Source organism: Streptomyces decoyicus (assembly GCF_019880305.1).
Classification (GTDB): domain Bacteria; phylum Actinomycetota; class Actinomycetes; order Streptomycetales; family Streptomycetaceae; genus Streptomyces; species Streptomyces decoyicus.
In genome coordinates this window covers 2,053,459-2,284,144 of the sequence record NZ_CP082301.1, presented here as the reverse complement: position 1 = coordinate 2,284,144, position 230,686 = coordinate 2,053,459, and the positions used below count along the sequence as shown (strand labels likewise).

Below are 230,686 nucleotides of genomic sequence, written 5' to 3'. Positions count from 1 at the left end.
GGGGCGCTGCGCCGTGGCTTGCCCGCCCGCCGCAGGCGCAACGGCGACAAACCACCACGGCGGGAAAGCCAAAAACGTGGGAAGGCTCTCAGATCTCAGAACGCGGGGCGTTCCGGATCCAGTTCGGCCACGCCCTCGGTGGGGGAGGACGCAAGCGCGAAGTGGCGGCGCGGGATACGGCCCGCGCGGTGTGCCAGGCGGCCTGCCGTGACCGCGTGCCGCATGGCCTCGGCCATCAGCTCCGGTTCCTGTGCACGGGTGACCGCGGACGCCAGCATCACCGCCGCGCAGCCCAGTTCCATGGCCAGCGAGACGTCCGAGGCGGTGCCTGCGCCCGCGTCGAGGATGACCGGGACTCCGGCCCGCTCGGTGATCAGCTGGAAGTTGTGCGGGTTGCGGATGCCCAGCCCGGAGCCGATCGGGGAGCCCAGCGGCATGATCGCGGCGCAGCCCACGTCCTCCAGCTTGCGGGCCAGCACCGGGTCGTCGTTCGTATAGGGCAGCACGGTGAAACCGTCGTCCACCAGGGTCTCGGCGGCATCGAGCAGCTCGATCGGGTCGGGCAGCAGGGTGCGCTCGTCGGCGACGACCTCGAGCTTGACCCAGTCCGTGCCGAGCGCTTCCCGGGCGAGCCGGGCGGTGAGCACCGCCTCGCCCGCGGTGAAGCAGCCCGCGGTGTTCGGCAGCACCTTGATCTTGTGCCGTTCCAGTACGGACAGCACTGAGCCCTGCACGGTCGGATCCAGCCGCCGCATGGCGACCGTGGTCAGCTCCGTACCGGAGGCGAGCAGCGCCCGCTCCAGGACGTCGAGGCTGGGCGCGCCACCGGTCCCCATGATCAGACGGGACGCGAAGGTGGTGCCGGCGAGGGTGAGGGTGTCGGAGCCCGCGGCGAAGGCGTGGTCGGATGCGGCGGGGGTCGTCCCCCGGAGGGTTGCGGTGTCGGCCATGTCTGCGGGTCAGCCTCCCTGGACCGCGGTGAGCACCTCGACGCGGTCGCCGTCGCCGAGCGGGGTGGTGGGCCACTGGGTGCGCGGCACCACGATTTCGTTGACCGCCGCGGCCACCCCGGCGGGCGCCTTGGACAGGGTCGCGACGAGCCGGTCGAGGGTGAGCCCGCCGGGGACCTCGCGGGCCTCGCCGTTGACGGACACCGAGACGGTAGGGGTAGGGGTGGCGGCGTTCATACGGCCTGCTCCTCTGGGGCACGGGTGCGCTCGGGCCCCGGGACGGTGGGGGTGAAGCGGGCGGGGGAGAAGGGGCGGGCCTCTTCGGGGAGGAGGCCGGTGGCCAGCACCTCGGCCATCGCGTCACCGGTGACCGGCGTCAGCAGCACGCCGTTGCGGAAGTGGCCGGTGGCCAGATGGAAGCCGGGCAGCGCGGTCGGCCCGAGCATGGGGGCGTTGTCGGGGGAGCCGGGGCGCAGCCCGGCGCAGGTCTCGACGAGCGGCAGCTCGGTGATGCCCGGGACCAGCTCGTGCGCGTCCCGCAGCAGCTCGTAGACCCCGCCCGCGGTCACGGTGGTGTCCCAGCCCAGCTCCTCGCTGGTGGCGCCGACGACCAGTTCGCCGTTCTCCCGCGGGACCAGGTAGAGGGGGCCGCCGCGTACGACGGCCCGTACGGTGCGCGAGAGGAAGGCCGGGCTGCCCGCGGGCATGTCCGGCATCCGGAGCCGCAGCACCTGGCCCTTGACCGGCCGTACCTTCGGCAGCACCTCGTCGGGCACGCCGGCGAGCCGGCCGCTGTGGCTGCCCGCGGCCAGGACGACCTGACCGGCCGGGACCCGTGTGCCGTCGGCGAGTTCGGCGCCGGAGGCGCGGCCGCCGTCGACCGTCAGCCGCACGGCCGCGCTCCGGTGGAAGACCACCCCCGAGCGCTCACAGGCGGCCAGCAGGGCGCTCGCCAGCCGGCGCGGATCGACCTGGTGGTCGCCGTCCACCCGCAGGCCGCCGCGCACCCCGGGGGCCAGCATCGGCTCCAGGCGGCGGCACTCACGACCCGTGAGCCACTGTGATTCCAGTCCGGAGCGGATCTGGAGGGTGAGCAGTTCGCGCAGGTGGGCGCGGTCGTCGGCGTCCAGCGCGACGGCCAGCGTGCCGCAGCGCCGGTAGCCGATCCGCTGCCCGGCGGCCTCCTCCAGCTCCTCGGTGAACCCGGGGTAGCGCCGCGCGGAGGCGAGGTTGAGGCCCAGCAGGGTCTGCTCGCCGTAGTGGAGCTCGGTGACCGCGGCCAGCATCCCGGCCGCGACCCGCGCCGCACCGCCTCCGGGCGCGGGGTCGGCCACCGCGGCACTCAGCCCGCGGACGGCCGCCCGCCAGGCGGTGACCAGGCCGATGATGCCGCCGCCGATGACGAGCACATCAGGGCTTTGCGGGGTGGGATCCGCTCGTGTGGCAGATACCTGCATGGGTGTCCAGCCCCTCCCTTCGCCGGCATGACCCGGATCAGGTTCGTACGGTCGGAGGCCGGCCAGCCTCCCTCTCAGCCCGGTGCGTCCGGGCTCCCGCGAGTGCGTGTATCGCTCACCCTAATACGGTGCCGCGACGCGCCGTAAGGCAGCGCCCGGCCGCCGGTGGGCGGCGCCCCGGGCCGAGCCGACCGTGACGCTGTGTCAGAGATCTCGTTGCGCGCTGCTGCGAGCGGCGTCACACACCGTCCTAGAGTGATCGGGTGAGCGAGCAGAGCAAGTCCTCCCAGGCCCCTGACCGCACGCCGCACGTGGTGATCGCCGGCGCGGGAATCGCGGGTGTGCAGACCGCGGTCGCCCTGCGCGAACAGGGCTGGCGCGGCGCGATCACGCTCCTCGGCGACGAGCCCCACCAGCCCTACGACCGTCCGCCGCTGTCCAAGGCGGTGCTGCTGGGCAAGGCCGAGGGCTCCACCTTCGACATCGACTTCGCCGGGCTCGGCATCGAACTCCACCTCAGCCGCCCGGTCACCGCCCTGGTGCCGGACGCCCACGTGATCGAGACGGCCGACGGCCCGGTCCCCTACGACTACGCGGTCATCGCGACCGGCGCCGACCCGATCGTGCTGCCCGGCAGCGAGGGCCTGCCCGGTATCCATCTGCTGCGCACCCTGGACGACGCCGAGCGACTGCGGCCGGTGCTCGCCGCCCAGCACGAGATCGTGGTGGTCGGCGCCGGCTGGATCGGTGCCGAGTTCGCGACCGCGGCGCGCGAGGCGGGCTGCGCGGTCACCGTCGTCGAGGCCGCCGACCGCCCGCTGGCCGGTGCGCTGCCCGCCGAGGTCGCCGCCCACATGACCGGCTGGTACGCGGACGCCGGAGCCGAGCTGCGCACCAACGCGCGGGTCGCGTCCGTCACGGCGGGCGTGGTCACCCTCGCGGACGGCACGACGCTGCCCGCCGACGCGGTGGTCATCGGGATCGGGGCCCGGCCCGCGACCGGCTGGCTGGCCGGCTCGGGCATCGAGGTCTCGCCGCAGGACGGCTCCGTACTGGCCGACGAGCAGCTGCGCACCTCCGTGGCCGATGTCTACGCGGTCGGCGACTGCGCCTCCTTCCCGTCGGCCCGCTACGACACCCGTCTGCTGATCCACCACTGGGACAACGCCCTCCAGGGCCCCCGTACGGTCGCCGAGAACATCGCCCGCGGCGAGGCGGAAGGGGTGGCCTACGACCCCGTGCCGTACTTCTGGTCGGAGCAGTTCGGGCGGTTCGTGCAGTACGCGGGCCATCACGGGGACGCCGACGAGCTGGTCTGGCGCGGCGATCCGACCGGGGCCGCCTGGTCGGTGATCTGGCTGCGGGACGGGCGGCTCGTCGCGCTGCTGGCCGTGGGGCGGCCGCGGGATCTGGCCCAGGGACGCAAGCTGATCGAGCGGGGTGTGGCGCTGGACCGGGCGCGGGCCGCGAACGCGTCGCTGCCGCTGAAGGCCGCTGCGCTGTAGCCGGGGGCGGGTCCGCGCCGGTAACCGGGGCGGTCCGTGCCCGTCGGTCGCCCGGGGGCCTGCCGTCACCCTCCGGTGTGCAGGAAGCCCCTGATGGCGATCCCGGCTACCGGCTGTCAGTGCGAGGTGGCAGGCTTGTCCTGTGACCGAGATTGACGCAAACATCGATGGACTCGTCCCCGCCTGGCTCACCCTCCCCGACATCGCCGAACAGCTCGGTGTCGAGGTGACGCGTGTGCGGCAGCTGGTCAAGGAGGGCCAGCTGATCGCGGTGCGCCGCGGCGAGAACAGGGCGCTGCATGTGCCCGCCGATTTCATCCAGGACGACAAGGTGGTCAAGGGCCTCGTCGGTACCCTCACCCTCCTCAAGGACGACGGCTTCACCGACGAGGAAATGCTGGAGTGGCTGTTCACCCCGGATGAGAGCCTGCCCGGCACGCCCGCCCAGGCGCTGCGCGAGAATCGCGGCACGGAGGTGAAGCGCCGGGCCCAGGCGCTCGCCGTCTGAGACCTCCGGCGCGGCCCGCTCCCAGCAGGCGGCCGCACCAGCATCCGTAACCGCATCCGCGGGGCGTACGGACCGGAAGGCCCGGCCCGTACGCCCCCGACCTGGGGGGAAGCCGCCCGATGACCACCGCACGCCCGGCCCTGTCCGACGCCCGGCTCTACCTCTGCACGGACGCCCGTCGGCGGCAGGGCGACCTCCCGCAGTTCCTGGACGCGGTGCTCGCCTCGGGTGTGGACATCGTCCAGCTGCGGGACAAGGGAATGGAGGCCGGCGAGGAGCTCCGGCATCTGGAGGTCTTCGCGGACGCCTGCCGGCGGCACGGCAAGCTGCTCGCGGTCAACGACCGGGCGGATGTCGCCCATGCGGCGGGCAGCGACGTGCTGCATCTCGGGCAGGGCGATCTGCCGGTCCCGGCCGCCCGCGCCCTCCTGGGCCCGGACGTCCTCATAGGCCGCTCCACCCATGCCGAGGCCGAGGTGGACGCCGCGCTCACCGAGCCCGGCGTGGACTACTTCTGCACGGGCCCGTGCTGGCCGACACCCACCAAGCCGGGCCGCCACGCCCCCGGCCTCGACCTGGTCCGCTACACCGCGGCCCGCGCCCCCGAGCGCCCCTGGTTCGCGATCGGCGGGATCGACGCCGGGAATCTGGACGAGGTGCTGGAGGCGGGCGCCCGTCGGGTCGTCGTGGTCCGCGCGATCACGGAAGCGGACGACCCGGGAGCGGCGGCCGCCGCCCTGGCGAAGCGCATCCGGACCTGGGACGCCTCGGACGTGTCCGCGCCGTCCCGTCCGGCCCGCGGGGACGGGTGACGAGGATCACTTCGCGCGGTTTCGGGCGGGCGGTCTCCTGACGTCCGGGCGACCGGAAAATGTCCACCCAGTGGACATCAACCCGACCAACCAGGCATTACGCCGGACCCGGTTGGTGTGTGCCCGGCCGGTGGTTAACCTGCCGGTATGGCCCTAGGTACAGCTTCCACCAGGACTGATCGCGCCCGTACGGTGCGCGACCTGCTTGCTTCCGGTAAGCAGTCGTATTCGTTCGAGTTCGCCGCCCCCAAGACGGAGAAGGGCGAGCGGACCCTGTGGAACGCCATTCGCCGCATCGAGGCCGTCTCGCCGACGTTCGTCTCCGTGACGTACGGCGCCGGCGGCACCTCCCGTGACGGCACGGTGCGCGCCACCGAGCGCATCGCCACCGACACCACCCTGACCCCGGTGGCGCACCTGACCGCGGTCAATCACTCCACGGCTGACCTGCGCAACATCATCGGCCAGTACGCCGACGCCGGGATCCGCAACATGCTCGCGCTGCGCGGCGATCCGCCCGGCGACCCGATGGGCGAGTGGGTCAAGCACCCCGACGGCGTCGGCTACGCGGCCGACCTGGTCCGGCTGATCAAGGAGTCCGGCGACTTCTGCGTCGGCGTCGCGGCCTTCCCCGAGATGCATCCGCGCTCGAGGGACTGGGACACGGACGTGGCGCACTTCGTCGACAAGTGCCGAGCCGGCGCGGACTTCGCCATCACCCAGATGTTCTTCTACCCCGAGGACTACTTCCGGCTGCGGGACCGCGTTTCGTCGGCGGGTTGCTCGACGCCGATCATTCCGGAGATCATGCCGGTCACGAACGTGCGCCAGATCGAGCGGTTCGCTCAGCTCAGCAACGCGGCCTTCCCGCCCGAGCTGGCCGAGCGCATCCTCGCCGTCAAGGACGACCCGGCGGCGGTACGCTCCATTGGTATCGAGTACGCAACGGAACTGTGCGCACGCTTGATGGCCGAGGATGTTCCCGGGTTGCACTTCATTACCCTGAACCACTCCACGGCGACCCTGGAAATCTACGAGAATCTGGGGCTGCACCAGCAGTCCTGATCACGGTTGCCGGCGAGCGGCGGAAGAGGGGCGTATATGGGCTGGACGGTCCTCTACATCGCGTTCGGCCTGGTCGCTCTGTGGCTGTTGGGTGAGGTCCTGCTCCAGAACAAGGCGCGGCTGCGCTGGCGGCTGCTGGCCTTCACCGGTTTCCTCGGCGTGGTCATCGGCGTCATCATCCCGTCAATAGTCGTGATCGGGCTGGGACTTGTCGCCTTCGCCATCGGGCAGACGAATGTGACGCTCTCCTTCCGCCGCGGCTTCACCACCGGCTGGGCGCTGGGCGGCAAGCCCGGGGCGTCCGGCGACAGCGGCCGGCGCCGCCGGGCCCGCCAGGCCGGTCCGGCCCCCGCCGAACCGACGCTGGAGGTCTCCGGTCTGGAGGCGGTGGCGCCCGCCGCCCGCCCCGGCCGGTTCGACGACGGGGGCCCGGACACCTTCGAGAGCACCGGCGGCTTCCGCAGCGTGGACACCTCTGCGGGACAGGGCTCCTACGGCGGTCCCGGCTCCGCTGCGGGGCAGGACGCCTTCGCCGCCCAGGACACCTTTGTGGCGGGGCGGGACGCTTTTGCCGCGCAGGACACCTTTGTCGCGGGGCAGGAAGCCTTTGCCGCGCAGGAGACCGTCGTCGGGCAGGGCTTCTACGACTACAACGGCGGCGACGGCTACCGCGCCCAGGATCCGTACCAGGACCAGCAGCAGGACCAAAGTGCCTACGCCACACAGGCGTTCGCCGTCCCGGACGAATTCGGGCGCCCCGACAACGCCGCCGTCTACGCTCCGCAGCCGATGCCGGAGGAGACCGGCCAGTACGGCGTCTACAGCCCCGACGCCCGCGCCCAGCAGCCCGGCTACGGCGGCTACGACGCCTACAACGGCGCGGTCGGCAACGGCAACGGTGACGGCAACGGCTATGCGTACGGCGGCGGTTACGACCAGACCGGAGCCGTCCAGGACGCCTACGCCGACCCCTACGCGGACCCCTATGCCGACCCCTATGCCGACCCCTACGCGGCGTACGGCGACGGCCAGGGCCAGCAGGCGCCCTACGCCGATCCGTACGTCGGCGGCCAGCAGTACTCCGCGTCCTACGACCCCTACCAGCAGGCCGACCCCTACGCCCAGCAGCCCTACGCCGCGCAGCAGTACGACGCCCAGGGACAGCCGCTCGGCCAGGGCTACGGCGAGACACCGCCCGGCGGCGTCTGGGTCCCCCAGCAGCGCGACGGCGAACTGCCGCCCGAGCAGCCCTACCCGCCCTACCAGCAGCCCGGGTACGACGGGCAGCAGTACCGCTACTGAGCCGGCGGCCGGGGAAGGGGCCGGGGCCACGGCCGCGCATCCCGCGTCGGCCCTCTCCCGCCGCTGTGCCTCCCGCAGCGCCCCTCACGCCCTCGCCCGGCGGCGCCCGCTACGCGCTCATGTGGAGCCGTGCCAGTCGTCGCCGTTCACGATCAGGCCGGCGACGATCGCGCCGGACATCCCGGCGTGCGCCGGCCCGCCGCCCGGGTGCGACCAGCCACCGACCGCGTAGAGCCCCGGTATCCGGGTGCGGTTGCCGGGTCGCAGAAAGCGGCCTTCCCGGCCCGCCAGCGCCGGTCCCGGCACCCCTGCGTCATCGGCGGGCGGCAGCACCTCCCGCCACAGCACCCGCTCCCGCAGCCCGGGAACCGCGGCCTCGGCGATCTCGGTCATCCGCTCCGCACCGGCCGCCACGGCCTCGCCGTCGTGCCAGTCGACCGGGCCGTGCGGCGCCACCGTCGCCGTCAGGGTCACGGCCTCATGGGCGTCGTCCGGCCGGGAAGCAGGGTCGTCCGGGCGCAGCACCGTCACCGTGGGCCGGTCACAGGGGGTCCGCAGCCCGGGGCCGTCCCCGAACACGCCCGCCAGCTCCGCCGTGCGGTCCGCGGCATGGACGACCGTCCGGTGCACGGCGTCCTCGGGGCGCGCACCGCGCAGCGCGAGGCAGACCGTGAGCCGCGCGGTGGCGCGGTCATCCGGTCCCGGGCGGACATCGTCCGCACCCCACGGCTCCCGTCCCCGGCAGAGCTCCACAAGCTGCACCGGATCGACGCCCGCCACCACGAACTCCGCCTCGGACACCCGGCCGTCGGCCAGCTCGACGCCCGACGCCCGGCCGTCCTTCTCCACGATCCCGGTCACCGCCGCACCGAAGCTGAACTCCACCTTGCGCGCCAGACAGCGTTCGTACAGCGCATCGGCCAGCGCCCGCATACCGCCGCGCGGATACCAACTCCCGAAGGTCTGCTCCATGTACGGCAGCACGACGGCGCTCGCCGGGGCGCTGCGCGGGTCGAAGCCGTACGCCAGCGCATGGCTCTCCAGCAGCGCGATCAGCCGGGGGTCCGTCAGCTCACGGCGGGCCACCTCGGCGAGGGTGGCGGTCGTGGGGCCCTTGCCCCGGCCGAACAGCCCGCGCCTGCGCACCGCCGGATACGGATCGCGCCCCAGCACCCGCCAGTCCTGCCACAGCGGCTCCTCCAGGAGCGGCCGGCGGGTGGCGTCCCAGGCCTCGCGGGCGCGGCCCACCAGCGCGCTCCAGCGCTCCCCGGAACCCGCGCCCAGCGCCTCGTCCAGGGCCGTCAGCACCCCGGCCCGCGAGGCGTTCGGCAGCGATACGGCCGTGCCGTCGGGGAAGACATGCCGGCTCGCGGGGTCGACCTGGGACAGCTCGATGCAGCTCTCCAGCGGCTCCCGGCCGGTCTTGAGGAACAGATCGCGGTAGACGGCCGGCAGATGCAGCAGGCCGGGGCCCGTATCGAAGGCGAAGCCGCCCCGCTCCCACCGCCGCACCGCGCCGCCATGCGTCGCGCCGCGCTCGAACACCGCCACCCGGTGGCCCGCGACGGCCAGCCGGGCAGCGGCCGCCATCGCGCCCATCCCGGCGCCGATCACCGCAATCCGTGCCATGCCTGCGACTTTATCCGGCCCCACCGACAACGCCCGCACGGCCGGGTTCCCGGCCCGGCAGCACCGGCGCCGCCACCCCCAGAAGCACCCCGTCAGGCCACCGGTGGCAGCACATCCCCTGCCGTGGCCGTCCGCTTCTCCGCGCGCCGCTGCCGACGGCGCCGGAGGTACCGGCGGATCCGCGACCACAGGAAGACCACCACCGCGATCCCCGCGGCCAGCAGTGCCGCCGCGATGACCGCAGCCGCCACCGGGTGGAACACGGCGAAGGCGATGAGCGCGGCGACGCCCAGATCCTCGGCGAGGCTCAGCACGATGTTGCTGGCCGGCTCCGGGGAGGTGTTGACCGCGATCCGCGTACCGGCCTTGACCAGGTGGCTCAGCAGCGCCGTGGAGCCGCCGACCGCGCCCGCCGCCAACTCGGGCAGCGAACCGTTGTGGCCGGCCAGCAGCGCCGCCACGACGGCGCCGGCGACCGGCCGGATCACCGTGTGCACGGTGTCCCAGACCGAGTCCACGTACGGGACCTTGTCGGCGACGGCCTCGCACAGGAAGAGCACCCCGGCCACGATCAGCACATCGGGGCGCTGCAACGCCGCGGGCACCTCATCCGTGACACCGGTCGCGCCGAGCAGGCCGAAGAGCAGGACGACGGCGTAGGCGTTGATCCCGCTCGCCCAGCCACTGGTGAACACCAAGGGAAGTACGGACACGGCGGAAAGCGTAGGCCCTGGCTGGGGGCCGGTGCTCAGGTTTGAGTATCCGTACTCAGTCACCGAGATGAGTAGGTACGCGGATGGGCCGACGCCCGCCCGGAAGGAAGAGTAGGGGCCACGGAAGGGAAGCGGCGCCGCACCGCCGACACGGGGCGGCGGAGCGGCGCGGCTCCCGGACGTGACGGGGGAACACGGGGGACGCACGGGGGATACGGGGGAGTACGGGGGAAGCGCTGTCCTGGTCGGATCGATGGGGGAACGATCCGTGCCAGGGCAGCGCACCCTTTTGTGCGTGCCCGCGGGGGAAAACGGTGCGCGTCGCACCTGACCAATACGGCGCGCACCGGCCTCCCTCCGGGGAGCGTCCTCCCGGAGCTACGACGGCCGGCCGCTGACCCGCCCCTGGAGCAGCCGCGACAGCGCCGCGTGGACATCGTCGATCGACCGGTCCGGCTGGTAGGACTGCCAGTCCAGGGCGGCCACCAGGACCATTCCGAACAGCGCCGAGGCGGTCAGCGGGATGTCGATCTCCTCGCTCAGCTCGCCCTCCGCCACCGCCTCGCGCAGCACGTCCTCCACCACCGTGATGGCCCGCTCGCGCACCACCATCAGCGTCGACTGCCAGGCACGGTTGGTGCGCCACAGCTCGGCGACGTAGAGCTGGGTGAGCGCCGGGTAACGGGAGATGAAGTCCAGCCCGGCCCGGATCATCGCGTCCAGCGCGTCGATCCTGCGGCCGCCCCGTCCGATGACCTCCTCGGCGGCCGCCTGCAAGGAGGTCGCCAGCATCTCGATGCCGTGCCGCAGCAGCTCTTCGAAGAGAACGTTCTTGCTCGCGAAGTTGTAGTAGACGGTGCCCTTCGCGACGCCTGCCCGCTCGGCGATCTCGTCCACCGTGGTGGAGGAGAAGCCCTGTTCGGCGATGAGCGTGACCGCGGCCTCGAAGAGCTTGCGCCGGGTGGCGTCGCGGCGTGTGTTGGAGCTGTCCATGGGGGCGATTGTGCCGGTCCCCGGCGATCGATGCGCGGCGCGGTGGGGGTTGCCCCGGACGGAGTCCGGGGGAGTCTCCGGCAGGGCGGTGGTGGGCTGGGGGCACCTCCCAGCGGTAGCTGGGGGAGGGTGCGCGCTCACAGGCTCAGCTCCGGATGAAGGTCCTTCATCCGCACCACCTGGCGGCCGCGCGCCGTCAGGGACGTCAGCGCGAGCGCCACCGCCGTGAACGCCAGCAGCACCACACTGCCCTGCCATACGGGCGCGAGTTCCCCGCCCGTGATGAGCCGGCGCAGCCCCTCCACGATGTAACTCATCGGCAGGTAGGGGTGGATGGCGGCGAAGAACCCCGGGCTGGTCTGCACCGGGTAGGTGCCGCCGGCCGAGGTCAGCTGGAGCATCAGCAGCGCCAGCACCAGGATCCGGCCGGCCGGGCCGAACTGCGCGTTCAGCCATTGCACGATCGCCGAGAAACACGCCGTGACCAGGACGAGGAAGCCGACCGTGCCGGCCGCCCGGACCATCTCCAGGCCGATCGCGAAGTGCAATACGGACATCAGGGCCGCGGTCTGCAGCACCCCCACACCGAACACCGGCAGCCACCCGGAGACCGCCACCCGCCAGGAGGACGCACCCATCGCCAGTGCCCGCCGGTTGAGCGGCTGGATCAGCATGTACGCCACCATCGCGCCGACCCACAGGGACAGCGGGATGAAGTACGGGGCGAAGCCGGTGCCGTAGTTCGGCGCCTTGTGGGCGGCGGACGAGGCCAGCTGCACCGGGTCGGACATGACCTGGGTGCGCGCGTCGCGGGCCTTCTTGCCGTAGTCGGGGATCTGCTTCGCCCCGTCGTGCAGTCCGCCGGCCAGCTTCTGCGAGCCGTCGGAGAGCTTGAACATGCCGCCGTCCAGCGTCTGCGCGCCGTCCTTGAGCCTGCCCACACCGGAGTCGAGGTCGCCCATACCGGCTGCCGCGCGGCCCGTACCGTCGTGCAGCGCATGCGTGCCGTCGTTGAGCTTGTCCGCACCGGCCGCCAGCCGGGCATTGCCCGCGGCCAGCTTGCGCGCCCCCGCGGACACCTTGTGCGCGCCGTCGTTGAGACCGTTGATCTTCTTGACGGCGGCGTCCATGTCGGCGCCCAGGGTCGGCCCGCGCTCGGCCAGCTCGCCCGCCAGCGAGTGCAGCGTGTCCAGGTCCCGTCCCAGTTGGTCGAGGTTCTTCTGGTCGTGGACGTAGCCGCTGACCTCCTCGGCCTTGTCCGCGGCGGTGGCCGCCTGCTCCTTGAGCTGCTTCAGCTCCGCGCAGGAGGCGTCGAGTTCCACCGCGCTCCCACAGCGCAGCCGGTAGTAGGCGGCCAGATGGTCGGACATCCCCCGGGAGAGTTCGGCCCCCGTGGACGCCGCGGCGGGGAGCTTGTCGAGGTGGTCACTGACCGCCTGCGAACCGTCGGCGACGAGCTGTGCCGCCTCGCCGATCTCCTTGCCGTGCGCCCGGATGAAGGGCCCCACCTTGCCGACGACTCCGTTGACCGTGTCCGCCAGCTGCTGGGTTCCCTGCGCCACCTGCCCGGAACCGTCGGCCAGTTGGCGCGAGCCATGTGCCGCCGTACCGGCTCCCCTGGCGAGGTCGGAGCTGCCTTGGGAGAGCCGCCCCGCGCCCGCGTCGAGATCGCCCAGGCCCGTCACCAGCTTGCCGCTGCCGTCCTTGGCGGTGCCCAGACCGTCGGCCAGTTTGCCCGCGCCGTCCTTCGCCTGCCCGATACCGTCGTTGAGCTGGTCGGCGCCGTCCGCGGCCTGCTCGGTCCTGCCGTGCAGCGTCGAGAACGAGACGAAGATCTTGTCCAGGAAGGTCCGCGACGACTTCGTGGAGGCCGCGGAGCGCACCTCGGAGAACACCGTCCGGGAGATCTGCCCGACGATGTAGTTGTTCGCGTCGTTCGTCCGCACCTTGAGGGCGCCGGTCTCCGGGTGGTCCCCGGAGCTGGAGGCGATCCGCCGGCTGAAGTCCTTCGGGATGGACAGCGAGAGGTAGTACGAGCCGTCCTCGACGCCCTTGGCGGCCTTCTCGGCGTCCACGGGCTGCCAGTCGAAGGTGTGGCTGTCGCGCAGCCCGGAGACGATGCTGCCGCCGGCCGCGAGGTGCTTCCCGCCGACGGTCGCGCCGGTGTCCTCGTTGACCAGCGCGACCGGGATCTTGTCCAGCCGCCCGTACGGGTCCCAGAAGGACCACAGGTACAGCGCGCCGTACAGCAGCGGCAGCAGCAGAAGTGCGGCCAGCGCGGCGCGCGGCAGCTTCCCCCGCCCGAACCGCTTCAGCTCAAGAGCGGCCAGCTTCGGCGAGCGCATCGGCCGCCCCCTCCTCGTCGTCGGTCCCGTCCTGCTCGTCGTGCTCGCTGTCCGCGGGGTCTTCGCCGGCCTTGCTGTTTGCGGGGTCGTCGCTGGCGTTGCCGGCCGCGGGGCCCCCGCCGGCCGCGCTGTCCGCGCCGGCCGTGGGACTCTCGCTGTCCCCGTCGTCCCTGCTGTTCCCGCTGTTCCCGTCGGTCGTGCCGGCCGCGGTGTCCGTGGTGCCCGTGGTGGCGGGGGAGTCGCCGGGCGCGCTCTTAGGGGCGTCCGCCTCCCGACGGCCACCGGTACGCACCAGCACCACGCCCTCGCCGTCCTGCGGCGGCTCGCTGCACACCGCGAGCACGGTGGTGCCGGCCGCCGCCAGGGCGCGCAGCATCGCCCAGGCCCCGGCGCGCTCGTCGTCGGACAGCTTCAGATCGGTGTCGTCGACGGCCAGCAGCCGGGGGCCGCCGATCAGCGCGAGCGCCACGGAAAGCCGCAGCGCCTCCAGCCGTTCCAGGTCGCGGACGGACGTGCGGATCCCCTTGGGCAGCGACTCCAGGTCGAGGCCGCCCGCCGTGAGCGCGGCATCCACCAGGGCGCGGGCCTCGGCCCGGCGCTCGCGCCGCGGCCGCAGCAGCGCACGCAGCGAACCGCCGAACCGGCCCTGTAGCAGGGCACGTTCACGCAGATGCTCGCCCACGGTGAGGGCGGGATCGAGCTCGGCGACCCCCGGCACATGGGCGAGCGCGGTGACGGAACGGACCGCGGCCCTCTTCTTCGGCAGTGGCAGTCCGCCGACCTCGGCGGTGCCCGCGGCGGACTTCATCCGGCCGGTGAGCGCGAGCAGCAGACACGTACGGCCCGAGCCCGAAGGGCCCTGTACGGCGATCAGCGAGCCGGGCCCGGCGCTGAGGTCGATGTTCCGGAATGCCCACCCGCGGGGGCCCTTGACCCCGAATCCCGCGGCCGTGACCGCCGCCCCGTGCGGGGTGCTGTCCACGATCCCTCCTTGAACTGACTGGTCAGTGCAAAAAGTATGCGGTATCCCACCCCCCATTCCGCAAGGGGGTGTTGGGAGCCCATCCGGCGAATCCGCCTGAGGGTGCGTCCCCTTTTCGACGAAAGTGCAGGTCAGTGCCGATTGTCAGTGGTGTACGTCACGATGGGGTCATACGGTCCCGAATCGGCATTCGGTCCCGAACCAGCATGCGACGACAGGAGGTTCGTCATGGCAGCTCGTCCCGGTGGGGGCAGCTCCGCTGCGTACGGTCCCCCGAGCGATGTCCACCCCGTCCTGCGACGGGCGGCCGCACCACCCGCCGCCCTCGCCCTGCTCGCCCAGGCCCAGCAGGGCCTCGACGAAGCACAGACCCTGGAAACCCCCAACGAACAGTTCGCCACGGCACATCTGGCCGCGCTGCGCACCGCCGCCGCCGTCCTCGCCGTGCGCGGCCGTCCGGAGGCCACCGTGCGCCGTAGGCAGCGTATCCGCAGCGCCTGGGAGGTCCTCCCCGAGGTCGCGCCCGAACTCGCCGAGTGGAGCGCCCTGTTCGCCGCCGGCGCCGCCCGCCGGGCCAAGGCCGAAGCCGGCATAGCCGGCGCGGCCTGCCGCAGGGACGCCGACGACCTTCTGCGCGACGCCGCCATGTTCCTGCGCCTGGTGGAGCGGATGCTGCTCCTCCAGCCGTCGTTGCCGCCACAGCGGGCGGGATAAGGAGCAGCGGGAGAGCGGGAGAACGAGGCGCCGGGGGGTGGTTCGGGGAACGGGGAGCGGGGGTGGGGGTGGGGCGGGGGGCCCCGGGGGGAGGGGAGGGGGAGGGGAAGAAGAAGCGGCGTCCTATACCTGGCCACCTCGGCCGTCCCCACCTGCCACCCTCACCCGCCCCTGCTCCCTCCGGGACCGGGCCCGGGGCAGCCCAGCGTCCCCGCCCTGCCCCGGGGCCCCGTCCCCGCACGGCGCCCGCCCTCCCCGCCCCTGTCTCGGGCTCCGCCCTGCCCGCGGACTTCCGCCCCGTAGCGCCCCACCCCGCTACCGCACCGCATCCCGTGCCGCCGCCGCGTAGCGCTCCACCCCGCTACCGCACTGGATCCCGTCCCGGCTGCCGCGCCGCCGCCCTGTAGCGCCTCACCCCGCTACCGCACCGCATCCCGTGCCGCCGCCGCGTAGCGCTCCACCCCGCTACCGCACTGGATCCCGTCCCGGCTGCCGCGCCGCCGCCCTGTAGCGCCTCACCCCGCCACCGCACCGCATCCCGTCCCGCCGCCCCGTAGCGCCCCACCCCGCCACCGCTCGGCGTCCCGTCCCGGCTGCCGTCCCGCCGCCCCGTAGCGCCTCGCCCCCCGTCGCCCCCGCCCCCGTCGCCCCCGTCTGCCGCCCGCCTGCCCGCGCCGCCGGCCCCCGGGGCGGCTCCGCAGGCGGCGGACGGCGCGGGACGGAATAGGGTGGTGGACGCCTAGACGTTCATGCCCCCGCCGAGGAGCCACCCGCCGTGTCTGACCCGCTGCGCCCGCGCGCATCCCTTCGTACCGCCGTGGTCTGGGACGTCCTCAAGGACGCCCTGGAGCGCCGGGTCAAGGCCGCCGGCCGCGACACCCTGGACGTCCTCGACACCGGCGGCGGCACCGGCAACTTCGCCGTGCCGGTCGCCCGCCTCGGCCATCGCGTCACGGTCGTCGACCCCAGCCCCAACGCCCTCTTCGCCTTGGAGCGTCGCGCCGCGGAGGCGGGCGTCGCCGACCGGGTACGCGCGGTCCAGGGCGACGCCCACGGCCTGTTCGACGTCGTCGAGCGCGGCGGCTACGACACCGTGCTCTGCCACGGCGTCCTGGAGTACGTCGACGACCCGGCCGAGGGCGTCCGCAACGCCGTCGAGGCGCTGCGCCCGGCCGGCACCCTCAGCCTGCTCGCGGCCGGTCTGGGCGGCGCCGTCCTCGCCCGCGCCCTCGCGGGCCACTTCACCGAGGCCCACCACGCCCTCACGGACCCGGCCGGGCGCTGGGGCGAGGGCGACCCGATGCCGCGCCGGTTCACCGCCGACCAGCTCGCGGAGCTGGTGTCCGCCACCGGACTGCAGGTCGGCGCGGTGCACGGCGTACGGGTCTTCGCCGACCTCGTCCCCGGTGTGCTGGTCGACACCGAGCCGGGCGCCATGGAAGCCCTGCTGAAGCTCGAGGCGGCCGCCGCGGAACAGCCCGCCTTCCACTCCGTGGCCACTCAGCTGCATGTCCTCGCCGAGCGCGACTGACCCACGCGGCACACCCGGCTACCGCGTGCAGTCGGCCACAGACCACCCGATCAGCCCCTTCGCCCCGTATGATCGGGGTACGACGTTCCGGCATGGCGGACAGGCGGGTGGGGAATGCAGGCAACATCACCACCGGTCGCCGTGGCGGCCCGGACAGTGAATTGGCGTCGAGGGGCGGGTTTCACGGGGACGATTCCCTGCCTATCCTGAAAGGGTCGCACCCCGGTCGCCCCCCGCGACCGACGAGTAGGAGGACTCCGTGCCGCTCTCGGAGCACGAGCAGCGCATGCTCGAGCAAATGGAGCGAGCGCTGTACGCCGAAGATCCCAAGTTCGCGACAGCGCTTGAGGGAAGCGGGCTGCGTACGTACACCCGGCGACGGGTCTACCAAGCGGTCGCGGGCTTCCTGGTGGGTATCGCCCTGCTCATGGCCGGCATGGTCGCGCAGCAGATCTGGATCAGCGTGGTGGGTTTTCTCGTCATGCTCGGCTGCGCGGTGCTGGCGGTCACCGGCTGGCGCAAGGCTCCCAAGCCCGGTGAGCAGCAGTCCGGTGCGGGTTCCGGAGGTGGCGTAGGTGCTCCGGCACGCCGCCAGGCAAGGCAGCGCCGCTCGATGATGAACCGCATCGAGGACCGCTGGCAGCGCCGCAGGGACGAGCAGCAGGGGCACTGAGCCGACGCAGCGACGGGGCGCGCGGGACTGCTTCCGGCGGATCCGCCGAGCCCCGGCCCCCGTCGGCCCGGCGCGTCAGTGCAGCAGTTACTCCAGCCGTTTCGGATTCCCAGCCGTTCTCCAGCTGTCTTGGAGCTGCATTTCCGGCACTTCTTCGGGCTGTGCGCTGACCGCTCCACCCCGTACTTCCTCTCGACCCCGTACTTTCCGCTCCGCCCCGTGCTTTCTCTCCACTCCGTACTGTCCTCTCCACTCTGCTGCCAACTCTGCGCGGCTCGCCGACCGGTGGGCCGTCGGTTCTCCGACGGCACGGTGATCCGGCGCTCCGGCGCGCGCCGGCTTTCGCCGTGGGCACCGGAATCTCCGTGCTGTGGCCGCCCGACAGGACCGGGCGGCCACAGCATGCTCTGCTGCCTGATGCCCGGTGGTCAGGCCCGCTGCCGGCCCGGCCGGAGGGCGGCCGCTGCGCGCCGTACGGACGCCACCGGGCGGCTGTTGCGGCACCGGAGCAGCAGGGCCCTCCAGCGGGCGGACCAGGCCCAGAGGAGGCGGGCCGCGGAGCGCGGGGCGAGCCGGGCGCGCAACCGCAGACGACGGGTCGCGCCGGTCTGGAGCCCGGCGTGCACCTGTTGCACATCCCGGGTGAGCCCGGACACCGGCTGGGGTTGCGGTGCGTACAGAACCTGCTCGACCGCCGCCGCAACTCGGTGGGCGGCCGCGGCGGGCTCCGGTTGCAGTTCTCCGATGTCACTGATCCGAGCGGCCGCCTTGCGCGGGGTCAGCGACTCGTCCGGCACGATGCCGAAGTCCCAGGCGGTGTCCAGCAGCTCTCTCCAGGCGGCGAGGACGCCCGCCGCGAAGTCCCCGTCCGGGCCGCCGCCCGCCAGCCGTCTGGAGCGCGTACGCACACGCCACAGCAAGGGGGCCGTGGGCAGCAGCAGGACGAGCAGGGCGGCCAGTGCCAGTCCGGCGATCGCCCAGGGGGACGAGCCGCTCTCCGGCGGGTGGGTGCCGGACTCCGCGGGCAGCGCGACGCATCCCGTGCCGGAGCCCGACCGCTGCTCGTCGGGGCCGCACGAGGGGGCCGTGGAGGGGCCCTCCGAGGGGGCCTCGGACCGGGACGGTGCGGGGTCGGGGCTGCCGGGGTCGGCCGTGCCCGGGGTGTCGGGGTATGCGTAGTCAGGGATACTGCCCCGGCTCGGGGTCGGCTCGAAGCGGGTCCAGCCGATGCCCTGGAAGTACAGCTCGGGCCAGGCGTGCGCGTCCTTGAGACCGACCGAGGTCGTGCCGTCGGGCTGCTTGGTGCCGGGAGTGAAACCGACCGCGACCCGGGCCGGGATGCCCAGCGTCCGGGCCATCGCCGCCATGGAGAAGGAGAAGTGGACGCAGAAGCCCTCCTTCTGCCGCAGGAACCGGGCAATGGCCTCGGAACCGCTGCCCGCCCGGACGTCGGTGTTGTAGGAGAAGCCGCCGTTGACCGCGAACCAGTCCTGGAGTCTGACGGCCTTGGCGTAGGCGGTCGGTGCGCCGCGGGTGACCCGGCGCGCGGTGCTCCGTACGACCGGCGGCAGCGAGCCCGGGACCTTGGTGTACTCGCGGAGCAGGCGGGCGGACGGGGCCGGGGCGGCGGCCAGCTGCTGGGAGGTGGGCCGCACTTGCAGGCTCTCGACCTGGTACTGCAGGCCGTGGGTGTTCTGCCCGCGGTCCCCGACGAGCGTGCGGCCCTGGGGCTCGAAGCGCCAGCGCCCGGAGATGTCCACCTTGGACGCCGGGTAGGGCAGCGGCAGCCAGTTCTGGGCGTACCACTCGGCCGTCGAGATGGAGGTGTTGATCCGGTTGAGGCTGACCGCGGGGCTGAGGCCGGCCGGTCGCGGAAGCTCCTCGGGGACGTCCGTGACCGTACGCTCGGACGGCTTCCAGGTCGTGCCGTCGAACTGGTCGAGGGCGACGATCCGCAGATACAGATCGCGGGTGTCGGAGGCGGTCGTGCGGTAGTTGAGGACTTCCTTGTCCTCGGGCTGGTTGAGGCTGTCCTGCAAGGACACCAGCGGGTTCACCGCGGAGATCGTGCCGCCACCGCCACCGGGGCCCGTGCCGCTGCCGGAGCCCCCCAGCAACCCGGCGTCGAAGGAGGGCAGCACGGCGGGCACCACCACGGCGATCCCGAGCGCCACCGCCCCGATCCTGCGGCCCGCACGGACCGGGGCGGACGCCTGCCCGTCTGCGCCGGAGGCGAACCCCCGCCCGCGGTCCGGCCGGTCCGCTCCGGCACCCGGCCCGCCGAACACCCGGCCCCACTGGGAGAGCCGGTCGCGGCCCTCGGCCAGCAGGAGCAGCAGATAGCCGGCCGCCGCAACCAGGAACAGCAGCCAGCCCGCGCCACCCTTCGACAGTCCCGCGGCCACCGAATAGAGCGCGAGCAGCGGCAGCCCGGCGGGCGCGGCGCTGCGGTACGTGACCGCGAGCGCGTCCACGACCAGGCCGATCAGCAGCACGCCGGCGATCAGCAGCAGCCGGATGCCGGGGGTGACGGGGGCGGGGATGGCGTACCGGCCGACGTCCTGCATGCCGTGGCGCAGCAGCCGGCCGAATTCCGCGAGGGCGTCCGGGCCCGGCAGCAGTCCGAGGATCGCCTCCTGCCGGGCGAACAGCAGGGTCATCAGCAGCACGGCGGACAGGGCCTGTGCGGCGATGGTCAGCGGTCCGGCGAGGGGCACCCGGCGGGCGGCCGCGCCCACGCCGGTCATGAGGCCCAGCAGGATCGCCGCCTCGAACATCCAGCTGATCGGATCCACCAGCGGCAGCAGTGCGCCCGCGGCGCACAGGGTGGCCACCGCCGCGCACAGCGCCAGCCGCGCCCGCCCGCTCATGCTCGTGCCTCGCTTCGCTCGGGACCCGGGCACCGCCCGCACCGTCCGCCGACCCGGCCGCGGGGCCGTGGCGCACCCGCCCGCCCGTCCCTCGCCGGCCGGCCGTCCGTAACCCGTCCGATGTTCACGCCCCCGTTCATGACCAGCCCCTGGCCGCCGTCTCCGGCGCGCCCGTCTCCGCCGACCGCTGCGGCTCGGCTGCGGCACGGTCCGCGGCTGCACGCCACAGATCGGCAAGCGCCTCGCCGGGCGTCACCGGGAGCGCGGTCCAGCCCGCCCTGCGCAGCAGCCGCAGCCGTTCGGCCACCGGGACCTGGCCGCCGGAGAATCTGATGCCGCCGGGGCCTCGCATCCAGGCGTCGCCGTCCAGGACGAAGGCGACGGCGGCGCTGCTGCGCTGCCGCATCCGCCCGGCGACCGCCGCCACTTCCTCGTCCAGATCGCCGAAGAAGGCGATCAGCAGTCCTTCGTTGCCGCCGCGCACGAGGTCGTACGCCGCCGACAGCCCCTCCTCCTCGGAGTGGTCCACCACGGCGAGGGTGTCCAGCAGCAGGCCCACGGCTTCGGCGGATTCGGCGCCGCCCGCGAAGCTGCCGGCGCTGTCGGGGCCCGGTACCGAGGTGCCGGTGTCGGTCAGCAGCCGTACCGAGAAGCCGCGCTCCAGCAGATGCACCGCGGTCGAGGCGGCGCCGGCCACCGCCCACTCGAAGGCCGAGTCGGGGCCCGCTCCCGGGTAGGCGATCCCGCGGGTGTCGAGCAGGACCGTGCAGCGCGCCTTCTGCGGCTGCTCCTCCCTGCGGACCATCAGTTCGCCGTAGCGCGCGGTGGACCGCCAGTGGACCCGGCGCAGATCGTCGCCGTGCCGGTACTCGCGCGGAATGAGATCGTCCTCGCCGGCCAGCGCCAGCGAGCGCTGCCGTCCGTCGCCGTACCCGGCGGCCTCGCCGGCCAGCCGCACCGGCGGCAGCGGTTCGACCCGCGGCACCACCGTCAGCGTGTCGACGGAGCTGAACGAACGGGTCAGTTCGCACATCCCGAACGGGTCGGAGAGCCGCAGTTGCAGCGGCCCCAGCGGATAGCGTCCGCGCAGGTCGGAGCGGACGCGGTAGGAGACCTCGCGGCGGCCGCCGGCCTCCACCCGGTCCAGGACGAAGCGCGGCCGGGGCCCGAGGACGTACGGCACCCGGTCCTGGAGCATCAGCACGCCCGTCGGCAGCCGGGAGATGTTCTCCATCCGCAGCCGGACCCGGGCCTCGGAGGCCGCGGGCACCCGGGCGGGGGAGAGCGTACGGCTGCCCGCGACGCGGTAGCGGGTGCGCTCCAGGACCAGGACACACACCAGCGGGAGGGCGGCGAGCAGCAGGCCGACCCGCAGCAGATCCGCCTGCCCCAGGAGGTAGGAGCACACCACGGCGGCCAGCCCGGCCGCCAGGAACGATCGGCCCCGTGTCGTCAGCCCCCCGAGGGCCGCCCGCAGTCCGCCCCGCTCCGGCGTCCCCTCGTCTCCCCCCTCGGACATCACAACCCCCGTACGCCGGGCGGCTGCTGGCCGGGATGCCGCCATGCCTGTGCGGACGGGTCGGGGACCGGGACGCGCCGGAGGATCTCCTGCACGATCTGTTCGGCCGTACGGCGGTTCAACTGGGCCTGGGCGGTGGGCAGCAGCCGGTGCGCGAGCACCGGCACCGCCAGCGACTGGACATCGTCCGGGAGGGCATACTCCCGTCCCAGGAGCGCGGCCGACGCCTTGGCGGCGCGCAGCAGATGCAGGGTCGCCCGCGGTGAGGCACCGAGCCGCAGTTCGGGATGGCTGCGGGTGGCCGCCACCAGGTCCACGGTGTACCTGCGCACCGTTTCGGCGACATGGACCGTACGCACCGCGTCGATCAGCTTCAGGATCTCGTGGGCGTGCGCGACCGGCTGGAGGTCGTCGAGCGGGGAGGCGCCGCCGTGCACATCCAGCATCTGAAGCTCGGCCGCCGGGCTGGGGTAGCCGATCGACACCCGGGCCATGAAACGGTCCCGCTGTGCCTCGGGGAGGGGGTACGTGCCCTCCATCTCGACCGGGTTCTGGGTGGCGACCACCATGAACGGGCTGGGCAGCTCGTAGGTCTGCCCGTCCATCGTGACCTGGCGCTCCTCCATGGACTCCAGGAGCGCCGACTGGGTCTTGGGGGAGGCGCGGTTGATCTCGTCGCCGATCACGATCTGGGAGAAGATCGCGCCGGGCTTGAACTCGAAGTCCCGCTGCTGCTGGTCGAAGATGCTGACGCCCGTGATGTCGGAGGGCAGCAGGTCGGGCGTGAACTGGATGCGCCGCACCGAGCAGTCGACCGAGCGGGCGAGCGCCTTGGCGAGCATGGTCTTGCCGACGCCGGGCACATCCTCGATCAGCAGATGTCCCTCCGCCAGCAGCACGGTCAGCGCGAGCCGTACGACCTCCGGCTTGCCCTCGATCACGCTCTCCACCGACCGGTGAACACGCTCCGCGGTGGTGGTCAGATCGCTGAGGCTCGCTCGTTCGTCATACGTCGTCACTCGGCCCTCCTCGGCCCCGTACTACGGGCCGATGCCCCTCTGCGGACCCGGCCCACCCCGAAAGTGTGCGCCGCACCCGATCACCGCCAGGACGACGTCACCCCCGCATTCTTGCCGCCCGTGCGGCTTCGCGTCATGACCTGTGGATAACTCACAAGGATAAGTCCCGGCCTTCCCGGCGAAACCGACTTTCCGGGCCGGTCCGCACGTCCGCCCGGACCGGCCCGGTTGCCTCAGGTCCGCGGGTCGATCTCCCGCAGCAGCCCCGTGGTGACGTCGAAGACGAAGCCGCGGACATCGTCGGTGTGCGGGAGGAAGGGCGAGGTGCGCACCCGCTGCATGGACTGCCGTACGTCCTCGTCGAGGTCCTTGAACGCCTCGACCGCCCAGGTGGGACGCTGCCCGACCTCGGCGGCCAGTTCGTGGCGGAAGTCCTCGGTCAGGCTGAGCAGACCGCAGCCGGTGTGGTGGATGAGGACGACGGAGCGGGTGCCGAGCGCGCGCTGGCTGATGGTCAGGGACCGGATGATGTCGTCGGTGACCACACCACCGGCGTTGCGGATGGTGTGGCAGTCGCCGAGTTCGAGGCCGAGCGCGTCGTGCAGGTCGAGCCGGGCGTCCATACAGGCCACGACGGCGACCTTGAGGACGGGACGGGCGTCCATCCCGGGGTCGGTGAAGGCATCGGCGTAGCGCCGGTTCGCCTCGACGAGACGGTCGGTGACGGTGCCACCGGCACGGTCGGCGGCGCCGTCGGCGGACGGGGGCAGCGGCTGCGATGCAGGTATAGGCATGGATTCACGGTAATCGGCATCGGCCGTTTCGGCTGCGGGAGAGGTCGGGCATAGGGGTCAACGTCACTCGTTGTGAGGTAATCCACAGGGCCGTCCGTGTCGCCGCCGTCCGGGTGAGAAGCCCGTGGGAAAGGCGGCGCGAAAGCCGTCGCAGGACGCGCGGAACCGGTTGATTGACCGGGGCACCCGGTGGACTAAAGTGGCGCGAAGTGGGAGGCGTGACGCTCTCCTTGGATACCGGATTCCTCGCGTGCGCGCGTCGTACGTACGGCTCGGCCTCCTCCCGCTCCCATGGTCTTCCGACGTCACTTCCCCGTCGCCGGAGGGCCACTTCCCCTTCAGAGCGGGCGGGGACCAAGCGGTACGTGCGGCATCCCCCAGCCAGCGGCCGGGGACCCACCTGCCGCCCAGCCCATCGGAAGGCACATGAGCGAGCGTAGCGAGCGATTCAGGAAGCGGTGCGCGCGTGGCGCCGGCAGGCGGGCCGAGCGCAGCGGGGCCGTCGCATGACCAACAACACTCGCCACGTACCCGTCATGCTCCAGCGGTGTCTGGACATGCTCGCCCCCGCTCTCGCCGAGCCGGGCGCGGTCGTCGTCGACTGCACGCTCGGCCTCGGAGGGCACAGCGAGGCACTCCTCTCCACCTTCCCGGCGGCCCGGCTCATCGCCCTCGACCGTGACCCGTCCGCCCTGAAGCTCGCGGGCGAACGGCTCGCCCCGTACGGCGACCGCGCCACCCTGGTGCACGCCGTCTACGACGAGCTCCCCGAGGTCCTCGACCGGCTCGGGACCCCGCGCGTCCAGGGCGTCCTGTTCGACCTCGGCGTCTCCTCCATGCAGCTGGACGAGGCCGACCGCGGCTTCGCGTACGCGCAGGACGCCCCGCTGGACATGAGGATGGACCAGACGACCGGCATCAGCGCCGCGGACGTCCTCAATACCTACGCGCCCGGTGAGCTGGTCCGGATCCTGCGCTCCTACGGTGAGGAGAAGCAGGCCAAGCGGATCGTCGAGGCCGTCGTACGCGAGCGCGCCAAGGAACCGTTCACCAACAGCGCACGGCTGGTCGAGCTGATCCGTGACGCGCTGCCGCAGGCCGCCAAGCGCACCGGCGGCAACCCCGCCAAGCGCACGTTCCAGGCCCTGCGCATTGAGGTCAACGGTGAGCTGGCGAGCGTCGAGCGCGCCGTTCCGGCCGCCGTGAAGGCCCTCGCGGTGGGCGGCCGGATCGCCGTGCTCTCCTACCAGTCGCTGGAGGACCGCCTGGTCAAGCAGGTCTTCGCGGCAGGAGCGGCCAATACGGCGCCGGCCGGGCTGCCGGTCGTCCCCGAGCGCTACCAGCCCCGGCTCAAGCTGCTGACCCGCGGCGCCGAACTCCCCACGGAGGAGGAGGTCGCCGAGAACCGCCGCGCCGCCCCCGCCCGGCTGCGCGGCGCGGAGCGCATCCGCGAGAACGTCGAGGACACCGCGTGAGAGGCCAGGGGAGGCCGCGCGGCAGGCAGAAACGCCTTGCCGCGCTGCTCCCCTCCGGCGCCGGCGGCACCGCGGCGCGCACCCCCTTCGTGCTCCTCATCGTCGTCCTGCTCGGTTCCGGCCTGATCACCCTGCTGCTGCTCAACTCCGCCCTCAACCAAGGCTCGTTCGAACTCAGCAAGCTGGAGAAGAAGACCGACGAGCTGACGGACGAGCAGCAGGCGCTGCAACAGGACGTGGACGCGTACTCCGCCCCGGGCGCGCTGGAGCGGCGGGCCCGCCGGCTGGGGATGGTGCCCGGCGGCAGCCCGGCGTTCCTGCTCCCGGACGGCACGGTCCGCGGCCGGACCAGCGCGGCCACGTCGGAGGGGGCGCCGCTGAGCACCTCCGCCGAGCCGTCGCTCCTGGGCGCGACCGGCCGCACCGCCCCGTCCGCCCCGCCCCGCCCGCAGGCGCCGCCGGTCGAGCCGCCGGCCGTCCGGCAGCCGGTGCCGGCCGCTGCCGGCGCGCCGGGCCCGGACAGCGCGGCGCCGGCACCCGGCGCCCTCGCCCCACCGCCGTCGGCCGCCCCGGTCTCCCTGGTCGCGTCCGGCAGCGACGCTTCCCCTGCTCCCGCACCCGCGCCCGGCGCCGCGGCCGCCCTCTCCCCGACGACCTCCGGCAGGTGATCGCGGCATGACCGAGCCCAGGGACCCTCGCCGGGTGCCGCGCCCTGCCCAGCGCGGCGGCCAGGCCGGCAGCCGCGCCGGCCGCCCGCCCGCCAAGCGCCCCGCGCCCCGGCCGGGCCCCAAGCCCCAGGCCCGCCGCCCCGCCGCCCGCCCCCGCTCCGGGGGACCGCAGGCGCTCCGCCTCGGCAGCCCGCGCCCCCGGCTGCGGCTGGTCTCCCTGGGGCTGACGCTGATCATGCTCGTCTTCGTCGTACGGCTCTTCCAGGTGCAGGCCGTGGACGCCGGGGCCTTCGCCGCCAAGGCCAACGAGAACCGCTATGTACCGGTCAAGCTGGCCGCCGAGCGCGGCGCGATCACCGACCGCAACGGCGTGGACCTCGCCACCACCGTCGACGCGTACGACATCACCGCCGACCCGAGCCTGCTGGCGCCCGCCAAGACCAGGATCGACGACGCTCCGCGGCGGGCCGCCGCGCTGCTCGCCCCGGTCCTCGGCGAGGACAAGGCCACCCTCACCGAGAAGCTCGACCAGCCCAAGGCGCGCTACGTCCTGCTCGCCCGGCAGCGGACCCCGCAGGTCTGGAAGCGGATCAAGGACCTGCGCAAGACCCTCGACGACCGGGCGGCCGCCGCCCCCAAGAGCGCGCCCCGCCCCAACGTCCTGGTCGGCATCTTCGCCGACAAGCACAGCAAGCGCCTCTACCCGAACCAGGACCTCGCCTCCGGCGTCCTCGGCTTCGTCAACGGCGCGGGGAAGGGCGGCGGCGGCCTGGAGGCGCTCTTGAACAAGCAGCTGGCGGGCAAGGACGGCAAGCTCGTCTACGCCCAGTCCGGCGGCCGCCGGGTACCCACCGCCGACACCCAGGAACACCCCGCCGTCCCCGGCAGCAAGGTCGAGCTGACCCTCGACCGCGACATCCAGTGGGCCGCTCAGCAGGCCATCACCAAGCAGGTCGCCAAGTCCGGGGCCGACCGCGGCTACGTCGTCGTCCAGGACACCCGCACCGGGGAGATCCTGGCGCTCGCCAACGCGCCCGGGTTCGACCCCAATGAGGTCTCGAAGGCCGATCCGGAGGCGCTGGGCAACGCCGCGCTGTCCGACGCCTTCGAGCCGGGGTCCACCAGCAAGCTGATGTCGCTGGCCGCCGTCCTGGAGGAAGGCGTAGCCACGTCGTCCACCCACGTCACCGTCCCCAACCGGCTGCACCGCGGCGACCGGCTGTTCGCGGACGACGTCGACCACGAGACCTGGCACCTCACGCTCAACGGCGTGCTCGCCAAGTCCAGCAACATCGGCACGATCCTCGCCGCCGGCCAGCTCGGCAAGACCCAGCCCGAGGCCAACCAGGTCCTCTACTCGTATCTGCGCAAATTCGGCATCGGGAATCCCACGGGGCTCGGCTTCCCGGGGGAGACCGACGGCATCCTGGCCAAGCCGCAGGACTGGAACACCTCGCAGCAGTTCACCATCCCGTTCGGCCAGGGGCTCTCCCTCAACGCCGTACAGGCCGCCTCCGTCTACTCCACGATCGCCAACGGCGGCGAGCGCATCGCCCCCTCGCTGGTCCGTGGCAGCACCGGGCCCGACGGCCACTACCGACCGGCGCCCAAGCCCGACAGGAACCGCGTGGTCAGCAGCAGGACCGCGACCACGCTCGCCACCATGCTCGAATCGGTGGTCGACGACGAGGAAGGCACCGGAGCCAAGGCGAAGATCGACGGATACCGCGTCGGCGGCAAGACCGGCACGTCCAACCGGGTGGACCCCAAAACCGGCCGGTACCACGGCTACACCGCGTCCTTCGCCGGCTTCGCGCCCGCCGACAAGCCCCGCATCACGGTCTACTGCGCCGTGCAGAACCCCACTACGGGCAGCTACTTCGGCGGGCAGGTCTGTGGCCCGATCTACCAGCAGGTCATGGCCTTCGCGCTGAAAACCCTCCAGGTCCCGCCGACCGGCGCCAAACCCCCGCGGCTGCCGGTCACCTTCACGCCAGGCCAATGAAATCGAGGCAATTCCGCCGTGACGACCATCACTCCCGACGGCACCCCCGACGGCACCCCCACTCCGGGAAACTGCTCCCCCCCGCGGCCCTCGCTTCGCCCCGGGCCGGTTGTGCCCGGTACGCTCACCGCCGTGTCACACGCTGATCAGTCCCCGAAAGCCCAGCACGCCGAGAAGGGCGGGCCCGGCACATATCCGGGAGCCCCGCGCCCTGAAACGGTCCGCCCCACCCCCCTGGCGGACCTGGCCGAGCAGCTGGGAAGTCCGGCCCCGGACGCCGCCCATGCCGATGCCATGGTCACCGGCATCACCCATGACTCCCGTGCGGTCCGTCCCGGTGATGTCTATGCCGCGCTGCCCGGCGCCCGTCTGCACGGCGCCGACTTCGTCGCCCAGGCCGCCGACCTCGGCGCCTCGGCGATCCTGACCGACCCGTCGGGCGCCGAGCGCGCCGTGGCGACCGGCCTGCCGGTCCTGGTCGTGGAGAACCCGCGCGCCCGGATGGGCGCCCTGGCCGTCTCGATCTACGGAGCGCCGGGCGAGGACCTCCTCCAGATCGGCATCACCGGCACCTCCGGCAAGACCACCACCGCCTACCTCATCGAGGGCGGGCTGCGGGCGGCTGCCGCGAAGCGCCCCGACGGGGGACTGACCGGTCTGATCGGCACCGTCGAGACCCGCATCGGCGACGAGCGCATCAAGTCCGAGCGCACCACCCCCGAGGCCACCGACCTCCAGGCGCTGTTCGCCGTGATGCGCGAGCGCGGCGTCCGCGCCCTCGCCATGGAGGTCTCCAGCCACGCACTGGTCCTCGGCCGGGTCGACGGCTGCGTCTTCGACGTCGCGATCTTCAACAACCTCAGCCCGGAGCACATGGAGTTCCACTCCGGCATGGAGGACTACTTCCAGGCCAAGGCCCAGCTGTTCACCAAGGCCCGCAGCCGGGCCGGCGTCGTCAACCTCGACGACGAGTACGGCAAGCGGCTGGCCGAGGGCGAGTCCGAGGTCCCGGTCACCACCTTCTCCGCGGAGGGCCACCCGGACGCCGACTGGCGGGCGTCCGACGTCGAGGTCGGCAGGCTCGGCTCGACCTTCACCGTGCACGGCCCGGACGGCCGGACCCTGCGCGCCGCCTCGCCGATCGCCGGCCCGTTCAACGTCGCCAACTCGCTCGCCGCGATCGTCTCGCTGGTCGTCGCCGGCATCGACCCGCAGACCGCGGCCGACGGTGTCGCAGCGGTGCCCGGCGTCCCCGGCCGCCTGGAGCGCATCGACGCCGGCCAGCCCTACCTGGCGGTCGTCGACTACGCCCACAAGACCGACGCCGTCGAATCGGTTCTGCGCGCGCTGCGCAAGGTCACCGACGGCAAGCTGCACGCCGTCCTCGGCTGCGGCGGCGACCGCGACCCGCACAAGCGCCTCCCCATGGGTGCCGCGGTGGCCCGGCTCGCCGACACGGCCATCCTGACCTCCGACAACCCCCGCAACGAGGACCCGCTCTCGATCCTCGCCACCATGCTCGCGGGTGCCGCGGAAGTCCCCATCCATGAACGCGGCACGGTGCTGGTCGAAGAAGAGCGGGCCGTCGCCATCGCCGCCGCCGTCGCCCGCGCCGAGCCGGGCGACACCGTGATCGTCGCGGGCAAGGGCCACGAGCAGGGCCAGGACATCGCCGGAGTGGTACGCCCCTTCGACGACCGCCAGGTGCTGCGCGATGCCATCGAGGACTCGCTGAAGTCACAGCAGTCGCAGCAGTCACCGCAGCCGAACCACCAGGGATGACACACCGCCATGCGCGCACAACCCTTGCACCGTCACCGCCCGCCCCTCACCGGGGGTGACCTGTGATCTCCCTGTCCCTCGCCGAGATCGCGAGCATCGTCGGCGGCCGGCAGCACGACATACCGGACGACGGCCGCCGGGTGACCGGACCGGTCGTGGCGGACTCCCGCGCGGTGCGCCCCGGCGCCCTGTTCGTGGCCTTCGCCGGTGAACGTGCCGACGGCCACGACTTCGCGTCCGGCGCCGTCGAGGCAGGCGCGGTCGCCGTACTGGCCGCCCGCCCCATCGGCGTCCCCGCGATCGTCGTCGACGACGTGATCGCCGCGCTCGGCGCGCTCGCCCGCGCCGTCGTCGGACGTCTGGGCACCACCGTCGTCGGTCTCACCGGCTCGGCCGGCAAGACCAGCACCAAGGACCTGATCGCCCAGCTGTTGCAGCGCAAAGGCCCGACGGTCTGGCCGGAGGGCAACCTCAACAACGAGATCGGGCTGCCGCTGACCGCGCTGCGCGCCGACGAAACCACCCGCCATCTCGTCCTGGAGATGGGTGCCCGCGGCGTCGGCCACATCCGCTACCTCGCCGGGCTGACCCCGCCGAGCATCGGTGTGGTGCTGAACGTCGGCAGCGCGCACATCGGAGAGTTCGGCGGCCGCGAGCAGATCGCCCTGGCAAAGGGCGAACTCATCGAGGAGTTGCCCCCGGCCGAGGACGGCGGGGTGGCGGTGCTCAACGCCGACGACCCGTACGTGCGCGCCATGGTTCCCCGCACAAAGGCCCGCACACTGCTGTTCGGTGAGGCCGAGGACGCCGCCGTACGTGCCGAGAATGTCCGGCTCACGGAGCTGGGACAGCCTGCCTTCACGCTTCACACACCCTCCGGGTGCAGTGATGTGACCATGCGGCTGTACGGTGAGCACCACGTGTCGAACGCGCTCGCCGCGGCCGCCGTCGCCCATGAGTTGGGCATGCCCGCAGACGAGATCGCCACCGCGCTCTCCGAAGCCGGCACGCTCTCCCGCTGGCGTATGGAGGTCACCGAGCGCGCGGACGGCGTGAGGGTCGTCAACGACGCCTACAACGCGAACCCCGAGTCCATGCGAGCGGCGCTGCGAGCGCTGGTCGCCATGGGCGCAGCCGCCAAGGCGGAGGGCGGTCGTACGTGGGCGGTGCTCGGTGAGATGGCCGAGCTCGGCGAGGAGTCGCTCGCCGAACACGACGCGGTCGGGCGGCTGGTCGTCCGGCTCAACGTCAGCAAGCTCGTGGCAGTCGGCGGCAGGGAAGCGGCCTGGCTCGACATGGGCGCCAAGAACGAGGGTTCGTGGGGTGAGGAGTCGGTGCACGTGTCCGACGCGCGGGCGGCGGTCGACCTGTTGCGCAGCGAGCTGCAACCGGGAGACGTCGTGCTGGTGAAGGCGTCCAGGTCGGTGGGGCTGGAGCGGGTTGCCGCAGCATTGCTGGACGACGCGGGCCTCCAGGGCGGAGCCGCGTCCCGATGAACTCGATGAAGCAGATCCTCTTCTCCGGAATGATCGGGCTCTTCCTGACCTTGATCGGCACTCCGGTGCTGATCAAGCTGCTGGCCAAAAAGGGATACGGGCAGTTCATCCGTGATGACGGCCCGCGTGATCACCACAGCAAGCGCGGTACGCCCACCATGGGTGGTATCGCCTTCATCCTGGCCACGATCATCGCCTATGTGCTGACCAAGGTCATCACGAGCAGCGACCCCACCTTCTCCGGTGTGCTGGTGCTGTTCCTGATGGCGGGCATGGGCCTGGTCGGCTTCCTCGACGACTACATCAAGATCGTCAAGCAGCGTTCGCTGGGCCTGCGGGCCAAGGCCAAGATGGCCGGCCAGCTGATCGTCGGTATCGCCTTCGCGGTGCTGTCGCTCCAGTTCGCCGACCTGCGAGGACAGACCCCGGCCTCCGACCGGCTCTCCTTCACCCAGGACTTCGGCTGGCAGATCGGCCCGGTGATCTTTGTGATCTGGGCGCTGTTCATGATCCTGGCGATGTCCAACGGCGTGAACCTCACCGACGGCCTCGACGGCCTGGCCACCGGCGCCTCGGTGATGGTCTTCGGCGCGTACACGTTCATCGGCATCTGGCAGCACCAGGAGTCGTGCGCCAACCAGATCACCGCGGGACCGGGCTGTTACGAGGTCCGCGATCCACTCGACCTCGCCGTCGTCGCCTCGGCACTGATGGGCGCCTGCTTCGGCTTCCTGTGGTGGAACACCTCGCCCGCCAAGATCTTCATGGGGGACACCGGTTCGCTGGCCCTGGGCGGCGCGCTGGCCGGTCTGGCCATCTGCTCCCGTACGGAGCTGCTGCTGGCCATCCTCGGCGGTCTCTTCGTCCTGATCACCATGTCCGTGGTCATCCAGGTCGGCTCGTTCCGGCTCACCGGTAAGCGGGTCTTCCGGATGGCGCCACTCCAGCACCACTTCGAACTCAAGGGGTGGTCGGAAGTCCTTGTGGTGGTCAGATTCTGGATCATCCAGGGCATGTGCGTGATCGTCGGACTCGGCATCTTCTACGGCGGCTGGCAGGCGGCCAAGTGACCACCCCGAGCCCGGCGGACTTCGCCGGTCAGCACATCACCGTCGCCGGCCTGGGCGTGAGCGGCATCAGTGCCGCTCGCGCGCTGGCCGGCCTCGGCGCCCACGTCACCGTCGTGGACGGCGGCGACAGCGAGAAGCAGCAGGCCGCCGCGCGTGAGCTGGAAGCGGAAGGGATCACCGTCCGCCTCGGCGACGGCGCGACCCTTCCCGCGGGCACGGACCTCGTCGTCACCTCGCCCGGCTGGAAGCCGGACAGCCCGCTGTTCGCGGCGGCCGCCGCGGCCGGGGTGGACGTGGTCGGCGATGTCGAGATCGCCTGGCGGCTGCGGGAAGCCCCCTCGGGACAACCGGCAGCCGCCTGGCTCGGGGTCACCGGCACCAACGGCAAGACCACCACGGTGCGGATGCTGGCCTCGATCCTGGCCGCCGAAGGGCTGCACACCACGGCCGTCGGCAACATCGGCACCCCGATCATCGATGTCGTCCTCGGCCAGGGCAAGGACGGCGAGCGCCCCTACGACGTGCTCGCCGTCGAGCTCTCCAGCTACCAGCTGCACTGGGCGCCCTCGCTGCGCGCCCACTCCGCCGCGGTCCTCAACCTCGCCCCCGACCACCTCGACTGGCACGGCTCCATGCAGGCGTACGCCGCCGACAAGGGCCGGATCTACGAGGGCAACACCGTCGCCTGCGTCTACAACGTGGCCGACAAGGCGACCGAGGACCTGGTGCGGGCGGCCGACGTCGAAGAGGGCTGCCGCGCCATCGGCTTCACCCTCGGGACGCCCGGCCCCTCCCAACTCGGCGTCGTCGAGGGCATCCTCGTCGACCGTGCCTTCGTGGAGAACCGCCAGCAGCAGGCCCAGGAGCTCGCCGAGGTCTCCGACATCGCGCCCGGCTCCGGGACCCCCGCCCCGCACAACATCGCCAACGCCCTCGCGGCGGCGGCGCTGGCCCGTGCCTTCGGGGTCCGTCCCGCCGCCGTACGCGACGGACTGCGTGCCTTCCACCCGGAGGCCCACCGCATCCAGCACATCGCGGACCTCGGGGGCGTCACCTACATCGACGACTCCAAGGCCACCAACACCCACGCCGCCGAGGCGTCGTTGGCGGCGTACGAGCACATCGTGTGGATCGCCGGCGGACTCGCCAAGGGCGCGACCTTCGACGAGCTGGTGCAGAAGTCGGCGGCCCGGCTGCGCGGTGTGGTGCTGATCGGTGCCGATCGGGCGCTGATTCGCGAAGCCCTGGCGCGACACGCCCCCGATGTCCCGGTGGTCGACCTCGACCGGACCGACACTGGGGCGATGCCTGAGGCGGTCCGGGAAGCGACCCGCCTGGCCGAGCCCGGCGACACCGTCCTGCTGGCTCCGGCCTGTGCCTCGATGGACATGTTCGTCAATTACAACAAGCGGGGCGAGGCCTTCGCCGACGCGGTCGGTGAGCTGACCGCACGGGATCACTAGACCGTTTCTCCCCGCTGTCGTCGTCAGCCGGCGGCGAGCGTACCTGTGGAGGGGACGAGGATGACGGCCCGATCGGCGAAGGCGGCCCCGGCGCGTCCGCGTCGGCCGTCCACGGGGCGAGGGTCGGGCGGGGGCCGCACACCGGTCGGCCCCCGGGGGCTCCACACCCGGCTGAAACGGGCCTGGGACCGCCCGCTGACCGCGTACTACCTGATCCTCGGCGGCAGCCTGCTGATCACCGTCCTGGGGCTGGTGATGGTCTACTCGGCGTCCCAGATCAAGGCGCTCCAGTCCGGTCTGGCCCCGACGTACTTCTTCCGCAAGCAACTGCTCGCCGCCGTCCTCGGCGGCGGGCTGCTGCTGGCCGCCTCCCGGATGACGGTGCGGCTGCACCGCGGGCTGGCCTATCCGCTGCTCGCCGCCTCGGTGTTCCTGATGTGCCTGGTGCAGATTCCGGGCATAGGGGTCGCGGTCAACGGCAACCAGAACTGGATCAACCTCGGCGGCCCCTTCCAGATGCAGCCGAGCGAGGTCGCCAAGCTCGCGCTGGTGCTGTGGGGCGCCGATCTGCTGGCCCGCAAACAGGACAAACGGCTGCTGGTGCAGTGGAAGCACCTGCTGGTGCCGCTGATCCCGGTGGCGTTCCTGCTGCTCGGGCTGATCATGCTCGGCGGCGACATGGGCACCGCGATCATTCTCACGGCGATCCTCTTCGGGCTGCTGTGGCTGGCGGGTGCGCCGACCCGGCTGTTCGTCGGGGTGCTGGGCAGCGCCGCGCTGATCGGGGCGCTGCTGATCAAGACCAGCGCGAACCGGATGTCCCGGCTGGCCTGCATCGGTGCGACCGATCCGGGCCCCGGCGACCAGTGCTGGCAGGCCGTGCACGGCATCTATGCTCTGGCGTCCGGCGGATTCTTCGGTTCCGGCCTCGGTGCGAGTATGGAAAAATGGGGAGAACTCCCTGAACCGCACACCGACTTCATCTTCGCCATCACCGGGGAGGAACTGGGTCTGGCGGGGACGCTGTCGGTGCTCGCCCTCTTCGCGGCTCTAGGCTATGCGGGTATCCGCGTGGCCGGACGCACGGAGGACCCCTTCGTACGGTACGCCGCGGGAGGTGTGACCACCTGGATCACGGCCCAGGCCGTGATCAACATCGGTGCGGTGCTCGGCCTGTTGCCGATCGCCGGTGTCCCGCTCCCGCTGTTCTCCTACGGAGGCTCCGCCCTGCTGCCGACGATGTTCGCCATCGGGCTGCTGATCGCCTTCGCGCGTGACGAGCCCGCTGCACGGGCGGCGTTGGCGGCGTTGGCCACGCGGAAGCCGGTTTTCGGAAGAAAACCGGCTGGGGTGAGATGGAAGACGATGAGACGGCGCGTCAAGAAGCGGCCGTCCGGAGAGCGGTGAATTTCGGTGCATGTCGTACTCGCCGGTGGGGGGACCGCCGGCCACATCGAGCCCGCGCTCGCCCTCGCGGACGCACTGCGGAGGCAGGACCCCACCGTGGGGATCACGGCACTCGGTACGGAGAAGGGCCTGGAGACCCGCCTCGTCCCGGAACGCGGCTATGAGCTGGGCCTCATCCCGGCCGTCCCGCTGCCGCGCAAGCCCACACCCGAACTGATCACCGTCCCCGGGCGGCTGCGCGGCACGATCAAGGCCGCCGAGCAGATCCTGGAGCGCACGAAGGCGGACTGCGTCGTCGGCTTCGGCGGCTATGTGGCGCTGCCCGGCTACCTGGCCGCCAAGCGCCTCGGGGTGCCGATCATCGTCCACGAGGCCAATGCCCGGCCCGGCCTGGCCAACAAGATCGGCTCGCGGTACGCCAAGTTCGTCGCCGTCAGCACCCCCGACAGCAAGCTGCGCGGTGCCCGCTATGTCGGCATCCCGCTGCGCCGCACCATCGCCACCCTGGACCGTGCCGCGGTCCGCCCCGAGGCGCGGGCCGCCTTCGGTCTCGACCCCAACCTCCCGACCCTGCTGGTGTCCGGTGGTTCCCAGGGCGCCCGCCGGCTGAACGAGGTCATTCAGGCCGCCGTGCCGGTCCTCCAGCGCGCCGGCATCCAGGTGCTGCACGCGGTCGGTCCGAAGAACGAACTGCCGCATGTGGACAACATGCCCGGGATGCCCCCCTATGTCCCGGTACCGTACGTGGACCGGATGGATCTCGCGTACGCCGCGGCCGACATGATGCTCTGCCGCGCGGGCGCAATGACCGTCGCCGAGTTGTCCGCTGTCGGGCTCCCGGCCGCGTTCGTCCCGCTGCCCATCGGCAACGGCGAGCAGCGGCTCAACGCCCAGCCGCTGGTCAACGCGGGCGGGGGCCTGCTGGTCGATGACGCCCAGCTGACCCCGGACTGGGTGCAGAACAGCGTGCTCCCGGTCCTGGCCGATCCGCACCGGCTGTACGAGATGTCCCGCGCGGCCTCCGAGTTCGGCCGCAGGGACGCCGACGAGCTGCTGGTCGGCATGGTGTACGAGGCGATCGCACAGCGCAACAAGTAGCGCACGAGAGAAGGCAGGGAGCGTGGCCGGACCGACAACCGCCCGCCGCGGCGAGAAGAAGTCACTGTCCGGCCCGCCCTCCGCCGCGCCGCCCGGCGGCCCGCGGCTCCGGTGGGTGCGCCTTCCCCTTCGCGCGCCGGGCCGCCGCAGTCTGATCATCATCACGGTCGTCGCGGTGCTGCTCGGCGCGTTCGGCGCCTGGGCCCTCTACGCCTCGAACTGGCTCCGGCTGGAACGCGTCAAGGCCACCGGCACCAAGGTTCTGACGCCGCATGAGGTCACCGCCGCGGCGCACGCCCCGATGAACGAGCCGCTGGTATCGGTGGATACGGACGCCCTGGCGCGCCGGCTGCGCGCGCGGCTGCCGCGCATCAAGACCGTGGACGTCGAGCGGTCCTGGCCGCACACGATCGGTCTGAAGGTGATCGAAAGGGAGCCGGAACTGGTGATGCGAACGGGCGGAAAGTTCACCGAAGTGGACACCGAAGGCGTCCGGTTCGCCACCGTCGCCACGGCCCCCAAGGGCGTTCCGCTTCTGGAAATGGCCGTATCCGACTCCCCGAGTCTGCATCGTTTCGGAATCGACCGGTTGCGACGTGCGGCGGTCGAGGTGACCCAGGATCTGCCGGCGGCCGTGCGCAAGGACGTACGCAAGGTCCGTGTACGGTCCTACGACGCCATCACCCTCGAACTGGCCGGCGGCCGCTCGGTCGCCTGGGGCAGTCGCGAAGGGGGCGCCGAAAAGGCGAAGGTGCTGACCGCGCTGCTGAAAGCGGCACATGCCGGGCGTCACTTCGACGTGTCGGTGCCCAGCGCCCCTGCGGTGTCCGGGAGTTGACGTGCCGAGTCGCAGGCCAGCACCCTGGATGGCTACGACTATGGGTGATCACATAGGGTGAAAAGAAAAACGGGAGGTTCGGCGTGTTCGTTGAACGGGCGCGCCTTGTCGACTTAGTGTCTCGTTCCAAAGGGACTATGGAACCAAGGAACACAGGCACAGGTAACCCTAAACTTCAACGTTAGGGTTCGGGTCGGCGATACGAACCGTCCCATCGGCATCAGTCGGCGTCCACACGCACGTGCGGCGACGACACGTAACTCGAGGCGAGAGGCCTTCGACGTGGCAGCACCGCAGAACTACCTCGCAGTCATCAAGGTCGTCGGCATCGGCGGCGGTGGCGTGAACGCCATCAACCGGATGATCGAGGTCGGGCTCAAGGGCGTCGAGTTCATCGCGATCAACACCGATGCGCAGGCGCTGCTGATGAGCGACGCCGACGTCAAGCTCGACGTCGGCCGCGAAATGACACGCGGACTCGGCGCCGGCGCCAACCCGGATGTGGGTCGGAAGGCGGCCGAGGACCACCGCGAGGAGATCGAGGAGGTCCTCAAGGGGGCCGACATGGTCTTCGTGACCGCGGGTGAGGGCGGCGGCACCGGCACCGGCGGCGCGCCCGTCGTCGCCAACATCGCCCGCTCGCTGGGCGCCCTGACGATCGGTGTGGTCACCCGGCCGTTCACCTTCGAGGGCCGCCGTCGCGCCAACCAGGCCGAGGACGGCATCGCCCAGCTGCGCGAAGAGGTCGACACCCTCATCGTGATTCCCAACGACCGGCTGCTGTCCATCTCGGACCGTCAGGTGAGCGTGCTCGACGCGTTCAAGTCCGCGGACCAGGTGCTGCTGTCGGGTGTGCAGGGCATCACCGATCTGATCACCACCCCGGGCCTGATCAACCTCGACTTCGCCGACGTCAAGTCCGTGATGTCGGAGGCCGGTTCCGCGCTCATGGGCATCGGCTCCGCACGGGGCGACGACCGCGCGGTGGCCGCCGCGGAGATGGCGATCTCCTCGCCGCTCCTGGAGGCCTCCATCGACGGCGCCCGAGGGGTGCTGCTCTCCATCTCCGGTGGTTCCGACCTCGGTCTCTTCGAGATCAACGAGGCCGCCCAGCTGGTCAGCGAGGCCGCACACCCGGAAGCCAACATCATCTTCGGCGCGGTCATCGACGACGCGCTGGGCGACGAGGTCCGGGTGACGGTGATCGCCGCGGGCTTCGACGGCGGTCAGCCGCCGGCCCGCCGTGATGCGCAGTCCGCACTGTCGTCGCAGAAGCGCGAGGAGCCCGCCCCGGCCCCGAGCCGTCCGGCCACTCCGCCGGAGCCGCGTTCGTCGTCCTTCGGCGGACTGGGTTCGGTGCCCGTACGGGACGAGGAGCCGGCCCCGGCCGAATCCTCCGCTCTGGGCGAGGTTTCCTCGCCCCCGGCGAGCGCCCCGCAGGTTCCTCCGGCCCGTCCGTACTCGGACTCCGCGGCCGAGGAACTGGACGTCCCCGACTTCCTGAAGTGACCGAAGCACCGAAGTGATAGGGCAACAGCACCACGAGAGCGGCGCGCATTTCGCCTTCACCGACAGGTGGGGCGGGGTGAGCGCCGCTCCGTATGATCAGCTCAATCTGGGCGGTGCGGTCGGCGACGACCCGCAGGCCGTCCGCGCCAACCGTGCCCGTGCCGCCGCGGAACTCGGCCTCGACCCGGCCGCGGTGGTCTGGATGAACCAGGTGCACGGCCGGGACGTCGCGGTGGTCGACGGGCCCTGGTACGGCGACGACATTCCCGGTGTGGACGCGGTGGTCACGGACCGCCGGGGCCTGGCGCTGGCCGTTCTGACCGCCGACTGCACCCCGGTCCTGCTGGCCGATCCGGTCGCCGGGGTGGCGGGGGCGGCGCACGCAGGCCGGCCCGGTCTGGTCGCCGGGGTCGCCCCGGCGGTCGTCGAGGCGATGGTGAAGCGGGGCGCGGTGCCGGCGCGGATCGTCGCGTACACCGGACCGGCGATCTGCGGGCGGTGTTACGAGGTGCCCGAGGCGATGCGTTCCGATGTCGCCGCGGTGGTGCCCGAGGCCCGTGCGACGACCAGCTGGGGCACTCCTGCGGTGGACGTCACCGCGGGGGTACGGGCCCAACTCGCCGCGGCGGGCGTGCCGGTGCGTGAGGATCCCCACATCTGCACCCTCGAATCCGCCGACCACTTCTCTTACCGGCGCGACCGTACGACGGGACGGCTCGCGAGCTATGTATGGCTCGGGGACACCCCCGGCCCGCGGCTGGGGGAGGCCGAGTGACGGACGACCGCAAGACGCAACTGGCACAGAACCTGGCACAGGTGGAGGAACGTATCTCCGCCGCATGCGCCAGGGCCGGCCGGCCGCGTGACGAGGTGACCCTGATCGTGGTCACCAAGACCTACCCCGCGAGCGATGTCCGGCTGCTCGCGGAGCTGGGGGTGCGGCAGGTCGCGGAGAACCGCGATCAGGAGGCGGCACCCAAGGCCGCTGAATGTGCTGATTTGCCCCTTACTTGGCACTTCGTTGGTCAGCTCCAGACGAACAAGGTGCGGTCTGTGGCCGGTTATGCCGGAATTATTCAGTCCGTCGACCGGGCCCGACTCGTCACCGCGCTCTCCAAGGAGGCGGCGCGTGCCGAGCGTGAACTGGGCTGTCTGATCCAGGTGGCGCTCGATGCGGAGTCGGGGGAGCGGGGTGAGCGCGGCGGGGTGGCGCCCGACGGTGTCGAGGCGCTCGCCGAGGTGATCGCCGGGGCCCAAGGTCTGCGGCTCGACGGTGTGATGACCGTTGCGCCGCTGGCCGGGCCGTACGCCGGGCGTGAACTCGCCGCTTTCGAACGGCTCATGGAAATCTCATCCGACCTGCGCGTCGCTCATCCTGCTGCCAACATGGTGTCAGCAGGCATGAGCGCGGACCTCGAAGACGCCGTGGCGGCCGGGGCGACACATGTGCGCGTCGGCACTGCGGTACTCGGAGTCAGACCACGGCTCCGGTAACGTCGCCAAGCAAGTCGGACCACAGCACAAAATATGGTCATTCCCGCAAAAAGCGGGCAGGCCGAGTGGATCCAAGGCCCCTGGTGACGGAGCCGATCCACCACAGAGCGGAGGACGCAGAGAATGGCCGGCGCGATGCGCAAGATGGCGGTCTACCTCGGCCTCGTGGAGGACGATGGGTACGACGGCCGGGGGTTCGACCCCGATGACGAGTTCGAACCCGAGCTTGACCCGGAACCCGATCGGGGACGGCGGCAACAGCACCAAGTGCAGGCCGAAACGCACCCGGAACGGGAGGAACCCGTCCGTGCCGTGACGCCTCCGGCGCAACGTGAACCGGCCCCGCTCGCCGCGGAAAGCGGACGACCCGCGCGAATCGCCCCCGTGGCATCCATCACACCCGAACGCCCAAATCTGGAGAAGAACGCACCGGTGATCATGCCCAAGGTTGTGTCCGAGCGGGAGCCCTACCGCATCACCACACTCCACCCCCGGACCTACAACGAAGCCCGTACCATCGGGGAACACTTCCGTGAGGGCACTCCGGTGATCATGAATCTGACGGAGATGGATGACACCGATGCGAAGCGACTTGTCGACTTTGCGGCCGGTTTGGTGTTTGGTCTTCACGGCAGTATCGAGCGGGTGACGCAGAAGGTGTTCCTGTTGTCTCCTGCTAACGTCGATGTCACGGCGGAGGACAAGGCCCGTATCGCAGAGGGTGGGTTCTTCAACCAGAGCTGAGACGCAACACCGGGCACACCGAGGCCGTAAGGCCAACACAGGAGCAAGGCAAGGGGAGAGGGACGCGCGAGATGAGTGTTTTTGGTCAGGTGATCTACATCGCGCTGTACTGCTTCCTGATCGTGTTGATCTTCCGGCTGGTGATGGACTATGTCTTCCAGTTCGCCCGTTCATGGCAACCCGGCAAGGCGATGGTGGTCGTTCTTGAGGCCGCCTACACTGTCACTGATCCGCCACTCAAGCTTCTGCGGCGGGTCATCCCGCCGCTGCGTCTCGGGGGCGTGGCGCTCGACCTGTCCTTCTTCGTATTGATGATCATCGTGTACATCCTGATCACCGTCGTGAGGTCGGTGTTGTTGGTGTGAACGATACGGTCTTGCCGATTGCCGACGACTACGTTGAGGTGAAGTAGAGATGCCGTTGACCCCCGAGGACGTGCGGAACAAGCAGTTCACGACCGTCCGCCTCCGAGAAGGCTATGACGAGGACGAGGTCGATGCCTTCCTCGATGAGGTCGAAGCCGAACTGACCCGGCTCCTGCGGGAGAACGAGGACCTTCGCGCCAAGCTGGCCGCTGCCACCCGCGCCGCCGCGCAGAACCAGCAGCAGCAGGGTCTGCGCAAGGGACCGGACCAGCAGCAGGAGCAGCAGCAGCGGCCCGGGTCTCCGGTGCCCGCCGCCATATCCGGTCCGCAGCCGGTGCCGCCGCAGCAGCAGGGGATGGGTGGCCCGCCCCAACTGCCCGGTGGTGCACCGCAGCTGCCTCCTGGTCCCGGTGGCCACGGCCCCGGTCCGCAGGGCCCGCACGGCCCCGGTCCGATGGGCCCCGGCGGTCCGATGGGTGGCCCGATGGGCGGCCCCGGCGGACCGCAGCAGCTGCCCCAGGGCGGCCAGCAGGGTGGTCCCGGTGGTGACAGCGCCGCGCGCGTGCTGTCGCTGGCACAGCAGACCGCCGACCAGGCGATCGCGGAGGCCCGTTCCGAGGCCAACAAGATCGTCGGCGAGGCGCGCAGCCGTGCCGAGGGCCTGGAGCGGGACGCCCGCGCCAAGGCCGATGCGCTGGAGCGGGACGCGCAGGAGAAGCACCGCGTGGCAATGGGCTCGCTGGAGTCGGCCCGCGCGACGCTGGAGCGCAAGGTCGAGGACCTGCGCGGCTTCGAGCGCGAGTACCGCACGCGGCTGAAGTCCTACCTGGAGAGCCAGCTGCGCCAGCTGGAGAACCAGGCCGACGACTCGCTGGCCCCGCCGCGGACCCCGGCGACCGCTTCGCTGCCGCCGTCCCCGTCGATGGCGTCGGCCGGTGCCGGCACCATGGGCGGCAACCACACCATGGGTGGCGGCCAGCAGATGGGCGGCAACCACTCCATGGCCGGTCAGTCCAACGGTGGTCCGTCCTACGGCGGCCAGCAGCAGATGTCGCCGGCGATGACCCAGCCGATGGCTCCGGTGCGGCCGCAGAGCCCGCAGCCGATGCAGCAGACGCCGTCGCCGATGCGCGGCTTCCTCATCGACGAGGACGACAACTGACGTCCGCGTAGCGCGCACAGTCGGCAATCAGGGCCGGGCCCCGAGGGAACATTCCTTCGGGGCCCGGCCCTTTTGTGTGTACTTGTGCGCCCCGTCCGGGTACCTCCGCGGAAACGACGGAGCCCCCCGGCGCGGGCTGCGCCGGGGGGCTCCGTACGCCGTGGTGACCGCGGGGGCGGTTACGCCTTGCGCAGCTGGAACGTCAGGGCCAGGCTCTCGTCGGTGAACGCCGTGCCGTAGGACCCGTCCGCCTCGCCGGGGGTGAATTCCTCGGCGAGCACCTCGTCGGAGATCAGGCCGGCGTGGTCGGTCAGCGCCGTGCGCACCTCCTCGTCGGTGGACTGCCAGCGCAGCGCGATCCGGTCGGCGACGTCCAGGCCGCTGTTCTTACGGGCCTCCTGGATCAGCCGGATCGCGTCGCGGGCCAGGCCCGCCCGGCGCAGCTCCGGGGTGATCTCCAGGTCGAGGGCGACCGTGGCACCGGAGTCGGAGGCCACCGACCAGCCCTCGCGCGGGGTCTCGGTGATGATGACCTCGTCGGGGGCGAGCGAGACGGTCTCCCCGTCGACCTCGACGCTCGCCGTGCCCTCGCGCAGGGCGAGGGAGAGGGCCGCGGCGTCCGCGGCGGCGACGGCCTTGGCGACCGCCTGGACGCCCTTGCCGAACCGCTTGCCCAGCGCTCGGAAGTTCGCCTTGGCGGTGGTGTCGACCAGGGAGCCGCCCACCTCCGAGAGCGAGGCCAGCGAGCTGACGTTGAGCTCCTCGGCGATCTGGGCCCGCAGGTCCTCGGACAGGCCCGCGAAGCCATGGGCCGCGACCAGTGCGCGGGACAGCGGCTGGCGGGTCTTCACCCCCGACTCGGCGCGGGTGGCGCGGCCCAGCTCGACCAGCCGGCGCACCAGCTGCATCTGGCCGGACAGCGCCGGGTCGATGAGCGCGCGGTCGGCGACCGGCCAGCTGGTGAGGTGCACCGACGCCGGCGCCTCCGGGGTGACCGGGACGACCAGGTCCTGCCAGACCCGCTCGGTGATGAACGGGGTGAGGGGCGCCATGAGGCGGGTGACGGTCTCGATGACCTCGTGGAGCGTGCGGAGCGCGGCCGCGTCGCCCTGCCAGAAGCGGCGGCGGGAGCGGCGGACGTACCAGTTGGAGAGGTCGTCGACGAAGGAGGAGAGGAGCTTGCCGGCGCGCTGGGTGTCGAAGGACTCCAGCGACTCGGTGACCTGCTCGACCAGGGTGTTCAGCTCGCCGAGCAGCCAGCGGTCCAGCAGCGGGCGGCCGGCCGGGGCCGGGTCGGCCGCGGAGGGCGCCCAGCCGGACGTACGGGCGTACAGCGCCTGGAAGGCGACGGTGTTCCAGTACGTCAGCAGCGTCTTGCGGACGACTTCCTGGATGGTGCTGTGGCCCACCCGGCGGGCGGCCCACGGCGAGCCGCCGGCGGCCATGAACCAGCGGACCGCGTCGGCGCCGTGCTGGTCCATCAACGGGATCGGCTGGAGGATGTTGCCCAGGTGTTTGGACATCTTCCGGCCGTCCTCGGCGAGGATGTGACCGAGGCAGACCACGTTTTCGTACGAGGACTTGTCGAAGACGAGCGTGCCGACGGCCATCAGCGTGTAGAACCAGCCACGGGTCTGGTCGATGGCCTCGGAGATGAACTGCGCCGGATAGCGCTTCTCGAACAGCTCCTTGTTGCGGTAGGGGTAGCCCCACTGAGCGAACGGCATCGAGCCCGAGTCGTACCAGGCGTCGATGACCTCCGGGACGCGGGTCGCGGTGCCCTGGCACGTCGGGCAGGCGAAGGTGATCTCGTCGATGAACGGGCGGTGCGGGTCCAGGCCGGACTGGTCGGTGCCGGTCAGCTCGGTCAGCTCGGTGAGCGAGCCGACGCAGGTGAGGTGGTTCTCCTCGCAGCGCCAGATGGGCAGCGGGGTGCCCCAGTAGCGGTTGCGGGACAGCGCCCAGTCGATGTTGTTGTTGAGCCAGTCGCCGAAGCGGCCGTGCTTGACCGACTCGGGGAACCAGTTGGTGCTCTCGTTCTCCCGCAGCAGGGCGTCCTTGACGGCGGTGGTGCGGATGTACCACGAGGGCTGTGCGTAGTAGAGCAGCGCGGTGTGGCAGCGCCAGCAGTGCGGGTAGCTGTGCTCGTACGCGAGGTGGCGGAAGAGCAGACCGCGGGCGTCGAGGTCGGCGACCAGCGCCTCGTCGGCCTTCTTGAAGAACTGACCGCCGACCAGGGCGAGTTCTTCCTCGAAGGTGCCGTCCGCGCGGACCGGGTTGATCACCGGCAGGTCGTACGCCTTGCAGGTCCTGAGGTCGTCCTCACCGAAGGCCGGGGCCTGGTGGACGAGGCCGGTGCCGTCGTCGGTGGTGACGTACTCGGCGTTGACGACGATGTTGGCGCCCTCCAGCTCCACGAGGGAGAACGGGCGCTGATAGGCCCAGCGCTCCATCTCGCGGCCGGTGAAGGACTCGCCGGTGGCGCTCCAGCCCTCGCCGAGGGCCTTCTCCAGCAGCGGCTCGGCGACGACCAGCTGCTCGCTGCCGTCGGTGGCGACGACATAGGTGACGTCGGGGTGCGCGGCGACGGCGGTGTTGGAGACCAGGGTCCAGGGGGTGGTCGTCCAGATCAGCAGCGAGGCCCGGCCGGCCAGCGGGCCGGACGTCAGCGGGAGGCGGACGAAGACCGAGGGGTCGACGACGTTCTCGTAGCCCTGGGCCAGCTCGTGGTCCGACAGGCCGGTGCCGCAGCGCGGGCACCAGGGGGCGACGCGGTGGTCCTGGACCAGCAGGCCCTTGTTGAAGATCTCCTTCAGCGACCACCACACCGACTCGATGTAGTCGGGGTCCATCGTGCGGTACGGGGCGTCCAGATCGGTCCAGTAGCCCATACGGGTCGTGAGCTCGGCGAAGGCGTCGGTGTGGCGGGTCACCGACTCGCGGCACTTGGCGTTGAACTCGGCGATGCCGTACGCCTCGATGTCCTTCTTGCCGTTGAAGCCCAGCTCCTTCTCCACGGCCAGCTCGACCGGGAGGCCGTGGCAGTCCCAGCCGGCCTTGCGGTCGACGTGGTAGCCCTGCATCGTGCGGAACCGGGGGAAGACGTCCTTGAAGACGCGCGCCTCGATGTGGTGCGCGCCGGGCATGCCGTTGGCGGTCGGGGGGCCCTCGTAGAAGACCCACTCGGGCCGCCCCTCGGACTGCTGGAGGGTGCGGGCGAAGATCTTCTGTTCCTGCCAGAACTCGAGCACGGCATGCTCGAGGGCGGGGAGGTCTACCTGGGCGGGTACCTGGCGGTACTGGGGCTGCGGACTCATCGGGGGCTTCCTCCGGCGGACACCTGCTGCGTTCTCCGTCCGGAGGGACGAGAGCTGGGCTCCCGCGGTACCACCCTCCTTGGCGGTGCCACTGCACCGCCCCCTCATTGGGGTCGCGCTGCCGGTTCTACTCGCCTTGGGCGGCCCGAGGCCCGTGGGCGGAGCCCACTGTCCAAAGCTTTCTTCCGGCGGCTCCGGGGTGATCTTCGCGTCGTGCACGCCCCCGGGCTTCCACCGTCCCCGGGTCGCTGCTGGCTGCGTACGGCGCTACTCGTCCCGTCAATGCCTCTCGCTCGGCCCAGTGTACGGGGCCGAGCCGACACCGGCCGACCGGATTTACGGCAGCCGGGGGGCGGGCCGCGCCACCGGCGCCGTACGGGGGTGCCCCGCTCTCCCGCCGCGCCGTGTTCCGGCCCTCGCCGTGCCACGTCCCGGCCCCTCGCCGCGCCGCGTCGGGGCGCGCGCCGTGACCCGAATGGCGAGCGGGCGGGTGCCGTGCCGACCGGCGGATTACCGGCCGGGGAGCGGGGCACAACCGAGACAGACCGGGCGTCCCGGGCCGGGTGGTGGGGCCGGGAGGGCGGTGCGTCCCGTTGCCGCGTGGCGTGTGGCGATTTATCGTTCCCGTCACGATTCGCGAACAAAGTCACATAGGTGAAGGGGTCGCGGCCATGGTGGCGAAAAAGACCGCCGCGGAGAAGAGCACGACGCCTGCCGACGAGGCCGTCGCGAAGAAGCCTGCATCGAAGAAGGCGGCTCCGAAGAAGGCCGCGGCCAAGAAGACGGCGGCCGGCACGACCACGCCGGTGAAGACCACGGCGAAAAAGGCGGCTCCGAAGAAGGCGGCCGCGAAGAAGACCGCGAAGAAGACCGGGAAGAAGACCGCGAAGAAGACCGCGAAGAAGACCGCGAAGAAGGCTCCGGCCACGACGGCCGCGGTGCCCGCGAAGAAGACGGGAGCCAAGACGGTGGCGGCGAAAAAGACTGCGGCCGCAACGGCCAAGGCACACGGCGACGACTCCGCGTTGCCCATGGCCCGGGTGGCCGCGGCGCCGGGAGAGCTCGCCGTACGGCCGGGCGAGGACCCCTGGACGCCCGGGGAGGTCGCCGCGGCGCGGACCGAACTGATGGAGGAGACGGCCCGGCTGCGGCTGGAGATCGTCTCGGCCGAGGACGCCATCGCCGGGCTGATGCGCGACTCCGGCGACGGAGCGGGCGACGACGAGGCCGACACCGGCACCAAGAACATCACCCGCGAACACGAGCTGTCGCTCGCCTCCAACGCCCGCGAGATGCTCCACCAGACCGAGCGCGCCCTCGGCCGGCTGGACGCGGGCACCTACGGGCTGTGCGAGAACTGCGGCAACCCCATCGGCAAGGCGCGGATGCAGGCCTTCCCGCGCGCGACGCTGTGCGTGGAGTGCAAGCAGAAACAGGAGCGCCGCTGAGGCGGCCGGTACCAGGGCCTGTCTTCAAAGTCCCGCCTGCCTCGCGACGCCTGGCACGCACTCCCCCGCGCCTGAACGGCGCGGGGGGACCCCCATCCGCGTTGTCGGGATCATCCCGGTACACCCAGTACCGGGACGACCCTCAGCCTTGCGATCGCACGCACCAGACGCCGCGAGGCCCGCCCTGCGGGCGAACGACGGGACTTTGAAGACAGGCCCTGTCGCGGGCCGCACCCGTACCGCCCGCGTCCGTACGCGTGTGCCGTACTCTCGTGGTTCAGCCGGGCACGGCCCGGCCGTGTACACAACGGGCTGAGGGACTCACACGTGGCAGAGGCGGAACGCATCACCGGTACGCCGGAACCCGAGCCGGGTACCGGAGCGGATCCCACGACGGGCTCCGAGGGGGGAGGTCCGGTGGAGCCGGAACCGGGCGGCCGCGGCAAGCGGCGGATCGGCGCGCTGCTGCTGGTCGCGCTCGTCGTCTACCTGCTCGACCTGGGCAGCAAGCTGCTGGTGGTCGCGAAGCTGGAGCACCACGAGCCCATCGAGGTCATCGGGACGCTGCTCCAGTTCACCGTCATCCGTAACCGCGGGGCCGCGTTCAGCATGGGCGAGGCGCTGACGATCTTCCTCACCATCATCGCGGCGGTCGTGATCCTGGTGATCGTCCGGATCGCCCGCAAGCTCTACAGCCTGCCCTGGGCGATCGCGCTGGGGCTGCTGCTCGGCGGCGCCTTCGGCAACCTCACCGACCGGCTGTTCCGCTCGCCGGGGGTCTTCGAGGGCGCGGTGGTCGACTTCATCGCCCCGGCGCACTTCGCGGTCTTCAACCTCGCGGACTCCGGGATCGTCTGCGGCGGCATCCTCATCGTGATCCTTTCCTTCCGCGGACTGGACCCCGACGGGACCGTCCACAAGGACTGACCGGGGCCCGGAAGGGCCTGGGCCGTCCGGGTCCCGGCCGCCGGGCAGGGCACCGCGGTGGGACTGCCATACTCGTGGGGTGAGCACCATTCCCGAGATCCGCACCCTGCCCGTACCGGACGGCCTGGAGGGCGAGCGCGTCGACGCTGCGCTGGCCCGGATGTTCGGCTTCTCCCGTACGAAGGCGGCCGAACTCGCCGCCGCCGGCAAGGTCCGGGTCGACGGTTCCGAGGTGATGAAGTCCGAGCGGGTGAGCGGCGGCGCCTGGCTGGAAGTCGAGATGCCCCAGGCCGCGCCGCCCGTGGAGATCATCGCGGAGCCCGTCGAGGGCATGGAGATCGTGCATGACGACGACGACATCGTCGTGATCGTCAAGCCGGTCGGCGTCGCCGCGCACCCCAGCCCCGGCTGGACGGGAACGACCGTCATCGGTGGCCTGGCCGCGGCCGGTTACCGCATCTCCACCTCCGGTGCCGCCGAGCGCCAGGGCATCGTGCACCGCCTCGACGTCGGCACCTCGGGCCTGATGGTGGTCGCCAAGTCCGAGCGCGCCTACACCCTGCTCAAGCAGCAGTTCCGCGAGCGCACGGTCGACAAGCGCTACCACGCCCTGGTCCAGGGCCACCCGGACCCGATGAGCGGCACTATCGACGCCCCCATCGGCCGGCACCCGCAGCACGACTACAAGTGGGCGGTGACGGCCGAGGGCAAGGCGTCCGTCACGCACTACGACCTCATCGAGGCGTTCCGCGCGGCCAGCCTGCTCGACATCAAGCTGGAGACCGGCCGCACCCACCAGATCCGGGTGCACATGGCCGCGCACCGCCACCCCTGCGTCGGCGACCTGACCTACGGCGCCGACCCCACCCTCGGCAAGCGCCTCGGCCTCACCCGGCAGTGGCTGCACGCCATGCGGCTGGGCTTCGAGCACCCCTCCGACGGCCGCTGGGTCGAGTTCGAGAGCGCCTACCCGGACGATCTCCAGAAGGCCCTGGACACCGTCCGGGACGAGAGCAACTGACGCGACGGGCATCCTGCGGGAGCCGACACGGCGGGCAACCGCGGGTGCCGTGGCACGCTGGGGTCGGCAAGTGATCGATTCCGACCCCGGAGCGTAGCCACCGTGGACCAGCTGGCTCTGATGTTCGTCCTCCTGCTCGGAGCCGTGGTCATGGTTCCGGTCGGCGACCGGCTGGGACTCCCTTCACCGGTGCTGATGACCCTGGTCGGTGGCGTCCTGGCGCTGCTGCCGTTCGTGCCCAACGTCGAGGTACCGCCCGAGTTCATCCTGCCGGTGGTGCTGCCGCCGCTGCTCTACGCGGCCGTGCAGCGCACCTCCTGGCGGCAGTTCACCGCCAACCTCCGGCCGATCTTCCTGCTCGCGGTGGCACTGGTCTTCGCCACCACCGCCGCGGTCGCCGCCGTCGCCCAGGCGGTGGTGCCCGGTATGCCGGTGGCCGCCGCGGTGGTGCTCGGTGCGCTGGTCGCCCCGCCCGACCCGGTGGCCGCGACCGCCGTCGCCGGCAAGCTCGGGCTGCCCCGCCGGATGGTCTCGATCCTGGAGGGCGAGGGGCTGTTCAACGATGTCACCGCCATCGTGCTCTACCACGTCGCGCTCACCGCGGCGGTCACCGGAACCTTCTCGGTGCCCGCCGCGGTCGGCTCGCTGGTGCTCTCCGCGGTCGTCGCCATAGCGGTCGGCCTGGGGCTCGGCTGGCTCACCAACAAGCTGATGGGGCTGCTCGGCGACCCGACGCTCCAGATCGGTCTGACGCTGCTGGTGCCGTTCGTCGCGTACGTCCTGGCCGAGGAGTTCCGGGGCTCCGGGGTGCTCGCGGTGCTGACCTGCGCGCTTTTCCTGGCCGAGTACGCGGTCGACCCGGACGATGTGATGGGCCGGCTGGCCGGCTACACCTTCTGGGAGGTCGTCGACACCCTCGTCACCGGGGTCGCCTTCGGGCTGATCGGCCTGGAGCTGCACAACATCTTCGGGGCGGCCTCCCACCGTTGGGGCCAGTTGCTCGGGGCCGGCGCCGCCGTCGTCGGGGTGGTCGTCGGCGTCCGGCTGCTGTGGCTGCTGCCCGCCGCCTGGCTGGCCAAGCGGATGCACAAGCGCCGCGACTACGACGAGGAGATCCCGATGAGCTGGCGGGAGACGCTCATCATGTGGTGGTCGGGGATGCGCGGGGTGGCCTCGGTGGCGCTGGCGCTGGCCATCCCGTACAGCATCGACGGCGGCGGTGAGTTCCCGGTCCGCGACGAGATCCTCTTCATCGCCTTCGCGGTGGTGCTGAGCACCCTCCTCATCCAGGGCCTCACCCTGCCCTGGCTGGTGCGCAGGCTGCGGGTACGGGCCGACACCGATGTCGTCGACGCGCTGGAGCGGGAGCTGGCGATCCGGGTGATCAAGGCGTCCAAGCGGCGGCTGAAGGAGATCCTGGAGGTCGAGGAGCTGCCTGACGAGGTCACCGACCAGCTGGCGCGCCGTGCGCACGACATCGGGGCCCGTATCGCGCCGGACATCGTCGACGACGAGCGGCGCGAGCTCTTCGAGAAGCGCATCACCCGGTTGAAGAAGGTGCAGCGCATCCAGGGGGAGATGCTCTCGGCCGCCCGGCACGAGGTACTGGCGGCGCGCAGTGAACCGGGCGCCGACCCGGAGATCGTCGACCGGGTGCTGCGGCATCTGGACATGCGCAGCCTGCGGGGCGCGCCGTGAGGACGTTGCGGGAGAGCGGGGCCGGTGGGGGTGGTGGAGCCGGTGGGGCCGGTGGGGCTCAGCCCCGCGCGGCCTCCGGGCCCGGCTCCCGGCCCCGGTCGGGCAGGGGGGTGCCCGTGGGCGCCGGCGAGGTGCTGATCCGCGGCAGCGCGTAGGCGTGCTCGGCCTGCAGCCACTCCAGCATCCGCTCACGGACCTCGCAGCGCACCGTCCAGAGGGTGTCCGCGTCCCGGGCGGTGGCCAGCGCACGCACCACGATCGTGGACGGTGTGGTGTCGGTGACCACCAGGCTCCAGGACCTGCCGTCCCACTCGGGGCACTCCTGGAGGATTTCCAGCAGCCGCTGGCGCATCTTCTCGACCGGCGCGCCGTGGTCGAGGTGGAAGAACACCGTGCCGGTCATCTGGGCACCGCCGCGCGACCAGTTCTCGAACGGCTTGCCGGTGAAGTACGACACCGGCATGGTGATCCGGCGCTCGTCCCAGGTCCGTACGGTCAGGAAGGTCAGCGTGATCTCCTCGACAGTGCCCCACTCGCCGTCCACGACGACGGTGTCCCCGATCCGCACCATGTCGCCGAACGCGATCTGGAGCCCCGCGAAGAGGTTGCCGAGCGTGGACTGGGCGGCGATACCGGCGACGATGCCCAGCAGTCCGGCCGACGCCAGCATGGACGTGCCGACCGCCCGCATCTCCGGGAACGTCAGCAGCATCGAGGCGGCCGCGACGACGATCACCACGGCCGTCACCACCCGCTGGATCAGCGTCACCTGGGTCCGTACCCGCCGCACCCGCGCCGCGTCCCGGCCGCTCGCCGCATAGCGCGAGTACGACGACTCGACGATCGCCGCCGCGGCCCGGATGACCAGCCAGGCGGCGGCCGCGATCAGGACCAGGGTCAGCGCCTGGCCGATGCCCGCCGCGTGTTTGTCGGCGGACTTGAGCCCCGCCTGCCCGAACGAGCCGCGCAAGAGGGCCGCGCAGAGCGCCACTTGCAGCGGTATCCGGCAGCGGCGCAGCAGCCCCCACAGGGGTGTCTCCGGATGGGCGGCATCGATCCGGCGCAGTGCCCGGTCGGTGAGCCAGACCAGGATGAGCGTGAGCAGGACCGCGCCGCCGATGACGACGACCGGACGCAGGACGTCCTCCAATGACACGAGACTCCTCCTCCATGGGGTGCGAGGGGCTGTGGTGTGCTGGTACCCGGTCCCCGTGACCGTAACTGGCACGATGGGGGGGAGATCGATCCAACCCCAGGGAAGTGATGTCAGTGCCGGCCTCCACCGAGTCCTCGACCAGCGGACTTTCGACGATTGTCCTGATTCATTCGGTGTGCGGGCTGCGTCCCGCGGTGCACGCGGCGGCGGACCGGCTGCGCGCCGCGGGGCATGAGGTGATCGTCCCCGATCTGTTCGACGGCCGGACCGCCGACTCGGTCCCGGACGGCATTCTCATCAAGGACGAGATCGGCAAGGAGGAGCTGCTCAAGCGCGCCATCACGGCCGTGGCGCCCTACTCCGACCGCGGACTGGTCTACGCCGGCTTCTCCTTCGGCGGCTCGGTCGCCCAGAACCTCGCGCTGGGCGACGAGCGGACCCGCGGGCTGCTTCTGCTGCACGGCACCTCGGACATCGCGGACGGTACCGTCGCCGACGACCTGCCGGTGCAGCTGCATGTCGCCGACCCGGACCCGTACGAGCCGCACGACTGGCTGAACGCCTGGTATCTCCAGATGCGCCGGGCCGGCGCGGACGTAGAGGTCTTCCGCTACGCCGGCGCCGGCCACCTCTTCACCGATCCCGATCTCCCCGACTACGACGTGGAGGCGGCGGAGAGCGCCTGGAAGGTGGCCCTGGGCTTCCTCGCCGAGCTGTGAAAGCAGGCCGGGCCCCGGCCGGCATGCCCTAGATGAGCGGCTGGTCCGCCCGCTCCACCTGCTGGCTGCCGGTCCGGGTCAGGTACGAGCGCAGCAGGGTGCTGGTGGCCTGCGGGTCGGTTTTGTCGGAGATGGCGAAATAGTCCATCTGCGTCCGCTCGGCGGTGACGTCCAGCACCCCGTAGCCGTGCGAGTCCATGTCCAGCCACTTCACGTGCCGGTTGGCGGCCTTGATGGCGGCGACCCCGGCCATCGAGACCGTGTGCGGGGCGACGTGCAGGAAGTCGTCCACGTTGTCGGAGGTGACGGAGGTGACCACGAACTCCGTCGCCACCGCGCGGTCGGCGGGGTAGGTCGCGGCCTGGAGCGGCACCTCGTTGGCCCAGGCCATGTGGATGTCGCCGGTCAGGAACACGGTGTTGTCGATACCGCGGTCGCTGAGGTGGCCGAGCAGCTCGCGCCGGTCGTCGGTGTAGCCGTCCCACTGGTCGGTGTTGATCGCCAGGCCCTCCTTGGGTATCCCGAGGATCTCGGCGAGCGGTCCGAGCAGCTTCGCGGGGACGGCGCCGAAGGCGACCTGCGAGATCATCACCGAGGTGCCGACCAGCCGCCAGGCGGTGTCCGAGCGTTCGAGTCCGGACTTGAGCCAGTCCAGCTGGGCCCGCCCGGTGATCGTGCGGCCCGGGTCGTCGACGTCCCCGCTGCCCGGCTTGGCCTGTGCGTCGCGGAACGACCGCAGATCCAGCAGATGCAGGTCGGCGAGGGTGCCGAAGCGCAGCCTGCGGTAGGTGGTGCCGGCGATCGAGGGGCGCACCGGCATCCACTCGAAGTAGGCCTGCTTCGCGGCGGCCATCCGCGCGGACCAGGGGCCCTCGGTGTCCGCGGTGTGGTTCACCGCGCCGCCCTTCCAGGCGTTGTCGGCGAACTCGTGGTCGTCCCAGATGGCGATGACCGGGTGCATGGCGTGCATGGCCATCGCGTCCGGGTCGGTCTTGTGGGCGCCGTGCCGCATGCGGTAGTCGGCGAGCGTCAGCAGCTCGTGGGCGGGGGTGTGCGGGCGGACGACGTACTTGAACTCCGGGTATTCGCCGGACTTGTACTCGTAGAGGTAGTCGCCGACATGCAGCACCGCGTCCAGCTCGGTGCGGGCGGCCAGATGACGGTAGGGAGAGAAGTAGCCGGACTCCCAGTTGGCGCAGGAGACCACGCCGAAACGGACATTGCCGGCCGCGATGTCGTGGGCGGGGGCGGTGCGGGTCCGGCCGACGGGGGAGTGCTGCCCGTCCACGGTGAAGCGGTAGTAGTAGTGGGTGGCCGGGTGCAGGCCGCGGACGTCCGCCTTGACGGTGTGGTCGGCGGCGGCGGAGGTGGTCAGGGTCCCCCGTGCGACGACGGACGTGAAGCCCTTGTCGCTCGCCACCTGCCAGCTCACCTTGGTGGCCGGCCCCTGGCCGGAGCCCGGGGTCGCCGCCTCGGTCGGCGTGACCCGGGTCCACAGCAGGACGCCGTCGGGGAGCGGGTCACCGGAGGCGATCCCGTGCTGGAAGAACGAGCCCTGGGCCGCGGCCTCTTGGGCGTGCGCGGTGGCGGCGCCGGCGAACGGCAGAAGAGCGGCGGTGGCGGCTACGGCCGTGACGGCAGTGCGGCGCGAGATCTGGTCATGATCGGTCACGGCCGATCACCTTACTGGCCGGTAATCGAACCCGGGAGGGCGAATCCCGAAAACCCGAGAATTCGCCCGCCCGTTGTCCGAAAGGCACTCAGTTCGCGCCCGTGGGGTCCTTTTCGCCCTCGCGGATGCCCTTCCCGCCGCCTTCGCCCTTGCTGCCGTCCTTGCCCTGGTCCGCGGAGCCCTTCGCCGGGCCGAACTCCTTGTCGATCATCTTCTTGAAGTTGGCCTGCGCGAGCTGGTTGTACTGCGCCTGCGTCATCTGCTGCTGCGGCACCTGGGGCATCACCAGCGCCTTGTCGCCGTGCATGAAGCTGGGCGTGCGCTTGATGCCCTTACGGCCGAAGAGCGCGGTCATGTCCATCGCCCAGCGGTCGTAGGTGCCCTTCTTGACCGCCGTGGCGAACGCCTTGTCGTTCTTCAGCTCCGGCACGTCGGCGGCGACCTTGAGGAGTTCGGAGTCCTTGCCGTAGACGTCCTCGCGCTCGTCGGGGTGGTGCTTGGCCGAGTACAGCGCCGCCTTGTACTTCAAGAAGGCTTCCGGACTGACGTTCAGCGCCGCGCCGAGCGCGCTCAGCGCGTTCTTCGAGCCCTCGCCGCCGCCCACGCCGTCGATGAAGGTGTACATCGTGAAGCGGACCCGGTAGCGGCCGTCCTCGATGTCCTTGAGCAGGGCCTCGCCGCTGCTCTGCTCGAAGGCCGCACACGCCGGGCAGCGGACGTCCTCGAAGACCTCCAGGGTCTGCTTGGCGTTCTTGTCGCCTATGAGGATCTCGGTGCCGTTCTTGCCCTGGGTGTGCGCGGGCGTGACGAGCTTGGCTTCCTTGGCGGCCTCCCAGCCCTTGGGCTCGTTGGCCTTCATCACGGCGTAGCCGATGCCGCCGGCCAGGGCCAGGACGCCGATCACCGCGCCCGCCGCGGTCAGTTGGCGGCGCAGCTTCTCCTTCTTCTTCTGGCGTTCCCGCTCTGCCCGGATGCGTTCGCGGGCCGCGGTCTTGTTGGCCTGGTTGTTGCGGTTGCTCATGGGTGGTGCCGTCCCCTCGAGGGTGTTGCTGGCTTCTGCGGGCTGGTCAGGCGGCGGCCGGACGGGGCGGGCCGCGGCGCAGTACGCAGTGCAGGAGGAGGGGGAGCGGGCGGGCCGGCGCCGTCGGGTGCAGCGGGCGGATCCGCCGGCGGGGCGGGGTGAGTGCGGCGGCGGCCACCGCGACCGCGGTGAGCAGGGGGCGGAACGCGCCGGCCGCGGCGGCGCGCAGCAGGGCGTCCAGGGCGGCATCGCCGCGGTGCAGCCAGCCGGCGGCGAGCAGGCCGACCACGACATGGGCGGCGAGCAGCAGCCAGGGGGCCGCCGCCGGAACGGCCGGCGGCAGCGGCGAGCCCGGGTGCGCGGCCATCCGGGCCAGCGGGGTGCCCAACTCGCCGCCCCGGCACAGCAGATCGACGCCGACCGAGCGCAGCGGGCCGGTGACCGGGCCGCCGGCCGCCCCGTAACAGGTGTGCTGTCCGACGGTGAAAACGGTGTCGGCGGCCAGCTCCAGCGGTACCAGGAGCGCGGCGACCGAGCCGTAGCCACGCTCCCGCCCGGTCAGTGCGTAGGCCGCGGCGAAGACACCGGCGAAGACCGCGACGACCGGCGCGGGCGGCAACGGGGCGTGGGAGAGCAGCACATGGGAGGCCGCGGACAGGGTGGTGCACAGCACGGTGAACAACACCGCCCGCACCGCCCGGAGCTGGACCCCCGGCGCGGCCGCCGGCCGGGTCCGGGGGCGTACTCCCGTCGCCTGCATGCCGGGAGTCTGCCATGTGCACGGCACCACCGGGTCAAGATTTGGCATCGGCCGACGTGCACGGAGCACGCCGGCCGAGAAACACCGGAGGCGGACCGGCCGGGGAGCCGGCCGCTACGTCACTTCTTCAGCGCCTTGTCCACCTGGGAGTTGAAGGCGGCCACGCTGGACGGTGCCGCCTTGCCCTGCGGGGTGTCCGTGCCCAGCACCGTGCCGTTGAGCTTGATCGTCGGGGTGCTCTTGACGTCCTTGACGGAGTCGAAGGCCTTGGACACCTCCAGCCCCCACCGGTCGTACGTGCCGTCCTTGACGGCCTTCTGGAAGGCGGCGTTGCCCTTGAGCGCCGGGATGGTGTCGGCGACCTTGATGAGGTAGCTGTCGTCGGCGAACTTGTCAGGACCGGTCTCGTCCGGGTGGAACTCCTTCGAGTACAGCGCGTACTTGTACTTCAGGAAGGCGTCCGGGCTGACGTTGAGGGAGGCGCCCAGCGCGCTCAGCGCGTTCTTGGAGCCGGTGCCCTGGAGGTTGTTGTCGAGGAACGTGCCCAGGTGGTACGAGGCCTTGTACTTGCCGTCCTTGATGTCCTTCTCGACGGTGGCGCCGGCGGTCTGCTCGAAGGCGGCGCAGCCGGGGCAGCGCGGGTCCTCGAACAGCTCCAGGGTGTTCTTGGCGTCCGGCTTGCCCACGACGATGGTGGTGCCCTTGCTGCCGGAGGTGTTGGCGGGCTTGACGAGCTTGGCCTTCGCGGCCTTCGCCCACGCCTGGCTGCCGCCCGCGCTCTCGGCGGCGTTGCTCTTGCCGCCGCCCGCATTGGCGACCGCGAACCCGATGCCGCCGGCCACCGCCAGCACGCCGACGACCGCGCCGCCGACGATCAGCTGCCGGCGCAGCCGCTCCTTCTTCGCCTGCCGCTCACGCTCGGCGCGCAGCCGCTCACGGGCTGCCTGCTTGTTGGCCTGGCTGTTGCGATTGCTCATGACTGTGGTGCTCCGTGTGATCCGTGGACGGGGGATGCCTGGGTGCGGTGCTGTCCGAGGGGCGCGCACAGGGCGCGGCCGGTCTCAGGCAGCGAGCGCGCAGGGCGGTCCACGGCGGACGACGCTGTGCACGAGCAGCGGGACGGCGCGGGCGGGCCCGACGGATCGGGCGTAGGCGGGCGCGGGCCGGCGGGGGGCGGCCGGGGCGCCGGTCACCGTGACAGCGACCAGCAACGGACGGAAGGCGCAGCCGGCCACCGCGCCGAGCAGCTGCGCCAGCGCCGCCTCGCCGCGGCGCAGCCAGGCCGCCGCCAGCAGGCCCACACCGACGTGCGCCCCCAGCAGTAGCCAGGCGGCGCCCGGGTCGACGTCCGCGAGCAGCGCCGCCGCGCCACCGTGCTCGTCGCCGGTCATCCTGGCCAGCGGTGTCCCCAGGGGAGCCCCACCGCAGAGCACGCCGAAGCCGACGGAGCGCAGCGGACCCGCCACCGGGCCGCCCGCCTCGCCGTAACAGACGTGCTGACCGGCGGTGAACACCGTGTCGGCGGCCAGCTCAAGCGGGATCAGCAGGGCGGCGATCCGCCCGAAGCCGCGCTCGCGCCCCGCCAGCGCGTACGCGATGACGAAGACGGCGGTGGTGATGGCCGCCACCGTGGTCAGCGGCAAGGGGGCCCGGGAGAGCAGTACGTGCGACGTGGCGGAGAGCGCCACGACGAGCGCCGTGAAGAGCGCCGCGCGCACGGCTCTGAGCTGGGTCCCGGATATGTCCATCGAGGAGGAGTGTGCCATGGGTTCCTGTAGGCGGCCCCTAAAGGGTCCCTTTGAGTTCCCTGTCAAGGCCCCTGCCCAGGCCCGCAAGGGGCGGCGGACGCCCCGACGAGCTGGACGTGCGGTCGCCACCCGTAGACGGCGGTGGTTGATCGTGGCCCGGACAGCGGCGGGGAGCCGGTTGCGGGCCTGCTACAGCAGAGCGGAAGCCGTGCAAAAGCGTATCTGGCGGGAGATCTTCCAGTCCGCCTTGAAGTTGCCGGCCTGGCTATGAACTCGTAACGGGATCATGAATTGGTCTTCTTCACGCGACGCCGGCAGATGAGGCTGCGGCCCACGAGAGGAAGGCGTCGTGGAGTTTGAGGCGTCGCCCCCAGCTCACGGCGAGACGTTTCAACTGCCGCAGACCAGGGCGAGGTCTGCGTGACGTCGCCGATGTTCGCTGCGGTGGTGATGAGATGGAGCTGGGTCACCGTTGCCATCGCAGATCAGGTGGTGTTTGCTGCCCGACTTCCCTCGGCCGACCGGCGACGGACCGGTCGCGGCTCCCTCCTTTTTCGCACAGTTGAGGGAGCCGCCCATGCAGCGCGCGTTCGGTCCAGTTCGCCGGCCACGTTCAGCTTCGCGAGCACGATGCCCGTGCAGCCGGCCTTAGCCTGCTGCCTGCTGCCTGCTGCCGGCGGTCCAGGTGGCACCAGAAGGACCACCCGGAGCCGCACTCCAACGCGGAAGTCACCAACATCTGCGATCGGGCGGCGACGCACTCCCCGAACCTCGGCTGATCGGTATCCACTCCGCCTCGACGAGCCGAAGTCCAATTCGGGAGCCGTGGAAACCGAAACCCACCTGGCGCTTCAGTGAAGCAGTCGCAGTTCCTCCGGAACAAGGCAAAAGGGCGACCAGATATCCGGCGAACCGTTACGCGAGACCGAAATTAGCAGATCTTGACCGACCCGGACTCCTTGGTCAAGTCCTGTGAGTAAATCCACCCCGTGGAGTCGTCCGATGTGCGCCCGTACACCCAGAGGTTTCCGTGCTTGTTGTAGACGCCGCACCATGCATAAAAGGTTGTGCCGCGTGCCACAGACCTGATCTGCCTGCACGACGCGGACGGACCATTGAGCATGTCCCCTACCACGACCTTATGTACGGCGTCAGAGTTGTTGTGTCCGACGCTCCCGCATCCGTAGCCGGCGGCGCTGGCCGGCGTTGCCCCGCCTATCGTGAAGCCCCCCAGTGCTGCTGTGGTGGCGGCAATCGACACAAGTGCCTTCTTGAGTTTCATCTTTCCTCCCCTATTCCTTCGCTTATCGGAACGGGGGGATGCTACCCCATTCTGCGGGTGCTGGCGAAGGATTTAATGGAATATCCGGTTCCATTTGGAGTGATGGTTGTGCCCCTGAGATACATTCAAAGGACCGCCGTGTTCGGTGACGGTGCAGCTGTGTTTTTTCGGTATTGCGGCTATCGCCGATCCGTGATATCGATTCGCCAATAGAGCCCTGTCGCTGTTTGAGCCGACGGTTTTCCGCAATGTTCGCCGTGCGGCTGTCCAGTCGCCTGATGGCACACGGGCTGCCGCTGCTGAGAGTTCGCTTCGGAGCGGCGTCCTGGGGGTGCCGAGGTCTTGCCGTGATGACCCGGCGGTGCCGGTGAGATCGGCGAGGCGTCGCAAGGAGCGCCGAGCCATGCGCCGGCGGGTGACGAAGGTGAGGGCAGGTGAGGTGCAGCGCGGTGAGCGGGGCCGCGCTGCACTGTCCTGAGCCACTGGTGTGCCGTCCCACGTGGCAGTCCGTGCAGGTCAGCAGGTAACCGGCGGCTACCGAACGTGTCCGGGCGACGCTGCCTGGCGGCGCATAGTGACGGAGCGGCTCACCGTAGCCCTGAAATCCGCCCGTTCCGGAACAGGTCCACGAAGATCTGGTGGTCGGCGCGGGCGCGGGCGCCGTAGGAGTGCGCGAAGTCCACCAGCAGCGACGCGAAGCCGTCCTCGTCGGCCGCGATGGCCGCGTCGATGGCCCGCTCCGTCGAGAACGGCACCAGCGAGTGGCCGCTCTCGTCGTCGGCGGCGGCATGCATGGTCGCGGTGGCCCGGCCCAGGTCGGCCACCACCGCGGCGATCTCCTCCGGGTCGTCGATGTCCGACCAGTCCAGGTCGACCGCGTACGGCGAGATCTCGGCGACCAGCTGGCCCGCGCCGTCGAGTTCGGTCCAGCCCAGCCACGGGTCGGCGTGGTCCTGCAGGGCGCGCTGGGAGATCACCGTGCGGTGGCCCTCGTGCTGGAAGTAGCCGCGGATCCCGGGGTCGGTGATGTGCCGGGAGACGGCCGGGGTCTGCGCCTGCTTCATGTAGATCACGACATCGTTCTCCAGGGCGTCGCTGTTGCCCTCCAGAAGGATGTTGTACGACGGCAGGCCGGCCGAGCCGATGCCGATGCCGCGGCGGCCGACCACGTCCTTGACGCGGTAGGAGTCCGGGCGGTCCAGGCTCGACTCCGGCAGTGTCTCCAGATAGCCGTCGAAGGCGGCGAGGACCTTGTAGCGGGTCGCCGCGTCCAGCTCGACGCTGCCGCCGCCCGCCGCGAAGCGGCGCTCGAAGTCGCGGATCTCCGTCATCGAGTCCAGCAGCCCGAACCGGGTCAGCGAGCGGGCCATACGCAGCGCGCCCAGCAGCGGGCCCTCGGCGGTGTCGAGCGTGAAGGGCGGCAGCTCGTCCCGGTCGGAGCTCTTCGAGCCGGAGGCCAGCGCGTGGATGCGCTCCCGGTAGGCGGCGGCGTAGGTGCGCACCAGGTCGGTGATCTGTTTGTCGCTGAGCGCCTTGGCGTAGCCGATCAGCGCGACCGAGGCGGCGAACCGCTTGAGGTCCCAGGTGAACGGGCCGACGTACGCCTCGTCGAAGTCGTTGACGTTGAAGATCAGCCGGCCCGTGGAGTCCATGTACGTGCCGAAGTTCTCGGCGTGCAGATCGCCGTGGATCCACACCCGCCCGGTCCGCTCGTCCAGATACGGGCCGCTGTCCTTGCCGCCGTCCTCCTGCTCGGCCTCCAGGTCCCGGTAGAACAGACAGGCCGTGCCCCGGTAGAAGGCGAAGGCGGAGGCGGCCATCTTCCGGAACTTCACACGGAAGGCCGCGGGGTCGGCGGCGAGCAGCTCCCCGAAGGCGGTGTCGAAAACGGCGAGGATCTCCTCGCCGCGCTGCTCGGCGTCCTGCGCCGGGGCGTGCTGGGACGGCATCGCTGGGTGCCTCCTGAGGTGCGGAAGGGGGTACGGAGAGCCGTGGCGGAGCCCGTCGCGGTTCTGCCACTGACAACGCGCGAGGCTACTCGTCGGTGCCCGGCGATTGTCAGTCAGGAGTCGTAGACTTCGAGACCGTCTCACCCATCCGTCGCCGGCCGTCCATCCGTCGGCCGGTCACCGTCCCTCGCCGAGGCGCTTTGCGCCGCTTTGTTCTCTTGGAGGTCCTCCGCCGTGGCAGCCTCGTCCAGGCCCCCCTTCACGCACCTGCATGTCCACACCCAGTACTCACTGCTGGACGGTGCGGCGCGGCTGTCGGACATGTTCAAGGCGTGCAACGAGATGGACATGACGCATATCGCCATGTCCGACCACGGCAACCTCCACGGCGCGTACGACTTCTTCCACTCGGCGAAGAAGGCCGGGGTGACGCCGATCATCGGCATCGAGGCGTATGTGGCGCCGGAGTCGCGGCGCAACAAGCGCAAGGTCCAGTGGGGCCAGCCGCACCAGAAGCGCGATGACGTCTCCGGTTCCGGTGGTTATACGCACAAAACGATCTGGGCGGCGAACAAGACCGGTCTGCACAACCTCTTCCGGCTGTCCTCGGACGCCTATGCCGAGGGCTGGCTGACGAAGTGGCCGCGGATGGACAAGGAGACCATCTCCCAGTGGTCCGAGGGTCTGATCGCCTCGACCGGCTGCCCCTCCGGTGAGCTCCAGACCCGGCTGCGCCTCGGCCAGTTCGACGAGGCGCTGAAGTCCGCGTCCGAGTACCAGGACATCTTCGGCAAGGACCGGTATTTCCTGGAGCTGATGGACCACGGCATCGAGATCGAGCGCCGGGTCCGCGACGGCCTGCTGGAGATCGGCAAGAAGCTCGGCATCCCGCCGCTGGTCACCAACGACTCGCACTACACCTACGCCCACGAGTCCACGGCGCACGACGCGCTGCTGTGCATCCAGACCGGCAAGAACCTCTCCGACCCGGACCGCTTCCGCTTCGACGGCACCGGCTACTACCTCAAGTCCACGGACGAGATGTACGCCATCGACTCCTCGGACGCCTGGCAGGAGGGCTGCGCCAACACCTTCCTGGTGGCCGAGCAGATCAACACCGACGGGATGTTCGAGAAGCGCGACCTGATGCCGAAGTTCGACATCCCGGAGGGCTTCACGGAGGTCACCTGGTTCCAGGAGGAGGTCCGGGTCGGCATGCAGCGCCGCTACCCGGGCGGTGTCCCCGAGGACCGGCAGAAGCAGGCCGAGTACGAGATGGACATCATCATCCAGATGGGGTTCCCCGGCTACTTCCTCGTGGTCGCCGACTTCATCATGTGGGCCAAGAACAACGGCATCGCGGTCGGCCCCGGCCGTGGTTCCGCGGCCGGTTCGATCGTGGCGTACGCCATGGGCATCACCGACCTCGACCCGATCACGCACGGGCTGATCTTCGAGCGGTTCCTCAACCCCGAGCGCGTCTCCATGCCCGATGTCGACATCGACTTCGACGAGCGCAGGCGCGTCGAAGTGATCCGGTATGTCACGGAGAAGTACGGCGCCGACAAGGTCGCCATGATCGGCACGTACGGCAAGATCAAGGCGAAGAACGCCATCAAGGACTCCGCGCGTGTCCTGGGCTACCCGTACGCGATGGGTGACCGCCTCACCAAGGCCATGCCCGCCGACGTCCTCGGCAAGGGCATCGACCTCTCCGGCATCACCGACCCCAAGCACCCGCGCTACAGCGAGGCCGGCGAGATCCGGGGGATGTACGAGAACGAACCGGACGTGAAGAAGGTCATCGACACCGCCAAGGGCGTCGAGGGCCTGGTCCGGCAGATGGGTGTGCACGCGGCCGGCGTGATCATGTCCAGCGAGCCCATCGTCGACCACGCCCCGGTCTGGGTCAGGCACACCGACAACGTCACCATCACGCAGTGGGACTACCCCCAGTGCGAGTCGCTCGGCCTGCTGAAGATGGACTTCCTGGGCCTGCGCAACCTCACCATCATGGACGACGCCGTCAAGATGGTGAAGAAGAACAAGGGCGTCGAGCTGGAGATGCTCTCCGTGCCGCTGGACGACCCCAAGACGTACGAGATGCTCTGCCGCGGTGACACGCTCGGCGTCTTCCAGTTCGACGGCGGCCCGATGCGTTCGCTGCTGCGGCTGATGAAGCCCGACAACTTCGAGGACATTTCCGCCGTCTCGGCCCTGTACCGACCGGGCCCGATGGGCATGGACTCGCACACCAACTACGCGCTGCGCAAGAACGGCCTCCAGGAGATCACCCCGATCCACCCGGAGCTGGAGGAGCCCCTCAAGGAGGTCCTCGGCCTCACCTACGGCCTGATCGTCTACCAGGAGCAGGTGCAGAAGGCCGCCCAGATCATCGCCGGGTACTCCCTCGGCGAGGCCGACATCCTCCGCCGCGTGATGGGCAAGAAGAAGCCCGAGGAGCTGGCGAAGAACTTCGTCCTCTTCCAGGAGGGCGCGCGGAAGAACGGCTTCTCCGACCAGGCCATCCAGGCGCTGTGGGACGTCCTGGTCCCGTTCGCCGGCTACGCCTTCAACAAGGCGCACTCCTCCGCGTACGGCCTGGTCACCTACTGGACCGCCTACCTCAAGGCCAATTACCCGGCCGAGTACATGTCCGCGCTGCTGACCTCGGTGCGCGACGACAAGGACAAGTCGGCGGTCTACCTGAACGAGTGCCGGCGCATGGGCATCAAGGTGCTGCCGCCGAACGTCAACGAGTCCGAGGCCAACTTCGCCGCCCAGGGCGACGATGTGATCCTCTTCGGCCTCACCGCGGTCCGCAACGTCGGCCAGAACGTCGTCGATTCGATCATCCGGTGCCGCAAGGCGAAGGGGAAGTACCTCTCCTTCCCCGACTACCTCGACAAGGTCGACGCGGTCGTCTGCAACAAGCGCACCACCGAATCACTGATCAAGGCCGGCGCCTTCGACGAGATGGGCCACACCCGCAAGGGCCTGACGGCCCACTACGAACCGATGATCGACAACGTCGTCCAGGTCAAGCGCAAGGAGGCCGAGGGGCAGTTCGACCTCTTCGGCGGCATGGGCGACACCAGCGCCGACGAGGGCCCCGGCTTCGGGCTGGACGTGGAGTTCTCGGACATCGAGTGGGACAAGACCTACCTCCTCGCCCAGGAGCGCGAGATGCTCGGTCTCTACGTCTCCGACCACCCGCTCTTCGGCCTGGAGCATGTGCTGTCCGACAAGGCGGACGCCGCCATCGCCCAGCTGACCGGCGGCGACTACTCGGACGGGTCGATCGTCACCATCGGCGGCATCATCTCCGGTCTCCAGCGCAAGATGACCAAGCAGGGCAACGCCTGGGCCATCGCCACGGTCGAGGACCTGGCCGGCTCCATCGACTGCATGTTCTTCCCGGCGACCTACCAGCTGGTGTCCACCCAACTCGTCGAGGACACCGTGGTGTTCGTCAAGGGCCGGCTCGACAAGCGGGAGGACATCCCGCGGCTGGTCGCCATGGAGATGATGGTCCCCGACCTCTCGGAGGCCGGCACCAACGCCCCCGTGACGATCACCATTCCGACCGTCAAGGTCACCCCGCCGATGGTCGAGAAGCTCGGTGAGGTGCTCAGCAGCCACCGCGGCTCCACGGAGGTGCGGATCAAGCTCCAAGGGGCGCGCAAGACGACCGTGCTCCGGCTGGACCGGCACCGGGTCACGCCCGACCCGTCGCTGTTCGGCGATCTGAAGGTGCTGCTCGGCCCGTCCTGCCTGGCGGGCTGATCCGCCGGCCCCGGCCGTTCCAACCCCGAGGGGCGCGCCCGTAGCGGACGCGCCCCTCAACCTCTGTACGGCGTGGATCAGTTGTGACCGAAGCGCCGCTGGTGCTTACGTGCAACATCGGCCGGGCTGCCCTGCGCCTGCGACCGCGACTGGGACTGTGCCTCCAGGCTCGCCTTCTGGGCCTCCTGCTGGCCGCGCTCGGCCGCGGATGCCGTCTTCTGCTGCTGACTTCGGTCCTGCTTCTTGTCCTTGGCCATGATCGTGCCTCCTGAGGGGGAATGGGGATCGGGGCCGGAACCAGACTTACATGACGGACAGACGCCTGCATTTCGGGCAATTACCCTGCGTTATATGGTTGATCACACGCTGTACTCAAGATCCCCGCCGAATCCGCCACGCCGATGATCGAGTTCGGGCAGATAACGCCCGTAGGGTCGGGCAGACTCGAAGGACAACCGAAGAAAACTCGTGCCACGGGCCGAGCCGGGGGGCGACCGGACATCAGCACCTCAGGGAAGAGGGTGGATCGTGGATCGCTGTGTCGTCCTGGTGGACGCCGGGTATTTGCTCGGCGCCGCGGCGAGCCTGCTCGCCGGAGAGCCCGCCCGTTCCCGGATCACGGTGGATCACGCCGCCCTCATCCAGGGCCTGCGCCAGCGCGCCGAGGCGGACACCGAACGCCCGCTGCTGCGGATCTACTGGTTCGACGGCGCACCCGACCGCGTCCCGCAACCCGAACACCGGCGGCTGCGTGTGATGCCCCGCGTCACCGTCCGGCTCGGCGCCCTGACCCGCAGCGACGGGCGCTGGGCACAGAAGGGCGTGGACGCCGCGATGCACGCCGAGCTGACCGAGCTCGCACGGAACCGCGCCTGCTCCGACATCGTCCTGGTCACCGGCGACGGCGACCTGCTGCCCGGCCTGATGTCGGCGAAGGAGCACGGCGTCGCCGTCCACCTGTGGGCCGTCCAGGCCGCGGACGGCGACTACAACCAGTCCGAGGACCTGGTCGCCGAGGCCGACGAGCGACGGGTGCTGGACCGGACCTGGATCACCCGCGCGGTACGCGCCAAGGAACTCGGCGGTCCCTGCGCCCCGCCGCCCGTACCCCGCCCCGAGATCGCCGCGATCCTCTCCGCCCCGCTGCCGGAGTCCGCCGTCGCGGCCGCGGCCGCCGCGGCGGCCGCCGCATCCGGCCCGGAAGCCGCCGAGCACACCCATGACCACAACGGCGCCAACGGCGTCTCCCGGCCGCCGGCCGGCACCGAGGGCGCACCGGCCGCCGGCGACGAGCCCGGCGCCGCCGGTTCCAAGGTCGTGCCCACCCCCAAGGACCTGGCCGGTCTCGGCCGGGCGCACGTCGCGGGCCAGGGGCCTGGCGGCGCCGGCAGCGGCGCCCCGCAGGCGCCCGCGACCGGTGCCACCCTGCGCTGGTCGTCCGACAAGGGCTGGGTCGAGCGCGGCGGCCCGGTCGGCGAACCCTCCGAGACCGCGGCGCTGCCCACCCTCGCCCAGCTCACCAGCGCCGAGCAGCGCTGGGCGGACCGCGAGGAGGACATCACCGCCGTCAGCGGCGACCCCTTCGAGGTCGGCCAGGTCTTCGCCCGCCGCTGGACCGACCGGCTCTCCGACACCGCGCACCTCCAGCAGCTGTCGACGGAGTACCCCCGCATCCCGCACCGCATCGACGGTGAACTGCTGCGCTACGCGGCCCGGTTCGGGCTGCTCGCCCACAAGGACGACCAGATCGACGAGCACGACCGCTACGCGATCCGGGCCGGTTTCTGGCGCGAGGTCGATCTGCGGACGGCCGCCGAGCACGCTCCGGCCGGGGACTGACCGGCCCGGCCGCCCCGCGCCCCGTCCCGCCCGCCGGTGCCCCGCGGCCCGGAGGCGGGCCGGGGACGCGTACCCTCATAGCTCGTGAGGACGGGCGCAAAACAGGTGGAGCGCGGCGTGCCGGTGTGTGCCGTACAGGACCTGGTCAAGACGTACCCCGCGCTGCGCGGGCGCCGCGGGGCGGCACGGGCGGCCGCCGTACGCGCCAACGACGGCATCACCCTGGATGTGCACCGCGGAGAGATCTTCGGGCTGCTCGGGCCCAACGGCGCCGGCAAGTCCACGCTGGTCCGCCAGCTGACCGGACTGCTGCGCCCGGACTCCGGCAGCGTCCGCGTGCTCGGCCACGACCTGGTGCGCCACCCGGAGCGGGCCGCCCGGCTGCTCGGCTACCTGGGCCAGGAGTCCACCGCCCTGGACGAGATGACGGTCGCGCTGGCCGTGGAGACCACCGGACGGCTGCGCGGCCTCGGTGCCCGCGAGGCGCGCGCCGAGCGGGACGCGGTGATCGGCGAGCTGGGGCTCGGGGACATCACGGGGCGGCCGCTGAAGAAGCTGTCCGGCGGGCAGCGGCGGCTGGCCTGTCTGGCCACCGCGCTGATCGGCGAGCGGCCGCTGCTGGTGCTGGACGAGCCGACCACCGGTATGGACCCGGTCGCGCGCCGTGCCGTGTGGGCCGCGGTGGACCGGCGCCGGGCCGAGCGCGGCGCCACGGTGGTGCTGGTGACGCATAACGTGCTGGAGGCCGAGAGCGTGCTCGACCGGGTCGCGGTCATCGACCGGGGCCGGGTCATCGCCTGCGACACGCCCGGCGGGCTGAAGGAAATGGTGAGCGAGGAGGTCCGGCTGGAGCTGGTGTGGCGCGACCGCCCGCCGCTGGAGGTGCCGGAGGTCGCCGCCCTCGAAGCCGACGCGCACACCTCCGGCCGCCGCTGGACCCTCCGGCTCCCCGCCGACCGGGCCCGCTCCGCGGTCGCCGCGGTCACCGCGGGCCCCGCCTTCGCGGCCCTGGACGACTTCACGCTGGCCACGCCCAGCCTGGAGGATGTGTACCTGGCCCTGGGCGGCCGGTCGGAGGGACTGGTCAAGGCGTGAACGGGCGCCGGTACGGCGGACGTATGAAGGACCACGGGGGCAGCGAGGAAGGCTTGGTGACAGCGTGAGTGTGGTTCCCGCGCAGGCGGTGGCCGGGGTGGCCCCGGACGCCGGGGCAGGGCCCGAGGAGGCCGCCCCGCTGGCGCCGCGCGCCCGTCTGGTGCCCGCCCTGGGCGCCGTCTACCGCGCCCAGCTCTCCCGGGCCCGGGTCGCCCGGATCCCGTTGCTGTTCGTCGCCACCTTCCAGTCCGTCGGGATCATGGTCCTGCTGCGCGGGGTGGTCGACGGCGGCGAGGCGGCCCGTTCCGTGGTGTCCGGCTCCAGCGTGCTGGTCGTCGCCTTCGTGGCGCTCAATCTCCTCGCCCAGTACTTCGGACAGCTGAGGGCCGGCGGCGGGCTCGACCACTACGCGACGCTGCCGGTGCCGCCGGCCGCCGTGGTGCTCGGCGCGGCCGCCGCGTACGCCTCGTTCACCGTGCCCGGGACGGTGGTCACCGCGGTCACCGGCTGTGTGCTCTTCCAGCTGCCGATGGCCCATCTGTGGGTGCTGGCCGCCGTGCTCCCGCTCGCCGGGGCGGCGCTGGCCGGCCTCGGCGCGGCCCTTGGCCTGCTCGCCCCGCGTCCCGAACTCGCCACGCTCTGCGGCCAGTTGGGCATGTCGGCGGCGCTGCTGCTGGGAGTGCTGCCGGCCGAACGGATGCCGTCGGTGATCGGCTGGGCCCGCGATCTGCTGCCCTCGACCTACGGGGTGGAGGCACTGGCGCGCAGCTTCGACCCCCATCCCGACTGGGTCGCGGTCGGCGCCGACCTGGGCGTCTGCGCGGCCGTCGGAGTGCTCTCGCTGGCGGTCGCCACCTGGGCCTACCGCCGGGCGGCGACCCGATGACGGATTCCACCACACCGAACGGCCGTCCTGCTTCGGGTCACACCAGCCCCACCTGGCACGATGACGGGGTGATCGCACCGCTGACGCCACCCGACAACCAACCGCCCGAAGAGCCGCAGCACCCCGAGGCCGCGCCCGTCGCCGACCTCGGCGGCCTCGGCGGCCCCGAGCTGGCCCGCGAGCTGCGCGAGGGCGCGCTGATCGCGCTCGTGGTCGCGGTGAGCGGCGTGCTGCTCGGCGTGCTGTGGAACTGGCTCGCGCCGCATACCCCGCTGATCTCGGACACCCGCAACGTCTACCTCAAGAACACCGAGGGCGAGGAGGCGATCGGCGCGGACGGCACCTTCGTCCTGCTGTCCCTCGGATTCGGTGTGCTCACCGCCGCCGCAGTCTTCCTCTTCCGCCGCCGGGGCGGGATTCCGCTGGTCGTGGCGCTGGTCGTGGGCGGGCTGCTCGGTGCGGTGCTGGGCTGGGTGACGGGTATGTGGCTGGGCCCCACGCCGGACGTGGCCGCGCACGCCAAGCAGGTCGGCCCCGGTGTGACCTTCAACGGCCCGCTGCGGCTCCAGGCCAAGGGCGCGCTGCTGGCCTGGCCGATCGCCGCGATGCTCACCCAGCTGGCGCTGACCGGGCTGTTCGGGCCGCGTGACCCGGAGCCGGAGCCACCGCACTGGCCCGGCGACCCCCACGCCCAGCAGCCGCCCGCCACGGACTGACCGGCGTGTATCTCCGGGGCGGCCGGTCCACCGGCCGTCCCGCGGTGCGTTCAGCCGCGGGCGATCGGCGCGAGGTGCGCGCCCGTGAGGGCCACCAGGTCCTCCGGCGACAGCTCGACCTCCAGCCCCCGCCGCCCCGCCGAGACACAGACCGTCGGCCGGCCCTCGGCCGAGGCGTCCACGACCGTGCGCAGCCGCTTGCGCTGCCCCAGCGGCGAGATCCCGCCCCGGACGTAGCCCGTGCTGCGCTCGGCCGCGGCCGGGTCGGCCATCGTGGCCCGCTTGCCGCCCACCGCGGCCGCCAGCGCCTTGAGGTCCAAGGACCCCGACACCGGGACGACGGCGACCGTCAGGGTGCCGTCGACGTCCGCCAGCAGTGTCTTGAACACCTGGTCCGGCGCGACACCGAGGGCCTCGGCGGCCTCCTCGCCGTACGACGGTGCGGCCGGGTCGTGCTCGTAGGAGTGTGTGGTGAAGGGGACGCCGGCCGCGGTGAGGGCGACCGTCGCCGGGGTGCCGCCGGACTTCTTGGACTTCTTCGCCACCGTCTTCGTGCCTCGCGTCAGTGGGGCCGGTCGTGGGGGCCGGGCGGTTCAGTTGGGGCTGGTCGGCTGCCGGGTCAGATCCACGGCCGGCAGCGACGGGAGCTTACCGAGCAGCGCCGATTCCTGGCGAAGCAGTTTCAGCTCCTGCCCGAGCCGGGACGCGGTGTCCGGCGCCTCCAGCAGCCGCTGCTTGGCGGGGACGTCCAGCACGGCCGCCGCGGCGACGAGGTACGAGAGCACCGAAGGGTCGGCCGGCAGGTCCTGCCCGCTCGACAGGGTCCGCTCGTTCGCCCAGGCCAGCCGCTTCTGGTACGTACGGAAGGCCCGGACGACGCCCGAGGCGAGCGCGCCCGCGCCCTCTCCCTCGCCGTCCTCCAGCTCCTCGAGCTCGCCGGTCAGATACGGGCCCGAGGCGTCCACGGACAGCAGCCGGAAGCGGGTGGTGCCGGTGGCGAGGACCTCGTAGCCGGTGTCGTCGTCGGAGGACTTCTCCCGGATGGTCGCCGCGTCGGCGATGCAGCCCACGGCGTGGAACGCCCGCATCGGATCGTCACCGAAGCCCGCCGCGGGACCTTCCGCGGCCGGCAGGGTGGCGTCCGGCATGCCCTGTGCGGTGGCGGCGACCTCCCGGCCGTCCCGGATCGCGATCACCGCGAAGCGCCGGTCGTCCTCGGGCACCGCGCTCAGATCGCGCATCATCGCCCGGTACCGCGCTTCGAAGACGTTCAGCGGGAGCACGAGTCCCGGGAACAACACCGAGTTCAGCGGGAAGAGCGGTAGGCGCACGGAGGTCACAGCCCGTAAGCCTAGAGCCTGTGGCGGCCGGGGCCACCACCCGTACCCCCGCTATTGCCGTCGCAGCAGCCGGGACGCGCCGGCCGCGACCGTCGTGGCGAGCACCCAGCCCGCCAGGATCAGGATGGCGGCCGCCCACTGCGCACCGCCGCCCGGCTTCCAGGCGGCGCCCTGATTGAGGTCGATCACCGGCAGCAGCAGGTCCAGGGAGTAGAGATACGCATTCCAGGGCGGCGCCTCGCCCGGCTTCAGCGGCGGCGGCGGGGACACCGAGAAGTAGATCGTCCCGATCGCCCACAGGATGCCCATCCACACCGCGGCCCGCCCCGGGCGGTAGCCGTAGGCCACCGTCCAGTCCTGAAGGAATCCCCAGGCCTTGGCCGCCAGCGGCAGTGTCTCGCGCCGCCGCCGCTGCTTGGCCAGCAGCACCTCGCGGGCATCGGAGTCCTCACCGGTGGTGCGCAGCGAGGTGGCGAGCATCTCGTACGGCTCGGGCGCGTACTCGGGGGTCGCCGCGGCCACCCACTGAAGCCGCAGCGAGAGCGGGAAGTGGCCGCGCGGGATCAGCGTCTCGTAGGCGAAGCCGGCCATCCACAGCCCGCCGAGCCCCGGCCAGCTCGCCGACTTGTCGACGAGATTGACGACCCGGGCGCCGGAGAGGATCACCCGGCCGCGCTGCGGCCGCTCGCCGAGGAACCGCAGCTCGGGCGTCTGGATACGGCGCAGCGACAGCTCCTGGTCGGACTCCATGATGAACCGGGCGTGCTCGAAGTCGACCGCGTCGCCGAACCGCCCGTCGTCGAGCCGCATCCCGCCCTCGCACTCGAAGCGCTGCATACGCGTGCCGCGCGAGGGGGTGTGCGCGACGCCGTACGGGGGAGTGGCGCTGCTGGAGAACGGGGAGTTGGCCAGGCCCGCGGCGGTCAGATAGAGGGTGCGCTCGACGGTGAGCTGCGGGGCGTTCAGCGCCCGGCGGCCGAACGGATTGCTCAGCCGGCTGCCGCGCAGGCTCAGCGACACGCCGATGGTGGCGCCGCGCAGCGACAGCTCGCCGTAGGACTCCATCATCTCGGCCTGGAGATCCTGGGCGACGGTCATCCCGTCCGCCATGATCGACCGGCCTTGGCGGTCCTTGTGCACCACGGTCTGATTGAGCATCAGGTCCGTGCCGATGTGCGCGTCGGTGAGCCGGATGCCGGAGTGCACCACACAGCGCGGCAGATGGAGATCGCCCTCGGTGTGCAGCCGGGCCGCCTCCACCCGGGGTATCGCACAGTTCACCAGCCGCAGCGTGGTGAACCGGCTCTCCGGCAGCACCACCTCGGCCTCGAAGCGGCAGTCCCGCAGTTCGACGAATGGCTTGATCGTGCCGCCCGCAACGTCGAGAGTGTCCGTGATGTACGCACCGGTGATCTTGAGCGCGGAGACCCGGCCGGGCTGCGGGGGCGGCCCGTCGAGCAGCAGCAGCGCCACGACCCGGGCCCGCACCCGGCGCTCCGGGCCCCACAGATGCTGCCCGTGCGGATCGTCGCGGGCCGGATCGCCGATGTGCAGATCGCAGGTGCTGCCGTTGCGGAAGGCCTGCCACATGCTCCATTCCGCCGATGTCAGCTGAAGGTCGGCGGGCGCGTCGCCGTCCCCGGGCTCGGTCACTGTGGATCCCCCTTGCTCTCCCGTGGTGTGTCGCAACCTGTTCGGACGCATTTCATGCACGGGTCGTGATGCGTCCCACAGGTGTCCCCGTACGCCGTCACGTGGCCCTTGCCCGCCCCGTGACTGCTTGAACACGCGTGGTCAGGGCCAACTCCGGTCAACTTCCGGCGGCCTGGTGACGGCGTGTCCGGAGCGTGTGCCGCTGTGTATCACTGAGTGATACGGCCGCTCGGGCCCAGGAGCGGGTCTGAGACACTGGGAGGGTGATCTCCCGAATCGATCTGCGCGGTGACGCCCTCCCCGAGGGCGGCGCCCTGCGCGACCTGCTGCCCCGTGCCGAGTTCGACGTGGAAGCCGCCCTGGAGAAGGTGCGGCCGATCTGCGAGGACGTACGCCATCGCGGCACCGCGGCGCTGATCGATTACGCGCGGCGGTTCGACGGCGTCGAGATCGAGCGCGTACGGGTGCCCGCCGAGGCCTTGCAGAGCGCGCTCGCGGAGCTGGACCCAGCCGTCCGGGCCGCCCTGGAGGAGTCCATCCGGCGCGCCCGGATCGTCCACCGCGAACAGCGCCGCACCGACGTCACGACCAAGGTCGTCCCCGGCGGCACGGTCACCGAACGCTGGGTGCCCGTCGAGCGGGTGGGCCTCTATGTCCCCGGCGGCCTGGCGGTCTACCCGTCCTCCGTCGTCATGAACGTCGTCCCGGCGCAGGAAGCCGGTGTCACGGGCATCGCCGTCACCTCCCCGCCGCAGAAGGAGTTCGGCGGCCGGCCGCACCCGACGATCCTCGCCGCCTGCGCCCTGCTCGGCGTCGACGAGGTCTACGCCGCCGGCGGTGCCCAGGCCATCGCGATGTTCGCCTACGGCACCGAGGAGTGCCTGCCGGTCAACCTCGTCACGGGCCCCGGCAACATCTACGTCGCCTCCGCCAAGCGCCTGCTCAAGGGCCGTATCGGCATCGACGCCGAGGCCGGACCGACCGAGATCGCGGTGCTGGCGGACGCCACCGCCGACCCCGAGCACGTCGCCGCCGACCTGATCAGCCAGGCCGAGCACGACACCCTCGCCGCCGCCGTCCTGGTCACCGACTCCACCGAGCTCGCCGACGCCGTCGAGGACGCGCTCAAGCGGCAGGTGGCGGCCACCAAGCACATCGAGCGGATCACCGAGGCGCTGGCCGGACAGCAGTCCGCCGTCGTTCTCGTCGACGGCATCGACGAGGGCCTCAAGGTCGTGGACGCCTACGGCGCCGAACACCTCGAGATCCAGACCGCCGACGCCTCCGCCGTCGCCGCCCGGGTCCGCAACGCCGGCGCGGTCTTCGTCGGCGCCTACGCCCCGGTGTCCCTCGGCGACTACTGCGCCGGCTCCAACCACGTCCTGCCCACCGGCGGCTGCGCCTGCCACTCCTCGGGCCTTTCCGTGCAGTCCTTCCTGCGCGGCATCCATGTCGTGGACTACTCCCGCGATGCACTGGCGGAGGTCGCCCACCATGTGGTGACCCTCGCCGAGGCCGAGGACCTCCCGGCCCACGGCGCCGCGCTGAAGGCCAGGTTCGAATGGAAGGTCCCGCAGAGCAAGTGAGCAGGCACGTGACCCGTATTGACGATCTCCCCATCCGGGACGAGCTGCGCGGCAAGTCCCCCTACGGCGCACCGCAGCTGGACGTCCCGGTGCGCCTGAACACCAACGAGAACCCCTACCCGCTGCCCGAGCCGCTGGTCCGGCGGATCGCCGAGCGGGTGACCGAGGCCGCCCGGCAGCTCAACCGCTACCCCGACCGGGACGCGGTCGAGCTGCGCACCGAGCTGGCCCGCTACCTCACCCGCACCGCAGGACACGAGGTCGCCGCCACCCAGGTCTGGGCCGCCAACGGCTCCAACGAGGTCATCCAGCAGCTGCTCCAGACCTTCGGCGGACCCGGCCGCAGCGCCATCGGCTTCGAGCCCTCGTACTCGATGCACGGGCTGATCTCCCGCGGCACGGGCACCGGCTGGATCTCCGGCCCGCGCAACGACGACTTCACCATCGACGTCGAGGCGGCGAAGCGGACCATCGCCGAGCAGCGGCCCGACGTGGTCTTCATCTGCTCGCCGAACAACCCCACCGGCACCGCCGTCGGCGAAGCGACGGTGCTCGCGCTGTACGAAGCGGCGCAGGCGGCCCGTGCCGACGGTGCCGGCGCCCTGGTCGTGGTCGACGAGGCCTACGGCGAGTTCAGCCACCACCCCTCGCTGCTGCCGCTGATCGAGGGCCGGCCGAATCTGGTCGTCTCCCGCACCATGTCCAAGGCCTTCGGTGCCGCCGGCCTGCGGCTGGGCTACCTCGCCGCCGACCCCGCCGTGGTCGACGCGGTGCAGCTGGTCCGGCTCCCGTATCACCTCTCGTCCGTCACCCAGGCCACCGCGCTCGCCGCGCTGGAGCACACCGACACGCTTTTGAAGTACGTCGAGCAGCTCAAGACCGAGCGGGACCGCCTGGTCACCGAGCTGCGGGCGACCGGCTGCCAGGTCGTCGCCTCCGACGCCAACTTCGTGCAGTTCGGCCTCTTCGACGATGCGCACGCCACCTGGCAGGCGATCCTCGACCACGGCGTGCTGGTCCGTGACAACGGCGTACCGGGCTGGCTGCGGGTCACCGCCGGCACCCCGGCCGAGAACGACGCGTTCCTCGACGCGGTTCGCGCAGTACTGAAGGAGAGCAAGCGATGACCCGCGTAGGACGCGTGGAGCGCACGACCAAGGAAACGTCCGTGCTCGTCGAGATCGACCTCGACGGCAGGGGCGAGGTGGAGGTCTCGACCGGTGTCGGCTTCTACGACCACATGCTCGACCAGCTCGGCCGGCACGGTCTGTTCGACCTGAAGGTCAAGACCGACGGCGACCTGCACATCGACACCCACCACACCATCGAGGACACCGCGCTCGCGCTGGGCGCCGCCTTCAAGCAGGCCCTCGGCGACAAGTCCGGGATCTACCGCTTCGGCAACTGCACCGTCCCGCTGGACGAGTCGCTCGCCCAGGTGACCGTCGACCTCTCCGGCCGCCCCTACCTGGTGCACACCGAGCCGGAGAACATGGCGCCGATGATCGGCTCCTACGACACCACGATGACCCGGCACATCTTCGAGTCGTTCGTCGCCCAGGCCCAGATAGCGCTGCACATCCACGTCCCGTACGGCCGCAACGCCCACCACATCGTGGAGTGCCAGTTCAAGGCGCTGGCCCGCGCCCTGCGCTACGCCAGCGAGCGCGACCCCCGCGCGGCCGGGATCATCCCTTCCACCAAGGGAGCCCTGTAGCCCTGTGAGCGACGCACGCGCGGCCGCCGGGCCGCAGACGACCACGATGCCCGCACCTCAGCGCCGCGCGGGCGGAGATGGGGGTGCCCCCGGACGGAGTCTGGGGGAGAACCGGAGGATGCAGTGAACGGCCTTTCCACCGTCTTCATCCTGCTCGGGCTCTTCCTTCTCGGCGGTGTCTACTCGTTCTGGAAGCAGCAGCTGCCCAAGGGCCTGATCGTGTTGCTGTCCCTCGGTTCGGCGCTGTGTCTGGTCGCCGGCGTACTGCGGCTGGAGGTATGGAATTGACCGCCCCGGCATCCCGCAAGAAGGTCGTCGTCTTCGACTACGGCTTCGGGAACGTCCGCTCCGCCGAGCGTGCCCTGGCGCACGTCGGCGCCGATGTGGAGATCACCCGTGACTTCGACCGGGCGATGAACGCCGACGGGCTGCTGGTCCCCGGCGTCGGCGCGTTCGCCGCCTGCATGGCCGGGCTCAAGGAGGCCCGCGGCGAGTGGCTCATCGGCCGCCGGCTGTCCGGCGGACGCCCCGTCATGGGCATCTGCGTCGGTATGCAGGTCCTCTTCGGCCGCGGCATCGAGCACGGCGTCGAGACCGAGGGCCTCGACGAGTGGCCCGGCACGGTCGGCCCGCTCAAGGCCGAGGTCGTCCCGCACATGGGCTGGAACACCGTCGACGCCCCCGAGGGCTCGCGGCTCTTCGCCGGACAGCCCGCCGACGCCCGCTACTACTTCGTGCACTCCTACGCGGTGCACGACTGGGAGCTGGAGGTCGGCAACCCGCACATCGCCGCGCCGAAGGTCACCTGGGCCACGCACGGCGAGCGGTTCGTGGCCGCGGTCGAGAACGGCCCGCTGTGGGCCACCCAGTTCCACCCCGAGAAGTCCGGCGACGCCGGTGCCCAGCTCCTGACCAATTGGATCGAGACCCTGTAATGCCGAACGCATCGAAGCTCGAACTCCTCCCCGCCGTCGATGTCCGCGACGGCCAGGCCGTCCGCCTCGTGCACGGCGAGTCCGGCTCCGAGACCTCCTACGGCGACCCGCTGGAGGCGGCCCTCGCCTGGCAGCGGGCCGGCGCCGAATGGCTGCACCTCGTCGACCTCGACGCGGCGTTCGGCACCGGTGACAACCGGGCGCAGATCGCCGAGGTCGCCCGGTCCATGGACATCAAGGTCGAGCTGTCCGGCGGTATCCGCGACGACGACACGCTCGCCGCGGCCCTGGCCACCGGCTGCCGCCGGGTCAACCTCGGCACCGCCGCGCTGGAGACCCCCGAGTGGGTCGCCAAGGTCATCGCCGAGCACGGCGACAAGATCGCGGTCGGCCTGGACGTGCGCGGTACGACGCTGCGCGGCCGCGGCTGGACCCGCGACGGCGGCGACCTCTACGAGACGCTGGCCCGCCTCGACGCCGAGGGCTGCGCCCGCTACGTCGTCACCGACATCAACAAGGACGGCACCCTCCAGGGCCCCAACGTCGAGCTGCTCAAGAACGTCTGCGCGGCCACCGACCGGCCCGTCATCGCCTCCGGCGGTGTCTCCTCGCTCGACGACCTGCGGGTGCTGGCCACGCTGGTTCCGGAAGGTGTCGAGGGCGCGATCGTCGGCAAGGCGCTCTATGCGAAGGCGTTCACCCTCGAAGAGGCGCTGGCAGCAGTGTCGTAACGGCGAACGGAAGGCCGCATGATGACCATCGAGCGCGTACGGACCGACAGTCCCTGGGAAGAGAAGATCGGCTTCGCACGCGCCGTGGCGGCCGGCGACCGCGTCCTGGTCGCCGGCACGATGCCACTGGTCGACGGCGTCCTTCAGGGTGAGGGCGACCCCTACGTACAGACCAAGGCCGCCTTCACCAACGCGCTGGCGGCGCTGCGGCCCTTCGGCCTCGGCGCCGAAGCGGTCCTGCGCACCCGTATGTACCTCACCCACCTGCGCGATGTGGATGCGGCCGGCCGCGCCCACCGGGAGCTGTTCGAGGCCGCGCCGCCCGCCTCGACCCTCGTCGTGGTATCCGGCTTCGTCGACTCCCGCGTCCTGGTGGAAGTGGAAATCGAAGCATTCCGAGACGTGAGCCTCCCGGGGCGCGACCCCGGCACCCCCGAAGGAGCCTGAACCGACATGACCCTGGCGGTCCGAGTCATCCCTTGCCTGGACGTCGACAACGGCCGGGTCGTCAAGGGCGTCAACTTCAAGAACCTGCGGGACGCCGGCGACCCCGTCGAGATGGCGAAGATCTACGGTGAGGAGGGCGCCGACGAGCTGACCTTCCTCGACATCAGCGCCTCCTCCGGCAACCGCGAGACCACCTACGACGTGGTCCGCCGCACCGCCGAACAGGTCTTCATCCCCCTCACGGTCGGCGGTGGCGTCCGCACCCCCGAGGACGTCGACAAGCTGCTGCGGGCCGGCGCGGACAAGGTCGGCGTCAACACCGCCGCCATCGCCCGCCCCGACGTGATCCGCGAGATCGCCGAACGCTTCGGCAGCCAGGTCCTGGTCCTCTCGGTCGACGCCCGCCGCACCGACGCCGGGACCCCGTCCGGATACGAGGTCACCACCCACGGCGGCCGCCGTGGCACGGGCATCGACGCCGTGGAATGGGCCCACCGCGCCGCCGAACTGGGCGCCGGGGAGATCCTCCTCAACTCCATGGACGCCGACGGCACCAAGGACGGCTACGACGTCGAGATGATCGAGGCCGTCCGCAAGCACGTCACCGTCCCGGTGATCGCCTCCGGCGGGGCCGGCAAGCTGGACCACTTCGCCCCGGCCGTCGACGCCGGCGCCGACGCGGTCCTGGCCGCCTCCGTCTTCCACTTCGGCGATCTGCGCATCGGCCAGGTCAAGGAAACCCTCCGGGGGGCGGGGCACCCGGTGCGCTGACGCCCTCGCGCCCTCGGGGGGTGTCTCCCCGGTCTCCGCAGGCTGATCCACGGAGACCGGGCCGGCAGCCCTTAGGCTCGCCCCATGAGCCGTGTCAACGATGTGGGTGGCCAGTCCGGGTTCGGCGCTCTGGAGATCGAGGCGGACGAGCCGCCGTTCCATGCCGACTGGGAGGCGCGGGTGTTCGCGCTGAACTCCGCGTTGGTGCGGAACGGGGTCTACCGGCTCGACGAGTTCCGGGACGCCGTCGAGCGGATGGCCCCGCAGGAGTATCTGGCGGCGTCGTACTACGAACGGTGGCTGCACGCGATCGAGACGCTGCTGGCCGAACGGGGGCTGCTCGGTGAGGGCTGAGTTCCGGGCGGGGGAGCGGGTACGGGTACGCACCGTCGATCCGGTGGGGCATACGCGGGTGCCGCGGTATGTGCGCGGACAGGTGGGGCGGATCGTCGAGTGCCAGGGGCGCTGGGCGCTCGCGGACGAGAGCGCGGCGGGGGTCGCCGAGCCGCGGGTGGAGCCCGTCTACACCGTGGCCTTCGCGGCGGGCGATCTGTGGGGCGAGGGCGGTCACGAGGTGACGGTCGACCTCTGGGAGTCGTACATCGAGCGGGTGCGGAAGGACGGGGCATGAGCGGCGAGCACACGAGTGTGCCGGTGGCGGCGCGGGTCAGGCGGCTGGAGGAGCGGCTGATCGAGGCCGGAGTGGTCGGCGAGGAGCAGCTGGACCAGGCGCTCGCCACGATGCTGAAGGGGGCCTCGCCGGTCAACGGGGCGCGGATCGTGGCGCGGGCCTGGACCGACGAGGGGTTCCGGCGGCGGCTGCTGGCCGATGCGAATGCGGCGCTGCCCGAGGTGGGGCTCTCGATGGCGGGCGGTATCCAGGAGCAGCGGCTCAAGGTCGTCGAGAACACCGCCACGACGCACCACGTCCTCGTGTGCACGCTGTGCTCCTGCTATCCGATCGGGCTGCTGGGGCCGTCGCCGTCCTGGTACAAGAGCGAGGCCTACCGCTCGCGGGTGGTGCGCGAACCGCGGGCCGTGCTGGCCGAGTTCGGGCTGGAGCTGCCGGACGGCACCGCGATCACGGTGTGGGACTCCAGTGCGGAGAGCCGCTATATGGTCCTGCCCCGGCGGCCCGAGGGCACCGCGGGGAGGAGCGAGGCGGAGCTGGCCGCGCTCGTCACCCGGGAAGGGCTCATCGGAACCGCCGCGGTCTGACCCGGCGTTCCTGCCGTCTCGGCGATGTTTCCGCCTCGGCGTCCCTCCCGTCTCAGCGCCCCTTCCGTGCCGCCCGGACGAACTCACGGTTCATCGTGGAGATGCTGAACAGCGGAATCCCCTTGGGGCAGGCCGTCGCGCACTCCCCCGTGTTCGTGCACCCGCCGAACCCCTCCGCGTCCATCTGTCCCATCATGTCCAGGACGCGGCTCTCCCGCTCCGGGGCGCCCTGGGGAAGGGAGTTGAGGTGGACGACCTTGGCTGCGGTGAAGAGCATCGCCGAGCCGTTGGGGCAGGCCGCCACGCAGGCGCCGCAACCGATGCACTCGGCGTGTTCGAAGGCGGCGTCGGCGGCCGGCTTGGGCACGGCGGTGGCGTGCGCCTCGGGGGCGGCGCCGGTGGGGGCGCTGATGTAGCCGCCGGACTGGATGATGCGGTCGAAGGCGGAGCGGTCGACGACGAGGTCCTTGACGACGGGGAAGGCGGCGGCGCGCCAGGGCTCGATGTCGAGGGTGTCGCCGTCCCGGAAGGACCGCATGTGCAGCTGGCAGGTGGTGGTGCGCTCGGGGCCGTGCGCCTCGCCGTTGATGACGAGCGAACAGGCGCCGCAGATGCCCTCGCGGCAGTCGTGGTCGAAGGCGACCGGATCGTCGCCGCCCAGGAGGAGTTCCTCGTTGAGGGTGTCGAGCATCTCCAGGAACGACATGTCCTGCGAGATGCCGTCCACCTCGTACGTGGACAGGGCGCCGGGGGCGTCGGCGTTCTTCTGGCGCCAGATGCGCAGGGTGAGCTTCATGCGTAGCTCCGCTGGGTGGGGTGGACGTACTCGAAGACCAGGTCTTCCTTGTGCAGGGTGGGGGCCGCGCCGGTGCCGGTGAACTCCCAGGCGGCCGCGTAGGAGAACGCGTCGTCCCGGCGGGCCGCCTCGCCGTCCGGGGTCTGCGACTCCACGCGGAAGTGGCCGCCGCAGGACTCGGCGCGGTGCAGTGCGTCGAGGCACATCAGCTCGGCGAGCTCCAGGTAGTCGACGACGCGGTTGGCCTTCTCCAGGGACTGGTTGAACTCCGCACCGGTGCCGGGCACCTTGATGCGGCGCCAGAACTCGTCGCGGATCTGCGGAATCCGGTCGAGGGCCTTGCGCAGCCCCGCCTCGGTGCGGGCCATCCCGCAGTACTCCCACATGAGTGCGCCGATCTCGCGGTGGAAGGAGTCGGGGGTGCGATCTCCGTCGACGGCCAGCAGCAGGTTCAGCCGGTCCTCGGTCTCGGCCAGCGCTTCCTCTACGACGGGGTGCTCGGCCGTGAGCGTGTCGTGATGCGGATGGCGGGCCAGGTAGTCGTTGATGGTCGACGGGAGGACGAAGTAGCCGTCGGCGAGGCCCTGCATCAGGGCGGAGGCGCCGAGGCGGTTGGCGCCGTGGTCGGAGAAGTTGGCCTCACCGATGGCGAACAGGCCCGGGACGGTGGTCCGGAGGTCGTAGTCGACCCACAGGCCGCCCATCGTGTAGTGCACGGCGGGGTAGATCCGCATCGGCGCCTCGTACGGGTTCTCCGCGGTGATCCGCGCGTACATGTCGAAGAGGTTGCCGTACTTCTCCTCGACCGCGGCCCTGCCCATCCGGGCGACGGCGTCGGCGAAGTCGAGGTACACGCCCTGGCCGCCGGGGCCGACGCCGCGGCCCTCGTCGCAGACGTTCTTGGCGGCGCGGGAGGCGATGTCGCGGGGGACCAGATTGCCGAAGGACGGGTAGAGGCGCTCCAGGTAGTAGTCGCGCTCGTCCTCGGGTATCTGGGCGGGCGGGCGGGTATCGCCCTTGGCCTTCGGGACCCAGATCCGGCCGTCGTTGCGCAGCGACTCGCTCATCAGCGTCAGCTTCGACTGGTGGTCGCCGGTGCGCGGGATGCAGGTGGGGTGGATCTGGGTGAAGCAGGGGTTGGCGAAGTACGCGCCGCGCCGGTGGGCCCGCCAGACGGCGGTGGCGTTGGAGTTCATGGCGTTCGTCGACAGATAGAAGACGTTGCCGTAGCCGCCGGACGCCAGCACCACCGCGTCCGCGAGGTGGCTCTCGATCCGGCCGGTGACCAGATCGCGGGCGACGATGCCGCGGGCCCGGCCGTCGACGACGATCAGATCGAGCATCTCGGTACGGGCGTGCAGCCGTACGCTGCCGGCCGCGATCTGCCGGGAGAGCGCCTGGTAGGCACCGAGCAGCAGCTGCTGCCCCGTCTGGCCGCGGGCGTAGAACGTACGGGAGACCTGGACGCCGCCGAAGGAGCGGGTGTCGAGCAGGCCGCCGTACTCGCGGGCGAACGGCACGCCCTGGGCCACGCACTGGTCGATGATCTCGACGGAGATCTGCGCCAGCCGGTGCACATTGGACTCCCGGGCGCGGAAGTCGCCGCCCTTGACGGTGTCGTAGAAGAGCCGGTGGATGGAGTCGCCGTCGTTGCGGTAGTTCTTGGCGGCGTTGATCCCGCCCTGGGCGGCGATGGAGTGGGCGCGGCGTGGGGAGTCCTGGTAGCAGAACTGCTCTACGTGGTAGCCCTGTTCGGCGAGGGTGGCACCGGCCGCGCCGCCCGCGAGCCCGGTCCCCACGACGATGACGGTGTGCTTGCGGCGGTTGGCCGGGTTGACGAGCCCGGCCTCGAAACGGCGGCGGTCCCAGCGCTCGGCGATCGGCCCGTCGGGGGCCGCCGCGTCGGCGATCGGCGCACCGGCCGTGTAGTCGGCGTAGCTGCCGTACGGCGTCCTGTCGGTCGAAGTCATGTCAGTTCACTACTCCGGTCAGCACGGAGACGGGGACGGCGATGAAGCCCAGGGTCAGGGCGGCGGCGAGGGTGTTCGCCAGGGTCTTGAGGGTCCGGTCGCGGCCGGGCCGGCCCGCTCCCAGCGTCTGCGCGGCGCTCCAGAAGCCGTGCCGGATGTGCAGGCCGAGGGCGAGCATCGCCACGAGGTAGACGGTGTTGCCGTACCAGGTGGAGAAGGTCGCCACCACGTTCGCGTAGGGGTGGCCGGCCTCGGCGCGCGGATTCACCGTCAGCGTCGTCAGGTCCAGGATGTGCCACACGATGAACAGGCCGAGGATGACACCGCCCCAGCGCATCGTCCGGGTCGCGTAGCCGGCGCGGGGCCTCGGCCGGGGGCGGTGGCCGGGCGACGGGCGGGCATAGCGGGTGGGCCGGGCGGCGATGTCCCGCCGGCTGAGCTGGTAGGCGGCCACCGCATGCACCACCACCGCGGCGAGGAGCACCACCCGTGCGATCCACAGGAACCACTCGTGGTGCAGGAACGGCTCGCCGATGGTGCGCAGCCAGGCGGCGTAGGCGTCGAAGTCCGCCGCCCCGAAGAAGATCTTGAGATTGCCCAGCATATGGACGACCAGATACAGCAGCATCACGATGCCGCTGACGGCCATCGCCGTCTTCTTTCCGACGGTCGAGCGCCACAGGAGGCCCGCGAAGGACGGCCGTCGGTCCGTCCGTGTGTCCAGTGCCATGGGTCCCGACGGTAAGGACCGTGCCTCCCATCAGTCCAAGACATGGTCCGGCTCATCTCCATAGGCAGGGCCTATCACCACCGCTTAGCATTCCTGTTATGCAGTTGCAGCAGCTCCGCTACTTCACCGCCGTGGCCGACACCCGGCACTTCACCCGCGCCGCCGAGCGCGAACATGTCGCCCAGCCCTCCCTCTCCCAGCAGATCCGGTCGCTGGAACGCGAGTTGGGCGCGGAGCTGTTCCACCGCGCCCGAGGCCACATCACCCTCACCGACGCCGGGGAGACCCTGCTGCCGCTCGCCCGGCGCATCCTCGCCGATGCCGAGACCGCCCGCCGCGAGGTCCAGGAGGTCGCCCGGCTGCGCCGCGGCCGGCTGCGTCTCGGCGCCCCGCCCAGCCTCTGCGCCAGCCTCGTCCCCGACGTCCTGCGGGCCTTCCACACCACGTATCCGGGCGTGGAGCTGATCGTCACCGAGGACGGCTCGCAGGACCTCGTCCGGGCGCTGGCCGACGGGGCGCTGGACCTGGCGCTGATCATCACCCCGCTCCCGGTCCAGGCCCCCGCCCTGGTCACCTCCGACCTGCTGCGCGAGGAACTCGTCGTGGTCTCCGCCCCCGACCGCCCCGCCCCCGTCGGCCGGCGCACCCGCATCCGGGTCGAGGACCTCCGAGGCCGGCCGCTGGCCATGTTCCGCCGCGGCTACGACCTGCGGGAATTCACCACCGCGGCATGCCGCGCGGCCGGCTTCGAGCCCACCTTCACCGTCGAGGGCGGCGAGATGGACGCGGTCCTCGGCTTCGTCCGGGCCGGGCTGGGCATCGCCGTGGTCCCCAGCATGGTCGCCGAACGCTCCGGCCTGCGCGTCACCCGTTTCTCGACACCCGGGATGCACCGTGTGGTGTCCGTCGCCCACCGGGGCGACGTCTCCCCGCCGCGCGCCGCCCGGGAGCTGGAGCGCATCCTGATGGACCACCTGGAGCCGGGCGGGCCCTGAGCGGATACGGCCCGGCAGACGGAGGAGAGCGGCCGATCAGGGGCGCGGCCCCGTGGCAGGGGGCCACGGCCGGTCGTAGGCTGGCCGCATGTCGACCCATGCGAAGCGTGAACGGCTCCTACTCGCCGACCTGTTGGAGAGCGCCGGCCCCGAGGCGCCGACGCTGTGTGAGGACTGGACCGCACGGGAGCTGGCCGCGCATGTGGTGGTGCGCGAGCGGCGCGCCGACGCGGCCGGCGGGATCCTCGTCAAGCCGCTGGCCGCACGGCTGGAGCGGGTGCAGAAGGAGTTCGCCGGCCGGCCGTACGAGGAGCTGATCCGGCTGATCCGGACCGGCCCGCCGCGGATGTCGCCGTTCGCGCTGAAGCAGGTCGACGAGGCGTCCAACACCGTCGAGTTCTACGTCCACGCCGAGGACGTACGGCGCGCCCAGCCGGACTGGGCCCCGCGCGCGCTGGACCCCGTGTTCGCGGACGCCCTGTGGTCCAGGATCGAGAAGATGGCCCGGGTGCTGGGCCGTAAGGCGCCGGTGGGCCTGGTGCTGCGGCGGCCGGACGGGCGGACGGCGGTGGCCCACCGCGGCACCCCGGTGGTCACGGTCGTCGGCGAGCCGGGCGAGCTGACGATGTTCGCCTTCGGCCGGCAGGAGGCCGCCGATGTGGAGCTGGACGGCGACAAGGACGCGATCGAGAGGCTGATGGCGGCGAAGCTGGGGGTGTGAGCCCGCTCCGCCCTTCGCCTTACAAGTGGAACACCACCACCACGACCACCACGGCCACCACCACCGCCGCCACGAACACCGCCGCCAGCACCCGCGCCGCGACCCGCGCGGCGCGGTCCGGGTCCGGCGGCGGTGGCACGGGCGGCTGCTGATGATGCATGGGTGCAGGATGCCGCACGGCACAATGGAGACCATGAGCAGCCGCGCCGCCACTCCGGACACCACCCCCGCCCTGGACCCCGCCATCGCCGCCCGCCTCAAGCGCGGCGCCGACGGCCTGGTCCCGGCCATCGCCCAGCAGTACGACACCGGCGAGGTGCTGATGCTCGGCTGGATGGACGACGAGGCCCTGCACCGCACCCTCACCACCGGCCGCTGCACGTACTGGTCCCGCAGCCGCCAGGAGTACTGGGTCAAGGGCGACACCTCCGGCCACGTCCAGCACGTCAAGTCGGTGGCCCTGGACTGTGACGCCGACACCCTCCTGGTCCGGGTCGACCAGGTCGGCGCCGCCTGCCACACCGGCGACCGCACCTGCTTCGATGCGGATGTGCTGGCCACCGAGGCTCCCCAGGACCAGTAGGCTCCGCTGCCATGACCACGGGAACCACCGGCACCGCCACTCCGGACCTCGACACCTTCCGCACCCTCGCCAAGGACCGGCGGGTCATCCCCGTCACCCGGCGCCTGCTCGCGGACGGCGACACACCGGTCGGGCTCTACCGCAAACTCGCAGCCGAACGCCCCGGCACCTTCCTCCTGGAGTCCGCCGAGAACGGCCGGACGTGGTCGCGCTACTCCTTCATCGGCGTCCGCAGCGCCGCCACCCTCACCACCCGCGACGGGCAGGCGCACTGGCTCGGCACCCCGCCCGTCGGCATGCCCACCGGCGGCGACCCGCTCGCCGCGCTGCGCGCCACCGTCGAGGCGCTGCACACTCCCCGGGACCTGATCGAGGGCGAGGGGCTGCCGCCGTTCACCGGCGGCATGGTCGGCTACCTGGGCTACGACATCGTGCGCCGCCTGGAGAAGGTCGGCGAGCAGACCGAGGACGACCTCCGGCTGCCCGAGCTCACCATGCTGCTCACCTCCGACCTCGCCGTCCTCGACCACTGGAACGGCACGGTCCTGCTGATCGCCAACGCGATCAACCACAACGACCTCGACACCGGCATCGACGAGGCCTACGCGGACGCGGTGGCCCGCCTGGACACCATGGCCGACGACCTCGCCCGGCCCGCGGCCGCCAGTGCCGCCGCGCTGCCGCCCTCCGAGGTCCCGCCGTACACCGTCAAATGGGGCGGCAGCGCCTACCAGGACGCCGTCGTCGACATCAAGGAGCGCATCCGGGCCGGCGAGGCGTTCCAGGTCGTGCCCTCCCAGCGCTTCGAGACCCCGTGCACGGCGAGCGCGCTGGACGTCTACCGGGTGCTGCGGGCCACCAACCCGAGCCCGTACATGTACCTCTTCCGCTTCGAGGGGGGCAACGGGCCGGAAGGCGGCGCCTTCGACGTCGTCGGCTCCAGCCCGGAGGCGCTCGTGAAGGTCGAGGGCGGCCGGGCCATGGTCCACCCCATCGCCGGCACCCGCCCGCGCGGCGCCTCCGTCCAGGAGGACCAGGCCCTGGCCGACGAGCTGATGGCCGACCCCAAGGAGCGCGCCGAACATCTGATGCTGGTCGACCTGGGCCGCAACGACCTGGGCCGGGTCTGCGAACCGGGCAGCGTCGAGGTCGTCGACTTCATGTCCGTCGAGCGCTACAGCCACGTGATGCACATCGTCTCGACGGTCACCGGCCAGGTGGCCGAGGGCCGTACCGCCTTCGACGTGCTCACCGCCTGCTTCCCCGCGGGCACGCTCTCCGGCGCCCCCAAGCCGCGCGCCCTCCAGATCATCGAGGAGCTGGAGCCGACCCGGCGCGGTCTGTACGGCGGCTGTGTGGGCTACCTCGACTTCGCCGGCGACTCCGACACCGCCATCGCGATCCGCACGGCCCTGCTCCGGAACGGCACCGCCTACGTCCAGGCGGGCGCCGGGGTGGTCGCCGACTCCGACCCGGTGGCCGAGGACACCGAGTGCCGCAACAAGGCGGCCGCGGTGCTGCGCGCCGTCAACACCGCGAACCACCTGGGCAGGTAGCCCCTCCCCACCCCGCGCGCCGGTCCCCGGCGGCCGGTGCGCGATAGTGGTACGCGTGACTGCCGTACCCCAGACCCCTGCCGAGACCGAGCCCTCGGTCGAGTCCGTGCCCCCGCCGGCCGGGCCCGCGCCCGGCGCGAAACGCAGTCTCGCCCTGGCGCTGCTGGCCGGCGCGGCCGGTGCCGCCCTGGCACTGCTGGCCTCCGGCCGCACCTGGGCCGAGGGCACCGCGGTGCTGGCCCAGGGCGAGCTGCCGCGCAGCGTGACCGGCGCGGATGTGACCGGTGTGCCCGGTGCCCTGGCCGTCGTCGGCCTGGCCGCGCTGGTCGCCGTCTTCGCGGTGCGCCGGGCCGGCCGGCTCGCGGTCGCCGGTCTGCTCACGCTCAGCGGGGCGGGCATCGTCGCCGCCGCGGTGCGGGGCAACTCCGACACCTCGGCGCTGCGCGAGAAGGCGGCCACCGCGGTCGGCCTGACCGGAGCCGATGTGCATCACGTCACGCACACCGGCTGGCCGTGGGTGGCCGCGGCCGGCGGTCTGCTGCTGCTGATCGCCGGTCTGCTGGCGCTGGTCCACGGGCGCCACTGGCCTGCAATGTCGGGCCGGTACGAGCGCACGCCCGGCGGCGCCCGCGGCCCGCGGCGTGCTCCGCCCGCACCGGACCTGGACCGCCCGGAGGAGATCTGGAAGTCCCTGGACCGCGGTGAGGACCCCACCCGGTAACGGTGCTCCGCCCGGCATCGGTGACAATGGCCGACGAGGATCATCGCGCCCGGACCCGGCGCGGACAGAGCATCGAGGAGCATTCATGTCGAGCAGTGGCCACGGACACACCCCCGCCGCCTGGACCGGCGTCATCATCTCGTTCATCGGCTTCTGCGTCGCCGGAGCCTTCATCGTGCTGGCGAATGTGCCCGGCTTCTGGGCCGGGATGGCGCTGATCGGCCTCGGTGCCGTCGTGGGCGGTCTGATGCGCGTGGCCGGTCTGGGCTCGGAGCCCAAGCGCGCGGCCAAGCCGCGTCCCCAGGCGCAGGCACAGCCGCAGGAGGGCTGAGCTCCCGCTCCCCGTGGCGCCGTGCTCCGGCGCCACCCTCGTGGCACCCCTCGAAGGCGCTGCTTCCCGGCCCGTACGCACCCGTGGTGCCGTACCCGCCGTCCGTGCCCGTTCCGTACGGCGGCCGAGAAGCTGCGCCTTTGCGCGTGCGGCCGCACAATCGGCACGTGAGCGAACCCGTGGCGCGGCCCCGGCCCGAAGCCCCACTCCACGGCGGCCTGCCGCGCCGCCTCGCGGCACCCCTGGGCGTCCTGGCCGCCGCCATCGCCGCCTTCGGCCGGCTCGGTGCCGTCGACCCGAACGAGCCCGGCCACTACCCGGTGTGCCCGCTGCTGCACCTCACGGGCCTCTTCTGCCCGGCCTGCGGCGGGCTGCGCAGCGCCCATGCCGTCGCCCACGGCGATCTCGCCGCGGCGCTGGGCGCCAATGCCCTCGCCGTGGCCGGATACGCCGCCTGTGCGGTCTTCTGGGCGGTCTGGGTGAGCCGTGCGGTACGCGGCCGCCGGACGGCGGGCCCGCGGCCGCGAGCCGTCCACTGGTGGGCGCTGGGCGGCCTGCTGCTCGTCTTCACCGTCGTACGCAATCTCCCCTTCGGCAGCGGTCTGGCACCGTGAGGCGCCGGCTGTCCGGTTCGGCTGCGCGGCCCCGCACGCGACCCGAAGATGTCCAGGTCGTGGGACCGCGGTCCACCGGATGTGAGACCTGCCTCCTATGGCGGATACCATCGGAGTGCCGGATGGGACAGCTTGTCCCACAGGCCACTGTCCACCTCCACCGCTCAAGAAGGAGGCCGCTCGCGTGAGTGTGCTCGACGAGATCATCGACGGCGTCCGTGCCGACCTCGCAGAGCGGCAGGCGCGCGTCGGCCTCGACGAGCTCAAGGAGCGGGCCCAGAAGGCGCGTCCCGCCAAGGACGGCGTCGCGGCGCTGAAGGGCGAGAGCGTCACGGTGATCTGCGAGGTCAAGCGCTCCAGCCCCTCCAAGGGCGCGCTCGCCGCGATCGCCGACCCGGCCGGTCTGGCCGCCGATTACGAGGCGGGCGGCGCGGCGGTCATCTCCGTCCTGACCGAGCAGCGCAAGTTCGGCGGTTCGCTGGCCGACCTGGAGGCCGTCCGCGCCAAGGTCGACATCCCGGTCCTGCGCAAGGACTTCATCGTCACCGCCTACCAGCTGTGGGAGGCCCGTGCCTACGGCGCCGACCTCGCGCTGCTGATCGTCTCCGCGCTGGAGCAGGAGGCCCTGGTCTCGCTGATCGAGCGGGCCGAGTCGATCGGGCTGACGCCGCTGGTCGAGGTGCACGACGAGGAAGAGGTCGCCCGCGCGGTGGACGCCGGCGCCAAGATCATCGGCGTCAACGCCCGCAACCTGAAGACCCTCGAGGTCGACCGCGGCAACTTCGCCCGGATCGCCCCCGAGATCCCCGACCACATCGTCAAGATCGCCGAGTCCGGTGTCCGCGGGCCGCACGACCTGATCGCGTACGCCAACGACGGCGCGGACGCGGTGCTGGTCGGCGAGTCGCTGGTGACCGGCAAGGACCCCAGGACCGCGGTCGCCGACCTGGTCGCCGCGGGCTCCCACCCCGCGATCCGGCACGGCCGGTCCTGAGCGGCCGGGGACGGCACACACCGACATGACCGCCACCGCCGCAGGCATCCGCTGCCAGGCCCGGGTTCCGCACCCGGGCCCGGTCGGCGTGCGCGCCGCGACGGGGTCCGCCCGTGTCCCCCGCCCGGCGCTCGGCCGGGGATTCCCGCCCGTCGCCCGGCGCCGCGCGGAGCCGACGAAGCGCTGCGCGCTGCCGCCATGGCACCGCGGCTGCCGGGCGCCCGCACGGCGGGTCCACGGGCGCAGGGTCAGGTATCACATCGGGTCCGAGCCGGGACAGATCAACGGCATGCGATGGCGACCGGGGTCCGCGCGCTGACGCGTCGGCCCCGTACCGGCGCCGGGTTGCCAGGGGGCACGGCGGTCGTCTGACCGCCTGCTCGCCCCCCCACCCCCGAACCCACCCCCGCCCCCTCCCCCGAAGGGGGAGAGGGGGAGGGGGCGGGGGAGCGCTGCGGCAGCGTCCCGTGACGTCGGCCCACCCCTCCGCGGAACCCCCGCTCGCGGCCCCGCGGCGGCAGCGGCTCGTCGCGGTGGCAGTGATCCCTCCGTGCGCGCGCATACCGTGATGCTCGTATCCCGAATCTCGACATATCGCTGACATAACCGGACTTCCGGGGCGGCTGCCCCGGCAGAGGAGTGCGTCTGATGTCCTCCGATTTCTTCCTTCCCGACCCCGAGGGACGGGTGCCCAGCGCCGAGGGCTACTTCGGTGCCTACGGCGGCAAGTTCATCCCCGAGGCGCTGGTCGCCGCGGTCGACGAGGTCGCCGCCGAGTACGAGAAGGCCAAGGCGGACGCCGCGTTCGCGGCCGAGCTCAACGACCTGATGGTCAACTACACCGGGCGCCCCAGCGCGCTCACCGAGGTGCCGCGGTTCGCCGAACACGCCGGCGGGGCCCGGGTGTTCCTCAAGCGCGAGGACCTCAACCACACCGGCTCGCACAAGATCAACAACGTGCTGGGCCAGGCACTGCTCACCAAGCGGATGGGCAAGACGCGGGTCATCGCCGAGACCGGCGCCGGCCAGCACGGCGTCGCCACCGCCACCGCCTGCGCCCTCTTCGGCCTCGACTGCACCATCTACATGGGCGAGATCGACACCCAGCGCCAGGCCCTCAACGTCGCCCGGATGCGGATGCTCGGCGCCGAGGTCATCGCCGTGAAGTCCGGCAGCCGCACCCTCAAGGACGCCATCAACGAGGCGTTCCGCGACTGGGTCGCCAACGTCGACCGCACCCACTACCTGTTCGGGACCGTCGCGGGACCGCACCCGTTCCCCGCGATGGTCCGCGACTTCCACCGCGTCATCGGCGTGGAGGCGCGCCGCCAGATCCTGGAGCGTGCGGGCCGCCTGCCCGATGCCGCCGTCGCCTGTGTCGGCGGCGGCTCCAACGCCATCGGGCTCTTCCACGCCTTCATCCCGGACGCGGGCGTACGGCTCGTCGGCTGCGAGCCCGCGGGCCACGGCATCGCGACCGGAGAGCACGCCGCCACCCTGAGCGCCGGTGAGCCGGGCATCCTGCACGGGTCCAGGAGTTACGTCCTCCAGGACGAGGAGGGCCAGATCACCGAGCCCTACTCCATCTCGGCCGGTCTCGACTACCCGGGCATCGGGCCCGAGCACGCCTTCCTCAAGGACAGCGGCCGCGGTGAGTACCGCGCCGTCACCGACGACGCCGCGATGCAGGCGCTGCGCCTGCTCTCGCAGAGCGAGGGCATCATCCCCGCCATCGAGAGCGCCCACGCCCTGGCCGGCGCCCTGGACCTCGGCAAGGAGCTCGGCACGGACGGGCTGATCGTGGTCAACCTGTCCGGGCGCGGCGACAAGGACATGGACACCGCCGCCCGTTACTTCGACCTGTACGACACGGACGCCGCCGTCGAGGCGGACACCGACACCGCGGACGCGGAGATCGAGGGGGACGTCAAGTGAGCGGGAACATCAAGCTGTTGAGTGACACCCTCGCCGCCGCGAGGGCCGAGGGCCGGTCCGCTCTCATCGCCTATCTGCCGGCCGGGTTCCCGACCGTCGACGGTGGTATCGAGGCGGCCAAGGCCGTCTTCGAGGGCGGCGCGGACGTCGTGGAGATCGGGCTCCCGCACAGCGACCCCGTCCTCGACGGACCCGTCATCCAGACCGCCGACGACATCGCCCTGCGCGGGGGCGTGAAGATCGCGGACGTCATGCGGACCGTCCGCGAGGCGCACGAGGCCACCGGCAAGCCCGTCCTCGTCATGACGTACTGGAACCCCATCGACCGCTACGGCATCGAGCGCTTCACCGCCGAGCTCGCCGAGGCGGGCGGCGCGGGCTGCATCCTGCCCGACCTTCCCGTCCAGGAGTCCGCGACCTGGCGGGAGCACGCCGACAAGCACGGCCTCGCCACCGTCTTCGTCGTCGCCCCCAGCAGCAAGGACGCACGGCTCGGCGAGATCACGGCGGCGGGCTCCGGCTTCGTGTACGCCGCCTCGCTGATGGGCGTCACGGGCACCCGCGAGTCGGTGGGCGAGCAGGCGCAGGACCTCGTGCGGCGCACCAAGGCGACCACCGGCCTGCCGGTCTGCGTCGGCCTCGGCGTCTCCAACGCCGAACAGGCCGCCGAGGTGGCCCAGTTCGCGGACGGTGTGATCGTCGGCTCGGCGTTCGTCAAGCGGATGCTGACCGCGGACGGCGACCTGGCGGCCGGCCTCGCCGGGATCCGCGCCCTGGCGGGCGAGCTGGCCGAGGGCGTACGCAAGCGGGCGTAGGGAGCGTCTCCCCCTGGAGGCACTGCGCGCGGCCGGACCTGGCAGGTACCCAGGTCCGGTCGCTGTCCCTCGATAGGGCGAACATCGGTGCGGAGGAGTGCGGCGGCACCCCTCCGCTTCGTTGTCCAGGGGCGTGAGCCAGAAGAATCATGAGGGTAAGAGAACCGCCCGCGAGCGGCTACAGGAACAGCGGGAAAAGGAGAGGGTGCGGGCCCGGCGGGGCCGACAGGCCGTCGTCGCCGGATCGGTGGTGGTGGTGCTGGCGATCGCCGGCGGCATCGCCGTCTGGGTGACCTCGGCCAACAGCGGCGGTACCAGCTCCGACAACGAGACGGCCCGCCCCAAGCAGGCCAGCGGCGGCAGCCGGCCAGCCATCCCCGTCGGCGCACCCCACGCCCCTTCCACACTCACGGTGTGGGAGGACTTCCGCTGTCCCGCCTGCCAGCAGTTCGAGACCGGCTTCCGCCCGGCCATCCACGAGCTGGAGGACTCCGGCCGGCTCAAGAGCGAGTACCACCTCGTGACGATCATCGACGGGAACGCCGGCGGCAAGGGTTCCCTCAATGCCGCCAACGCCGCCATGTGCGCCCAGGACGCGGGGAAGTTCCGCGCGTACCACGACGTCCTCTACTCCCACCAGCCGCCCGAGGAGCAGGACAAGTTCGCCGACAAGAAATACCTCCTCCAACTGGCCGGCAAGGTCAAGGGGCTGGTGACGCCCGCCTTCACCACCTGCGTCAACGACGGCAGGTACGACGCCTTCGTGCAGAAGTCCACCGACGCCTTCGCCAAGACCGGATACCGCGGCACCCCGACCGTCCTGCTCAACGGCAAGGACCTCTCGAAGGAGAAGGGCGGCCGGTTCACCCCCGCGGACCTGAAGAAGATGGTGCAGGACGCCAACAAGGGCAAGCAGCCGGGGAAGAGCTCCTCACCGCACCCGGGCGCCGCACCGCACATGAGCACCTCGCCCCAGGGCAAGCAGGCCGGACGGAGCGCCTCGCCCCGGGCACAGCACCCCGCAACGAGCGTCACGCCGGGCCACTAGGCCCTGTCGTAGGCCTCCGGCGCGAGGAGCGCCGCGGCCCTGCCGGACACGCAGCGTCATGGCGTGCTCGCTGGGTCGTTACGCAGCCGTTGCCGGGTGGGTTGTCGTCGACCCCGCCCGGCGCGGTAGCGTCGTCCCTGCCATGGACCTCGCATTCATTCCCAGCCCGTCGGTCGGCGTCGTACATCTCGGCCCGATTCCGCTGCGCGGCTACGCGTTCTGCATCATCATCGGCGTCTTCGTCGGCGTCTGGCTCGGCAACAAGCGCTGGGTGCAGCGCGGGGGCCGCTCCGGCACCGTTGCCGACATCGCCGTGTGGGCCGTGCCCTTCGGGCTGGTCGGCGGCCGCCTCTACCACGTCATCACGACGTACGAGCCCTACTTCGGCCCGAACGGCCACCCCCTCGACGCCTTCAAGGTGTGGGAGGGCGGCCTCGGCATCTGGGGCGCGGTCGCGCTGGGCGCCGTGGGCGCCTGGATCGGCTGCCGCCGGCGCGGTATCCCGCTCCCCGCGTACGCCGACGCGCTCGCGCCCGGGTTGGCGCTCGGGCAGGCGATCGGCCGCTGGGGCAACTGGTTCAACCAGGAGCTGTACGGCAAGCCGACCGATGTCCCGTGGGCGCTGAAGATCAGCTCCGACCCGGCCATCGGTCGGATCGGCGGCACCTACCACCCGACCTTCCTCTACGAGTGCCTGTGGTGCATTGGTGTCGCCGCGCTGGTGATGTGGGCCGACAAGCGCTTCCGGCTCGGTCACGGGCGGGCCTTCGCGCTGTATGTCGCCGCCTACTGCGCGGGCCGCGCGTGGATCGAGTACATGCGGGTCGACGAGGCGCACCACATCCTGGGCCTGCGGCTGAACGTCTGGACCGCGCTGATCGTCCTCGTCCTCGCCGTCGCCTACTTCGTGGTCTCCGCCAAGAGGGCGCCGGGACGGGAAGCGGTCGTCGAGCCGGGGGCGCAGCTCGCCGAGGGGGCGGACGGCGCAGCGGCCGGGGACGACGACGATGCCAGGGCCTCGGTCGAGAAGCCGTCGTCGAAGGCGGCTCCCGGGGACGACCGGGAGACGGACCCGAAGGCGGGCGCCGACAGGGCCGACGGGGCCTCCGCGTCCACGACGGACGAGCCCGGCGACGAGAAGGCCGAGGACGCGGCGGACGCCCCCGCCGCGGATGCCGCCAAGCCCGCCGGGAGCGGCAGCACCAAGAAGTCCTGAGGCGGCCACCGGCTGCCGACCGCGCCGGGCGGACCCGATACGTCGGATCCGCCCGGCGCGGTGCTGTTGTGGCCCGGCGCCGCACGGTCAGCGTCGGCGCTCGGCCAGCTCCAGCACCCGCCGGGCCCCCGCGACCACCGCCGCGTCCACGAACCGGCCGTCCGGCAGCGCCAGCGCCCCGCCGCCCTCCGCCGCGGCCGCCCGGACCGTCTCCCGTGCCGCCGCGATCTCCTCCGCCGTGGGGAGGAACGCCGTTTCGATGACCGGAAGCTGGCGCGGGTGGAGCGCTGCCCGGCCCAGGAACCCCAGGGCGCTGCCCTGGGCACAGGACCGGGCCAGGCCGTCCAGGTCGTGGACGTCCGGATAGACCGACTGGGGCGGCGGGGCCAGCCCGGCCGCGCGGGCGGCGACCACGGTGCGGCCGCGGGGCCAGGCCAGCCCCGTGTCGTCCCGCACCCCCAGCTCCCCGCACAGATCGGCCTCGCCGAGCGCGATCCCGCGGAGCGCCGGATGCGCGGTGGCGATGGCGAAGGCGTGCTCGATGCCCAGCGCGGATTCGAGCAGGGCGAACAGGGCCGGGGTGGCGGGGAGGGCGCTCGGGGTGGGGGCGGCCGCGGGGGCGAGGGTGGCGGTGGTGCTTCCCGGGGCCGTACGGGCGGGGGTGAAGTGACCCGCGAGGGCGCGTCCGGCCGGTCGTACGGCCCCCTCCGCGGCGTAGGGGGGAGGCCCGGGAACGGGCTCCGCGGCGGTCGTCGCCCAGCCGGCGGCGCGGTGCACATCCGCCGGGCCCTGCACCTTGGGCAGCCGCAGACCGGCCAGGCCCGGCAGCGTGGCCAGTGTGCGGATCTCGGTCTCGGCGAGCGGGCCGTCCAGCGCATTGACGCGGACATGGACCGGGCAGGGGCCCGGGGCCGGGGCGCTCAGCAGCTCGGCGGTGGCACGCAGTGCGTACTCCTTGCGGTCCGGGGCGACCGCGTCCTCCAGGTCGACCACGACCACATCGGCCCCGCAGGCGAGCGCCTTGGCCACCACCTCCGGGCGGTCTCCGGGCGCATACAGCCAGGTCAGCGGCGTGGGGACGGTCGTCTGCCGAGGCGGCGGGGAGGCCGGCCTCACAGCGCACCCGCCGCACGCAACCCGTCGATCTCGGGGCCGGTCAGCCCGAGGGCGGCCAGCACCTCGTCGGTGTCCGCGCCGTGCGGGCGGCCCGCCCACCGGATGGCGCCCGGCGTTTCGGAGAGCCGGAAGAGGACGTTCTGCATCCGGAGGGGGCCGAGCTCGTCGTCCGGGACCTCGGTGATCGAGCCCAGTGCCTGGTACTGCGGATCCGCCATCACCTCGCGGATGTCGTAGATGGGCGCCACCGCCGCCTCGGCCTTCTCGAAGGCGGCCATCACCTCGGCCCGGTCGTGCCGGGCGATCCAGTCGGCGACCGCCGTATCGAGCTCATCGGCGTGCCGGGCCCGTCCCGCGCCGGTCGCGAACCAGGGCTCGTCGATCACCTCGGGCCGCCCGACCAGCCGCATCACCCGCTCGGCGACCGACTCGGCCGAGGCGGAGACCGCCACCCACGAGCCGTCGGCGGTGCGGTAGGTGTTGCGCGGCGCGACGTTGGCGGAGCGGTTGCCGGTCCGCGGCTGGACATGGCCGAGCTGGTCGTACCAGAGCGGCTGCGGGCCGAGGACGGTCAGCATCGGTTCGATCAGCGCCAGGTCGATGACCTGGCCGCGGCCGGTGGCCGCCCGCCCGTGCAGCGCGGCCATCACGGCGTACGACGTGGCCATCGCGGCGATCGCGTCGGCGAGTCCGAACGGCGGCAGGGTCGGCGGCCCGTCCGGCTCACCGGTGATCGCGGCGAAGCCGCTCATGGCCTCGGCGAGCGTGCCGAACCCGGGGCGGCGGGCGTAGGGGCCGAACTGGCCGAAGCCGGTGACCCGGGCCAGCACCAGACGCGGGTTGGCGGCGGACAGCTCGTCCCAGCCCAGCCCCCATCGCTCCAGGGTCCCGGGCCGGAAGTTCTCGATGACGACATCCGCCCCGGCGGCCAGCCGCAGCAGGACGTCCCGGCCCTCCGGGTGGGACAGGTCGAGTGTGAGGGTCTTCTTGTTGCGGCCCAGCAGCTTCCACCACAGTCCGATGCCGTTCTTGGCGGGCCCGTGGCCGCGCGACGGGTCGGGCCGGTGCGGATGCTCGACCTTGATCACCTCGGCGCCGTAGTCCCCCAGCAGGGTGGCGGCTAGCGGACCGGCGAACAGCGTGGCGAGATCGAGCACCCGCAGCCCGGCGAGCGGACCGGAGGAGGCGGGCTCCGGGGCGGTGCGCTCGCCGGCGGCGGGCCCGGTCGTCGCGGACAGGGACGGGTCGGTCATGGTGCGGGTGCCTCCGGTCGGTGGGGCGGGGGACAGGGCGCGGACAGTGCGGCGGTACGGGCCGCGAGGGCGTCGAAGCCGATGCCGTCCAGCCCGCCGACGCTCGTGGCGAGCCGGTTGCGCAGCGGTGCCGTCCAGCGGGCGGGCAGCGCCTCGGGCGATCCGGCGAGCAGTCCGGCCAGCGAACCGGCCGTGGCGCCGTTGGAGTCGGTGTCCCAGCCTCCGGACACCGCACGGCAGATGGAGCCGGTGAAGTCGCCGTCGGCGTGGGTGAGCGCGGCGGCCAGCAGCGCGGCGTTCGGTACGGCGTGCACCCAGTGGTGGTGCCCGTAGGCGGTGTGCAGCCGGTCGACGACGGTCGCGAAGCCGGCCGGCGTACCGGTGGGTTCGTCGTGTGCCGCGGCGATTCCGCAGCGGACGGCCCGCGCGAGGCGGGAGCGCGCGGGGACCACGGCCAGCCCGGCCCGCAGCGCGCCGTGCACGTCGGCGCCGGGGGCGGCCGCCACCGCGAGCGCGGCGGCGGTGAACATCGCGCCGTACACACCGTTCGCGGTATGGCTGAGCGTGGCGTCCCGCCAGGCCTCGGCCGCGGCGGCCGCCGGGTCGCCGGGGTGCGTCCAGCCGAAGATGTCGGCGCGGATCTGCGCGCCGATCCACTCCCGGAACGGGTTGCGGTGCCGCGCGGTGTGCGGCGGCTCGATGCCGTCCAGGAGATTGCGGTACGCGAGGCGCTCGGCGGTGAAGATACGGCCGGCCGGCAGTTCGTCCAGCCACAGCCGCGCCACATCGGCGGTGGTGAAGCCGTGTCCGTGCCGTTCGAGGAGCAGCAGACCGAGCAGCGGGTAGTTGAGGTCGTCGTCCTCCGGCATGCCGTCGATGTTCTCGGCGAGCGAGGTGGCGCGGCTGCGGCGGTTCCACGGGTGGCGCGCGGCCACCGCCGGATCGAGACCCCGCTCGGTGAAGTACGCGGCCAGCGGCCAGTTACCGGTCGAGCGGGCGAGTGCCCGTACCCCGCTGAGCGGCAGCTTCTCGACGGGCTTGCCGAGCAGGCAGCCGGCCGCCCGCCCGAGCCAGGCGGCCTCCAGCCGGGCGGCCGGCACACCGTCGCGCGACTGCTGCTGCGGCTGCGGCCGCGGCCCGCCGCCCGTGGCCGGCGCTTCCCACCCCGCCCGGATCGCCGCCAGGGCGGTGGGCTCGTCCGCCTCCGACGGGCAGGGCAGCAGCGCGAGTTCATCGAGCAGCGTCCCGGCGAGTGTCCGCAGCGCCGGATCCGCCGGGCCGGGGGAGGCGCCCGCCCGGCCGGGTGCCGTCCGGCCGCCCGCCGCGCGCCACCGCCGCGCGATCCCGGCGGCGTCCCGGCCGTCCTCCGCCGCCTGCCGCAGCTCGTGACCGATCAGGTCCTCGGGCTGCACCCAGGTCACCCGGAGCGGCGGCGCGCAGGCGGTCCTGGCGACGGCCCCCGTGGTCGTCACCGCTCGCCCGCCTCCGTCATCGCCGGGATGGCCGAGATCGCGGTGAAGGCCTGTTCGTGGGTGCGGGCGCGGGCCCGGTCGCGGGTGAAGATCTCGCGGGCGACGGTGGCCAGCGCGGCCCCGGGCGCATGGAGATCGAGGCGGCTGGCGCGGGCGACCTCCGAGCTCCACTCGGCCGGCACCGCGGACGCGCCGCGCAGGGCGCCGACCAGCGCGCCGCTCATCGTGGCGATCGAGTCGCAGTCGCGGCCGTAGTTGACCGAGCCGAGGACCGTGGCCCGGTAGTTGCCGCCACCGATCAGCAACATGCCCAGCGCGATGGGGAGTTCCTCGACGGCGTGCAGCCGGGAGGGGCGCCGGGCGCCGAGCGACGGGTTGCGGTAGTCGGGGCCCACGGTGTCGAAGGGAGCGATGGCCGCGCGCAGCGGCACCAGCGCCGACTCGGGGTCGGTGAGCGACGACGCGGCCTCGCAGACCGCCTCGATCGCGGCGCGGGTGCCGTCCTTGGCCAGCCGCAGCGCCTGTACGACGACGGAGGACACCGTGGCGTCGGGCGTGAACGCGGCGGCCACGGCTGCGGCGAACACCCCCGCCGCCTCCCGCCCGTACGAGGACTGATGCGTGCCGGAGATGTCCAGCGCCTCGGCGTACGCCCGGTCCGGGTTGCCGGCGTTGACGATGCCGACCGGTGCCATGTACATCGCCGCACCACAGTTGACGATGTTTCCGACGCCCGCCTCGCGCGGGTCCGCATGCCCGTAGTGCAGCCGCGCCACGATCCACTTCTCGGCGAGGAAGATCCGCTGCAACGGCAGCGCCTCGGTCTCCAGCTCCGGGATCCAGCGCGGGGTGCCGATCAGGTCCGGTACGAGGTGGTCGGCGATGTCATAGGCGTCGAGGTGGTCGCGCACCGTCTCGTAGACCCGCACCAGCGCATGCGTCATCAAGGTGTCGTCGGTGACGTGGCCGTCGCCCTTGTGGTACGGCGCGATCGGGCGGGCGGTGCGCCAGTCGTCGTGGAACGGTCCGACGATGCCCCCGACCCGGCCGCCGTGCCGCTTGACGATCTCCTCCGGCGACCAGCCCTCGACCGGCCCGCCGAGCGCGTCGCCGACGGCGGCGCCGACCAGGCAGCCGGCCGCCCGGTCCTCCAGGGACGGCGGGACGGGAAGGACGGGGGGCACCGGACCCGTCGGCGACGGCTTCGCGACCGGGGTGACGGTGACGGCCGGCAGGACCTGGGTGGCCGGGGCGGCGGAGGCGTGCGCCGGGTCCGGTGCCGCGGCCGGTGTCTGCTCGCTTGCGTAGGTCATGTGCGGGGGAGTCCTTCCACGGTGGGGGAGGGGCAGGGGGCCAGAAGGGCGCCGGAGACGGCTTCGGGGACGGCCGGAGTGACGGCCGCTCCCGCGGCTTCTGGGGCGGTCAGCTCCGTGAGGGCGAGCAGCCCGGCCAGCTCGACGAGGTCCGTGCCGGCCAGCCGAGGCAGCGCGCAGCCGGACAGCACCCGGCAGGCGTCGCGCCAGGTGCGGGGCAGGGCGCGGGCGCCGCCGAGCGCTCCGGTCAGCGCCCCGGCCAGGGCCGGCGCGGAGTCGGCGACCCGGGAGAGGCAGGCGGCGGCCGGTACCGCCTCGGCGACCTGCCCGTCCGTGGCCAGCGCGAGCGCCAGTGCCACCGGAACGGTCTCGGCCGCGGCGATGCCATAGCTGTAGACGTGGTCGACGATCTCGTGCTCCAGCACGGGCACCAGGGCGAAGGCGGTACCGGGGCGGCCGTGGCCGTCCGTGGCGAAGGCCTGCGCGAGACGGACCGCATGCAGGGCGTTGCGGCGGATCTCGGTCCCCTCGGGGAGCTGGGCCAGCGCCGCGTCCACACAGCCGACGGCCGCCGTGCCGCCGAGCGCGGCCGCGACCGCGGCGGCCATCGCACGGGCACCGTGCACCCCGTCGCCGTCCTGGGTGTAGCGCGCGTCGTACTCGGCCAGGTCGGCCGCCGCGGACGGCTCGCCCGGGTGCACCACGGCCAGTACGGCGGCGCGTACGCAGGCCGCGTCGTCGAAGAAGTGCGGGTTGTCGTGGCCGGTGGCCGGCGGCCGCAGCCCGGCGGCGAGATTGCCCAGCCCGGCCCGCACGGAGATCCGGGCGCGCAGTGGCAGCACCGCGGACTCCACCTCGGGCGCCCGTTCGGCGGCCGCGGCGACCTCGCAGGCCAGCGCGTTCCAGGCCAGATCGATCGCGGCGCGCATCCGGCGGTCCCGGCCCAGGTCGCTGAGCAGCGCACCGGCCGCCGTGAGCACCGATCCGGCGGTGAAGGCCGCCCATTCGGCGTCGTCGGAGGGACCCAGCCGCAGCGGCTCGGGCGGCTGGTTGAGGGCGATCGGCACGGGCAGCGTCGTGGTCGCGTTCTGCTCCGCGAAGGTGTCCAGCTCACGGGTCAGCCGCCGGGTCCACTCCGGCATCCGTGCCGCCCGGTGCCGGGCCGCGGGCCACCCGGCGGCGTCGCCCGCGGCCAGCCCGAGCAGCAGCCCCTCGATACGGCTCCGGGCGCCCGTGGTGTCCCGGGGGCCGTCCACGGCGGGGGCGGCGGCCTCCCGCACGGTGCGCCCGTCGTTCATCCGGCCCCCACCCCGGCCTCGACACCGGTGCCGATCCCGATGCCCGTTCCCGGCCCTGGCCCCGCCCCGGCGCAGGCCCCCTGGGGCGTCAGCAGATCCGCGATGTCCAGGACGTGGTAGCCCGCCATCGACGGCAGACAGCTGCCCCGCGCCGGGCCGATGGCGCCCGCCCAGGCCTCGGGGATCGCGGCGGCGCCGCAGAGCGCACCGGCCAGCGCACCGGCGACGGCCGCCGTGGTGTCGGCGTCGCGCCCCATGTTGACCGCGGTCAGCACCGAGGCGGAGAAGTCACCGCGGGCCGCCGCGAACGCGCCGAAGGCCAGGCCGACGGCCTCCGGCGCCAGATCCGTCCAGGGGTAGCCGCCGACCACCACGGCGGAGCGCACCGCCCGCTCGGTGCCGAGCTGGGTGATGCCCGGGTCGTAGCGGGAGCGCTGGGCGGCGCCGACCGCCCGGCGCAGGGAGCGGGCGGTCCAGGAGTCCTCCGGTACGACGGACAGCGCGGCGGCGATCACCGCGTCGGTGTCGGGCGCCCACCCTGGAGCGATGGGGGCGCCCCCGGCCGAACGGAGTGGAGACTGCGGGAGAAGCGGGGACTGGGGGACTGCCGAAGGTCCGTGGGGGAGGGCGACCATGGCGGCGGCGACCCCGGCGGCCACCGCCCGGCCCCCGTAGATCCCCTCGCCGTCGTGACTGACCGTGCCGTCGATGGCCACCAGCCGGGCCGCCTCGGCGGGCCGCCCGGCGGCGAACACCCCGAACGGCGCGGCGCGCATCGCCAGCCCGTCGCTCCAGGCGTGCCGGTGCTGGGCGGAGATGGGGGCGGCCAGGCCCCGGCGCAGGTTCTCCAGGGTGCCGCGCTCGCTGAAGCCCGCGCCGCGGAACGGCCCCTCGTCGCGGTCGGCGATCCACTGGTGCCAGGCGGCCTCGACGTGGGCGACGGTCAGCGCCGAGCCGTGCGCGGCGAGCAGCAGCCCCGAGAAGATGGCGTACTCGGTGTCGTCGGTGCCGGCCGGGTCGTCCTCGACGTACCCCTCGATGCGGCCCCAGCGGCGGCGGATCTGCGAGGGCTTCATGTTCTCCGCCGGGGCGCCGAGCGCGTCACCGACGGCGAGCCCGAGCATCGCGCCGCGGGCCCGGTCGCGCACCGAGCCGCCCGCGGTGGGCACGGCCGGGTCCGCGGGCGGGAGGTGCGCTGCGCTCATGGTGCGTGCCGTTCTGTCGTACGGGCCGGACCGCCGCCCGGGACCGCGGGGCGCCGGCCGGTTGCGGGCCGCTGGGCTGTATCCGTGCCACGCGACGGCCCGGCTCTCCTGTCCCGGGCGGCAGGGTCACCCGGTCGACTCCCTGGGACGGCACCCGGACGGACCGTCCGAGGGGCCCCGAAAGGGGGTGTGACCCGGATCTCATCACCACTCGCGCGGAAAAGCCGCAGGTCAGCGCGGTAAGTTCGGCCTTCCTTGCTAGCGGCGGAGGGTAATGGGCGCATAGCTTCGAGGTGTTGGAGGGGGAAGTGCCGCCATCGGCCCACACCTCGATGCAGGGAGTAGGTACCGATATGTCCGTCATGGAGATCATGGATGCGGCGGCGCCGACGCATGTGGCCCACCGCGACAACCACACCCACCGCGATGTGAACGGCGGCTGGCTGCGCCCCGCCGTCTTCGGCGCGATGGACGGGCTGGTCTCGAACCTCGCCCTGATGACGGGTGTCGCCGGCGGTGCGCTGTCGCAGCAGACGATCATCATCACCGGCCTCGCGGGCCTGGCCGCCGGCGCGTTCTCGATGGCCGCGGGGGAGTACACCTCGGTCGCCTCGCAGCGTGAGCTGGTGCAGGCCGAGCTGGATGTCGAGCGGTCCGAGCTGCGCCAGCACCCGGCCGACGAGCTGGACGAGCTGGCCGCCCTCTATGTGTCGCGCGGGGTCGAGCCGGTGCTCGCCCGGCGGGTCGCGGAGCAGCTGTCCCGGGACCCCGAGCAGGCCCTGGAGATCCATGCCCGCGAGGAGTTGGGCATCGACCCGTCCGACCTTCCTTCGCCCACCGTGGCCGCGCTCTCCTCCTTCGGATCCTTTGCGCTGGGCGCGCTGCTGCCTGTCCTTCCTTATCTGCTGGGGGCGTCCGCCATCTGGCCCGCGGTGCTGCTCGCGCTGGTCGGACTGTTTGCCTGCGGGGCGGTCGTGGCGCGGGTGACGGGACGTTCCTGGTGGTTCAGCGGACTGCGCCAGCTGGCCCTCGGCGGTGCCGCGGCGGGTGTGACGTACGTCCTGGGAGCACTGTTCGGAACCGTCGTAGGGTGACGTGTCATACGGGTGACTGCATAATTACCGCGTTACTCGGCGGTTTCGGTTCGTTGACGACCGGGCATAAGGCCCAGGCGTCGCGGGCAATGTCGCTCGGCGAACGCCGCCTTGTGGGACGGCCCAGATTCCGTCCGCGTACTGACTCACCGCATGCGCGGTGTCCGCATGTTGGAAGCCCCTTTTCGCTTTTCGAGAAGGGAGCGATCCTGTAACCTGCACGAAATTTCGCGGAGGGCCAACGTCGTCCCTCGGCAATGCCTATGCCACGACGACGTTGGGAGAGCCGATGCGTTCTGCGTCCACGCACTCCGCGACCACCAGCAGCGCCAGCGCCGCCGCCTGGTCGCCCATGGACGGCCGCCCCGCCCAGCAGGGGATGTACGACCCCCGCAATGAGCACGACGCCTGTGGCGTCGGCTTTGTGGCCACCCTCACCGGCGAGGCCAGCCACGCACTGGTCGAGCAGGCGCTGACCGTCCTGACGAATCTGGAGCACCGCGGTGCCACCGGCTCCGAGCCCGACTCGGGTGACGGCGCCGGCATCCTGCTCCAGGTGCCGGACGCGTTCCTTCGCGAGAACGTCACCTTCGAGCTCCCCGACGCCGGCGCCTACGCCGTCGGCATCGCCTTCCTGCCGTCCGATGCCCAGGAAGCGGCCGACGCCGTCTCACGCATCGAGACGATCGCAGGCGAAGAAGGCCTGGACGTCATCGGCTGGCGGGTGGTCCCGGTCGCCCCGCAGCTGCTGGGCAACGGTGCCCGCGCCACCATGCCCGCCTTCTCCCAGATCTTTGTGGGCGACGGGCAGAGCACCGGTCTGGCGCTGGACCGCAAGGCCTTCGCGCTGCGCAAGCGCGCCGAGCGCGAGGCCGGGGTCTACTTCCCCTCGCTGTCCGCCCGGACGATTGTCTACAAGGGCATGCTGACCACCGGCCAGCTGGAGCCCTTCTTCCCTGACTTGTCCGACCGCCGCTTCGCCACCGCCATCGCGCTGGTCCACTCGCGGTTCTCCACCAACACCTTCCCCAGCTGGCCGCTCGCCCACCCGTACCGCTTCGTCGCGCACAACGGCGAGATCAACACGGTCAAGGGCAACCGCAACTGGATGCGGGCCCGTGAGTCGCAGCTGGCCTCGAAGCTCTTCGGTGCGGACAACGCCGAGCAGCTGGACCGGCTGTTCCCGGTCTGCACGCCGGACGCCTCCGACTCCGCCTCCTTCGACGAGGTCCTGGAGCTGCTCCACCTCGGCGGCCGCTCGCTGCCGCACTCCGTGCTGATGATGGTCCCCGAGGCGTGGGAGAACTCCCCCTCCATGGACCCGGCCCGACGCGCCTTCTACCAGTACCACTCCACGATGATGGAGCCCTGGGACGGCCCGGCCTGTGTCACCTTCACCGACGGCACCCAGGTCGGCGCGGTCCTCGACCGCAACGGTCTGCGCCCCGGCCGCTACTGGGTCACCGACGACGGCCTGGTCGTGCTCTCCTCCGAGGTCGGCGTCCTGGACATCGACCCCGCCAAGGTCGTCCGCAAGGGCCGCCTCCAGCCCGGCCGGATGTTCCTCGTGGACACCGCCGAGCACCGCATCATCGAGGACGACGAGATCAAGGCGCAGCTCGCCGCCGAGCAGCCCTACCAGGAATGGCTGGACTCCGGTCTGATCGAGCTCGCGGACCTGCCCGAGCGTGAGCACATCGTGCACACCCACGCCTCGGTCACCCGCCGCCAACAGACCTTCGGCTACACCGAGGAAGAGCTGCGCGTCATCCTCGCGCCGATGGCCAAGGCCGGCGCCGAGCCCATCGGCTCGATGGGCACCGACTCGCCGATCGCCGCGCTCTCCGAGCGTCCCCGGCTGCTCTTCGACTACTTCACCCAGCTCTTCGCGCAGGTCACCAACCCGCCGCTGGACGCCATCCGCGAGGAGCTCGTCACCTCGCTGATCTCCTCCCTCGGCCCCCAGGGCAACCTCCTGGAGCCGAGCGCGTCCTCCTGCCGCAGCGTGACCCTGCCGTTCCCGGTCATCGACAACGACGAGCTGGCCAAGCTCGTGCACATCAACGCCGACGGCGACATGCCCGGCATGAAGGCCGTCACCCTCTCCGGCCTCTACCGGGTCTCCGGCGGCGGCGAGTCGCTGGCCGCCCGGATCGAGGAGATCTGCGCCGAGGCCGACGCCGCCATCGACGACGGCGCCCGGCTGATCGTGCTCTCCGACCGCCACTCCGACGCCGAGCACGCGCCGATCCCGTCGCTGCTGCTCACCGCCGCGGTCCACCACCACCTCATCGGCACCAAGGAGCGCACCCAGGTGGGTCTGCTCGTCGAGGCCGGCGATGTGCGCGAGGTGCACCACGTCGCGCTGCTCATCGGCTTCGGTGCCGCGGCGGTCAACCCGTACCTGGCCATGGAGTCGGTCGAGGACCTGGTCCGCGCCGGCACCTTCCTGCCCGGTGTCGAGGCCGAGACCGCCATCAAGAACCTCATCAAGGCGCTCGGCAAGGGCGTCCTGAAGGTCATGTCCAAGATGGGCATCTCGACCGTCGCCTCCTACCGGGGCGCGCAGGTCTTCGAGGCCGTCGGCCTGGACGAGGCGTTCGTCGAGAAGTACTTCCACGGCACCGCCACCAAGATCGGCGGCGCGGGCCTGGACGTCATCGCCAAGGAGGTCGCGGCGCGGCACGCCAAGGCCTACCCGGTCTCCGGCATCGCCGCCACGCACCGTGCGCTGGACATCGGCGGCGAGTACCAGTGGCGCCGCGAGGGCGAGCCGCACCTCTTCGACCCGGACACCGTCTTCCGGCTCCAGCACTCCACCCGCTCGCGCCGCTACGACATCTTCAAGCAGTACACCGAGCGGGTGAACGAGCAGTCCGAGCGGCTGATGACGCTGCGCGGCCTGTTCTCCTTCGCCTCCGAGCGCTCCTCGATCCCGATCGAGGAGGTCGAGCCGGCGTCCGAGATCGTCAAGCGCTTCTCCACCGGCGCCATGTCGTACGGCTCCATCTCGCAGGAGGCGCACGAGACCCTCGCCATCGCCATGAACCAGCTGGGCGGCAAGTCCAACACCGGTGAGGGCGGCGAGGACCCCGACCGTCTCTACGACCCGGCGCGCCGCTCGTCCATCAAGCAGGTCGCCTCCGGCCGCTTCGGTGTGACGTCCGAGTACCTGGTCAACTCCGACGACATCCAGATCAAGATGGCCCAGGGCGCCAAGCCCGGCGAGGGCGGCCAGCTGCCCGGCCACAAGGTCTACCCGTGGGTCGCCAAGACCCGGCACTCCACCCCGGGCGTCGGACTGATCTCCCCGCCGCCGCACCACGACATCTACTCCATCGAGGACCTGGCTCAGCTGATCCACGACCTCAAGAACGCCAACCCGCAGGCCCGCATCCACGTGAAGCTGGTCTCCGAGGTCGGCGTCGGCACGGTCGCCGCGGGTGTCTCCAAGGCGCACGCGGACGTGGTCCTTATCTCCGGCCACGACGGCGGTACGGGTGCCTCCCCGCTCACCTCGCTCAAGCACGCGGGCGGCCCCTGGGAGCTCGGCCTGGCCGAGACCCAGCAGACGCTGCTGCTCAACGGCCTGCGCGACCGGATCGTGGTGCAGACCGACGGTCAGCTCAAGACCGGCCGCGATGTCGTCATCGCCGCCCTGCTGGGCGCCGAGGAGTACGGCTTCGCGACCGCACCGCTGGTCGTCTCCGGCTGCATCATGATGCGGGTGTGCCACCTGGACACCTGCCCGGTCGGCATCGCCACCCAGAACCCGGCGCTGCGCGAGCGGTTCAGCGGCAAGGCCGAGTACATCGTCAACTTCTTCCAGTTCATCGCCGAAGAGGTCCGGGAGATCCTCGCCGAGCTGGGTTTCCGCAGCCTCGACGAGGCCATCGGCCACGCCGAGCTGCTGAACACCTCCCGCGCGGTGAAGCACTGGAAGGCGCAGGGCCTGGACCTGGCCCCGCTGCTGCACGTCCCCGAGCTGGCCGACGGCGCCGTCCGCCACCAGGTCATCGAGCAGGACCACGGCCTGGAGAAGGCGCTCGACAACGAGCTGATCAAGCTCGCCGCCGACGCGCTGGCCGCGGACACCGCCGAGGCCGCCCAGCCGGTCCGGGCACAGATCGCGATCCGGAACATCAACCGGACCGTCGGCACGATGCTCGGCCACGAGGTCACCAAGAAGTTCGGTGGCGCCGGGCTGCCCGACGACACCATCGACATCACCTTCACCGGCTCGGCCGGCCAGTCCTTCGGCGCGTTCCTGCCGCGCGGCGTCACACTGCGCCTGGAGGGCGACGCCAACGACTACGTCGGCAAGGGCCTGTCGGGCGGCCGGGTCATCGTCCGCCCGGACCGCGGCGCGGACCACCTCGCCGAGTACTCCACCATCGCCGGCAACACCCTCGCCTACGGCGCCACCGGCGGCGAGCTGTTCCTGCGCGGCCGGGTCGGCGAACGCTTCTGCGTCCGCAATTCCGGTGCCACGGTGGTTTCCGAGGGCGTCGGCGACCACGGATGCGAGTACATGACCGGCGGCAACGCGGTCGTGCTGGGCGAGACGGGCCGCAACTTCGCGGCCGGTATGTCCGGCGGCTTCGCCTACGTCATCGACCTCGACAAGGCCAACGTCAACAAGGAGCTCGTCGACGCGGTGAACGCGCTGGACGACGCCGACAAGCAGTGGCTGCACGACGTCGTGCGCCGCCACCAGGAGGAGACCGGCTCCACCGTCGCCGCCAAGCTCCTCGCCGACTGGGATGCCGCAGCCGCGCGCTTCAGCAAGGTCATCCCGCCCACGTACCAGGCAGTGCTCGTCGCCAAGGACGCCGCTGAGCAGGCCGGACTCTCCGAGTCCGAGACCCACGAGAAGATGATGGAGGCGGCGACCAATGGCTGACCCCAAGGGCTTCCTGAACCACGAGCGCGAGATCGCCAAGACCCGCCCCGTCGAGGAGCGCGTCAAGGACTGGAACGAGGTCTACCAGCCCGGCTCCCTGCTGCCGATCATCAGCAAGCAGGCGTCGCGCTGCATGGACTGCGGTATCCCGTTCTGCCACAACGGCTGCCCGCTCGGAAACCTCATCCCCGAGTGGAACGACTACGCGTACCGCGAGGACTGGACCGAGGCCAGCGAGCGGCTGCACGCGACCAACAACTTCCCGGAGTTCACCGGTCGCCTCTGCCCCGCGCCCTGTGAGGCCGCCTGTGTGCTGGGCATCAACCAGCCGCCGGTGACCATCAAGAACGTCGAGGTCTCCATCATCGACAAGGCGTGGGACAACGGGGACGTCACCCCGCAGCCGCCCGAGCGCCTCTCCGGCAAGACCGTCGCCGTCATCGGCTCGGGCCCGGCGGGACTCGCCGCCGCCCAGCAGCTGACCCGGGCCGGCCACACCGTCGCCGTCTACGAGCGCGCGGACCGTATCGGCGGCCTCCTCCGCTACGGCATCCCCGAGTTCAAGATGGAGAAGCGCCACATCAACCGCCGCATCGAGCAGATGCGCGCGGAGGGCACCAAGTTCCGTACGGAGGTGGAGATCGGCCGGGACCTCGACGCCAAGAAGCTGCGCAAGCGCTACGACGCCGTGGTCATCGCCGCCGGCGCCACCACCTCCCGCGATCTGCCGGTGCCCGGCCGCGAGCTGAACGGCATCCACTTCGCGATGGAGTACCTCCCGCTCGCCAACAAGGTGCAGGAGGGGGACCTGACGGTCGCCCCGATCAGCGCCGAGGGCAAGCACGTGGTCGTCATCGGCGGCGGCGACACCGGCGCGGACTGCGTCGGCACCGCCCACCGCCAGGGCGCGGCCTCCGTCACCCAGCTGGAGATCATGGGCAAGCCGGGCGACGAGCGGAACCCCAACCAGCCCTGGCCGACCTTCCCGATGCTCTACAAGGTCACCTCCGCGCACGAGGAGGGCGGTGAGCGGCTCTACTCCGTCTCCACCACCCACTTCGAGGGCGACGAGGACGGCAATGTCCAGTACCTGCACCTGACCGAGGTGGAGTTCAAGGACGGCCGCCCGGAGCCGAAGCCCGGCACCGAGCGGAAGATCCCGGCCCAGCTGGTCACCCTCGCCATGGGCTTCACCGGCACCGACCGGGAGAACGGCCTGGTCGAGCAGTTCGGCCTGGAGCTCGACGAGCGCGGCAACGTCGCCCGCGACGCGGACTTCGCCACCAACGTCCCCGGCGTGTATGTCGCCGGTGACGCCGGCCGCGGCCAGTCGCTGATCGTGTGGGCCATCGCCGAGGGCCGTTCCGCGGCCAAGGGCGTGGACCGCTTCCTGACCGGAGCCAGCGCCCTGCCGGCTCCCATCAAGCCGACGGATCGCGCACTGACCGTGTGACCGTCCCCTGATGTCCCGTACAACGTCGTACGGAACAGCCGCGGCGCCTGTCCCCCTCCCCCGACCGGGAGGGCAGGCGCCGCGGATTTTTGCCGTGCAGCGCTCCACCGGAGCGTCCTCGGCGTCCTACGAGCCGCCGCTTCCCGCGGGGTAGCGCCGCCCCAACTGCCGTGCCATCTCCCGGGCGGGCGCCGGTACGGCCTGCGGCGGGGGAGTGCCCGACGGCCGGAAATCGTGCACCGGCGGAAGCCAGGCCCCCAGGTCGATCCGCCGGTCGCTCAGCGGCAGCACCCACCGCGGATCGGCATGCACCCGCAGCACCTGTGCCTCGATCTGCGTCCACGCCCCGTCCGTGACCGTCCGCTCCCCGAGCCGGCGCGCCTCCAACTGCACCGGACAGTGCACCAGTCGGGGCGGCCGCACCAGTTCGGACGGCTCCGTCCACGGCGCCTCCGTGGAGCCGGGCATGGCACTCGTCCCCTCCTCGGCCCCCGTCCCGTCCGGCGGCAGATTGAAGACCACGTCCGGGCGTACCGCGAGATTCTGCGCGGTGCGGCCGCGGGCCGGCAGCCAGAGGCTGACGACCGGTCCGAGCTCCCACCGGATGCGCAGCTCGACCAGCACGAAGGTGCCGTCGTCGTTCTCCGTGGACAGCAGCGCCGGGGTGACCGAACTGCTCTTCTCCAGCGCGCCTTTCATGGACCCGAGGATAGAAGCCGGTTGATTCGGTGCTCACCGAAATGTTATCAGAGGTTACTCTGTGTACATGAAACGATGGGACGCCGATCAGGAAAGCGTCGCGGAGACCCCCGATCTTGCCGCCCTCGCGGCGCTGCTCGCGGACCGTACCCGTGCCGCCATCTGCATGGCCCTGCTCGACGGCGGCAGCTGGACCGCCGGCGAACTGGCCGAATTCGCCGCGGTGGCGCCGTCCACCACCACCGAGCACCTCAACCTGCTGGTCTCCGGGGGCCTGCTCGCCGAGGAGCGCCGGGGGCGGCGGCGCTACGTACGCCTGGCCGGACCGGAGACCGCGGAAACCCTGGAGAACCTCGCCGGCCTGGCCCCCTACCGCCGGGTCCCGGTCCGCTCCCTGGCCGAGGCCCATCACCGCAGAGCCCTGCACCACGCCCGCACGTGCTACGACCACATCGCCGGTGCGCTCGGCGTGGCCATCGCCGAGGCGATGACCGAACGCGGCTTGCTGGGACGGGATTACGGCCTGGTGCTGACCGGCGCCGGCGCCACCTGGCTGACCGCCCTCGGCATCCCCGACACCGACCCCTCGGCCGCCCACCGGGCCCATGTCCGCACCTGCCTGGACTGGACGGTGCGCCGCCGGCATCTCTCCGGCGCGGTCGGCGCCGCCCTCTACCGCCACGCCCTGGAACACGGCTGGATCGTCAAGGCCGTTGCGACCCGCATCCTCACCGTCACCGCGGCGGGCCGCACGGCCTTCCGCGCCCAGCTCGGCCTGCCCGACGACGCGCTCTTCCCCTCCCTCGCCCTCTCCGCTCCCCGCTCCTGACCGGTCCGGGCGCTCAGTGCTCGCCGACCTGGCCGATCCGGTCGTCGCCGAGCTTGCGCTGGGTGTCCTGGAGCAGGATCCGCAGCAGGCCGGCGAGCTGCTCCTGCTGCCCGGGGGTCAGGCCGTCGATCAACTCGGCCTCACGGCGCAGCACTTGGTCGACGGTGGACTCGATCAGCTCATGGCCGGCCGGGGTCAGTTCGACCAGGACCGTCCGCGGGCGGCCCTCGCCGGGCCGCCGGGCGACCAGCCCCTCGCGCTCGGCGCGGGCCACCCGCTGGGAGACCGCGCCCGCGGTGATCAGGGAGCGCTGGCCGAGCTCACGGGTGGTCAGGGTGTAGGGCTCGCCGCTGCGGCGCAGCACGCTGAGCAGGTCGAGGGTGGCCGGGTCCATCCCGGCACGGGCCAGCACCCGGCGCCGGTCGTCGCCGAGCAGCTTCGCCAGCTGCCAGATCGGCGTCACGATGCCGATCGAGGAGACCGGTGTGCCGGGGCGCTCACGCTCCCAGGCGGCGGCGATCTCCTCGACGGGGTACGGGGAGGCGCGGACCGTCGGCCGGCCGCGGTCGTCCTTCGCCTCGAATTCTCTTGCCACGGGGCCTCCCGGCGATGTTATGTTCAGCTCTAAATTTAGACCTGAACGTGATGGACGGAGTTCAGCATATGTCACGCACCATCCTGATCACCGGCGGTGGAACCGGCATCGGACGCGCCGTTGCCCACCACTTCGCGGACGCCGGTGACGACGTCCTCGTCACCGGCCGGCGCCCCGGGCCGCTGGAGGAGACCGCGGCCGGCCGCCGCACCGTCCGCCCGCTGGTGTGCGACCACACCGACCCCCGGGCGCTCACCGCGCTGCTCACCGAACTCCCCGAACGGATCGACGTCCTGGTCAACAACGCCGGCGGCAACACCGACCTGGACGCGGACGGAGCCGACGACCTGGCGGCCTACGCCCGGAACTTCCGCGCCAACCTCGACGCCAACCTGCTCAGCGCCGCGCTGACCACCAAGGCGCTGGACGGCCGGCTCGCGCCCGGCGGCGCGGTCGTCCACATCGGATCGATCGCCGCCGACCAGGGGGCCGGCGCCTACGGAGCGGCCAAGGCCGGGCTCGCCTCCTGGAACGTCGAGCTGTCCCGGACCCTCGGCCCCCGCGACATCACGGCCAACGTCGTCTCGCCCGGCTATGTCGCCGACACCGATTTCTTCCGCGACCAGCTCACCGACGAGCGTCGCGACCGCCTGGTGGCCGCCTCGGCGGTGGGCCGCCCGGGGTCCCCGGACGACATCGCGGGGACCGTTGCCTTCCTGGCGTCACCGGCGGCCCGGCACCTCACCGGCCAGGTACTGAACGTCAACGGCGGTACCCGCACCACCCGTTGACACCCGCCGGGCCGCCGCACCCCCGGATCGCGGCGGGCGGGTCAGGAGCCGCCGTCCTCCGCGAGCCGGGCCGGGAATCCGCCGGTCGCCACCGGCCCCCAGCGCAGCGGCGTCACCCGGATCAGCGACTTGCCCTGCTTGCGCATCGCCTCCCGGTACTCGTCCCAGTCCGGGTGCTCCCCGGCGATGTTGCGGTAGTACTCGACGAGCGGCTCGATCGAATCCGGGGCGTCGACGACCTCGGCCTCGCCGTCGATCTGCACCCACGGGCCGTTCCATTCGTCGGACAGCACGATGACGCTGACCGACGAGACCCGGCGGGCGTTACGGACCTTGGCGCGCTCCGGATACGTCGACATGACCAGCCGCCCGGAGTCGTCCACCCCGCAGGTCAGCGGCGAGCCCTGCGGGGTGCCGTCGCTGCGGCGGGTGAGCAGGATCGCACGGTGACGGGGGCGGACGAACTCCAGCAGCTCGGGCAGCTCGACACGGGTGTTGCGGGCGATGGAAGGGCTCATACGGCGAGCCTAGGCGGTGTCTCCCCGATCTTTGCGGAGCAGCCCGCGATGCCAGGCGTCGCAGGCCCACGGAGACCAGACGCCGGCCCGCGCCTCAGCCCTTGAGGAGCTGCTTGCCGGTCGCCGCGTCCACGACCTTGCGGCCGTCCAGCGCGCTCTTGAGGTGCACCGTCACCTTGTCGGTGGCCAGCTGCTGGGTGCACATCCCCTTGGAGCTCTTCCTCTTGCCCCAGCCGGTGATCACCACCAGGTCCTTCGACTCATGGCTGCGCGCACCGAAGCGCACATCGCAGGCGCTGTGCCCGACGGTGACCGTGATCTCCCGTGCGTCCCTCTTCTCGGGTCGCTGGGCGGCGACCAGCGGCAGCAGCGCCTGTTGGCGGCCGTGGACCGGGGAGACCTTCGGCCAGTCCCGCACAATCTGATCCGCGCGCCGCTCGAACGCATCCTGCTTCTTCGGCGGTGCCGCGGGGGTCACCTTCTGCTGGTCCTGGCCACAGCCGGACAGTGCGACGGCGCCGGCCGACGTCAGCGCGAGCAGGGCGGTGAGGGTACGGGTGCGGGAGAGGTGGGATCCTCGCATGACATGCCTCCTTGTGTCACCGATGGGACGTGCCAGGCGCAAGACAGGTTCCGGCCGCTTTCCGTCGAAGTCCGCGGGGCGGGGGAGAGGTCCCTTCGACCGGTCCGCCCACGGCATAACCCGGTCCGCCCAGGGCGTAACGGCGGCGGAACCGGGCCGCCCGCCCGTTAGCGTCCGGACCATGGACGCACTCACCGAAGTCACCCCCACCGTCTGGCAACTCCCCTTCACCGTCGGGCATGTGTATCTCGTCGCCCTGCCCGACGACGGTTACGCGGCGGTCGACACCGGCATCCCCGGCTCGGCCCCCGCCATCCTCGACGCGCTCGCCCGGCTCGGCGCCCGTCCCGGGCAGCTGCGGCAGATCGTGCTCACCCACTACCACCTGGACCACATGGGCTCCGCCGCCGACCTGGCCGCCGCCACCGGGGCCCGGGTCCTGGCCGGCGCCCTGGACGTCCCGTACATCCGCGGCACCGCCCCCGAACCCACGCCGGCGTTCACCCCCATGGAACGGTCGCTGCACGAAGGGGTCATGGCGGACCTGGCGGCCGCCGAAGTCCCGCCGCTGCGCCACACCGAGGTCGATGTCGCCCTGCACGACGGGGACACCCTCGACGGCTGGGGGGAACCGGTACGGGTGCTGCACGTCCCGGGCCACACACCGGGCGGGATCGCCCTGCACCTGCCCGCGAGCCGGCTGCTCTTCCCCGGCGACATCATCGGCACCGACCCCGACGGCCGCCGCGCCGTCCTCGGCCCGGGCAACGTCGCACGTGAGGAGGCCGTCGCGTCCTTCCGCCGGCTCGCCGCCCTCGATGACGTCGACACGGTGTGCGTCCCGCACGGCGTACCCCTGCGCACCGGCGCACGGGCCGTACTGGCCGCGGCCACGCCGGAGAAGGACTGGCTCTGAGGGGCGGGGCCGAGCGGGGCGCACAGGAACCGGACCGGCCTGGGCGTACAGGGGCCCGGCGGTGCCGTGCCCCGCGCAGGACGAGGCGCCCGTCGGACCGGAAGAGGGGCGCCCGCCCGATAGGACGAGGAGCGCCCGCCCGATAGACGAGACCCGCCCGCCGGGCAGGCAACAGGAGGACGCCCTGCGCGAGGGGCGGCCCGTGAGGGCCGCGGTCAGCCCTCAGCCCGAATCGCGGGCCTCGACACGGAAGGTGCCCAGCCGGTGGGTCACGGGCGCGGTGGCGGGGTCCCGGATCAGGGCGGCGACCAGGCGGGCGATCTGCTCCGGGGGTGTGATCTCGGCGCGGACGCTGGTCAGCCGGGGGCGCAGCAGCCGGGCCAGCAGCAGATCGTCGGCGCCGATCACCGCGAGCCGGTCCGGGCCGTCGGCGCCGATGGTGTGCCCGGCGTCCTGGAGGGCGCGCATCAGCAGCATGGCGTACTCGTCGTTGTAGGCGAACACCGCGTCCAGGCCCAGTTGCGGCCAGGCCGCGGCCAGCGCCGCCGCGGACTCCTCGGTGCGCGCGAGGCCGAGCGGGCGCACCTCGGCGCCGGGGTGACCGGCGGCCGCGGCCCGTACGCCCGCCAGGCGGGGTTCCGCCCAGTCCGCCAGACCCGGCTCGGCCGGCCGCACCACACCGATCCGGCGGCGGGCGCGGGCCAGGAGGTGCTCACCGGCCCGGAGTCCGGCCTCGCGCTGGTCGAGGAGGAGGCAGTGGGCACCGGGCGGCGCCGACGGGCCGTGGGTGAGGACCGCGGCGGTGCCCGACCGGTGCAGCAGCTCGACGGCGGGCGCGTCCAACGGCGGGCCGTGCAGGGTCAGTACGGCGGCGGGCCGCAGTTCGGCCCAGGCGCGGGCGGCCGCCATGGGGGAGCCGGCGGGCGCGCCGTGCAGTACGCCGGTGTAGCCGAGGCGGTGCAGCGCGGTCTGGAAACCGGCGAGGAAGTGGGTGAAGAGGGGGCCGAAGACCGGGGCCGTGTCGGCGGGAGCGGCCAGCAGCACGATGCTGCCGCGGCCCGAGCGCAGGGTGCGGGCGGCGGCGTGCGGCACATACCCCAGCTCCTCGGCGGCCGCCCGCACCCTGGCCTGGGTACGGGCGCCGACCCGTCCGGCGGCCTGCCCGTTCAGGACGTAGGAGACCGTGGCGCGCGAGACCCCGGCGCGGCGGGCAACGGCCGCACTCGTAGGGGGAGTTGGGGTGGCCCGTGAGCCGGTTCGGTCGGTCATGCTGCTGGGCATCCTCGCACAGGGGATTGGTACGGCGGGTCGGGGCGGGGCGCACCCGCCGCGACTGCTGACACGTGTAATCTCGCGCGGGTGCGGGCCCGGCCCGGGGAACACGGACCGGGGACCAGCGGCAGGCGGAGAGCGCGGGCACCGGAGAGCGCGGGCACCGAAGAGAGGCACGGGCATGCAGCTGCACACCCATGAATGGGGCACCGGCGAACGGACCGCGGTGCTGGTCCACGGGCTGATGTCCGATCACCGCACCTGGCACCGCGTGGGTCCGGCGCTCGCCGGCCGGGGTTACCGGGTCATCGCCGTCGACCTGCGCGGCCACGGCCGCAGCCCGCGCGGCGTCTACGGCACCGAGCTGTACGCCGAGGACCTCGTGGAGACCCTGCCCGCCGCCCCCGAGGTCGTCATCGGGCATTCCCTGGGCGGCCTGGCGCTGTCCCTGGCGGTGGAGCGGCTCCAGCCGCGGCGGGCGGTCTACAGCGATCCGGCGTGGGCGTTCCCGCAGTTCCAGGAGCCCGTCGACCCGGCCCTGTTCGTCGCGTTCAAGCGGGCCGACCGGGCGATGCTCCAGACCTTCAATCAACGCTGGAGCGACGTCGATCTCGATATCGAGCTGGCCACGATCGCGGACTGGGACACCGCCACCGCCCTCGCGCTGTCCGCCGTGCACCGCCAGGACCATGTGCCCGAGAAGCCGGTCGTCCCGTCGCTGGTGCAGTTCGCGGGGGAGGGGTTCCTCTTCTCCGAGCAGGCCGCGGCCGAGCTGACCGGCCGCGGCTTCGAGGTCCGTACGGTGCACGGCGTCGGACACACCATCCACCGCGACGACTTCGACGGCTTCATGGCGAGCCTGGAGGGCTGGGTCTAGGGCCGGCCCCGCCCGTCCCCTGGAGATCATCCAGGGGCCGGCCGCCGCCCCGTCACGTATCGCAGTCCAGCAGCGTCTTGCACAGCCCGCAGCGTGCCTGCAGCCGGCCGCGGACCGGGACACGGATCCGCTGGTGGCAGGCGGGGCAGGAGAAAGACACCCGCAAGGGCGGCGGGCCCTCGAAGGCATAGTCGGCGGTGGCGGACGGCCGGCCGGCGCGCCGCGGATCCTGCGCCGCCCGGCGGTCCTTGGCGTAGCGCAGCCGGGCGGCCCAGCCGGCGGCGGCGAGCGGTGGCCGGCGCGCGTCCTGGCGGGCCCGCGCCGCGCCCGCCGTGTACGCGTCGTACGCCTGCGGGCTGGTGAACCACGGCGCCGGGTCCTCGCCGAAGAACTCGGCCCGCTTGGCGAGGACATAGCCGAACTCCTCCGGCGTCAGATAGCCCAGCTTCTGCGAGAACGGGCCGTGCTCGCGGTAGGCGTCCAGCAGCAGCCAGCCCGCGCCGAGGTACGCCGCGGCGGTGTCGGTGAGGATCTCGTTGTCGCGGGTGCCGGGGAACGACAGGTCCAGACGGTGCAAGTAGACATGCATCACCTCATGGGCCAGCGCGGCGCCGATGTCCGTGCGGTGCTTCTTGAAGCGGTCGTTGAGCTCGATGAAGTACTCGGGTCCCGCGGTGAGTTCGACATACGCGGCGTGTTCCATCTCGCGGAAGGTGATCACCACCCGGGCGTCCGGCAGATGCAGTTGCCGCACCATCGCGCGGGCGACCCGCTGTGCCCCCAGATGCAGATCCTCGGTCTCGTCGAAGGCCACATCGACGGGCAGCACGCTGGTGGCGAAGGTGCTCACCGTGTCGTACGACAGGCGTTCGAACAGCGCATGGACGGCCGCACGCACCGTGTCGAGATGGGGGTATCCGTGCTCGATCTCACTGCCGCCCGTGGTCACCCGGCCACTGTACGGGGGGCCGGGAAGGTCCGGTATGGGCCGTACGGGGCCTGTGGGGCAGGGGAGTTGGCTGGATGCGCACCCTTGTCACCCCGATCGGGCACTCCACATAATCACAGGGCGCTCTACGGACTCATCCCCCACTGGGTCCGGACGCCTTGCGGCGTGCTGCCCTCCTTCCACGCACCTTCTGCGGCGGCCACGTCCGGCTCCGGTGTTGGCATGGGCTCGTCAGCGACGGCAACCCCCCACGAAAGGAAGCCCGTTGCGCAGCTACCGGAAGCACCTCACGAGAACCACTGCCGCCGGCGCCATCGCCCTGGCCGCCTTCAGCCTCCAGCCCGGTTCGGCCACGGCCGCCCCCTCTCCGGGCCCGTCCGGCTCCGTCCACACCAAGGTCGTCGGCGGCACCAAGGCCGACCAGGGTGAATTCCCCTTCATGGTCCGGCTGTCGATGGGCTGTGGTGGCGCGCTCTACGCCAAGGACATCGTGCTCACCGCGGCGCACTGCGTCGACGGCAGCGGCGACAACACCTCCATCACGGCCACCGCGGGCGTGGTCGACCTGGAGGACTCCGCCGCCGTCAAGGTCAACTCCACCAAGGTCCTTCAGGCCCCCGGCTACAACGGCAAGGGCAAGGACTGGGCGCTGATCAAGCTCGCCAAGCCGATAGACCAGCCCACGCTGAAGATCGCCGAGGACGACAAGCTCAACAACGGCGACTTCACCATCGCCGGCTGGGGCGCCGACAAGGAAGGCGGCAGCCAGCAGCGCTACCTCCTCAAGGCGACCGTCCCGTTCATCGACGACGCCACCTGCCAGAAGGCCTACGGCGACCAGTTGACGCCCGGCGACGAGATCTGCGCCGGCAAGCTGGACACCGGCGGCATCGACACCTGCCAGGGTGACTCCGGCGGCCCGATGTTCCGCAAGGACGACGCCGGGCAGTGGCTCCAGGTCGGCATCGTCTCCTGGGGCGAGGGCTGCGCGCGGCCCGGCAAGCCCGGTGTCTACAGCGAGGTGAGCGCCTTCGCCGCGAACATCAAGAAGGCCGCGGGCGAACTGGGCTGACGCAGCACGCACGCGAGGACGAAGGGCCCGGGGAGCCGCTCCCCGGGCCCTTCGCCGGGCCGGAGGTCCCGGACCTTGGTCCCGTCGCCGTACGGCCGTTGGTCCCACCGCCCCGGGACCAAGCTCGTGCTTCCGGCCGGGCCTTGTGCCGTCATGGATGACCGGACGGCCTATGGGCGGCGCCGCGACGGCTCCCTAGCGTGAACGGCATGACCACCGAGCCCCGTACCCGCCCCCCGGCACGCGACCGCGACCGCCGTGCGACGGTCCTCGCCGCCCTGCTCCTCGCCGCCTCCGCCGCGACCCTCGCCTATGTGCTGCTCGGCGGTCACCACGATGCCGTCGAGCTGCCGGCCGACGCCCCCTCGAACGCGGCCCGGGGCTGATCCGTACGCACCCCGGCGCCGGTCCGGCACGCCGCCCCCCGGCCCCGGTTGCGGTCCGCGCGCACCGCCGTTCGGATGGACGGAGCGGGCCCGCGACTCCGAGGGCGCCGAGGAGGAACGACATGCCGATCAGTGTGGTGATCGCAGACGACCAGGAAGTGGTCAGGATGGGCTTCCGGATGGTCCTGGAGAGCCAGGACGACATCCAGGTCCTCGCCGATGTCACCGACGGCGAGGCCGCCCTCGCGGCCGTCGAACGGCTGCGCCCCGATGTGCTGCTGCTGGACATCCGGATGCCCAGGACCGACGGGCTGGAGGTCACCCGCAGGCTGACCGAGCGCGCCGCCGCCCGCCCCGAGCACCGGCACACCCCCCGGATCGTCATCGTGACCACCTTCGACCTGGACGAATACGTGCACACCGCGCTGCGCGGCGGCGCCTCGGGCTTCCTGCTCAAGGACGCCAGCCCCGCGCTGCTGGTGGAAGCCGTACGGGCCGCCGCCGCCGGCGAGGCACTGCTCTCGCCCGCGATCACCGCCCGGCTGCTGCGCGACATGGTGCCCGCCGCCGGCCGGGGACGGACCGCCCGCATCCCCTCCGAGCCGCTCACCGGCCGCGAACGGGACGTCGTCCGCGCGCTGGCCGGCGGCCGGACCAACGCCGAGATCGCCGGCGCCCTCTACCTGTCGCTGTCCACGGTCAAATCCCATCTGGCGAACGTGCAGACCAAGCTGGACGCCCGCAACCGGGTCGAGATCGCCTTCTGGGCCTGGCAGAGCGGTCTGTCCTCCGGCAGCTCGTGAGCACCCGGCGAAGGCACCCGAAGGCGGCGCGACCCGGGCGGCGGCCGGAGCACGCCCGCCCGGCCGCGCGCAGGAGCCCGCCCGGGGGATGGGCCAGGACCCATCCGCGGGAAGCCGTCGTCGCCAGAGCCGTTCTGGCGGTCGTGCTGCTGCTCCTCGTCGGATTCGAAACCATGGAACTGGCCGGCCGGCCCACCCTCCCGCAGGCGGTCGTGGTGGCCGCCGGCGTCGTGGTCTGTCTGTGCGCGGTGCCCTCCGTCCGGATCCCGCTGACCGTACGGGCCAAGACCGCGGCCGCGGTCTCCCTCACCGGGTCGGCGGTGCTGGTCGCCGGGCAGCACGCGCCGCAGGTGTGGGGCCTGGGCGAGGGCATCGCCCTGCTCGTGCTGCTCACCGCCGTGATCCGCCGCGCGCCCGGCCGCACCGCCGCCGTCCTCGGCCCGGCGCTGGGACTGGCCTGCGCTCTCGCCCCGATGCGGGACGTCCGGCCGGGCCTGTTCACGGTCGTCTCCGCCGTGCTCACCGTGGTCGTCGCCGCGTACTCGACGATCCTGCGCCGGCAGGACGCCCGGCGACTGCGCGATCTCGCGGCGGTACGGGCCGCCGAGCGCCTGGAGCTGGCGCGGGAGCTGCACGACCTGGTCGCCCACCATGTCACCGGGATCGTCGTCCAGGCCCGCGCCGCCCGTTTCACCGCCCTCGAAGGCCGGCAGGCCGGCGCCACCCTCGAACGGATCGAGGTCTCCGGCAGCGAGGCGCTGGGCGCGATGCGGCGGCTGGTGCGGGTGCTGCGCGAGGACGGGGCGCCGCCCCACCCGGTCGCCGGGCTCGCCGACGTCCGCGCCCTGACCGAGGCGTTCGCCCGCACCGGCCCGCCGGTCGTCCTCTCCCTCGACAGGGACCTGGCGCAGGCGCTGCCCGCCGAGGTGGCCGCGGCCGTCTACCGCATCGTGCGCGAGGCGCTGACCAACGTCCGCAAGCACGCCGCGGACGCCACGGCGATACGGATCGGACTGCGGCCCGTGCCCTGCGGGGCGGAGCTGCGTATCGCCAACGACGGCGGCAGCCCGGCCCGCCTGTGCGAACAGGCCCGCGGCGGCGGCTTCGGCCTGGCCGGGCTCACCGAACGGGCCGAGGCGATGGGCGGACGGCTCGCCGCGGGCCCCGCGGCGGAGGGCGGCTGGGAGCTCACCGCCGTACTGCCCCTCGACGGCAGGGCGACGGCCTGACGCCACCCGGCCGCACCGCCCGCCGCCACCCGCCCACCGGCCCCACATCTGTCCAACACCTGCCCCTCCTTTGTCCATAGGCGCACGCCCCGCACGCGCAGCACGCTGTCCGCCGACAGGCAGTGCAGGCACGAAGGAGGACAGCGCGCGTGAACGAACAGACAGGCGCCCCGCGCGGGCCCAGCCGCAGAACGGTCGTCGCCGCCACCGCGCTCGCCGGGGCCGCCTGTGCCCTCCCGCTCGGCGCGCACCCCGCCACGGCCGCACCGCGCGCCGGCGAGGCGGTGCTCCGGTCCGGCGCGCTGGAGGTCCGCGTCGACACCGCCTTCCCGCGCATCGTCTCCTACACCGACCGCTGCACCGGCGCCGTCCTGTACGGCCAGGACACCCCGGTCACCCAGGTCCTCATCGACGGCACCGCCCGCACCCCCCACGTCACCCACCGGGCCCGCGCCGACCGTGCCACCTACACCCTCGGCTTCGACGGCGGCACCAGGATCACCGTCGAGATCGCCGTCCACGGCCGGCAGACCACCTGGCGGGTCACCGCCCTCACCGACACCCCGGCACTGCGCGTCGGCACCCTGGAGATCCCCGGCCTCGCCCTGCTGAGCGTCCGCAGCGACCAGCCCGGCGCCGCCCTGCTGGCCGCCCGGATCGAACTGGACAAGGACAAGAGCGGCGACACCCTGGTGCAGGTCACCGACGACACCCCCGTCGAGGCCTCGCCCACCGGCTGCGCCTACGCCGTCGTCGCCACCGACGAGCTGGCCGGCGCCGTCGAGACCAACACCTGCTACGACAAGCCCGCCGGAGCCACCACCTGGGAGAACGGCCGGCTCTGGCGGCAGACCGCCCGGGGCGACGGCTTCGTCACGGCGCGGCTGTCCTGCGGCCAGTGGACCCACCGGGCCGCCGGAGCGCCAGTGGACGCCACCGACCCGCTGCCGTACGCGACCGTCCTCGTCACCGGCGACCGCAACGGCGACGGGAAGACCGACTGGCAGGACGCCGCCATCGCGCTGCGCGACATCATGGTCATGCCGCTGGGCGCCGACGAACAGCATCTGCGGGTCGTCCCGCACATCCCGTTCAACTTCGCCAGCCAGGCCACCAACCCGTTCCTCGCCACCCTCGACCACATCAAGCGGATCGCCCTGGCCACCGACGGGCTGCGGCAGTTCACCCTCCTCAAGGGCTACCAGTCCGAAGGCCACGACTCCGCACACCCCGACTACGGCGGCAACTACAACACCCGGGCCGGCGGCCTGACCGGCCTCAACGCCCTGCTCCGCGCCGGCAGGAAGTGGCACAGCGACTTCGCGGTGCACGTCAACGCCACCGAGTCCTACCCCGTCGCCCACGCCTTCTCCGAAAAGCTCGTCGACAAGGACGACAAGCAGTGGGACTGGCTCGACCAGTCCTACCGCATCGACGCCCGCCGCGATCTGCTCTCCGGCGACATCGCCCGGCGCTTCGCGCAGCTGCGCAAGGAGACCGACCCCGCGCTGAACACCCTCTACCTCGACGTCTTCCGCGAGTCCGGCTGGAACTCCGACCGCCTCCAGCGCCACCTGCGCGACCAGGGCTGGCAGATCACCACCGAATGGGGCCACGGCCTGGAGCGCTCCGCCCTGTGGTCGCACTGGGCGAACGAGACCGACTACGGCCCCGACACCTCCCGCGGCATCAACTCCCGGCTCATCCGCTTCCTGCGCAACCACCACAAGGACGTCTTCGCCGACAAATGGCCCACTCTGCTCGGCAACGCCCGGATGGGCAACTTCGAGGGCTGGGTCGGCAAGACCGACTGGAACGCGTTCCACACGATCATCTGGACCGACGCCCTGCCCGCCAAATACCTCCAGGCGTACCCGATCAGGACCTGGGGCGCGCACGAGATCACCTTCGAGGGGCCCACCAGGACGGTCGTCAGCGACGCAGGCTCCGCTTCCGGCGACCCGTCCCGGAGCGGCGGTGGAACGCGGCCGAGCGGCACCCGCAGGATCACCACCGACGGCCGGCTGGTCTACGACGGCGGTACCTACCTGCTCCCCTGGGAGCCCCGCCGGGCCACCGACCCCGACAAGCTCTACCACTACAACCCCCGTGGCGGTACCACCGGTTGGGCCCTGCCCCGCGGCTGGTCGGGCAGTCGATCCGTCTACGCCTACCGGCTCACCGACCAGGGCCGCACCCAGGAGACCCGCGTCCCCGTCAGCGGCGGCAGCATCACCCTCAGCGCCGAGCCCGGCGTGGCCTACGTCCTCTACCGCACCAAGGCCCCGGCCCAGGGCGACCCCGACTGGGGCGAGGGCACCCCGCTGACCGACCCCGGCTTCCACTCCGGGAACCTGGCCGGCCGGCAGGTCACCGGCCCGGCCTCCGTCCGGCTCAGCAAGCGGGGCGACTACGAACTGGTCATCGGCGCGGGCGGCGCCGCCACCGTCGCCCAGAAACTCGCCCGCCTCGCCCCCGGCCACTACGCCGCCTCGGTACAGGTCGAGGTCGGCGCCACGGCGGGCGAACGGCGCCGGGCCGCCCTGGAGATCCGTACCGCCGACGGCGTCACCGCCGCCAACTGGACCGACACCTCCACCGCCGTCAACTACGTCGCCGCCGACCGGAAGTCCGGCACCCGCTTCCAGCGCCTCTTCACCCACTTCACCGTCCCGGAAGGCGGCGGCCCGGTCACCCTCGCCCTCACCGCGGCGGCCGGCCGGGCCCGGATCGGCTTCGACAACCTCCGCGTCGTACCCGCCGAGCCCATCACCAAGAAGGGCACCCTGGCCTACGAGGACTTCGAGCACGTGCCGCAGGGCTGGGGCGTCTTCGTCAAGGGCGACGCGGGCGGCAGCACGGACCCCCGCACCCATATCGCCCAGCGGCACGCCCCCTTCACCCAGCGCGGCTGGAACGGCAAGGCGGTCGACGACGTCCTCGACGGCGGCCAGTCGCTCAAATCACGCGGCGAGAACAGCGGTCTGGTCTACCGCACGGTCCCGCACACCGTCCGCTTCACCGCGGGCCGCCGCTACCGGGTCACCTTCCGCTACGCCAACGAGAAGGCCGGCCAGTACGCCTGGGTCACCGCCGTCGACGCACCCGCGCCCCGCGAACTGACCCGCACCCCGCTGCCCGTCGCCGGCCGGCCCGCCACCCACACCTACGAGTTCACCGCCCCCGCCGCCGGCGAGGCCTGGGTGGGACTGCGCAAGGTGGGCGACGACGGCACGGCGGAGTTCGTCCTGGACACCTTCGAGGTCCGCGAGGTGTGACCCGCCGTGGGGCGGGCGCCCGCCCCCACGGACCTCTCAGCGCCCCGCCGCGCAGGGATACAGACCGGGCGCCCCCGCCTCTTCCCCCACGGTGGCCGGGGCGCCCTCCCACTCCCACCACAGCAGCTCGTTGGCGCCCTCGCGCAGCACCGGACCCGGCACGTACAGGGTGCGCTGCGGCCCCAGCTCCCAGTAGCGCCCCAGACAGAAGCCGTTGACCCAGACGACACCGTGGCTCCAGCCCGGCAGCGCAAGATCGGCATCACCGGGCCGTCCGGCCACCGTCAGCGTCCCCCGGTACAGCCCCGCGGCCCCGCCCGCCCCCTCCACCGCCCGGAACGGAACCTTCGCCAGCGCCCCGGGCTCCTCCACCGCGTCCAGCCGCAGCCCCCGCGACCGTACGCCGTGCAGATACTGCCGCTCGTGCAGCAGCCCGCCCACGATCCCCTTGGACTCGCCGAGCCGCGGACCGTAGTTCACCCGCCCCAGCGACGCCACCCACAACTCCACCGACGCGGGCCCGGCCACCTCCCCGAGCACCGCGTCCTCGGCGTCCACCACGGGCCCGCGCACCCCGTCGACCCACACCACCGCCCGGTCCCGCAGCCCGGTCACCCGCAGCGGACAGCCCTCCCGCGGCCCCGGCACCGCCACCCGGTAGCGCACCACGCCCCGGTCCACGCCCAGCTCCTCGAACGTCGCCGGAGTGCCCCCCTCGACCTCCGCACCCCCCAGCGCCTCCATCACGTCCTCCGCAGGCGCCCACTCCTCGACCACCGCACGCACCGGTGACGGCAGCACCCGCAGTGGCTCCGGCACCCGGGGCAGCGGCCCGTCCGCCCACTCGGCGAGCACCTCCCGGAACCGCCAGAACTTCTCCGTGGGACGCCCGCGTTCATCGACCGGCGCCCCGTAGTCGTACGAGGTGACCGTCGACCGCAGCGCCCCGTCATGCAGCTCGCCGGCCCGGTTCGCCCCCGCCCACCCGCCGAAATTCGTCCCGCCGTGCGCCATGTAGATATTGACCGACGCACCGCACTCCAGAATCTCGCGCAGCGCCGCCGCGGCATCCTCCGGAGCGCGCGGCACCTGAGCCTGCCCCCAGTGCGCGAACCACCCGCACCAGAACTCCATGCACATCAGCGGCCCGTGCGCCTGATGACGCCGCAGCGCCGCCAGCGCCGGTCCGGCCCCGGAACCGAAGTTGACGGTGGCCAGCGTCCCAGGCACCGCGCCACCGCTCAGCATGTGTCCCTCGGGCCCGTCCGAGGTGAACAGCGGCACCCGCACCCCCAGCTCACGCAGCCGCTCCACGAGGTGCGCCAGATAGACCCCGTCGCTCCCGTACGAGCCGTACTCGTTCTCCGCCTGCACCATGATCACCGGCCCGCCGCCCGGACCCCCGGGCCCGGACGACGCTGTGCACTGGCGCGCCACGACCTGCGGCAGCAGCCGCGCGAACCAGGCGTCCACGGCCCGCAGATACGCCGCATCCCGGGTCCGCACCCGCCGCCCCAGCGGCCCGGTCAGCCACTGCGGCAACCCGCCGTTCTCCCACTCCGCGCAGATGTACGGCCCCGGCCGGACGATGGCCCACAGCCCCGCCGCCTGCACCGCGTCGAGGAACCGCCCCAGCGCCTCCGGGTCCTTGAACTCACCGGGCCGCGGCTCGTGCAGATTCCACGGCACATAGGTCTCCACGCAGTTCAGGCCCATCGCCCGCAGCATCGCCAGCCGGTGGTCCCACTGCGCCTCGTGCACCCGGAAGTAGTGCAACGCCCCGGACAGCAGCCGCACCGGCCGCCCGTCCAGCACGAAGTCCCGCTCGCCCACCTCGAACTGCGTCACGTCAGCCGCCCTTGCGTCGTCTCCCGTGCGCCACCGGCCGGGCGCTCACGGTCACCGGTCACCCTCGCCCTCTGGCGGTGTGACGGTCCATGGACAAAGATCGAGTGTGTTTGGACGGTTCGGCGGTTCGACGGCTCAACGGTCCGCCGGTCCGACGGAGCGGTACGCAGAGGTACGGAGCGACGGGAGGCCCGGGCGTGTACCACACCTGGATGCGCTACTTCACCCCGAGCCCGGTCCACCACCGGCTCGGCCTGGTGTGCCTGGGCGTCGGACTCCAGCACGGCACCCTGCCCACGGTCGGCCCGCGCACCCTCGACCACCATGTCGCCATCGTCATCAGCGCCGGCCGCGGCTGGTTCGCCGCCCCCGACGGCCGGCGGCACCCGGTGAGGGCCCCCGCCCTGCTGTGGATCATGCCGGGAGTGCCGCACCACTACGGGGCCGACCCGGAGACCGGCTGGGACGAGAGCTTCGTCGACTTCACCGGCCCCGCCACCACGACCTACACCGAACTCGGCTACATCGAGCCCGACCGTCCGCTCGTCCCGCTCGCGGACACCGGCCCGGCGCGGGTGGCCGTGGGGCGTATCGCCCGCGCGGCGCGCCGCGGCAACCCCCTCCTGGAGGTGGAGACCTCCGCCGCGGTCCACGAACTCCTCGTCGTACTGCGCCGGGCACGGGCCGATACCGACGCCGACGGCGACCCCGTCCTCCAGGCGCTGGCCCGCGACGCGTTCCTGCCGCTCTCGGTCGCCGAGCACGCCGCCCGGCACGGTATGACACCCGCGGAACTCCGCACCGCCGTACGGCGCGGCGCCGGCTGCAGCCCCAAGGACTACCTGCTGGGGATACGCCTGGGCCGGGCCAAGGAACTCCTCGTGGGAACCGAACTCCCGGTGGCGGCGGTGGCCCGCCGGGTCGGCTACGACGACCCGGCGTACTTCAGCCGCCTGTTCACCCGCCGGGTCGGCACCGCTCCCGTGCGCTTCCGCGACCGCCAGGTCCGCAGCGTGCCCGGCGGCTGGTCCACGCAGATCCCGGATCCGAACGACCCGCCGCTGGTCAGCGGGGGGAACGGCTGACGCGCCCGCCGGCGTACCTCAGGCGGCCGCTGTCGTCCGCGGTGCCGCCGGCCGCTGTCCCACCGCCCCCGCCGCACCCCCACCTCCCACAGGACACCCGCCCCACCAAGAAGCCCCCACGGCCTCGGAGCCCCGGCTGTCCCAACCCCCGTGCACCACCCGCCGGCGGTACGGCAGCATGAACGCATGCCCGCACTACAGCGCGACGAGGCGCAGACCCGAGCCCGACTCCTCGACGTCCACCGTTACGACATCGCACTCGACCTCACCCAGGGCGAGGACCGGTTCGGCTCCCGTACGGTCATCCACTTCACCGCGCGCACGGACGGCGACACCTTCGTCGAGCTCCGGCCCGCCGAGCTGCACTCCGTCACCCTCGACGGCCACCCGCTCGACCCCGCGGCCCTGGACGACAACCGCCTCCCGCTCACCGGCCTGGCCCCCGGCGCCCACGAACTGCGCCTGGACGCCACCATGCGCTACTCCCGCACCGGCGAGGGCATGCACCGCTTCACCGACCCCGCCGACGGTGAGAGCTACGTCTACACCCAGTTGTTCCTGGACGACGTCCAGCGCGTCTTCGCCGCCTTCGACCAGCCCGACCTCAAGGCCGTCTTCGCCCTCACCGTCACCGCCCCCACCGACTGGTCCGTCCTCGGCAACGGCCTCGCCACCCAGCGCGACCCCGGCCACTGGACCCTCGCCCCCACCCCCCTCATCAGCAGCTACCTCGTCGCCGTCGCCGCCGGTCCCTGGCACTCCGTACGCACCGAACACGCCGGACTGCCCTTCGGGATCCACTGCCGCCGCTCCCTCGCCCCGCACCTCGACGCCGACGCCGACGAGATCCTCGACCTCACCCGCCGCTGCTTCGACCGCTACCACCAGATCTTCGAAGAGCCCTACCCCTTCGACTCCTACGACCAGGCCTTCGTCCCCGAGTTCAACGCCGGCGCCATGGAGAACCCCGGCCTGGTCACCTTCCGCGACGCATACGTCTTCCGCTCCGCCGTCACCGACACCGAACGCCAGACCCGCGGCGTGACCATCGCCCACGAAATGGCCCACATGTGGTTCGGCGACCTCGTCACCCTCCAGTGGTGGGACGACATCTGGCTCAACGAGTCCTTCGCCGAATACATGGGCTACCAGGTCCTGGCCGAAGCCACGCGCTTCACCGACACCTGGACCGACTTCGCCGTCGCCCGCAAGGGCTGGGGCTACGACGCCGACCAGCGCCCCTCCACCCACCCCGTCGCCCCCGCCCCCGAGGACGTCCCCGACACCGCCTCCGCACTCCTCAACTTCGACGGCATCTCCTACGCCAAGGGCGCCTCCGCACTGCGCCAACTCGTCGCCTGGATGGGGGAGAAGGACTTCCTCGCCGGCATCAACGACCACTTCGCCCGGCACCGCTTCTCCAACGCCACCCTCGCCGACTTCATCGACTCGCTCGCCCGCGCCACCGACCGCGACGTCCACGCCTGGGCCGAACGCTGGCTGCGCACCACCGGAGTCGACACCCTCACCCCCGTCGTGCGGGAAGCCGCGGACGGCAACTGGAGCGTGTCCGTCGAGCAGACCGGAAGCCCGGACGGCACCCGCCCGCACCGGCTCACCATCGGCCGCTACGACCACGACCGCACCACCACCGGCCGCCTCGTCCCGCGCGAGCCGCTGACCTGGGACGTCCCCGACGACGGCGCCCGCTCCGCCACGGGCGGCCGCCCCGCCCTGCTCCTCCTCAACGACCAGGACCTCACCTACGCCAAGGTCCGCCTCGACCCCGTCTCCTGGGACACCGCCCTCGGCGCACTGTCCGGGCTCCCCGACCCGCTGACCCGCGCCGTCGTGTGGAACGCCGCCCGCGACATGGTCCGCGACGGCGAACTCGCCCCCACCGCCTACCTCGACGCCGCCCGCGCCCACCTCCCGTACGAAACCGACCTCGCCCTCGTCCAAGGCGTCCTCGCCTTCGCCCGCACCCAGATCGCCGACCGCTACCTCCCTCGCACCCAACGCCACACCGCCCTCGCCACCCTCACCGCCCTCAGCCGCGACATACTCCGCCGCACCGAAGGCCCCGAACACGGCTCCGAAGCCGGACTGCGGCTCACCGCCGTCCGCGCCTTCATCGACAGCGCCACCACCCCCGAAGGCATCCAGGACTGGCTCGACGACGGCAGCGTCCCCGGCGGCCCCCGCCTCGACCCCGAACTGCGCTGGCGCATCCTCGGCCGGCTCGCCACCCTCGGCGCCGCACCCCTCGACGAACTCCGCGCCGCCATCGACGCCGAACTCGCCCGCGACCCCAGTGCCACCGGCCGCGAGGGCGCCGCCCGCTGCCACGCCGCGCTCCCCGACCCGGCCGCCAAACAAGCCGCCTGGGACGCCCTGTTCACCACCGGCGGCCCGGCCGCGCTCTCCAACTACCTCTTCACCGCCACCGCCGGCGGCTTCTGGGCACCCGAACAGCTCGACCTGCTCCGCCCCTACGTCGCCCGCTACTTCACCGACGTCCCCGCCCTCGCCGCCGCCCGCGGCCCCGCCCTCGCCGAAGCAGCCGGCCGCCACGCCTTCCCCGCCCCCTTCGTCGAGGACCACACCCTCCACCTCGGCGAGGCCTGCCTCACCGACGGCAACCCGACCCCCGCCCTGCGCCGCAAACTCATCGACCAGCTCGATGACCTGCGCAGGGCGGTGAAGGTACGCGCCGCGGCGGAGAACGCCTGAGGGGTGTCCGCGACGTCCCGCCCGGTGCGCGGGCGGGACGCAGCGGATCCGCCCCGGCCCACGCAGCGGGTGCCGCCGGACCGGCAGGGCGACGGCACCCGAACACCTGCGGTACACCCGTACCACTTACGGGTGGTATGACCACGACCAGTGGATACGCAGCGTGCAGGGAAAGTAACTTAGGGCTGCCTAAGGGCTCGTTTGCCTGAGCCCGACGCCCCCAACTCCCCTGACAGAAGAGCACATTGATGACTGTGCCCCCTGCCGGCACCGCCCTCGCAGGCGGCACCAACGGCCCCCGCGCGCTCCGCCCCCTCCTCGACACCGTCCTCGACGCCCTCACCACCGGCGCCGAGGACCGCGCCGGCCCCCTCCCGCCCGGCGGCCCCGACACCGTCACCCGTGCCGTACGCGACGCCTGCCACCCCGTCTTCCCCGACCACGGCACCGGCCCGCACGCCGCCCTGCGCACCCTCGTCCACACCCTCGCCGCCGGCGCCGCCGACCCCGCCGACCCCCACTGCGCCGCCCATCTGCACTGCCCGCCGCTCGCCCTCGCCACCGCGGCGGACCTCGCCGCCTGCGCCCTCAACCCCTCCATGGACTCCTGGGACCAGGCCCCCGCCGCCTCCGTACTGGAGGCCCTCACCAGCCGCGCACTCGCCGCCCTGGTCTACCCCCAGGCCACCGACCCCGACGCGCTGATCACCACCGGCGGCACCGAATCCAACCAGCTCGCCCTGCTCCTCGCCCGCGAAGCCGCCGCCCCCGCCGGCACCGCGACCGACCCGCACCGGCCCGCCCGCCCCCTCCAGATCGTCTGCGGCGCCAACGCCCACCACAGCATCCCCCGCTCCGCCTGGCTCCTCGGCCTCCCCCAACCCCTCACCCTCCCCACCCCCGACGGCATCCTCACTCCCGACACCGTCCACACCTGCCTCGCCAACCTCGCCGGACGCGCCGGGCCCGTCCTCCTCACCGCCACCGCAGGCACCACCGACTCCGGCGCCATCGACCCCCTCGCCGACCTCGCCGACGTCGCCGCCCAGCACGGCGCCCGCTTCCACATCGACGCCGCCTACGGCGGGGCCCTCCTCTTCAGCGACACCCACCGCAGCGCACTCCACGGCCTCGCCCGCGCCCACACCGTCGGCCTCGACCTGCACAAACTCGGCTGGCAACCCGTCGCCGCCGGCCTCCTCGCAGTCCCCGGCCCCGCCACCCTGGCCCCCCTCGCCCACCAGGCCGACTACCTCAACGCCGACGACGACACCGAAGCCGGCCTCCCCGACCTGCTCAGCCGCTCACTGCGTACCACCCGCCGCCCCGACATCCTCAAAATCGCCGTCACCCTCAAGGCCCTCGGCCGCCACGGCCTCGGCGAACTCGTCGACCACACCCTCGCCGCCGCCCAGACCCTCGCCGACCTCATCGAGGCCCACCCCCGCTACGAGCTCCACTCCCGCCCCGCGCTCAGCACCGTCCTCTTCCGCCCCACCGGCGCCGACGACACCACCCTCGCCACCATCCGCCGCACCCTCCTCACCGACGGACAGGCCGTCCTCGGCCGCGCCACCACCCCCACCGGCCTCTGGCTCAAAGCCACGCTCCTCAACCCCCACACCCAACCCGGAGACCTGACCACCCTCCTCAAACTCGTGGAAGGCCACACCCCCAGATGAGCAGCACTCCCGAAGCGCCCCTCACCACCGACACCACGAGCCCCGACGCACCCCTCGACCTCGCCGGCATCGGCATCGGCCCCTTCAACCTCTCCCTCGCCGCCCTCGCCCACCCCGTCACCCCCCTGCGCACCGCCTTCTACGACCAGCGCCCCGCCTTCCAGTGGCACCCCGGCCTCCTCATCGACGGCGCCACCCTCCAGGTCCCCTTCCTCGCCGACCTCGTCACCCTCGCCGACCCCGCCAGCCCCTGGACCTTCCTCAACTACCTCAAGACGCGCGAACGCCTCTTCCCCTTCTACTTCGCCGAGCGCTTCCACATCCACCGCGCCGAATACGACTCCTACTGCCGCTGGGTCAGCGAAAACCTCCCCAGCCTCCACTTCGGCCACCAGATCGACGCCGTCCGCTGGAACCCCGAACACGAAGTCTTCGAAGTCGACTACACCCAGCTCGACCCCGAAGGCGAAGCCGAAGCCCTCGGCCGCACCTACGCCCGCAACCTCGTCCTCGGCATCGGCACCACTCCCCACATCCCCGTCCCGCTCCGCCCCCTCGCCGAAGCCCCCGCCGTCCCCGTCATCCACTCCGCCGACTACCTCGACCACCGCGAAAGCCTGCTCGGCGCCGACCACCTCACCGTCATCGGAGCCGGCCAGTCAGGCGCCGAAATCTTCCTCGACCAGCTCCGCGCCCGCCCCGCAGGACGCGAAGGCCTCCACTGGCTCGCCCGCACCCCCGCCTTCGCGCCCATGGAATACAGCAAACTCGGCCTCGAACACTTCACCCCCGACTACACCCGCTACTTCCACGCCCTCCCCGAACGCGTCCGCGACGACCTCCTCCCCGCCCAATGGCAGCTCCACAAAGGCATCGACCACGACACCCTCGGCGCCATCCACGACGAGCTCTACCGCCGCACCCTCGACGGCGGCTGGCCCGACGCCACCCTCACCCCAGGAGTCTTCGTCCGCACCGCAGGCCGCGTCGGCACCACGAAGGTCGAACTCCACCTCGACCACACCCAGCAAGGCACCCGCTCCCGCCTCACCACCGACGCCGTCATCCTCGCCACCGGCTACCGCGAACGCCGCATCGACACCCTGCTCGCCGCCATCGACCCCTACCTGCGCCGCGACTCCGGCGCACGCCCCCGCATCGACGCACAGCACCGCCTCGTCCTCGACCCCGCCGTCACCGGCTCGGTCTACGTCCAGAACGCCGAAACCCACACCCACGGCGTAGGCACCCCCGACCTCGGCCTCGCCGCCTGGCGCAGCGCCACCATCCTCAACTCCCTCACCGACAACACCCCCTACCCCCTCCCCACCCGCACCGCCTTCACCACCTTCGGCCTCCCCCACCCGTCGACGGGACGCACCGGCATGGTCCCCCGCCAGGGCTCCACCCTCGTCCCCCGCCGCTGACCCGCACCGCGCGCCCCGCAGCCACGACCACTTCGCGCGGAGGCGCCGCACCCCGGGGCCCGGGGGAGCCGCGGACCCACGAGGGACCAAGGCCACCCCCGGCGGCACCCCCCGCCGCCCCTCATGACCGGCCGGACTCAGAACACCGGCACCCCGTCCCGCGTCAACTTCCAGTCCACCGAAGCAAACTGCGCAGGATCGATCTGCCCGCTCTCCTGCACCCACCCGATGATCAGATTGCGGATCTCGTCCGACGTCGACCACACCTGCTCCGCAGCCGCCACATGCGGGAAATTACCGCCACCACTCGCCCGGTAATTGTTCACCGCCAGCACGAACCGCGCCGCATCATCCAGCGGCTTCCCGTCGAACATCAGCTTCCCGATCCGCCGCCCCGCCGGCTTCGCGATATCGATCTCGTACGAGACACCGCTCACCACGTCATAGTTGTAATCCGGCGTACCCTCCGCGTTCGTGACCTTCGACGGATCCACCGGACCGCCACCCGCCGCCGTCTGCACGTAATACCGCGCCGAGAACTCCAAATACGCCCGCACCTGCACACCCGTCAACACCCGTGCCTCCAGCGTGTTGTCAAACGGATACAGCGCCGCCATCGACCGGATCGTCACATCCCCCTCCGGCACCTTCGCGGTACGCGAGAAGCACGACGCCTGCGACAACACCGGAAGCGACGCATACGCCGACCCCGCAAGCGCCTTGCGCACCACCTCCGCCTGCACGAACGCAATGAAGTCCAAAATCGGCGTGTCCTTCACCGGAGCCTCGGCCGCCGTCATCTCCGCCTTCGACCGGCCGATCACCCGGTTCACATACGCCACGACCTTCCGGTGCTCCGCCCGCAGCAGACGCGTGATCCGCGCATCCTCCGCCACCGCATTCGAATTCAAGACCCGCGAACCGACCGACCCCACCTCCCAACGGCCCCGACGCCACTCCACCACCACATCGAAAAGCGTCAGCCGCTGTCCCCACTTCAACGGCTCCGACAACACCACCTCCCGGCCCGACTTCTTGTTCACCACCCGCCGCTCGGGAACCTCCACATGCGCATGCCCCACCAAAATCGCATCGATCCCCGGCACCTGCTCCGCAACCAACGCCGCCGCATTCTCCACATACGGCAACTGATCCCCGTACGACGACGTACCGCTCATCCCGGAATGCGCCGCCACGAACACCACATCCGCGCCCATCGACCGCAGCTTCGGCACCCACTTCGCCGCCTGCTCCACCAGCCCCGGAAACGCCAGCTTCCCCTGCACATGAGCCTTGTCCCAGATCGCGATACCGGGATTCGTCAAACCCAGTACCGCCACCGTCACCTCCCGCCCGCGCGGTGACCGCAAACGCTTCAGCACATACGGCCGAAACGCCGGCCGCAGCGACTTCGCATCCACCGCATTCGCCCCCAGCAGCGGAAAATCACAGCTCTCCTCGAACTTCCGCAGCACCGGAATGCCGTAATTGAACTCGTGATTCCCAAGCGCCGCGGCGTCATAGCCGATCGCATTCATCGCCCGCGCCATCGGATGCACCGGCCCGTTCGGACCCGTAATCGGATCCACCTTGGCGTAGTAATACGCCAACTGCGTCCCCTGAATCGTGTCACCCGCATCGATCAGCAGCGTGTTGCGCCGGCCCTTCTCCCGGCGCACCCCGTCCACCAGCGTCGAAATCTTCGCCAGGCCCACGTCGTTGTGCGCCGCATCGTCGAACTCCGCGTCCGTGGCGTAGTCCCAGTTGAAGACACTGCCGTGCAGATCCGTCGTGCCCATGACCGTGAAGGCGTACCGCTCGCGCCGGTGACCGTGCCGCCCCGGGCCCCGCGCCGCCACGGCCTGGGCCGCAGGCACTCCCGCAGCACCCGAAAGCGCCACCCCGGCCCCCGTCACCACGGAACGCCCCAAGAACTTCCTACGGTCGAGCGACATGCCAACTCCCTTGGATGAACGCCAACAAACGCGGATGAGCGCCGCCACACAGAAGGACAACGCGCGTAGATTCTGGCGCAGCCAACCCCCACGCGACACCCCTCACCAGTTCCCCCCCCGGATGCCCCACCCGCACCCGCCCCGATATGCGACCCTGCACCACCCGCACCCGCACCCGCACCCGCACCCGCACACCGCCGACCCACCGCACCGCACCCCGACCCCCAAACCCGGGAGCCCCCATGAGCAACCCCACCGACGACACCCCCACCCCCGCCGTCCCCACCACCGGCACCACCCCGACCGCCCTCCCGTACGGCACCCCCGACACCCCCCGCCTCGCCGTACGCGGCGAAGCCCGCCTCGAAGTCGACCCCGAAATCGCCCGCATCGCCGTCACCATCAGCGCCCGCGGCACCGACCGCACCGCCGCCCTCACCGACCTCACCCGCCGCAACGAACAAGCCCTCACCCTCATCAAGAGCTACGGCGACGCCCTCGAAAAACTCGAAACCGGCACCTTCAGCCTCACCCCCCAGCTCACCGAAAAAGGCCGCCACGAACGCATCCGCGCCTACCACGGACGCGTCACCCACACCGCCACCCTCAACGACTTCACCACCCTCGGCGAACTCACCACCCGCCTCGCCGACCTCGACCTCACCCGCGTCGACGGCCCCTGGTGGGCCCTGCGCCCCGACTCACCCGCCCACCGCGACGCCCGCACCCAAGCCGTCCGCGAAGCCGTCCAGCGCGCCCGCGAATACGCCGAAGCCCTCGGCGCCCGCCTCGACGCCCTCCTGGAAATCGCCGACCTCGGCGCCGAGAACACCGCCCCCATGGCAGCCCCCGCCATGGCCTCCCACCGCGGATACGGCGGCGCCCCCGTCCAGGAATCCGCCCCCGCCCTCGATCTCGAACCCCAACGCCAAGCCGTCTACGCCAATGTCAACGCACGCTTTACGATGACCCGTCCCGCACTCTGAGACCACCGCGCGCAAGGATGAAATTCCGCTCATCAGAGCGCCTCCGTGCGCATTCCATTACTTGTCAACAGCCTTTCATCAAGCGCTCGTTGAGCAGTCACTTTCTTACACTTCCCTACCGCCCGGTAAGTCATAGAGTCGAAACATGCGCCGAGCAAAGATTGTCTGCACACTGGGACCCGCCACCGACTCGTACGAGCAGATCAAAGCCCTCGTCGACGCCGGAATGGACCTTGCCCGCTTCAACCTCAGCCACGGCACCTACGCCGACCACGAGGCACGATTCGACCGGGTCCGCAAAGCATCCGAAGAAACCCGCCGCAGCGTCGGCATCCTCGCCGACCTTCAAGGCCCGAAGATCCGACTCGGCCGATTCCGCGAAGGCCCTGTACTTCTCGAACGCGACGACGAGTTCACCATCACCGTGGAACCCGCCGTAGAAGGCGACCGCCAGATCTGCGGCACCACCTACAACGGCCTCGCCGCCGACGTCACCACCGGCGAACGCATCCTCGTCGACGACGGAAAAGTCACCCTCGAAGTCACCGGCGTCGACGGACCCCGCGTCCGCACCAAGGTCATCGAAGGCGGCATGGTCTCCGACCGCAAAGGCCTCAACCTCCCCGGTGTCGCCGTCTCCGTCCCCGCCCTCTCCGAAAAGGACCAGGACGACCTCCGCTGGGCCCTGCGCTACGGCGCCGACCTCATCGCCCTCTCCTTCGTCCGCAGCGGCCGCGACATCGAAGACGTCCACCGCATCATGCGTGAAGAAGACCGCTTCCTCCCCGTCATCGCCAAGGTCGAAAAGCCCCAGGCCGTCGACAACATCGACGACATCGTCGCCGCCTTCGACGGCATCATGGTCGCCCGCGGCGACCTCGGCGTCGAAATGCCCCTCGAAACGGTCCCGATCGTCCAGAAGCGCGCCATCAAGCTGGCCAAGCGCAACGCCAAACCGGTCATCGTCGCCACCCAGATGCTCGACTCGATGATCGACAACTCCCGCCCCACCCGCGCCGAAGCCTCCGACGTCGCCAACGCCGTCATCGACGGCACCGACGCCGTCATGCTCTCCGGTGAGACCAGCGTCGGCAAATACCCGACCGAGACCGTCAAGACGATGAGCCGCATCGTCGAGGCCGCCGAGGAAGACCTCCTCGCCAAGGGCCTCCCGCCGCTCACCGAGGCCAACAAGCCCCGCACCCAGGGCGGCGCCGTCGCCCGCGCCGCCGCCGACATGGGCGACTTCCTCGGCGCCAAGTTCCTCGTCGCCTTCACCCAGTCCGGCGACACCGTCCGCCGCCTCTCCCGCTACCGCTCGCCCATCCCGCTCCTGGCCTTCACCCCCGACCCGGCCACCCGCTCCCAGCTCAACGTCAGCTGGGGCGTGGAAACCTTCCTCGGCCCGACCGTCAACTCCACCGACGAGATGGTCGCCCAGGTCGACGAGCAGCTCCTCAAGATCGGCCGCTGCCAGAAGGGCGACGTCGTCATCATCACCGCCGGCTCCCCGCCCGGCGTCCCCGGCTCCACCAACCTCGTCCGCGTCCACCACATCGGCGAGGACGACTCCCCGAAGTAGCCCCACCCGCACCGCGATTCCGCTGGGCCGAGGTACCTGACTGCCGTCCCTGTCAGTACTTCGGCCCGATGTGTCGGTCCATGAGGGCGACGGAGCTTTTGCGGGCCACGGAGATGTTGAACGGGTCGCTGCCGCGGGCAAGGACGGTCCACTCGACGCCGACCTTCGTGAGGGTGTCCGAGAAGAGCCGCCGGATGTCATCGGACTTGTTGGTGAAGAAGTACCGCGGATACTCGTACCGCTTGCGCTCACCGCCCACCATCCTGGTCGTCCAGTTGGTGATGCGGCAGCCGTCGGAGTGGATGAGTCCGCGGATGAACTCCCAGGGATAGTCGTCCACGATCCGCTGCTGCCAGGGTTCCAGCACAATCGGCCGGTCGTGCTTCTTTCCGGGACCGTGCTGGGGAAACAGGCACCATAAGTGCTTCGAGTAGACCTTCACGTTGTGGCAGCCGGTCCGTCGGACCCGGCACACGGAGTTGTCGGGGAAGACCGCTCGCATCGCGGCTTCGCAGGCGTCCATGAGACCCGGCCAGACGTCGCCGCACGCGATCATGAGGCTCGGCACCCGATGTGTGGAGTACTGGATGATGTGGCCGTCGCCGAGGTAGAGGGCCAGGAGGTAGGAGTACGCCAGCTCGTCGAGTTCGCGTCCGTCGCACCGCGGGCATTTCGGGTTGTGGGCACCTGGGCACTCTCCGCGTCGCGCGCGGTCCATGTGCAGCCAATAGCCGACGGTGCCGAGGGGGAGGCCCAACGCGCGGGCCACGTCCGCGTTCCTTGCTCCCGCGCGGAGCTGGGCGATTGCGTTGCGGCGCACATCTGTGCCGTGGAAGTTCATGACATCACTGTGCGTGACGCTTCATGAGTGTGGGGCGAAAATTCGTGCGAACCACGCGAAGGTGGAGTTCCGCTTGTTCAAGGGTGCCCGGTGTGGGATTCGAACCCACATGCCCAAGGGCACGGCTGTTTGAGAGCCGCGTGTCTGACCAGTTCCACCAACCGGGCCGGTTGCGAGAGACACCCTACCGTGTGCATCACTATGGCCGCCTCTAGGTAGGCTGCAATGGCACCACCTGCCTGGAATGAGGAGTCCCGTGAGCGCCGCCGAGCCCGAGCAGCCCGTCGCCGATGACGATCAGTCGCACGTCCCGCCGCTGACCACGCGCGTCGTGATCGCCGAGGACGAGGCCCTCATCCGTCTCGACCTCAAAGAGATGCTGGAGGAAGAGGGCTACACCGTCGTCGGCGAGGCCGGGGACGGGCAGACCGCCGTGGAGCTGGCCCGGGAGCACCGTCCCGATCTGGTGATCCTGGATGTGAAGATGCCGGTGCTGGACGGCATCTCGGCGGCCGAGAAGATCGCCGAGGAGAGCATCGCGCCGGTGCTGATGCTGACCGCGTTCTCGCAGCGTGAGCTGGTGGAGCGGGCCCGGGACGCGGGTGCGATGGCGTATCTGGTGAAGCCGTTCTCGAAGACCGATGTGGTTCCGGCGATCGAGATGGCGGTGAGCCGGTTCACCGAGCTGAGGACGCTGGAGCAGGAGGTCGCGGACCTCACGCAGCGGCTGGAGACCCGGAAGCTGGTGGACCGGGCGAAGAGCATTCTCCAGACGCAGTACGGGCTGACGGAGCCGGCTGCGTTCCGGTGGATCCAGAAGACGTCGATGGACCGCCGGCTGTCGATGCAGCAGGTTGCCGAGGCGGTCATCGAGGACGCCGAGGAGAAGAAGCAGCAGAAGGACCAGTAGCCGGCAGCAGCCTGGCTCGTCCTGAGCGTGCGAGCGGCCCCGTACCGATCTTCATCGGTGCGGGGCCGCTCGCGTCGGTGCGGGTGCGGGTCAGTCCTCACCGAGGTAGGCCTTGCGGACGGATTCGTCGTGGAGGAGGGAGGGGCCGCTGCCGGAGAGGACGATGCGGCCGATTTCCATGACGTGTCCTTGGTCGGCGAGGGAGAGCGCGGCCTGGGCGTTCTGTTCGACGAGGAGGATGGTGGTGCCTTGGGAGCGGAGTTCGCGGATGGTTTCCATGATCTTCTGCATCATGATCGGGGAGAGGCCCATGGAGGGCTCGTCGAGCATGAGGAGTTTGGGGCGGGACATCAGGGCACGGCCCATGGCGAGCATTTGCTGTTCGCCGCCGGAGAGGGTGCCGGAGGCTTGTTTGCTGCGTTCGCCGAGGATCGGGAAGAGTTCGTAGACGCGTTGGATGTCTTTCTCGATGCCGTCGGCGTCTTTGCGGAGGAAGGCGCCGAGCTTGAGGTTTTCGGCGAGGGTGAGGCGGGGGAAGAGACGGCGGCCTTCGGGGGAGTGGGCGAGGCCGCGCTCGACGATCTTGTGGGCGGGGACGCCGTTGAGGGGTTCGCCGTCGAAGGTGATCTTGCCGGCGAGGGGTTTGAGGAGGCCGGAGAGGGTGCGCAGGGTGGTGGTTTTGCCCGCGCCGTTGGTGCCGATGAGGGTGACGGCCTGGCCGGCTTCGACGGAGAACGAGATGCCTTTGACGGCTTCGATCTTGCCGTAGGCGACGCGTAGGTCCTCGACTTCGAGCAGTGCGGTCATGGGGTGTCTCCGGTCTGTCCCTGGGCCGGCTCGTCCGGCGGGGCGGCCCCGTCTGCCGCGTCGGGTTCTCCTGCCGCGTCGGGGGTGGTGGCTGCTTTCGGGGTGGGGGCCGTGTCCGTCGGGGTCGCCGTGTCTGTGGGGGGCGCCGTGTCCGTGGGGTCGTCCGGGGCCGGCATGCCGTCGACCGGTGTGCCGAGGTAGGCGGCGATGACGCGTTCGTCGGCCTGGACGATTTCCGCGGTGCCTTCGACGAGCTTTTGTCCTTGGACGAGGACGGCGACGCGGTCGCAGAGGTTGAAGATGAAGCGCATGTCGTGCTCGATGACGAGGACGGCGGTGCCTTGTGCGCGGATGGCGAGGACGAGGTCCTGGGTGGCGCGGGTTTCCTGGGGGTTCATGCCGGCGGTGGGTTCGTCCAGCAGCAGCAGACCGGGTTCGCTGGCGAGGGCGCGGGCGATTTCGAGCTTGCGCTGTTCGCCGTAGGGGAGGTTGCGGGCGAGGTGGTCGCGTTTGTGGGCGAGGCCGGTGAATTCGAGGAGTTCCATGGCGCGTTGTTCGCTGCCGAGTTCGGCCTTCTTGAAGCCGGGGCCTCGGAGCAGTGCGGACCAGAGACCTTCCTTGGTGCGCGTGTGCCGTCCGACGAGGACGTTTTCGAGGACGGTCATGTTGGCGAAGAGGCGGATGTTCTGGAAGGTGCGGGCGACGCCGGCTTGGGTGACGAGGTGGGGTTTGCGGGAGAGCCGGGTGCCTCGGTAGCTGACGGTGCCTTCGGTGGGCACGTACAGGCCGGTGAGGCAGTTGAAGAAGGTGGTTTTGCCGGCGCCGTTGGGGCCGATGAGGCCGACGATTTCGCCGGTGCCGACGGTGAGGCTGACGCCGCGGACGGCGGTGAGTCCGCCGAAGCGCATGGTGACGCCGTCGGCTCGCAGGACGGTGTCGGTGTCGGTGGCGGGTGCGAGGCTGGGTGATGTGGTCATGGTCGTCACGCCTTTGCCTGGGTGGCGCCGAGGGTGGCGTCTGCGTCGGGGAGGCGCTGGTCGGGCACGTCGAGTTGGCCGGTTTCGTGGAATTCGAGCTGCTTCCTGCGGTCGGGGATGAGGCCTTCGGGGCGGAAGCGCATGAGGAGGACGAGGGCGATGCCGAAGAGGAGGAGTTGGTAGTCCTGGAGGAAGTCGAGTTTGGCGGGGATGAGGAAGAGGAGGGCGGCGCCGACGAGGGGGCCGCTGAGGGTTCCCATGCCGCCGAGGATGACGGCGGCGAGGAGGAAGGCGGAGTTGGGGGGCTGGGGCCCGGCGAACTGGAATTGTTCGGGGGTGGCCGTGGTGACGACGTGGGCGTGGACGGTGCCCGCGAGTCCGGCGAGGGATGCGCCGAGGGCGAAGGCCAGGAGGCGGAGGCGGAAGCTGTTGATGCCCATGGCGATCGCGGCGGTTTCGTCCTCGCGGATGGCGATCCAGGCGCGGCCGATGCGGGAGGCGGCGGCGCGCCGGAAGACGAGGACGACGAAGGCCGTCACGAGGATCATCAGCAGGTAGTAGTTGCCGTAGGTGGCGACGGGGATGCCGAGGATGTCGTGGGGTTCGCCGAAGTTGAAGCCGAAGATTTCGAGGTTGGGGATGTTGGGGATGCCCATGGCGCCGTTGGTGACGTCGGGGCCGGTGGTGCCGTTGAGGTTGAGCATGGCGATGCGGAAGATCTCACCGAAGCCGAGGGTGACGATGGCGAGGTAGTCGCCGCGCAGGCGGAGGGTGGGGGCGCCGATGAGGACGCCGAAGACGAGGGAGGCGGCGGCGCCGGTGAGGAGGGCCGCCCAGAAGGGGAAGTGGAAGCCGAGGGCGGATTCGGGGGAGCCGGAGACGAGCGCGGCGGCGTAGGCGCCGACGCCGAGGAAGGCGACGTATCCGAGGTCGAGGAGGCCGGCGAGGCCGACGACGACGTTGAGGCCCAGGGCGACGGTCGCGAAGATCAGGATGTTGGCCCCGATGATCGTGTACTGGTCGGTGTCCTGGGTGAAGGGGAAGCAGGCGGCGGCGATGAAGGCCGCGCCGAGGGCCACGCCGCGGTGGGTGTGGGTGAGTGCGGTCAGGCGCGCGATGAGTCCGGCCCGGTTGAGGGCGGGGAGGGCGAGCACCATGAAGATCAGGTAGCCGACGAAGGGGGCGCCGTCGTCGGTGTCGATGCCGTAGGTGAAGGCGAGGAGCCCGGCGGCGAAGGCGGCGGCGATGATCAGGATCTCGGCCCAGGAGGGGAGTCCGCGGGTGCGGCGCCGTAGGGGGCTGGCGGCGAGGGTGGCGGTGAAGCGCTGCCAGGGGCTCGCGGGTGGCTGGTCCGCGGTCTGGTCGGGGGGCAGCGCGAGGGCGCCGGCGAGGGTGAGCAGGGAGGTGACGGCCGCGACGGCGCCGCCCGGTTCGAGGTTGATCAGGCCGTTGAGGTGGACGGCGATGGCGATGAGCGTGAACCAGGTGGCGGCGAAGGTGGCGAGGGCCGCGAGCAGGGTGGGGGCGTTGCGCCCTGCGGGGATGAGCCATTGCAGGCCGCGGACGCCGAGGGACGCGGTGGCGAAGAGCAGGGTGAGGAGGCCGCCGACGAGGGTGACGATCTGGAGCCCGGCGGGGGAGAAGTAGTAGGTCAGGTCGCCGGGGAAGTCGCTGCTCCAGGTCCAGGCGAGGCCGGTGGTGGCAGCGGTGGCGAGGGCACCTGCGGCGGTGATGAGGCGCGCGGTGCGCTCGGGGAGTGGGATCAGGCCGCGGGCCGGGGTGGTGGTGGTCTTCGTGGTCATCGGTATCACGCCCGATCCGCGACGCGTTCGCCCAGGAGGCCTTGTGGTCTCAACAGGAGTACGAGGATGAGGAGGACGAAGGCCCAGACGTCCTTCCAGGCTCCGCCGCCGAATTGCTCCATGCCGGGTATTTCCTCGATGTAGGCGGTGGCGAGGGCTTCGGCGATGCCGAGGACGACGCCGCCGAGCATGGCGCCGTAGATGTTGCCGATGCCGCCGAGCACGGCCGCGGTGAAGGCCTTGAGGCCCATGATGAAGCCCATGCGGAACTGGACCTCGCCGGTGCGCAGTCCGTAGGCGACGGCGGCGACGCCGGCGAAGGCGGCGCCGATGGCGAAGGCGAGGACGATGATGCGGTCGGTGTTGATGCCCATGAGCTTGGCGGTGTCGGGGTCCTGCGCGGTGGCCTGCATGGCGCGGCCGCTGCGGGTTTTGGCGACGAAGAAGCCGAGGGCGATCATGCAGGCGGGGGCGGCGAGGAGGACGAAGAGGTCGCCGCGTTGGACGGTGGCGCCCAGGATGTCGAAGGCGGGGCCCTTGAACTGGGGGAAGACGCGGGCCTGTTTGCCGTCGGGGTACCACTTCCAGATGGCTTGCTGGAGGGCGATGGACAGGCCGATGGCGGTGATGAGGGGGGCGAGGCGGGGGGCGCCGCGCAGCGGTCGGTAGGCGAATCGTTCGGCTGCGATGCCGACGAGGACGGATACGGCGATGCCGCCCAGGAGCATGACCGGCAGGGCGAGGGCGAGTGAGGTGCCGGCGGGCAGAGCGAGGAAGACGCTGAGCGCTCCGAAGCCGCCGACCATGAATATCTCGCCGTGGGCGAAGTTGATGAGCTGGACAATTCCGTAGACCATCGTGTAGCCGATCGCGATGAGTCCGTACATCGCGCCGAGGATGAGTCCGTTGGCCAGCTGTTGCGGCAGTTCGCTCACCGCAGGGCCTCCGTTGCGTGGGAGTGAGGTTCCCGGGCCGGGGGGAGTGAGGGATCCGGGCCGGGTGGGAGTGAGGTCCCCGGGCCGGGGGGAGTGAGGGATCCGGGCCGGGTGGGGCTGGGGAGAGTCCGGGGTGCCCCGGTGTGCCACGGGCCGCGCCAGGGTCGTTCGTATGTCCTGGCGCGGCCCGGGGTGAAGTGGTGTGGTGCGGTCGGTCAGCTCTTGTCGAACTTCTTGAATTCGGCGCTGAAGCGGGAGGCCCAGGCGCCCTTTTCGACCTGGTATGCGGTGATCATCGTGTTGGTGGTGTCGCCGTATTTGTCGAAGGCGATGGGGCCGGTGACGCCGTCGAAGGTGACCTTGTTCATGGCGTCGACGACCTTCTTGCGGGCGTCGTCGGGGAGCTTGCCGTCGTTGGCCTCGACGACCTTCTTGACGGCCTGGATGATGGCCCAGGTCGAGTCGTAGGTGGACCCGCCGTAGGCCTCGTAGGACTCCTTGAAGCCGGCTGCCTTGTAGTCGGCGATGAACTTCTTGGCGGAGGGGAGTTCCTCGACGGGCTTGCCGACGGAGGAGGCGTAGTCGCCCTGTGCCTTCTTGTTGAGCTTGATGTAGTCGCCGCTGTACATGCCGTCGCCGCCCATGAGGGGGACGGTGACGCCACCGTCCTTGAGCTGCTGGCTGAGCGGGCCGGAGGCGGGGTATTCGCCGCCGTAGAAGACCAGGTCGGGCTTGGCGGACTTGACCTTGGAGACGACGGCCTTGAAGTCACGGTCGTCGGGGCTGACGTGCTCGGTGCCGGCGATCTTGCCGCCGAGCTTGCTGAACTGGTCCTTGAAGGAGGACGCGAGGCCGACGCCGTAGGTCTTCTGGTCGTCGATGACGTAGGCCTTCTTGACCTTCATCTTCTCCCACGCGTACTGGCCGTCGAAGGCGCCTTGCACTTCGTCGGTGGTGGCGGTGCGGAAGTAGGTGGGGAAGGGGCGTACGCGCTTGTTCTGCTTCCAGTCCTTGCCCTGGGTCAGGTCGGGAGTGGTGTTCGCCGGGGAGATCAGCGTGAGGTTGTTCTGTTTGGAGACCTGCTGCATGGACTGGGCGACGCCGGAGTTGAGGGGTCCGACGATGCCGAGGACGTCCTTGTCGCCGGCGAGCTTGGTGGCGTTCTGCTGGCCGACGTTGGGCAGGGCCTTGTCGTCGAGGGCTTCGAGTTTGAAGGTGACGCCCTTGACCTCGCCGGCTTTGTTGGCGTTGTCGATGGCGAGCTGGGCGGAGTTGCGGATGCCCAGGCCCAGGGCGGAGAGCTCGCCGGTGGTGGGGGCGTCGAGGCCGATGACGACGGTGGACTTTCCTTCGCCGCTCTTGTTGTCGTCGCCGCGCGAGCCGCACGCGGAGAGCGTGAGGGCGCCGGTGGTGACTGCGGTGGTGAGGATGAGCAAGGAACGGTGACGCACGATCAGTCCTTTCCCTGGCGCGGCCACGACTGTCGCATGGCCGTTTCGCTCGCCGGGCTGTACGGGCCGCACAGGGTCCGTGCTTGCAGCGCGCCCGGCGGCGCGGTGACTGGCGGTGACTCTAGAGCGGTGTTCGTCGGACCGGCAGAGGCGCTGACCAGGATGTGACGCTCTTGTTATGACCTTCGATGAGCGTTATGCCGTTATGGTCCTTACACCGGAGGGCGAACACGGTGCGGAGGGCGAACTCGCACTTCCACGGGGGGATGAGGCGTGTGGTGACCGTGCGGGCGTCCGGATAGCGGATGCGGTGGGCGCGGCGGCGCCGGGTTCCTTGGGGGGTATGGGCAGTGCGGCCGGTGGCGCAGGGCGTCCGTGTTACGCAGCGTTACGGGAATGCGTACGGCCCCGCTCCCGTGCGCCGGGTGCGGGGCCGTTTTCGGCGGGCGGCAAAGGCGCCGGCCGGGGTGGGTCAGCTGCGGTAGGCGTCGGCGTCCGTCTCGCGCAGCATGCAGGTCAGGCGGGCGGTGCAGACCCGCTTGCCGTCCTCGTCGGTGATGACGATTTCGTAGGTGGCGGTGGAACGGCCGCGGTGTACGGGGGTGGCGACGCCGGTGACCAGTCCGGAGCGGGCGCCGCGGTGGTGGGTGCAGTTGAGGTCGACGCCGACGGCGATTTTGGTGGGGCCGCCGTGCAGCATGGAGCCGACGGAGCCGAGGGTTTCGGCGAGGACGGCGGAGGCGCCGCCGTGCAGGAGTCCGTAGGGCTGGGTGTTGCCCTCGACGGGCATGGTGCCGACGACGCGCTCGGGGGCCGCCTCGGTGACCTGCACGCTCATCCGCTCGCCGAGGTGCCCGGCGGAGAAGAGCGCGGGCAGGTCGAGCCCCAGGCCGGCCCACTGGTCGAGGATCTCCTGCGGAAACTTGGTCGTGCTGTGCTCACCCATGCCTACGGCTCCGTTCGCTCGCCCGTGATCGTCGTCGATCCGTGCCTGTTCCTATCAGGCCCCTGAGCAAGCGCTCAGCGCGGGGTTGTTGTTCCCGTCTCCGGCCCGGTGGCGGTCAGTCCTCGCGGGGGCTCTCCAGGCGGATCACGACCGACTTGGCGGCCGGGGTGTTGCTGGTGTCGGCGGTGTGGTCGAGCGGGATCAGGACATTGGTCTCGGGGTAGTAGGCGGCCGCGCAGCCGCGGGCCGTCGGGTAGTGCACGACGCGGAAGCCGGCCGCGCGCCGCTCGCTGCCGTCGGTCCATTCGCTGACCAGGTCGGTGTACGCCCCGTCGGCCAGGCCCCGTTCGCGGGCGTCGTCGGGGTGGACGAGGACGACGCGGCGGCCGTTCTTGATGCCGCGGTAACGGTCGTCGAGGCCGTAGATGGTGGTGTTGTACTGGTCGTGGGAGCGCAGCGTCTGGAGCAGCAGCCGCCCTTCGGGGACGGCGGGGTATTCGACGGGCGCGGCGGTGAAGTTGGCCTTCCCGGTGGCGGTGGGGAAGCTGCGGCTGTCCCGGGGCGCGTGCGGGAGGGCGAAGCCTCCGGGGCGGGCGACCTTGGTGTTGAAGTCCTCGAAGCCCGGGATGACATGGGAGATACGGTCGCGGATCGCCGCGTAGTCCTTCTCGAACTCCTCCCAGGGGGTGCGGCTGCCGGTGCCCAGGACGCGGCGGGCCAGGCGGGCGACGATGGCCGTCTCGGACAGCAGCTGGGGGCTCGCGGGTGCCAGGCGGCCGCGGGAGGCGTGCACCATGCCCATGGAGTCCTCGACGGTCACGAACTGCTCGCCGCCGGCTTGCAGATCGCGTTCCGTACGGCCCAGGGTCGGCAGGATCAGCGCACGGGCGCCGGTGATCGCGTGCGAGCGGTTGAGCTTGGTGGAGACGTGGACGGTCAGCCGGGCGCGGCGCATGGCGGCCTCGGTGACGTCGGTGTCCGGGGTGGCGGAGACGAAGTTGCCGCCCATCGCGAAGAACACCTTGGCCTGCCCGTCGCGCAGGGCGCGGATGGCGCGGACGACGTCGAGCCCGTGCTCCCGGGGCGGGGCGAAGCCGAACTCCTTCTCCAGGGCGTCGAGGAAGGCGGGCGCGGGCCGCTCGAAGATGCCCATGGTGCGGTCGCCCTGGACGTTGCTGTGGCCGCGTACGGGGCAGACTCCGGCGCCGGGGCGGCCGATGTTGCCGCGCAGCAGGAGGAAGTTGACGACTTCCTGGATGGTGGGGACGGAGTGCTTGTGCTGGGTCAGGCCCATCGCCCAGCACACGATGGTGCGGCGCGAGTCGAGGACCATGGCCAGGGCGCGGTCGATCTCCTCGCGGGTCAGGCCGGTGGCGCGCAGCGTCTCGTCCCAGTCGTCGTCGGCGCGGGCGGTGCGCGCGAACTCCTCGAAGCCGTGGGTGTGGGTGCGGATGAAGTCCTCGTCGAGGGCTCCGTCGGTGTCGAGGACGAGGCGGTTGAGGGCGCGGAAGAGTGCCTGGTCGCCGCCGAGGCGGACCTGGAGGAAGAGGTCGGTGAGCGCGGTGCCGCCGCCGGCCAGGCCGCGCGGGGTCTGCGGGTTCTTGAAGCGTTCCAGGCCGGCTTCGGGCAGCGGATTGATCGAGATGATCTTCGTGCCGCCGGATTTGGCCTTCTCCAGGGCGGTGAGCATCCGCGGGTGGTTGGTGCCGGGGTTCTGCCCGGCGACGATGATCAGGTCGGCCTTGTAGAGGTCCTCCAGCAGGACGCTGCCCTTGCCGATGCCGATGGTCTCCGTCAGTGCGGAGCCCGACGACTCATGGCACATGTTGGAGCAGTCGGGGAGGTTGTTGGTGCCGAATTCGCGGGCGAAGAGCTGGTAGAGGAAGGCGGCCTCGTTGCTGGTGCGGCCGGAGGTGTAGAAGACGGCCTCGTCGGGGGAGCCGAGGGCGGTCAGCTCCGCGCCGATGAGGTCGAAGGCCCGCTCCCAGGTCACCGGCTCGTAGTGGTCGGCGCCCTCGGCGAGGTACATGGGGTGGGTGAGGCGGCCCTGCTGGCCGAGCCAGTAGCCGCTGCGGGTCGCGAGGTCCGCGACGGAGTGGGCGGCGAAGAAGTCCGGGGTGACGCGGCGCAGGGTGGCCTCTTCGGCGACGGCCTTGGCGCCGTTCTCGCAGAATTCGGCGGTGTGCGGCTTGTCGGGCTCGGGCCAGGCGCAGCCGGGGCAGTCGAAGCCGTCGCGCTGGTTGACGCGCAGGAGGGTGAGGGCGGTACGGCGGATGCCCATCTGCTGCTGGGAGATGCGCAGGGCGTGGGTGATGGCGGGCAGGCCGACGGCCGAGTGCTGGGGTTCGCCGACCTCGGGCGCGTCCTGGACCGGGTCCGATGCGGGCGGCTTGCCTGCCATGGCGCTCTCCCTTGAGCCGTGAGCTGGTGCTCGCTCCGCCGGGCGCGGCGGATCGTTGCCGTACACATCTGATCCTGTCACGGACACGTGGGGTGGTGTAGGGGCGAGGGCGGGGGAGCGGCTCGGGAGGGGGCGGCGGGGTGCACGGCGTGGTCCGGGGCGGTGTGCGGCGGGGCGGAGCGGGCTTTCGGCGGGGGCGGGGGCCGCGGGCGGCGAGGGGAGCGGCGGCCGCCGCGGCGGGGATTGTCAGTGGGGCGTGGCAGGATCGGGGGCGTGGCAGCAAAGGCAGCGAAGAAGAGCGAAGCGACCGGCACCGAGGCGGCGGCGGGCGGCCGTCCCCGACTGCTCCTGATGGACGGGCATTCCATGGCATACCGGGCGTTCTTCGCCCTGCCCGTGGAGAATTTCACGACCGTCACGGGACAACCGACCAATGCGATCTACGGCTTCGCGTCGATGCTCGCGAACACCCTGCGCGACGAGGCGCCCACGCATTTCGCGGTGGCCTTCGACGTCTCGCGCAAGACCTGGCGGTCCGAGGAGTTCGCCGACTACAAGGCGAACCGTTCCAAGACGCCCGACGAGTTCAAGGGCCAGGTCGAGCTGATCGGCGAGCTGCTCGACGCGATGAACGTCAAGCGGTTCGCGGTCGAGGGCTTCGAGGCCGACGACGTCATCGCCACACTCACGGAGCAGGCCACCGCGCAGGGCTTCGAGGTCTCGATCGTCACGGGCGACCGCGACTCCTTCCAGCTGGTCTCCGACGACGTCACGGTCCTCTACCCCACCAAGGGCGTCTCCGAGCTGACGCGCTTCACCCCGGAGAAGGTCTTCGAGAAGTATGGCCTGACCCCCGCCCAGTACCCGGACTTCGCCGCGCTGCGCGGCGACCCGTCCGACAACCTCCCCGGCATCCCGGGTGTCGGCGAGAAGACCGCCACGAAGTGGATCAACCAGTTCGGCTCGTTCGCGGAGTTGGTGGAGCGCGCCGAGGAGGTCAAGGGCAAGGCGGGCGCCAACCTCCGCGAGCATCTGGACGCCGTCAAGCTCAACCGCCGGCTCACGGAGATGGTGCGCGATGTCGAGCTGTCGTGCGGCCCGGCGGAGCTGACCCGCGAGGCCTACGACCGCGAGGCGCTGACGGTCTTCCTCAATGCCCTGGAGATCCGCAACCAGGGCCTGCGCGACCGGCTGCACGCCGTGGACCCCGGCTCGGCCGACGCCGCCGAGGAGAGTGCCCCGGCGCCCGGCGTCGAGGTGGACGGCACGGTCATCGACACCGGCGAACTCGCTCCGTGGCTGGCCGAACACGCCACGGGGCCGCTGGGCGTGGCCACGGTCGATGTGTGGACGCTGGGCAGCGGCAGCGTCGCCGAGGTGGCGCTGGCCGCCCCCGACGGCCCGGCCGCCTGGTTCGACCCGTCCCAGCTCGACGAGGCCGACGAGCGGGCCTTCGCCGCCTGGAGCGCCGACCCCGCCCGTCCCAAGGTGATGCACAACGCCAAGGGCCTGATGCGGGTCTTCGGCGAGCACGGCTGGACCATCGACGGCGTCACTATGGACACCGCCCTGGCCGCCTACCTGGTCAAGCCCGGCCGCCGCTCCTTCGCCCTGGACGCGCTGTCGCTCGAATACCTGGGGCGTGACCTCGCCCCCGCCGCGGCCGGCGACGGACAGCTCGCGTTCGGCGCGGACGAGCAGGCCGAGGCGGACGCCCTGATGGGACAGGCCCGTACGGTCCTCGACCTCGGGACGGCGTTCGAGACGAAGCTGGCGGAGGTCGGCGCGGCCGAGCTGCTGCGCAATGTGGAGCTGCCGACCAGCGAGCTGCTGGCCCGGATGGAGCGGGCCGGTATCGCCGCGGACCGGGGCTGGCTGGAGCGGATGGAGCAGCAGTTCGCGGGCGCCGTGCAGCAGGCCGTCAAGGAGGCGCATGCCGCCGCGGGCCATGAGTTCAACCTCGGCTCGCCCAAGCAGCTTCAGGAGGTCCTCTTCGGCGAGCTGGGCCTGCCCAAGACCAAGAAGACCAAGACGGGCTACACCACCGACGCCGATGCCCTCGCCTGGCTGGCGGCGCAGACCGACAACGAGCTCCCGGTGATCATGCTCAGGCACCGTGAGCAGGCCAAGCTGCGCACGACCGTCGAGGGCCTGATCAAGACCATCGGCGCCGACGGCCGGATCCACACCACCTTCAACCAGACCGTCGCGGCCACCGGCCGGCTGTCCTCCACGGACCCCAACCTCCAGAACATCCCGGTGCGTACGGACGAGGGCCGGGCGATCCGCCGCGGCTTCGTCGTCGGCGAGGGCTTCGAGTCGCTGCTGACGGCCGACTACAGCCAGATCGAACTGCGGGTGATGGCGCACCTCTCCGAGGACGAGGGCCTGATCGAGGCGTTCACCTCCGGCGAGGACCTGCACACCACCGTCGCCTCCCATGTCTTCTCGGTCGACAAGAGCAAGGTCGACCCGGAGATGCGCCGCAAGATCAAGGCGATGTCCTACGGCCTGGCGTACGGCCTGTCGGCCTTCGGCCTCTCCCAGCAGCTGGGCATCCAGCCGGACGAGGCCCGTAAGCTGATGGACAACTTCTTCGAGCGGTTCGGCGGGGTGCGCGACTACCTCCAGCGGGCGGTGGAGGAGGCCCGGGCCACCGGCTACACGGAGACCATGCTCGGCCGCCGCCGCTACCTCCCCGACCTCAACAGCGACAACCGCCAGCGCCGCGAAATGGCCGAGCGGATGGCGCTGAACGCCCCGATCCAGGGCACCGCCGCCGATATCGTCAAGATCGCGATGCTGCGGGTCGACGCGGCACTGCGGGCCGCCGGGCTGGAGTCCCGGATGCTGCTCCAGGTCCATGACGAAATCGTCGTCGAGGTCGCCCCCGGCGAGCGCAAGAAGGTCGAGGAACTGGTCCGCAAGGAGATGGCCGCAGCGGTCGAACTGAGCGCCCCGCTGGACGTCTCGGTCGGCTCCGGCAAGGACTGGGAGTCGGCGGCGCACTGAGCCGGGAAGCGGGCCGGTGACGGCGCGGGCGCCCCGCGCCGCCCCCGGCCACGCAGCCCGGCCGCAACCCGGCCCGCACCGCACCCAGTCGCGGCCGGTTCCGGCCTGCTCGACGGTGGCCCGGAAGCGGTCGTCGTCCGACGCGGCATGGATCTTGTTCACCTCGAAAGCGCTCTGCTTTGATCACTCCGTGATACGTCGTGTGGTCCGAGCCCTGGGCACCTGTGTCTCCCGCAGCCCGGTCACGGCCGGCTATGCCGGACTGCTGTTGTCGACCCATCTGTGGTGCACCGCGGTGCTGTCCACCGCGGAGGCACAGCGTGTGCTGCTCGGCGTCAGTACGAATCTGGACAACCTGCAGGACCGTCCGGTCCGTGTACTGGCGGGCAGCATGCTGTTCTTCGACGGCACGCTGACCGAGATCACCTCAGATGCCTTCGCCGGCACGCTGATCACACTCGGTCTCGGCGTCATCGTGTGCCTGGCATGGCTGGAGCGACGGTACGGAGCGGGGCGTGCCTACGCCCTCTTCGTCCTGGGCCATCTCGCCGCCACGCTGCTGACCGTGCCGTTGATCCACGTGGCCCTCGCCCATGGCTGGTATCCGGACAGCGTCCGGCACGCCACCGACTTCGGCATCAGTTACGGGGCCGAGACGGTGCTTGCGACGGGGGCGCTCCTGCTGCGCCGGGCGCGGTGGTTCGCGGCGGCCGGTGTCGTCGCCTGGCCGGTGCTCGGCGGCGACTGGAGCGGGGAACTGCCCGACTTCACCACCGTCGGACATCTGCTGGCGGCCGCCCTCGGCTTCGTCTGCGGAGCCTGCCTGCTGCGGGCCGCCCGGCGCGCCGCCCCGGCCCCGGCCCCGGTGCCGCAGCCCGGCCCGGCTTTGGTCGAGTAGCCCGACGAGTGGGGAGGGCGCGGGTACCCAACAGGCGCCCCGGGCGCCGTCACTCGGCGCCGGGCGACGTGCTCCGTGACGCGGCCGCAGCGCCCGACGGCGACACCGCCGGGGGTGCGGTCCGCGTCATGGGCGCCGGCAGTCGGCCCATGGCGTCGGCTGCCCGGGTGCGGCGGTGCAGCAGTCGTACGGCCACCGCGTAGAGCGGCAGCCCGAGGGTGAGGCCGGCCCCGGTGCCGAAGAGCACGGTCGGGAGGTAGTCGAGCCAGGCCGCCGTGGGACCGTAGACGGCGCGCGCCCGCAGGACACGGTGCACGGCACCGGTCGCCACGCACAGCGCGAGCGGGGCGGTCAGCAGCAGCCGCACCTGTACGGTCAGCACCGGTACCGCGACCGGCGCGGACGCCCCGGCCGCCGTGGGAGCGCCGGTGCCGCCGCGCCCCCGTAGGACCTGCCACACAAACGCGCCCATCGCCGCCAGTGCGAGCGCCGAGGTGCCGTACTGCACGTAGGTGTAGACCGGCAGGCCGCCCACCACCCGGTCGAGACCGGGAACCAGCCGGGTGCCCCAGCGGCCCGGGTGGGTGAAGGCGTCCCAGACCACGTGGGTCGCCGCCCCGAGCACCGCCGAGACCAGGAACCAGCCCACCAGGGCGATGAGTTCGCGAGGTCCCCGGGGCCGCCAGGGCCGGCCGCGGACGAAGGTGTGGACCGGGCCTCGCCATGCCCGGGGCAGCAGCGCGGTCAACGGCTCGCGCACCAGCAGCCAGCCGCCCACGAGCGCCACGGTGACCAGCACATCCACCGTCAGCACACCGGACAGCGAGTGCGTGACCTCGCCGAAGGCCATGCCGCCCGGAACCAGGCTGTCCGCGTAGTACGTCATGTCCGGTGCGAACGACCCTGCCACGAGCGCCGAAGCGACCAACGGACCGCGTGCCGCGCCAGTGCGGCGGATGGCCGGCAGCACGGCGGCGGCATGACTGAGTGTGAACGGCATGGCGCCTCTCCTCGATCGATTCGGATCATTATGTGTCCGATGGGGTGGTAGATGCCGGGCCCGAGTTGTCGTAGTGTCGCCTGAGTTGGAGCGCTGGGGAGCGCGATACCGCGTCAGGAGCGCGGTAGGGCAACGCGGAGGGGACCACGTATGGCAGCCACAATCCGAAGGCGGCTCCAAAGGGGAGCGGCCTCGACAGCCGTGGCGGCCCTGGTGCTCGCCGCCCTGACCGCCTCTCAGGCGCCGGCCGCCACCGAGGCCGCGGCCGCCAGGAAACAGAAACCGGCCCCACCCGCCGACACCCCCATCGACGGCGGTTCGGCGTACTTCACCGACCGGCCGCCCCTTCACAGGCCGGCACCGCCCCGCGAGGCGCACGGCACCGGCCAGGGCACCGCCCTCGGCACCGGCCCCGCCGAGGCCGGCCTGCCCGCCACCGTCCTGGCCGCGTACAAGAAGGCGGCCTCCGCGATCGACGCGTCCGATCCGGGCTGCCGGCTGCCCTGGCAACTGCTCGCCGGCATCGGCAAGGTCGAGTCCGGACAGGCGCGCGGCGGCGCGGTCGATGCCGAGGGCACCACCCTCCAGCCGATCCTCGGCCCGCAGCTCAACGGCCACGGCTTCGCCCGGATCACCGACACCGACGGCGGCCGCTACGACGGCGACCTCACCCACGACCGTGCCGTGGGCCCGATGCAGTTCATCCCCTCCACCTGGTCCAACGGCGGCCTCGACGGCACCGGTTGGGGCGCCGACGGCAACGGCGACGGCAAGAAGGACCCCAACAACGTCTTCGACGCCGCGCTCGCCGCGGGCCGCTACCTCTGCGCCGGCGACCGCGACCTGTCGGTCCAGGGCGACCTGGACCGGGCGATCCTCGGCTACAACCACTCCGAGGACTACCTGCGGACGGTGCTGTCCTGGTACACGTTCTACCGCCACGGCACCCACGAGGTTCCGGACGGCCGGGGCGTCCTGCCCGTCCACCGGGGCGGCACCGGAAAGTCCGGCGGCGACAGCACCGGCCGCACCGGCAGCGGTGCGTACCAGGACCACGGCTCCGGCACACCGGGCAGGAAGCCGGGCAAGGGCGGATCCGGCAAGCCCGGCAAGCCCGGCAAGGGACAGCACAACCACCCCGGCAAGCCCGGCGGTTCGGGCACCGGTGACACGCCGGGCGGCACGGGTACGCCCAAGCCGGAGCCCACCCCCCAGACGCCCACCGGGCCCGCTCGGCTCACCGCTCTCGAGCGGGTCGGCGACAAGGACCTGAGCGCCACCGCGGGCACCGAGTTCGCCGCGTCGCCGCGGGTACGCGCCAAGGACGCCGCGGGCAAGGCCGTCGCCGGCGCCCCCGTCCGCTTCGCCCTCCCCACGACCACCGGCGCCCGCTTCCCCGGTGACGCCACCGCCGTCACCGTCACCACGGACAAGGACGGCCTCGCCACCGCGCCCACGCTGCGCGCGGGCGACAAGGCCGGTGCCTTCACCATCCGGGCCACCGCCGTGGGCCGCACCGCCCCCGCCGTCGCCTTCGGCGCGACCGTCAAGGCCAAGCCGGCCCCGAAGGCCGACAAGCTCGCCCGCACCTCGGACAAGGAGCTGACGGCGACCGCCGGCCAGGCCTTCGCCGAGGACGCCGTCGAGGTCGAGGCGACCTACCAGGGCAAGATCGCGGCGGGTGCGGCGGTCACCGCGACCATGGTCACCGACGACCCGAAGAAGCCCGTGGAGAACGACAAGGGCCCCTACTTCAAGGACCCCGAGGCCACCGGCGGCGACAAGGACAAGCCGGTCCGCACGCTCACCGGCCTCACCACGGACGCCAACGGCCTGCTCAAACTCCCGAAGATCTACACGGACAGGCACGCGGGCACGTTCCTGCTGCGGCTGACCACGGCCGACGGCGCCGTACTCACCGTCAAGCTGAAGGTCGCCGCCCCGGCCGGTTCCTGACCCCACCACCCGGGCCGTCACTTCGGCCTGCCGGCCACTTCGGCCGGCCCGTCACCTCGGCCGGTCCGTCACCGCGCCACCCGCCCCGGCCGTCCGGCCGCGGGGCCGGGTGACCAGCCGGGCCGGCCCCGCACCGGCCCGTCACCGCCGTCCTGCCCACCGTCCAGGGCAGGACGGCGGTGCAACGTGTTCTCATCTCAGCCGCCCGTTGCTACGGTGCCCCCGCCCTGACGCCGTCGGGGGATCCGGGGGTCCCCCGGACAGGCACAGCAGCTCTCCGGGAGGCGGCCATGCGCGCCCTGACAGCAGCCGCGGTCGGACTGGCCGCGGCACTCGCCCTCGTCCTCACCCTCACCGCGACCGGCGCGCCCGGCAGCACGACCTCGCCCAAGCCGCTGCTGACCACCGTCCCCAAGCACCCCTGAGGGAGGGACGCCACCACCATGCCCCGCCCCGTGCCCACCCGGGGGACGACCCCCGGGCCCCCGGCCGACACCGGCACCGCAGCCCCCGGCCTGCGCCGCGAAGCGCGAGGGATGCGCCGCACGGCAAGCCTGGTGCTGCTCGCCTGCGCGGTCTTCTTCACCGCCCTGTCCCCGCTGATGCGGTGGTACGCCTTTCCGCGGCTCGCCAAGATCCCGCCCGGCCAGTACCAGGACATGGTCCTGGAGGCCAAGCCCGCCACCCTCCTCAACTACGGGACGATGAAAGCCGAACGCGTCCCCAAGGTCACCATCGTGCAGACCCTCAAGGGCAATGTCGCCGCCTCCGACCGCATCGAGCAGTCCGCGGGCCGCGACGTCGTCGTCTGGGACACGCTGTCCTACGTCGTCGGCCCCGACGGCAAAATGGTCTCCGCGATCCCCGAGCGCTACCTCTTCGACGCACACTCCCAGGAACCCGTGCACGCCACCGGAGAGATGGTCGACGGAGACCCGGTGCGCCGCGAGGGCATCGAGTACAAGTGGCCGTTCCTCACCGAGCGGCGCGACTACGCCTATTTCGACGCCCAGACCCGCACCTCGGCCCCCATCCACTACAAGGGGACCCGCACCTTCCGCGGCCTGGAGGTCTACTACTTCGAGCAGACCATCCCCTGGACCAAGGTCGCCCTCCCCAAGAAAATGCCGGTCAAGGGCATCACCCCCGAGTCCGTCGAGAGGATGGGCACCACCCGCTGGTACACCACCAAGCGGATGTTCTGGGTGGAGCCGGTCACCGGCGCGCCCGTCAACGGCCAGGAGATCCACAAGGAAGAGCTGCGCGGCGGCGATCTGCTGCCCGGCGGCGGCAAGGTCACCGCGTTCGCCGGCCATGTGAAGATGCGCGACGACTACATCGACTCCACCGTCTCCCTGGTGACGTCCCAGCGCACCCTCGTCCTCCTGCTCACCAGCTACCTGCCCTGGGGGTTCCTGCTCCTCGGCGGTGCGTTGCTGGCCCTGAGCCTGCATCTGGAGGCGCGCGGCCGGCGCCCCCGTGCCGCACCCGCCCGGCATCCCGCAGCCGCCCCGCCGTCGTCCGGCGACGGCGTTGTCAGTGCCGGCCCGTAACGTGAACACATGACGTCAGCGAGGCGCTCCCGACCCCCTCCCGACACCTCCCGACCCCCTCCCGCCCCGGGCTCAGCCCCGTTTGAGCCGCGCCGACGTGTGCCGGGTCGGCTCGGCCGCCGAAGGGTCCTCCGGCCAGGGATGCTTGGGATAGCGACCGCGCAACTCCGCACGTACGGACCGGTATCCGTCCCGCCAGAACGAGGCGAGATCGGCCGTGACGGCCGCCGGACGCCCCGCGGGGGACAACAGATGCACCAGCACGGGCACCCGCCCGCCGGCCACCCGCGGCGACTCCTGAAGCCCGAACAACTCCTGGAGCTTGACGGCCAGCACGGGCTGCTCACCGCCGTAGTCCACCCGCACCCGCGAACCACTCGGCACCCCGATACGCTCCGGCGCCAGCTCATCAAAACGAGCCGCGTCGCCGCTCGCCCACGGCAGCAGCCGGCCCAGCGCCTGCCCCGCGTCGACCCGCGCCAGATCGGCCCGCCGCCGCGCCCGCCCGAGCTCCACCCCCAGCCACTCCTCGACCCGCTCCAGCAGCGCCGCATCCGAGACATCGGGCCACGGCGCGCCCAACTCCCGGTGCAGAAAGGCCATCCGCTGCCGCAACGACGTCGCGGCGGCCGACCACCGCAGCAGCCCGAACCCCTCCCGCCGCAGCCCCGACACCACCGCGTCCCGCAGCAGCCCGGGGTCGGGCGCGGACAGCGGCCGGGCCGCCAGCTCGATCGCCCCCAGCCGTGTCACGCTCCTGGCCACCACATCCCCGTCCGACCAGCGCACCTCTTCACCCGACGAGTACAACGCCCGTGCCGCGGCACACGCCGTCTCCTCGTCGATCACCGCCGCGAGCCGCACCCGCGCGGACACCGCCGCCACCGGCCGGTCCGCCACCGCAACCGCCAGCCACCCCGCATCCCGCAGCCTCGACCCGCCACCGTCGCCCGCGGAGCCCGCGCGATGCCCCCACCCGGCCTGCGCCCCCGTGCCCGCCCCGGCCACATCGGCCCCGGTCCCGGACGCCATGAGGAAACTCCCGGCCCCCCGGGCTCGCGCCACCCGTTCCGGGAACGCCAACGCGGCAATGAGACCGGCGACCGCATCCTCGGAGGCGGCTGCCGCGCCGCCCCCGCCTCCGGTACGGCCGCCGCCCGCGTCCGCACCCGCGTCCGCCGCGGAGCCGCCACGGCCGCCCGCACCCGACCCGGCCGACGGCTCCCCGGCCGCCGACGCCAAGCGCCGCGCCTCCTGACGCCACCTCGCCGCGTACGCATCGCCACCCCGACGCGCCGTGCGCCACGCCGCCGCCAGATCATCCCCGTACGCCCGCGGCGGCTCCTCGCTCAACAGGGCGACCACCTCCGCGGCGCGCCGCACACCGACCTCGGGCGCGCCGTCCAGCAGGGCGCGCGCCAGCCGGGGATGCAGCCCGATCCGCGCCATCCGCCCGCCCCGCCCCGTCGCCCGGCCGGCCCCGTCCACCGCGCCGATCGCCGTCAGCACCTCCCGTGCCGCGGCCAGCGCACCGGCAGGCGGCGCGTCGAGCAGGGCGAGCCCGCCGGCCGTCGGATCGCCCCAGCAGGCCGACTGCAACGCGAACGCCGTCAGATCGGCCACCTTGATCTCCGGATCGGGGAAGGCCGGCAGCCGCCCGTCCTCACCCTCCGACCAGCAGCGGTACACCACTCCCGGCGCCTCGCGCCCCGCCCGGCCGGCGCGCTGACGGCCCGCCGCCCGGGAGGCCCGCACCGTCGTGAGCGCGCTGAGCCCGCGCGCGTGATCCGTCCGCGGCACCCGCGCCAGTCCGCTGTCCACCACCACCCGCACACCCGGCACGGTCAGGCTGGACTCCGCCACCGACGTCGCCAGCACGACTCTGCGGACGCCGCTCCCGCCCGCCAGCACCGCGTCCTGCACCTCGGCCGGCGCCCGCCCGTGCACCTGGAGCACCTCGGCATCCACCCCCGCCAGCTCCCCGGCGACCCGCCCGATCTCCCCGACACCGGGGAGGAAACACAGCACATCACCCGTCTGCTCGCGCAATGCCCGCCGTACCACTGCCGCCACATGCGCCAGCAGCGCCGGATCGACCCGCATGCCGTGCGCCGGCCGCACCGGCCGCTCCGGCGGGGCCCACACGACCCCCACGGGATGCGACACACCCGCCGCCTCGACCACCGGCGCCGCGCCCTCCGGGCCGCCCAGCAGCCGCGCCCATCCCTCGGCGTCCGTCGTCGCCGACGCCGCCACCAGCCGCAGCTCGGGCCGCAGCGTCTCCCGTACATCCAGCAGGAACGCCGCGGAGGTATCGGCGTCCAGATGCCGCTCATGGCACTCGTCGAGCACCACCACATCGACGCCCGCCAGCTCCGGATCGCGCTGGAGCCGCTGAAGCAACACGCCGGTGGTCACGACTTCCACGGTGGTACGCGGCCCGGCCCGGCGCTCACCCCGCACCGTGAACCCGACCTGCTCCCCGACCCGCTCGCCCAGCAGCCAGGCCATCCGCCGCGCGGCCGCACGGGCCGCGATCCGCCGCGGCTCGGCGACCAGCACCCGCCGCACCGGCCCCTCACCGCACAGACCGGCCAGGTCCAGCGGCACCAGCGTCGTCTTGCCGGTGCCCGGCGGGGCGCACAGCACCGCCGTGCCGGGCCCGTCGAGGGCGGCACGCAACGCGGGCAGCGCGGTACGGACGGGCAACTGGTCAAGGGCGTCACGGCGGATCACGCCCCCAGTCTGCCGCCCCGGCCTGACCCATCGGCCGGCTGCCCTGGTTGAGGCCATCCGGCTGCTGCCCCGGTCGGTCACCGCAGGCCCGCGGGCCTGGGGCCGCCACTCGCGGTCGACGGGCTCCGGCCGTCGTCGCAGGCCCGCTTGGCTCGGGCCGTTATCGCCGGTCCGCCGGTCCGCCGGTCCGCCGGCCTGTGGTCGTCAGCGTTCCGAGCCGTCATCACCGCTATGGCCTACCGGCTACCGGCTACCGCCTACCGGCCCAGCCGGTGCGCCGGGCACGGTCGCCCCGCCCGGTCGCTGGCTGCGTCCGGCACCCCGTGGCCGTGCCTTGGCCTTCGCCCCTAAGCCTCCGTCGAGCACACGAAGATCGCCGTCCCCGGGATCAGATGCCCGCGCAGCGGAGACCAGCCGCCCCACTCCTGGGTGTTCCACCGGGGCCATTCCGGCTCGACGAGATCCTCCAGCCGGAACCCCGCGGCCACCACATCCCGCACCCGGTCGCCCAGCGTCCGGTGGTGCTCGACGTAAACGGCCCGGCCGGACTCGTCCTGCTCGACATACGGCGTGCGGTCGAAGTAGGAGGCCCCCACCGACAGCCCCTCGGGCCCCGGCTCGTCCGGGAAGGCCCAGCGGATCGGGTGGGAGACGGAGAAGACGAACCGGCCGCCCGGCCGCAGCACCCGGCGCACCTCGCGCAGCACCCGTACCGGATCGGCGACGAACGGCAGCGCGCCGTACGCGGAGCAGGCGAGGTCGAAGCTGCCGTCGCGGAACGGCAGCGCCCCGGCGTCCGCCTCCACCAGTTCGGTGGCGTCGTCCGCCGCGCCCTCGGAAATCCGAAGAGCGTGCTGTAGCTGCCGGTGGGAGAGGTCCAGCGCCACCGGCAGCGCGCCCTGCGCCGCCAGCCAGCGGGAACACTGCGCCGCACCGGCCCCGATCTCCAGGACCCGCCGGCCCTTCAGCTCGGCGGCAGGCCCGAGCAGCGCGGCATCCGCCTCGTCCAGTCCCTCGGGCCCCCAGATGAACCGGTCGTCCCCGAGGAACGCGCCGTGCTCGCTCTGATACTCGTCCGCGTTGCGGTCCCACCAGCCCCGGCTTGCCCGGCTGCTTTCGGTGTCCGAGGCGTCACGGCGGGTCGCCTCCGGCTCGTGCTCTTGGTTCATGGCGCCCGTCGTCGTAGTGTTCGCTCTGCTTGTAGCTGCAGGGACTGTGAGGCCGTTCGACCTCGCGGAACATCGCGTGTGCCGGTTATGGGGCGTTCTGCCCCGGGTGTGCGCGTTCGCGCATTGACCGGGTCCGGCTGCCCCCGTATGCTACAAGTTGCGCTGCGGGCTTGCGCGCCTCAGACGGAGCAGGCCGCGCTCGCATCTGTATGTATGTCCCCTCGGTTTTGAGGCGATTCGGGTCGTTCCGGATGCTCCGGCATCTGTGGGCTTCCGGCGAAAACGTCTTTGACACTGTCCGGCTTATGCAGAGGCGATACGGGCTCTCGGCGTAGCAGTACCTACGACTTCAATGTCCGCACCGGAGCCTTTACCCACATGACGAGCAGCACCGAGACCACCGCCACCACCCCGCAGGTTGCGGTCAACGACATCGGTAACGAGGAAGCCTTCCTCGCCGCGATCGACGAGACGATCAAGTACTTCAACGACGGCGACATCGTCGACGGCGTCATCGTGAAGGTCGACCGGGACGAGGTCCTGCTCGACATCGGTTACAAGACCGAAGGCGTTATCCCGAGCCGCGAGCTCTCGATCAAGCACGACGTCGACCCCAACGAGGTCGTTGCCGTCGGCGACGAGATCGAGGCCCTGGTCCTCCAGAAGGAGGACAAGGAAGGCCGCCTGATCCTCTCGAAGAAGCGCGCCCAGTACGAGCGCGCCTGGGGCACCATCGAGAAGATCAAGGAAGAGGACGGGATCGTCACCGGTACCGTCATCGAGGTCGTCAAGGGTGGTCTCATCCTCGACATCGGCCTCCGTGGCTTCCTCCCGGCCTCCCTGGTCGAGATGCGCCGCGTCCGCGACCTTCAGCCCTACGTGGGCAAGGAGCTCGAGGCCAAGATCATCGAGCTGGACAAGAACCGCAACAACGTGGTCCTGTCCCGCCGTGCCTGGCTGGAGCAGACCCAGAGCGAGGTCCGCCAGACGTTCCTCACCACCCTCCAGAAGGGTCAGGTGCGCTCCGGCGTCGTTTCCTCCATCGTCAACTTCGGTGCCTTCGTGGACCTGGGCGGCGTCGACGGTCTCGTCCACGTCTCCGAGCTGTCCTGGAAGCACATCGACCACCCGTCCGAGGTTGTCGAGGTCGGCCAGGAGGTCACGGTCGAGGTCCTGGACGTCGACATGGACCGCGAGCGCGTGTCCCTGTCGCTCAAGGCGACCCAGGAAGACCCGTGGCAGCAGTTCGCCCGGACCCACCAGATCGGTCAGGTCGTCCCGGGTAAGGTCACCAAGCTCGTTCCCTTCGGTGCGTTCGTGCGCGTCGACGAGGGCATCGAGGGCCTGGTCCACATCTCCGAGCTGGCCGAGCGCCACGTCGAGATCCCGGAGCAGGTTGTCCAGGTCAACGACGAGATCTTCGTCAAGGTCATCGACATCGACCTCGAGCGTCGCCGGATCTCGCTGTCGCTGAAGCAGGCCAACGAGTCCTTCGGCGCCGACCCGTCGGCCGTCGAGTTCGACCCGACCCTGTACGGCATGGCCGCGTCCTACGACGACCAGGGCAACTACATCTACCCCGAGGGCTTCGACCCCGAGACCAACGACTGGCTCGAGGGCTACGAGACCCAGCGCGAGGCGTGGGAGAACCAGTACGCCGAGGCGCAGCAGCGCTTCGAGCAGCACCAGGCTCAGGTCATCAAGTCCCGCGAGGCCGACGAGCAGGCTGCGGCCGAGGGCGCTGCGGCGCCGGCGGCTGCGACCGGCGGCAACGCCGGTGGTGGCACCACCGGTGGCGGCGGCTCGTACTCCTCGGAGTCGGCGGACAACTCCGGCGCCCTGGCGTCGGACGAGGCCCTCGCCGCGCTCCGCGAGAAGCTGGCCGGCGGCCAGAGCTGAGCTCTTGCCGATAGGCACTAGCCGATAGACGAAGGCCCGTTCCCCTCAGGGGGAGCGGGCCTTCGTCGTGTTCGGGGCCCTCCTCGTGTTCGGGGCCTGCGTCGTGGTCGGGGATTCCGGAGGCCGGTTCAGCCCGTGGGGATTCCTGGAATGGGCGAGGGTGAGGGCGAGGGCGCGGGTGAGGCGCGGCCGCCGGTGACAGGGTGGTTGCCCGTGATGGTGACCCAGGAGGCGCCGACGTGGCGCCGGTCGGCCCGCCGCCGTCGAACGTGTTGCCGAGGCTCTGCGCCCGGTCGCTCGTGTTCGTTGGTTCCGTTGGTGCCGTCGATGCCTGCCCACGGACACCGCTGACCCATACCCCTGCCGTTATTGCCGGTGTCGTGGACGGCGGGGTTCCGGGGGTTTGATGAGGCATTCCTTGCTGGGTTCGCGGAAGCCCACGCACTCCATGGCAGCGGTTGTGCAGTTGCCGCTGTGGGTGACGTCGGTGAGCCGGAATGGCGCCGCCGGGTTCGCGCCGCCGAGGGCGTCCTTGAGCCGTGCGGCTGTGGAGATGCCGACGACTGGGTTGGTGGTGGGGAGGGGGTGCGCCGAACTGGGGTAGGTGAAATCGCCTTGTGCGTAGGGGAGTTCCGGTTCTTGGCTTGGGCTAGGTGTGGCGAGGCGGGGCGGGCCCGTGGGGGCGTTCGGCGGCGTTGGCATGGCGTCCGGCGGGGGTTGGCTGCGCCTGGTGGGGCGTCGGGCTGATGCCGTGTGGCGGCGGGGCATGTGCGATGTGAGGTGGGGCCGTATGCGGTGGCGGGAATGCCCGCGCCGGATTGTGCGTTGCCGCTGATGAGAACGAGGAGGAGCAGTCACTGTGTTGGATCCCCAGGGTTTGTACGAATGGGAGCCGAGCGGGCTCGCGGAGGTGGAGGCGATTGCCTCCAGGGACTCCGCCGGACTGGTGCTGCTGTACCACTTCGACGGGTACATCGACGCCGGCGAGACGGGCGACCAGATCGTTGAACGGCTGTTGGACGGCCTGCCGAATGAAGTCGTCGCCCGCTTCGACCACGACCGCCTCGTCGACTACCGCGCCCGCCGCCCGCTGCTCACCTTCGAGCGCAGCCGATGGACCGCCTATGAGACCCCGCGCATCGAGCTGCGGCTCGTACGGGACACCACCGACGCGCCGTTCCTGCTGCTGTCCGGACCCGAACCGGACGTCGAATGGGAACGCTTCGCGGGCGCGGTGAAGGAGATCGTGGAGCGCCTCGGCGTACGTCTCTCGGTGAACTTCCACGGCATCCCCATGGGTGTCCCGCACACCCGCCCCGTAGGCATCACCCCGCACGGCAACCGCACCGACCTGATGCCTGGGCACGGCGGCTTCTTCGATGAGGCACAGGTGCCCGGCAGCGCGGAGGCGCTGATCGAGTTCCGGCTGGCGGAGGCGGGACACGACGTCCTGGGTGTGGCCGCGCACGTGCCGCACTACATCGCCAGGTCCGCGTATCCGGACGCCGCGCTGACAGCCCTGGAGGCTGTGACAGCCGCGACCGGGCTGGTGCTGCCCGGCGCCGCGCATTCGCTGCGTACGGAGGCGCTGCGGACGCAGGAGGAGATCGAGCGGCAGATCTCGGAGGGCGATGAGGAGCTCGTCGCGCTGGTCAGCGGGCTGGAGCATCAGTACGACGCGGTGGCCGGGGCGGAGAGCCGGGGGAACCTCGTGGCCGAGCCCGTGGAACTGCCGTCAGCCGACGAGATCGGCAGGGAGTTCGAGCGCTTCCTGGCGGAGCGGGAGGGCGACGGCGGCGCGGGCGGAGCCTGAGCCGGGCTGTCGCCTCCTGAACTCCTGCCGTCCGGGCGCACCGTATAGCGTGGGCCCATGGTGAAGGTGGGGCTGACCGGCGGAATCGGCGCGGGCAAGAGTGAGGTCTCGCGATTGCTGGCGTCGTACGGCGCGGTGATCGTGGACGCGGACAAGATCGCACGCGAGGTTGTCGAGCCGGGCACGCCCGGACTGGCGGCAGTGGTCGCGGAGTTCGGGGACGGCGTACTCACGCCGGACGGCACCCTGGACCGTCCGAAGCTGGGCGGGATCGTGTTCTCCGACCCCGAGAAGCTGAAGGCATTGAACGCGATCGTGCACCCGCTGGTGGGAGCGCGCTCCGCCGAACTCGAAGCCTCGGCGGGGCCGGAGGCGGTGGTGGTGCACGATGTGCCGCTGCTGACGGAGAACGGCCTGGCGCCGCTGTACGACCTGGTGGTCGTGGTCGACGCCGCAGCGGGAACTCAGTTGGACCGCTCGGTGCGGCTGCGCGGCATGGCGGAGGACGAGGTGAAGTCCCGGATGGCGGCCCAGGCGACCCGCGAACAGCGGTTGGCGGTCGCGGATCTCGTCATCGACAACGACGGGCCGCTGGAGGCGCTGGAACCCCAGGTCCGCGCAGTATGGGAGCGGCTGCGGAGCGCCTGAGGCCGGACGGTACCCTCGCCGCCATGACTGCTGCTTCCGATCTTGACGCCAACAACTCCGCCACCGAGCCCGCCACCACTGCGGAGCCCGGCTCCGGGGCCGGCTCCCTTGGCGAGGGCACCTCTGCCGACGACTCCGCGCCCGCCTCGTTCGTGGTCAATATCCCCGGCATCGCGGACGCCGATCTGGAGCCGGAGGCGCTGGATCCTGCCCAGATCGTCTCCGGTGAGCCGGTGGTGACGGGCAAGGTGCTGTGGGAGTCCCCCGACGGGCGGCAGATCCGGGGCATCTGGCAGATCACGCCGGGTGTGGTGACGGACACCGAGGCCAACGAGCTCTTCGTGGTCGTCAGCGGGCGCGCCACCATCGAGGTCGAGGGCGGCTCGGTGCTGGAGGTGGGCCCCGGCGACGCCTGCGTCCTGCGCGAGGGCGACCACACGCAGTGGACCGTGCACGAGACGTTGCGTAAGGCGTACCACATCAGCCTTTAGTGGGGGCGGGGGTGTGGGCGGTGGGGCAGTGGTGGTCGGCAGGGGGGCGGCGTATTGGCGCTGGCCGCTTTCCCTGGGGCCCCGCCCCTCCCCCCCCCCGGGCCCCCGCCCCCACCCCACCCCCTCCGCCGGTCGTTGCTGCGGTCCCTCGGCACGGCACGGCACGGCACGGCTCGGCTCGGCCCGCGTCCCGTCGGCCCGGCCCGCGTCCCGCCTGTGCCTGTGCTCTCCTCCCGCCCAGCCCGGCGTGGCTTTCGTGCGGAGGTCACGGAGGCCGGCGGAGCCGGTTGATGCCGTGCCGGCCGGGGAATGCCGCGACCGACGGGATTGTTGTCCGGCAGGCGACGCCGTACCGTCCGTGGTTGACGGACGCCCCCGACGGCGACGGAGAGGAGCAGACCGTGCCCGAGAGCAGCCCCGAGACGCATGTCATCGATTTCCGCGCCGCGGAGCAGCTGTTGGCGGCCCGTGACCCCCGTGGGGCGATCCGGTTGCTGGACTCGGTCATCACCGCGCACCCCGAGAACACCGCAGCCCGACTGCTGCGCGCCCGTGCCTTCTTCCTCGCCGCTCAACTACGGCCTGCGGAGCTGGAGTTCCAGATCGTGCTGGAACGCGAGCCGGACAACGCCTTCGCGCACTTCGCACTCGGCCGCACCCTGGAGCGTGCCGGCCGCTCCGAGGAGGCACTGCGCCATTTCCGACTCGCAGCGGCCCTCGAACCGCGCCCGGAGTTCATCGAAGCGGCACGCTTCGCGCCCGGCATGGGCAACGGCGATCGCGACCCCGGCAGCCCGGACCGCGATCCGGAGTAGCCGCGCCGACCGTGCTGGTCGGGTGTCGGCCCCCCTGCCGCCGGAGGCGATGTGCCCATCGTCGCGCTACAGCATTTACCGTCTCGCTACGGCCGCTACGGCCGCTACGGCCTCTTCGGCCTGGTATTCCGTCGCCGACCGGTGCCGTTCCGTATGCCGAACGAGTCGTTCCGGCCTCGGTCCGGGGCGTAGGGCGGTATGTCCTTGCCCGGCTGGTAGTGCGGTCCCTGGCGGATATGGCGGATCACCATCGCCAGGTCCGTGGCCGCCACCATCGCCAGTGCGGCACATGCTGCCGCCCATTCCGGCCGCCCGGCATTGGCGAAGGCCACGGCTCCGGCGATCGCCCACAGCAACCCCCACAGCGCCAGCCCGCGACGGATCTTCAGCGGGCTGCGTGCCTGAAGGGGCTCATTTCCCGTACGCATCGGCACCCATCTCCCACCTCCAGGATCCTCCCGATCGGCGCGCCAGTCATCTGTCCCTGACACCTCTTTCCGTGGTGGAAGCTCTTCTTTCCGGTGCGTGCTCCATGGGATTCCTCTCGCTGGGGTGCGCGTCGGGGAGCGGGTCGCCGGCGGGGTGGCTGTTGATCCAGGACAGCCCGCCGATATCGAGCAGCGACCGGGCGCGGGTCACGGCGACATAGGCCAAGCGCGCCTCGTCGATGTCGATCGGGCCGGGCAGCGGGGCTCCGTCGTCCCCGGCCTCGTCGAGATCATCGGGGCCCGTGAAATCGTCCGCGATACGCACGCTCGCCCACTCCCGCCCCTTGGCCCGATGGACCGTGGACACCGTCACGTCGGCGGAGTCCTCGGGGGACAACTGATCCAGGGCGCGCAGTAACGCCTCCGTGCCGTGCTCGTCGACGAGTTCCACCAGGGGCAGCAGGTCCCGTCCGGCCGGATCGAACTCCGCGTACTCGCGCAGTTCGCCCCAGGTCTCGAAGAGCATCAGCTCGGGGTGGGCGGTGCGGCGCCCGGCCTCGAGGTCGTGTGCGGCGCGGGCGAGAGCGCTCAGTGCCTCGCCGCCGCCCGCGAGGGCTACCCGGCGGTCCGCCTCCAGCTGTCGTATCACCTCCACCATCGCTCCCACATTTGTCCGGCACAGGATCGCCTCCGGCGCGCGGACGGCGCGTAACTCCGTGTGCTGAAAGGGCGAACCTGTGAGCCGGATCGGGGCACCGACGATGGTGAGCCAGCGGTTGGCTTCGGCCGCAAGCACAGGGCCGAAGCGGAACGAGCGGGAGAGGCTGAGCTGTCTGCCGTCGAATCCGGTCATCACGTCGCGCGCGCCGCGCCAGCCGTAGATGGCCTGAGCGGAGTCTCCGACCAGCACCAGTTGGGCGTGGTCGCGTTGTGCGGTGAAGACCTGCTCGACCACGGGGTTGGTGTCCTGTGCCTCGTCCAGGAGCAGGAAGTCCGCCGGGATGACGGGCTCGCGCAGTGCCCACATCTTGAGGTAGTGGTCGTGCTCGAAGCGGACGATGCCGCGGTCCGGATGTTGCAGGTCGGCCCAGGCCTTGCGGGCATAGGGCAGGACCAGCTCGGTGAGTTGTGCGTGCAGCGGCTCGGATTCGGCGCCGCGGAGGGGCGGGACGTGGTGCGGCCCGATGTCTCTGTCCGCCGACTGGCAGAAGCGGGTGACCGTGCGCAGGACCGTGTACGAGAGTGCCTTGTGGGTGACCGTTCGGGCGCCGGCCCGCACGGTCATGTCCTCGTCGATGCCCAGGGCCGCGCCCGTGCGCCATCCCGCTTGCCGAGGGGCTTTCATCCGCGCCTGGTAGCGCCTGCCCACGGCGGTGTAGGCAAGGGCATGAGCCGTCCCGCAGGCGACCTCGGCGGGGAAGGTCCGTGCGGCATGGCGCGCTACCGCTCTGTTGAAGGCGATGTAGCGACCTGACCGGCCCTGGCGCCGAGCGGTGCGGGCGAGCATCGCGAGGGTGGTCGTCTTGCCGGTCCCGGCGCCGGCCTGGATCACCAGATGCGAGCCGGTCGGGAAGGCCGCCGCCGCGGCGGACTGTTCGGGTGTGGGGAGGTGCATGAGCGCTCCTCAGCGATGCCGATTGATTACCGAGAGTGATGACGTCACTCACCGTAGCGGATTTTGAGCTGAGGGCAAGAGGGAAGTGTGCGGCCTGTGGATAACTCGGGGTGGTGCGCGGAAGGCCTGGTCAGGGCGCATTGTCAGTGCCGTCTGCTTCCATCGGTCTCGCGTGGCCGGGTGCCGCGCGGCGGAGTCGGGGTCGGCGGGCAGTGCGTCGCCTTTCGCGTCATGCGGTGGGAGGAGCGTGCGCGGGCCGCGGGACGGTTCGGTCCACGCGTGCGCGTCAAGCAATGCGTCGCCCAGTGCCGGAAGGGAGGTGCGGAGGCAGGGGCGGATGCGGAAGGCGTGCCGGGTACGTCCGTAGACTCGCAGGTCGGGGTGTAGGAAACCGGGATCGGACCGGGCGCGGCAGCCGTTGCGGCCGTGGCAGGCATTGCGGGCGCTGCGGGCGCTGTGGGTGTTGCGTCCGGGCGTAACGGCCGAGCCGTAATGGCCAAGACTTACCGACCGAGCATCTATGGCCAAGATCGACGACCGAGAATTGACGAGCAAGTAAGGGATGGCATGACGAGGCGGTGGGAGGCGGCGGCAGGGGAGTCCCGGCCGTGGGGCGGCCCGTCCACGCCCACGGCCGGGTCCGGGGGCGTGGGGAAGGACGGTGGAAGCGGCGCTGCCCTGGGGCGATGTGCCGCGGTCTTCCTGCCCGGACAGCCGCCGCGCGCCGGGAAGATCGCCCTGTGGCGGCCCGATGGCGGTGCGCTCCCGGACGCCGAAACCGGGGGAAGGCATGATGCGACGGCGCCGGGCATCGGCGGGGCTGCCGAGCAGGGCCAGCTGACGGTCGCCCGCCGTCATGGGAACGGCGCCCGCAGCCGCACGGTCCCCGCGCTGCTGCTCCCGCTGGCCGAGGCCGTCCCGTTGCTGGTCCGTGCCCGGCACGATCCGGCCGCCCACCCGGCCGCCGCCTGCTGGGGCGCGGCCACCCTGCATGCGCTGCATCTCGCCGCGCGCGGCAGACTGCTCCCCGGGCTGACCGCCGAGGACACCGACGCCTGGCGCGCCGGCCCGCTGGACCCCGACGACATCGCGCACCTCCGGGCCATCGCGGCCGCCATGCCCGCCGACGCCCATGCAGTGCCGATCCCCGGCAGCCGCCCGCTCCAGGTGCACGACCCCGCGGCCCTGGTGCGGCTCTATGTGGATGCGATCGCCGACACGCTGCCGCGCACGCCTGCCGCAGCTCTGGTGGCCGGCGCCCCGTTCGCCGCGAACGCGCCGCACCGCCTTCCCGGCGCCCGGGAATGGGCGGCCGAGCTCGCGGCCGGCGTCGACGCGGGTGTACGTCTCTCCCTGCGTCTCGATCTCGCCGCGCACAAGCTCTTCGACAGGGGTGAGGAGAGCGGGGCGGGCGGTACCGAGGAGCGCAGTGCGGCGGCTGCGGTCCTCCAGGTGCACAGCCTCACCGACCCCACCCTGGTCGCCGACGCCCGCGGACTGTGGGAGGGCGAAGGCCCCGACCACTTCGGACCGCGCTCCCGTATCGACACCCTCCTCGCCCTGCGCCGCGCCGCCCGCGTCTGGGCGCCGCTCACCCGCCTCCTGGAGCAGCCCGTCCCCGACGTACTGGCGCTCAGCGAGGACGAGTTGTACGAGCTGCTGGGGGAGGCAGCGCCACGCCTGGGCGCCGCGGGAGTGACCGTCCACTGGCCCAGGGAACTGACCCGCGGTCTGACCGCGGCGGCGGTGCTGCGCCCGGCGCCGGGCTCGTCAGCGGACGGCTTCGGCTTCTTCGACACCCGTGAACTGCTGGATTTCCGCTGGCAGGTGGCCATGGACGGGGTGCCGTTGAGCGAGGCGGAGATGGACGCCCTCGCCGAGGCGCACCGCCCCGTCGTCCGACTGCGCGACCAGTGGGTCCTGGTTGACCCCGGGCTCGTCCGCAAGGCCAGAAAGCGCGAACTGGGGTACCTGGAGCCGGCCGATGCCCTCGCCGCGACGCTCAACGGCACCACGGAGGTGGACGGCGAGGAGGTCGAGGTGGTGCCGCTGGGGGCTCTCGCCGCGCTGCGCGGCCGTCTCACCACCGAGGCGCGTCCCTTGCCCCAGCCGCCCGGACTGCGGGCCACCCTCCGCGACTACCAACTACGGGGCATGGCCTGGCTCGACACCATGACCTCCCTGGGCCTCGGCGGCTGCCTCGCCGACGACATGGGCCTGGGCAAGACCATCACGGTCATCGCGCTGCATCTGCACCGACAGCCCGCGGAACCGGTGCTCGTGGTCTGCCCGGCGTCCCTCCTCGGCAACTGGCAGCGCGAGATCGAGCGCTTCGCCCCCGGCACGCCCGTACGCCGCTTCCACGGCGCCGGCCGCAGCCTCGACGGCCTGGCGGGCGGTTTCGTGCTGACGACGTACGGGACGATGCGCAGCAGCGCCGCCCAACTCGCCGGGCGGGCCTGGGCCTGGATCGTCGCCGATGAGGCCCAGCACGTGAAGAACCCGCGCTCCTCGACGGCCAAGGCGCTGCGCAGCATCGAGGCCCCCGCCCGGATCGCTCTCACCGGCACTCCCGTGGAGAACAACCTCTCCGAGTTGTGGGCGCTCCTCGACTGGACGACCCCCGGGCTCCTCGGCTCCCTCAAAACGTTCCGTGCGCTGCACGCCCGTGAGGTCGAAGGTGGTGAGGACCCGCGGGCGGCCGAGCGGCTGGCCAGGCTGGTGCGCCCGTTCATCCTGCGCCGGAAGAAGTCCGACCCCGGGATCGCCCCCGAACTCCCGCCCAAGACCGAGACGGACCACCCGGTGGCGCTCGGGCGCGAACAGGCCGCGCTGTATCAGGCCGTCGTCCGCGAGACCCTCTCCCGGATCGAGACCTCCGAGGGCATCGCGCGCCGCGGCCTGGTCATGAAGCTGCTCACCGCCCTCAAGCAGATCTGCAACCATCCCGCGCAGTACCTCAAGGAGGCCGCCCCCGGTCTCGCCGCCCGCTCCGGGAAGCTCGAACTCCTCGACGAACTCCTGGACACCATCCTCGCCGAGGGCGGCGCCACCTTGATCTTCACCCAGTACGTGGGCATGGCGCGGCTGCTCGAAGGCCATCTGACCAACCGCGGCATCCCGGTACAGCTCCTCCACGGCGGTACCCCCGTCGCCGAACGGGAGAGGATGGTCGACCGCTTCCAGTCGGGCCACGCCCCGGTCTTCCTGCTGTCCCTGAAGGCGGCGGGCACCGGACTGAACCTGACCCGCGCGGGCCATGTGATCCACTACGACCGCTGGTGGAATCCGGCGGTGGAGGAGCAGGCCACCGACCGTGCGTACCGCATCGGCCAGACCCAGCCCGTCCAGGTCCACCGGCTGATCGCCGAGGGGACGGTCGAGGACAACATCGCCCAACTCCTCAGCGCCAAAAGGGCGCTCGCCGACGCTGTGCTCTCCGGCGGCGAGACCGCGCTCACCGAGCTGTCCGATGCCGAACTGGCCGACCTCGTCTCCCTCCGGAGGCCCGGATGACCCCTCGCCCCACCACCGGGCGCCCCACCACCGGGCGCCCCACCACCGGGCGCCCCACCACCGGGCGCCCCACCACCGGGCGCCCCACCACCGGGCGCGCCGCCGCCGCGGACCGGCTGGCCCGCGCAGACCGCTCGCGCACCTTCCCGCCCCTGCCGGCCCGGCCCGGCGCCCGCGGGCTGTTCGCCGAATCCTGGTGGGGCAGCGCCTGGCTGGACGCGCTGGAGACCACGGCCCTCGACAGCGCCCGGCTCGCCCGCGGCCGGACCTACGCCCGCGACGGCCATGTCGACACCATCAACGTCACCCCGGGCCGCATCGTCGCCACCGTACGCGGCAGCAGGCCCCGCCCCTACAGTGCGGAAATCCGCCTCAGGACCCTCACCGACCAGGAGTGGGACGGCCTCCTGGACTCCATCGCCGCGGACCCCGGCCGGCTCACCGCCCTGCTGGCCAAGAAACTGCCCCAGGCCCTGGCCGAGGGCGAGGTGCGCCTCCTCCCGGGGCCGGGCGACCTCGTCCCCCGGTGCTCGTGCCCCGACCACGGCAGGCCCTGCAAACACGCTGCCGCCCTCTGCTTCCAGGTGGCCCGCCTCCTGGACGCGGACCCGTTCGTCCTGCTGCTGATGCGTGGCCGCGGCGAACGCGAACTCCTCGACGACCTCTCCCGCCGCAACACCGCCCACACCGCCCGCGAAACCCACGCCCATACCCACGCTCACTCCCACGCCCCCGCGACCACCCGGCCGCCCCGGCACCGTCGCGGCATCGAGGCCGGGGGAGAGACCCGCGACGCCGTTACCGCGCCAAGCGCCCCGGTGACGCCCGGAGTTGCCCCCGGGGAGCCCGAGACGCCGGGCGCCCCGCCGGTGGGCGGTGTCCTGGCCAAGGCGGCGCTTGCCGACCGACCCCGCCCGCCGCTCCCGCCCCCGCTGCCGGCGCCGGCCCGCCCCGGCCACCCGCCGGCCCTGCCGGACGGCGACACCCTCCCCTTCGACCCCGCCGCCCTCGAATTCCTGGCAGCCGATGCCGCGGCCCGCGCCCACGCCTGCGTCTCCGCCACCGCATCCCCGGGCCACGGCGGAGGGCGCCCGCCCGTCCACAGCCCGTTCCCCGCGCTGCCCCCGTGGGAGGACGCCATCCGCCTGGCCGCCACCGCCCACCCCACCGCCGGCCTGACCTCCGCCACCCGGGCCCTCTACCGCGACCTCGCCGCGGCGACCGGCCGTACGACCACGGACGTGGCCCGCTCCGTCGCCGCCTGGCGGCAGGGCGGCCCCGAGGGCCTCGCCCTCCTCGCTACCCCCTGGGACCCTCCGGCCGGCGACTTCGACCGGGCCCGCAGCGCCCTCCTCGCCGCCGACCTCCCGGCCCTGCGCCCGCGCCACAACCACCTCACCGACACGGACCGCGGCATCCAGCTCCGCTTCGGCCACGACAACCGCTGGTACCCGTACGAATCCGAGCCCGGCACCGAGGACTGGTGGCCCACCGGCCCCGCGGACCCCGACCCCGTAGGCGCCCTCACCACCCTGCTCGCGCGATGACTAACCTCAACGCCGTGGAAGGTCTCGACGCACTCACCCGGTCCCTCGCCCGGCGCACCCCCGAACAGCTCGCCGCGCTCCTCACCCGGCATGCCGAGCCGCTCGCCCGCCGCCCCGCACCCACCGAACTACGCGGCCTGGCACAGGCGTTGTGGTCCTACGAAACCCTCCACCACGTGGTGCTGCACCTCGACCACCCCCGGATCCAGGTGCTCGCCGCCACCGCCCGTATCAGCCAGGAGCGCGCCGGGCGGGACGCCCCCGGCCCGGCCGCCCCCGCCCCCGGCGCCGACTACCAGTCCCTGATGGCGCACCGGCTGTCCTTCGCGCATCTGGCCACCGAACCCGTCGAGCCCGAGGACGTCTTCGGCGCCCTCGGAGCCACCTCGCCCGGACCCGCGCGCGCCGCCGCGGAAACCGCGCTGCACCACCTCTACGACGACGGACTCGCCGCGCCGGCCGAGGACGGCACGGTCGTCGTACCGCCGCGCGCCCCGCAACTCCTGGCCGCCCACGACCTCGGCCCGTTCCTCGCGGACGCCCCGCGGCCCGCCCCGGACGACACCGCCGCCCCTGCGACGCCTGCCGCCGCCCTCCCCCCGACGACCTCGCCGCACGACGAATCACGGGCCGCCGCGGCCACCCTCGCCGCCACCGTCGACCGCCTGCTGGCCGCCCTGGCGACGCAGCCCGCCGCGCTGCGCAAGTCGGGCGGGCTGGCCGTACGGGAGATCAAACGGCTGGCCAAGGCGGCAGGCGCCACCGAACCGCACACCCGCCTCCTCCTCGACCTCACGCTCGCCGCCGACCTGATCGCGCTGACCCGCAGCCCGTCCGGCATCACCGCGCTGCCCACCGGCGCCTACGACGACTGGCTCGGCCGCCCGCCCGGCGCACGCCTCGCCCCGCTCCTGGCCGCCTGGTCAGGGCTGTGGGACATCCCCACCCACACCCCGTTCGGTGAGACCCCGACCGCCCTGGTCCGCGGACACGACCGGCACGCACCCGCCCTCCGGCACGCCCTCCTCGCCGCCCTGGACACCGTCTCCCTCGGCGCGGGAGCCCCCCTCCCGCCGCTGCCGTTCACGGAACCCCCGGAGCCGGAGGCGGGCACTGGCACCCCGTGGAAGGACCTCCTCCGGGCAGCGGACTGGCACCGCCCCCTCGCCGTCACCCACCAGCCGATGGCCGGGGAACGTGCCGCCCACACCCTCCACGAAGCCACCTGCCTGGGGCTGGTCGCCCACGGCACCCTCACCCCCCTCGGCCGGGCGCTGCTCGCCGACCCGCGCTCCCTCGACGAGCCGCTCGCCGATCTGCTCCCGCCGCTCCTCGAACAGGCCCACTTCCAGGCCGATCTGACCGCCGTCGTCCCCGGCCGCCCCGCCGCCGCGCTCGACGCTCTGCTCGCCTCCGCGGCCGACCGCGAATCCGAGGGCCACGCCGTGACCTGGCGCTTCACCCACCGCTCCGTACGCCGCGCGCTGGACGCCGGCCACAGCGCCGAGACCCTCCGCGAGGACCTCACCCGCGCCTCGGCGACCGGCACCCTGCCCCAGCCGCTCGGCTACCTCCTCCAGGACGCCGCCCGCTCCCACGGCCGGATGCGCGTCCTGTCCGCCGCCTGCTGCATCCGCTCCGACGACGAAGCCCTGGTCGAAGAGCTTGCCGCGCACCGTGCCCTGCGCGACCTCGGACTGCGCGCCATCGCCCCGACCGTCCTGGTCAGCAGCCGCCCGCCGGCCGCCACCCTGGACGCGCTGCGCGCTGCGGGCTACGCCCCGGCCCTGGAATCCGACACCGGCACCACGACCGTCGAACGCCTCCCCGCGCACCGCGCCAAGGTGCCCGCCCCCACCCGCAACCCCCACGCACCACTGGACCTCGCCCACCGCCTCCTGGGGCTCCCGGCGGAACCCCGGGAGGCTCAGACGGCAGGTGAGAGATGACCCGGTGACCGGCCCGCACTGCGGGCCGCACCACGGGCCGCAGTGCGGGGGCGGGCTACTCGTACTCCGTGCCGCCCTTGCGCGTCAGATACGCGCCGCTGACCACCTTGGCGATGGCCCGCCCGCCCAGCTCCGCGCTGTAGCGGTCCCGGAGCGGACGGACGACCACCCCCTCCCGGGGGTGCACCGCACGCCCCGACAGGGTTTCGCGGCCCTCGGCCAGCTCCATCACCAGCCCCGCCTCATACGGGCCGCTGTACAGCGTCGGCACCACCGGAAGCCGGCCGTCCAGCACCGCCGTCAGCTCCTGCGGATCCAGCCACCGCAGCTGTCCGCCGATGTCCACGGCGATATCGAACACCGCGTACGCCGGCTCGCCGCGCCGGCTGTCCGCGCCGTAGCCGAGATCCTGCACGCCGTCGCCGTACACCTCGCCGTACACACCGATCCGCGACGCCCCCAGCTCCCCGGCGATCTTCGCCGCGACCTGTGGAACGTCATGGCCGCGCACCGCCCGCCAGTACAGGTTCTTAGGGTCCTCGACCAGCGCGAGCCGCTGGGCACCGAGCCCCTTGGAGGTCACCTGAACGTGCTCGTCCCGGGCGTCGAAGGTCAGACAGCACGCAGTGCCGTGCACCTTCTCCGTGACCGCCACCGGCTCGCCCTCGGCGAACGCCGCCGGATACCGCTTCAGGTTCTCGATATCGATCCACGGCAGAAGACCGGGCGCCGCTTCGACCTCCCCGCTCATCGAAACCGGCACCGGCGGCACCCACTTCACGACGCCCAGCTCCGCCGCGAGGTCGGCGCCGTCCGCGTGCGCCCGCACCAGAGCCTCGTCGTTCAGCGACTTCGGGCGGCAGACGATGCCCTGCGACAGCTCGCCACGCAGCCGGATCGCCTTGACACGGTTGGCCGCGGACCCGGCCAGCTTCCCCGTCAGCCCCAGTTCGGCCACCAACTCCTCGGGGAGGACGGCCTGTTCCGGTATGTACACGGCGAGGTCGCCGGTGCGGTAGACGCCCCTGGCGACCACCGCGCGATACAGACCGACCTGCGCGAGTTCCAACGCATCGGCATTCGGATGCTCATGAACCGTCAGTTCCTCGACCGTGACGCGCAGCGTCGACATCCCATTCCCCGTTCTGCACCAGCAGTCAGGCGCCGCCGACGCGGCCGCCCCGCCACCACTGTGAGCGAGGCCGGGCCGCCCGGCGACCGAATTTCACCTGGGACGGGGGCCGGGGCCGGCGGCCGTGACCTCAGTCGTCGGCCGGTTTCCGCCTGCCGGTCCCGCCGATGCGACGCAGTGCCGTCGGGCCGAAGCCGAGGGGGCGCGGGAGGCGCCGGGGGGTGGGTTCGGAGCCGGTGCGCGGGGGCGGGGCCGAGGGCTGTCCCGGAACGGGCGGCGCGGCCGAGAGCGTGGCGGCAGGTGTCGCCGGGAGGGCGGCGGCACCGGTCGCTGCCGGGGAGCGCGGACCGGCGGCCGACGACGTACCGGTCGTGGCCGGCACAGGTGCCGGGGCCGTCTCCGGCGCGGCCGGTCCGCCCGGTGTGCCACTTGCCGCCGGGCGGAGCCGGGCCGTACCCCGGAGCCGGCCGAGCGCCGCGGAGAGCCGCAGGGCCGGGGCTTTCGGAGCGGAGGGCGTCACCACGTCGAGGTAGCCGCGGCTGACGACGGGCCGGCCCGCGGTGGGGGAGTGGAGCCCCGTGCCGGCGGCCAGCGACCACGGTTCCTGCACGAGGCGCCCGATGGCCTGCTGCACCTTGCGGGCGAGGGCCGGATCCTCCAACCCGTGCCGCCGCAGCGCCCCGCGCAGCGCGGCGGCACCATGGGCGGCGAGGGACAGGCCCTGACCGCAATCGGGGGCGAGCGAGGCGACGGCACCGCCGAGGACGACGAATCCCGTAGGCCAGGACGGCAGTTGCTCATAGCGCCGACACCGGCTGGTCGTGTCGCGGGACAGCCGTACCTCGCTCAGCGGCTCGGCGTCGGTGACGAGGTCGCCGATGACGGCGTTGCCCGTGCGACGGGCGAACGGCACGAACCGGCCCGCGTGTTCGGAGGGCCGGTCGTCCCCGGCGCCGGTGAGCGTGACCAGCCAGCGTCCGCCCTCGATCGGGACCAGCGTCGCCGTCTTCCCGGGGACCGGGCGCCGCGCCGCGAAGGGGCCGGGAACCGGACCGGTGAACGCCGAACGGGTGGTGAGTACCGGGACGTCCATGCCGAACGGGGCACGGAAGATACGGGTCGCCGAGACGATCCCGGAGTCCGAGACGTCTTCGTGCACGGTGGGCAGTCCCAGTGCGGCCAGCCGGTCCTGGGTGGTGGAGTGCCGCCCGGTGGCGTCGACGACGAGGTCGGCATCCAGACGGTAGGCGGCGCCGGTGGTGGTGTCGCGGACGCGCACCCCGGTGATGTGTTCCGCGGTCCCGGTCAGCTCGGCCGCTTCGGTTCCGTCGAGGACACTCACCCCGGGAAGGTCCGGTACCTGCCGGCGGATGACCCGGTCGAGCAGATCGCGGGAGCAGGCGATCAGACACTCCGCGCGTGCCCGTCGCCCTGACCAGCCCTTCGAGGAACGGCCGGTGGGCTCCGCCGGTTGCGGCACCCGGCGGGCGCCCTCGGCCAGCCAGCGGTCGACGCTCCCGGGCAGCAGGGCATCGACCAGCCGGGCGCCGCCCGCCGTCAGCAGATGGGCGTGCCGCGCCTGCGGGAGGTCCGTGGGGCGGGCGGGGGTCCGCGGCAGCCGTTCCCGCTCGACGACGATGACGTCGGCGTGTTCGGACAGTGTCGCGGCGGCGAGCATGCCCGTGAAGCCGCCGCCGAGCACCACGGCGAGGTAGGGATGGGTGAACTGGAGCCCGTCGCTGCTCGTCGTGCTCGACCCGGTCATGGGCAGTCCCTCTCTCGGCGGCGGAGCACGGATCCCCGACGGGCGCGGGACACGTCCAGAAAGGGCGGTGCCGCATAGGGCCGGGAACGCCGGCGTGCGGCGGCGATGACGGCGCCGGTGGCGGCCGTGAGCGAAGCCGTCACCGAAGCCGTGAACGAAGCCGTCAACGAGGACGGCAGGGACGCGGTAGCGGTCCGCAGCATGCGCAGAAGCGCCGGCGGAAGCGGTTGCGCGCGTTGTGGGTCCCGGCAGGCCGACGCGAACGCCGGCCTGCCGCCCCCCGATTTCCCCATCATGATTCCCCCTCAGGCCGTGCCCGCCTTGCCCTGCGCACCACCACGTCCTCCTCCGCCACCCGCCCGTATCACCGGGTGGGGCGGGCGAGCGCAACTGCCTCGCAAAAAGCGCTCTGCCCCGGGGGACGCAGCCGTCACAACTGGTCAACGGCGGACACATTTCGGGATCGTAGGCGGCGGCGATCACATCCGACAGCCGGGTTTGAGCGAGAGACGCATGGTAGCCACCCCGGGGATACCGATGGGTAGATCTGCTCCAAAACGGCGTAATCGGTGGAAAACCCTGCTGAGCTTTCTCGCGACGTGAGAAAGCAGCCCGGAAATTCTCGTGACGAGAGGGTCGGCGGGGCGGGAAGCGCCGCAGGGTTGGCGCGAAATAGCCGGGCAACCGCGGGCAGATGACCGACGTGCCTACCCTGTGCGGGCACCGCACCGGAGAACCTGAGGGAGAGTCGTGCGCGCGATTGTGATGCGAGAATTCGGCGGCCCGGACGTGCTGCGGCTCGAGGACGTCCCCGAGCCCGCGCCCCGCGGCGGCCACTCGCTGGTCGAGGTGGCCCTGGCCGGTATCAACTACGCGGACGTGCACGCACGGGGGGACTCCTACCTCGCGCCCGTCGAGCTGCCGTACGTACCCGGGAACGAGGTCGTGGGGACGGTCGACGGCGGACGGCGCGTCGTCGGGCTGTGCCGCGGCGGCGGATACGCGGAGCGGACGCTGCTGCACCGCCGCGTCACCTGGGGCGTTCCCGACGCCATCAGCGACGAACAGGCCGTCGCGCTCGCGCTCCAGGGCAACAGCGCCTGGCACCTGCTGTTCACCTCGCTGCGCCTCACCGCGGGAGAGACCGTCGTCGTGCCGGCCGCGGCGGGGGGCGTCGGTTCGCTGGCCGTCCAGCTCGCCGCACGCGCCGGAGCCAAGGTCATCGGCCTCGCGGGCTCCCCGGAAAAGCGCAAGCTGGCCGAGGAGTTCGGCGCCCACGCGGTGGTCGACTCGACCGCCGGGGATCTGACCGAGCGCATCCTGGAAGCGGCCGGCGGCCCGGTCGAGGCGGCGCTGGAGATGACCGGGGGTGTCACCTTCGAGCAGACCCTCGCCGCCGTCGCGCCGCGCGGCCGGCTCGCCGTCTACGGGTTCGCCGGGGGCGAGCTGGCGAGCGTGCCGACCCGGACGCTGATGGAGCGGAGCATCACCGTCTCGGGCTTCTGGCTGCCGCAGCTCTACGCGGACCGTACGGCGCTGCCGACCTCCATGCGGGCGCTGTTCGAAGCGGTCGCCGACGGCACCCTCAAGCCGCTGACCGGCGCGGTGTACCCGCTCGGCGAGGCGGCACGGGCGCACCACGATCTGGCCGCACGCACCCAGGCCGGGAAACTGGCCCTCGACGCCGCCCGATAATTCCGGTAGCCCGGGAAGCCGGACGGGCACAACGGCTGCGGGAGCACGCCCCGCCGGCCGCCGGGAACCGCGGGCGCCGGCTCGCAGCGCAACTGCCGTGCGCCTTCGGGCGCGGACCACTGCCAGGGGAGACAGCACATGGGCAACAGCACCGCAGCCACGGGAGCACCGGCCTCGTCCGCCGAGCCCGCCACCGGCGTGGCGTCGGGTACCGCGGGCACCAAGAAGGCGCGCCAGGCACCCAAGGGCGCGTCGTCCACGGGCTCCCGGGCGTCGGGATCCGGCCATGCCGAGCGGGTCTTCCTCGTCCAGACGGCCTTCGCCGAGCTGGGGGGATCCGCCCATGGGCCCGGTGAGATCGCCGAGTTCACCGGCCTGGACGACTCCGTGGTCTACCGCATCCTCCAGTCCGGCATCTACCAGCGGATCTTCGAGCGGGTGGACCGCGGCCTCTACCGGCTGCGGACCTCGGCCGCCCAGCTCGCCTTCACCGCGCTCGACCACCGCCTCGACGGCGCCACCTCGCAGACGGTGCTCCGCGAACTGCGGATGGCCACCGACGGCGGCCTGGCGTTCCTCTACATGGTGGCGCCCTTCTCCGGCGCGCAACGGCAGTGCGTCGACATGGCCGTCGGCGACTCCGACCTCGCGGAGCTCGGAATGACGCCGCGCGATGTGCTGTCCGTGACGCGGTCGCTGCGCACCGGCGCCTCCGGGCGGACGATCCTCGCCTACCTGCCGGAGGTGCTCCAGCAGCGGGTGCTGGCCGAGCCCGTACCCGACCAGGCGGGGCCCGGCGTCTACCGGGACAACGATGCGCTGGTGGCGTCGCTCGCGGAGGTACGCGACCTCGGCCATGCGCTCGGCTACGAGGAGTGCATGGCCGGCTGGAACTCCTGCGCGGCACCGATCATGTGGGACGGCTCCATCATGGGAGCCGTGCTGCTCCTCCAGCTCAAGTCCGTGATGCCGGTGGCCCCCTACGGCGTCATCGAGGCGACGAAGGAGGCGGCGGCCGAGCTCAGCCGCTACGGAGCGGCCCGGCCGTCCGCGGACCAGGCCTGAACCGCGGCGCCCGGCCGCCCGCCCTGTCATGACCGGCCCGCCTCTCCCGTGGGGCACAGGCGGCCGCACGGACAGCTACCGGCAGAATGGGCGGGGTGCGGCTCGAAGCGATCACCTGGGAACGGCTCACCGACGCGCTCGCCGGGCGCATCGCCACGATGACGGCGAAGGACGGGAGCCCCTGGCTGCGCGTGGCCCTCGACGGGGCTCCCGCCGCCGCGCCCGGCGAGCTGGCCGGCCGGCTCGCCGAGGCCCTGCGGATCCGGGGGCGGGCGGTCCACGAGGCCGGCACCTTCGGCTTTCTGCGCCCCGCCTCGCTGCGGCTCGAATACGGCCGCGAGGACGCCGACGCCTACCACGACGAGTGGTTCGACCGGCAGGCCCTGTGGCGCGAGGTGTTCCAGCCGCTCGACCCGGGCGGTACCGGGCGGGTGCTCCCGGACCTGTGGGACCCCGTGGCGGACCGGGCGACGCGCAGTGCGTACGTGGAGCTGCCGCCGGGCGGCGTCCTGCTGCTGTACGGCCCCCTGCTGCTCGGTCACTGGTTTCCCTTCGATCTCTCCGTGCATCTGAAGCTGTCGCCGGCCGCGCTCGCCCGCCGCACCCCGCAGGACGAGCAATGGACGCTGCCCGCGTTCGCGCGCTACGAGGCCGAGACCCGGCCCGAGGAGGCGGCGGATGTGGTCGTACGGGCCGACGATCCCCGCCGGCCGGCCTGGAGCGGCCCGGCCTGAGCACCCAACGTGGCTTGAGCACCCAACGCGGCCTGAGCGCCCGGCCTCAGACGAGCTGCCGGATCTCGCCCCGGACGCGGTAGAAGCCACCGGATGCCGCCGAGAGCTCATCGACGACATACCGCGCCCCGGGCCGGCGTATATGGCGCGGGAACTGCACGTTCCAGGACGGTTCATAGCCGTCGGAGACGACATGGACCCGCAGCCGGCCGCTCTCCTGCACGCACTCCACCACGACCCCCGAGGCGGCCGACGTCACCGTCCGCACCGTGGCCGACGGGGTGTACGTGGGCAGCGCGGCGGCCGACTTCACATCCCTGGCGACCGGCACCGTGCCCGACCTGGCGGCGGCCACGGCCGCGTCGCTCGCATCCACACACACCAGCGATCCGTCGGTGGTGACCATGTACAGCTTCCCGTCCAGATATTGCATGGACAGCGCCGATCCGCCGCCGGTGCCCAGCTTCCACAGGCGGGTGCCGTCGGCGGCGAAGCAGTACACCGAGGAGGCCGAGTCACCGGCGAAGACATAGCGGCCGCCGGGGGCCGTGGCACAGGAGTAAACGACCGTGTCGCACTGGTACGTGGCCTCCAGCGCGCCGCTGTCCTTCGTCAGCCGCTGGACGACGCGCCGGTCGGTGCCGGCGTACACGGAGTGGTCCTCCTGCCAGCCGAACAGCACCGCACCCGTGGTCGGGGTGTGCCACAACTCGCCGCTGCCGTCGGCGGAGTAGGCCGTCACGCCGCGGCGATGACCGTGGTAGACGGCGCGTTCGTCCCGCCGCACCATCCAGGCGTGCTCGCCCGCACTGCGCCGCGACCACTGGTACTCGTCCTCGTGGTCGATCACCGTCAGCCCGCCGTTGCGGTCGGCGACGTTGAGGATGCCTTCGCGGATGTCCAGCCAGAAGATGTCGACGTCGGGGGCGATGCCGTAGGCGGCGAAGGGGAGCTTCGAGGAGAGGTCGTAGACCGTGCCGTCGTCGCAGCCCGCGTAAATCCAGAAGTCGTCCGCCACCAGGCACTTGACGCCGTCGGGGAGCTGATAGCGCGCCAGCACCTCGCCGTCATGGCCGAGGGTGTGGACATCGCCGTTCTGGTTGCCCACCCAGCAGCGGTCCTCCGCGATGTGGATGCCGAAGGCGGCGGCGCCCGTACGGAAGCGCCACAGCACCGGTGCCACCGCACGCGCCGTCGACGGTGCGGAGGCGACCTGGCGCCGCGTCACCGGCCGGGCCGTGCGCTGTCCCGGGACCGCCGGCGCATAGCCCTTGCGGACCTTCTCGCCGATCTTCCGGGCGGCCGCGGCCTGCGCCTTCTCCCGTGTCGGGAACGCCGAGGTCTGCTGACGGCCGTCCGCCCCGATGCGTCCGTAGCGCACCGAGACGACCGTGTCCTGCACCGTCACCTCGTAGAACTTGTGGGCGCCGCCGCCCTCTTGCGACAGCTCCAGATACGTCGTGGCCTCGGACATGGCGATCCCCTCCCCCGGGCGGCCCCCACGGCCGTCCCCCGCTGGAAAAAACCGTACGGCCGACCACTGACAATCGAGCCGGGGCCGCCGGGCACGGACCGCTGGTGACCGCGCCGGGGACGGAAGTTAGCGTGAGCCCGTGACCACTTCATTCAACGCATCCGACGAGTCCGCCGCGCTGCCCGGCAGCCAGGGGCCCACCGCGACCGTGGAGGCCAGGCCGCGCTCCGTCGGCACCGTCAAGATGTCCTATGCGCCCGACCCCGACGGCGACCCGGACCCCGGCGAGATCGTGTGGACCTGGGTGCCCTACGAGGAGAACGACGGCCGGGGCAAGGACCGCCCCGTGCTGGTCGTCGCCCGCGAGACCGGCGGAACGCTGCTGGCCGTGCAGCTGTCGAGCAAGCGGCACAGCAACGATCGGGAATGGGTGCCGCTCGGGACCGGCCCGTGGGACCGCGCGGGGCGCGATTCATGGGTGGCCGTGGACCGGGTGCTGAGGGTGCACCCGGCCGGGATGCGGCGCGAGGCCTGCGCGCTGGACCGGGGCCGCTTCAACCTGGTGGTCAACCGGCTGCGCGAGCGCTACGGCTGGCGCTGACGGGAGCCGCGCCGGGACGTCAGGCGTCCGCCAGGCCCAGGAGCTTGGTGACGGTGTTCCAGTTACGGGCGGTCGCCGTCACCCCGAGCGGGGCGCGGCTCACCGCAGCGGCCAGCTTGGAGCGGCCCATTCCGTCGGGGCACCACAGATAGAGTTCGCGCCCGATCAGCCGGTACTGGTCGGGCGCGAACGCGTCCAGGTCGAGTGCGTCCAGCCGGGAAGTGTCGGCCGGCACCGCCGACAGGAATGTGACATGCAGGCTCTTGGGCTCCGGTACGGCCTGCGGAAACGGGTTCGCGGCGACGGCGGCCGCCAGCTCGTCGCGGGTCCGGACCACGACCGGAACCGTCAGGCCGAGGTCGGCGGCGATCCGCTCGTGCAGGACCCGGGCCGTCTCCTGCGGCGGCGTGCCCGGGTCGGCGAAGACGATATTGCCGGTCTGGAGCAGGACCGAGACGTCCTCGAAGCCCAGGGACTCGGCCAGCTCACGCTGCTTCGCCTTGGGGAAGGAGTTGTGGCCGCCGACATTGATGCCGCGGAGCAGAGCGATCTGACGGGTCATGGCGCTGCCATTCGTAGGGGCCGGTCTCGGCGGGGCGGACGACGGGAGGAGCCGACGGGAGGAGCCGACGGGAGGAGCCGACGGGAGGAGTCGGCGCAGGAGTCAGAAGAGCGGAGCGGGCAGGACACCTTCGAGGGCGAGCAGCAGACGCTTGGTCTCCAGTCCGCCGCCGAAGCCGCCGATGCCGCCGTCACTGGCCACGACACGGTGGCAGGGGACGATGACCGGCAGCGGATTGGAGCCCATCGCGGCGCCCACCGCACGGGCGGCTCCCGGCTCCCCGACCCGGTCGGCGAGGTCCTGGTAGCCGACGACGCTGCCGTAGGGAACGCCGTCGGCCAGGGCATGCAGGACCCGCGCGGGGAAGCCGGAGGACAGCGACCAGTCCAGGGGGACGGTGAAGGAGAGCAGCTCCCCGGCGAAATAGGCGGTGAGCTCGGCGGTGGCCGTCTCCAGATGAGGGACCGACGCGAGCGGCGCCCCGCCGAAGAACTGCTCCAGACGGGTCAGCTCACGGCGGGCCGTCCGCTCGTCGGCATGGAAGGCGACCCGTACCAGGCCCTCCCGGGTCGCGGCGAGCAGCAGCGGACCGATGGGGGTCTCCAGGCGCTTCCAGGCCCAGTCGCGCCGGGCCGCCGCCTCCGGTGTGGCGTCCGGGGGTGCCGCCGGCCGGGAAACCTGCTCGGAATTCGTCACCTGATCAGGGTAGGACGCACCACTGACAAGGCGACGGGGAACGGACCGGCGGGGGTCGCCGGCACCCGTTCCCCGTCGGACCGGGCACTCAGTCGTCGCTGTCCTCCAGCGCGTCACGCACCACGTCGGGCTTGTTGGTGATGATGCCGTCCACGCCCAGACCGGCTACCTTCACCGCGGTCGCCGGGTCGTCGACGGTCCAGGTGTACAGGTCCAGCGGCCGGCGGTGCGGACCCCTCAGACCGTGCACGGCGGCGACGTACTCCGGGGTGACCGCCGTGTGGACGGGGTTGATCTGGTCGCAGTATTTCGCGAACTTCGGGAGGTCGGCGACGGACGGGTTGCCGAGGAAGCCCGTCTTGATGTCCGGCCGCAGTTTGTGCACGGTCTTGATCGCGTCGGCGTTGAAGCTCTGGATGATCAGACGGCGCTTGACGTGCTTCTTGTCCAGCCAGCCCGCGCGGCGCAGCTCCGTGAGGGTCTGCAGCTCGATACCGGGGTAGAGCTCCGGAGACTTGACCTCCATCAGCAGACTCTGGTCGTTGTTCTCGACCTCGTCCATGTAGTCGTCGAGGGTCGGCACCCGCTCCCCGCGGAACTTCGGTCCGAACCAGCTGCCCGCGTCCAGTTTCTCGATCTCGTTGAGCGTGAAGTCCGATACGTTCCACGGAGCGCGGCCGGGGAAGACCTGCTCCACGTCGGTCGTCCGGGCGAGCGAGTTGTCATGGAGGATGACCAGCTCGCCGTCCTTGGTGCGCTGGACGTCGTTCTCGACCCACTCGAAGCCGAGCCGTTCGGCCGCGTCGATCGAGGCGAGGGTGTTCTCGGGCGCGTACGACGAGGCGCCGCGGTGGGCGACCGTCACCGGAGTGTGCCGGTCCGGTGCGGCCTGGGCGACGGTAGTGGAGAGGACGAGCGCGGACAGACCCATGAGCGCACCGGCGACAACGGTGGCGACGGGGCGAATACGCATACGGGCTCCTCATGACGTCGTGGACGTGAGCTGACGTGAAGTGACGTGAACCGGGTCGGACGGACAGAGGCTCGCAGCCGGGCCGTAGCAGGAGGCAGTCGTGTGATGGCCGGGCGCTGAACGAGAAGTGACCGGTATTCCGTTGTGGAGCGACACGTAGTTGCAGGATGCCCGGATTAGCCGTGCCACAGACGTACGCTCCGCCGCCGTCCAACTTGCCGGAGCCACGGCATCCGCGCATCTTGGCCGATGATGCGTCACCCCTCGTGCTTCTGACCGGTTTTGGCCGGGCATCCCGCAAGGGCGGGCCGCCGCGGCCGACTTCGCGCGAGCACGCCGCACTCACGGACCCGGATCCGGACGGGGAGCCGGACAGCCATCCCGGTACTCGACGGCCACGGCCTGCCGCTCGCGCGCGAGGGCCACGGCCCGCGGCGTCCCATACTTCCCGCCGCCCTGCCGATCGGCCGTCGCCCGCCGCCCGCCGCCCCGCGCTCCGGCCCCCCGCCGCGGCTCGCCCTCCCCATCGCCCGCCCTCCCCGCCGTCCCGCGGCCCGCCGGGCACCAGCAGACAGCGCCGAAAACGACGAAACCGCAGGTCGGAGCGCTGGTCGTGCCGGTTGTCAGTGCCGAGTCGTACGGTTGATGCCATGCGGCCCGTATCAAACATCGAACGCACGGTGGCGCCCTTCGAGGTCGTCAGCCCCTACCAGCCCAATGGCGACCAGCCGGCGGCCATCGCCGAACTCGAGCGGCGTATCCGCGGGGGTGAAAAGGATGTGGTCCTGCTCGGGGCGACCGGCACCGGCAAGTCGGCGACCACCGCGTGGATGATCGAGAAGCTGCAGCGCCCGACGCTCGTCATGGCGCCCAACAAGACCCTCGCGGCCCAGCTCGCCAACGAATTCCGTGAGCTGCTGCCGAACAACGCCGTCGAATACTTCGTCTCCTACTACGACTACTACCAGCCCGAGGCGTACGTCCCGCAGTCCGATACGTACATCGAGAAGGACTCCTCCATCAACGAGGAGGTCGAACGCCTGCGCCACTCCGCGACGAACTCCCTGCTCACCCGGCGTGACGTCGTCGTGGTCGCCTCGGTGTCCTGCATCTACGGCCTGGGTACGCCGCAGGAGTACGTCGACCGCATGGTGCCGCTGAAGGTCGGTGACGAGATCGACCGCGACCAGCTGCTGCGCCGCTTCGTCGACATCCAGTACACCCGCAACGACGTGGCCTTCACCCGTGGCACCTTCCGGGTGCGCGGCGACACCATCGAGATCTTCCCGGTCTACGAAGAGCTGGCCGTGCGGATCGAGATGTTCGGGGACGAGATCGAGGCGCTCTCCACCCTCCACCCCCTCACCGGCGAGGTCATCAGCGACGACGAGCAGCTGTACATCTTCCCGGCCAGCCACTACATCGCGGGCCCGGAGCGGATGGAGAAGGCCATTGCCGGGATCGAGGCCGAGCTGGCCGACAGCCTCGCCACGATGGAGAAGCAGGGCAAGCACCTGGAGGCCCAGCGGCTGCGGATGCGCACCACCTACGACATCGAGATGATGCGCCAGATCGGCTCCTGCTCGGGCATCGAGAACTACTCGATGCACATGGACGACCGTGAGCCCGGCTCCGCGCCCAACACTCTCCTCGACTACTTCCCGGACGACTTCCTCCTGGTCATCGACGAGTCGCATGTCACCGTCCCGCAGATCGGCGCCATGTACGAGGGCGACGCCTCGCGGAAACGGACCCTCGTCGAGCACGGCTTCCGGCTGCCCTCCGCCATGGACAACCGGCCGCTGAAGTGGGAAGAGTTCCTGGGGCGCATCGGCCAGACCGTCTATCTGTCCGCGACCCCCGGGAAGTACGAGCTCTCCCGGGGCGACGGCTTCGTGGAGCAGATCATCCGCCCGACCGGCCTGGTCGACCCGGAAGTGGTGGTCAAGCCCACCGACGGGCAGATCGACGACCTGGTGCACGAGATCCGTACCCGCACGGAGAAGAACGAGCGCATCCTCGTCACCACCCTCACCAAGAAGATGGCCGAGGACCTCACGGACTACTTCCTCGAGCTCGGGATCCAGGTCCGCTATCTGCACAGCGACGTGGACACCCTGCGGCGGGTGGAGCTGCTGCGTGAGCTGCGATCGGGTGAGTACGACGTCCTGGTGGGCATCAACCTGCTGCGGGAGGGCCTCGACCTCCCCGAGGTCTCCCTGGTGGCCATTCTGGACGCCGACAAGGAGGGCTTCCTGCGGTCCGGTTCGGCGCTCATCCAGACCATCGGGCGTGCGGCGCGCAACGTCTCCGGACAGGTCCACATGTACGCCGACAAGGTCACCCCGGCGATGGAGAAGGCCATCGACGAGACCAACCGCCGCCGGGAGAAGCAACTGGCGTACAACAAGGAGAACGGCATCGACCCGCAGCCGCTCCGCAAGAAGATCGGCGACATCGTCGCCACCATCGCCCGCGAGACGATCGACACCCAGGAACTGCTGGGCACGGGATACCGCAAGGGCTCCGACGCCAAGGAGGCCCAGGGGACGGCGCCGGTCCCGGCGCTCGGCGGGAAGGCCGCGAAGGGCAAGGGCGGCAAGGCGGCCGCGACGCTGACGGACCGTCCCGCCGCCGAACTGGCCGAGCTCATCGAGGAGATGACGGAGCGGATGCGGGCCGCCGCGGCCGAGCTCCAGTTCGAGGTCGCCGCCCGGCTGCGCGACGAGGTCGGCGAACTGAAGAAGGAGCTGAGGCAAATGAGGGAGGCCGGGGTGAAGTAAGGGGGAACGGTGTGAACTGAGGGGGAGTACCGGTGCCGTGCGCGGCCGTCCGCCGGGCGGGGCGCCCCCGCCCCGTTACGGCATCGCTGCACGTGAGCGGGGTCTGTGCAGGGGTGCCCGGTGTGTTGCAGAAGCGCCACAAAACGCGGGTCCGGCGCGCCCCGGGCCCGCCGTCGTGCGTAGGGTCGAAGGGGCCGCCGGAAAGCTGGGCGGGGACAGTACAGAGAGGGGACGGCGCGTGTCGGTCAATTTGTCCAAGGGGCAGGGCATCAGCCTGCAGAAGTCCGACGGAGGAAACCTGACGTCGGTGCGGATGGGGCTGGGGTGGCGCTCGGCGCCGCGCCGGGGCCTGTTCGGGAGGCGGACCAGCGAGATCGACCTCGACGCCTCGGCGGTGCTGTTCGCCGACAAGAAGCCCATAGATGTCGTCTTCTTCCAGCACCTCGTCAGCGACGACGGCGCGGTCCGGCACACCGGCGACAACCTGGTCGGCGGCGCGGGCCAGGGCGGTGACGACGAGGCGATCCTGGTCGACCTGGCGCGGGTGCCGGTGCACATCGACCAGATCGGGTTCACCGTCAACTCCTTCACCGGGCAGACCTTCGCCGAGGTGCAGGACGCCTTCTGCCGCCTGGTGGACGAGGCCACGGGCCAGGAGCTGGCCCGCTACACCCTCACGGGCGGCGGCAACTACACCGCCCAGGTCATGTCCAAGGTGCACCGCGTGGGCAACGGCTGGCAGATGACCGCCATCGGCGAGCCCTCCGTCGGCCGCACGTTCCAGGACCTCGTGCCGGCGATCCTGCCGCACCTGTAACCACCACCGCGGCAGCGCGTACCGGGCCGCGCCGCCGCCGCCGCTCCGGGCCCGCGCCCGGGGTCGGCCCGGGACGCCACGATCACCAGGGGGAACAACGATGACGGCCGAGCTGGTCCGGGGGCAGAACCATCCACTGGACCGGGCACGGGTGGAGATCCGGGTGACGGCGGGCTCTCCCGTCGTGGCCGGGGCCACCCTCGGCGACGAGCAGGGCCGGCTCGCCGGCGCCGAGTCGGTGGCCCACCCGGGCGCGCCCCGGCGCCCCGGCATCGAGGTCCCCCGCCAGGCGGCCGCCGAGCACCGCATCGCGGTCGACCTCGACGCACTGTCCGGCGACGTCCACCGGGTCAGCGTGCTGCTGGCGCTGCCCCGCGGGACCGGCGCGCTGAGCACCTTCGGGTCGGCCGCGGCGCCTGCCGTCACGGTCACCGGCCTCGACGGCACCGGCATCGCCCGCTACACCGTCACCGGCCTGGGCGCCGAGTCCGCCGTCGTCGCCGTCGAGCTCTACCGCAGGCAGGGCGTGTGGAAGGTGCGCGCCGTGGGCCAGGGCTACGCCGACGGCCTCACGGCGATGCTGCACGATCAGGGCCTGCCGCAGGCGGCGGAGCTGGGCGCGGAGATCGAGGAAGCGATCAGCCGGGGCCAGGACCGCGCCGTCCAGGCGCCCGCCGTGGCGGCGGGCCGGTCCGAACGGGCCGGGGCCGGCCCCGCCGCCGCGGACCGGCCGTCCCCCGCGCACCCTCCCGCATCTGACGGTCCGCCATCCGGGCCGGGAGCCGCACCAGGAACCGGAGCGAAGGCCGCAGCCGCAGCCAAGCCCGGAGACGTATCGCCCGCCCCCGTGGGCGCCGGCCCCATCGACTACCGGCACCCGCAGCGCCGCAGCACCCCTCCGCCGGCCGCCCAGGCGCCGGCCGCCCCCGCTCCGGCCCCCGCGACCCCGGCGGGCGCCTCCGCACCGGCCGGGACCCCCGCGCCGCCGGACGGGCCTTCGCAGCCCGTGGCCGGTGACGCCGCCGGCTGGAGCATGGAGGAGCGGCTCTACAACCAGGTCTGGGGCATGTTCGAGGACCTGGCCCGCTCGGTCGCGGCCTACCGCAGTGCCTCCGGCTTCGCGGAGTCCCGCCTGGAGCAGGAGCTCGACCAGGCCCTGTCCGACCCGCGCAACCGCCTCGGGACGGCCGCCGACGCCGCCCGCGCCACCGCCCGTGACAAGCACGCCGCCCTCGTCGCCCAGGCCCGCGCCGCCCTCGACCGTGACCTCGCTCAGCTCGCGGCCGAGTCGGCGGTCGTGGAGCCCGCGCTGCCGCCCGCCTTCGCCCGCTGGGACAACCCCGTCTGGCAGGGCTACCAAGCCCCGCTGGAGCGCCCGATGGCGCTGCGCCTGGGCGATCTGCATCTTCCGGAGGTCCTGGACCTGCGCATTCCCATGCTCGTACGCCTCCCCCTGGAGCGCGGGCTGTGGATCGACAGCGGGCCCGATGCCTACGCCGGGAGCGCCGGCCCCGATCCCGACCGCGACATCGCCCGGCGGGAGCTGGGCAGCGCGCTCACGGACGGCCCGCCCGACGAGGCCGGGCTGCGCCGCCTGGCGATCGAGACGGCCGTCGCGATCGCCGCCCGGATGCTCGCCATCCACCCCGCGGGTGATTTCGCGGTCCAGGTCATCGACCCGGGCGGCACCGCGGCGCCCGCGCTCGCGCCGCTGGTGGAGAGCGGTGCGCTGCCCGCCGCCCCGGTGTCCGGCGCCCAGGGCGTGGCGGCGGTGCTGGAGGCGCTGACGCGCCGGGTGGACCTCGTCCAGATGGCCGTGCGCCATCGCGCCGGGGATGCACTCCCGCCGGATCTCGACACCGCCGAGCAGCTGCTGATCGTGCATGACTTCCCGCACGGCTTCGACGACCGCGCCCTCACCCAGCTCCGCTATCTGGCCGACGAGGGGCCGGCGGTCGGGGTGCATCTGCTGATGGTCGCCGACCGTGCCCAGTCCCGGGAGTACGGCCCGGTCCTGGACCCGCTGTGGCGCTCCCTGCTGCGGATCACGCCGGTGCCCGATGCCCACCTCGCCGACCCCTGGGTCGGCCATGCCTGGACGTACGAGCCCTTGCTCGCCCCGAAGGGCAGTCAGGTGGTGCGCCAGGTACTGGGCCGGGTTGCGGCCGCCCGTCGGGCATCCTGACCAGGCATTTTACCTTTTCCTTTACTATTCATTGGGCTTCCTTTACGCTTCTTTGTGCGGAGGGGAGTATTCCCCAACGACGTACCCGTCATCACGGATTGCGAGTGTGACGAGATCCCGGGGCGTCGGTCCCGTTCCTCCATTGGGCGGAACGGGGCGGAAGAGACCTCCGGCAGCGACGACGCTGTAAGTGCCGTACGACTCTGCCGGAGGAGCAGTGGACGTTTCCCTGATGCTGTGGGTCCTGACCATCCTTGGTCTGTGCGCCCTGATCGCCGCCGATTTCTTCATCGGCGGACGCAAACCACACGAGGTCTCCCTCAAGGAGGCCGGAATCTGGACCGGTGTCTGGATCGCGCTCGCCGCGCTCTTCGGCCTCGGACTGCTGCTGTTCGCCGGCACCGCGCCGGCCGGTGAATTCTTCGCGGGATTCATCACCGAGAAGTCCCTGAGCGTCGACAACCTCTTCGTCTTCGTGCTGATCATGGCGAAGTTCGCGGTCCCGACGATCTACCAGCAGCGGGTGCTGATGGTGGGTGTGCTGATCGCGCTGGTGCTGCGGGCCGGCTTCATCGCCGCGGGCGCCGCGATCATCGCCAACTTCTCCTGGGTGTTCTACCTCTTCGGCGCGTTCCTCATCTGGACCGCGTGGAAGCTCATCCAGGACGCGCGCGCCGGGGCCGAGGACGAGGAGTACGAGGAGAACCGCTTCCTGAAGGTCGTCGAGAAGCGCTTCCCGTCGACCGACAAGTACCACGGGACCAAGCTGTTCATCGTCGAGAACGGCAAGCGGCTGATGACGCCGATGCTGATCGTCATGCTGGCGATCGGCACCACCGACGTCCTCTTCGCGCTGGACTCCATCCCGGCGATCTTCGGCCTCACCCAGGACCCGTACATCGTCTTCACCGCCAACGCCTTCGCCCTGATGGGCCTGCGGCAGCTGTACTTCCTGATCGGCGGACTGCTCAAGAAGCTGGTCCACCTCTCGTACGGACTGTCGATCATCCTGGGCTTCATCGGCGTGAAGCTGGTACTGCACGCCCTGCACGAGTCGGGGGTGGCCGTCCCGGAGATCAGCATTCCGGTCTCGCTGGGCGTCATCTGCGCCGTGCTGGTCGTCACCACGATCACCAGCCTGCGCGCCTCGAAGAAGCAGGCCGCGGCAGAGGCGTCGGCCAAGGAACACATCGACGTCTGAGGCCAATGCCCACGGCCCGTGGCACAAGAACCGACGGCGCCCGGTCCTGCTCCCTTCCGGAGCGGGACCGGGCGCCGTCGCGCGATCCGCGGCCTGTGGCGCCGCCCTCCTGCCCTACCAGCCGCGCTCGTGCCACTGCGCGAGGTGCGGCCGCTCCGCGCCGAGGGTGGTGTCGCTGCCGTGGCCCGGGTAGACCCAGGTCTCGTCGGGCAGTGCGCCGAAGAGCTTGCGCTCCACATCGTCGATCAGGCGGGTGAAGTTCTCGGCGCTGCCGAAGGTGTTGCCGACACCGCCGGGGAACAGGCAGTCCCCGGTGAAGAGATGAGGGGCGCCGTGCGGGTCGTCGTAGACCAGCGCGATGCTGCCCGGCGTATGTCCCACCAGATGGCGCGCGGTCAGCTCGACGCGGCCGACCGTGAGGGTGTCGCCGTCCTCGAGCAGCACGTCCGTGGGGACGGGGATGCCCTCGGCGTCGTAGCGCCCCGCACAGGTCCGCGCGCCCGTCGCATCGACGACCTCGCGCAGCGCGCCCCAGTGGTCGCCGTGCCGGTGCGTGGTGACCACGGAGGCGATGCCGCTGTCGCCGATCAGCGCGAGAAGCGTGTGCGGTTCGGCGGCCGCGTCGATCAGCAGTTGCTCATCGGTCGCCCGGCACCGCAGCACATAGGCGTTGTTGTCCATCGGACCGACCGCGACCTTCGAGATCATCAGGTCGGTCAGCTCGTGCACGTCGGCCGGTCCGCCGACCTTCACTGCTCCGCTGTAGCCCATGGGACCACTCTAGGACCTGTCTTCAAAGTCCCGTCTGCCTCGCGGCGCCTGGCACGCACTCCCCCACGCCTGAACGGCGCGGGGGGACCCCCATCCGCGTTGTCGGGGTCGTCCCGGTACACCCAGTACCGGGGCGACCCTCCTGTATTGATCACGAGCGTTGTTAACAGTCGCCAGGCTTGATCAATGGCGAAGACCTCCGGTGTGGTGGAGGTGTCTAGGCTTCACCACACAACGGAGGTCTTCGTGTCCCACCGTAATGCCCGGCTCACGGTTCACGGCAGGAGGCTGCTGGTCGACCGTGTTCGGTCCGGTCGGCCCGTGGCTCATGTGGCAGCCGAGATGGGAGTCTCACGCACCACAGCTCACAAGTGGGTCCGGCGGTTCGTGGCGGAAGGCGATGTGGGGCTACGCGACCGCGCCAGCTGTCCGCACAGCACCCCGCACCGCACCTCGGCAGCAGACGAGGCACGCGTGTGCCACCTACGCACAAGCCGCAAGCTCGGACCGGCCCGCATCGGGCCGATTCTGGGAATGCCCGCCTCCACCGTGCACCGCGTCCTGACCCGCCACGGTCTGAGCCGCCTGGCCTTCATCGACCGGCCCACCGGGCAGGTCATCCGCCGATTCGAACGTGACCGCCCCGGCGAACTGGTCCACGTCGACGTGAAGAAATTCGGCCGGATCCCCGACGGTGGTGGCCACAAGGTCCTCGGCCGCCAAGCCGGCCGTGTCACCCGCAGCAGCATGGGCTTCGACTACGTCCCCTCCGCCGTCGACGACCACACCCGCCTCGCCTACAGCGAGGTCCATGGCGACGAGAATGCCACCACCTGCGCGGCCTTCCTCGACAGGGCCGCAGCGTTCTTCAAGACCGCGGGCATCGACCGCATCGAACGTGTCCTGACCGATAACGCCTGGCCCTACCGCAAGAGCTTTGCCTGGCGCGAGGCTCTGGCCCGTCCCGGCGCGACAGGCAAGCTCACACGTGCCTACCGGCCACAGACCAATGGCAAGGTCGAACGCTTCCATCGCACCCTGGCCGACGAGTGGGCTTACACCCGGCCCTACACCAGCAACGACGAACGCACAGCAGCCCTGCCAGGCTTTCTTCACACCTACAACCACCACCGCTGCCACACCGCACTCGCAGGCCAGCCACCCATCACCCGCGTGAACAACCCTGCGGGTCAATACACCTAGAGCGGCGGCACCGCGGGCAGGACGGAGCCATGGCTGTCGAGTTTGCGGCCGTCGCCGCGTCCGGTGAGCCAGCCCACCAGCGCGGTCGCGGAGCCCGTCACCACCACGGGCGCGGCCTCGGCGCCCGATCCGGGGGCGAGGCGGCCGGTGCGCCACCGGCGGCCGTCGGCGGCCCGCAGTTCCAGCGCGGGCAGATCCGGGTGCCCGGCGAACTTGATCGTGGCCAGGAAGGCCAGTTCGCGGTCGACGAAGGCGGGTGACAGCTGGTCGACGGTGTGGCCCACGCCGAGGTCGACATGGTGCAGTTCGAGTTCCGCCAGCCGGCGCAGGGGCAGCCGGTCCGCCCGTTCGATGACGTCGTTGCGCATCTCGACCTCGTACGCCCGGCGGGCCTTGGGCAGCGCGTCCATCGCCGCGTCGAACCGGGCGGCGGTCTCCTTGAGATCCTCCAGATGCGCCGCCAGCGGCCGGTCGGCACCCCGCTCGATATCGGCCTGACGGGCCTCGGGACTGGCGTACATCGGCGTCCGCACCCCCGTACGCGCCCAGGTGAGGAGGTTGCCCAGCGCGTCGGCGTTGCGTGCCAGATGGGCGAGGACATGGCCGCGGGTCCAGTCGGGGAGCAGCGACGGCTCGCCGATCGCCGCGTCGTCGAGCTTGCTCACCGCGACGAGGAGCCGGTCGGTGGCCTCACGGACGGCTGCCACATCGCGCGGGAAGTCAGGCGGGGTGAGGGTCATGGTCCGACGCTAGCGCCGCCGGGGCGGGTTCGGGAGTGGGCCGGAGCCGATCGGGGCGTACGCGGGCGGCGCGGGCGGCGCGCGGCAGCCGGAAGGGCCGCCGGTCCGCGCCGCCCGCGGTGGTCAGGCCGCCGCCGCGTCGGGCGTCCCGAACCAGCGCCGGAGCGCGGCGGCCAGCTCGTCCGGCGCGTCCGGGCCGCCGGGGGAGTCCGCCGCCCAGGCGGTGGCGCCGTCCGGCCGCACCAGGAGGCCGGCCAGGCCGGGCCGCTCCGGGCAGCCCGCCGTGAGCATCCGCAGCCGGCCGCCGTATCCCGTGGCACGCTTGCGCACCTCACCGTCATCGGCGAGATCGAGCAACAGCCCCTGCCCGCCGTGGAGATGCTCGGCGAGCCGGGAGCCGTCGGAGAGCACCAGGTCGGGTGCGCTGCGACCGGTCAGCGGATGGCTGCCGGGCAGGTCGTAGCGCTGCCCGGCACCGGAGATCTTCTTGGCGAAGAAGGTGGTGGCGTCGACCGTCCCGGTCAGTTCGGCGATCACCTCACGCAGTGCCCGGGTATGCGACTCCGGCCGCATCAGCGCCACTTGGGCCCGGGTCCACTCCAGTACCCATGCGCCCAGGGGGTGCCGCTCGGCCGTGTACGTGTCGAGCAGCCCCTCGGGAGCCCGGCCGCGCACCGTGGCGGCCAGCTTCCAGCCGAGGTTCATCGCGTCGCCGATGCCGAGGTTCAGCCCCTGGCCCCCGAACGGCGAGTGGACGTGCGCCGCGTCACCGGCGAGCAGCACCCGCCCCGCGCGGTAGTCGGGCACCTGGCGCGCATTGTCCGTGAACCGGGTCGCCGAGAGCACCTTGTGGATCCTGATGTCCGCCACCCCGGACACCTTCCGCAGGGAGGTCTCCAACTCCTCGGCGGTGACGGGGGCTTCACGCTCCGCGGGCGGCCCGTCGAACTCCACGGTGAGGATCCGGCCGGGCAGGGGGCCGTGGGCATAGGTCCCGGTTCGGGTCCAGTGCCAGCCGGCGCCCAGGGCTTCTGCGCCGGTCATCTCCACGAGGGCCTGATGACCGGTGATCCCGGGAGCCGTGCCGGGGAAGGGGAAACCGGCGAGCCGGCGGACCGTGCTGCGGCCGCCGTCGCAGCCGACCAGCCAGCCGGTGCGCAGCGGCCCCTCCGAGGTGTGGACGTGCACCCCGTCCTCGCCGGCGTCGAAGCCGGTCAGGCTCACCCCGCGGCGCAGGTCGACGCCCAACTCGGCGGCGCGGGCGCCGAGCAGCCGTTCCAGGGCCTCCTGCGGAACGAGCCCGACCTCGGCGGCGGGCCCGGGGCCGTCGAAGTCCGGGTCGGACTCGTCCAGCAGATCGCCGCGCAGCATGATGCCGGCGAAGTGCCCGGCGAACTTCGGCGGTTGCTTCACCCCGGTGGCTCCGGCGGCCTGGCGCTGCCGCAGGAACGCACTGAACCTCTCGAAGGCGGCGCGCTGTGCCTCCGCCAGGCCGGGCAGCATTCCGCGCCGGTAGAAGGCCTCCGCGGTGGGGGAGTTGATCGCCCCTGCCTTGATCGTCGTATCCACTTCGGCCAGCCGCTCCAGGACGACGACCGACACCTGGGCCAGGGCGAGTTCGCAGGCGAGCATCAGCCCCACCGGGCCGCCCCCTGCCACTACTACGTCTGCGTCATGATTCATGGACGTAAGTGTAGTGACTATAAATTTGTTGTGGCTAAAAATTGTCCTAGGATTCCGGCCATGACGGATCAGGAGCGGCGCGGTGGCGGACCGGCGGCGGAGGGCGCGACGGACAGCCCGACGGGCGGTGGGCGGATCGGTGGCCGGCCGGCGGAGACCGGTTTCGCCGAGGAGGACGGGCGGCTGACGCTGCGCGAGCGCAAGAAGCTGCGCACCCGGCAGCGGATCTCCGGCGAGGCCACGCTGCTGTTCATCCGGCGGGGCTTCGACAACGTCACGGTCGCCGAGGTGGCCCGTGCCGCCGAGGTGTCCACGATGACGGTGTTCAACTACTTCCCGCGCAAGGAGGACCTCTTCCTCGACCGGATCCCCGAGGGCCGGGAGCTGCTCACCCGCACCGTCCGCGAGCGCGGCGCGGACGAGTCGCCGCTCGCCGCGCTGCGCCGGCTCACCCTCGGCCTGCTGGCGGAGCGGCATCCGCTGGCCGGCGTGGGGGAGGGGTTCGAGCACTTCTGGCGCACGGTGCTGGACTCGCCGGCGCTGCGGGCGCGGGGGCGCGAGGCGGTCGAGGAGATGGAGGACGCACTCGCCGTGCTGCTGGCCGAGGCCGTGGGCGGCGACGCGGGGCGCCCCGGCCGTGACGTCCGGCTGGCCGCGGCGCTGATCATCGCGGGGATCCGGGCGGCGTATGCCGGAGCGGCGGCCCGGCAGCTCGGGGGTGACCCGGTGGACGACGTGGCCGTTGAGCAGGCGGAGGTGCTGCGGCGCACGTTCGATGCGCTGGAGCGGGCGCTGCCCGGATTTGCCTGACGGGAGAGTTCCCGCAGCGTACGGACGTGTGGCGGGTGCGGGAAGATTGTGGGGCCGCCACACGTTCGGGTGAAGAGGGCTTGCGAGTCCGGTAAATCGAATGCGCGTGCTATAGGCTCGTGTGTGGCATCCCAAAGACAGTGCCGCGGAGGTCCCCATACCCTGGGGCGGGGGCTCCGCTCCGCCCCGCCGCCTCTGCTCACCCACCGCGCGGCGGACGTGGAGCCGCGGCCCCCACCCCCTTCCAAGAAAGGTGCCGACCGGCGTGGCCGACCGTCTCATCGTCCGTGGCGCTCGCGAGCACAACCTCAAGAACGTCTCGCTCGACCTCCCCCGCGACTCCCTCATCGTCTTCACGGGGCTCTCCGGGTCGGGCAAGTCCTCGCTCGCCTTCGACACGATCTTCGCCGAGGGGCAGCGGCGCTATGTCGAGTCGCTCTCCTCCTATGCCCGGCAGTTCCTCGGGCAGATGGACAAGCCCGATGTGGACTTCATCGAGGGCCTGTCCCCCGCGGTATCGATCGACCAGAAGTCGACGTCGCGCAACCCGCGCTCGACGGTCGGCACGATCACCGAGGTCTACGACTACCTCCGCCTGCTCTTCGCCCGTATCGGCAAGCCGCACTGTCCCGAGTGCGGGCGTCCGATCGCCCGGCAGTCGCCGCAGGCCATCGTCGACAAGGTGCTCGATCTCCCCGAGGGCAGCCGCTTCCAGGTGCTCTCCCCGCTGGTGCGCGAGCGCAAGGGCGAGTTCGCCGACCTCTTCTCCGACCTCCAGACCAAGGGCTACAGCCGGGCGCGGGTCGACGGGGAGACGATCCAGCTCTCCGAGCCGCCGAAGCTGAAGAAGCAGGAGAAGCACACCATCGAGGTGGTCGTCGACCGCCTCACGGTCAAGGAGTCCGCCAAGCGCCGGCTGACCGACTCCGTCGAGACCGCCCTCGGGCTCTCCGGTGGCATGGTCATCCTCGACTTCGTCGACCTGGACGCGGACGACCCGCAGCGCGAGCGGATGTATTCGGAGCATCTGTACTGCGCCTACGACGATCTCTCCTTCGAGGAGCTGGAGCCGCGCTCCTTCTCCTTCAACTCGCCCTTCGGCGCCTGCCCGGACTGCACCGGCATCGGCACGCGCATGGAGGTCGACCCCGAGCTGATCATCCCCGACGAGGACCGTTCCCTCGACGAGGGAGCGATCCACCCCTGGTCGCACGGCCACACCAAGGAGTACTTCGGCCGCTTGGTCGGCGCGCTGGCGGACGCCCTCGGATTCCGTACGGACATCCCCTGGGCGGGGCTGCCGGCCCGCGCCAAGAAGGCCCTGCTGAACGGCCACAAGACCCAGATCGAGGTGCGCTACCGCAACCGGTACGGCCGCCAGCGGGCCTACACCACCCCCTTCGAGGGCGCGGTGCCGTTCGTCAAGCGGCGGCACTCCGAGGCGGAGAGCGACAGCAGCCGGGAGCGCTTCGAGGGCTATATGCGCGAGGTGCCCTGCCCGACCTGTGAGGGCACCCGGCTCAAGCCGATCGTGCTCGCCGTCACGGTCCAGCAGAAGTCGATCGCCGAGGTCGCGGGCATGTCGATCAGCGACTGTGCCGACTTCCTGCGGGAGATGACGCTCGACGCGCGCGAGAAGAAGATCGCCGAGCGGGTCCTCAAGGAGGTCAACGAGCGGCTGAAGTTCCTGGTCGACGTCGGCCTGGACTACCTCTCGCTGAACCGCGCGGCCGGCACCCTCTCCGGCGGTGAGGCCCAGCGCATCCGCCTCGCCACCCAGATCGGCTCCGGCCTGGTGGGCGTGCTCTACGTCCTCGACGAGCCGTCCATCGGTCTGCACCAGCGCGACAACCACCGGCTCATCGAGACCCTGGTGCGGCTGCGCGACATGGGCAACACCCTGATCGTCGTGGAGCACGACGAGGACACCATCAAGGTCGCGGACTGGGTCGTGGACATCGGCCCGGGCGCCGGCGAGCACGGCGGCAAGGTCGTGCACAGCGGCCCGATGAAGCAGCTGCTGACCAACAAGGAGTCGATCACCGGTCAGTATCTGGCCGGCAAGAAGGCCATCGCGACGCCGGACATCCGGCGGCCCGCCGACCCGGCGCGGCAGCTGACGGTCCATGGCGCGAAGGAGAACAACCTCCGCGACATCGACGTCTCCTTCCCGCTCGGCGTGTTCACCGCCGTCACCGGCGTCTCAGGATCCGGCAAGTCGACGCTGGTCAACGACATCCTCTACACCCACCTGGCGCGCGAGCTGAACGGCGCCAAGTCGGTGCCGGGCCGGCACACCCGGGTCGCCGGCGACGATCTGGTGGACAAGGTCGTGCATGTCGACCAGTCGCCGATCGGCCGCACCCCGCGCTCCAACCCGGCCACCTACACCGGCGTCTTCGATCATGTCCGCAGGCTCTTCGCGGAGACGATGGAGGCCAAGGTCCGCGGCTATCTGCCGGGACGCTTCTCCTTCAACGTCAAGGGCGGCCGCTGCGAGAACTGCTCCGGCGACGGCACGATCAAGATCGAGATGAACTTCCTGCCGGATGTGTATGTGCCGTGCGAGGTCTGCCACGGTGCGCGCTACAACCGGGAGACGCTGGAGGTCCACTACAAGGGCAAGTCCATCGCCGAGGTGCTGGACATGCCCATCGAGGAGGCCCTGAGCTTCTTCGAGGCGGTGCCGACCATCGCCCGGCATCTCAAGACGCTCAACGAGGTCGGTCTCGGCTATGTCCGGCTCGGACAGTCCGCGCCGACGCTCTCCGGCGGTGAGGCGCAGCGCGTCAAGCTGGCCAGCGAGCTCCAGAAGCGCTCGACCGGCAGCACGGTCTACGTTCTCGACGAGCCGACCACCGGTCTGCACTTCGACGACATCAGCAAGCTGATCAACGTGCTGTCCGGCCTGGTCGACAAGGGCAACACAGTGATCGTCATCGAGCACAACCTCGATGTGATCAAGACGGCGGACTGGGTCGTCGACATGGGCCCCGAAGGCGGCAACGGCGGCGGCCTGGTCGTCGCCGAGGGCACGCCGGAGGATGTCGCGTCCCTCCCGGCCAGCCACACCGGCAAGTTCCTGCGGGAGATCCTCGGCGACCGCGTCAGCGATGCCGCGCCGGCGGCGACGTCCGTGAGGAAGCCGGCGGCCAAGAAGACCGCTGCGAAGAAGACGGCGGCGAAGAAGACGGCTGCCAAGAAGACCGTGGCGAAGAAGACGACGGCGCGGACCCGCCAGGCCTCCTGACCCGGCGGACCGTTCCCGGACGGGCCGTCACCGCTCCCCGCATCACGGGGGCGGTGGCGGCCTGTCGTGCGTACGGGGGGAGCGGAACCGTGGCACGGGCGGTCGCCGAAGCCCGCGGCCCCTGCCCGCCCCGCTCCTACGCCGCCAGCTCCGTGGCGAACGGCGGTTCCGCGCCCGCGCGGGAGCAGGTGACGGCGGCCGCGCGGGCGGCGAAGCGCAGGATGTCGCGCCAGTCGTCATCGCCGAGGCCGGCGACGGCGGCGTAGGAGAGTGCGTCGTGGGCGTCCAGGCGGTGCAGGAGTGCGGCGTTGACCGTGTCGCCGGCGCCGATGGTGTCGACGACGGTGACCCGCTCACCGGGGACCGTCAGCTCGGTGCCGCCCCGCGTCAGCACCGTCAGACCATCCCCGCCACGGGTGAGGACGATCGCCGCGGGCCCCGCGCCCAGCCACTCCTTCGCCGCCGCGGTGACCGCCTCCCAGCCGCCGCCCGGCGCGGCGCCGGACCCGGCCAGCCACAGGGCGTCCTCCTCCGACAGCTTCAGCAGGGCCAGGTCGGGGAGCCAGGAACGGAAGCGGGCCCGGTAGGCGGCCGGGTCCGGGATCAGACCGGGCCGGATGTTGGGGTCGAGCGCGGTGAAGACACCGCGCCCGGCCTCGCGGCGCAGCAGGGACTCGTACGCACTCGCCCCCGGTTCCAGCACGAGCGAGCAGGTGCCCAGGGAGAGCGCGCGGGCCGCGGCGGGCAGCGCGGGCGGCAGGGTGAAGAGCCGGTCGGCGGTGCCGTCGGCGTAGAAGCCGTAGCCCGCCGACCCGTCGGGGCTGATGTCCGCCACGGCGAGCGTGGTCGGCTCACCGCCGCGCTGCACCAAAGAGGTGTCCACACCACCGCCGCGCAGCCCCTGGAGCAGCGCTTCGCCGAAGGCGTCGGTCGAGATCCGCGAGCAGAACGCGGCAGGCGAGCCCAGCCGTCCCAGCGCGACCGCGGTGTTGTACGGACCGCCGCCGCGCCGCGGCAGCAGCGCCGGCAGCCGGGCGTCCGACGCGGGGGTACCTCCGGTGCCCGGCACGGACGGGGGAGTGGCCTGCGGGCTGGGGACGAGGTCGATCAGTGCCTCGCCGGCGACGACGATCACGGGGTGGGGTTCCTTTCCTGGGCGGCCGGGGGCGTGGCCGGGGCGGGGTCGGCGCAGCCGCACGACGTACGGTGCACAAACGTGCAGGGGAGGCGGACGGTGCGTGGAGGCCGGTCCGGCTCCGCCAGGCGTTCCAGCAGCAGCCGGACCGCCGCCGCCCCGATGTCCTTGCTGGGCTGGGCGATGGCGGTCAGCCGGGGTGTGAACAGATCGGCCCACGAAAAGTCGTCGAAGCAGGCCAGCGCGATATCGCGGGGCACCTCCAGGCCCAGCTCGCGCAGCGCCCGGAGCGCGCCGATGGTCATCGCGTTGTTGGCGGTGATGACCGCGGTGGGCGGCCGCGGCACGGCCAGCAGACGGCGGGTGGCGTCCTGGGCGCCCTGTGCCTCGGAGTTGCCGCCGGCGAGGAGTTCGGGCGCGAAGGGCAGACCGCAGGCGCGCAGCCCCTCGCGGTAGCCCTCGACCCGCTCGGTGGTCGTGCTCAGCCCGGGCAGACCGGCCACCAGGCCGATCCGGGTGTGCCCCGAGCCGGCCAGATGCCCGACCAGTTGGCGCACCGGACCGGTGCTCTCGGCGCACACCTGGTCATGGTCGTCGCCGACCAGCCGGTCCAGGAAGACGGTGGGCACCTCTCGGCGGGCCAGGTACTCCACCATCTCGGAGGGTTCCGCGGACGGCGCCACGATCATGCCGTCCACGCGTCGTTCGTGCAGCAGCTGGACGACCTTGCGCTCGTGCTGCGGATCGTCGTGCGGATCGGTGAGCAGCAGGCTGTAGCCGGCCTCCAGGGCGCCCGCCTCGACGCCCTGGAGGATCTCGGTGAAGTACGGGTTGCTGATCGCCGAGACCGCCAGGCCGATCGAGCGGGTGCGGGAGGTGACCAGGGAGCGGGCCAGGGTGTTGTGCGTGTAGCCGAGGTCCTCGATGGCGCCGAGCACCGCGGCGCGGGTGTCGGGGCGGACCGGACGGGTCTCGTTCAGCACATGCGAGACCGTGGCGACGGAGACCCCCGCACGCCGCGCCACATCCGTCATCGTCGTCATCCGGCTCTTCCTCCCCGAGCGTGCGGCACCACGTCGGCGCCGCGGCCTCCCACGGCCTCGTCCCGCGAAGTCCACCACATTACGAGCACCCCACCGAAAACGTAAACGCTTGCGTAAGCGTTTACGCCCACGCTACCTTCCCGGCATCGCAATCCCGCACGACGTCGTGAGGAGGCGCCGATGCGCGCTCTCGTGGTCACCGCACCGGGCAAGGCGGGCAGCACCGCTGTCACCGAACTGCCCGACCCCGTCCCGGAGCCCGATGAGGTGGTCGTGCGCGTCACGTCCTGCGGGCTGTGCGGCACCGATATGCACCTCCTCGGCGGCGAGCTGCCCGCCGCGGCCTATCCGCTGGTCCCCGGGCACGAGCTGACCGGCGAGATCGTGGCGGTGGGCGCGGCGGTGACCGGCCGGGCGGTCGGGGAGCGGGTCGCCGTCGACCCCAACATGCCGTGCGGCGCCTGCCACTGCTGCCGGATCGGCCGCGGCAATCTCTGCGAGGACTACACCGCGATCGGCGTCACCCGCGCCGGCGGCTTCGCCGAGCTGGTCGCCGTCCCCGCACGATGCTGTTACGTCCTGCCCGACAGCCTCTCGGAGGCCGCGGCGGGACTCGTCGAGCCGCTGTCCTGTGCGGTGCACGGGCTCAACCGGCTGCCGCGCCGGCCCGGCGAGCACTATCTGATCTACGGCGCCGGCACCATGGGCCTGCTGATGGCCGCCCTCGTACGGACCGCGGGCGCGGCCTCGGTGTCCGTCGTCGACCTCAACGAGGACCGGCTGGCGTTCGCCGGGTCCTTCGGCGTCGACGCGGCCGTGACCAGCGCCGACAAGCTCGGCCGTACGCCCGGCTTCGAGGTCGTGGTCGATGCGACCGGTGCCGTGGCGGCCATCGAGGACGGGCTGGGCCGGGTGCGCCGCGGCGGGACGTTCCTCCAGTTCGGCGTCGCCGACCCGGCGCGCGCCGCGTCCTTCTCGCCGTACCGCGTCTACCACCACGAGATCGACATCATCGGCTCGATGGCGGTGCACCACAGCTTCCAGCCCGCCATCGACGTGCTGGCCGGCGGCCTCGGCGGAGCCCCCGTCGACTCGCTGGTCAGCGACGTCTATGGTCTGGACGAGTTCGACGAGGCGGTCGCCCGGTTCCGGGCGGGCACCGGCCGCAAGATCCATATCGCCCCGCAGAAGGGCTGAGCGCCGTGCCCGCACGCATCAAGAACGCGCTGATCTGGGTCTTCGGGGCCCTGGGCGGCATCCTGTGGGGCTATGACACCGGGGTCATCTCCGGCGCCATGCTCTTCATCAAGAACGACATCGCCCTCACCCCGCTCCTGGAGGGCCTGGTCGTCTCGGGCCTCCTGGTGGGCGCCATGCTCGGCGCGGGTCTCTCGGGGCGGCTGAGCGACTCCTGGGGGCGACGCCGGCTGATTCTCGCGGCGTCCGGGGTCTTCATCCTCGGCACGCTGGGTGCCTCCTTCGCCTTCGACCCCGCCTCGCTGATCCTCTTCCGGTTCGTGATCGGCATCGGCGTCGGCATCGCCTCCGTCGTCGTCCCGCTCTACCTCACCGAACTCGCCCCCAAGCAGCTGCGCGGCGGGCTGACATCCCTGATGCAACTGCTGGTCACGGTCGGCATCTTCGTCGCGTACGTCACCGACTATCTGCTGGCCGACGCCGAGGCCTGGCGCTGGATGATCGGCCTCGGCGTGGTCCCGGCCGCCATCCTGGCGCTGGGCATCATCACCCAGCCGGAGAGCCCGCGCTGGCTGGTGGGCAAGGGCCGCACCGACGAGGCCCGTACGGTGCTGACCCGGCTGCGTGGCGACGCCGGGGCGGCGGGGAAGGAGCTGGCGGAGATCGAGCGGGCCGAGCGCACCGAGCGGGAGCGGAGCGAGCCGCTGACCCTGCGCCGACTGCTGTCGCCGCGGCTGCGTCCGGTGTTCGTCGCGGGGATGCTGCTGGTCCTCTTCCAGAACTTCGTCGGCATCAACACGATCATCTACTACGCGCCGACCCTGCTCACCGACATCGGCTTCGGCTCGGGCGGCGCGATCCTCGCGAACGTCGGGATCGGCCTGCTCAACATGCTGATGACGCTTCCGGCGATGCGGCTCATCGACCGCAAGGGACGCAAGCCGCTGCTGCTGTTCGGTGCGCTGGGCATGTGCGCGGCGATGGTGCTGCTGGCCGTCACCAACCTCTCCGGGCTCGGCTACGGCGCGCTGCTGTCCGTGCTCACCCTCCTGGGGATCGCGCTCTACATCGCGTCCTTCGCGATCTCCTGGGGGCCGGTGCAGTGGGTGATGCTGCCCGAGCTGTTCCCGATGCGGATCAGGGCGGCCGCGGTCAGCCTGTGTGTGCTCTTCAACTGGCTGTTCAACATGATCGTCGCGCTGGTCTTCCCGTCGCTGCTGCACGCCTGGGGCGCCGGCATCAACTTCCTGTTCTTCGCCGGTACGACCCTGCTGGCGTTCCTCTTCGTGCAGCGGCTGCTGCCGGAGACCAAGGGCCGGAGCCTGGAGGAGATCGAGCAGGACCTGCTGCGGGGGCGTCCGGCCCGGCCGGAAGCGGAAGGATCTGTGCCGGTATCGTCGGGATCCGCCAGCCACTGACGCCGTCACCTCCGGAGCAGCCATGAGCCAGTCCCCCGCCCGCCGCACCGTGCTGCGGGGGGCCGCGCTCGCCGGCGCCGCCGGCTTCGGTCTGGCGGCCTGCTCGCCGGGGGACTCGGGCGCGAACGCCTCGGCGGTGCCCTCCGAGCCGGTCGAACTCGGGGCCGCCGCCGAGGTACCGGTCGGCGGCGCCAAGCTCTACCGCGAGGACCGGCTCGTGGTGTCGCAGCCCGCCAAGGGCACCTTCAAATGCTTCAGCGCCAAGTGCACCCACGCCGGCTGCATCCTGGCCGAGGTCGAGAAGGAAGAGGGCAACTGCCCCTGCCACGGCAGCCGCTTCGACGTCACCACCGGCAAGGTCCTCCAGGGGCCGGCGACCGAGCCGCTGCCCGAGGTCCCGGTCAAGGCCGAGGGCGGCAAGCTGATCGCTGGCTGAGACGCCGGACCGGCAGGCGCTGCCGGGCCTCACCCCCAGTCCCAGGCGATGCCCAGGATCCCGGGCCGTACGCCCTGCTCGACGAGGTGCACGGCGTGGTGCCGCCCGCTGAGGGTGAGCTCCTGCCGGCCGCTGCGCGGGGCGCCCGCCGAGGTCTGGGCGAAACGGCAGCAGCGCACCGGCAGCGCCGCCTCGTCGAAGCGCACCTGGAGGACGTACTGGCCGCCGGCGAAGCTGAAGCCGCGCAGGTACTCCGTGCTCGGACCGCCGCTGCCGTCCTCGAAGGCGTAGCCGAAGACATGGGTGTCGCCGGCCCGCAGCCGGGCGTCGAAGAGCAGCTCGGCGACCACCATCCCGGCCTCGGCGTGCCCGCGCACCCGGCCCAGCCGGCAGTTCTCCGCGGCCCGCACCCGCACCCGGGACGGATCGCAGCCCGGGTCGCCGCGGTGGATGGCGACATAGCGGTCCACACCGTCCCGGTGCGCCCGGACCACCTGGAGCGATTCGCGGGCGAGGAGCCGGCGCTCGGGCCCGATGCGGACCCGCTCGTGATGGCCCACGGTGTGCAGCCCGCCGTCCGCGGGGGCCTCCAGCTCGGCGAACAGCTGCCGCAGCGCGGTGGCGGGCGCCATCAGCGAGCGGTACGAGCGGGCGGCCGGCCGCTCGGCCTCGGGGGTGCGGCCCTCCGGCACCAGCAGCCGGTGCAGTGAGTACGCGGGCAGTTCGAGGACCTCTTCCAGGGCGCGCACCGCCCGCAGCGACTCGGGGCGCTGCGGCCGCCGGGCGCCCTGCTGCCAGTAGCTCAGGCTGGTCACCCCGATGGTGATGCCACGCTGGGCGAGCTTGTGCTGGACGCGGGTGAGGGCGAGGCCCCGTTCGGTGAGCGCGGAGCGCAGTGCGAGATGGAAGGGACCGGTCCGCAGCAGCTGGGCCAAGTCCGGCGACTGGGGGGTGTTTTGTGCCATTGCTTCATTCCTCCGGCGCGCGGGTGAACGTTCACAACCGGATCGCACGCTGCACGCTCTGCCTGCCTGTTCACCGCAGTACGCCGGGCACCGGCCGTTCACATCGGGGCCTGTCCGTCCACACCCCCATGTCATCCCGCATTGAAGCGTGTTGACCTTCCTGCGACAACACTTGATGCTCCTCAGCAGCATCCGGATGCGCTCCTCTCCCCCTCACCCCCCTCAGTTCGGGAGGAACGCCATGACTCGTGCACCCCACGCACGCCGTTCCCGCCGCAGACGGCTGTCGGCCGCCGCGCTCACCGCCGCCGCACTCACCCTGCTCACCGGGACGACCGCCGCCTCGGCAGCGCCCCTCGCGCCCCCGGCGCACGCTGCCACCACCGCGGAGCAGGCCGCCGCCCCGCGCACCGCCAACCGCCTCGGCGTCTCCATGCAGGCCCAGGAGCAGACCAACTGGTGCTGGGCAGGATCCGGCAACACCATCGCGGCCTGGTACGGCAGGAACTACAGCCAGAACCAGTTCTGCAACGCCGCCTTCCAGCGCCAGCAGGGCACGGCCTGCCCCAACGACCAGGCCACCCTCGGCAATGTGCAGAACGCGTTCGCCTGGATGGGCCTCAACTCCGGTTCCTACGTGAGCGGTTGGCTCCGCTACGACACCGTGCGGAGCGAGATCGACGCCAACCGGCCCATCGAGACCCGCATCCAGTGGTCCTCCGGCGGTGGCCACATGCATGTGATTTACGGATATGACACGGATCGCCATTGGGTTTACTGGGGTGATCCATGGGCGACCAACAATCGCTACAACTGGGGCGATTTCGACTACTACGTGAACGGCAGCTCCTTCGCCTGGACACACTCCCTGTACCGGATAGGAGCCTGAGGACATGACGAAGCGCACCGCCGTCCGCACCGCCCTCCGCGCCGTCGCCACCGGCACGTTCGCCACCGCTCTCCTCGGCCTCGCCCCGCACTCCGCAACGGCCGCACCGGTGCCCACGCCCCTGACCCCGGGCCGGGCGAGCGTCACGGCCGCGCACGCGGCGGCCACCAGCCCCACGACCCTCGACACCCTCGCCCGCTTCTTCGCGGCCGACCGGAAGCGCAGCGGCGCACGCGCCGTGGCACCCGGCACCGCGCAGGCCGTGGTGCACATCGAGGGCGGCACGGTCCCCGTCTACGTCCTGTCACCGGACTTCGTCCGCGGCCGGGACGGGGCGCCCGTCGCCCGCCCTGAGTTCCTCGCCAGCAAAGCCGTCGCCGGTGACGGCCGCACGGCCTCGGTGTGGACCGCGCGGCGGGGTGACACCTGGAAGGTCGTCAACATCGCCGGCGGCGACGACGAGACCCGCTATACCGCGGCCGGGGCCGCACGGGCGAAGGGCGGCACGGTCTTCCAGGAGCCGCAGACCGACGCCTGGTATGTGCAGCACGGTGACCGGATCGAACCGCTGGACGCCGACGCCCGCAAGGCCGTCGGTGCGCACGGCACCACCGTCGCCGCCTACCGGAAGCGGGTGGCGCAGGCCTACGGGGACAAGCTCCCCGGCTCCGCGTACGACAAGCGGGGCGAGGCCGGCGGCTACGGGAAGGCGGCGGCCGACGCCGGGGGACCCCCTGCCCGGCGCCCCGTCGCGGCGGGCGCCCTCGCGGACGACAGCCTGCCGGTGACCGCTGCCACGACGCTCGCGGGCGCCGCCGCCCTGCTCGCCCTGGGGCTGTCCGTCTCGGCGGCGCTGCGCAGGCGGCACGGCGGCTGACCCGGTCCGCCTGCCCGTCGGATGCCGTCCGTGCGGCGGGCAGGCCGTCCCCCGCCCCCTCCCCCTCCTCCCCCTTCGGGGGGAGGGGGCGGGGGTGGGTTCGGGGGTGGGGGGAGTCGTCGGGGAGGCGCGACGCCCCGGTGCCCCGGCCCCGACGGCTCACACCCCCCGCCCGCCGGGGCCGGCGGCCCCACCCGCCGCGTCGGAGGCGCTCAGCACCTCCCGGAACCGGCACACCGCCTCCAGGACATCCGCAAAGCGGGTCGACAGCGGCCCGGGGGAGAGGCGCACCCGGTCCGGGGGAAGGTGGTCCACGAACAGGCCCGCCCCGGCGAGCGCCGCCACCAGCTCCCCGGCCCGCGGATGCCGGTAGGTGACGTGGGCGCCACGCCGCTCCGGGTCGGCGGGCCCGGCGGGACGCAGCCCGTACGGCTCCAGCACGGCCCCGGCCAGCTCCGTCAGGAACCCGGTCAGCGCCCGGCTCTTGGCCCGTACCGCGGCCATCCCCGCCTCGGCCAGCAGATCCAGCGCGGGCTCCGCGGCGGCCAGCGACAGCGCGGGCGGGATGCCGGTCAAGAAGCGCCGGACGGTCGGATCGGGGTCGTACCGCGAGGACCCGGTGAGCTGTTCGCGATGCCCGTACCAGCCGTGCACCGGCTGCACGGCATACGGCTGAAGATCCCGCCGTACGTACAGCAGCGCCGGGCAGCCGGGCCCCGCCATCAGATGCTTGTACGTCGCGGCGACCGCCATATCGGCCCCGGTGGCGGCCAGTTGGAGGTCCACCGCGCCCACCGCATGGCTGAGGTCCCACAGCACCAGCGCCCCTTGGGCGTGCGCGATCTCGTGCACCTCGGCCATGTCGAGCAGCGCCCCGGAGCGGTGCGAGACCAGCGACAGCACGACCACCGCGACGTCCTCGTCCACCGCCGCCCGCAGCGTCTCCATGTCGAGCCCGGTCTCCGGGTGGGTGTGCACGGTGCGCAGCGCCCGCTCGTGCTCGGCGGCGACCCCGGCCACGACATAGCGGTCGGTGGGGGAGTTGTCGTCGTCCACCAGCACCGTCCGTCGCCCGCGGCGTGCGTCCAGTGCGGCGACCGTGAGCTTGTAGAGGTTGACGCTGGTGCAGTCGGCGGCCACCACCTCGCCCGGCCGGGCGCCGAGCACGGTCCCCGCCATCCGGTCGCCGATCCGCTGCGGCAGGGCCCGCCACTGCGTACGGCCCTGCGCGAGCCGGCCGCCCCAGTCGTCGCGCACCACCCGGTCCAGCAGCTCCGGGGTGGCGGCGGGCAGCCGGCCCAGCGAGCTGCTGTCGAGGAACAGCCGGCCGTCCGGTACCGGGGCGAAACGGCCGAGGAACGGCGCCAGCGGGTCCCGTGCGTCCAGCCGCCGCGCCCGTCGGGCGGCCTTGCGCAGGGCGGCCTGCCCGCCCTCCGGGGCCGTCACGGCAGCTCCCGGCAGGTCACCGGCCCGGAGGGGAGCGGTGGACGTCGGTCCGGCGCGGCGGGGCCGGCCCCAGGGTGGTACCGGTGCCCGGCCCGCAGCCGGTGATCCGCGCACCGGGCGCGCGCTCTCCCGGCCGGCGCGGGGACGCGTTCTGAAGTCACGCGGACAGCGTTGCCGAGCCGCGCCGCACACGGCACTCACTTCCGCGTCATTCCGGCGGGCGCCCACAAGATCGACTATCGGAATTGACGGTATTTGCGCCCCGCCTGCGCGCCGGCGGGCGCCCCATCCCGGTGGTCCGTGCCGCCCATTGACGGCCTGTCACGTCGTTGACGTGCCGTCCCGGCGGGGCCTGGCCGGAAGCTCTCCTGCTGCGGGATTTCTTCCACGGGACTGCGCCGGTCTGCTGCCTCGCGCCTCGTTGCACAGCCGGCCACAGCCGCCCGCAGTCGTCAGTAGGCAGGGGACCGCAGCGCGTGCCGGCCGTCCCGGGGGAGCCGGGCCACGAGGAGCGTCACCCCGCTTCCGGCGCCCCGGCCCGGGCGCCGTCTCCCGCGTCCTGGCCGCCGGGCCCCGCGGACCGGCGCCGCGGGCCGCGGGGCGGGGGTGGTCCGGGCACGGTGATTGTCGGTCGCGGTCAGTAGGGTGGTGTGCATGGCAGACCCCAGCAGCTATCGACCCAAGCCGGGACAGATCCCCGACTCGCCGGGGGTCTATAAGTTCCGCGACGAACACGGCCGGGTCATCTACGTCGGCAAGGCCAAGAGCCTGCGCCAGCGCCTGGCCAACTACTTCCAGGACCTGGCCGGCCTCCATCCGCGGACGCGCACGATGGTCACCACCGCCGCCTCCGTGGAGTGGACCGTCGTCTCCACCGAGGTCGAGGCGCTCCAGCTCGAATACAGCTGGATCAAGGAGTTCGACCCGCGCTTCAACGTCAAGTACCGCGACGACAAGAGCTATCCGTACCTCGCGGTGACCCTCAACGAGGAGTTCCCCCGCGTCCAGGTCATGCGCGGCGCCAAGAAGAAGGGCGTGCGCTACTTCGGTCCGTACGGCCACGCCTGGGCCATCCGCGAGACCGTCGACCTGATGCTGCGCGTCTTCCCGGTACGGACGTGCTCCGCCGGTGTCTTCAAGCGCTCCGCCCAGATCGGCCGCCCCTGTCTGCTCGGCTACATCGGCAAGTGCTCGGCGCCCTGTGTCGGGCGGATCTCCCCCGAGGAGCACCACGAACTCGCCGAGGAATTCTGCGACTTCATGGCCGGCCGCACCGGCGCCTACATCCGCCGTCTGGAGCGCGGGATGCAGGAGGCCGCCGAGGAGATGGAGTACGAACGCGCCGCCCGGCTGCGGGACGACATAGGGGCGCTCAAGCGGGCCATGGAGAAGAGCGCGGTGGTGCTGGCCGACGCCACCGACGCCGATCTGATCGCGGTCGCCGAGGACGAACTCGAAGCCGCCGTCCAGATCTTCCACGTCCGCGGCGGCCGGGTGCGCGGCCAGCGCGGCTGGGTGACGGACAAGGTCGAGGCGGTCACGACCAGCGGTCTCGTCGAGCACGCCCTCCAGCAGCTGTACGGCGAGGAGCGGGGCGACGCCGTCCCCAAGGAGGTCCTGGTCCCGGCGCTGCCCGAGCCCGTCGAGCCGATCGCCCAGTGGCTCTCCCAGCGCCGCGGCTCCCAGGTCTCGCTGCGCATCCCGCAGCGCGGCGACAAGAAGGACCTGATGGCCACGGTCGGCCGCAACGCCCAGCAGGCGCTGGGCCTGCACAAGACCAAGCGCGCCTCCGACCTGACCACCCGCTCCCGCGCCCTGGAGGAGATCGCCGGGGCCCTCGGCCTGGACGCGGTGCCGTTGCGCATCGAGTGCTTCGACATCTCCCACCTCCAGGGCGATGACGTCGTCGCCTCGATGGTGGTGTTCGAGGACGGTCTCGCCCGGAAGAGCGAATACCGCCGCTTCCAGATCAAGAGCTTCCAGGGCCAGGACGATGTCCGGTCCATGCACGAGGTCATCGGCCGCCGCTTCAAGCGCTATCTCCAGGAGAAGCAGAAGTCCGGCGAGTGGACGGAGGAGCCGGCCGACGACGCCCGCGTGGACGACAACGGCACCACGGCCGCCACCGTCCCCGCGGGCACGGACGACCTGGAGCCGGACCCGATGGCCGGCCGCCCGACCGACGAGGACGGCCGCCCCAAGCGCTTCGCCTACCCGCCCCAGCTCGTGGTCGTCGACGGCGGCGCACCGCAGGTCGCGGCCGCCCGCCGGGCCCTGGACGAGCTCGGTATCGACGATGTCGCCGTCTGCGGCCTGGCCAAGCGCCTCGAAGAGGTCTGGCTCCCGGAGGAGGACGACCCGGTCGTGCTGCCGCGCAGCAGCGAGGGCCTCTACCTCCTCCAGCGCGTCCGCGACGAGGCGCACCGCTTCGCCATCGCCTACCAGCGCAGCAAGCGCACCAAGCGGCTGAAGTCCTCGCCGCTCGACGCCGTCGCCGGGCTGGGCGCCACCCGCCGCCAGGCACTGCTCAAGCACTTCGGCTCGTTGAAGAAGCTGCGGGCCGCGACGGTCGACGAAATCTGCGAGGTCCCGGGCGTCGGCCGCAAGACCGCGGAGACGGTCGCCGCGGCCCTGGCCGGGGCGGCACCGTCCGCCCCCGCGGTGAACACCGCCACAGGAGAGATCATTGAGGATGACGGGGTCCCACCGGCCGCGTTGTCGGCAGAACGGGGGCAGGAACGATGAGTACACCGCATGAAGCGCAGGAAACCGAGAGAGACGGTGCACAGGTGAGTACGGGCACGACCGACAACGGCGAGAGCGCCGCGATCCCCGAGTTGGTGATCATCTCCGGGATGTCCGGCGCGGGCCGCAGCACCGCCGCGAAGTGCCTGGAGGACCTCGGCTGGTTCGTCGTCGACAACATCCCGCCCGAGCTGATCGCGCCGATGGTCGAGCTGGGCGCCCGCTCGCAGGGCAATGTCGCCCGGATCGCGGTCGTCGTCGACGTCCGCGGCCGCCGTTTCTTCGCCAACCTCAAGGAATCGCTGGCCACCCTGGACGCGCAGAACGTCAAGCGCCGCATCGTCTTCCTGGAGTCCTCCGACGAGGCCCTGGTGCGCCGCTTCGAGTCCGTGCGCCGCCCGCACCCCCTCCAGGGCGACGGCCGGATCGTCGACGGCATCGCCGCCGAACGCGATCTGCTGCGCGAGCTGCGCGGCGACGCCGACCTGGTCATCGACACCTCCAGCCTCAACGTCCACGAACTGCGCGCCAAGATGGACGCCCAGTTCGCCGGCGAAGAGGTACCCGAGCTGCGCGCCACGGTCATGTCCTTCGGCTTCAAGTACGGCCTGCCGGTCGACGCCGACATGGTCATCGACTGCCGCTTCATCCCCAACCCGCACTGGGTCCCCGAGCTGCGCCCCTTCACGGGTCTCAACGACGAGGTCTCCAGTTACGTCTTCAGCCAGCCCGGCTCCAAGGAGTTCCTGGACGGCTATGCCGAGCTGCTGCGGATCGTCGCCGAGGGCTACCGCCGTGAGGGCAAGCGCTATGTGACCATCGCCGTGGGCTGTACGGGCGGCAAGCACCGCAGCGTCGCGATGTCCGAGAAGCTGGCCCGGCGCCTGGTCGCCGAAGGAGTGGAAACCGTCGTCGTCCACCGGGACATGGGGCGCGAGTGAGCGCGCGCGCACCACGGCTGCGCCGGGTCCGGCGACTCGTCCCCAGCGGCCGTATGACGAAGGGGGCCACCCCCAAGGTGGTGGCCCTGGGCGGGGGCATGGGCCTGTCCGCCTCACTGACCGCACTGCGCCGCATCACCGGTGACCTGACCGCCGTGGTCACGGTCGCCGACGACGGCGGCTCCAGCGGCCGCCTCCGCGACGAGCTGAGCGTCCTGCCGCCCGGCGATCTGCGCAAGGCGCTGGCCGCGCTGTGCGGCGACGACGACTGGGGCCAGACCTGGTCCCGGGTGATCCAGCACCGCTTCCAGAGCGAGGGCGAGCTGCACGACCACGCGGTCGGCAATCTGCTGATCGTCGCGCTGTGGGAGCAGCTCGGCGACCACGTCCAGGCACTCGACCTGGTCGGCAAGCTGCTCGGCGCGCACGGCCGGGTGCTGCCCATGTCGGCGGTGCCCCTGGAACTCCAGGCCCAGGTCAAGGGCCATGAACCGGACCGGCCGGACGCGATCACCACGGTCCGCGGCCAGGCCACCGTCGCGCTCACCCGCGGCGAGGTGCAGTCCGTCCATGTGGTGCCGGAGGAGCCGCCGGCCGTCCCCGAGGCGGTCGCCGCGGTGCGCGACGCCGACTGGGTGGTGCTCGGCCCGGGCTCCTGGTTCTCCTCCGTGATCCCGCATCTTCTGGTGCCGGAGCTGCGCGAGGCGCTGGAGGAGACCAAGGCCCGAAAAGTCCTTTCGCTCAACCTTGCGCCCCAACCGGGCGAAACCGATGGCTTCTCCCCGCAGCGTCATTTGGAGGTTTTGGCCCGACACGCCCCTAAACTCGCCTTCGACGTGGTGCTGGCCGACAAGGCCGCCGTGCCCGACATCGAAGGCCTGACGGTTGCCGCCAAGCAGCTGGTCGGCAGCGAGGTCGAGCTGGCGGCGGTCGCCGCACAAGGAGACGACACCCGGTCCAGCACCGGGCAAGCCCCCGACCGGCACGACCCGGAGCTGCTGGCAGCCGCGTACGACCGTATTTTTCGGATGCATGGAAGGATCGGCCCATGGCGATGACGGCAGCGGTGAAGGATGAAATCTCCCGGCTCCCCGTCACCCGGACCTGCTGCCGGAAGTCGGAGGTCTCGTCGATCCTGCGGTTCGCGGGGGGTCTGCATCTGGTCAGCGGGCGCATCGTGATCGAGGCGGAGCTGGACACGGGCATCGCGGCCCGGCGGCTGCGCAAGGACATCCTGGAGATCTTCGGGCACAGCTCCGACCTGGTGGTGATGGCCCCCGGCGGCCTGCGGCGCGGCAGCCGCTACGTCGTACGGGTCGTGGCCGGCGGCGACCAGCTGGCGCGCCAGACCGGCCTGGTGGACGGCCGCGGCCGCCCCATCCGCGGCCTGCCCCCGCAGGTGGTCTCCGGCGCGACCTGCGACGCCGAGGCGGCCTGGCGCGGGGCCTTCCTGGCCCATGGCTCACTGACCGAACCCGGCCGCTCCTCGTCGCTGGAGGTCACCTGCCCCGGGCCCGAGGCGGCGCTCGCGCTGGTCGGCGCGGCACGCCGGCTCGGCATCGGCGCGAAGGCCCGTGAGGTGCGCGGCGTGGACCGTGTCGTCGTCCGGGACGGTGACGCGATCGGCGCGCTGCTGACGCGGCTCGGCGCCCATGAGTCGGTGCTGGCGTGGGAGGAGCGGCGGATGCGCCGCGAGGTCCGCGCCACCGCCAACCGCCTCGCCAACTTCGACGACGCCAACCTCCGCCGCTCGGCACGGGCCGCGGTCGCCGCGGGCGCCCGGGTCCAGCGGGCCCTGGAGATCCTGGGCGAGGAGGTCCCCGAGCACCTCGCGGCGGCCGGCCGTCTGCGCATGGAGCACAAGCAGGCGTCCCTGGAGGAGCTGGGCGCCCTCGCCGACCCGCCGCTGACCAAGGACGCCGTCGCCGGCCGGATCCGCCGGCTGCTGGCGATGGCCGACAAGCGCGCCCAGGACCTCGGCATCCCCGGCACCGAGTCCAACCTCACCGAGGAACTCGCCGAGGGCATGGTCGGCTGAACGGGAGCCGGTCCTTCGCCGTATTTGCGCCCCCGGCGCCCGCACTGGGCACCGGGGGCGCCGCTCTTCCAGAACGTGGTGGCGGGGGCGCGTACGGACGGGCGTCAGAGGGGCTGAAGGGCGCTCACTTGAGCACCTTTGGACGCCGATGTCAATGTCACGTACGTCTCTTACAGGGGGTAGGGTCGGAGGCGGTCGGGGACATCCCATACAGCTCGCCGGTAACTGCGCCGGCGTACCAACGAGGAGATCGGTTCGTGACGATCCGCGTAGGCATCAACGGATTCGGCCGCATTGGTCGTAACTACTTCCGCGCGCTCCTGGAGCAGGGTGCGGACATCGAGATCGTCGGTGTCAACGACCTGACCGACAACGCCACCCTGGTCCACCTGCTGAAGTACGACACCATTCTGGGTCGCCTCAAGCAGGACGTCAGCCACACCGACGACACCATCACGGTCGGCAACCAGACCTTCAAGACGATGGCCGAGCGCGACCCGGCGAAGCTCCCCTGGGCCGAGCTCGGCGCCGACATCGTCATCGAGTCGACCGGCATCTTCACCAAGAAGGCCGACGCCGAGAAGCACCTCGCGGCCGGCGCCAAGAAGGTCCTGATCTCCGCGCCCGCCAAGGACGAGGACATCACGATCGTGATGGGCGTCAACAACGACAAGTACGACGCGGCCAAGCACCACATCATCTCCAACGCCTCCTGCACCACCAACTGTGTGGCGCCGATGGCGAAGGTTCTCGACGAGAACTTCGGCATCGTCAAGGGCATGATGACCACGGTCCACGCGTACACCAACGACCAGCGCATCCTGGACTTCCCGCACAGCGACCTGCGCCGCGCCCGCGCCGCCGCGGAGAACATCATCCCGACCTCGACGGGTGCCGCCAAGGCCACCGCCCTGGTCCTCCCGCAGCTCAAGGGCAAGCTGGACGGCATCGCGATGCGCGTGCCCGTCCCCACCGGCTCGGTCACCGACCTGGTCCTGGAGCTCGACCGCGAGGTCACCAAGGACGAGATCAACACCGCCTTCCAGAAGGCCGCCGAGGGTCAGCTCAAGGGCATCCTCGAGTACACCGAGGACCCGATCGTCTCCTCGGACATCGTGAACTTCCCGGCCTCCTGCACCTTCGACTCCCAGCTGACCATGTCGCAGGGCAAGCAGGTCAAGGTCGTCGGCTGGTACGACAACGAGTGGGGCTACTCCAACCGCCTGGTGGACCTGACCACCTTCGTCGGCGGCCAGCTCTGATCTCTGGTTGACACCGGAGACACCGAGATGTGGGGACGGGGCTCGTGCGACGCGATGAGGCGTCGTACGGGCCCCGTTCCGCGACCGACCGACCCATGTGATGGAGTCACTCCTCATGAAGACGATCGACGACCTCCAGGTAGCCGGTAAGCGGGTCTTCGTCCGCGCCGACCTGAACGTGCCGCTGGACGGCACCACCATCACCGACGACGGCCGGATCCGCGCCGTCGCCCCGACGATCGCCAAGCTCGTCGAGCGCGGCGCCAAGGTGATCGTCGCCTCCCACCTGGGCCGCCCCAAGGGCGCCCCGGACCCGGCCTTCTCGCTGGCCCCCGCGGCCGAGCGGCTGGGTGAAATCCTCGGCCAGGCCGTGGCGTTCGCGACCGACACGGTCGGCGAGTCCGCCCGCTCGGTGACCGCGGGCCTGGCCGACGGCCAGGTGGCCGTGCTGGAGAACCTTCGCTTCAACCCGGGCGAGACCAGCAAGGACGACGCCGAGCGCGGTGCCTTCGCCGACCAGCTCGCCGCCCTCGCGGACCTCTACGTGGGCGACGGCTTCGGTGCCGTGCACCGCAAGCACGCCTCCGTGTACGACCTGCCCGCGCGCCTTCCGCACGCCGCCGGTGATCTGATCGCCACCGAGGTCCGGGTCCTGAAGAAGCTCACCGAGGACGTCAAGCGCCCGTACGTCGTCGCGCTCGGCGGTGCCAAGGTCTCCGACAAGCTGGCCGTCATCGACCAGCTGCTGGAGAAGGCCGACCGCATCCTGGTCGGCGGCGGTATGGCGTACACCTTCCTCAAGGCCAAGGGCCACGAGGTCGGTATCTCGCTGCTCCAGGAGGACCAGGTCCCGGCCTGCCAGGAGTACCTGGCACGGGCCGAGAAGCGCGGCGTGGAGTTCGTGCTCCCCGTCGACGTACTGGTCTCCGCCGAGTTCCCGGACCTGAAGACCAAGGCCCCGGCGAACCCCGGGACCGTCGCCGCGGATGCCATCCCGGCCGACAAGGAGGGCCTGGACATCGGCCCGAAGACCCGCGAGCTCTACGCCGCGAAGGTCGCCGACGCGGGCACCGTCTTCTGGAACGGCCCGATGGGTGTCTTCGAGCACCCCGACTACGCCGGCGGCACCAAGGCCGTCGCCCAGGCGCTGCTGGACTCGCCCGCCTTCACCGTCGTCGGCGGCGGTGACTCGGCCGCCGCCGTGCGTCTGCTGGGCTTCGACGAGAATGCATTCGGCCACATCTCGACCGGCGGCGGCGCCAGCCTCGAATACCTCGAGGGCAAGACGCTCCCCGGCCTCGCCGCACTGGAGGACTGAACAACGTGACCGCTCTGAACAACGGCCGTACCCCGCTGATGGCGGGCAACTGGAAGATGAACCTCAACCACCTCGAGGCCATCGCGCACGTCCAGAAGCTCGCCTTCGCCCTTGCCGACAAGGACTTCGACGCCGTAGAGGTCGCGGTCCTGCCGCCCTTCACCGACCTGCGGTCGGTGCAGACGCTGGTCGACGGCGACAAGCTCAAGATCAAGTACGGCGCCCAGGACATCTCCGCGCACGACTCCGGTGCCTACACCGGTGAGATCTCCGGCGCGATGCTCGCCAAGCTCAAGTGCGCGTACGTGGCCGTCGGCCACAGCGAGCGCCGCCAGTACCACGGCGAGAACGAAGAGATCTGCAACGCCAAGGTCAAGGCCGCGTTCAAGCACGGCCTCACCCCGATCCTGTGCGTCGGCGAGGGCCTGGACGTCCGCAAGGCCGGCAAGCAGGTCGCGCACACCCTCGCCCAGGTCGACGGCGGTCTGGCGGACGTGCCGGCCGAGCAGGCCGAGACCATCGTGATCGCCTACGAGCCGGTGTGGGCCATCGGCACCGGCGAGGTCGCCACCCCCGAGGACGCGCAGGAGGTCTGCGGTGCCATCCGCGGCCGCCTCGCCGAGCTCTACAGCCAGGAGCTGGCCGACAAGGTCCGCATCCAGTACGGCGGCTCGGTCAAGTCCGGCAATGTCGCCGCGATCATGGCCCAGCCCGACGTCGACGGCGCGCTGATCGGTGGCGCGGCCCTCGACTCGGAAGAGTTTGTGAAGATCGTCCGCTTCCGCGACCAGTAGCAGCTATGACGAGGGGGAGCCCTCGTCGTACCCTGTCGGGGCCGGGACCGGTGCAGCAGCGCCGCCCCCGGCCCCGCAGCGTTTGTTGCGGATATCGTGATCCATACGTCCGTCCGTCAGTCCTAGAGAGTTGGTCCAGCCGTGGTCATCGGGTTCTCGATCGCCCTCATCGTCTTCAGCCTGCTGCTGATGATGCTGGTGCTCATGCACAAGGGGAAGGGCGGCGGCCTGTCCGACATGTTCGGCGGCGGTATGCAGTCCTCGGTCGGTGGCTCCTCGGTCGCCGAGCGCAACCTCGACCGCATCACCATCGTGATCGGCCTGTTGTGGTTCGCCTGCATTGTCGTGCTCGGCATCCTGATGAAGCTCGGCAGCTGACACAGCGTCGGAGGGGCGGCTTATCATCAGGGTGGCGTCCTCGGACGGGTAACTCCAGCCACTGGACGCGCGTTGGGCCTTACGTAGACTGGGGCGTTCCGCAGCGCAGCTGCTGCGAGAGGCTGTGCAGCACCATTACGCAGGGAGTTACGACCGTGGCAAGTGGCAACGCGATCCGAGGAAGTCGGGTCGGGGCGGGGCCGATGGGGGAGGCCGAGCGCGGCGAGTCCGCGCCGCGCATCCGCATCTCCTTCTGGTGCTCCAACGGGCACGAGACGCAGCCCAGCTTCGCCGGCGATGCGCAGGTTCCCGACACCTGGGACTGCCCGCGCTGTGGTTTCCCGGCAGGCAAGGACCGGGACAGCCCGCCGGACCCGCCGCGCACCGAGCCGTACAAGACCCACCTCGCCTACGTCCGGGAGCGCCGCAGCGACGCCGACGGTGAGGCGATCCTCGCGGAGGCGCTCGCCAAGCTCCGCGGCGAGATCTGACGGACCAGCACACACACCGGCCGGCCCGGCCGGAGGGACACACTGCCCTCCGGCCGGGCCGGCCGCGTAGGTGCGCCGCCGATACCTGTTCTTCAGGCCCCCGACAGCGTCCCGTCCGTCAGCGGCCAGATACCTCGTACCGCGCGCTGATCAATTAGGTTGGGAGATGGCGGGGCCGGTACGAGATGAAGAAGGCTGATGTCCGAGATGAACGCAGAAGGCCGCAGCAGGCTCGATCAGATGCCTGAGTGGACCGCGCTGAGCAAGCACCGGGAGCAGCTGGCGCAGGTGCATCTGCGCGAGCTCTTCGAGCGGGACCCGGCGCGCGCCGAGCGCTACACCCTCCAGGTCGGTGATCTGCACCTGGACTACTCCAAGCACCTGGTCACCGACGAGACGCTGGAGTTGCTGCGCGACCTGGCCGCGGCGACCGGGGTGGCGGAGCTGCGGGACGCGATGTTCCGCGGGGAGAAGATCAACGTCACCGAGCAGCGCTCCGTGCTGCACGTCGCGCTGCGCGCCCCCGCCTCCGAGGTCATCAAGAGCGACGGCGAGAACGTCGTCCCCGGCGTGCACCACGTCCTGACGAGGATGGGCACCTTCTGCGACCGGATCCGCTCCGGCGACTGGAAGGGCCACACCGGCAAGCGCATCAAGACCGTCGTCAACATCGGTATCGGCGGCTCGGACCTGGGTCCGGCGATGGCCTACGAGGCGTTGCGCGCCTACACCCACCGGGACATGCAGTTCCGCTTCGTCTCCAATGTGGACGGTGCCGATCTGCACGAGGCGGTACGCGATCTGGACCCGGCCGAGACGCTGTTCATCGTCGCCTCGAAGACCTTCACCACCATCGAGACGCTCACCAATGCCACCTCGGCCCGCGACTGGCTGCTGACCGGTCTGGGCGCCGGGACCGAAGCTGTCGCCAAGCACTTCGTGGCGGTGTCGACCAACGCCGGGAAGGTGGCGGAGTTCGGCATCGACACGGACAACATGTTCGAGTTCTGGGACTGGGTCGGCGGCCGTTACTCCTATGACTCCGCCATCGGCCTGTCGCTGATGGTGGCGATCGGCCCGGAGCGCTTCCGCGAGATGCTGGCCGGCTTCCACCTCGTCGACGAGCACTTCCGCAGCGCCCCGCCGCAGGAGAACGCCCCGCTGCTGCTGGGACTGCTCGGCATCTGGTACGGCAACTTCTGGGACGCCCAGTCGCATGCCGTGCTGCCCTACAGCCACTACTTCTCCAAGTTCACCGCCTACCTCCAGCAGCTGGACATGGAGTCCAACGGCAAGTCGGTGGACCGCGAGGGCAACCGGGTCAACTGGCAGACCGGCCCCGTCGTCTGGGGCACTCCCGGCACGAACGGCCAGCATGCGTACTACCAGTTGCTCCACCAGGGCACGAAGATGATCCCGGCGGACTTCATCGGCTTCGCCCGGCCGGTCGCCGATCTGCAGCCGGGCCTGGTGGCCCAGCACGACCTGCTGATGGCCAATCTGTTCGCACAGGGCCAGGCGCTGGCGTTCGGCAAGACGCCCGATGAGGTGCGCGCCGAGGGTGTGGCCGAGGAACTGGTGCCGCACAAGACGTTCCCGGGCAACCGCCCCAACACCACCATCCTGGCCAAGGAGCTCAGCCCGTCCGTGCTGGGCCAGTTGGTCGCGCTGTACGAGCACAAGGTGTTCGTCCAGGGCGCGGTGTGGAACATCGACTCCTTCGACCAGTGGGGCGTGGAGCTGGGCAAGGTCCTCGCCAAGCGCGTCGAACCGGCCCTGACGGAGGGCGCCGAGGTGCCGGGCCTCGACGCCTCCACGTCCGGCCTGGTCGCCACGTACCGGGAGCTGCGCGGGCGTTGATCCCCCGGATCGCCGCAGGACGACCGCGGTGACGCCGAAGGCCCCGCACCCTTGAGGGTGCGGGGCCTTCGGCTTGGCTCGGTGCGGCGGTCAGGCCGACGCCGGCGGGTAGAGGCCGCGCGGCAGCTGGGCCGCCGCCGCCTCGTCCAGCAGCCACAGGGTCCGGCTGCGGCCCCGTGCGCCGGCCGCCGGGGCCTGGACCTCTCCGGCGCCGGAGAGGGCCATGGCCGCGGCGTTGGCCTTGTCCTCGCCGGCCGCCAGCAGCCACACCTCCCGTGCCGCGCGGATCGCGGGCAGGGTCAGCGAGGTGCGGGTGGGCGGCGGCTTCGGTGCGCCGTGCACCCCGACCACCGTCCGCTCCTGCTCGTAGACGGCAGGCAGCTCGGGGAAGAGCGAGGCGACATGGGTGTCCGGGCCGACGCCCACCAGCAGCACGTCGAACGACGGCACCGGGCCGTGGTCCTCGGGTCCCGCGGCGGCGGCGAGTTCGGCCGCGTACGCCTCGGCGGCGGCATCGGCGTCATTGCCGTACGGGCCGTCCGACGGGGGCATGGGGTGCACCCGGGCCGGGTCCAGCGGGACGCTGTCCAGCAGCACCTCCCTGGCCTGGGTGTAGTTGCGCTCCGGATCGCTCTCCGGCAGGAACCGCTCGTCGCCCCACCACAGGTCGAGCCGCGACCAGTCCACCGCGTCCCGGGCGGGTGCCTCGGCGAGGGCCGCGAGCAGCCCGTTGCCGTTGCGCCCGCCCGTCAGGACCACGGAGGCGAAGCCGCGGGCGGCCTGGGCGTCCACGACCTTCGTGATCAGCCGGGCCGCCGCGGCCTTGGCCATCAGCTCCTTGTCGCGGTGGACGACCACCTGCGGAGCGCTCACTTGCCGGCCGCCTTCTTTGCGGGCTTCTTCGCCGCAGGCTTCTCCGCGGCGCTCTCGCCGGCCGCCGGCTCGCCGGAGCCCGGGTTCCCGGAGCCCGGGTTCCCGCTCTTGCCGTCACCGATCCGCTCCACGCCGTACTTCAACGACTGGGCGTAGATCTCGTCCGGGTCGAGCCGGCGCAGCTCCTCGGCGAGCAGCTCGGCGGTGTCCCGCCGCTTGAGCGCCACCGCACGGTCCGGCTGGGCCGGCATCGAGAGCGTGGCCAGCGAACCGTCCGGACGGTCCAGCACGATCGCGCCGTTGCCGGACTCCATCCGCGCGGCCGTCAGACCGGGGCCGTCGGAGACCTTGCGGGTGACCGGGATCTTCAGCCTGTCGGCCAGCCACATGGCCAGCAGCTCGCAGCTGGGGTTGAACTCCTCGCCGGTCACCTCGGCCGAGGTGACCGTGCACGGGGCCTGGTCGAGCGCCGCCGCCAGCATCGAGCGCCAGGGCGTGATGCGGGCCCAGGACAGGTCCGTGTCGCCCGGCGTGTAGGTGTCGGCGCGCGCGGACAGCTCCTGGATGGGCTGCTCGGCGGCGTAGGCATCGGTGACCCGGCGCTGGGCCAGCGCGCCCAGCGGATCCTTGGCCGGGTCCAGCGGGGCGTTCACCGCCCACCAGACCACGACCGGGGCGTCCGGCAGCAGCAGCGGCAGCACCACCGACTGGGCGTGGTCGATCACGTCCCCGTACAGCCGGAGTATGACCGTCTCGCCGGTGCCGGCTTCCGTGCCGAGCCGCACCTCGGCGTCGAGGCGGGCCTTGGCGCGGTCGCGCGGCGACCGGCTGACCCGCTTGATGACGACGAGCGTGCGCGAGGGGTGCTCACGGGACGCGTCGTTGGCCGCCCGCAGCGCGTCGTAGGCGTTCTCCTCGTCGGTGACGATGACGAGGGTGAGCACCATGCCGATGGCAGGGGTGCCGATGGCGCGGCGGCCCTGGACCAGTGCCTTGTTGATCTTGCTGGACGTGGTTTCCGTCAAATCGATCTTCATGGCCGACGCCAGCTCCGTCCGTCTCGTGCGAGCATTTCGTCCGCCTCGGTGGGGCCCCACGTGCCCGCCGGGTACTGCGCGGGCCTGCCGTGCTTGTCCCAGTACTCCTCGATCGGGTCGAGGATCCGCCAGGACTGCTCCACCTCCTCCACGCGCGGGAAGAGGTTGGCGTCGCCGAGCAGCACATCGAGGATCAGCCGCTCGTAGGCCTCGGGGCTGGACTCCGTGAAGGACTCGCCGTAGGCGAAGTCCATCGACACGTCCCGCACCTCCATGGAGGTGCCCGGCACCTTGGAGCCGAACCTGACGGTCACGCCCTCGTCCGGCTGCACCCGGATGACCAGGGCGTTCTGCCCCAGTTCCTCGGTGGCGGTGCGGTCGAAGGGGGAGTGCGGGGCACGCTGGAAGATCACCGCGATCTCGGTGACGCGGCGGCCGAGGCGCTTGCCGGTGCGCAGGTAGAACGGGACGCCCGCCCAGCGGCGGTTGTCGATCGACAGCTTGATCGCGGCGTAGGTGTCGGTCTTCGACTTGGGGTCGATGCCGTCTTCCTGGAGGTAGCCGACGGCCTTCTCGCCGCCCTGCCAGCCCTCCGTGTACTGCGCGCGGACCGTCTCCCTGCCGAGGTCCTTGGGCAGCCGGACCGCGCCCAGCACCTTGGTCTTCTCCGCGACCAGCGAATCCGCCTCGAAGGAGGAGGGCTCCTCCATCGTGGTCAGCGCGAGCAGCTGGAGGAGGTGGTTCTGGATGACGTCACGGGCGGCGCCGATGCCGTCGTAGTAGCCGGCCCGGCCGCCGATGCCGATGTCCTCGGCCATCGTGATCTGGACATGGTCGACATAGCTGCGGTTCCACAGCGGCTCGAACATCGTGTTGGCGAAGCGCAGCGCCAGGATGTTCTGGACCGTCTCCTTGCCCAGGTAGTGGTCGATCCGGAAGACCTCGTGGGGCGGGAAGACCTCGTGGACGATCCGGTTGAGCTCCTTGGCGCTCTCCAGGTTGTGCCCGAACGGCTTCTCGATGACCGCGCGCCGCCAGGAGCCCTCCTTCTGGTCGGCCAGCCCGTGCTTCTTCAGCTGCTGGACGACCTGGGGGAAGAACTTCGGCGGTACGGACAGGTAGAAGGCGAAGTTGCCGTTGGTGCCCTGGGCCTTGTCGAGCTCGTTTATCGTCTCCTTGAGCGTCTCGAAGGCCTCGTCGTCGTCGAAGTTGCCCTGGACGAAGCGGCAGCCCTGGACGAGCTGCTGCCAGACCTCCTCGCGGAACGGCGTACGCGAGTGTTCCTTGACAGCCGTGTACACCTCCTGCGCGAAGTCCTCGTGCTCCCACTCCCGGCGGGCGAACCCGACGAGTGAGAAACCCGGCGGAAGCAGACCGCGGTTGGCCAGGTCGTAGACGGCAGGCATCAGCTTTTTACGGGACAAATCGCCCGTGACGCCAAAGATCACCAGGCCCGACGGCCCCGCGATACGCGGGAGCCGTCGGTCCAGGGCGTCACGAAGCGGGTTGGCTCCGTGTGCATCAGACAAGGGAGATCAGCCCTCCGAGGGAGCGAGGCGCTCGAGCTCCGCCTCCGTGGACTTGAGCAGGTCGTTCCAGGACGCCTCGAACTTCTCCACGCCCTCGTCCTCCAGGACCTTCACGACATCGTCGTACGAGATCCCGAGCTTTCCGATCGCCTCCAGGTCGGCCCTGGCGGCGTCGTACGTGCCGCGAACGGTGTCACCGGTGATCGCGCCGTGGTCGGCGGCGGCCTCCAGGGTGGCCTCCGGCATGGTGTTGACCGTGCCAGGGGCGACCAGCTCGTCCACGTACAGCGTGTCCTTGAAGGCCGGGTCCTTGACACCGGTCGAGGCCCACAGCGGACGCTGCTTGTTGGCGCCGGCCTTGTCGAGGGCGGCCCAGCGGTCCGAGGAGAAGACCTCCTCGTACGCCTCGTAGGCCAGCCGGGCGTTGGCCAGCGCGGCCTTGCCCTTGAGGGCCTTGGCCTCGTCCGTGCCCAGCTTCTCCAGGCGCTTGTCGATCTCGGTGTCCACACGGGACACGAAGAACGACGCCACCGAACGGATCAGGGACAGGTCCAGGCCCGCGGCCTTGGCCTTCTCCAGGCCCGCCAGGTAGGCGTCCATGACCTCGCGGTAGCGCTCCAGCGAGAAGATCAGCGTGACGTTGACGCTGATGCCGAGGCCGATGACCTCGGTGATCGCCGGGAGGCCCGCCTTGGTGGCCGGGATCTTGATCAGCGTGTTCGGGCGGTCCACCAGCCACGCCAGCTGCTTGGCCTCGGCGATGGTCGGGGTGGTGTGGTGCGCCAGGCGCGGGTCCACCTCGATCGAGACCCGGCCGTCCTGGCCGCCGGTGGCGTCGAAGACGGGCCGCAGGATGTCGGCGGCGTCGCGGACGTCCGCCGTCGTGATCATGCGGATGGCTTCCTCGACGGTGACCTTACGGGCGGCGAGGTCGGCGAGCTGCTGCTCGTAGCCGTCACCCGCGGAGATCGCCTTCTGGAAGATCGACGGGTTCGTCGTGACACCGACGACGTGCTGCTGGTCGATCAGCTCGGCGAGGTTGCCGGACGTGATGCGCTTGCGCGACAGGTCGTCCAGCCAGATCGCGACGCCTTCGTCGGAGAGGCGCTTGAGTGCGTCTGTCATGGGTTCTGCATCTCCTACTTGTCGTGTACGGGCGTCAGCGCGCGGCGGCTTCGATCGATTCCCGGGCGGCGGAGGCGACCGCGTCGGCGGTGAAGCCGAACTCGCGGAACAGCACCTTGGCGTCGGCCGAGGCACCGAAGTGCTCCAGGGACACGATGCGCCCGGCGTCACCGACGAAGCGGTGCCAGGTCAGACCGATGCCGGCTTCGACGGCGACACGGGCCTTGACGGACGGGGGGAGCACGCTGTCGCGGTAGGCCTGGTCCTGCTGCTCGAACCACTCGACGCACGGCATCGACACCACGCGGGTGGGAACGCCCTCGGCCTGAAGCTGCTCGCGCGCCTCGACGGCGAGCTGGAGCTCGGAACCGGTGCCGATCAGCACGACCTGCGGCGTGGTGCTCTTGCCGTCGGCCCCTTCGGCGTCGAACCGGATGTAGGCGCCCTTGGCGGTGGCCTCGTCGGCCGGGTACGTCGGCACGCCCTGACGGGTCAGCGCGAGGCCGTGCGGGGCCCCCACGCCGTACTCCTTGGTCCAGCGCTTGAGGATCTCGCGCCAGGCGATGGCGGTCTCGTTGGCGTCGGCCGGGCGCACGATGTTCAGGTTCGGGATGGCGCGCAGCGAGGCGAGGTGCTCGACCGGCTGGTGGGTCGGGCCGTCCTCGCCCAGGCCGATGGAGTCGTGCGTCCACACGTACGTCACCGGCAGGTGCATCAGCGCGGACAGCCGGACGGCGTTGCGCATGTAGTCGGAGAACACCAGGAAGGTGCCGCCGTAGACACGGGTGTTGCCGTGCAGCGTGATGCCGTTCATCTCCGCGGCCATGGAGTGCTCACGGATACCGAAGTGGATCGTGCGGCCGTACGGGTTCGCGCCCGGCAGGGGGTTGCCCTCGGGCAGGAACGACGAGGTCTTGTCGATCGTGGTGTTGTTCGAGCCCGCCAGGTCGGCGGAGCCGCCCCACAGCTCGGGGATGACCGCACCGAGCGCGTGCAGCACCTTGCCGGACGCGGCGCGGGTGGCCACGGCCTTGCCGGTCTCGAACGACGGGAGGTGGTCCTCCCAGCCCTCGGGCAGCTCGCCCGCGGCGATCCGGTCGAACTCCGCGGCGTGCTCGGGGCGGGTCGAGCGCCAGTCGGCGAACCCCTTCTCCCACTCCTTCTTGAGGTCACGGCCGTGGTCGAGGGCGGCGCGGGTGTGCGCGAGCACCTCTTCGGGGACCTCGAAGGACTTCTCCGGGTCGAAGCCCAGGACGCGCTTGGTGGCCGCGACCTCCTCCTCGCCCAGCGCCGAGCCGTGCGCGGCCTCGGTGTTCTGGGCGTTGGGGGCCGGCCAGGCGATGATCGAGCGCATCGCGATGAATGAGGGGCGCCCGGTCTCGGCCTTGGCCGCCTCGATGGCGCGGTACAGCGCCGCGGGGTCCAGGTCGCCGTTCGCCTTCGGGGCCACCCGCTGCACGTGCCAGCCGTAGGCCTCGTAGCGCTTGCAGGTGTCCTCCGAGACCGCGGTCTCGGTGTCGCCCTCGATCGAGATGTGGTTGTCGTCCCACAGCATGACGAGGTTGCCGAGCTTCTGGTGGCCCGCGAGCGAGGAGGCCTCGGCGGAGATGCCCTCCTGGAGGCAGCCGTCGCCGGCGATGGCGTAGATGGTGTGGTCGAAGGGCGAGGTGCCCTCGGGCGCGTCCGGGTCGAACAGGCCGCGCTCGTAACGGGCGGCCATCGCCATGCCCACCGCGTTGGCGACACCCTGGCCCAGCGGGCCGGTGGTGGTCTCCACGCCGGTGGTGTGGCCGTACTCGGGGTGGCCCGGGGTCTTCGAGTCCCAGGTGCGGAACGCCTTCAGGTCGTCCAGCTCCAGGCCGTAACCGGCGAGGTAGAGCTGGATGTAGAGGGTCAGGCTGGAGTGGCCCGCGGAGAGGACGAACCGGTCGCGGCCGGTCCAGTTCGCGTCCGCCGGGTCGTGCCGCATCAGCTTCTGGAAGAGAAGGTAGGCGGCCGGCGCCAGGCTCATGGCCGTACCGGGATGGCCGTTACCGACCTTCTGCACGGAATCCATGGCCAGGACACGGACGGTGTCCACTGCCCGCTGATCCAGTTCGGTCCACTCGAGATCTGTGGTGGTCGGCTTGGTGCTCACCCTGAGTCAGGGCTCCTCTCCACATGTCGAATGCCGCGGACGGTATGTCCGCCAGGCGGTGTCGAGCCTACCCCCGCAAGGGCGTGCGTCTTTTCGACGCTCAGTCGGCGATTTCGGCGCTCAGTCGGTGGGCGCAGGCCATGGCGTCTCGCCGCTTCGGGCGCTCAAATCAGGACTTGAGGCATTCCCGGTCCCGAGGTGAGGCCCTACGAACCAGACTGCCGGGCGGCGGCCCCCTTCGCCTCCCGAACGCCGGGCGGATGTCCGGGGGAAGATGACCTCACCGGCCCACGGCCGGGCGCCCAACACGACCCCACCCCCGCGAAGATCGCTGTATGGCCAACGTCTAAAGTGGCGTGGTACGCGCAAGCCCTTTACCGCGTCTTCACTGCCGGAAGGGCTTGCATGCCTTATCTCTTCCGCGGCAGAGGCCGCCGATGTTACTTCCAGGGGTGTGCGTGACGGCCGTCGAATCCCGACCTGCGGGTGGGGGCACCGCCCACGCCGTCAAGGCTGTGGGGGAGTGCTCTCAGGTCCCCCGGAATCCCGGTGAGCGGCCGTTCGTGGCCCGCGTCAAGGCGTTCGTGGCACTGACCAAGCCACGGGTCATCGAGCTGCTGCTGATGACCACGGTGCCGGTGATGTTCCTGGCGGCCAAGGGTGTGCCCGACCTGTGGCTGGTGCTGGCGACCTGCGTCGGCGGCTATCTCTCCGCCGGCGGTGCCGCCGCCTTCAACATGTACATCGACCGTGACATCGACGCGCTGATGGACCGGACGTCCCAGCGGCCCCTGATCACCGGCATGGTGAGCCCCCGCGAGTGCCTGGTCTTCGCGACCGCCCTCGCGGTCGGCTCCACGGCCTGGTTCTGGTTC

Annotated in this window: 191 protein-coding genes, 1 tRNA gene and 1 riboswitch (1 of these 193 cut by a window edge); of the genes, 117 read left to right on the top strand and 75 right to left on the bottom strand. The window is 71.8% G+C overall.

The window, feature by feature from the left end; all coding sequences use genetic code 11:
* Window positions 1-95: 95 nt before the first annotated feature.
* From K7C20_RS10025 to thiO, 3 genes are all read right to left on the bottom strand, one after another.
* The gene (locus K7C20_RS10025; protein WP_048830063.1) at window positions 96-836 is read right to left on the bottom strand and encodes a thiazole synthase; all 741 of its coding nucleotides are present in this window, start codon (window positions 834-836) and stop codon (window positions 96-98) included.
* 123 nt (window positions 837-959) lie between these two features.
* A complete protein-coding gene (gene thiS, locus K7C20_RS10020) occupies window positions 960-1,187 on the bottom strand; it encodes a sulfur carrier protein ThiS (protein WP_030086555.1) in 228 nt (75 codons plus the stop codon).
* Entirely contained in the window at window positions 1,184-2,407 is a 1,224-nt protein-coding gene (thiO, locus tag K7C20_RS10015) for a glycine oxidase ThiO (protein WP_209444015.1), read from the bottom strand. Before thiO ends, thiS begins: the two co-directional genes overlap by 4 nt.
* Window positions 2,405-2,517: riboswitch (TPP riboswitch) on the bottom strand. (Overlaps the previous gene by 3 nt.)
* A gap of 153 nt (window positions 2,518-2,670) precedes the next feature.
* Here thiO and K7C20_RS10010 point away from each other — a divergent pair.
* The 5 genes from K7C20_RS10010 (at window position 2,671) to K7C20_RS38975 (ending at window position 7,599) form a co-directional block, all read left to right on the top strand.
* Window positions 2,671-3,912, top strand: a complete 1,242-nt coding sequence (locus tag K7C20_RS10010) for an NAD(P)/FAD-dependent oxidoreductase (protein WP_030086549.1) — start codon at window positions 2,671-2,673, stop codon at window positions 3,910-3,912.
* A 142-nt stretch (window positions 3,913-4,054) separates the two neighbouring features.
* Entirely contained in the window at window positions 4,055-4,420 is a 366-nt protein-coding gene (locus tag K7C20_RS10005; RefSeq protein WP_030086548.1) for an Rv2175c family DNA-binding protein, read from the top strand.
* Window positions 4,421-4,539: 119 nt separating this feature from the next.
* Window positions 4,540-5,232, top strand: coding sequence for a thiamine phosphate synthase (gene thiE / locus K7C20_RS10000; protein WP_048830060.1), 693 nt, complete (start codon window positions 4,540-4,542; stop codon window positions 5,230-5,232).
* Window positions 5,233-5,379: 147 nt separating this feature from the next.
* On the top strand, window positions 5,380-6,297 hold the full coding sequence (metF, locus tag K7C20_RS09995) for a methylenetetrahydrofolate reductase [NAD(P)H] (RefSeq protein WP_048830059.1): 918 nt from the start codon (window positions 5,380-5,382) through the stop codon (window positions 6,295-6,297).
* Between the two features lie 36 nt (window positions 6,298-6,333).
* Window positions 6,334-7,599 (top strand): hypothetical protein, encoded by a 1,266-nt coding sequence (locus K7C20_RS38975; RefSeq protein ID WP_053210154.1) that lies wholly within the window; start codon window positions 6,334-6,336, stop codon window positions 7,597-7,599.
* Window positions 7,600-7,716: 117 nt separating this feature from the next.
* On the opposite strand, the gene K7C20_RS09985 is transcribed toward K7C20_RS38975, so the two are convergent.
* From K7C20_RS09985 to K7C20_RS09965, 5 genes are all read right to left on the bottom strand, one after another.
* On the bottom strand, window positions 7,717-9,228 hold the full coding sequence (locus K7C20_RS09985) for a phytoene desaturase family protein (RefSeq protein WP_053210153.1): 1,512 nt from the start codon (window positions 9,226-9,228) through the stop codon (window positions 7,717-7,719).
* 92 nt (window positions 9,229-9,320) lie between these two features.
* Window positions 9,321-9,941, bottom strand: a complete 621-nt coding sequence (locus K7C20_RS09980) for a DUF4126 domain-containing protein (RefSeq protein WP_053210152.1) — start codon at window positions 9,939-9,941, stop codon at window positions 9,321-9,323.
* Between the two features lie 378 nt (window positions 9,942-10,319).
* Window positions 10,320-10,934 carry a TetR/AcrR family transcriptional regulator gene (locus K7C20_RS09975; RefSeq protein WP_030086537.1) on the bottom strand — a complete coding sequence of 205 codons (615 nt, stop codon included), beginning with the start codon at window positions 10,932-10,934 and terminating at the stop codon, window positions 10,320-10,322.
* Window positions 10,935-11,071: 137 nt separating this feature from the next.
* On the bottom strand, window positions 11,072-13,279 hold the full coding sequence (locus K7C20_RS09970) for a YhgE/Pip domain-containing protein (RefSeq protein ID WP_030086535.1): 2,208 nt from the start codon (window positions 13,277-13,279) through the stop codon (window positions 11,072-11,074).
* Window positions 13,251-14,261, bottom strand: a complete 1,011-nt coding sequence (locus tag K7C20_RS09965) for an ATP-binding cassette domain-containing protein (protein ID WP_030086532.1) — start codon at window positions 14,259-14,261, stop codon at window positions 13,251-13,253. The genes K7C20_RS09970 and K7C20_RS09965 overlap by 29 nt, the downstream gene beginning before the upstream one ends.
* A gap of 228 nt (window positions 14,262-14,489) precedes the next feature.
* On the opposite strand from K7C20_RS09965, the gene K7C20_RS09960 reads away from it, so the two are divergent.
* The 3 genes from K7C20_RS09960 to K7C20_RS09950 all read left to right on the top strand — a co-directional run bounded on the left by K7C20_RS09960 (window position 14,490) and on the right by K7C20_RS09950 (window position 17,179).
* Window positions 14,490-14,975 carry an SAV_6107 family HEPN domain-containing protein gene (locus K7C20_RS09960; RefSeq protein WP_030086530.1) on the top strand — a complete coding sequence of 162 codons (486 nt, stop codon included), beginning with the start codon at window positions 14,490-14,492 and terminating at the stop codon, window positions 14,973-14,975.
* 775 nt (window positions 14,976-15,750) lie between these two features.
* Window positions 15,751-16,506: a methyltransferase gene (locus K7C20_RS09955; protein ID WP_030988558.1), complete on the top strand. Its 756-nt coding sequence runs from the start codon at window positions 15,751-15,753 to the stop codon at window positions 16,504-16,506.
* Window positions 16,507-16,765: 259 nt separating this feature from the next.
* Entirely contained in the window at window positions 16,766-17,179 is a 414-nt protein-coding gene (locus K7C20_RS09950) for a DUF3040 domain-containing protein (RefSeq protein ID WP_030085829.1), read from the top strand.
* 428 nt (window positions 17,180-17,607) lie between these two features.
* Here the strand turns inward: K7C20_RS09950 and K7C20_RS09945 are convergent, their stop codons facing one another.
* The 4 genes from K7C20_RS09945 to K7C20_RS09930 all read right to left on the bottom strand — a co-directional run bounded on the left by K7C20_RS09945 (window position 17,608) and on the right by K7C20_RS09930 (window position 23,381).
* Window positions 17,608-20,049, bottom strand: coding sequence for a transglutaminase family protein (locus K7C20_RS09945; protein WP_030085835.1), 2,442 nt, complete (start codon window positions 20,047-20,049; stop codon window positions 17,608-17,610).
* 136 nt (window positions 20,050-20,185) lie between these two features.
* Window positions 20,186-21,568, bottom strand: a complete 1,383-nt coding sequence (locus K7C20_RS09940; protein WP_053208807.1) for a DUF58 domain-containing protein — start codon at window positions 21,566-21,568, stop codon at window positions 20,186-20,188.
* Entirely contained in the window at window positions 21,568-22,587 is a 1,020-nt protein-coding gene (locus tag K7C20_RS09935; protein ID WP_030085841.1) for an AAA family ATPase, read from the bottom strand. Before K7C20_RS09935 ends, K7C20_RS09940 begins: the two co-directional genes overlap by 1 nt.
* A 233-nt stretch (window positions 22,588-22,820) precedes the next feature.
* On the bottom strand, window positions 22,821-23,381 hold the full coding sequence (locus tag K7C20_RS09930) for a beta-class carbonic anhydrase (RefSeq protein ID WP_030085843.1): 561 nt from the start codon (window positions 23,379-23,381) through the stop codon (window positions 22,821-22,823).
* 506 nt (window positions 23,382-23,887) lie between these two features.
* Between K7C20_RS09930 and rsmH the strand changes: the two genes are divergently transcribed.
* The 16 genes from rsmH (at window position 23,888) to K7C20_RS09850 (ending at window position 41,957) form a co-directional block, all read left to right on the top strand.
* On the top strand, window positions 23,888-24,856 hold the full coding sequence (gene rsmH / locus K7C20_RS09925) for a 16S rRNA (cytosine(1402)-N(4))-methyltransferase RsmH (RefSeq protein ID WP_030085845.1): 969 nt from the start codon (window positions 23,888-23,890) through the stop codon (window positions 24,854-24,856).
* On the top strand, window positions 24,853-25,524 hold the full coding sequence (locus tag K7C20_RS09920) for a septum formation initiator family protein (RefSeq protein WP_053208808.1): 672 nt from the start codon (window positions 24,853-24,855) through the stop codon (window positions 25,522-25,524). Before rsmH ends, K7C20_RS09920 begins: the two co-directional genes overlap by 4 nt.
* 7 nt (window positions 25,525-25,531) lie before the next feature.
* Window positions 25,532-27,529: a peptidoglycan D,D-transpeptidase FtsI family protein gene (locus K7C20_RS09915; protein WP_222892581.1), complete on the top strand. Its 1,998-nt coding sequence runs from the start codon at window positions 25,532-25,534 to the stop codon at window positions 27,527-27,529.
* 18 nt (window positions 27,530-27,547) lie between these two features.
* Window positions 27,548-29,311, top strand: a complete 1,764-nt coding sequence (locus tag K7C20_RS09910; RefSeq protein WP_030085851.1) for a UDP-N-acetylmuramoyl-L-alanyl-D-glutamate--2,6-diaminopimelate ligase — start codon at window positions 27,548-27,550, stop codon at window positions 29,309-29,311.
* A gap of 62 nt (window positions 29,312-29,373) precedes the next feature.
* A complete protein-coding gene (locus K7C20_RS09905) occupies window positions 29,374-30,807 on the top strand; it encodes a UDP-N-acetylmuramoyl-tripeptide--D-alanyl-D-alanine ligase (RefSeq protein WP_053209728.1) in 1,434 nt (477 codons plus the stop codon).
* 5 nt (window positions 30,808-30,812) lie between these two features.
* Window positions 30,813-31,877: a phospho-N-acetylmuramoyl-pentapeptide-transferase gene (gene mraY, locus K7C20_RS09900; RefSeq protein WP_030085860.1), complete on the top strand. Its 1,065-nt coding sequence runs from the start codon at window positions 30,813-30,815 to the stop codon at window positions 31,875-31,877.
* Window positions 31,874-33,340, top strand: coding sequence for a UDP-N-acetylmuramoyl-L-alanine--D-glutamate ligase (gene murD / locus K7C20_RS09895; protein ID WP_053209729.1), 1,467 nt, complete (start codon window positions 31,874-31,876; stop codon window positions 33,338-33,340). The genes mraY and murD overlap by 4 nt, the downstream gene beginning before the upstream one ends.
* A 60-nt stretch (window positions 33,341-33,400) precedes the next feature.
* The gene (ftsW, locus tag K7C20_RS09890; protein ID WP_030085865.1) at window positions 33,401-34,747 is read left to right on the top strand and encodes a putative lipid II flippase FtsW; all 1,347 of its coding nucleotides are present in this window, start codon (window positions 33,401-33,403) and stop codon (window positions 34,745-34,747) included.
* A gap of 6 nt (window positions 34,748-34,753) precedes the next feature.
* Window positions 34,754-35,845: an undecaprenyldiphospho-muramoylpentapeptide beta-N-acetylglucosaminyltransferase gene (gene murG, locus K7C20_RS09885; RefSeq protein ID WP_053209730.1), complete on the top strand. Its 1,092-nt coding sequence runs from the start codon at window positions 34,754-34,756 to the stop codon at window positions 35,843-35,845.
* A 22-nt stretch (window positions 35,846-35,867) separates the two neighbouring features.
* On the top strand, window positions 35,868-36,683 hold the full coding sequence (locus tag K7C20_RS09880; protein ID WP_053209731.1) for a cell division protein FtsQ/DivIB: 816 nt from the start codon (window positions 35,868-35,870) through the stop codon (window positions 36,681-36,683).
* A 282-nt stretch (window positions 36,684-36,965) separates the two neighbouring features.
* Window positions 36,966-38,192 carry a cell division protein FtsZ gene (gene ftsZ, locus K7C20_RS09875; protein ID WP_030085870.1) on the top strand — a complete coding sequence of 409 codons (1,227 nt, stop codon included), beginning with the start codon at window positions 36,966-36,968 and terminating at the stop codon, window positions 38,190-38,192.
* Window positions 38,193-38,205: 13 nt separating this feature from the next.
* Complete coding sequence (gene pgeF / locus K7C20_RS09870; protein ID WP_030085872.1) at window positions 38,206-38,967, top strand: peptidoglycan editing factor PgeF; 762 nt, start codon at window positions 38,206-38,208, stop codon at window positions 38,965-38,967.
* Entirely contained in the window at window positions 38,964-39,686 is a 723-nt protein-coding gene (locus K7C20_RS09865) for a YggS family pyridoxal phosphate-dependent enzyme (protein ID WP_030085874.1), read from the top strand. Before pgeF ends, K7C20_RS09865 begins: the two co-directional genes overlap by 4 nt.
* Window positions 39,687-39,809: 123 nt before the next feature.
* Window positions 39,810-40,430, top strand: a complete 621-nt coding sequence (locus K7C20_RS09860; RefSeq protein WP_030085876.1) for a cell division protein SepF — start codon at window positions 39,810-39,812, stop codon at window positions 40,428-40,430.
* Between the two features lie 71 nt (window positions 40,431-40,501).
* On the top strand, window positions 40,502-40,795 hold the full coding sequence (locus tag K7C20_RS09855; RefSeq protein ID WP_006606159.1) for a YggT family protein: 294 nt from the start codon (window positions 40,502-40,504) through the stop codon (window positions 40,793-40,795).
* 49 nt (window positions 40,796-40,844) lie between these two features.
* Complete coding sequence (locus K7C20_RS09850; protein WP_053209732.1) at window positions 40,845-41,957, top strand: DivIVA domain-containing protein; 1,113 nt, start codon at window positions 40,845-40,847, stop codon at window positions 41,955-41,957.
* 179 nt (window positions 41,958-42,136) lie between these two features.
* Here the strand turns inward: K7C20_RS09850 and ileS are convergent, their stop codons facing one another.
* On the bottom strand, window positions 42,137-45,274 hold the full coding sequence (gene ileS / locus K7C20_RS09845) for an isoleucine--tRNA ligase (protein ID WP_053209733.1): 3,138 nt from the start codon (window positions 45,272-45,274) through the stop codon (window positions 42,137-42,139).
* A 671-nt stretch (window positions 45,275-45,945) separates the two neighbouring features.
* On the opposite strand from ileS, the gene K7C20_RS09840 reads away from it, so the two are divergent.
* From K7C20_RS09840 to K7C20_RS09825, 4 genes are all read left to right on the top strand, one after another.
* Window positions 45,946-46,722, top strand: coding sequence for a TraR/DksA family transcriptional regulator (locus K7C20_RS09840; protein ID WP_063754022.1), 777 nt, complete (start codon window positions 45,946-45,948; stop codon window positions 46,720-46,722).
* A gap of 327 nt (window positions 46,723-47,049) precedes the next feature.
* Window positions 47,050-47,649 carry a signal peptidase II gene (gene lspA / locus K7C20_RS09835; RefSeq protein WP_030085884.1) on the top strand — a complete coding sequence of 200 codons (600 nt, stop codon included), beginning with the start codon at window positions 47,050-47,052 and terminating at the stop codon, window positions 47,647-47,649.
* Window positions 47,650-47,728: 79 nt separating this feature from the next.
* The gene (locus K7C20_RS09830; protein WP_030085886.1) at window positions 47,729-48,670 is read left to right on the top strand and encodes an RluA family pseudouridine synthase; all 942 of its coding nucleotides are present in this window, start codon (window positions 47,729-47,731) and stop codon (window positions 48,668-48,670) included.
* A 120-nt stretch (window positions 48,671-48,790) separates the two neighbouring features.
* On the top strand, window positions 48,791-50,368 hold the full coding sequence (locus K7C20_RS09825) for a Na+/H+ antiporter (RefSeq protein ID WP_400847909.1): 1,578 nt from the start codon (window positions 48,791-48,793) through the stop codon (window positions 50,366-50,368).
* A gap of 58 nt (window positions 50,369-50,426) precedes the next feature.
* On the opposite strand, the gene K7C20_RS09820 is transcribed toward K7C20_RS09825, so the two are convergent.
* Complete coding sequence (locus K7C20_RS09820; RefSeq protein WP_048829981.1) at window positions 50,427-51,518, bottom strand: mechanosensitive ion channel family protein; 1,092 nt, start codon at window positions 51,516-51,518, stop codon at window positions 50,427-50,429.
* A 113-nt stretch (window positions 51,519-51,631) separates the two neighbouring features.
* Here K7C20_RS09820 and K7C20_RS09815 point away from each other — a divergent pair, with 113 nt between their 5' ends.
* Window positions 51,632-52,243 carry a dienelactone hydrolase family protein gene (locus K7C20_RS09815; protein ID WP_048829982.1) on the top strand — a complete coding sequence of 204 codons (612 nt, stop codon included), beginning with the start codon at window positions 51,632-51,634 and terminating at the stop codon, window positions 52,241-52,243.
* Window positions 52,244-52,271: 28 nt separating this feature from the next.
* Here the strand turns inward: K7C20_RS09815 and K7C20_RS09810 are convergent, their stop codons facing one another.
* The 7 genes from K7C20_RS09810 to K7C20_RS09780 all read right to left on the bottom strand — a co-directional run bounded on the left by K7C20_RS09810 (window position 52,272) and on the right by K7C20_RS09780 (window position 60,675).
* Entirely contained in the window at window positions 52,272-53,915 is a 1,644-nt protein-coding gene (locus K7C20_RS09810; RefSeq protein ID WP_030085894.1) for an alkaline phosphatase D family protein, read from the bottom strand.
* An 88-nt stretch (window positions 53,916-54,003) separates the two neighbouring features.
* A complete protein-coding gene (locus tag K7C20_RS09805) occupies window positions 54,004-54,936 on the bottom strand; it encodes a thioredoxin domain-containing protein (RefSeq protein WP_030085900.1) in 933 nt (310 codons plus the stop codon).
* Between the two features lie 46 nt (window positions 54,937-54,982).
* Entirely contained in the window at window positions 54,983-55,696 is a 714-nt protein-coding gene (locus K7C20_RS09800; protein ID WP_053209734.1) for a hypothetical protein, read from the bottom strand.
* A 119-nt stretch (window positions 55,697-55,815) separates the two neighbouring features.
* Window positions 55,816-56,673 carry a thioredoxin domain-containing protein gene (locus tag K7C20_RS09795; RefSeq protein WP_030085906.1) on the bottom strand — a complete coding sequence of 286 codons (858 nt, stop codon included), beginning with the start codon at window positions 56,671-56,673 and terminating at the stop codon, window positions 55,816-55,818.
* 84 nt (window positions 56,674-56,757) lie between these two features.
* A complete protein-coding gene (locus K7C20_RS09790; protein ID WP_030085908.1) occupies window positions 56,758-57,444 on the bottom strand; it encodes a hypothetical protein in 687 nt (228 codons plus the stop codon).
* Between the two features lie 931 nt (window positions 57,445-58,375).
* Complete coding sequence (locus K7C20_RS09785) at window positions 58,376-58,726, bottom strand: SH3 domain-containing protein (protein WP_150127311.1); 351 nt, start codon at window positions 58,724-58,726, stop codon at window positions 58,376-58,378.
* A gap of 587 nt (window positions 58,727-59,313) precedes the next feature.
* Window positions 59,314-60,675, bottom strand: a complete 1,362-nt coding sequence (locus K7C20_RS09780; RefSeq protein ID WP_053209735.1) for a DUF2252 domain-containing protein — start codon at window positions 60,673-60,675, stop codon at window positions 59,314-59,316.
* Between the two features lie 234 nt (window positions 60,676-60,909).
* Between K7C20_RS09780 and dnaE the strand changes: the two genes are divergently transcribed.
* Entirely contained in the window at window positions 60,910-64,461 is a 3,552-nt protein-coding gene (gene dnaE, locus K7C20_RS09775; RefSeq protein WP_030085910.1) for a DNA polymerase III subunit alpha, read from the top strand.
* Between the two features lie 77 nt (window positions 64,462-64,538).
* Here the strand turns inward: dnaE and K7C20_RS09770 are convergent, their stop codons facing one another.
* Entirely contained in the window at window positions 64,539-64,718 is a 180-nt protein-coding gene (locus K7C20_RS09770; protein WP_030085912.1) for a hypothetical protein, read from the bottom strand.
* 271 nt (window positions 64,719-64,989) lie between these two features.
* On the opposite strand from K7C20_RS09770, the gene K7C20_RS09765 reads away from it, so the two are divergent.
* The 4 genes from K7C20_RS09765 (at window position 64,990) to K7C20_RS09750 (ending at window position 68,997) form a co-directional block, all read left to right on the top strand.
* Window positions 64,990-66,300: an NYN domain-containing protein gene (locus K7C20_RS09765; RefSeq protein ID WP_053209736.1), complete on the top strand. Its 1,311-nt coding sequence runs from the start codon at window positions 64,990-64,992 to the stop codon at window positions 66,298-66,300.
* 84 nt (window positions 66,301-66,384) lie between these two features.
* Window positions 66,385-67,395, top strand: a complete 1,011-nt coding sequence (locus K7C20_RS09760; RefSeq protein ID WP_400847755.1) for an ABC transporter ATP-binding protein — start codon at window positions 66,385-66,387, stop codon at window positions 67,393-67,395.
* Between the two features lie 64 nt (window positions 67,396-67,459).
* The gene (locus K7C20_RS09755) at window positions 67,460-68,281 is read left to right on the top strand and encodes an ABC transporter permease (protein ID WP_053209738.1); all 822 of its coding nucleotides are present in this window, start codon (window positions 67,460-67,462) and stop codon (window positions 68,279-68,281) included.
* Window positions 68,282-68,349: 68 nt separating this feature from the next.
* Window positions 68,350-68,997 (top strand): ABC transporter permease, encoded by a 648-nt coding sequence (locus K7C20_RS09750; protein ID WP_048829983.1) that lies wholly within the window; start codon window positions 68,350-68,352, stop codon window positions 68,995-68,997.
* 50 nt (window positions 68,998-69,047) lie between these two features.
* Here K7C20_RS09750 and ybaK read toward each other — a convergent pair whose 3' ends face one another.
* From ybaK to K7C20_RS09735, 3 genes are read right to left on the bottom strand one after another with little or no spacing between them, the layout of a single operon-like run.
* Entirely contained in the window at window positions 69,048-69,542 is a 495-nt protein-coding gene (gene ybaK, locus K7C20_RS09745) for a Cys-tRNA(Pro) deacylase (RefSeq protein ID WP_030085925.1), read from the bottom strand.
* Between the two features lie 48 nt (window positions 69,543-69,590).
* Window positions 69,591-70,337, bottom strand: coding sequence for an LON peptidase substrate-binding domain-containing protein (locus K7C20_RS09740; protein WP_030085927.1), 747 nt, complete (start codon window positions 70,335-70,337; stop codon window positions 69,591-69,593).
* Between the two features lie 51 nt (window positions 70,338-70,388).
* Window positions 70,389-71,990 carry a hypothetical protein gene (locus K7C20_RS09735; RefSeq protein ID WP_053209739.1) on the bottom strand — a complete coding sequence of 534 codons (1,602 nt, stop codon included), beginning with the start codon at window positions 71,988-71,990 and terminating at the stop codon, window positions 70,389-70,391.
* 263 nt (window positions 71,991-72,253) lie between these two features.
* On the opposite strand from K7C20_RS09735, the gene hisD reads away from it, so the two are divergent.
* From hisD to K7C20_RS09680, 11 genes are all read left to right on the top strand, one after another.
* Window positions 72,254-73,576, top strand: a complete 1,323-nt coding sequence (gene hisD, locus K7C20_RS09730) for a histidinol dehydrogenase (RefSeq protein WP_053209740.1) — start codon at window positions 72,254-72,256, stop codon at window positions 73,574-73,576.
* 8 nt (window positions 73,577-73,584) lie between these two features.
* Window positions 73,585-74,703, top strand: coding sequence for a histidinol-phosphate transaminase (locus K7C20_RS09725; protein ID WP_053209741.1), 1,119 nt, complete (start codon window positions 73,585-73,587; stop codon window positions 74,701-74,703).
* Window positions 74,700-75,293, top strand: coding sequence for an imidazoleglycerol-phosphate dehydratase HisB (gene hisB / locus K7C20_RS09720; protein WP_030085936.1), 594 nt, complete (start codon window positions 74,700-74,702; stop codon window positions 75,291-75,293). The genes K7C20_RS09725 and hisB overlap by 4 nt, the downstream gene beginning before the upstream one ends.
* 123 nt (window positions 75,294-75,416) lie before the next feature.
* Complete coding sequence (locus K7C20_RS09715; RefSeq protein ID WP_030085938.1) at window positions 75,417-75,581, top strand: hypothetical protein; 165 nt, start codon at window positions 75,417-75,419, stop codon at window positions 75,579-75,581.
* Entirely contained in the window at window positions 75,572-76,228 is a 657-nt protein-coding gene (gene hisH / locus K7C20_RS09710; RefSeq protein ID WP_030085940.1) for an imidazole glycerol phosphate synthase subunit HisH, read from the top strand. Before K7C20_RS09715 ends, hisH begins: the two co-directional genes overlap by 10 nt.
* On the top strand, window positions 76,228-76,959 hold the full coding sequence (priA, locus tag K7C20_RS09705) for a bifunctional 1-(5-phosphoribosyl)-5-((5-phosphoribosylamino)methylideneamino)imidazole-4-carboxamide isomerase/phosphoribosylanthranilate isomerase PriA (RefSeq protein ID WP_030085942.1): 732 nt from the start codon (window positions 76,228-76,230) through the stop codon (window positions 76,957-76,959). Before hisH ends, priA begins: the two co-directional genes overlap by 1 nt.
* A gap of 21 nt (window positions 76,960-76,980) precedes the next feature.
* Complete coding sequence (locus K7C20_RS09700) at window positions 76,981-77,406, top strand: Rid family hydrolase (RefSeq protein ID WP_048829992.1); 426 nt, start codon at window positions 76,981-76,983, stop codon at window positions 77,404-77,406.
* Window positions 77,407-77,412: 6 nt separating this feature from the next.
* A complete protein-coding gene (gene hisF / locus K7C20_RS09695) occupies window positions 77,413-78,177 on the top strand; it encodes an imidazole glycerol phosphate synthase subunit HisF (RefSeq protein ID WP_030085950.1) in 765 nt (254 codons plus the stop codon).
* A gap of 84 nt (window positions 78,178-78,261) precedes the next feature.
* Window positions 78,262-78,531 (top strand): SH3-like domain-containing protein, encoded by a 270-nt coding sequence (locus tag K7C20_RS39250; RefSeq protein ID WP_030085952.1) that lies wholly within the window; start codon window positions 78,262-78,264, stop codon window positions 78,529-78,531.
* On the top strand, window positions 78,521-78,808 hold the full coding sequence (locus tag K7C20_RS39245; RefSeq protein WP_053209742.1) for an SH3-like domain-containing protein: 288 nt from the start codon (window positions 78,521-78,523) through the stop codon (window positions 78,806-78,808). The genes K7C20_RS39250 and K7C20_RS39245 overlap by 11 nt, the downstream gene beginning before the upstream one ends.
* Window positions 78,805-79,395, top strand: coding sequence for a nitrile hydratase subunit alpha (locus K7C20_RS09680; protein WP_030085954.1), 591 nt, complete (start codon window positions 78,805-78,807; stop codon window positions 79,393-79,395). Before K7C20_RS39245 ends, K7C20_RS09680 begins: the two co-directional genes overlap by 4 nt.
* A 52-nt stretch (window positions 79,396-79,447) precedes the next feature.
* On the opposite strand, the gene K7C20_RS09675 is transcribed toward K7C20_RS09680, so the two are convergent.
* The 3 genes from K7C20_RS09675 to K7C20_RS09665 are packed head-to-tail and all read right to left on the bottom strand — an operon-like array spanning window position 79,448 to window position 82,891.
* Window positions 79,448-80,191, bottom strand: coding sequence for a succinate dehydrogenase/fumarate reductase iron-sulfur subunit (locus tag K7C20_RS09675; protein ID WP_030085956.1), 744 nt, complete (start codon window positions 80,189-80,191; stop codon window positions 79,448-79,450).
* Complete coding sequence (locus K7C20_RS09670; RefSeq protein WP_053209743.1) at window positions 80,188-82,161, bottom strand: fumarate reductase/succinate dehydrogenase flavoprotein subunit; 1,974 nt, start codon at window positions 82,159-82,161, stop codon at window positions 80,188-80,190. The genes K7C20_RS09675 and K7C20_RS09670 overlap by 4 nt, the downstream gene beginning before the upstream one ends.
* Before the next feature lies 1 nt (window position 82,162).
* On the bottom strand, window positions 82,163-82,891 hold the full coding sequence (locus K7C20_RS09665) for a succinate dehydrogenase cytochrome b subunit (protein WP_030088807.1): 729 nt from the start codon (window positions 82,889-82,891) through the stop codon (window positions 82,163-82,165).
* 98 nt (window positions 82,892-82,989) lie between these two features.
* Between K7C20_RS09665 and K7C20_RS09660 the strand changes: the two genes are divergently transcribed.
* A complete protein-coding gene (locus K7C20_RS09660; protein ID WP_030088809.1) occupies window positions 82,990-83,886 on the top strand; it encodes a LysR family transcriptional regulator in 897 nt (298 codons plus the stop codon).
* Between the two features lie 88 nt (window positions 83,887-83,974).
* A complete protein-coding gene (locus K7C20_RS09655) occupies window positions 83,975-84,607 on the top strand; it encodes a TIGR03085 family metal-binding protein (RefSeq protein ID WP_030088811.1) in 633 nt (210 codons plus the stop codon).
* Window positions 84,608-84,626: 19 nt separating this feature from the next.
* On the opposite strand, the gene K7C20_RS09650 is transcribed toward K7C20_RS09655, so the two are convergent.
* A complete protein-coding gene (locus K7C20_RS09650; protein ID WP_160328757.1) occupies window positions 84,627-84,767 on the bottom strand; it encodes a hypothetical protein in 141 nt (46 codons plus the stop codon).
* 33 nt (window positions 84,768-84,800) lie between these two features.
* Here K7C20_RS09650 and hisI point away from each other — a divergent pair, with 33 nt between their 5' ends.
* From hisI to lgt, 11 genes are all read left to right on the top strand, one after another.
* Entirely contained in the window at window positions 84,801-85,190 is a 390-nt protein-coding gene (gene hisI, locus K7C20_RS09645; protein ID WP_030088813.1) for a phosphoribosyl-AMP cyclohydrolase, read from the top strand.
* An 11-nt stretch (window positions 85,191-85,201) separates the two neighbouring features.
* On the top strand, window positions 85,202-86,746 hold the full coding sequence (locus K7C20_RS09640; RefSeq protein ID WP_053209744.1) for an anthranilate synthase component I: 1,545 nt from the start codon (window positions 85,202-85,204) through the stop codon (window positions 86,744-86,746).
* Between the two features lie 55 nt (window positions 86,747-86,801).
* Complete coding sequence (locus tag K7C20_RS09635; RefSeq protein WP_053209745.1) at window positions 86,802-87,467, top strand: TIGR02234 family membrane protein; 666 nt, start codon at window positions 86,802-86,804, stop codon at window positions 87,465-87,467.
* Between the two features lie 85 nt (window positions 87,468-87,552).
* Window positions 87,553-87,798 (top strand): HGxxPAAW family protein, encoded by a 246-nt coding sequence (locus K7C20_RS09630; protein ID WP_030088817.1) that lies wholly within the window; start codon window positions 87,553-87,555, stop codon window positions 87,796-87,798.
* Between the two features lie 167 nt (window positions 87,799-87,965).
* Entirely contained in the window at window positions 87,966-88,412 is a 447-nt protein-coding gene (locus K7C20_RS09625; protein WP_030088819.1) for a DUF2752 domain-containing protein, read from the top strand.
* Window positions 88,413-88,596: 184 nt separating this feature from the next.
* Entirely contained in the window at window positions 88,597-89,406 is an 810-nt protein-coding gene (gene trpC, locus K7C20_RS09620; RefSeq protein ID WP_030088821.1) for an indole-3-glycerol phosphate synthase TrpC, read from the top strand.
* A gap of 25 nt (window positions 89,407-89,431) precedes the next feature.
* Window positions 89,432-89,725: a tryptophan biosynthesis modulator TrpM gene (gene trpM / locus K7C20_RS39440; RefSeq protein ID WP_107083464.1), complete on the top strand. Its 294-nt coding sequence runs from the start codon at window positions 89,432-89,434 to the stop codon at window positions 89,723-89,725.
* Window positions 89,726-90,054: 329 nt separating this feature from the next.
* Window positions 90,055-91,341, top strand: a complete 1,287-nt coding sequence (trpB, locus tag K7C20_RS09615; protein WP_030084360.1) for a tryptophan synthase subunit beta — start codon at window positions 90,055-90,057, stop codon at window positions 91,339-91,341.
* On the top strand, window positions 91,338-92,156 hold the full coding sequence (gene trpA, locus K7C20_RS09610; protein ID WP_030084362.1) for a tryptophan synthase subunit alpha: 819 nt from the start codon (window positions 91,338-91,340) through the stop codon (window positions 92,154-92,156). Before trpB ends, trpA begins: the two co-directional genes overlap by 4 nt.
* A gap of 133 nt (window positions 92,157-92,289) precedes the next feature.
* Entirely contained in the window at window positions 92,290-93,204 is a 915-nt protein-coding gene (locus K7C20_RS09605; protein ID WP_063781267.1) for a DsbA family protein, read from the top strand.
* Between the two features lie 142 nt (window positions 93,205-93,346).
* The gene (gene lgt, locus K7C20_RS09600; protein ID WP_053208955.1) at window positions 93,347-94,420 is read left to right on the top strand and encodes a prolipoprotein diacylglyceryl transferase; all 1,074 of its coding nucleotides are present in this window, start codon (window positions 93,347-93,349) and stop codon (window positions 94,418-94,420) included.
* An 87-nt stretch (window positions 94,421-94,507) separates the two neighbouring features.
* Here the strand turns inward: lgt and K7C20_RS09595 are convergent, their stop codons facing one another.
* The 6 genes from K7C20_RS09595 to K7C20_RS09570 are packed head-to-tail and all read right to left on the bottom strand — an operon-like array spanning window position 94,508 to window position 102,077.
* Entirely contained in the window at window positions 94,508-95,536 is a 1,029-nt protein-coding gene (locus K7C20_RS09595; protein WP_222892580.1) for an HpcH/HpaI aldolase/citrate lyase family protein, read from the bottom strand.
* A complete protein-coding gene (locus K7C20_RS09590) occupies window positions 95,533-96,789 on the bottom strand; it encodes a CaiB/BaiF CoA transferase family protein (RefSeq protein WP_053210385.1) in 1,257 nt (418 codons plus the stop codon). Before K7C20_RS09590 ends, K7C20_RS09595 begins: the two co-directional genes overlap by 4 nt.
* Entirely contained in the window at window positions 96,786-98,261 is a 1,476-nt protein-coding gene (locus tag K7C20_RS09585) for an ADP-ribosylglycohydrolase family protein (protein ID WP_053210384.1), read from the bottom strand. Before K7C20_RS09585 ends, K7C20_RS09590 begins: the two co-directional genes overlap by 4 nt.
* Entirely contained in the window at window positions 98,258-99,574 is a 1,317-nt protein-coding gene (locus K7C20_RS09580; protein WP_030084376.1) for an ADP-ribosylglycohydrolase family protein, read from the bottom strand. Before K7C20_RS09580 ends, K7C20_RS09585 begins: the two co-directional genes overlap by 4 nt.
* Window positions 99,571-100,872, bottom strand: coding sequence for an ADP-ribosylglycohydrolase family protein (locus K7C20_RS09575; RefSeq protein ID WP_078953603.1), 1,302 nt, complete (start codon window positions 100,870-100,872; stop codon window positions 99,571-99,573). The genes K7C20_RS09580 and K7C20_RS09575 overlap by 4 nt, the downstream gene beginning before the upstream one ends.
* A complete protein-coding gene (locus K7C20_RS09570; protein WP_078953602.1) occupies window positions 100,869-102,077 on the bottom strand; it encodes an ADP-ribosylglycohydrolase family protein in 1,209 nt (402 codons plus the stop codon). The genes K7C20_RS09575 and K7C20_RS09570 overlap by 4 nt, the downstream gene beginning before the upstream one ends.
* 362 nt (window positions 102,078-102,439) lie before the next feature.
* On the opposite strand from K7C20_RS09570, the gene K7C20_RS09565 reads away from it, so the two are divergent.
* The 3 genes from K7C20_RS09565 (at window position 102,440) to K7C20_RS09555 (ending at window position 109,527) form a co-directional block, all read left to right on the top strand.
* Window positions 102,440-103,171, top strand: a complete 732-nt coding sequence (locus tag K7C20_RS09565) for a VIT1/CCC1 transporter family protein (RefSeq protein ID WP_053210387.1) — start codon at window positions 102,440-102,442, stop codon at window positions 103,169-103,171.
* Window positions 103,172-103,460: 289 nt separating this feature from the next.
* The gene (gene gltB, locus K7C20_RS09560; protein WP_048829783.1) at window positions 103,461-108,074 is read left to right on the top strand and encodes a glutamate synthase large subunit; all 4,614 of its coding nucleotides are present in this window, start codon (window positions 103,461-103,463) and stop codon (window positions 108,072-108,074) included.
* Window positions 108,067-109,527, top strand: coding sequence for a glutamate synthase subunit beta (locus tag K7C20_RS09555; protein ID WP_030084390.1), 1,461 nt, complete (start codon window positions 108,067-108,069; stop codon window positions 109,525-109,527). Before gltB ends, K7C20_RS09555 begins: the two co-directional genes overlap by 8 nt.
* A 126-nt stretch (window positions 109,528-109,653) precedes the next feature.
* Here the strand turns inward: K7C20_RS09555 and K7C20_RS09550 are convergent, their stop codons facing one another.
* A complete protein-coding gene (locus tag K7C20_RS09550; protein WP_030084393.1) occupies window positions 109,654-110,226 on the bottom strand; it encodes a hypothetical protein in 573 nt (190 codons plus the stop codon).
* A gap of 67 nt (window positions 110,227-110,293) precedes the next feature.
* Here K7C20_RS09550 and K7C20_RS09545 point away from each other — a divergent pair, with 67 nt between their 5' ends.
* Window positions 110,294-111,055 (top strand): winged helix-turn-helix domain-containing protein, encoded by a 762-nt coding sequence (locus tag K7C20_RS09545; RefSeq protein ID WP_030084395.1) that lies wholly within the window; start codon window positions 110,294-110,296, stop codon window positions 111,053-111,055.
* A 13-nt stretch (window positions 111,056-111,068) separates the two neighbouring features.
* On the opposite strand, the gene K7C20_RS09540 is transcribed toward K7C20_RS09545, so the two are convergent.
* Window positions 111,069-111,650 carry a MarR family winged helix-turn-helix transcriptional regulator gene (locus tag K7C20_RS09540; protein ID WP_030084397.1) on the bottom strand — a complete coding sequence of 194 codons (582 nt, stop codon included), beginning with the start codon at window positions 111,648-111,650 and terminating at the stop codon, window positions 111,069-111,071.
* Between the two features lie 68 nt (window positions 111,651-111,718).
* Here K7C20_RS09540 and K7C20_RS09535 point away from each other — a divergent pair, with 68 nt between their 5' ends.
* Complete coding sequence (locus tag K7C20_RS09535; protein WP_053210383.1) at window positions 111,719-112,441, top strand: SDR family NAD(P)-dependent oxidoreductase; 723 nt, start codon at window positions 111,719-111,721, stop codon at window positions 112,439-112,441.
* Between the two features lie 41 nt (window positions 112,442-112,482).
* Here the strand turns inward: K7C20_RS09535 and K7C20_RS09530 are convergent, their stop codons facing one another.
* Window positions 112,483-112,959: a PPOX class F420-dependent oxidoreductase gene (locus K7C20_RS09530; protein ID WP_030084402.1), complete on the bottom strand. Its 477-nt coding sequence runs from the start codon at window positions 112,957-112,959 to the stop codon at window positions 112,483-112,485.
* Window positions 112,960-113,053: 94 nt separating this feature from the next.
* Window positions 113,054-113,542, bottom strand: a complete 489-nt coding sequence (locus K7C20_RS09525) for a hypothetical protein (protein ID WP_030084404.1) — start codon at window positions 113,540-113,542, stop codon at window positions 113,054-113,056.
* Window positions 113,543-113,723: 181 nt separating this feature from the next.
* On the opposite strand from K7C20_RS09525, the gene K7C20_RS09520 reads away from it, so the two are divergent.
* Window positions 113,724-114,458: an MBL fold metallo-hydrolase gene (locus K7C20_RS09520; RefSeq protein WP_030084406.1), complete on the top strand. Its 735-nt coding sequence runs from the start codon at window positions 113,724-113,726 to the stop codon at window positions 114,456-114,458.
* Window positions 114,459-114,680: 222 nt separating this feature from the next.
* Here the strand turns inward: K7C20_RS09520 and K7C20_RS09515 are convergent, their stop codons facing one another.
* Window positions 114,681-115,727, bottom strand: a complete 1,047-nt coding sequence (locus K7C20_RS09515; protein ID WP_053210382.1) for a LacI family DNA-binding transcriptional regulator — start codon at window positions 115,725-115,727, stop codon at window positions 114,681-114,683.
* A gap of 184 nt (window positions 115,728-115,911) precedes the next feature.
* On the opposite strand from K7C20_RS09515, the gene K7C20_RS09510 reads away from it, so the two are divergent.
* On the top strand, window positions 115,912-116,607 hold the full coding sequence (locus K7C20_RS09510) for an alpha/beta fold hydrolase (RefSeq protein ID WP_030084414.1): 696 nt from the start codon (window positions 115,912-115,914) through the stop codon (window positions 116,605-116,607).
* A 52-nt stretch (window positions 116,608-116,659) separates the two neighbouring features.
* On the opposite strand, the gene K7C20_RS09505 is transcribed toward K7C20_RS09510, so the two are convergent.
* Window positions 116,660-117,556: a hypothetical protein gene (locus K7C20_RS09505; RefSeq protein WP_053210381.1), complete on the bottom strand. Its 897-nt coding sequence runs from the start codon at window positions 117,554-117,556 to the stop codon at window positions 116,660-116,662.
* A 265-nt stretch (window positions 117,557-117,821) separates the two neighbouring features.
* Between K7C20_RS09505 and K7C20_RS09500 the strand changes: the two genes are divergently transcribed.
* From K7C20_RS09500 to K7C20_RS09480, 5 genes are all read left to right on the top strand, one after another.
* Complete coding sequence (locus tag K7C20_RS09500; protein ID WP_030084418.1) at window positions 117,822-118,628, top strand: S1 family peptidase; 807 nt, start codon at window positions 117,822-117,824, stop codon at window positions 118,626-118,628.
* Window positions 118,629-118,837: 209 nt separating this feature from the next.
* Complete coding sequence (locus K7C20_RS09495; RefSeq protein ID WP_160328771.1) at window positions 118,838-119,014, top strand: hypothetical protein; 177 nt, start codon at window positions 118,838-118,840, stop codon at window positions 119,012-119,014.
* 122 nt (window positions 119,015-119,136) lie between these two features.
* Complete coding sequence (locus K7C20_RS09490; protein ID WP_030084420.1) at window positions 119,137-119,817, top strand: response regulator; 681 nt, start codon at window positions 119,137-119,139, stop codon at window positions 119,815-119,817.
* 143 nt (window positions 119,818-119,960) lie between these two features.
* Window positions 119,961-121,046 carry a sensor histidine kinase gene (locus K7C20_RS09485; protein ID WP_245171844.1) on the top strand — a complete coding sequence of 362 codons (1,086 nt, stop codon included), beginning with the start codon at window positions 119,961-119,963 and terminating at the stop codon, window positions 121,044-121,046.
* Between the two features lie 149 nt (window positions 121,047-121,195).
* The gene (locus K7C20_RS09480) at window positions 121,196-124,324 is read left to right on the top strand and encodes an endo-alpha-N-acetylgalactosaminidase family protein (protein ID WP_030074395.1); all 3,129 of its coding nucleotides are present in this window, start codon (window positions 121,196-121,198) and stop codon (window positions 124,322-124,324) included.
* Window positions 124,325-124,360: 36 nt separating this feature from the next.
* Here the strand turns inward: K7C20_RS09480 and K7C20_RS09475 are convergent, their stop codons facing one another.
* On the bottom strand, window positions 124,361-126,172 hold the full coding sequence (locus K7C20_RS09475) for a glycoside hydrolase family 35 protein (protein WP_030074393.1): 1,812 nt from the start codon (window positions 126,170-126,172) through the stop codon (window positions 124,361-124,363).
* Between the two features lie 197 nt (window positions 126,173-126,369).
* Here K7C20_RS09475 and K7C20_RS09470 point away from each other — a divergent pair, with 197 nt between their 5' ends.
* From K7C20_RS09470 to K7C20_RS09455, 4 genes are all read left to right on the top strand, one after another.
* Entirely contained in the window at window positions 126,370-127,257 is an 888-nt protein-coding gene (locus tag K7C20_RS09470) for a helix-turn-helix domain-containing protein (RefSeq protein ID WP_222892578.1), read from the top strand.
* Between the two features lie 186 nt (window positions 127,258-127,443).
* Complete coding sequence (gene pepN / locus K7C20_RS09465; protein WP_222892577.1) at window positions 127,444-129,990, top strand: aminopeptidase N; 2,547 nt, start codon at window positions 127,444-127,446, stop codon at window positions 129,988-129,990.
* Window positions 129,991-130,238: 248 nt separating this feature from the next.
* On the top strand, window positions 130,239-131,672 hold the full coding sequence (locus K7C20_RS09460) for a pyridoxal phosphate-dependent decarboxylase family protein (protein ID WP_030080098.1): 1,434 nt from the start codon (window positions 130,239-130,241) through the stop codon (window positions 131,670-131,672).
* Window positions 131,669-133,099 carry a lysine N(6)-hydroxylase/L-ornithine N(5)-oxygenase family protein gene (locus tag K7C20_RS09455; RefSeq protein ID WP_222892576.1) on the top strand — a complete coding sequence of 477 codons (1,431 nt, stop codon included), beginning with the start codon at window positions 131,669-131,671 and terminating at the stop codon, window positions 133,097-133,099. The genes K7C20_RS09460 and K7C20_RS09455 overlap by 4 nt, the downstream gene beginning before the upstream one ends.
* Window positions 133,100-133,236: 137 nt before the next feature.
* Here the strand turns inward: K7C20_RS09455 and K7C20_RS09450 are convergent, their stop codons facing one another.
* Window positions 133,237-135,054 carry a bifunctional metallophosphatase/5'-nucleotidase gene (locus K7C20_RS09450; RefSeq protein ID WP_030080092.1) on the bottom strand — a complete coding sequence of 606 codons (1,818 nt, stop codon included), beginning with the start codon at window positions 135,052-135,054 and terminating at the stop codon, window positions 133,237-133,239.
* Between the two features lie 242 nt (window positions 135,055-135,296).
* On the opposite strand from K7C20_RS09450, the gene K7C20_RS09445 reads away from it, so the two are divergent.
* Together K7C20_RS09445 and pyk are read left to right on the top strand one after the other, a co-directional pair.
* Window positions 135,297-136,040 (top strand): SIMPL domain-containing protein, encoded by a 744-nt coding sequence (locus tag K7C20_RS09445; RefSeq protein ID WP_030080090.1) that lies wholly within the window; start codon window positions 135,297-135,299, stop codon window positions 136,038-136,040.
* Between the two features lie 145 nt (window positions 136,041-136,185).
* Entirely contained in the window at window positions 136,186-137,622 is a 1,437-nt protein-coding gene (gene pyk / locus K7C20_RS09440) for a pyruvate kinase (RefSeq protein WP_030080087.1), read from the top strand.
* A gap of 52 nt (window positions 137,623-137,674) precedes the next feature.
* Here the strand turns inward: pyk and K7C20_RS09435 are convergent, their stop codons facing one another.
* A complete protein-coding gene (locus tag K7C20_RS09435) occupies window positions 137,675-138,463 on the bottom strand; it encodes a hypothetical protein (RefSeq protein ID WP_030080084.1) in 789 nt (262 codons plus the stop codon).
* A gap of 84 nt (window positions 138,464-138,547) precedes the next feature.
* Window positions 138,548-138,630, bottom strand: a tRNA-Leu gene (locus K7C20_RS09430).
* Between the two features lie 77 nt (window positions 138,631-138,707).
* Here K7C20_RS09430 and K7C20_RS09425 point away from each other — a divergent pair.
* Window positions 138,708-139,373: an ANTAR domain-containing response regulator gene (locus K7C20_RS09425; RefSeq protein WP_088797173.1), complete on the top strand. Its 666-nt coding sequence runs from the start codon at window positions 138,708-138,710 to the stop codon at window positions 139,371-139,373.
* Between the two features lie 90 nt (window positions 139,374-139,463).
* Here the strand turns inward: K7C20_RS09425 and K7C20_RS09420 are convergent, their stop codons facing one another.
* The 7 genes from K7C20_RS09420 to K7C20_RS09390 all read right to left on the bottom strand — a co-directional run bounded on the left by K7C20_RS09420 (window position 139,464) and on the right by K7C20_RS09390 (window position 148,692).
* The gene (locus K7C20_RS09420) at window positions 139,464-140,180 is read right to left on the bottom strand and encodes an ABC transporter ATP-binding protein (RefSeq protein ID WP_030080081.1); all 717 of its coding nucleotides are present in this window, start codon (window positions 140,178-140,180) and stop codon (window positions 139,464-139,466) included.
* A complete protein-coding gene (locus K7C20_RS09415; RefSeq protein WP_048829279.1) occupies window positions 140,177-141,157 on the bottom strand; it encodes an ABC transporter ATP-binding protein in 981 nt (326 codons plus the stop codon). The genes K7C20_RS09420 and K7C20_RS09415 overlap by 4 nt, the downstream gene beginning before the upstream one ends.
* A gap of 5 nt (window positions 141,158-141,162) precedes the next feature.
* Window positions 141,163-142,959, bottom strand: coding sequence for a branched-chain amino acid ABC transporter permease (locus K7C20_RS09410; protein WP_030080077.1), 1,797 nt, complete (start codon window positions 142,957-142,959; stop codon window positions 141,163-141,165).
* Window positions 142,960-142,964: 5 nt separating this feature from the next.
* Window positions 142,965-143,894, bottom strand: coding sequence for a branched-chain amino acid ABC transporter permease (locus tag K7C20_RS09405; protein WP_030080075.1), 930 nt, complete (start codon window positions 143,892-143,894; stop codon window positions 142,965-142,967).
* Between the two features lie 215 nt (window positions 143,895-144,109).
* Window positions 144,110-145,330, bottom strand: coding sequence for a branched-chain amino acid ABC transporter substrate-binding protein (locus tag K7C20_RS09400; RefSeq protein WP_030080073.1), 1,221 nt, complete (start codon window positions 145,328-145,330; stop codon window positions 144,110-144,112).
* A gap of 487 nt (window positions 145,331-145,817) precedes the next feature.
* Window positions 145,818-146,291 carry a PaaI family thioesterase gene (locus K7C20_RS09395; RefSeq protein WP_030080072.1) on the bottom strand — a complete coding sequence of 158 codons (474 nt, stop codon included), beginning with the start codon at window positions 146,289-146,291 and terminating at the stop codon, window positions 145,818-145,820.
* A gap of 115 nt (window positions 146,292-146,406) precedes the next feature.
* The gene (locus tag K7C20_RS09390) at window positions 146,407-148,692 is read right to left on the bottom strand and encodes an FdhF/YdeP family oxidoreductase (RefSeq protein WP_053210444.1); all 2,286 of its coding nucleotides are present in this window, start codon (window positions 148,690-148,692) and stop codon (window positions 146,407-146,409) included.
* Window positions 148,693-148,965: 273 nt separating this feature from the next.
* Here K7C20_RS09390 and polA point away from each other — a divergent pair, with 273 nt between their 5' ends.
* Both polA and K7C20_RS09380 read left to right on the top strand, forming a co-directional pair.
* A complete protein-coding gene (polA, locus tag K7C20_RS09385; protein ID WP_030080069.1) occupies window positions 148,966-151,704 on the top strand; it encodes a DNA polymerase I in 2,739 nt (912 codons plus the stop codon).
* A 190-nt stretch (window positions 151,705-151,894) separates the two neighbouring features.
* Complete coding sequence (locus K7C20_RS09380; RefSeq protein WP_245171864.1) at window positions 151,895-152,602, top strand: rhomboid-like protein; 708 nt, start codon at window positions 151,895-151,897, stop codon at window positions 152,600-152,602.
* A 49-nt stretch (window positions 152,603-152,651) separates the two neighbouring features.
* On the opposite strand, the gene K7C20_RS09375 is transcribed toward K7C20_RS09380, so the two are convergent.
* On the bottom strand, window positions 152,652-153,602 hold the full coding sequence (locus tag K7C20_RS09375) for a DUF4184 family protein (protein WP_030080064.1): 951 nt from the start codon (window positions 153,600-153,602) through the stop codon (window positions 152,652-152,654).
* A gap of 150 nt (window positions 153,603-153,752) precedes the next feature.
* Here K7C20_RS09375 and K7C20_RS09370 point away from each other — a divergent pair, with 150 nt between their 5' ends.
* From K7C20_RS09370 to K7C20_RS09360, 3 genes are all read left to right on the top strand, one after another.
* Window positions 153,753-155,558 (top strand): lytic transglycosylase domain-containing protein, encoded by a 1,806-nt coding sequence (locus tag K7C20_RS09370; RefSeq protein ID WP_053210443.1) that lies wholly within the window; start codon window positions 153,753-153,755, stop codon window positions 155,556-155,558.
* Window positions 155,559-155,848: 290 nt separating this feature from the next.
* The gene (locus tag K7C20_RS09365; RefSeq protein WP_107083537.1) at window positions 155,849-155,983 is read left to right on the top strand and encodes an SPW_0924 family protein; all 135 of its coding nucleotides are present in this window, start codon (window positions 155,849-155,851) and stop codon (window positions 155,981-155,983) included.
* A 111-nt stretch (window positions 155,984-156,094) separates the two neighbouring features.
* The gene (locus tag K7C20_RS09360; protein WP_030080059.1) at window positions 156,095-157,111 is read left to right on the top strand and encodes a DUF3068 domain-containing protein; all 1,017 of its coding nucleotides are present in this window, start codon (window positions 156,095-156,097) and stop codon (window positions 157,109-157,111) included.
* Window positions 157,112-157,183: 72 nt separating this feature from the next.
* Here K7C20_RS09360 and hrpB read toward each other — a convergent pair whose 3' ends face one another.
* Together hrpB and K7C20_RS09350 are read right to left on the bottom strand one after the other, a co-directional pair.
* Window positions 157,184-159,847, bottom strand: a complete 2,664-nt coding sequence (gene hrpB, locus K7C20_RS09355; RefSeq protein ID WP_053210442.1) for an ATP-dependent helicase HrpB — start codon at window positions 159,845-159,847, stop codon at window positions 157,184-157,186.
* A 347-nt stretch (window positions 159,848-160,194) separates the two neighbouring features.
* Window positions 160,195-161,016 (bottom strand): class I SAM-dependent methyltransferase, encoded by an 822-nt coding sequence (locus K7C20_RS09350; RefSeq protein WP_053210441.1) that lies wholly within the window; start codon window positions 161,014-161,016, stop codon window positions 160,195-160,197.
* A 378-nt stretch (window positions 161,017-161,394) separates the two neighbouring features.
* Here K7C20_RS09350 and rpsA point away from each other — a divergent pair, with 378 nt between their 5' ends.
* From rpsA to K7C20_RS09325, 5 genes are all read left to right on the top strand, one after another.
* A complete protein-coding gene (gene rpsA, locus K7C20_RS09345; protein ID WP_030080055.1) occupies window positions 161,395-162,915 on the top strand; it encodes a 30S ribosomal protein S1 in 1,521 nt (506 codons plus the stop codon).
* 859 nt (window positions 162,916-163,774) lie between these two features.
* The gene (locus tag K7C20_RS09340; protein WP_048829277.1) at window positions 163,775-164,728 is read left to right on the top strand and encodes a PAC2 family protein; all 954 of its coding nucleotides are present in this window, start codon (window positions 163,775-163,777) and stop codon (window positions 164,726-164,728) included.
* 57 nt (window positions 164,729-164,785) lie between these two features.
* Complete coding sequence (gene coaE / locus K7C20_RS09335) at window positions 164,786-165,376, top strand: dephospho-CoA kinase (protein ID WP_030080049.1); 591 nt, start codon at window positions 164,786-164,788, stop codon at window positions 165,374-165,376.
* Between the two features lie 170 nt (window positions 165,377-165,546).
* The gene (locus tag K7C20_RS09330) at window positions 165,547-165,867 is read left to right on the top strand and encodes a cupin domain-containing protein (protein WP_409351343.1); all 321 of its coding nucleotides are present in this window, start codon (window positions 165,547-165,549) and stop codon (window positions 165,865-165,867) included.
* Window positions 165,868-166,268: 401 nt separating this feature from the next.
* Window positions 166,269-166,682 (top strand): tetratricopeptide repeat protein, encoded by a 414-nt coding sequence (locus tag K7C20_RS09325; protein ID WP_030089009.1) that lies wholly within the window; start codon window positions 166,269-166,271, stop codon window positions 166,680-166,682.
* 104 nt (window positions 166,683-166,786) lie between these two features.
* Here the strand turns inward: K7C20_RS09325 and K7C20_RS09320 are convergent, their stop codons facing one another.
* Together K7C20_RS09320 and K7C20_RS09315 are read right to left on the bottom strand one after the other, a co-directional pair.
* Complete coding sequence (locus tag K7C20_RS09320) at window positions 166,787-167,110, bottom strand: DUF6343 family protein (protein ID WP_053208876.1); 324 nt, start codon at window positions 167,108-167,110, stop codon at window positions 166,787-166,789.
* A 46-nt stretch (window positions 167,111-167,156) separates the two neighbouring features.
* Window positions 167,157-168,725: a UvrD-helicase domain-containing protein gene (locus K7C20_RS09315; protein ID WP_048830377.1), complete on the bottom strand. Its 1,569-nt coding sequence runs from the start codon at window positions 168,723-168,725 to the stop codon at window positions 167,157-167,159.
* Between the two features lie 567 nt (window positions 168,726-169,292).
* On the opposite strand from K7C20_RS09315, the gene K7C20_RS09310 reads away from it, so the two are divergent.
* From K7C20_RS09310 to K7C20_RS09300, 3 genes are read left to right on the top strand one after another with little or no spacing between them, the layout of a single operon-like run.
* Window positions 169,293-172,241, top strand: coding sequence for a DEAD/DEAH box helicase (locus K7C20_RS09310; RefSeq protein ID WP_053208877.1), 2,949 nt, complete (start codon window positions 169,293-169,295; stop codon window positions 172,239-172,241).
* Window positions 172,238-173,788 carry an SWIM zinc finger family protein gene (locus K7C20_RS09305; RefSeq protein ID WP_222892575.1) on the top strand — a complete coding sequence of 517 codons (1,551 nt, stop codon included), beginning with the start codon at window positions 172,238-172,240 and terminating at the stop codon, window positions 173,786-173,788. The genes K7C20_RS09310 and K7C20_RS09305 overlap by 4 nt, the downstream gene beginning before the upstream one ends.
* Window positions 173,785-175,737: a helicase-associated domain-containing protein gene (locus K7C20_RS09300; protein ID WP_030089022.1), complete on the top strand. Its 1,953-nt coding sequence runs from the start codon at window positions 173,785-173,787 to the stop codon at window positions 175,735-175,737. The genes K7C20_RS09305 and K7C20_RS09300 overlap by 4 nt, the downstream gene beginning before the upstream one ends.
* Before the next feature lie 55 nt (window positions 175,738-175,792).
* Here K7C20_RS09300 and K7C20_RS09295 read toward each other — a convergent pair whose 3' ends face one another.
* On the bottom strand, window positions 175,793-176,869 hold the full coding sequence (locus K7C20_RS09295) for an RNA ligase (ATP) (RefSeq protein ID WP_030089024.1): 1,077 nt from the start codon (window positions 176,867-176,869) through the stop codon (window positions 175,793-175,795).
* A 130-nt stretch (window positions 176,870-176,999) separates the two neighbouring features.
* Window positions 177,000-178,634: an FAD-dependent oxidoreductase gene (locus K7C20_RS09290; RefSeq protein WP_053208515.1), complete on the bottom strand. Its 1,635-nt coding sequence runs from the start codon at window positions 178,632-178,634 to the stop codon at window positions 177,000-177,002.
* Window positions 178,635-179,384: 750 nt separating this feature from the next.
* On the opposite strand from K7C20_RS09290, the gene K7C20_RS09285 reads away from it, so the two are divergent.
* The 3 genes from K7C20_RS09285 (at window position 179,385) to K7C20_RS09275 (ending at window position 182,128) form a co-directional block, all read left to right on the top strand.
* Entirely contained in the window at window positions 179,385-180,329 is a 945-nt protein-coding gene (locus K7C20_RS09285; protein ID WP_030089033.1) for a quinone oxidoreductase family protein, read from the top strand.
* Between the two features lie 138 nt (window positions 180,330-180,467).
* Window positions 180,468-181,394, top strand: coding sequence for an IclR family transcriptional regulator domain-containing protein (locus tag K7C20_RS09280; RefSeq protein WP_030089036.1), 927 nt, complete (start codon window positions 180,468-180,470; stop codon window positions 181,392-181,394).
* A gap of 95 nt (window positions 181,395-181,489) precedes the next feature.
* Window positions 181,490-182,128, top strand: coding sequence for a nucleoside/nucleotide kinase family protein (locus K7C20_RS09275; protein ID WP_053208516.1), 639 nt, complete (start codon window positions 181,490-181,492; stop codon window positions 182,126-182,128).
* Window positions 182,129-182,174: 46 nt separating this feature from the next.
* On the opposite strand, the gene K7C20_RS09270 is transcribed toward K7C20_RS09275, so the two are convergent.
* Window positions 182,175-183,602 carry a WGR domain-containing protein gene (locus K7C20_RS09270; RefSeq protein ID WP_030089043.1) on the bottom strand — a complete coding sequence of 476 codons (1,428 nt, stop codon included), beginning with the start codon at window positions 183,600-183,602 and terminating at the stop codon, window positions 182,175-182,177.
* Window positions 183,603-183,741: 139 nt separating this feature from the next.
* Here K7C20_RS09270 and K7C20_RS09265 point away from each other — a divergent pair, with 139 nt between their 5' ends.
* Window positions 183,742-184,203, top strand: coding sequence for a type II toxin-antitoxin system PemK/MazF family toxin (locus K7C20_RS09265; protein ID WP_030089045.1), 462 nt, complete (start codon window positions 183,742-183,744; stop codon window positions 184,201-184,203).
* A 19-nt stretch (window positions 184,204-184,222) separates the two neighbouring features.
* Here the strand turns inward: K7C20_RS09265 and K7C20_RS09260 are convergent, their stop codons facing one another.
* From K7C20_RS09260 to K7C20_RS09250, 3 genes are all read right to left on the bottom strand, one after another.
* A complete protein-coding gene (locus K7C20_RS09260) occupies window positions 184,223-184,765 on the bottom strand; it encodes a DUF1697 domain-containing protein (protein ID WP_053208514.1) in 543 nt (180 codons plus the stop codon).
* A 102-nt stretch (window positions 184,766-184,867) separates the two neighbouring features.
* Window positions 184,868-185,461 carry a methylated-DNA--[protein]-cysteine S-methyltransferase gene (locus K7C20_RS09255; RefSeq protein WP_053208513.1) on the bottom strand — a complete coding sequence of 198 codons (594 nt, stop codon included), beginning with the start codon at window positions 185,459-185,461 and terminating at the stop codon, window positions 184,868-184,870.
* Window positions 185,462-185,549: 88 nt separating this feature from the next.
* On the bottom strand, window positions 185,550-186,434 hold the full coding sequence (locus tag K7C20_RS09250; RefSeq protein WP_030089050.1) for a glycerophosphodiester phosphodiesterase: 885 nt from the start codon (window positions 186,432-186,434) through the stop codon (window positions 185,550-185,552).
* 650 nt (window positions 186,435-187,084) lie between these two features.
* Here K7C20_RS09250 and uvrB point away from each other — a divergent pair.
* From uvrB to K7C20_RS09230, 4 genes are all read left to right on the top strand, one after another.
* A complete protein-coding gene (uvrB, locus tag K7C20_RS09245; protein ID WP_030089052.1) occupies window positions 187,085-189,217 on the top strand; it encodes an excinuclease ABC subunit UvrB in 2,133 nt (710 codons plus the stop codon).
* A gap of 238 nt (window positions 189,218-189,455) precedes the next feature.
* Entirely contained in the window at window positions 189,456-190,034 is a 579-nt protein-coding gene (locus tag K7C20_RS09240) for a TerD family protein (RefSeq protein WP_030089054.1), read from the top strand.
* A 100-nt stretch (window positions 190,035-190,134) separates the two neighbouring features.
* On the top strand, window positions 190,135-192,219 hold the full coding sequence (locus tag K7C20_RS09235; protein ID WP_053208512.1) for a TerD family protein: 2,085 nt from the start codon (window positions 190,135-190,137) through the stop codon (window positions 192,217-192,219).
* Window positions 192,220-192,436: 217 nt separating this feature from the next.
* Entirely contained in the window at window positions 192,437-193,420 is a 984-nt protein-coding gene (locus tag K7C20_RS09230; RefSeq protein WP_030089060.1) for a TerC family protein, read from the top strand.
* Between the two features lie 114 nt (window positions 193,421-193,534).
* Here the strand turns inward: K7C20_RS09230 and K7C20_RS09225 are convergent, their stop codons facing one another.
* Window positions 193,535-194,191: an MBL fold metallo-hydrolase gene (locus K7C20_RS09225; RefSeq protein ID WP_030089062.1), complete on the bottom strand. Its 657-nt coding sequence runs from the start codon at window positions 194,189-194,191 to the stop codon at window positions 193,535-193,537.
* Between the two features lie 246 nt (window positions 194,192-194,437).
* Here K7C20_RS09225 and K7C20_RS09220 point away from each other — a divergent pair, with 246 nt between their 5' ends.
* The gene (locus K7C20_RS09220) at window positions 194,438-195,394 is read left to right on the top strand and encodes an IS481 family transposase (RefSeq protein WP_222892712.1); all 957 of its coding nucleotides are present in this window, start codon (window positions 194,438-194,440) and stop codon (window positions 195,392-195,394) included.
* On the opposite strand, the gene K7C20_RS09215 is transcribed toward K7C20_RS09220, so the two are convergent.
* Together K7C20_RS09215 and K7C20_RS09210 are read right to left on the bottom strand one after the other, a co-directional pair.
* Window positions 195,391-196,134, bottom strand: coding sequence for a maleylpyruvate isomerase family mycothiol-dependent enzyme (locus K7C20_RS09215; RefSeq protein ID WP_030077472.1), 744 nt, complete (start codon window positions 196,132-196,134; stop codon window positions 195,391-195,393). The two genes, K7C20_RS09220 and K7C20_RS09215, sit on opposite strands and share 4 nt — an antisense overlap.
* A gap of 123 nt (window positions 196,135-196,257) precedes the next feature.
* Window positions 196,258-197,817 carry an FAD-dependent monooxygenase gene (locus K7C20_RS09210; protein ID WP_053208670.1) on the bottom strand — a complete coding sequence of 520 codons (1,560 nt, stop codon included), beginning with the start codon at window positions 197,815-197,817 and terminating at the stop codon, window positions 196,258-196,260.
* Between the two features lie 60 nt (window positions 197,818-197,877).
* On the opposite strand from K7C20_RS09210, the gene K7C20_RS09205 reads away from it, so the two are divergent.
* Together K7C20_RS09205 and uvrA are read left to right on the top strand one after the other, a co-directional pair.
* Complete coding sequence (locus tag K7C20_RS09205) at window positions 197,878-198,627, top strand: TetR/AcrR family transcriptional regulator (RefSeq protein ID WP_078952911.1); 750 nt, start codon at window positions 197,878-197,880, stop codon at window positions 198,625-198,627.
* A 265-nt stretch (window positions 198,628-198,892) separates the two neighbouring features.
* Window positions 198,893-201,877: an excinuclease ABC subunit UvrA gene (gene uvrA / locus K7C20_RS09200; RefSeq protein WP_048828916.1), complete on the top strand. Its 2,985-nt coding sequence runs from the start codon at window positions 198,893-198,895 to the stop codon at window positions 201,875-201,877.
* 136 nt (window positions 201,878-202,013) lie between these two features.
* Here uvrA and K7C20_RS09195 read toward each other — a convergent pair whose 3' ends face one another.
* Together K7C20_RS09195 and K7C20_RS09190 are read right to left on the bottom strand one after the other, a co-directional pair.
* Complete coding sequence (locus K7C20_RS09195) at window positions 202,014-203,012, bottom strand: carbohydrate kinase family protein (protein WP_053208671.1); 999 nt, start codon at window positions 203,010-203,012, stop codon at window positions 202,014-202,016.
* Entirely contained in the window at window positions 203,009-204,055 is a 1,047-nt protein-coding gene (locus K7C20_RS09190; protein ID WP_030077482.1) for a LacI family DNA-binding transcriptional regulator, read from the bottom strand. The genes K7C20_RS09195 and K7C20_RS09190 overlap by 4 nt, the downstream gene beginning before the upstream one ends.
* Window positions 204,056-204,235: 180 nt before the next feature.
* On the opposite strand from K7C20_RS09190, the gene K7C20_RS09185 reads away from it, so the two are divergent.
* Genes K7C20_RS09185 through K7C20_RS09175 form a run of 3 tightly spaced genes read left to right on the top strand, consistent with a single transcriptional unit; the run spans window position 204,236 to window position 207,106 of the window.
* Window positions 204,236-205,252 carry a zinc-dependent alcohol dehydrogenase family protein gene (locus tag K7C20_RS09185; RefSeq protein WP_053208672.1) on the top strand — a complete coding sequence of 339 codons (1,017 nt, stop codon included), beginning with the start codon at window positions 204,236-204,238 and terminating at the stop codon, window positions 205,250-205,252.
* 5 nt (window positions 205,253-205,257) lie between these two features.
* Window positions 205,258-206,670 carry a sugar porter family MFS transporter gene (locus K7C20_RS09180; RefSeq protein WP_030077487.1) on the top strand — a complete coding sequence of 471 codons (1,413 nt, stop codon included), beginning with the start codon at window positions 205,258-205,260 and terminating at the stop codon, window positions 206,668-206,670.
* 22 nt (window positions 206,671-206,692) lie between these two features.
* On the top strand, window positions 206,693-207,106 hold the full coding sequence (locus K7C20_RS09175) for a Rieske (2Fe-2S) protein (protein ID WP_030077489.1): 414 nt from the start codon (window positions 206,693-206,695) through the stop codon (window positions 207,104-207,106).
* Window positions 207,107-207,135: 29 nt separating this feature from the next.
* Here the strand turns inward: K7C20_RS09175 and K7C20_RS09170 are convergent, their stop codons facing one another.
* Window positions 207,136-208,071, bottom strand: a complete 936-nt coding sequence (locus K7C20_RS09170; RefSeq protein WP_053208673.1) for a hypothetical protein — start codon at window positions 208,069-208,071, stop codon at window positions 207,136-207,138.
* Between the two features lie 241 nt (window positions 208,072-208,312).
* On the opposite strand from K7C20_RS09170, the gene K7C20_RS09165 reads away from it, so the two are divergent.
* Together K7C20_RS09165 and K7C20_RS09160 are read left to right on the top strand one after the other, a co-directional pair.
* Complete coding sequence (locus K7C20_RS09165; RefSeq protein ID WP_030077493.1) at window positions 208,313-208,960, top strand: papain-like cysteine protease family protein; 648 nt, start codon at window positions 208,313-208,315, stop codon at window positions 208,958-208,960.
* A 4-nt stretch (window positions 208,961-208,964) separates the two neighbouring features.
* A complete protein-coding gene (locus K7C20_RS09160; RefSeq protein WP_053208674.1) occupies window positions 208,965-209,837 on the top strand; it encodes a hypothetical protein in 873 nt (290 codons plus the stop codon).
* Between the two features lie 159 nt (window positions 209,838-209,996).
* Here K7C20_RS09160 and K7C20_RS09155 read toward each other — a convergent pair whose 3' ends face one another.
* Window positions 209,997-211,283 (bottom strand): aminotransferase class V-fold PLP-dependent enzyme, encoded by a 1,287-nt coding sequence (locus K7C20_RS09155; protein WP_209444050.1) that lies wholly within the window; start codon window positions 211,281-211,283, stop codon window positions 209,997-209,999.
* A gap of 654 nt (window positions 211,284-211,937) precedes the next feature.
* Here K7C20_RS09155 and uvrC point away from each other — a divergent pair.
* The 10 genes from uvrC (at window position 211,938) to pgi (ending at window position 223,110) form a co-directional block, all read left to right on the top strand.
* Window positions 211,938-214,028, top strand: a complete 2,091-nt coding sequence (uvrC, locus tag K7C20_RS09150) for an excinuclease ABC subunit UvrC (RefSeq protein WP_030086313.1) — start codon at window positions 211,938-211,940, stop codon at window positions 214,026-214,028.
* A complete protein-coding gene (rapZ, locus tag K7C20_RS09145; RefSeq protein WP_078953672.1) occupies window positions 214,025-214,969 on the top strand; it encodes an RNase adapter RapZ in 945 nt (314 codons plus the stop codon). Before uvrC ends, rapZ begins: the two co-directional genes overlap by 4 nt.
* Window positions 214,966-216,027 (top strand): gluconeogenesis factor YvcK family protein, encoded by a 1,062-nt coding sequence (locus K7C20_RS09140; RefSeq protein WP_030086309.1) that lies wholly within the window; start codon window positions 214,966-214,968, stop codon window positions 216,025-216,027. The genes rapZ and K7C20_RS09140 overlap by 4 nt, the downstream gene beginning before the upstream one ends.
* Complete coding sequence (whiA, locus tag K7C20_RS09135; protein WP_018091880.1) at window positions 216,018-217,007, top strand: DNA-binding protein WhiA; 990 nt, start codon at window positions 216,018-216,020, stop codon at window positions 217,005-217,007. The genes K7C20_RS09140 and whiA overlap by 10 nt, the downstream gene beginning before the upstream one ends.
* Before the next feature lie 257 nt (window positions 217,008-217,264).
* Window positions 217,265-218,269: a type I glyceraldehyde-3-phosphate dehydrogenase gene (gap, locus tag K7C20_RS09130; RefSeq protein WP_030086305.1), complete on the top strand. Its 1,005-nt coding sequence runs from the start codon at window positions 217,265-217,267 to the stop codon at window positions 218,267-218,269.
* A gap of 115 nt (window positions 218,270-218,384) precedes the next feature.
* The gene (locus tag K7C20_RS09125) at window positions 218,385-219,587 is read left to right on the top strand and encodes a phosphoglycerate kinase (protein WP_030086303.1); all 1,203 of its coding nucleotides are present in this window, start codon (window positions 218,385-218,387) and stop codon (window positions 219,585-219,587) included.
* A 38-nt stretch (window positions 219,588-219,625) separates the two neighbouring features.
* Window positions 219,626-220,381 carry a triose-phosphate isomerase gene (gene tpiA, locus K7C20_RS09120; RefSeq protein WP_030086301.1) on the top strand — a complete coding sequence of 252 codons (756 nt, stop codon included), beginning with the start codon at window positions 219,626-219,628 and terminating at the stop codon, window positions 220,379-220,381.
* Between the two features lie 141 nt (window positions 220,382-220,522).
* Complete coding sequence (gene secG / locus K7C20_RS09115) at window positions 220,523-220,759, top strand: preprotein translocase subunit SecG (protein ID WP_030086299.1); 237 nt, start codon at window positions 220,523-220,525, stop codon at window positions 220,757-220,759.
* A 155-nt stretch (window positions 220,760-220,914) separates the two neighbouring features.
* Window positions 220,915-221,250 (top strand): RNA polymerase-binding protein RbpA, encoded by a 336-nt coding sequence (locus K7C20_RS09110; RefSeq protein WP_016578660.1) that lies wholly within the window; start codon window positions 220,915-220,917, stop codon window positions 221,248-221,250.
* A gap of 207 nt (window positions 221,251-221,457) precedes the next feature.
* Complete coding sequence (gene pgi, locus K7C20_RS09105) at window positions 221,458-223,110, top strand: glucose-6-phosphate isomerase (protein WP_030086294.1); 1,653 nt, start codon at window positions 221,458-221,460, stop codon at window positions 223,108-223,110.
* Between the two features lie 90 nt (window positions 223,111-223,200).
* On the opposite strand, the gene pgl is transcribed toward pgi, so the two are convergent.
* From pgl to tkt, 5 genes are read right to left on the bottom strand one after another with little or no spacing between them, the layout of a single operon-like run.
* Window positions 223,201-223,983 (bottom strand): 6-phosphogluconolactonase, encoded by a 783-nt coding sequence (pgl, locus tag K7C20_RS09100; RefSeq protein WP_053210606.1) that lies wholly within the window; start codon window positions 223,981-223,983, stop codon window positions 223,201-223,203.
* Window positions 223,980-225,020 carry a glucose-6-phosphate dehydrogenase assembly protein OpcA gene (gene opcA, locus K7C20_RS09095; RefSeq protein ID WP_053210605.1) on the bottom strand — a complete coding sequence of 347 codons (1,041 nt, stop codon included), beginning with the start codon at window positions 225,018-225,020 and terminating at the stop codon, window positions 223,980-223,982. Before opcA ends, pgl begins: the two co-directional genes overlap by 4 nt.
* Complete coding sequence (gene zwf / locus K7C20_RS09090; RefSeq protein ID WP_053210604.1) at window positions 225,017-226,549, bottom strand: glucose-6-phosphate dehydrogenase; 1,533 nt, start codon at window positions 226,547-226,549, stop codon at window positions 225,017-225,019. Before zwf ends, opcA begins: the two co-directional genes overlap by 4 nt.
* A 6-nt stretch (window positions 226,550-226,555) precedes the next feature.
* Window positions 226,556-227,674: a transaldolase gene (tal, locus tag K7C20_RS09085; RefSeq protein ID WP_030086290.1), complete on the bottom strand. Its 1,119-nt coding sequence runs from the start codon at window positions 227,672-227,674 to the stop codon at window positions 226,556-226,558.
* Window positions 227,675-227,708: 34 nt separating this feature from the next.
* Window positions 227,709-229,811 (bottom strand): transketolase, encoded by a 2,103-nt coding sequence (gene tkt / locus K7C20_RS09080; protein ID WP_053210603.1) that lies wholly within the window; start codon window positions 229,809-229,811, stop codon window positions 227,709-227,711.
* A gap of 458 nt (window positions 229,812-230,269) precedes the next feature.
* Here tkt and K7C20_RS09075 point away from each other — a divergent pair, with 458 nt between their 5' ends.
* Window positions 230,270-230,686 carry the 5' portion of a heme o synthase gene (locus K7C20_RS09075; RefSeq protein ID WP_400847527.1) on the top strand. Its footprint extends 567 nt past the window's final position, so the window shows 417 of its 984 coding nt (coding positions 1-417); it begins with the start codon at window positions 230,270-230,272; its stop codon lies beyond the right edge, outside the window.

Bases quoted from the DNA above. Each gene is read 5' to 3' on its own strand.
- K7C20_RS09305 (WP_222892575.1), top strand. From the start codon at position 172,238: ATGACCCCTCGCCCCACCACCGGGCGCCCCACCACCGGGCGCCCCACC.
- K7C20_RS09410 (WP_030080077.1), bottom strand. From the start codon at position 142,959: ATGACCACGAAGACCACCACCACCCCGGCCCGCGGCCTGATCCCACTC.
- K7C20_RS09260 (WP_053208514.1), bottom strand. From the start codon at position 184,765: ATGACCCGTCAGATCGCTCTGCTCCGCGGCATCAATGTCGGCGGCCAC.
- K7C20_RS09425 (WP_088797173.1), top strand. From the start codon at position 138,708: ATGAGGAGTCCCGTGAGCGCCGCCGAGCCCGAGCAGCCCGTCGCCGAT.
- K7C20_RS09945 (WP_030085835.1), bottom strand. From the start codon at position 20,049: ATGAGCGGGCGGGCGCGGCTGGCGCTGTGCGCGGCGGTGGCCACCCTG.
- K7C20_RS09455 (WP_222892576.1), top strand. From the start codon at position 131,669: ATGAGCAGCACTCCCGAAGCGCCCCTCACCACCGACACCACGAGCCCC.
- K7C20_RS09805 (WP_030085900.1), bottom strand. From the start codon at position 54,936: ATGAGCAACCGCAACAACCAGGCCAACAAGACCGCGGCCCGCGAACGC.
- trpM (WP_107083464.1), top strand. From the start codon at position 89,432: ATGACCGCCACCGCCGCAGGCATCCGCTGCCAGGCCCGGGTTCCGCAC.
- tpiA (WP_030086301.1), top strand. From the start codon at position 219,626: ATGGCGGGCAACTGGAAGATGAACCTCAACCACCTCGAGGCCATCGCG.
- K7C20_RS09225 (WP_030089062.1), bottom strand. From the start codon at position 194,191: ATGGGCTACAGCGGAGCAGTGAAGGTCGGCGGACCGGCCGACGTGCAC.
- K7C20_RS09535 (WP_053210383.1), top strand. From the start codon at position 111,719: ATGTCACGCACCATCCTGATCACCGGCGGTGGAACCGGCATCGGACGC.
- K7C20_RS09790 (WP_030085908.1), bottom strand. From the start codon at position 57,444: ATGGACATATCCGGGACCCAGCTCAGAGCCGTGCGCGCGGCGCTCTTC.
- K7C20_RS09185 (WP_053208672.1), top strand. From the start codon at position 204,236: ATGCGCGCTCTCGTGGTCACCGCACCGGGCAAGGCGGGCAGCACCGCT.
- hisH (WP_030085940.1), top strand. From the start codon at position 75,572: ATGGAATTGACCGCCCCGGCATCCCGCAAGAAGGTCGTCGTCTTCGAC.
- K7C20_RS09235 (WP_053208512.1), top strand. From the start codon at position 190,135: ATGACGGCCGAGCTGGTCCGGGGGCAGAACCATCCACTGGACCGGGCA.
- mraY (WP_030085860.1), top strand. From the start codon at position 30,813: ATGAAGCAGATCCTCTTCTCCGGAATGATCGGGCTCTTCCTGACCTTG.
- metF (WP_048830059.1), top strand. From the start codon at position 5,380: ATGGCCCTAGGTACAGCTTCCACCAGGACTGATCGCGCCCGTACGGTG.
- thiS (WP_030086555.1), bottom strand. From the start codon at position 1,187: ATGAACGCCGCCACCCCTACCCCTACCGTCTCGGTGTCCGTCAACGGC.
- K7C20_RS09545 (WP_030084395.1), top strand. From the start codon at position 110,294: ATGAAACGATGGGACGCCGATCAGGAAAGCGTCGCGGAGACCCCCGAT.
- K7C20_RS09160 (WP_053208674.1), top strand. From the start codon at position 208,965: ATGACGAAGCGCACCGCCGTCCGCACCGCCCTCCGCGCCGTCGCCACC.
- K7C20_RS09280 (WP_030089036.1), top strand. From the start codon at position 180,468: ATGGGCAACAGCACCGCAGCCACGGGAGCACCGGCCTCGTCCGCCGAG.
- K7C20_RS09490 (WP_030084420.1), top strand. From the start codon at position 119,137: ATGCCGATCAGTGTGGTGATCGCAGACGACCAGGAAGTGGTCAGGATG.
- K7C20_RS09530 (WP_030084402.1), bottom strand. From the start codon at position 112,959: ATGAGCCCTTCCATCGCCCGCAACACCCGTGTCGAGCTGCCCGAGCTG.
- K7C20_RS09125 (WP_030086303.1), top strand. From the start codon at position 218,385: ATGAAGACGATCGACGACCTCCAGGTAGCCGGTAAGCGGGTCTTCGTC.
- K7C20_RS09795 (WP_030085906.1), bottom strand. From the start codon at position 56,673: ATGAGCAATCGCAACAGCCAGGCCAACAAGCAGGCAGCCCGTGAGCGG.
- K7C20_RS09215 (WP_030077472.1), bottom strand. From the start codon at position 196,134: ATGACCCTCACCCCGCCTGACTTCCCGCGCGATGTGGCAGCCGTCCGT.
- K7C20_RS09590 (WP_053210385.1), bottom strand. From the start codon at position 96,789: ATGACCGACCCGTCCCTGTCCGCGACGACCGGGCCCGCCGCCGGCGAG.
- K7C20_RS09205 (WP_078952911.1), top strand. From the start codon at position 197,878: ATGACGGATCAGGAGCGGCGCGGTGGCGGACCGGCGGCGGAGGGCGCG.
- K7C20_RS09290 (WP_053208515.1), bottom strand. From the start codon at position 178,634: ATGACCGGGTCGAGCACGACGAGCAGCGACGGGCTCCAGTTCACCCAT.
- K7C20_RS09565 (WP_053210387.1), top strand. From the start codon at position 102,440: ATGGAGATCATGGATGCGGCGGCGCCGACGCATGTGGCCCACCGCGAC.
- K7C20_RS09985 (WP_053210153.1), bottom strand. From the start codon at position 9,228: ATGGCACGGATTGCGGTGATCGGCGCCGGGATGGGCGCGATGGCGGCC.
- ftsW (WP_030085865.1), top strand. From the start codon at position 33,401: ATGACGGCCCGATCGGCGAAGGCGGCCCCGGCGCGTCCGCGTCGGCCG.
- K7C20_RS09460 (WP_030080098.1), top strand. From the start codon at position 130,239: ATGACTGTGCCCCCTGCCGGCACCGCCCTCGCAGGCGGCACCAACGGC.
- rsmH (WP_030085845.1), top strand. From the start codon at position 23,888: ATGACCAACAACACTCGCCACGTACCCGTCATGCTCCAGCGGTGTCTG.
- K7C20_RS09850 (WP_053209732.1), top strand. From the start codon at position 40,845: ATGCCGTTGACCCCCGAGGACGTGCGGAACAAGCAGTTCACGACCGTC.
- K7C20_RS09420 (WP_030080081.1), bottom strand. From the start codon at position 140,180: ATGACCGCACTGCTCGAAGTCGAGGACCTACGCGTCGCCTACGGCAAG.
- K7C20_RS09360 (WP_030080059.1), top strand. From the start codon at position 156,095: ATGCGCCGCACGGCAAGCCTGGTGCTGCTCGCCTGCGCGGTCTTCTTC.
- K7C20_RS09660 (WP_030088809.1), top strand. From the start codon at position 82,990: ATGCAGTTGCAGCAGCTCCGCTACTTCACCGCCGTGGCCGACACCCGG.
- K7C20_RS09450 (WP_030080092.1), bottom strand. From the start codon at position 135,054: ATGTCGCTCGACCGTAGGAAGTTCTTGGGGCGTTCCGTGGTGACGGGG.
- K7C20_RS09960 (WP_030086530.1), top strand. From the start codon at position 14,490: ATGGCAGCTCGTCCCGGTGGGGGCAGCTCCGCTGCGTACGGTCCCCCG.
- pepN (WP_222892577.1), top strand. From the start codon at position 127,444: ATGCCCGCACTACAGCGCGACGAGGCGCAGACCCGAGCCCGACTCCTC.
- K7C20_RS09680 (WP_030085954.1), top strand. From the start codon at position 78,805: ATGAGCGGCGAGCACACGAGTGTGCCGGTGGCGGCGCGGGTCAGGCGG.
- rpsA (WP_030080055.1), top strand. From the start codon at position 161,395: ATGACGAGCAGCACCGAGACCACCGCCACCACCCCGCAGGTTGCGGTC.
- opcA (WP_053210605.1), bottom strand. From the start codon at position 225,020: ATGAAGATCGATTTGACGGAAACCACGTCCAGCAAGATCAACAAGGCA.
- gltB (WP_048829783.1), top strand. From the start codon at position 103,461: ATGCGTTCTGCGTCCACGCACTCCGCGACCACCAGCAGCGCCAGCGCC.
- K7C20_RS09800 (WP_053209734.1), bottom strand. From the start codon at position 55,696: ATGCAGGCGACGGGAGTACGCCCCCGGACCCGGCCGGCGGCCGCGCCG.
- K7C20_RS09855 (WP_006606159.1), top strand. From the start codon at position 40,502: ATGAGTGTTTTTGGTCAGGTGATCTACATCGCGCTGTACTGCTTCCTG.
- K7C20_RS09640 (WP_053209744.1), top strand. From the start codon at position 85,202: ATGACCACGGGAACCACCGGCACCGCCACTCCGGACCTCGACACCTTC.
- K7C20_RS09915 (WP_222892581.1), top strand. From the start codon at position 25,532: ATGACCGAGCCCAGGGACCCTCGCCGGGTGCCGCGCCCTGCCCAGCGC.
- K7C20_RS09665 (WP_030088807.1), bottom strand. From the start codon at position 82,891: ATGGCACTGGACACACGGACGGACCGACGGCCGTCCTTCGCGGGCCTC.
- rapZ (WP_078953672.1), top strand. From the start codon at position 214,025: ATGAGTACACCGCATGAAGCGCAGGAAACCGAGAGAGACGGTGCACAG.
- K7C20_RS09580 (WP_030084376.1), bottom strand. From the start codon at position 99,574: ATGACCTACGCAAGCGAGCAGACACCGGCCGCGGCACCGGACCCGGCG.
- hisB (WP_030085936.1), top strand. From the start codon at position 74,700: ATGACCCGCGTAGGACGCGTGGAGCGCACGACCAAGGAAACGTCCGTG.
- pyk (WP_030080087.1), top strand. From the start codon at position 136,186: ATGCGCCGAGCAAAGATTGTCTGCACACTGGGACCCGCCACCGACTCG.
- K7C20_RS09415 (WP_048829279.1), bottom strand. From the start codon at position 141,157: ATGACCACATCACCCAGCCTCGCACCCGCCACCGACACCGACACCGTC.
- K7C20_RS09510 (WP_030084414.1), top strand. From the start codon at position 115,912: ATGCAGCTGCACACCCATGAATGGGGCACCGGCGAACGGACCGCGGTG.
- K7C20_RS09550 (WP_030084393.1), bottom strand. From the start codon at position 110,226: ATGAAAGGCGCGCTGGAGAAGAGCAGTTCGGTCACCCCGGCGCTGCTG.
- K7C20_RS09350 (WP_053210441.1), bottom strand. From the start codon at position 161,016: ATGAACCAAGAGCACGAGCCGGAGGCGACCCGCCGTGACGCCTCGGAC.
- thiO (WP_209444015.1), bottom strand. From the start codon at position 2,407: ATGCAGGTATCTGCCACACGAGCGGATCCCACCCCGCAAAGCCCTGAT.
- whiA (WP_018091880.1), top strand. From the start codon at position 216,018: ATGGCGATGACGGCAGCGGTGAAGGATGAAATCTCCCGGCTCCCCGTC.
- K7C20_RS38975 (WP_053210154.1), top strand. From the start codon at position 6,334: ATGGGCTGGACGGTCCTCTACATCGCGTTCGGCCTGGTCGCTCTGTGG.
- K7C20_RS09190 (WP_030077482.1), bottom strand. From the start codon at position 204,055: ATGACGACGATGACGGATGTGGCGCGGCGTGCGGGGGTCTCCGTCGCC.
- K7C20_RS09970 (WP_030086535.1), bottom strand. From the start codon at position 13,279: ATGCGCTCGCCGAAGCTGGCCGCTCTTGAGCTGAAGCGGTTCGGGCGG.
- K7C20_RS09390 (WP_053210444.1), bottom strand. From the start codon at position 148,692: ATGGCAGGCAAGCCGCCCGCATCGGACCCGGTCCAGGACGCGCCCGAG.
- K7C20_RS09210 (WP_053208670.1), bottom strand. From the start codon at position 197,817: ATGAATCATGACGCAGACGTAGTAGTGGCAGGGGGCGGCCCGGTGGGG.
- K7C20_RS09975 (WP_030086537.1), bottom strand. From the start codon at position 10,934: ATGGACAGCTCCAACACACGCCGCGACGCCACCCGGCGCAAGCTCTTC.
- K7C20_RS09315 (WP_048830377.1), bottom strand. From the start codon at position 168,725: ATGCACCTCCCCACACCCGAACAGTCCGCCGCGGCGGCGGCCTTCCCG.
- K7C20_RS09370 (WP_053210443.1), top strand. From the start codon at position 153,753: ATGGCAGCCACAATCCGAAGGCGGCTCCAAAGGGGAGCGGCCTCGACA.
- K7C20_RS09770 (WP_030085912.1), bottom strand. From the start codon at position 64,718: ATGGCCAAGGACAAGAAGCAGGACCGAAGTCAGCAGCAGAAGACGGCA.
- K7C20_RS09840 (WP_063754022.1), top strand. From the start codon at position 45,946: ATGGTGGCGAAAAAGACCGCCGCGGAGAAGAGCACGACGCCTGCCGAC.
- K7C20_RS09815 (WP_048829982.1), top strand. From the start codon at position 51,632: ATGTCAGTGCCGGCCTCCACCGAGTCCTCGACCAGCGGACTTTCGACG.
- ileS (WP_053209733.1), bottom strand. From the start codon at position 45,274: ATGAGTCCGCAGCCCCAGTACCGCCAGGTACCCGCCCAGGTAGACCTC.
- K7C20_RS09525 (WP_030084404.1), bottom strand. From the start codon at position 113,542: ATGCGAGGATCCCACCTCTCCCGCACCCGTACCCTCACCGCCCTGCTC.
- K7C20_RS09365 (WP_107083537.1), top strand. From the start codon at position 155,849: ATGCGCGCCCTGACAGCAGCCGCGGTCGGACTGGCCGCGGCACTCGCC.
- K7C20_RS09650 (WP_160328757.1), bottom strand. From the start codon at position 84,767: ATGCATCATCAGCAGCCGCCCGTGCCACCGCCGCCGGACCCGGACCGC.
- K7C20_RS09395 (WP_030080072.1), bottom strand. From the start codon at position 146,291: ATGGGTGAGCACAGCACGACCAAGTTTCCGCAGGAGATCCTCGACCAG.
- K7C20_RS09270 (WP_030089043.1), bottom strand. From the start codon at position 183,602: ATGTCCGAGGCCACGACGTATCTGGAGCTGTCGCAAGAGGGCGGCGGC.
- K7C20_RS09435 (WP_030080084.1), bottom strand. From the start codon at position 138,463: ATGAACTTCCACGGCACAGATGTGCGCCGCAACGCAATCGCCCAGCTC.
- K7C20_RS09445 (WP_030080090.1), top strand. From the start codon at position 135,297: ATGAGCAACCCCACCGACGACACCCCCACCCCCGCCGTCCCCACCACC.
- priA (WP_030085942.1), top strand. From the start codon at position 76,228: ATGCCGAACGCATCGAAGCTCGAACTCCTCCCCGCCGTCGATGTCCGC.
- pgi (WP_030086294.1), top strand. From the start codon at position 221,458: ATGAACGCAGAAGGCCGCAGCAGGCTCGATCAGATGCCTGAGTGGACC.
- K7C20_RS09250 (WP_030089050.1), bottom strand. From the start codon at position 186,434: ATGCGTATTCGCCCCGTCGCCACCGTTGTCGCCGGTGCGCTCATGGGT.
- K7C20_RS09300 (WP_030089022.1), top strand. From the start codon at position 173,785: ATGACTAACCTCAACGCCGTGGAAGGTCTCGACGCACTCACCCGGTCC.
- K7C20_RS09940 (WP_053208807.1), bottom strand. From the start codon at position 21,568: ATGTCCGAGGGGGGAGACGAGGGGACGCCGGAGCGGGGCGGACTGCGG.
- coaE (WP_030080049.1), top strand. From the start codon at position 164,786: ATGGTGAAGGTGGGGCTGACCGGCGGAATCGGCGCGGGCAAGAGTGAG.
- K7C20_RS09320 (WP_053208876.1), bottom strand. From the start codon at position 167,110: ATGCGTACGGGAAATGAGCCCCTTCAGGCACGCAGCCCGCTGAAGATC.
- K7C20_RS09555 (WP_030084390.1), top strand. From the start codon at position 108,067: ATGGCTGACCCCAAGGGCTTCCTGAACCACGAGCGCGAGATCGCCAAG.
- K7C20_RS09175 (WP_030077489.1), top strand. From the start codon at position 206,693: ATGAGCCAGTCCCCCGCCCGCCGCACCGTGCTGCGGGGGGCCGCGCTC.
- hisF (WP_030085950.1), top strand. From the start codon at position 77,413: ATGACCCTGGCGGTCCGAGTCATCCCTTGCCTGGACGTCGACAACGGC.
- K7C20_RS09295 (WP_030089024.1), bottom strand. From the start codon at position 176,869: ATGTCGACGCTGCGCGTCACGGTCGAGGAACTGACGGTTCATGAGCAT.
- K7C20_RS09310 (WP_053208877.1), top strand. From the start codon at position 169,293: ATGACGAGGCGGTGGGAGGCGGCGGCAGGGGAGTCCCGGCCGTGGGGC.
- K7C20_RS09575 (WP_078953603.1), bottom strand. From the start codon at position 100,872: ATGAACGACGGGCGCACCGTGCGGGAGGCCGCCGCCCCCGCCGTGGAC.
- K7C20_RS39250 (WP_030085952.1), top strand. From the start codon at position 78,262: ATGAGCCGTGTCAACGATGTGGGTGGCCAGTCCGGGTTCGGCGCTCTG.
- tal (WP_030086290.1), bottom strand. From the start codon at position 227,674: ATGACAGACGCACTCAAGCGCCTCTCCGACGAAGGCGTCGCGATCTGG.
- K7C20_RS09670 (WP_053209743.1), bottom strand. From the start codon at position 82,161: ATGACTTCGACCGACAGGACGCCGTACGGCAGCTACGCCGACTACACG.
- K7C20_RS09675 (WP_030085956.1), bottom strand. From the start codon at position 80,191: ATGAAGCTCACCCTGCGCATCTGGCGCCAGAAGAACGCCGACGCCCCC.
- hisI (WP_030088813.1), top strand. From the start codon at position 84,801: ATGAGCAGCCGCGCCGCCACTCCGGACACCACCCCCGCCCTGGACCCC.
- K7C20_RS09170 (WP_053208673.1), bottom strand. From the start codon at position 208,071: ATGGCACAAAACACCCCCCAGTCGCCGGACTTGGCCCAGCTGCTGCGG.
- K7C20_RS09780 (WP_053209735.1), bottom strand. From the start codon at position 60,675: ATGCCGTCCCAGCACGCCCCGGCGCAGGACGCCGAGCAGCGCGGCGAG.
- trpB (WP_030084360.1), top strand. From the start codon at position 90,055: ATGTCCTCCGATTTCTTCCTTCCCGACCCCGAGGGACGGGTGCCCAGC.
- K7C20_RS09165 (WP_030077493.1), top strand. From the start codon at position 208,313: ATGACTCGTGCACCCCACGCACGCCGTTCCCGCCGCAGACGGCTGTCG.
- K7C20_RS09860 (WP_030085876.1), top strand. From the start codon at position 39,810: ATGGCCGGCGCGATGCGCAAGATGGCGGTCTACCTCGGCCTCGTGGAG.
- K7C20_RS09655 (WP_030088811.1), top strand. From the start codon at position 83,975: ATGTCGACCCATGCGAAGCGTGAACGGCTCCTACTCGCCGACCTGTTG.
- K7C20_RS09825 (WP_400847909.1), top strand. From the start codon at position 48,791: ATGTTCGTCCTCCTGCTCGGAGCCGTGGTCATGGTTCCGGTCGGCGAC.
- K7C20_RS09785 (WP_150127311.1), bottom strand. From the start codon at position 58,726: ATGAAACTCAAGAAGGCACTTGTGTCGATTGCCGCCACCACAGCAGCA.
- K7C20_RS09515 (WP_053210382.1), bottom strand. From the start codon at position 115,727: ATGACCGACCGAACCGGCTCACGGGCCACCCCAACTCCCCCTACGAGT.
- uvrB (WP_030089052.1), top strand. From the start codon at position 187,085: ATGCGGCCCGTATCAAACATCGAACGCACGGTGGCGCCCTTCGAGGTC.
- K7C20_RS09930 (WP_030085843.1), bottom strand. From the start codon at position 23,381: ATGCCTATACCTGCATCGCAGCCGCTGCCCCCGTCCGCCGACGGCGCC.
- K7C20_RS09570 (WP_078953602.1), bottom strand. From the start codon at position 102,077: ATGAGCGCAGCGCACCTCCCGCCCGCGGACCCGGCCGTGCCCACCGCG.
- uvrC (WP_030086313.1), top strand. From the start codon at position 211,938: ATGGCAGACCCCAGCAGCTATCGACCCAAGCCGGGACAGATCCCCGAC.
- K7C20_RS09630 (WP_030088817.1), top strand. From the start codon at position 87,553: ATGTCGAGCAGTGGCCACGGACACACCCCCGCCGCCTGGACCGGCGTC.
- K7C20_RS09375 (WP_030080064.1), bottom strand. From the start codon at position 153,602: ATGCCGTTCACACTCAGTCATGCCGCCGCCGTGCTGCCGGCCATCCGC.
- K7C20_RS09700 (WP_048829992.1), top strand. From the start codon at position 76,981: ATGACCATCGAGCGCGTACGGACCGACAGTCCCTGGGAAGAGAAGATC.
- K7C20_RS09520 (WP_030084406.1), top strand. From the start codon at position 113,724: ATGGACGCACTCACCGAAGTCACCCCCACCGTCTGGCAACTCCCCTTC.
- K7C20_RS09495 (WP_160328771.1), top strand. From the start codon at position 118,838: ATGACCACCGAGCCCCGTACCCGCCCCCCGGCACGCGACCGCGACCGC.
- lgt (WP_053208955.1), top strand. From the start codon at position 93,347: ATGGACCTCGCATTCATTCCCAGCCCGTCGGTCGGCGTCGTACATCTC.
- thiE (WP_048830060.1), top strand. From the start codon at position 4,540: ATGACCACCGCACGCCCGGCCCTGTCCGACGCCCGGCTCTACCTCTGC.
- K7C20_RS10025 (WP_048830063.1), bottom strand. From the start codon at position 836: ATGGGGACCGGTGGCGCGCCCAGCCTCGACGTCCTGGAGCGGGCGCTG.